Here is a 228,813-nt window from a genome sequence, read left to right as displayed (position 1 = left end):
AACGCGCTGGTCGAGGCCTACCTCCACGGATCCCGAGGCAGGAAGCGCAAACGGTCCGAACCCAGGCCGGTCCCCTCGATCGGGTACCCGGGCTGGCTCCATGTGCATCCGACAACCGGTGACGTCTCCACCAATCCGGAGCCCGTCCCCACTACACCGAGGAAGCCCTTGGACGTCGACCTCGTTCCAGTGGGGCTGGACGGAGGCCGCGCTGATCGCTCAGGTGTGCTGCGGGATCAGCTGACCCCGCTGGTCGAGTCGGGCGGTTGTGCGGCGGTCATCTGCACCACTGTCGCCGAAGCCCAGGTCACGCGGGACCTCCTGGCAGGATGGTTCGCGGAGCTCGACGCCGCCGGTGGCCGACCCCCGGAGCTCCACCTGCTGCACGCCCGGTTTCCGCAGGAACAGCGAACCGCGATCACCGAGGACGTCATCGCGCGCTTTGGCAAGGAGGGCGCTGCGGAGGACAGGCGGCCCGGTTCCGCCGTGATCGTGGCCACCCAGGTTATCGAGCAGTCACTCGACCTCGACCTGGACCTGCTGATCACCGATCTGGCGCCGGTTGGCCTCCTCCTGCAACGCGCGGGCCGGTGCTGGCGCCACGAGCACCTCGGTTCCGTCACCCGACCGACCTGGGCGCCTAGTCCGCGCATGGTGGTCCTGGTCCCGGCCGAGGCGGACAGTTCCGGGCACATCCCTCGTTCTTGGGGGTACGTGTACCCGGTCTCCCTGCTCATGCGCACACACAACCTGCTCCGGCGCCGGTCAGGCGCGCCCGTTCGCGTGCCGGAGGATGTGCAGGGGCTCGTGGACGATCTGCACGACGACGAGTCACTGATCGAGGACGTCGCTGCGGACATCCGCCGACTCGGAGAGGAAATGGCGCTGCGCTCCCACGGTCGCAACGCGGTCATCCCCACGGTGCAGAGTCTGGGAAGCGACCTGTACCGACTCACGGCGGCCGACTTCGACATCGGTGAGCACTTCCTGGCCACGAGGTTCGGCGCCGACTCGGTGCGGGTGTTGTGCTGCTATGAGGACAGCCAGGGGCGACGCTGGCTGGACCCCGAACGCACCCGTCCGCTCCCCGAACCCGGCCCCAACGGAAGGATCGCGCACGATGACGTTCGCACGGTAATCGCCCGCACGATCCCCCTACGCGCGGACCACCACACCCAGCAGCCCCTGGCAGAGGCCAACCGGGTTCCCGGGACCTGGGCGGAGGAGTTCCACCTGCGTGACCTGGTGATGCTCGTGCACGGGGTCGAGGACGACGGAAAGATTACCCCCGCACACCTGGGTGAGCGTTCCCTGTACCTCAGCCCCGTGAACGGCTTGGAGGAATCGAAGCCTTAGCTTTCATCCTTTTCAGCTGTTCGCCATGGTCTGACGCCAGCCTCACTCTTAGCTGTCATCCGGACCATCCCCGCGTGCGCGAGACTTCGCCGAACCTATCAACCATTGACTCGAAACCGCAGGATACCGTGACCACACCCTCCTTCGACCTGACCTCCGAACCCTGGTTGCCCGTCCACCTCCCAGACGGGACCGCCGGTCCACTGATCGGCCTCCGCGAACTCCTGTGCCGAGCACACGAACTCTCTGACGTCGAGCTGCCCCTCCCGCCCGCGTCCGCACAGCTCTGGCGTGTGCTCGCGCTGATCACCGCCCGCATCACCGGGCTGGACACCGCCGAGAGCGCGTCCGAGTGGCAGCGACGACGCCGGGAGATCATCGACGCAGGTCGCCTGACTGTGGCATCCGTTGACGCCTACCTCTCACCACTCGGGGAACGCTTCAATCTCTTCCACCATGACCGCCCCTGGCTCCAGGACCCACGACTGCGGGACCAGTGCGCGAAGTCCTCCGGGGTGAACAAGCTCGCCTGGGGCCGGACCGCCGGTCAGAACCAGGTGTGGTTGGGCGGGCACCACCACGACCTGGCCCCTGTCCCGCTCTCCCCTGAGGAGGGGGCCTGGCACCTCCTTGCCACACTGGGCTACGGGCCGTCGGGGCGCTGCACCTCTCGCACGGTGGACGACCGTACCGAGGCCAACACCACCGCCGGTCCCCTCCGGGGAACGGTGTCCTTCCACCCCCTTGGACGGAACCTGTTCGAGAGCCTCGTCCTCAACATCCCCCTCCCCGAAGAGGAAGAGGATGACGTGGAGGGACCCGAACCAGCGCCGTGGGAACTCGACACACTGCCCGACCCCCTGGGCCCACCCGAGGAGTCCACCGGCCTCGCCGGGCTACTGGTCAACCAGTTCCGGCACGCTGTGCTGCTCACCCCCTCACGGGATGGCTCGCGGGTCGAGGACGCGCACGTCACGTGGTCCCTCCGGGAGCGCCGAGTTCCTCCCACCGACCCCCACCTGATCCACCAGACCAGCAAGGACGGACGTAAGTACGCGCGTCCCGCCGACTTCTCCCGTGCGGTCTGGCGCGACCTGGAGGGGCTCCTTTCCGAGAGCACCCAGGAGCAGTACCGCCCCGAGCTCTTCGACCAGCTCACCAGCAGAACCCATTTGCCTCCGGACCTGCGGGAAGCACTGCGACTGCGTGCGTTCGCCTTCGACCAGGACGGACAGACTCGGGACCGGCAGTGGTTCACTGCACGGACCCCGGCGGTCCTGCGCTGGTTGCAGGAGTCAGCGCAGTCGGATGAGGAGAGCACGCGGGCACTGGTGCGCATCAGGGCGACTCGCGAGGCGGCTGAACGCACCGGGCGCAGACTCCGCGACGCCCTCGTCTCCTCGTGGAAGGAGAGCAACAGCCCTGTGGGCGGAGCCGACGCGTATGGCGGAGACAACCGTACCGAAACCGGGGCGGGCCCCTGGCGGCGCGCCGGAACGGCCCGGTACTGGTCCACTTCCGAGCGCCTGTTCTGGGAGACGGTCATGGACTCGGAGTCCGTCGGGCCGGGCAACGGCTTCATCCGTCTGGCACTGCGAGCCTACGACGAAGTGACCTCCGTCTACTGTGCCCGCCCCCGGGTAGCCAAAGCGGTCGAGCACCATCGGTGGCGTCTCTACGACGGCTGGACCCGTGAGCACAACGACCAGGAGGACACGGCATGATCGCCAACACCAGGCACAACGTACACCAGGAGATTCTCGGTGCGGCCGACCGCATGGCGCGCAACCTCAGCAGGCGGGTCGTCGACGAACCAGCCGTCCGTGCCACGCTTCGCCGGGGAGTGGGGCTGCCAGCGGAACACCCGTCCATGCTCCCGTTGCACGCTTTCGTCACCCCCTACCTCGACGCGCTCCCCGAGCGCTCGCGTGCTGCGTGGACCTCGACCCCGGACGTGGCCGTCGAACGCGCCTTCTACTCGGTCGCGACCCTGATTGCCGCCCAGCCCCGCCAGGTGCGAGATGGGGATGCCGAGGGAGAACCGGGGCCTGTCGACTCTGCGGATTCCGAGGAGCCGGAGGCCCGGAGCGCCGAGGCGGTGGAAACGACGCGGGACGTGCCCTCCGCCGATGACGCTTCACCGGCGGCCGACCCCAACGACCACAAGAGTTCTGGCCAGGGCCGGACACGACAGGGCTTCGGCTCCGTACTGGGATCGGCGGTGGGAAGGGGCGACCTGAACGCCGCCACCACCGAACAACGCCTGCACCTGCTGTGCCGCCAGTCCCTCGACGGCGTCCACGTACAGCTCCCCCGCGTGCTGGCGAACGCCCAGAAGAAGGGCGCGCGGATCGACTGGGGCCAGTTGGTGCTGGACCTGGCCCGCTGGGGCGGAGAACGCGACCACGTGGCCAAGGAGTGGGCTCAGGGCTTCCACCGATCCGTCGAGAGGGCGCGGCGCGAGGGGAAGAGGGCCCCCGAGAAAGCCCCGGACACCACCGAGCCCGACCTGGGCAGCTGAAACCTCCTCCCGAGCACCACGCGACACCCCCCTCTGACACGACCGCCATGAAGAGAGAAGAAGAAGGCACCGCATGAACAAGCCGAAGTTCCTGGACGTCCACGTCCTTCAGACCCTCCCCTTCTCCAACGTCAACCGCGACGATCTCGGCTCCCCCAAGACAGTGGTCTACGGCGGTGCGGAGCGCACGCGGATCTCCAGCCAGAGCTGGAAGCGGGTGGTCCGGCACAGGGTCGAGGAGACCCTGGGTGACCCGGCCGTACGCACCCGACGCATCATTGGGCAGATCGCGGAACGTCTCGTCGCGCGAGGTTGGGAGCCCGAGCTCGCTGAGCAGGGCGGCCGACAGATCATCCAGTCCGCGGCCAAGGGCGGGATCAAGCTGGAGAAGGAGAAGGAGGGCGAGCCCCCGGTGACCTCCGTTCTGTTCTACCTCCCGGTCTCCGCCATCGACGCGCTCGCCGACATCGCCGCCGAACACCGGGACGGGATCGCCAAGGAATCGACGAAGAAGAACCCCAAGGGAGTGCTGCCCTCCGACGCGATCGCGGGTGTGCTCCGCAGCCGCAACGCCACGGTCAACCTCTTCGGGCGCATGCTCGCCGAGCTGCCCAGCACCGAGGTGGACGGCGCCGTGCAGTTCGCGCACGCCTTCACCACGCACGGCACCAGCGTCGAGGTGGACTTCTTCACCGCCGTGGACGATGTGCCCAAGGACAACGACCGGGGCAGCGGTCACATGAACGCGGGCCAGTTCAGCACCGGTACGTTCTACCGCTACGCCAACATCGACCTCGCCGGACTGGCCCACAACCTGGACGGTGACACCGACACCGCCCGCGAACTGGTGACGGAGTTCCTCCGCTCCTTCCTCTCCACGGTCCCCTCGGGCAAGCAGAACGCCACCGCCGCGGCCACCCTTCCCGACCTCGCGTACGTCGCGGTGCGCTCGGACCGGCCGGTGTCGTTCGCCCCCGCCTTCGAGTCGGCTGTACGAAGCCAGGACGGATTCTCAGCGGCTTCGCGTGACCGCCTCGCCGAGTACGCGGGCAAGATCAATGAACTGTGGTGGGAGGACAGCGTCGTCGGCTCCTGCCACGCAGGGGTCGACACCAAGCCCCTGGACCACATCGGAGACCGAAAGGCTGGCTTCCCGGCCCTGGTGGAAGCCGCTGTGACGGCCGCCTACGGTCCGGTCGGCTCGTGAGCGGGCTTGTATTGCGGCTCGCCGGGCCCATGCAGAGCTGGGGTGAGCACAGTGCCTTCGGTGAACGTGACACCCTGTCCCACCCCACCAGGTCGGGGCTGGTGGGGATGTTCGCCGCCGCTCAGGGGGTACGGCGCGATGAGCCTTTGGACCGCTACGCCGACCTGCGACTGGTCATGCGCGTGGACTCTCCGGGCCTGCGGATGAGCGACTTCCAGACAGTCGGTGGGGGCCTGCCCCGTGAGCACACCGTGCCGACCGCCGAGGGTAAGCGCCGCCCGGAGAACGCCACCACCATCGTCACCCGGAAGGCGTTCCTGGCCGACGCGGTGTTCACCGTGGCCGTCACCGGCCCGGGAACCAAGGACATCGGACGGGCTCTGGAGTCGCCGCACTGGCAGACCTACCTGGGCCGACGGTCCTTCGTGCCCGACCCCCTGTTGGTACTGGGCCGCGCCGCCGATCCAGTGGAGGAACTGCGAACCGGGGTACCGCTCCCACAGCGTCATTTCCCGAGCGGAGCCGATTCCGTCTCCGTCGACCTGGTGTCGGAGGGCGCAGGCTCCCCGACGGCCCTCGAACAGTCCCGTTCCACACTTAACGACATTCCGCGCGCCTTCACTTCCCGCCGCCGTCGGTACGCAAGCCGGGAGGTGCGGGTGTACTCCGTTCCGGTACCTGCCTGCCTGGTCGCGCATGGGTGGCGCGACTATCAGAACCGCCTGTTCACGTACGTCAAGGAGCACCGTTGACTTGGCTCTCGAAGATCACCCCCGACCTCCGTTCCCGCTGGGCTAGGACCAGTTTCGGCAGTGCCGGTGACCTCCATCGACTCGTGATCGCCCTGGCCGCGCGCAATCTGGGCGAGGACCGCGTGGAGTCGCCCCGCCAGCGTGCTGGACTCCTCTTCCGGTTGGAGGAGGTGCAAGGGGCGCCTGTTCTCCTCGTCCAGAGTGCTGAGGCCCTCAACGCGGACGCGCTGGGTGCCGGGTTCGGGTCGGTGGTGGAACGTGACCTGGGCCCCTTCCTCAAAGGCCTGGAGAAGGGTAGTGAGGTGCGGTACCGCCTGGCCGCGGCACCCAGCAAGAGGCTTGGGAGGTCGGAGCGGAACGCCGAACGCCTGGGTAACCGGGCCGAACTACTGGGCGAACTGGCCCAGCCTGGCAAGCGCGCCTACACGAGGCCGCTCTTCGGTGCCCAGGCCGAGGAGTGGTGGCGCGAACGCGCGGAGCGACACGGGCTCGATCTGGTCGACGTCACCAGCACGGGCGCCGTCCCGGCCTTGGACCAGGGAAAGAGCGGGAAGCGGGGCGTGCGCATCCATGTGACCAGGTTCGACGGGTACGCGGTGGTCCGCGACCCCGATGCGCTCCGCGAGGCCGTCCGCAACGGGGTCGGCCGGGGCAAGTCCTTCGGCTGCGGGATGCTCAGCCTCGCCCCGGCGGGGTGGTGACCTCCATGAGTGCGGAGATGGCGGCGCGCAAGGCGCTGGCCCGCCCCACCCTGGCGATGTTGCCCCGGGTGTCGGACAACCTGTCATTCCTGTTCGTGGACATCTGCCGGATCGTGCAGACCGACACCGGTGTCTGCGCCGAGGTCGCAGCCGGACCGGGCTCGGTTCGCCGGGTCCCGATCCCGACCGCTTCGCTGGCCTGTGTGTTACTTGGGCCCGGAACGTCGATCACCGCCCCGGCTCTGGCGACCTTCATGCGCCATGGAACGACCGTCGTGACCTCGGGTGCTGGCGGAGTGTTGCACTACGGCAGCCTGGTGCCCCAGTCCCGGACCACCCTGTGGTTGGACCGCCAGGTACGTGCCTACGCCGACGACGACCGCCGGTTGGAGGTCGCGCGGCACATGTACGAGATGCGCTTCGGAGAGGAGGTCGAGGAGGGGACCAGCGTCGAGCGACTTCGCTCACTGTAGGGGCAACGCATGAAGGCGCTGTACCGACAGTTGGCTACCAGGCACCATGTGAAGCCGTTCAAGCGCAACTACGACCCCGAATCCTGGGACGAACAGAATCCGGTGAACAAGGCCCTGTCAGCGGGCAACGCGGCGCTGTACGGGGTGGTGCACTCGGTCATCGCCCATCTGGGGTGCTCACCGGCTCTGGGCTTCGTGCACACAGGGAAGCAGAACTCGTTCGTGTACGACATCGCAGACCTGTACAAGGCGCAGACGACTGTTCCGCTGGCCTTCACGTTGCACGACTCGACGAGCCCGGACAGCACGGCCCGGTTCCGTCTCCGCAGTGAGCTGAAGCTGTTTCGGATGATCCCCAGGATCGTGCAGGACATCCAACAGCTCCTGGATCCCGACCTCGACCCGGACGAGGAGGAAGGCCCCGAGCGCTGGCAGGTGGTGAACCTGTGGGACCCCGATGTCGGGTCCGTGGCCGGCGGTGTGAACTACGCCGGGGACGGCGTCTGATGGGCACGATGGTGGTCATCTCCACCACGGCGGTCCCTGACCGTGTTCGAGGGGCGTTGTCACGTTGGATGGTGGAGCCGAAGGTGGGCCTGTACGTGGGCACGATGAGTGCGCGCGTTCGGGAGAAACTGTGGGAGGCCGTGAGCGAATCCGTGGGCGAGGGCGCGGCTGTGTGCGTGCACACCTCGGACAACGAACAGAAGTTTGTCATCCTGACTGCGGGTGAGAGCCGCCGTAAGGTGATGGACTTCGACGGACTGCAACTGGTCGGGTTCCTCCCCGAACTAGAGGAGGAGGTTGTGGACAGAAAATGGCCAGAACTCCCCGAGGGTTGGTAACGTCAAGATAACGCCACGCGTTCTTGCAGGTCATTAAGTGAAGCACCCACGCACGTGGGGATGGACCGTACAGCCCCGCCGTTCCGGGGCTTGAGTGGTCGGAAGCACCCACGCACGTGGGGATGGACCGCCCGTAGGCACTTGAGCTTTGAGAACCGAATAGAAGCACCCACGCACGTGGGGATGGACTGGGCTTTCAGGTGATGTCTCGTCCCAGCGCCTAGTCCAACGAGTACACGCGGACGTAGTCCACGCGCATCTCCTGGGGGAGCTGGGTCGTTCCGTCCGGGTAGCCGGGCCAGTCACCGCCCACCGCCACGTTGAGGATCATGAAGAACGGCTGGTCGAACACCCACGGGTTTCCCCGGGTGTCCGCGGCCGTGTAGGTCTGGTAGGCGATCCCGTTCACCGACCAGGTGATCGACCCCGGCCGCCAGTCCACGGCGAACGTGTGGAAGGTGTCCGCGAACGACCAGCCCTGCGGGTGCATGTAGGAACCGGTGAGCGGGCTGCCGCCGAAGTAGCCCGGGCCGTGGAGACTGCCGTGCGCCAGGTGGGGTTCGCGGCCGATGTTCTCCATGATGTCGATCTCGCCCGAGTCCGGCCACGGTGTGTTCGGGAAGTTCGAGCCCAGCATCCAGAAGGCGGGCCAGATGCCCTGCCCGCGCGGGATCTGGATGCGGGCCTCCACCCGGCCGTACTGGGGCTGCACCTTGTTCTGGGTGGTCATCCGGGCCGAGGTGTAGCTGCCGTCCGCCTCCTGGCGGGCCGTGATGACGAGGTGGCCGTTACCGTCCAGGGCCGAGTTGGCCCGGCTGGACGTGTAGTTCTGGAGCTCGTTGTTGCCCCAGCCGTGGTCACCGGTCTCGTGGTTCCAGTTCGCGGGGTTGGGGGCGCCTCCGGCGGGTCCGTCGAACTCGTCGGACCACACGAGTGTGGCCCGCATGTCGGACTCGGCGGTGGTGGTGGCGGTGGCGGTGGCGGGGGAGAGCAGGGCCGCGGCGGTGATGACCGCCATGAACAGGGCGCGGTGCATGGGCTACTCCGGGGGGAAACGCCACAGGGTGCACCCAGTGTGGTCGCCCTGTGACCATTGGTGTTGAAAAGTTACTTTACGTTTAGTAACCCGGATGTACAAGCGGGGTTTTCTCGGAAGTTTTCCGAAAGCGCGTCATAGGCGCCGTGGTGGACCGTCTACCCCAGGAAAGAGTTCGACGATCCACCGAGGAATCCACCATGCTGAGCGCCCACGCCGTCCCCGCGCCCCTGTTCGACCCCGCCGACCTGGTGGGTCAGTGGGTCCGGGTGAAGGAGGACGGCACCGTCGGGCTGCTGACGTCCGCCGACCACACCGGTTGGACCCTCCGCACGCCGACCGGGACGGTCTCGGCGCGGGGGCGCCTGGCCGCCGAGCCGGTCACCCGCCGGGCCGAGGCCGGGCCGGTCCGCCGCCGCCTGCGCGCCGTCATGGACGACCCGGCGTTCCCGGGCGCCGACGACCTGGACCTCCTCGACCTCCAGCTGGCCGCCCACCCGTGATCACCGGTGCGTCGTGCGCCTTCGGCCGACCCCGGTCTGACCAGGGCGGACGGCGAGGCCGAGGGCACACCGCCGCGTGAGCCACGACCTAAGGAATGCGTAAACCCCCTGCGTGATCGCGGCGTCTCTCTGAGAGACGGCGCACTCGCCGTCGGACACGCGTGGAACGCACGCGTACACAGCAGGGGGCACCACCATGGGCCGAAACGGCAACCTCATCGAATCCGGAGCGTACTGGCTGCTCTACGTCGTCTCCTTCAGCGGCGCCCTCCTGCACTGGCGTCTGGGCAACGAACTCCTGGCGGCGATCTGCGCCGTGACCGCGGTGTTCAGCGTCCTGCTCATCGGACGGGTCCGGATCTTCGCCGCCCCTCAGGAGCGGTGACTATTCCCGCCGCACCTGGGGGGATCATCACCTTCCACGCCACCCGCTATCTGTGCGTTTGTCGCGTGCACGTGCGGATAGGCTTCCCGGTATGCGTTCATGGTCTGCGCCTGACATCGTCCCCCTGCCGGGTTCCGGCGGCCCTCTCCGTATCCACGACACCGCCACCGGACGGATAAGGACGACCGCGCCGGGATCCACCGCGGGTATGTACGCCTGCGGCATCACCCCCTACGACGCCGCCCATCTGGGGCACGCCTTCACCTACCTGACCTTCGATCTGGTCAACCGGGTGTGGCGGGACGCCGGGCACGACGTCAACTACGTCCAGAACACCACCGACATCGACGACCCCCTCCTGGAGCGGGCCGAGGCCACCGGCGTCGACTGGCGCGACCTCGCCCACCGGGAGATCGACGTCTTCCGTGACGACATGGCCGCCCTGTCGATCATCCCGCCCACGTCGTACGTGGGCGTCGTGGAGTCCGTCGACCTCATCAGCGACCTCGCCGTCCGTATCCGCGAGAGCGGCGCCGCCTACGAGGTGGACGGCGACCTCTACTTCTCGGTCGAGGCCGCGTCGAAGTTCGGTGAGATCAGCAACCTCAGCCGCGAGGAGATGCTCGGCCTCTTCGGCCAGCGGGGCGGCGACCCCGAGCGCGCGGACAAGAAGGACCCCCTCGACTGGCTGCTGTGGCGCGCCGAGCGCCCCGGCGAGCCCGCCTGGGACAGTCCCCTCGGTCGCGGCCGCCCCGGCTGGCACATCGAGTGCAGCGCCATCGCCCTGGACCGGCTCGGCCCCTCGTTCGACATCAACGGCGGCGGCAGCGACCTCATCTTCCCCCACCACGAGATGGGCGCGGCCGAGACCCGCTGTGCCACCGGTCAGCCCAACGCCCACAACCACCTGCACGTGGGCATGGTCGGTCTGAACGGCGAGAAGATGTCCAAGTCGCTGGGCAACCTGGTCTTCGTGTCCAAGCTGCGCGAGGAGGGGGTGGACCCGGCCGTCATCCGGCTGGCCATGCTCTCCCACCACTACCGCGCGCCGTGGGAGTGGACCGACGCCGAGCTGCCCGCCGCCACCGAGCGCGCCGAGCGCTGGCGCGCGGCGGTGGCCCTGGGCGCGGGCCCGGACGCGGCCCCGGTACTGGCCGCCGTGCGCGCCGCGCTCGCCGAGGACCTGGACTCCCCGTCCGCGCTCTCGGCGGTGGACGCCTGGGCGAGCGCCGCGCTGACCGAGGGCGGCCCCGACACCTCGGCCCCCGGCCTGGTGCGCACCACCGTGGACACCCTGCTGGGTGTCCGGCTCTAGGTATCCCCACACCTCCGTGCCCGTTCCCGTCCGGTTCGTCAGGGACGGGCACGGAGCCCGGTCTCAGGCCCTGGGCTGGGGTATCCCCGGCCCGGTGGGGGCGGTGAAGTCGGGGAAGCGGACGGTCTCCGCGTCGGGGAGCAGCCGCACCACGGGGACCCCGTTCACGGGGTCGGCCCCGATCCGCTCGAAGTCGTCGAGTCCGTCGGCCACGTCGTGGCCGAGTCCCCGCATCAGCTCGGTCGCCGCGACCGGGTGCTCCTGCGCGTAGTGGGCGAGCACCTGACCGGACTCCCGTGCGGGGAGCGGTTCGGCCACACCCCGCCGACGCCGGTTGCCGATCTGGAACAGCACGCGGGGTTCCGCGCGGACGTTGCGGAACCACTGGGACCGGTCCCCGTACCCGGACGCCACGAGCACGGCCCCCGTGTCGTCGTTGCGGCCCAGCACCTCCAGCACCGCCTGCCGTGCCTCGCCCGTGGAACGCCCCCGGTGGGTGAGCAGGACGAAGCGCCCGCCCAGGAGCGGTCCCAGGCCCAGCCGGTAGATCCAGATCGGAGCGCGGTACAGTGCGCGCCCGAGCGGGTCGCGCGGGGGTTGGGCGAACGTCATCGAGGCCTCCTGAGCTGGGTTCCAGCGCCCGAGTGTAGTGAGCCGCGCGGGGCGGAGGCCGGGACGCCACGCCAACGGTCGGTGCCCGCTGCCATGATGCGGCCATGGACACCAGAGCTGAGATCCTCCACTCGACCGACTGGTCGAGGACCTTCCACGCCTATGGTCCGGCCACCGACGCACCGGAGTTCCTCGCCGGGCTGCTGTCCGAGAAGGAGGAGGTCCGGGAGCAGGCGCTGGGCTACCTGAACAGTGCCATCCTGCACCAGGGGACCGTCTACCCGGCCACCCCGCCCGCCGCTCTGTTCGTCGCCGGTCTGCTGACGGACCCGGTGTCCGACCTGCCGGTGGGGGACCCGTTCGCCGCGGGCTCCCCCGCCGAACCGCTGCGCCTGCACCTGCTCGGATTCCTGGCCGCCACGGCCCGCGCGGTCGCGGAGCTGTCCGCCGGCCGCTCGCTCTCCGACCTGGACGGGGCGGCCGACCCGGGGGAGCGGCGGGGCGAGCTCGACGCCCTCCTGTCCGGGATGGCCGACGGCGACGCGGAGGGCGACGAGGAGATCTGGGAGGACCCGCTCCTGGACTCGGTGTTCCAGGCGGCCCTGCGTGACCTGCGTCGAGCCGCGCCGGCGCTGCTCGGGGCGGTGCGGCCGCTGCTCACGCACGCGGACGGCCGGGTCCGCCAGCGGGCGGTGACGACCAGCGGCGCCCTGAGCCGACTGGTCGACGCGCCGGTGGACCTTTCGGGCGCCGCGGACCTCGCGGAGAACCGGGACGAGGGGGCGGCGATCGTCCTGGCCCTGGTGGAGGGTGGCCGGGACACTTCCGCCTTCCTCACCCACCCCGACCAGGCGATACGCGTCTGCGCGGCCCTGTCGGAGGGGCTGGCGGGTGACCCCGTGGCACTCGGGGAGCTCCGCGCGGCCCTCGTCGACCCGGCCGCCGCCGACGCCTGGTTCCAGGACCGCCCCGGATACTTCTCCGGTCAGGTCCGGTTCGCGCTGGTCGCCGCCCTGGTGAGCCGTTCCGGGCCCGAGGACGCCGCCGACCTGCTGCCCGTGTTCCGCGCGTTGGCGGCGATGGCCGGTCCGTTCACGTGCGAGGCCGACCTGCGCGGTCTGCTCCGCCTCGCCCTCGGGATCGAGGAGGGGGCGACCGCGTCCGGGGTCGGGAACCCCACCGGGCTCCAGCGCGCCTACCTCGGCGCGGTGGTCGACAACGACCGACTCTGGGGCACGGGTGCCGCGAATCCGGCCCTCGTCCTCCGGAGCCTCGGCCTCCCCACGGACCGCGAGGCCCTGGCGGCCCTGGCCGCCACCCCCTGATGATCGGGGTCCGCATGGGGCGCCGATGGGTGACTTGTTCGCCAGTGTCCGGTTCGGTGGTGACGGTGGTGACCACCTGTGGCCACGACATCGCGGAATCGCCACCAACGCGGAGTGGGGCGTGATGGGATGGCGCCCATGACCACGACCAGTACCCCCACCCGGCCCAGCGCCGCCGCGGAGCTCATCGCTGACTTCGTCTCGACCGGCGGCCGCCTCACCGACCGCGCCGACCTGGCCCGGTTCCTGAGGGAGCACCGACTCGTCACCGAGGGCGCCATCCCCATCACCCTGGCCGACCTCGACGAGGCCATCACGCTGCGCGACGGTATCCGCGCCCTGCTCGACCAGGAGAACGCCCCGGACCCCGAGGCCCTCGGCCGCGCCCAGAAGGTCCTGGACGGGCTGCGCGTCACCGTGCGGCTGGAGCCCGCCGAGCAGGCCGAGTCCCCGCTGGCCCCCGCCGTCGTCGACGAGGTCCGCCGTGGCCTGGCCCGCGTCGCCGGGGCGTGGGCCGCCGTCCTCGCCACGGGCGAGTGGCGCCGCCTGCGCCTGTGAACCCGGCCGCCCCGCCCGCGAGCGGTCGGGGCGGCCCCTCCGGGCTCAGCCGAACAGCGAGGCCAGCGGACCCCTGCGCGGCCGCTCGGCCAGACGCCGCTCCAGGAAGGCCTCCCACTGGGTGGTGACGTCCTCCAGCCCGTAGTCGGCGGCGGAGGCGAGCGCCTCGGCGCCCATGCGGTGGCGCTCCTCCCGGTCCGACACCAGGCGGTTGAGCGCGGCACCCAGGGCCTCGGTGTCCTGCGGCGGCACCAGCAGGCCGTTGCGGCCGTCGTCGATGATCTCCCTGGGACCGTGCGGGCAGTCGAAGCTCACCACGGGCACCCCCACGGAGAAGGCCTCGATGATGGTCATCCCGAACCCCTCCACACGCGAGCTGACCGCCAGCAGTGAGGCCTTGGACAGCTCACCGAGCATGTCGGTGGTCCGGCCCATGAGGCCCACGTTGTCCTCCAGGCCGAGGCGCCGCACCGTCTCGCGCAGTTCCTCGTCCCGGTCCCCGCCGCCGTGGATGTGCAGCCGCCACTCCGGGTGCTCCGCCACCACGTGCGAGAACGCCTCCACCAGCAGCGGGTACTGCTTGACCGGGGAGAACCGCCCGGCGGCCGCGATGATCGGCGCCTCCAGGGTGGACCGGGGCGGTTCACCCGGCTCCAGCGCGTTGGGCAGCGCGGTCAGCCAGGCGTCACTGGAACGGAGCAGCTCCTGGTAGGCGGTCCGGTCGGACTCGGTGAGTACGCTCAGGCCGCCGAGCTGCGGGTACACCTTGCTGATCGCCTTGCGCACCTTGGGGTTGTGCTCGCCCAGGTTGAGGTGTTCCTGACCGATGGTCAGGACGCGCGGCGGCGCCCACTCCGCAAGGAGGAGGTTGATCCCGGGGCGGGTCCCGATCACCACGTCGGCCTTGGTGGTGCGCAGGTAGCGGCGCAGACCGGTGACCGCCTCCGGCGTGAAGTTCTTGTTCCGGCGCCGTTCGGGCTCCGGAATGATCTGTTCGGCCTTCCGATACCAATGATCCAGGACCCGTTGTCGGGGGAGTCTGACCCGCGACTCGTCGGTCTCGTCGCTCAGAGGAACGAGGTCGACGTTCGCGTCGGGTGTGAAGAACGGCTTGCGCCGCTTGCGGACCAGACTGACGATCTCCACCTCATGGCGCGCCGACAGCCCCCGTGCCAGGTTGTGCACGGTCCTGACCGTGCCACCCATGGCGTAGCCGTTGGCGATGACGAATGCGATCCTCACAAGTTGCCCCAGACCCCACCCCGCGCGGTCGGGACGGGCACTTGTCCCAGGCCTCGGAGGACGGCGCCCCGCGCGGTCCCGAGGTGCGCGTACCCCCGTACCGCGCGCTTCGGGAACCTGGCCCAGTTCCCCCGATCCGCGAGCCATTGTCCGCAAGGTATCCATAATGGCCTAAAGATGAGGTAACAGAAAACCGGGACCTCAGTCCCGGTCAGCGGAGGTTCCCGGCCTTCTCAGCCGTCGTCGCGGCGGCGCAGGTAGCGCTCGAACTCCTGGGCGATGGCGTCTCCCGTCGCCTCGGGGAGGTCCACCGTGTCCTTGGCCTCCTCCAGCCCGCGCACGTAGGAGGCGATGTCCTCGTCCTCGGCGGTGAGATCGTTCACCCCGGCCTCCCAGGACACGGACTCCTCGGGCAGGTCGCCCAGGGGGACCTCGGCCTCCACGAAGTCCTGGACCCAGCCCAGGAGCGCCAGGGTCGCCTTCGGGCAGGGCGGCTGCGCCACGTAGTGCGGGATGGCCGCCCACAGCGACACCGTCTCCACGCCCACGGCACTGAACGCCTCGTGCACGGCCCCCACGATCCCGGTCGGACCGGAGTAGGTGGCCGCCTCCAGCCCGAACCTGGCGCCCAGCTCCACCGGGGAGCACATCCCCGTGACCGGGATGGGGCGGGTGTGCGGGGCGTCGGCCAGCAGCGAGCCCAGGACCACGGCGCGCCGGACCCCCAGCTCACGGGCGATGGCCAGCAGGTCCGCCGTGTAGGAGCGCCAGCGCATGTTCGGTTCGGGACCGCTGACCAGGACGACGTCGCGGCGCGCCCCCGGGGGGCGGACCACCCGCACACGGGTGGTGGGCCACTCCATCTCGGTGAGCTTGCCCTCGGTCACCGTCATCCTCGGCCGCGTCACCTGGAAGTCGTAGTAGTCGTCCGGGGCCAGAGCGCACAGCTCGGTGGCGTTCCAGTGCTCGGACAGGTGCGCCACCGCGAGGCTCGCGGCCTCACCGGCGTCGTTCCATCCCTCGAACGCCGCCACCATGACAGGCTCGACGAGCTCGCGGTCGAGCGGGATCATGGGCGGCCCCTTCCTGAAGACGGACCACACCACCCTATGGGGTGCCGAGCCGAGCGAGAAACCGTCGACGGAGACCGTCAACATTGGCCCCGGGCGCAACTTTGGGACGCCTGTCTCACGTGGCGAAACGCCCATGAGGTACCCTCGCGACCAGCGACTGACCGGGACACCGCTGTCCCCGGACGCCGAACCCGCACCGCCCCGCGTCGCGGGTCGACCCGGCACCGCAGGTCCCCGTGCCAAGCATCACCGGGATCGAGCTGGGTCCCCGCGGTGCCCCGAGACTAGAGTTGTTGAACATGAGAGATCGACGGACGTTCCGTGAAGCACTGTCCCAGCGAGTGATCGTGGCGGACGGGGCGATGGGCACCATGTTGCAGGCGCACGATCTCGACCTCGACCAGTTCGAGGGCCACGAGGGCCTCAACGACATCCTCAACCTCACCCGCCCCGACATCGTGCGGGACACCCACGCCGCCTTCTTCGAGGTCGGCTCCGACTGCGTGGAGACCAACACCTTCTCCGCGAACTACGGCGGCCTCTACGAGTACGGCATCGAGGACCGCACCTACGAGATCGCGGAGGCCGGGGCGCGCATCGCCCGCGAGACCGCCGACGCCTACGCCACTCCCGACCAGCCCCGCTACGTCCTGGGCTCGGTGGGACCCGGAACCCGGCTGCCCACCCTGGGCCACGCGCCCTACACGTTCCTGCGCGACTACTACGAGCGGACCGCGCACGGGCTGATCGACGGCGGTTCCGACGCCATCCTCATCGAGACCTGCCAGGACCTGCTCCAGGTCAAGGCCGCCGTGGTCGGCGCCAAGCGCGCCCGCGCGTCCCTGGGCCGGGACGTGCCGATCATCGCCCAGGTCAGCATCGAGACCAACGGCACCATGCTCATGGGCTCGGAGATCGGTGCCGCCCTGACCTCCCTGGCCCCGCTCGACATCGACGTGATCGGCCTCAACTGCTCCACCGGGCCCGCCGAGATGAGCGAGCACCTGCGCTACCTGTCGCACCACTCGCCCATCCCGATCTCCGTCATGCCCAACGCGGGCCTGCCCGAGCTGGGCCCCCACGGCGCGGTCTACAACCTCTCCCCGGGGGAGCTGGCCGACGCCCACGACACCTTCACCTCCGAGTTCGGGCTCAGCCTCGTCGGCGGTTGCTGCGGCACCACCCCCGAGCACCTGCGCCAGGTCGTCGAACGGGTCCAGGGCCGGGGCCTGAAGAACCGCAAACCGCTGGTCGAGGCCGCGGCGTCCTCCCTCTACCAGAGCGTCCCCTTCCGCCAGGACTCCAGCTACCTGGCGGTCGGTGAGCGCACCAACGCCAACGGCTCCAGGAAGTTCCGCGAGGCCATGCTGGCCGAGGACTGGGACGCCTGCGTGGAGATCGCCCGCGACCAGATCCGCGACGGCGCGCACGTGCTCGACCTCAACATCGACTACGTGGGCCGCGACGGCGTGCGCGACATGCGCGAACTCGCCTCGCGCCTGGCGACCGCCTCCACCCTGCCGCTCATGCTCGACTCCACCGAGCCCCCCGTCCTGGAGGCCGGGCTGGAGGCGCTCGGCGGTCGCGCCGTGGTCAACTCGGTCAACTACGAGGACGGCGACGGGCCCGACTCCCGGTTCACCCGCATCATGCGCCTGGTCCAGGAGCACGGCGCTGCCGTGGTCGGCCTGTGCATCGACGAGGAGGGTCAGGCCCGCACCGCCGAGTGGAAGGTCCGGGTGGCCAGCCGCCTGATCGACGAGATCACCGGCGACTGGGGGCTGAGGACCGGCGACATCGTCATCGACTGCCTCACCTTCCCCATCACCACGGGGCAGGAGGAGACCCGCCGCGACGGCATCGAGACCCTGAACGCCATCCGCGAGCTCAAGTCCCGCTACCCGGAGGTGCAGACCACCCTCGGTCTGTCCAACCTGTCCTTCGGCGTCAACCCGGCCGCGCGGATCGTGCTCAACTCCGTGTTCCTGCACGAGGCCGTCCAGGCGGGCCTGGACTCGGCCATCGTGCACGCCTCCAAGATCGTGCCGATCAACCAGATTCCCGAGGACCAGCGCAAGGTGGCGCTCGACCTCGTCTACGACCGGCGCGAGGGCGACTACGACCCCCTGTCGGAGTTCATCGACATGTTCCAGGGGGTCGACGCGAAGGCGATGAAGGCCTCCCGCGCCGAGGAACTGGCCGCCCTCCCGCTGTGGGAGCGCCTGGAGCGCCGGATCATCGACGGAGAGCTCACCGGCATTGAGGCCGACCTCGACGAGGCCCTGACCGAGCGCCCCGCGCTGATCATCGTCAACGACACCCTCCTGGAGGGGATGAAGACGGTCGGTGAGCTGTTCGGCTCCGGCCAGATGCAGCTGCCCTTCGTCCTCAAGTCCGCCGAGGTCATGAAGAAGGCGGTCGCCTACCTCGAACCGCACATGGAGAAGAGCGACGACGACGGCAAGGGCCGCATCGTGCTCGCCACCGTCAAGGGCGACGTCCACGACATCGGCAAGAACCTCGTGGACATCATCCTGTCCAACAACGGCTACGAGGTGGTCAACCTCGGCATCAAGCAGCCGGTGTCGGCGATCCTGGAGGCGGCCGAGGAGCGGCGGGCCGACGTGATCGGCATGTCAGGTCTCCTGGTCAAGTCCACGGTGATCATGAAGGAGAACCTGGAGGAGATGAACTCCCGGGGCCTCTCCGAACGGTTCCCCGTGCTCCTGGGCGGTGCCGCGCTCACCCGCTCCTACGTGGAGCAGGACCTGGCCGAGATGTTCGGCGGCGAGGTGCGCTACGCCAAGGACGCCTTCGAGGGCCTGCGCCTGATGGACACCTTCATGGCCGTCAAGCGCGGCGAGGAGGGAGCCAAGCTCCCCGAACTGCGCCAGCGCCGGGTCAGGCGCGGGGCCACCCTCAAGGTGACCGAGCCCGAGGAGATGCCCGCCCGCAGCGACGTCTCCACCACCAACCGGGTACCCACCCCGCCGTTCTGGGGCGACCGGATCAGCAAGGGCATCCCGCTGGCCGACTACGCCGCCTTCCTCGACGAACGCGCCACGTTCATGGGGCAGTGGGGGCTCAAGGCCTCCCGTGGCGGCAACGGTCCCACCTACGAGGAGCTGGTGGAGACCGAGGGCCGTCCGCGCATGCGGATGTGGCTGGACCGTATCCAGACCGAGGGCCTGCTGGAGGCCGCGGTCGTGCACGGCCACTACCCCTGTTACAGCGAGGGTGACGACCTGGTCGTGCTGGACGACGACGGGGCCACCGAACGCACCCGCTTCACGTTCCCGCGCCAGCGCAGGGACCGGCACCTGTGCCTGTCCGACTTCTTCCGGCCCAAGGAGTCGGGGGAGCTGGACGTGGTCTCCTTCCAGGTGGTGACCGTGGGGGCCGCGATCAGCCGGGCCACCGCCGAGCTGTTCGAGAAGAACGCCTACCGCGACTACCTGGAGCTGCACGGGCTGTCGGTGCAGCTCACCGAAGCCCTGGCCGAGTACTGGCACACCCGGGTCCGCGCCGAGCTGGGCTTCGCGGGGGAGGACCCCGCCGAGCTGGACGCCTTCTTCAAGCTCGGGTACCGGGGCGCCCGCTTCTCGCTGGGGTACGGCGCCTGCCCGGACCTGGAGGACCGCGCCAAGATCGTCCGGCTGCTGGAGCCCGAACGGGTGGGGGTGTCGTTGTCCGAGGAGTTCCAGCTCGTTCCGGAACAGGCCACCGACGCGATCGTCATCCATCACCCGGAGGCGACATACTTCAACGTCTGACCCGCTGAGGTGTGGGCCCCGCCGACGAAGGACCACGGCGGGGCCCTCCCCATGGGTCAGCACCACCGGCCACCCACCACGCCACGAGTCGAGATGAGCGAATTGAGCACAGTGAGTTCCGAAGTGACCGAGACCGCCGCCCCGGTGGAACGCCGTCTCCAGGCCGTCCTGCTGGACATGGACGGCACCCTCATCGAGAGCGAGCACCTGTGGGGTGAGGCCGAGGCCGAGCTGGTCGCCGAACTGGGCGGCGAGTGGACCGAGGTCGACCACGCGGCCAACGTGGGCAACGCCGCCGAGCCGGTGGGCCGTTACATCATCGAGCTGACCGGGGCCGACCACCTCACCCCGCGCCAGGTGGCGGACCTGCTCTACGACCGCTTCCGCGCCAAGCTGGAGGGCGGGGCCGAGCTGCGCCCCGGCGCCAAGGAACTGGTGACCATGCTGGCCGAGGCCGGGGTCCCGGCGGTCCTGGTGACCTCCACCGAACGCACCCTGATCGAGACGGCCATCGGCGGCATCGGCCTGGAGAGCTTCGCGGACTCGGTCGCCGGTGACGAGGTGGACGCGAACAAGCCCCACCCCGACCCGTACCTGAGGGCCGCGCGCCGCCTCGGCGTGGACCCCGCGCGCTGCGTCGCGGTGGAGGACTCGGTGGTGGGGGTGGCCTCCGCCGCCGACGCCGGGTGCGTCACCGTCGCGATCCCCAACCACGTGGAGATCGAGCCCCGTGACGGCGTGGTCTTCCGGGACAGCCTGGTCGGCGTCGACCTGGAGTGGCTGGAGTCGCTGGTCTCCGGCGCCTGAGCGCGGACCGCCGGTCCTCCTCGTTCCCGTTGTCCCACGCGTCATCCGCCCCGCACGCGCCCGGTCCCTTGGTGACCCGCCCGCGGGTGGGTAGCGTGGGGCGGGGGAGCGGGCCGCACGGCCCCCGACCGCCGTCTCCGGCCGGGCGCGCCCGGGGTGTTCGGCGGACACACGCCCTAGGGGATCGGCCGGATGTGCGTTCGGACGCGGGATGGGAGACTGGTCGCATGCCTGAGACTTTGAGTGAGAACGTCGGTATGGGGCTGGGGGCGGCCCTGACGGCGGTCGGTTTCGTCATCTCCTACTTCGTGTGGCGGAGGAAGGGCGCGGCCTACGGCCTGCGCGGCGTCGCCTGGTCGCTGTTGCCCGTGATCGCGGGCCTCCTGCTGCTGATGGACGTGGTGTTGCAGTTCGCCCTCGGCGTGCTGGGCATCCTGCTGACGATGGCCTTCAAACTCCAGTCGTGGGTCGGCCTCGGCCTCGCCGTGCTGATGGTGGTCCTGTACGTGGTATCGGGGTTCATGAAGTCCAGGGGCATCGGGGTCAGGCCCGGTGCGCGTCCCGAGGACAAGGCGCGGGCCAGGACGGAGGACGGGGGAGCCCCCGCGGCCGGGGCCGCGCCGACACCCGCGGGCCAGGTCAACGCCCCGAAGCAGACCAAGGCGCCCGCCGCCGACGACGACTTCGACGACATCGAGGCGCTGCTGCGCAAGCGCGGCATCGAGTAGCCGACACCTTCTCCGACGACGAGGGCGGTCCCGCGAATGCGGGGCCGCCCTCGTCCGTGTTCGGGGTGCGGCACCGGGGGTTGTGGCGCGGAGCGCACCCCTGAGTGGCCTGCTTCACGTTGAGGAATCTAGCGGGTACTCACAGTTTCATAGCACTTGCCATAGAACCTATGGATCGGGATGGTTCGCGCGGTTTTGACCGTATCGTTGGCGGGGGCGCGTTCCGGTCTTGTGCCAGCTCAGCCCTGGTCGTCCGATGAATACGTGCTTTGCGTGGTTTGTGGGCTTTAGTCGTCATGTGGGTTGTTTGTTAGCGTTTGTTACGTTTTGGCTACACAGGCAGACTTTGGACGACATGCACTCAAAGGGCGAGTAAATTGGTCGCTGTGTAACATCCCGGGCGGAAAGGTCCGTGATTGTGCCCAACCTCTCAACGGTCGGGCACGTCGCGTGCCAGTACCGACGAGACGGGCCACCCTCTCGCCCCGTCGGTCCAACGCCCACGCCAGCCAGAGTCGAGAACCGGCAGGCCCCACCGTGAGACCCGGAAGGGTCACCCCCAAGTGGCTCACGCGTGGGATCAGTCCCCTCGGCCAGAAGCGTATGAGTGGAGAGTGGTGGCCTGATGAGCGCGCCCTCGCATGCCCCTGAGTCGGCCGAGCCGGTCGACTCGGAACCCGGCGCGACGGCCTCGGGTCGCAGCGACGCCGACAATCGGTCCCTGAGGCAGATCGCCTGGCAACGACTGCGCCGCGACAAGGTCGCCATGGTCTCCGGCCTGGTCGTGGTCCTGCTCATCCTGGCCGCGATCTTCGCGCCCTTCCTGGTCAAGCTGTTCGGGCACCCGCCCACCCAGTTCCACCAGGACCTGATCGACCCGAGCCGTCGCGTCCCCTACCTCGACCCCGAGAACCCGGACGCGGGCATCGACCGCTGGGGCGGCATCAGCTCCGACCACCTGCTGGGCGTCGAGCCCACGACCGGTCGCGACCTGTTCAGCCGCATCCTCTACGGTGCCCAGATCTCCCTGCTGGTCGCGTTCCTGGCCACGCTGGTCTGTGTCGCCCTGGGCACCCTGCTCGGCATCATCGCCGGCTACATGGGCGGCTGGGTCGACACCCTCATCAGCCGCGCCATGGACATCTTCCTGGCCTTCCCGCTGATGCTGTTCGCGATCGCCCTCGTCGGCGTCATCCCCGACGGCGTCCTCGGCCTGACCGGCAACGGGCTGAGAATCGGCGTCATCGTCTTCATCATCGGGTTCTTCAACTGGCCCTACATCGCCCGCATCGTCCGCGGACAGACACTCGCCCTGCGCGAGCGCGAGTTCGTCGAGGCGGCCAAGAGCCTCGGCGCCAGCAACCGGCACATCCTCCTCAAGGAGATCCTGCCGAACCTGGTCACGCCGATCATCGTCTACTCCACGCTCCTGATCCCCACGAACATCCTGTTCGAGGCGGCCCTGAGCTTCCTTGGCGTCGGCATCAACCCGCCCACGCCGAGCTGGGGCAAGATGCTCTCCGAAGCGGTGCCCTTCTACCAGACGGCGCCCTACTTCATCATCTTCCCCGGTCTGGCCATCTTCATCACCGTCCTGGCGTTCAACCTCTTCGGTGACGGCCTGCGCGACGCCTTCGATCCCCGGACCTCGGACTGACCCGAGCCCGCGCGGGGAGGCCCGTCTCCCGCCCCGCACGGACAGCGGTCAACCCATCGTCCGACCATCCCCACACCAGGTTCAGAGAGGTACTTCCTTGATGAAGCGCACCCTCGGATTCGTCGCGCTCGGCGCGGCGGCGTCCCTCTTCCTGTCCGCCTGCGGCGGCGCCGCCACCGGCGGCGGCTCCGACTCGGCCGGCAGCTTCGACCTCGGCTCCACCGAGGTCGTCAACGCCTCGGACAAGGCCGGAGGCACGCTCAAGTACGCGCTCGCCGCGGACTTCGACTCCACCGACCCGGGCAACACGTACTACGCGTTCAACTGGAACTTCTCCCGTTACTACGCCCGTACGCTCCTCGCCTTCAACCCCGAGCCGGGCGACAAGGCCACGGACCTGATCCCCGACATGGCGGCGGACCTGCCGGAGCCGAACGACGACTTCACCGAGTGGACCGTCAAGATCCAGGAGGGCCTCAAGTACGAGGACGGTACTGAGATCACGGCCCAGGACATCAAGTACGGCATCGCCCGCTCCAACTTCAACGGCGGCGTGTTCACCGAGGGCCCGCAGTACTTCAAGGCCCACCTGGACCAGGACGACCACAACGTCTACGACAACGGTGACGACCCGCTCGCGGGCTTCGACTCCATCGAGACCCCGGACGACCACACCCTGGTCTTCCACCTCAAGGACTCGTTCGCCGAGTTCCCCAACGTGCTGACCCAGCCGCAGACCGCCCCGGTGCCGATCGAGGCCGACCGCGAGGCCCTGTACCAGGAGAAGGTCGTCTCCTCCGGTCCGTACAAGTTCGACGGCCAGTACGAGCCCGGCGTCAAGCTCAACCTGGAGCGCAACGAGCACTGGGACGGCGACACCGACCCCGTCCGTCAGGCCCTGCCCGACCGCATCGAGGTCGAGATCGGCGTCTCCCAGGACGAGATCGACGAGCGCCTGCTCAGCGGTGAGCTCGACGTGGACCTCGCCGGCACCGGCGTGGGCCCGGCGATGAACGCCCGCCTGCTCGACGACGAGGCCGCCCAGGGCAACCTGGACAACCCGTACTCCGGCGCCCTGCGCTACGTGAACATCCACCTCCCGATCATCGAGGACGTGGCCTGCCGCCAGGCGATCATGTACGCCGCCGACCGCGACAGCATGTGGCGCGCCTGGGGCGGCGCGACCGGTGGCGACCGCGCCACCAGCCTGCTCCCCCCGGCCATCCCGGGCTCCGACGTCGAGTCGGACCTGTACCCGTCCGAGGACCACAAGGGTGACCTGGACAAGGCCCAGGAGAAGCTCGACGAGTGCGGCGAGTCGGACGGCTTCAAGACCAACATCGCGGTCCGCACCGAGCGCGAGAAGGACGTCCAGACCGCCGAGGCGCTCCAGCAGTCGCTCTCCCGCGTCGGCATCGACGTCGAGATCAAGTCGTTCCCGTCCGGGGACTTCTTCGGTCAGTACGCCGGTTCGCAGGACTACGTCCGTGAGAACAACATCGGCCTGAGCGTCTCGGGCTGGGGCCCGGACTGGCCGAGCGGCTACGGCTTCGCCTCCAAGATCACGCACGGCGACGCGATCATGGAGACCGGTAACTTCAACACCTCCGAGCTCGACGACCCCGAGATCAACGGTCTCTGGGACGACGCCCTCAAGACCGAGGACCCGGAGGAGCGCGCCGAGCTCTACTCCAAGATCGACACCCTCGTGATGGAGAACGCCGCCATTCTGCCGGTGGTCTTCGACAAGACGCTGATCTACCGCTCCGACGAGCTGACCAACGCCTACTACCACCCCGCGTACATGATGTACGACTTCATGGCGCTGGGCGTCGACCGGGGCTAGGTCCCGAACTACCAGCCTGAACTAGTACGAGAAGGCAGGTGAAAGCGGCGGGGAGCCCGAGGCGATCCCTCGGGTGTCCCCGCCGCCGACCGCGATGCTGAATTATGTTCTCCGCCGCCTTGGTGCGGGTCTCTTGCTTCTCGCCGTCGTCACGGCGGTGACCTTCTGGATCTTCTACGTCCTCCCCAGGTGGGCGGGCGTCACCCCGCACGGCATGGCGGCGATGTACGTGGGCAAGGCGCCCACTCCGGAGGCGCTCGACGCCACCGTGGAGCGCCTTGGCCTCGACCAGCCCGTCGCGGTCCAGTTCATCGACTTCATCCGCACGCTGCTGTTCGGCCAGGAGTTCACCTTCGGCCGTGAGACGGTCGAGTGCGCGGCCCCGTGCCTCGGCTACTCCTTCACCACGAACTCGCCGGTGCTGCCGCAGCTCCTGGACCGGCTCCCCGTCACCCTGTCCCTCGGCCTCGGTGCCGCGGTGATCTGGGTCGTCGGCGGTGTGGCCGTCGGTGTGCTCTCCGCTGTCAAGAAGGGCAGCATCTTCGACCGCCTGGCCATGGGCGTCGCCCTCATCGGCGTCTCCCTGCCCATCTACTTCACCGGTCTGCTCGCCCTCGCCTTCCTGGTGCACGAGTGGGGCCTGTTCCCGGTCTCGCGCTACGTGCCGTTCACCGAGAACCCGGTGGCCTGGTTCCAGGTCATGTTCCTTCCCTGGGTGACGCTGGCGTTCCTGCACGCCGCCCAGTACGCGCGGCAGACGCGCGCGGGCATGCTGGAGACCCTCAACGAGGACTACATCCGCACCGCCCGGGCCAAGGGCCTGAGCGAGCGCAAGGTGATCTTCAAGCACGCCCTGCGTCCCACCCTGACTCCCATCGTCACCATCCTGGGTCTGGACATCGGCATGGTCCTGGGCGGCGCGATCCTCACCGAGACGGTGTTCTCCCTCAACGGTGTGGGTGCCTACGCGATCACCTCGATCGTGGCCAAGGACCTGCCCGTCGTCCTGGGCGTCACGCTCATGGGCGCGGTGTTCATCGTCGTCTGCAACCTGATCGTCGACCTCCTCTACCCGGTCGTCGACCCCCGGGTGCGCATCGCCGGGTAGGGCGCGCCGCACACGCCCCAGCGCGCCGAGCGCTGACTCCAGACCAGCTCTACTGAAGGAAATGTGACATGGCCTCGACCGGACCGGCATCGGCTGCCTCTGACGCAGTCGTGCGCGTGGATGACCTGCGGGTGACCTTCCCGACGATGGACGGCGACGTCCACGCGGTGAAGGGGCTCTCCTTCGAGGTGCCCGCCGGTGGCGCGCTGGGCATCGTGGGTGAGTCGGGTTCCGGCAAGAGCGTGACCTCGCTGGCGCTGATGGGCCTGCACCGGGGCAGCCGCGCCCGGATCACCGGGGCCATCGAGGTGGCCGGGCAGGACGTGGTGACCGCGAGCGACAAGAAGCTGCGCTCCATGCGCGGCAACGACATCGCGATGGTCTTCCAGGACCCGATGCAGTCGCTGCACCCGCAGTACACGATCGGCAACCAGCTGGTCGAGGCCTACCTGGTGCACCACCCCAAGGCGGGCAAGGCGGCCGCGCGGCAGCGCGCGGTGGAGGCGCTGGAGCGGGTCGGTATCCCCGAGCCCGCCAAGCGGATCAACTCCTACCCGCACGAGTTCTCCGGCGGTATGCGCCAGCGCGTGGTCATCGCGATGGGTCTGATGTGCGACCCGAAGGTGCTGCTCGCGGACGAGCCGACCACCGCGTTGGACGTCACCGTGCAGGCGCGCATCCTCGACCTGCTGGACGAGCTGCGCCGCGACCTCAACATGGCGCTGATCCTGGTCTCCCACGACCTCGCCGTCGTCGCCGGTTCCGTGGACGAGGTGGTGGTCATGCGGCACGGCCAGGCCGTGGAGCGCGGTGACGTGCGCCGGGTGCTGTCGGCCCCCGAGCACCCCTACACGCAGGCGCTGCTGGCCGCCGTGCCGCGGGTGGAGATGTCGCGGGCCGAGCGCCGCGCCCAGGACCGCGCCGACCGCGTGGAGCGGGAGAAGCGCGAGGGCACCGTCACCGAACCGGGTGGCTTCGAGGCCTTCGTCCCGGCCTCGACCGAGGGCGAGCCGCTGCTCCGGGTGCAGGACGTGGCCCAGCGCTTCAAGGTGCGCGGTGGCATGTGGGGCAAGGCGACCGACTTCTGGGCGGTCAAGGGCGTCAGTTTCGACCTGTACAAGGGTGAGACCCTCGGCGTGGTGGGGGAGTCCGGGTCGGGTAAGAGCACGCTCTCCAGGATGGTCATGCGGCTGCTGGAGCCCACCGAGGGCACGGTGGAGTTCGAGGGCCGGGACATCACGCACATGTCCGAGCGGGGACTGCGTCCGCTCCGCCGTGACGTGCAGATGGTGTTCCAGAACCCCTACTCCTCGCTGAACCCGCGTCTGACCATCGGTGAGAGCATCGGTACCGCGCTGCGGGTCCAGGGAGAGCGGGACGGCAGGAAGATCCGTTCCCAGGTCCAGGAGCTGCTGGAGCGGGTGGGCCTGGAGCCCAACCACTACAACCGGTTCCCGCACGCGTTCTCCGGCGGCCAGCGCCAGCGCATCGCCATCGCGCGGGCGCTGATCCTCAAGCCCAAGCTCATCATCTGCGACGAGCCGGTCTCGGCGCTGGACGTGTCCACCCAGGACCAGGTGCTGCGCCTGCTCTCGGAACTCCAGGACGACTTCGGCCTCACCTACATCTTCGTCGCCCACGACCTGGCCGTCGTGCGCCAGGTCAGCGACCGCGTCGCGGTCATGCGCAAGGGCGAGATCGTCGAGATGGGTGACAGCGACTCCGTCTACGAGAACCCGCAGAGCGACTACACCAGGCAGCTGCTCACCGCCGCCCCCGTTCTGGACCCCGACGAGGCCCGCGAACTGCGCGCGGAGCGCGTCGCCAGGCGCGCGGCCGACGCCGCGGCCTGACCGCCGCCGCTGTGACGGGGCCCCGGCCGCTGGAGGACAGTGGCCGGGGCCCCGTGTTCTAGGAGGGCTTGCGGAGTTCGGTGACGCAGTCTCGGTACTTGTCGACGGTGTACCGGCCGTCCGGGCCCCACGAGGTGCGCTGTCCGGTGACCTCCAGCCCCGCCTCCCGGGCCCAGCGGGCGAAGGCCTCGGGTGAGACGTCCGAGCGGTTGCCGTCGTCGCGCCACCGGCGCTGGCTCAGCCACCGTTGGGCGATCCTGCCGGGGCGGCCCGCGCGGCGGTTCACCGGGGCCAGCCGCAGAGACCAGTCGGGCTTGCCCGCGTGGTGGATCACCGCGGTCGCCCCCGGTTCCATGACCCGGGCGGCCTCCCCGAGATAGCCGACGATCACGTCCGGCTCCAGGTGGACGAAGACGTCGAAGGACCACACGAACGCCACGGACGCGTCCGGAACCGGCTCCATCGAGTACCCGGGGGTGTGGTGGACGTTCAGGCCGTCGCGGTCGGCGAACCGCTCACGGCAACGGTCCAGACAGCTCTCGTTGACGTCCACGATCCAGACACCGGAGGACCGCTCCAGGAGGTGCTCGGTCCAGCGGCCGTGTCCCGGGCCGACCTCCAGGGCGGTGCCCCGGGACGCCCCCGGGACGAGCAGTTCTTCGACCAGTCCGGCCTTCCACTCCTCGTAGGGCTGGCCGCAGTACGCCGCCATGTGGGCCCATTCGTCTCCGTCCCGCTCCCACGAGTGCGTGCCGCCCCAGGTCCGGCGATTCCAGTCAACGGTGGGCATTTCTCTTTTCCTCCTGGGGGTGGCCTGCGTTCGTGCTGGTGAATCGACTCGAATCCTATCTTCGCGCCAGGTGACCGCCCCTTTGGGAAGGAGAGGTCATTCTTTGTTCGGGTTTATGATGCTTTCCTGGAACCGGTCCGCCGAGGCTTTTCGTGTGCGGGAGAATGCGCTGACCGTGTACCGGGCAGGAAGCCCGGATGGGCGCACTGGTGTTGGTCAGGCACGGACAGACCGAGTGGAGCAGGGTGGGTCGGCACACCGGCCGCACCGACCTGCCACTGACCGAGGAGGGCGAGCGGCAGGCGCGGTCGGTGCGTCCGATGCTGGCGGACCGGCGGTTCGCGCTCGTGCTCACGAGCCCCCTCGGCCGGGCCGTGCGCACCGCCGAACTCGCCGGACTCGGCGGCGCCGAGACCCACTCCGATCTCGTGGAGTGGGACTACGGGGCCTACGAGGGGATCACCACCCGCGAGATCCACCGGGAGCGGCCCGACTGGAACCTGTGGACCGACGGGGTGCCCTCGGGCGCCGTGGGGTTCCCCGGAGAGAACCCGGAACAGGTGGGGGCGCGGGCCGACCGCGTGCTCGACGACCTCTCCGCCGCGTTGGAACGGGGCGACGTGGCCCTGGTGGCCCACAGTCACCTCCTGCGCGTACTCACCGCCAGGAGGTTGGGACTGCCGCCTTCGGGCGGAGCGCTGTTCCGACTCGACACCGGTTCGGTCAGCACACTCGGAACGGAACACGGGCGCCCCGTGCTGACCTCCTGGAACCGTTCCTGGGATCCGTCGGATTGATCACCGGAAAAGGATCGGGCGCGAGGAAAAGGTGATTTCGGGTTTTATGCGCACCGGTGTTCTGGGTACGGTTCCCGTGGATGGACATCGAAGCGCGAACAGGAAACGTACTCCCGATCCCTCGTCCACGCCCCGCTCCCGATGACGGACCCCCGCCCCGCTCGCTCCCGCCCCCCGACCCTCGCCACCCCAACCACCCCGGGCCGTAGGGAGTGTTCGTCGGACACACGCCCCCGCCCGGCCGGTCGCCCGTGTCGGACCCTCTCCCGGCGCGGACGCCCGCCGCCGGGTCCGCGCAGGTCCCGGACAGCCGCCACAATGGAGGGATGTCGAAGCGCGCCCCACGTCACCAGCCGTCCCCGACCGCCGACCGCCCCTGTCCCTGCGGCAGGACGAGGACGTACGGCCAGTGCTGCGGAAGACTGCACGACGGTTCCACCGCGGCGGCCACCGCCGAGGACCTGATGCGCTCGCGGTACAGCGCCTTCGCCGTCGGTGACGAGGCCTACCTGCTCCGATCCTGGCACCCGGACACCCGCCCGGCCGACGTCGGACTGGATCCGGCCACCGAGTGGGTCCGGCTGGAGATCCTCTCCACCGGGGAGGGCACCCCCTTCCACAACGAGGGGACGGTCGAGTTCCGCGCCCACTACCGGGAGGGCGGACAGACCGCGCGGCTGCACGAGCGGAGCCGGTTCCTGCGCCACGGGGGCGCGTGGGTCTACGTCGACGCCCTGTAGGGCCCGTGTTCCGGGCCCGTGACCGGGCGGACACGGGGCGTCGGTGCGAGACGGTAGGAAGGAACCGCGCACACCTCCCGACCGAGCGGAGCCCGACATGTCGTCCCACACCCCCGAAGCCACCGGCGCCCCCGACCCGGAGCGCCAGGCCCGCACACTCGAGTCCGTCGCCCGAAGCCTGGCCGCGATCATGCCGGAGGACTGGCGGACCGCCACGTACGAGTTCTGGCAGGTGGGGGGATACCCCCACGAGGACGTGACCGCGACCTCCGCCGACGGCACGGTCCTGGAACTCCCCGCTCCCACCGAGGCAAGGGAGGGAGCCCTGGCCCTGAAGGACCTCCTCCACCAGGAGGGGAAGGGCACCTGGCTCTCCATGACCGTCTCGCTGGAGGCCCCGGGGAGGTTCCGGGCCGAGTACAACCACGACACCGAACTCGACATCCCCGCCGACGTCGCGCCCGTGGCCTACCTCCAGGAACTGCGCCGCTACCCGCGCGGTGAGGAGACGCTCCCGCGGTGGTGGGCCGCGCAGCTGGAGCGGACCCGACCGGAGGAGCTCGACCGGCTGTACGCGGACTTCGGCACCGACCTCGTCGCCGCCTACGCGGAGGCGGGGCTGACAGGGCGGTACGCGCCGCCCACCAGCACGAGCCTGGACGTGCCCGGGATCGGCCCGCTCCAGGACAGCGACCTGCGCGAGACCTTCGAACGTGCGGCGGTCAGCTCCGCCGAGGCCCGGCCGCGGATCGCCGCCAGGGTCGTGGAGCACCTGGTGGACAGCGCCCGCGATCAGGGCTTCCTGGGTGCTCTGACCGCCGAGGGCGGCGTGGTGGTGGCCGCGCTCCGGGACGCCTTCCGGGAGGTCGGGGCGCAGTCCTCCTTCCAGGGACTGAACACCCTGGTCGTCCAGCTCCCCGACGGGCCGAGCATCAGCACCGACATCGGATCGTTCCGCTCCGGAGTGGAGGGCTCCACCCCCGAGCAGATCGACCAGCACGCCTCCGCGTTCGCCCGCGCCGCTGTCGAACAGTTCGCCCAGGCCGCACGGAACAACGAGGCGGTCAGCTCCCCGTCCTCGGGCCGACTGCGGGTTCGGCTCTACCACGCCACCGCCTTTCCCGAGGGGGTGCTGGAGCAGTTGGTGGCGCGGGAGATCGCGCCGGGTCTGTGGCAGACGGTGGTCATCGACAGTCCGGAGTCACTCCAGCCGCTGTCGCGCGTGACCCACGAGGAGTCCGGGCGCCACGAGGGAGAGGTCTTCACCGAGGCGGTCGCCAGTGCTCTGGAGGAGCCCGTGGAGGTGAGCGAACACGAGCTGAGCGGGGCGCGGATCGTGCACCTCGGCGCCCGGCACCCCTACGTGGCGGCCCAGGCGCACGCGTTGGACCGGTTCGTGGGTGAGGCGCCGCACGGCCTCCTGGTGGCGTTCCCCGTACCCGAGGTGATCCTCGCCCACCCGCTCGGCCAAGGGCACCCGATCGCGGGGATGGACCACCTGGGGCAGCTCGCCCAGCGGTTCGTCGACGACGCGGAGAAGCCGATCAGCCCGCAGCTGTACTGGTGGCACCCGGGGTCACGGGGCCGCGCACAGGGAGATCCGCTCGACCTGCGTCCGGTCGGGATGGACCTCGACCACGAGAGCAGGTCGGTGACCCTGCACACCTCCGACGAGGAGTTCGCGCCGCTCATCGACTCTCTGGTGCGTCAGGGCTGAGGTGGGGCCCGGCGGTCAGCGCTGGTCGCGCAGGCGCCGGGCCAGGTCGCCCGCCCGGGCGGCGGTGTCCGGGTCGGGGTGGTGACGGGCCAGCGCGTCCAGGACGGGGAGGGTGTCCGGGTGGGCCCGCAGCCGGACCGGATCGGGGTCCTCCAGCACGGTCCGCTCCACGTCCGGGGCGCCCCGTGCGGAAAGGAACTCCGGGAGGTCCGCGTTGTCGGGGGTCATCGCCGCCGCGATCACGTCGATCACCACCCACGGCCCGTGCTCACCCAGGAGCCGGTCGATACCGCGCTGGGTGAGCATCCCCGAGGAGAGCAGTACCACCGCCGCCATGCTCGCCACGGCGGGGCGCGGTGAGTACAGCAGGGAACGCAGCTCGGGCTCCAGGTCGGAACTGGTGGTGTTGAGGACCTGGGTGCCCACCCAGCGGCGCAGGGCCACACCGGGGCCGGAGACGACCTCGCTGATCTGCCGCAGCGCCTCGGCGGGGCCGCGCCGGTCCACCCACGGCCCCGCCTCGGCCAGCCGCTCCTCGACCGGCAGCACGGAGAGCGCGTCGAGGAAGCGCGCCGCGCCGGCCTCCGCGAGGGTGTCCACCAGCGGGGCGTGGATGCCCACCTCCAGCAGGAGCCGACGGACCCCGTAACGCCCCAGCGCGGTCAGTTCGACGGTGCAGTGACCGTGGCCGTCCGGCCCCGAGGCGTGGGTGGGGCGGTGGTCCAGGGCGACCGCCCCGGTGTCGGAGAGCTGCCACAGGACGTGCAACAACAGGTCGGTGGCTCTGGACGGGGGCGGCGCCGGGGACAGCAGCGCCTCGCGTGCCAGCGTGTCCAGGTCCGGGCGAGCGCCGTCCGGGGCCTCGTAGAGGTGGCGCAGCACTCCGGGGAGCAGGTCGGGGCCGGTGGTGCCGGGGACGGGCGGGTCCGTGGGCGCGAGGTCGCCCCGGGCGTGCTCGATGGTGTGCTCGAACTCCTGGAACCACCAGCCCAGGACCTGTTCGGGGTCGCGGACCCGGTGTTCGAGCCCCGGGGCGGGGCGGGCCCGCGCGTCGTCGATCTCCACCAGACCGAGGCGCAGGGCGGCGGACCAGGGGACGACGAAGTGGGCGACCTCGGCCACCGAGTGGAGGCCGCCCAGCCAGGTGGCGCGTTCGGTGACGAGGCTGGGGAGGTCGGGCGGCCAGAGCGCGAACCGGGTGATGGCGGTCCGGGCGTCGTCGATGCCGGGCACTCCGTGCCGTGTCACCGGGGTGCCCGGGGCGCTCCACCGGGCCAGGCTGAGGGCGTCGCACAGCAGTGGGGAGTCCAGCGCCAATCGGGCGAGTGCGTCGTAGGGGAGCAGTGACACGGGCCTTGCGGCGAGGGGTGGGTGCTCCGGGTTCGACGGGTCATGAGAGGGCATGTCCGCTCCCGGTTTCTCTTCGGGTGTTCGTCTGCGAACCTTGGTCCGGGGGGAGTGTTCCGCAGGTCTTCGTGAACCCCTCTTGTACCGCCCCGGCGAGGGGCGGCGGGGCGGTTTCGCGCAGATCGGTACGAACCCGGGAGCCGGTCGTCCACAGAACGGCGTTCGGGTCCGGTGTCGAGGACACGGGATGTCTAGGCTGGGGGGATGGACCGTCGCGCGGCGCTGGAGTCGCATGTCCGATCGATGACCGACGAACGGGTCGCGGACCTCCTCGCCACCCTGGCGGAGGGGGTGGTGCGGTACGCCCGGGCCACTCCGCAGACCCTCCTCCACCTGCTACCGATCCTGGCCTACCGCCCGCGGGCCTTCGAGCGGCTGACACTCGCCCACCACCAGGTGCTCTACGCGGCGGTCGGCGCGGTGGAGGACCGCGAACGCCTGGGCGCCTCCCCGGGAGGCGGGGGGTCGGCCCGGGAGAGTGTGCCGGGCCCGGTGGACCACGAGACGCTGCTGGCGAGGGTGGACGCCGACCGCCCCGGCCTGGCACGGGTCCGCGCGGAGGAGACCGTCACCGACCTCGTGGGCCTGGCGCTGCTGTGGCCGGACGGCCGGGGCGGCTACCACCTCCCCGACGACGCCTTCGAGCAGTTCGGCCTGCCGCGTGTGCCGCCCCCGGTCCGGGCCGGACTGGGCGAGCTCGACCTGGCCGGGGTCCGCCGGATCGCCCTGACCCTGGGCCTGGACCCCACCGAGGGCCGGGGCACCCTGACCGGCGGGATCGAGGCGGTCCTGGGCGCACCGGAACGCGTGCTGGAGCTCTGCCGCGCCGCGCGGCACGACGTCGCCCACCTTCTGCTCGGCCACGCCTTCCTCGGGACGGAGGCGCGGGCCTTCCTCACCAGGCCCGGGGGAGAGCCGCTCCACGTCCCGGCGGAGGGGACCGGCGACCCCGACCTGGACTGGATGTTCGAGCACGGTCTGCTGCTGCCCCCGGACCACCCCGGTGACGGGCTCGTGATGCCGAAGGAGGTGGCGGTGGCGGTCCGGGGCGCCCACCCCTGGCCGTTCGAGCCCGCGCCGCAGCCGGTGGTGGGGGTTCCGGTGGACCAGGTGACGCCCGGTGGCGCCACCGACGTGGCCGAGGGCGCACGACGCGCCCTCGCGACCCTGGCGGGCGCGGACGCGCGGCTCCTGGACGCGGTCACCGATCGCCCGCCCAGGCTGCGCGGGGACGGCCTGCTCATGAAGCAGGAGAGACGGCGCCTCACCCGGATCGCCGGAGGCGACGAGGACCTGGCCAGGCTCTGGTTGGAGTCCGGTGCGGTCCTGGGACTCCTCACCGTTCACCTGGGCCGGGTCGTGCCGTCCGATCAGGCGGGGGCCTGGCGGGGCCTCGACACGGAGACCCGACTCGCCGCGCTGGCGGAGGCCTGGGCGGGAACGGAGGACGCCGCGCTGTGGTGGCCGACGCCGGAGGGCGCGGCCCTCTCCCGGGTGCGGTCCGGTCGGGCCCGGACGCGCTGGGCCCTGGCCTGCGCGCTCAACGACCTCCCCTGGGGGACCAGCACCGGGGTGGTGGGCGAGCGGCTGCTGGCCGAACGGGCCGAGGGGCGGGAACCCCGTACGGGGGCGCGGTGGCTGGTCTCGGCGGTCACCTGGCACCAGCCGTCGGTGGAGGCCGTACCCGACACGGCGGGCCGGGTGCTGCGTGCGCTGCGTGAGGCGGAGGTGCTGGGGGCGGTCTTCGGCGGTGCGACCACCGAGGTGGGCCGGGCGCTGTCCCGGCACTGCCGGGGCCGGTGGGAGGCCTGGCCGCACGGGGGTCCGGGGACGGTGGCGGCGGTCCGCCAGGGGCTGGGGGGAGGTCCGTCAGGGTTCGGACCTGCGGATACGGGAGGGTGTGGTCTGGTCGGACCGGAGGAGAGGCGGCACCGGGAGTTGCGCGAGGCGGCCCGGGAGCTCTTCGGGGCGGGGTGGTACGGAAGGGACGCGGGCACGGAGGGAGCATGATCATCCTCACCGAGATCACGGGTGGTGACCGTGTGTGGAGTCCGTGCGCATCGGGTAGGGCGCGGCGGCCCCGGCGTGGGGTGGACGGGAGGTTGACGGTGCGTGAACGGGCCAACCACGGTGTTTTCCGAGTTCCCCCCGTTTCCTGTAGGGAATGGAGCGTTCCAGGTCGAAGATTACTGCCGGGTAACAGTGCTGGTCCAGCTGGTTGAGGGCTGTCTCGGAGCCTTCGTGACCGTGTGTAGGATTCCCTCTGCGTTCGCGTAATTCGGGTCACTTTCGTTCGCGATCCACCACCCAGCCACAGCCCCCGTGCGTCCGTGTGCCCTCTTACGGGTTCCGTGCGCTCTGAGGCACGTCTGTTGTGCCCCCGCACGCCCCACGGGACCGTACTGAGAGGTAGATATGTCCCCTAACACCGTAGGTCTGGCACTGCTCCTTCTGGGGGTGCTGCTTCTGCTCTCCAAGCTCGTCCGCGTCCGGTGGAAGCTGACCCAGAAGCTGTACCTGCCGAGCTCGATCATCGGCGGCGGTATCGCGCTGCTGCTCGGCCCCGACCTCTTCGGCCGGGCCATGGGGCTGCTGGCCGACCAGGGCATCGCCGTCGGGTTCGCGGAGCGCGCGGCCGAGGGCGGTCTCTTCGGCGTCGACATCATGTCCGTGTGGTCCTCGCTGCCGGGTCTGCTCATCTCGGTGGTCTTCGCCAGTCTCTTCCTGGGCAAACGCATGCCGAAGATGCGTGAGGCGATCGACCTGGCCGGACCGAACCTGTCCTTCGGCATCACCGTGGCCAGCGGTCAGTACGTCATCGGTCTGCTGCTCGCCCTGCTGGTCCTGGCTCCGTTCTTCGGCGTCCCGGTGATCTCGGGCGCGCTGATCGAGATCGGCTTCCTCGGCGGGCACGGCACCGCGGCGGGCCTGGGCGACACCTTCCAGCAGGTCGGCTGGGCCGAGGGCCAGGACCTGGCGCTGGGCATGGCCACCGTGGGACTGCTCTCCGGCGTCATCATCGGCATCATCCTGATCAACTGGGGTGCCCGCCGCGGCAAGACCAGCGTGATCAGCTCCGACAGCAAGGGGACCGACCGCGAGCAGGCCGGCCTGGTCGAGCGCGAGAAGCGCACCCCCGGTTCGATGATGACGGTCCACCCCTCGTCCATGGACCCGCTGACCCTGCACTTCGGCCTGGTGGCCCTCGCGGTGATCATCGGCCAGCTCATCCTGTCCGCCCTCCAGTGGGTCGAGCAGGCCGTGTGGGCCGACAGCATCGAGATCATGGCCTACGTGCCGCTGTTCCCGCTGGCGATGATCGGCGGCATCATCGTGCAGCTGTTCATCGACCGGTTCGACCGCAACGACATCGTGGACGAGCAGTCCGTGGAGCGCATCCAGGGCCTGTCGCTGGACGTGCTGGTCATCGCCGCCATGGCCACCCTGTCGCTCCAGGCCATCGCCGACAACATCGCCGCGTTCGCGATCCTGTCCGTCGCGGGTGTCCTCTGGTGCCTGTTCGCCTTCCTGTTCCTCGCGCCGAGGATCATGCCGAACTACTGGTTCGAGCGCGGCATCGGTGAGTTCGGCCAGTCCCTGGGCGTCACCGCCACCGGCATGGTGCTCATGCGCGTGGTCGACCCCGAGGCGAGGACGCCCGCCTACCCGGCGTTCGGTTACAAGCAGCTGGTGTTCGAGCCGTTCTTCGGCGGCGGTCTGGTCACCGCGGCCGCGATCCCGCTGATCGTCAGTCCGCTGGTGGGACCCTGGGGATTCCTGGCCATCATGGCCGCGACGATGGTCGCCTCGCTCTTCTTCGGCCTGGTCGTGCTGCGGCGCAGGCGCCGCAAGGAGGAGCAGCGGGCGGAACAGGGCCAGGAGCGGGTCCCGGTCCCGTAGGACCGGATCAGGGTCCCTCGGTCCGGGGCGGCGCGTGGGCCGAGGCGGCCCGCGCCCTGGCCGCGATCGACGGGTCCGGGTGGTGCTGCCCCAGCAGCCGCAGGACCGAACGCGTGTCCGGGTGCTCGGGCCGCCAGAGCCGGGCGACGTCGTTGAGCAGGAAGCGGTCGATGCCCTCGGCCGCCTCGGAGACCAGGAACGACTTCAGTCCGGTCTCGCCCAGACAGGTGGCCGCCGCGAACATGTCGATGGCGGTCCAGTGGCCGAACTGGGCGGTCAGCCTCGCCCGCTCCGGCTCGGAGAGCATGCGTGAGGCGAGCAGGACCACCGAGGCCAGACCGGCCAGGGTCGGGTCGTCGCTGCGGAGTAGGGCGTACAGCTGGGGCTCCACCCGAGAGCTGATGGTGCCCAGCGCCATGGTGGCGTTCCACCGGCGCAGGGCCAGCCCGGGCCCGGAGGAGACGGCGACGATCTCCCGTAGCGCCTGTTCGGGGGTGCGGGCATCCAGCCACGCGGTGAGGGCGACGAGCTGGCCGTCGGGGGAGAAGTCGGCCAGGGCGTCCAGGAACTCGTCCGCGTCGAGTCGGATGAACTCCTCGGTCAGGGGAGCGGACTGCTCCTCGGCCAGGAGGATCTGTCGGATCCCGAACCGGCCGAGGTCGGTGAGCTGCACCCAGGACGGCGCCGCGCGGGGTGCGTGCGCTCCGGCGCCTTCGGAGCGGGGGACGTGCCATCCCAGGGAGATCGCTCCGGTGTCGCTGAGCCGCCACAGCGCCCGGGTCAGCCGGACCGTGTTCCAGGCGGGGCAGCGGGCCGGAAGGTAGTGGGCCTCACGGGCGGGCAGGAGCTCCTGGGTGACCAGGCGCAGGGGCACGCGCGCGCCGTTGGGGGACTCGTACAGGCGCGCCAGCGTGGTGTGGGGTTCGAGCCCGGCGATGCCGCGCAGGGCCTGTTCGACGCACGAGTGGAAGGCCAGGGTCCACCACCGCAGCACCCTGCCGGGGGAGGCGAGCCAGCGCTCCAGTTCCGGGGTGGGGCGGGCCTGGCCGGTCTCACACTCGATCATGCCCAGGTGCTGGGCGGTGCGCCAGGCCTCCAGGAACTCCTCGGCCTGGGTCGCCGAGGTGATCCCCTCGGCCCAGGCCGCGCGCCGCTCCGGGTCCCGGCCCAGGGCGCGCGGCCACAGCCCGAACCTCTCGACCGCCGCACGCACGTCGTCCGGGTCCGGCATGCCGTCCACGTCCACGGGGGTGACCGGCCCGCACCAGCGGGCGAGGTCGACGGCGGAGCGCAACAGGGGGCTGGACAGGGCTCTGTGGGCGAGCGCCTCGGTGGGGATGAGGGACACCGGACGGGCCGCGAACCGGCGCCGTGACGGCGCCTCCGGATGGTGGGATGACATCTGTGCCCCCGACTTCTCCTTGCTCTGAGTTTCTCTCACTTTTACAGCGGGAGCGGGGGCTGTGGAGTGGTTTCGAGGACATCGTGGGCAGAGCGCAGCCGAAAGGGGTTCCCGGGTGGGGGACAAACCGGGAAGGCTGGCAGAAAAACCCGGTCTCGGGTTCCGTTAACGACCTGTCCGAGATTGCACGCACTGGAATTCCGGAAACCACAGCGTGGATTCGTGGTTCAACGCAGGTGGGAGGCGCCGTTGACGTCCAGGACCGTCCCCGAGGACCAGACCGCCTCGGGTGAGGCCAGGTAGCGCACGGCCGAGGCGATCTCCTCCGGCGCGGCCACCCGGCCGAACGGGCTCTGCGCCCGGACCCCGTCCGTGAGCCGCGAGGAGACCCGTTCGGTCTCCACGAACCCGGGGGCCACCGAGGCCACCGTGATGCCGTGCGGTGCCAGGGCGACCGCGAGCGACTGGCCGAGCGCGTGCAGCGCGGCCTTGCTGGCGCCGTACGCGGGGTGGTCCGGCTCGCCCTTGAAGGCACCGCGTGAACCGACGTTGACGATGTGCCCGCCGTGGCCCCGGTCGATCATGTGCCGCGCGACCAGGAAGGAGAGGTCGGCGGCCCCGAACACGTTGACGTCCACGGTGGTGCGCCAGACCCGCCGCCACTCCTCGAAGGAGGTGTCCGCGACCGGGTGCGGGAGGTTGACGGCGGCGTTGTTGACCAGCACGTCCACACCGCCCAGGAGCTCGACCGCCTCCTCGACCAGTGCCGCCGCGGCCTCGGTGTCGCGCAGGTCGGCCCCGACCAGCACGTGCCCCTCCCCGGGCAGCCCCGCCAGGGTGGCCTCGGCCTCCTCGCGTCGCGACCCGTAGTGCACGGCGACCCTGTCACCGCCCTCAGCGAAGGCGGTCGCCACCGCCCTCCCGATCCCCCTGGCGGCACCGGTGACCAGCACGTTGCGACTCATGAGGTGACCCTTCGACGGCGGTACGGCGTCCCGAGGCTACCGTTCCGGCACCCAGGACCCCCCCACCCGCCCCGCCTCGGGGACCCGTCCCGCAGAACCAGACGCCCACCGACCGCTTCTCAGCGTCGACGGGTGCGGGCGGAGTCCGTACCCGGTGAGGAAGGGTGGCGTACCGAGGTGGAGGAGCGGTGGAACGTGACGACCGGACTGGGTGACGGGGACGCCCCGCGTGTACGGCTCGACGAGGGCCGGGGGAGTGGGGTCCCGTCCGCGGTGACGACCGCGGTGGCACGGGCCCGGCCCGTGGACGGCCGTCCGGACGTGTTCGCCCTGGAGCCCGGACTGCCGGGCACGACGGTGTCCGCGCTGGTCTCGGGCGGGCTGGCCGGGTACGACGAGGGAACCTCGGGATGGTGCCTCACCCTGGCCGGAACGCACCTGCGCTCGGCCCTGGTCCCGGACGTACCCGGGCACCACGTCGACCCCCGGGGTGTCAGTGTCCACCCGGAGCTCAGCCGGGACGATCGCGACCGTCTGGTGGCGGCCCTGGCTCGGGAGAGCGGTGGGGAGGGAGCCGACCACGGCGTCGCGGCACGCGATCCGGATCCGCGCTCCGGCGTCGAGTCCACCGGAGCCCTGGTGATCCTGCTGGTCGCGCTGATGGGCGTACTGTCCCTGACACTGCTCTTCGCCCCGGAGGTGTTCGGCCCCCTGTCGGTGGCCGCCGGTCTCGCGGGGGCGGGCGCCGTCCACGCCCACCTGCGCGGGCGCGCCTCCCGGGCCCGGGAGGAGGCGGAGAGGGCGCCTGACGCGGTCGAGGAGCTCCAGGGGCGCTTCGTCACCGGCGACATGTTGGACGCCCCGGCCCGCTGGATGCTCGGCCGGGCCCAGCGGGCGGTGGACGCCGTCCTCGACTCGGCGCCGCACCAGCGTGGTCTGTTGTTGGACGAGGCGCGCAACCGTGTCGTGCTCACCGACGTGGAGTGGGGCGTCGCCCAGAGCCTGCTCCGGCAGTCCCGCACCCGCCAACGGATCGATACCACGCCCGTGACCGGTCAACGCAGCGGGGAGGCGGCCCGTCGGGCGCGTGCCGCGCTCCAGACGGACGTCACCGACGTGGAACGACGGGTCCGCACCCTGGAGGACTACGCCAGCAGGGTCCACGCCGCCGAACTGGAGGAGCAGGACCGCCGCAGCGCGGCCGAGCTCGACGCGATCGCTGACAGCACCGTCGAGGCCGGGGCGGCCCATCCGCACCAGGAGGAGTCCCTCTCCCATCTGGTCCGAGCCCAGGCCCTGGCCCTGCGCCTGGCCGCCCTCAGCGACGACACCGACCACTCCGCACCTCACCACCCCTGACCTTCGCGCCGGGCGAGTGCCCCGGGGGCCGTCAGCAGGACCAGACGCTCCCCGAACGCTTCGGTCGCTGGTCAGGGGCCCGCTCCGACCGTGCTGAACCGGGCGCGGCGGGCGGCCCTCGCGGCGTCCGGGCCCAGGGCCCCGAGGGCGATGGCGGTCAGCACGCAGTCGGTCGCCGGATGGCCCGAGCGCCACATCAGCCGTGTGACCGTCTCCGGGTCGCGCCAGACCGGGGCGTCGGCGGGCAGCGGCGCGCCCAGCTCCACACGCAGTGCGTAGGTGTCCAGCAGGACCACCACCAGCTGCTCCAACCGCACCCGGCCGGGCTCGTTGCGGGCGTGCGCGACCCACCCTCCCAGCACGGGGTGTTCGCGGTAGCCCTCGAACACCCCGCGCAGTTCCTCCTCCATCCCGTCGAAGAGCCGGAAGACGTCCAGTCGCTGGCGCCAGGAACCGAGCTCGGCGCAGACCTCCAGGAGTGCGCGGGCGCCGCTCCGTGGCCCGCGCTCGGCCAGCCAGGCGCGCCCCAGGACCTCGGCGTCCACCGGTCGGCCCTCCCAGAGCTGGAGCAGCAGCTCCCGGGCGTCCATGGACGTGGTCGGCGGGTAGCCGGGCAGGGTGATCCCCCAGCGGCGCCACCGATGGACCATGGCCTGGTCCCCCAGGGGGCTGATCCGCAGCCCGCCGTCGCCCGGCGCCTCGACCGCGCCGACACGGACCAGGGCGCCCACCGCCGCGGCGACCCTTTCCTCGGGGGTCGGCGGCCGCGCCCCGGACGGTGCCGCGTCCCTCGGCCCCGGGACGGAGTGCCCCGGGGCGGGCCACGGGGCGAGCGCCTCCACCAGGTCGGAGACGGTCCACACCCCTCCGGAGGTGAACAGCTCCCCGAGTGTCCGGGAACCGAGCCCGCCGTGCTCCGCCAGCATCGCGGGCAGGGCCCGGACCCAGGCGAGGACGACCCGGGTGTCGTCGTCCCAGTCCCGCGTGCCCCCGCCGGGGCGGACCTCGGTGTAGGTGGTCCGCAGGAACCCGGCGCGCAGGGCGACCTCGAACAGCCGGGCCACGTCCGACCGGGCCAGCCCCAGGTGCGCCGAGGCCTCGGCCACGGTGTGGTCGGTGAGCGCCTCCTCCTCGGTGGCGGTGCTGAGGGGCAGGCCCTCGTCCGCCCACGCGGCCAGGCGCAGCGCCCGTTCCAGGTCGGGGCAGGCCCGGGCGGCGGGGGCCGAGAGCGCGGCCGGGGCGAGGTGCACCCGGGGGAGGTCCTCGGGCTCCCAGAGACGCCCCCACCACGGTGCGCCGTCCTCGGTCACCGACCAGGGGGCCTGGTCCCGGGGGAGGGGCTGGACGTCCTCGACCGCCGCGCGCAGGGCGCGGGGGCTCTCCTCCGGGCCCAGCAGGTTCCGCTCCACGAGATGGTCACACCAGGTGAGCCAGGTGGCGCGGAAGTCCTCGGGCAGGGCTCCGCCGGCGGACAGGGTGAGCATGACCCGGGTGACGTCGTCGCGGTCCCAGTCCCCCGGGTCGGATCGGACATGGCCGTGGACGGTGAGGAGCCGGGTGAGGAAACACGGGTCGACACGACGGGACCCGCGGGCCCAGTCGAGGCAGGAACGGACGGCGTCGTCGACGGAGGGGAAAACGGTCATGGCGTCCTCGCTTCTCTCCCGGGGGCGGGGTGGCCGCGCCCCCGCACCACCGAAGGTGACGCGGCCACGTGTCCATCATCGGAGAATCCGGGGTTCTTCGCTGAGGGCCTGTGGACAACCGCGGACGAACGTCGGGAAACCCGTGGGAACGGTCTCGTCGTGCTGGTTGAATGCGCGCATGCTGATCCGAACCGCGCTGCCCTCCGAACGGGAGGCCGTCGGCGCCCTCCGTGTCCTGGCCTACGACCACGAGGGCCTCCTGGCCGCGAGTCCCGTGTACGCCCGCACCCTGCGGGACCTGGGATGGGAGGACGGGGACGAGGTCCTGGTGGCCGAGGCGGAGGGCCGCGTGGTGGGCACGGTCGTGTTCGTCCCCTGGGGGCCGCGCTGTGAGATCGCCCGGGGTTCCGACGAGGCCGAGGTCCGCGCCCTCGCGGTGGACCCCTCCGCGCGGCGGATCGGGGTGGGCGCCGCCCTCGTACGCGCGCTCGTGGACCGGGCGCGCGCGGAGGGGGTGTCCCGTCTGGTGCTCTGCACCCGGACGGTGATGACCGGGGCACAGCGCCTGTACGCGTCCCACGGCTTCGTCCGCCTGCCCGAACGCGACTGGACCCCCGTCCCGGGAGTCGACCTCCTCGCCTACGACCTGGTGGTCAAGGACTGACGCCGCTCCCTACCGCGCCAGGGCGGCGGCGTCCCCCAGAGGGCAGGCCCCGAGGTGGGCCAGCACGGTCTCGGCCGAGGGGTCGGCGGACACGGCGAGGACGAAGGACTCGGGGTCGTCGTCGACCGCGGGCAGACCGGCGTCCACCAGGTCACGAGCGGCCTCCTTCGGCGGCCGGTCCGCGAGCCAGCGGTCCAGCAGGACCTCCACGTCCACCGGCCGGACCCCCGCCAACAGCTCCAGGAGCCCCGTCGCGTCCAGTCCGCCCACGGGCGGTACGACCGGCACCCGTACGCCGGACTCCCCCAGGTGCCGGGCCGCGCAGTGGTCGCCCAGCCCGGAGGTCCGGTAGCGCTCCGGACCGACCCTCTCCACGGCGCCGAGGTCGGCCAGGACCCCGAGCGCCCGCCGGACGTACTGTTCGGGCTCCTCAGAGCCGGGCAGGGCACCGGGACCGCAGGAGTCGACCAGCTCGGCGGGGGCGCGCGCCCTCCCGGACAGGAAGAGTTCGGCCAGCAGCAGGAACGGGGCGGGACCGGGGAGCGCGGCCATGGTGGTCAGGGCGTCCGCCCACGCGTCGGCGGCCGCGCCGGGCCGCTCCTCGGCCCAGGCGGTCGCCGCCGGGCCGGGCAGGACGTGCAGGTAGGTCGTGCGCACCAGCGCCGCCGAGCGCGCCACCGAGAACAGGAACCGCACCTCGGCCGGAGTGCTGTCCAGGTCACGGGCGGCCCGGGCGGTCTCCTGCGCGCAGAGGTCGTCGTGGTCCGTGCCGGGGCGCAGCAGTCTCCTCGGCGCCACCCAGGCGGCCAGCAGGGCCGCCCGGTGCAGGGTCGGACAGGCGGAGGCCCGTGCGTCCAGCCCGGCCCGGGACCCCGGCACGTAGGGCAGCAGCGGTGCCGGTTCGGCGCCCTCCACACAACCCAGCCGGGCCAGCAGCGGGGTGGCGGCGTCGTCCACGGGGTCGTGCCCGGAGATCCGGGTGGGGCCCGGGGTCAGCCCGATCCGCTCGATCGCGGCGCGCAGGCGGCGCGGACTCTCCGCCGACGTCAGCCCTCCGGAGGAGACCAGGTGGTCGCACCAGGCCAGCCAGCTGTCCCGGAGGCTGTCCGGCAGGGTGCTCCGGTCGCACAGGAGGGTGGCGACGTCGTGGACGTCGTCGACGGTCCAGTCGCCGGGCTCGTGCGCCCCTGCGTCGCGGTGGACGCTGAGGAGGAGGACCAGGTCCTTCTCCTCCAGCGAGGGCGGGGGATCGGCTGCGCTGGCCCAGTCGAGGCAGGCGGAGACGGCGGTCAGGAGTCTCTCAGTCATGAGGTGGTCACCGAACGTTATGCGGATGGCCGAACTGCATCAGGGTAACCCCCGGCAGGTGCTCCCGCATGGGAAAACGTCGAAAACGAGCCCGTTCGCCGCCGTGTCCGAGTGCCAAATGGAGGCGTTTTTCCCTGGGGTTGCTGGGGGAGTGGTGAAGCGGGGGGAGAAACGGCGGCTAAAAGCGGCGGAATCATAACGGGTGCTCGTATCGGCGGGTTTCACCGTGCTCTCTCCGCTAATGGCCAATCACCGTTTCGATGGCCGGAATCGGTCACTTTCTCAGTGCCTGCGGTGTTTGGGGGCCGTGGGTCGGGAAGAATCGCCGGAGGCGGCGGGAGGGAGTCTGCCCCGGGCGAGCGAGGTCCGGGCCAGGGCGCCCGTACCGCGGGGTGGGGGTGGACTGTCCGCACGCGAGGTTTGTGGATACCCACGGGGAGTACACAGAACGACAAATGCGATAATCCAACTGGGTTACGCACTTTCCGTCATCCCAGGAGGTCGCCCGCGTGGCACGGAGTACCGACCCGGAAAGACGCCCTGAATGGCCCGATGGCATGGATGTCGACGAGCTCCTCGGTCAGGGGTGGCGGCCCACGCCCTTTCGCGAGTTCATCCTCAAGATCCACAGCCGCTGCAATCTGGCCTGCGACTACTGCTACATGTACGAGATGGCCGACCAGAGCTGGCGGTCACAACCCCGCCGCATGGCCCGGCCCACCGTGGACCGGGTCGCCGAACGCATCGCGGAGCACGCCCGCGCCCACGGACGCGAACGGGTGGACGTCGTCCTCCACGGCGGCGAACCGCTCCTGGTCGGCCTCGACCACCTGAGGCACACCGTCCAGTCCCTGCGCAAGGCCTGCGAGCCCGACGTCCACGTGGCGCTGCGCATGCAGACCAACGGCGTGCTGATCGACTCCCACTTCCTCGACCTGTTCGAGGAACTCGGCATCCGGGTGGGGGTGAGCATCGACGGAGCCGAGGCCGACCACGACCGCCACCGCACCCGCGCCAACGGGCGGGGCACCCACGCCGAGGTGCGCGCGGGCATCGAACGGCTCAACGACCGCGACGGCCGCCTGCTGGCGGGGCTGCTCACCACCATCGACCTGGAGTCGGACCCGGTCGCGACCTTCGAGCACCTGCTGGAGTACGACCCGCCGAGCGTCGACTTCCTCCTGCCGCACGGCAACTGGGACGAGCCGCCGCCCGGCTGGTCGCCCACCGAACCGCGCTACGGCGCCTGGCTCGTGTCCGTGTTCGACCGCTGGTACCACTCGTCCGAGCGCGAGACCAACATCCGCATGTTCAACGAGATCATCCGACTCGTCCTGGGCAGCCCCTCGCGCACGGAGAGCGTCGGACTCTCCCCCGCCGCACTCGTGGTGGTGGAGACCGACGGCAGCGTCGAACAGGTCGACAGCCTCAAGTCCGCCTTCGAGGGCGCCGCGAGCACACCCCTGCACACCTTCACCCACAGCTTCGACGACGCCCTCTACCTGCCCGCCGTGGCCGCCCGCCAGATCGGGGCCCGCGCGCTCAGCGCCACGTGCGCCGACTGCCCGCTGTCCCGGGTCTGCGGCGGCGGCCTCTACCCGCACCGCTACCGCGAGGGCAGCGGCTTCCTCAACCCGTCCGTGTACTGCGCGGACCTGTTCCACCTGATCACCCACATCCACCAGACCGTGGCCGCGGACGTGGCCCGCATCAGGAAAGGGCTCTGAATGTCAGATCCGGTTCCGGAACCGGTGTTCGAGGCGCTGGCCCGCGGCGGCGGAGGAGACGGGGCCACGGCCCACCTGCGCGCCGCCCAGTTCGGCAAGCACCTCCTGCTGTTGCGCCGCGTCGTGGACGCGGCGCGGGCGGCGCGGCACCCCGACGCCGACCGCGCCCGGGACGCCTACGACCTGCTGGCGCGCGCCCAGGAGCACGCGCCCGAGCGGGTCGCGACGGTCCTGCGCCACCCCACCGTGGGGGTGTGGGCGCGGCGGACGGTGCTGGCCCTGGCCGGACACCGGCCCGAACGGCCCCGGGTGACCGGACTGGCGTCGGTCGCGGCCGTCGCCGCCCTGCGCGGCCGGATCGACGGCCGCCTGGAGGTGCCCCTGGACGGCCCCACCGCCCCGCTGCCGTCACTGGGCCGGGCCGTCGTCGACACCGGCGGCGGACGGGCCCTGTTCGAGACCACCGGAGGCCGGGCCTCGCTGCGCACCGGACACGGGCCGGAGGTGGTCGTCCCCGAGGACCCCCACGAGGACGCGCCCGGCTGGCACGCCCTGCGCCGACTGTCCGCCGAGCACCGGGGCCGACGCCTCACGCTGCTCCTGGACGACCTGGACCCCGACCGCCTGCCCGGAGCCGACCTCGTCGCCCACCGGATCGGCGCCGCCGAACTCGCCCACTGGCGCCGCACCCTGGAGGGGGCCTGGCGGCTGCTGGTCGACGACCACTGGACGGTGGCCGCCGAGACCGCCGACACCGTGCTCACCCTGACCCCCATCACCTCACCGGGCGGGCGTGCCCACACCAGCGCCACCGCCCGGCACGCCTACGGCAACCTCGGGCTGTCCACCCCGCCCGGACCGACCCTGCTGGCCCTCACCTTCGCCCACGAGGTGCAGCACGCCAAGCTCACCGCCCTGCTCGACCTGGTGGACCTCACCCTGCCCGAGGACGGCAGCCGCTACTACGCGCCCTGGCGTCCCGACCCCCGTCCCGCCTCGGGGCTGTTCCAGGGGGTGTACGCCCACCTGGGAGTGGCCGGGTTCTGGCGCAGGCACCGGCACACCGTCACCGGGCGGGAGGCCGCCCGGGCCCACGCGGACTTCGCGCACTGGCGGCGCTCCACGGCGGACGCCGCCGGCGCCCTGGCCGACTCGGGCAGGCTCACCGCGGAGGGCAAGCGGTTCCTGGCCGCCACCGACCGCACCCTGCGGGCGTGGCTGGCCGAACCGGTCCCCGCCCCGGCGGAGGAGGCCGCCGAGGCCGCCGCCCGCACCCACCGGGAGCGCTGGTACGCACGCCACGGTTGAGCCGGGCGGCGGCCCGGGCACGGACACCGACCCGCCCACGGGGGGTCAGAGCAGCGGGGGGTCGAAGTCCGCGACCAGTCGGCGGCCCTCGCCAGCGGCACCGGTGTAGGAGTGCTCACGGCCGAGGGAGCGCAGGTAACCGGTGAAGGTGTGCTCGGCCAGCTCGTCGGCGTCCTCCGTCTCGTGCTCGGCGCGCAGGTCCAGCACCAGGTTGGAGGCGCAGGCCAGCGTGCTCGGGTGCTCCTCGCCCAGCAGGGCCCGGTAGCGGCGCAGCGTGCCCCGCCCCAGCCGCGTGGCGTTCTTGGCCTCGCCCAGCGCGGCCAGGTCGCTGGCCAGGTTGGTCGCGGCCGCCAGGGTGTAGTGGTGGTTGCGGCCGAGCCTGGCCTCCAGCGCGTTGAGCGCCGACTCGTTCATCGAACGCGAGCGCGCCGGGTCGCCCATCAGCCGGTACAGCAGCGCCACGTTGCTCGTGCAGCCGTGCTTGTACGGGTGGTCGGCCCCGTAGGCCTGGGCGTAGCGCATGTCGGTGTCCTCGGCCAGTTCCAGGGCCCCGGCCAGCTCGCCGGTCATCCGCCACAGGTTGGCCAGGCACATCGCCGCGGCCAGGGTGTCCGGGTGGTTGATCCCGCGCAGGCGCAGATAGCGCGAGTGCGCGTCCTGGCCGAGTTCGAGCGCCTCGTCCAGCTCACCCGAGAGCCGCCGGGCGATCGCCAGGTCCACCTGGGCGCGCAGGGTGCGGGGGTCCTCCACACCCAGCTGCTCCCGGCCGTAGGCGAGCGCGTCCTCACCCAGGTCGCAGGCCTCGGTGTAGTCACCGGACAGCCGCACCACCTGGGCCAGCCCGGACCAGAACGCCAGCAGCGTCGGTGAGCCCCCTGCCGGTCCGCTGCGCTTGAACAGCATGTAGGCGCGCTCGTGCTTGCTCTGCGCACCAGCGAAGTCACTGGTGAGGGCGTGGTCCAGGGCCAGGTTGTACAGGGCGCGCAGAGTGGCGGTGTTGTTGGGGCCGAAGGCCTCCTGGTACTGGCGCAGCACCTCCTCGTCGTGTTCGCGGGCCTGCCAGAAGTCGCCGCGGGCACGGTAGTCCGCGCCCAGGCCGGAGAGCACGGAGAGGGTCTCCGGGTGGGCGTGGCCCAGCGTGCGGCGCATCTTCGGGAGGATCGCCAGGTTGAGGTCGTGCGAGGCGATGTACCTGCCCAGGTCCCGGAGCCGGTTGGCGTACTTGGCCTGGGCCTCCAGGACGAAGGAGTCCTCCTCGCCGGAGTCGGCCGTCCACTTTTCGATGAAGTTCCGGGCGTACCGGCTGGCGGTCTCGTAGTTGCCGGAGACGTAGAGGAAGTTCAGCATGTTCAGCGCGAAGCGCCGCACCTCGGGCCGGTCCGACTCCGCGACCCCGGCCGGGCGCATGTGGGAGAGCAGTTCGAGGTAGCGCGCCTGGGCCGACGCGTCCGTGAAGCTGTTCGGCGCCGCCGCGCTCAGGAGGGACCACACCTCGACCCGGATCGACTCCTGGGTGGCCTCGTCCAGCTCCTCGCGCAGCAGCGCCTGGATCAGCCGGTGCACCTGGATGGTGCGGTTGGCCTGGTCGAGCCGGACCAGGGCGTAGCGGCCCAGCTGTCCGATGGCCTTGCTCAACCGGATCGGGTCGGCCATCAGCTCCGCCATCTCGGGGCGGATCGGGCCCTCGTCCACCGGGAAGAAGAGGTCGCGGGGGATGGGCTCCGGGCCGAAGAAGGCGCAGCAGCGCAGCAGCTCCATCGCCTCAGGCAGGTTCTCCTTGAGCTTCTCCACGGACAGCTGCCACGCGGCGGTCATCGGCTTGGGGTACTCCGGCGGCTTGCCCTCGCGCAGCAGCGGGCCGGTGCGCTCGGACAGCAGGCGCAGGTACTCCTGGGTGGACATGCCGGTCTCGGACTGGAGGGCTCCGGCCTGCTCCAGCGCCAGGGGGAGGTACCCCAGGGCCTCGGACAGCTCGACGGCCTCCTCGGTGGTGATCCCGCGCGGGATGCGCTTCTTGAGGAACTCCACGCTCTCGTGCTCGCTGAACACGTTGACCGGCACCGTCTCCGCGACGCCCTCCCACCGGTGGTTGCGGGTGGTGATCAGGACGTGCCCGGGCCCCTGCGGGATGACCTCGGTGAGCTCCTCCGGCTCGTCGGCGTTGTCGAAGATGAGCAGCCAGCGCGCGTACGGCTCGCCCTTGCGCAGGGCCTCCAGCACCGCGTCGGCGGCGTCCTCGACGCCGGTCACCCCCGGTCCGGGCAGGCCCAGGTGCGGTGCGAGGTGGGCCAGCGCGGAGTCCACAAGACCGGGCTGGTCGGCCATGACCCACCAGACCAGGTCGTACTCGCTCCGGTACCGGTGGGCGTACTCCACGGCCATGAGGGTCTTCCCGACCCCGCCGTACCCCTGGAGCGTGTGGGGGACCACCGGGTCCGAGGGGTGGGGGACCACGGCGGTGACCTGGTTGAGCAGTCCGGCACGGAGCGCGCTGATCTGTTCGTCGCGGCCGGTGAAGTTCTTGTGACGCGGCGGAACGCGCCCCCACACTTCCGGGAATCTGTTTCCGCCGTGCCCTTCCGGGAAACGGTTCTTGTTCTGGCCCTGGGGGGTCCCTTTGGAAGCGGTCACGCGTTGTCCTCCGGTTTCACATAGGCCCCACCAGGAATTCTTTTCCCCATCAACGTGAGAAGCCCCGGTGTTGTGTCGTGTCGGTACTTGTTGCCTGAGGGATTCGTCAACCTCATCAGAGTAGGCGAAGAGGTTAGGGAAGGACAGGTGTGTGGTAGTAACTTCTGGACGGCGAATCGAAAACGCCGGGGCGAATGGGCGGGCCCCACCGACCGTTCGCGGTTGGCCGCGGAACGGCGGCCGCTACGACGCGGAGGCGAACACATGGGAGAACACGGGTTCACCGGCGGAACGGCGCTGGTGGACGTGGGTGAACTGTCGTTGCGCGACCTGGAGGGTATCGGCGGTTCGGCGATAGCCGAGGCGCTGCGTACGGTGCTCGACCCCGGAGAAGCGGGCGCCGAGGTCGTGGCCGGGTTCGTCAACGACCCCGAGTAGGACCGTTCGGTGGCGACACGTCGTCGGTGCGGCGAAAAGGACACAGGAATGTCACCGGGGCTCGAAACCGCGCCCTGACCCGTGACACCATGGACAGCGCTCCTCACACAGGTGCTGTCTCCATTCTCGCTGGCCGGGAGCTGCTTCATGACACGAGCCGCCATCGTCCACGCGCACGGACCGTTCGTCGGGGCGCGGCCCTTCCGTGCCCAGGACCGGCGACACTTTCTCGGCCGCCGTTCCGAGACCGAGGAACTGGTGCGTTCCTGGGGCCGCCACCGGCTCACCGTCCTCCACGGGGACAACGGGGTGGGGAAGACCTCCCTGGTCGGAGCCGGTGCGCTGCCCGCGCTCACCGATCGGGGAAGCACCGTCCTCCCCCTGGGCGAGCTCCGCTTCGACCCGGGCTTCCCCGCCGCGATACTCCCCGGTCAGAACCCCTACAGCCGGGCGCTGCTGGCGTTGTGGAGCCCCTCGGACTTCCCCACGCACGGGCCGGGCACCTCGATCACCGACTACCTGCGCACCCACGAGAGCACCGACCGGCAGGGCCTGCCCCGGCCGGTCTTCGCCGTCCTGGACCAGACCGAACTCCTGCTGCGGCGTTCGGCCGCGCCCGAGCCCGTGCGCAGGGACTTCCTCGACGAACTGTTCACCGCCGTGGAGCACCGCCCCGACCTGCACCTGCTGCTGACCGTGCGCACGCAGCACCTCGACGAACTCCGGCGCCTGGTGGAGAAGCGGGAGGTCGACCACGCCGAGGTGGGGCTGGCGCCGTTCGCCCCGGGCACCGCCGCCGAGGTGGTGACGCGCTCCCTGACCCTGGCCGGTTCGCGTACCGCCGCCCGGGACTCCGGCCGACTCGTCGAGCAGGCCCGCGCCGCGCGCGAGGAGGGGAGCCGCGCCGGTGCCCGCGGCGACACCGTCGAGCCCGCCCTCCTCCAGGTCCTGGGACAGGCGCTCTGGGAGGAGGCCAGCGGGTCCGGAAACGCCCTGGTGCCGGACTCCGACGCCGAGGTCGACCGCGTCCTCACCGCGTACCTGTCGGGGGTTCTGGCCCGGGTGGCACACGAGCACCTGGTGTCCCCGGAGGTCCCGCACGCCTGGCTGCGCGCGGTGGCCGAGGCCGGGCCCCGGGGCGTGGGCCGTCCCGCCTGTGAGGATCCGGACGGCGAGCTCACCCCCGGGGTGGTCCACGCCCTGGAGGACCGCCACCTGGTCACCGCGAACCGGGACGGTTCCGCCTACCTGTTACGCCATCCGAGGCTGGCGCGCCCCCTGGCGGCGCTGTCCCCGTTCCCCCGAACGCCCGACGACCAGGGCGAGCCGAGCCCCCTGGACGCCGCCCGCGTCGCCCACACCCGAGGGGAGACGGCCCTGGCGGCCGAGCAGGCGCGTCGGGGCCTGAGCTCGCGACCGGCGCCGGGACCGAGGGAGCGCGCGCTGCTCACGGCGCTCCTGGGCGACCTCGCTTTCGAGCGCGGCGACCACCGTGCGGCGGCCGGACACTACGCGGACGCCGCACGGCAACGGGAGGCGGTCGGTGACGGGGCGGCGGTCTCGCGCCTGCTGGTGGCCGAGGCGCGCAACCGCCTGATGCTCGGAGAGCGGTCGGCGGGCCTCACGGGCCTGGCGGCGGCCGAGGGGCGCGTGCACGCGGACCCCAGCCTGCGCACCGGGATCGGGCAGGTGCTCTGGCTCGCGGGGCAGGGGAGTTCCGCCCTGGACGTCCTGGAGGGCGCCATGGTGGGCGGCGGCGGGATCACCGAGGCGCGGCGCACGCGCGGTGAGATCCGGGCCGAACAGCGGGGCGTCGCCAAGGGAGGAACGAGTTGAGCCTGTTCGACTCCACCGTGCTGGTCGCCCTGATCACCGGTGTCATCACCGCCGTCAGCACCCTGGGGGCCACGGCCCTGTCGGGGCACCGGGCCGCCCAGGTCGAGCGGTGGCGCGCCGAGCACGCCCTGGAGCGGGAGCGGGAGCTGCGCGACCACGAGAGGGGGCTGGCCCGGGAGCGGGAGGTGCGCACCCGGTTGGAGGAGGTGCGCGGCAGCGTGCTGCGGCTCGACATCGGCATGCGCAGCATCGCGCAGATCCGCCTGCACGGTCCGTCCCGGCAGGGCGGCGACGACCTGTCCGAACTCGTGCGCCAGGCCCGGACGGACATCTTCGAGGCGGTGATCGCGGTGGAGCGCATGCGCGACGTCCTCTCACCGGACGGCCAGGACCGGGTCGACGCCCTCCGCGACGCGGTGGACGAGGCCCTCAACCACGTCCAGGCGCGTACCGACCGGAGCGCTGAGCAGGTGCACCGGGATTTGGCCTCGGGTCTTCGGGCTCTGGCCGAGGCGGTTCCGGCGGAGTGGGTGCTGGAGGCGGTGGCCCCCGTCGTACGGTCCGGGGGCGCGGCCGGTTCCTTCGCGGTGCCGTTCGAGGATGACCCGAGCGCAGAACAAGAGCCAGGGTGAACGCGAGGGTGAGCGTTCCGACGGCGGCGCACACGAGCAGGACGGTGCCGTGCACGCCGAGTGACTCCAGCGCGTAGCCGCCGCACAGCATGCCCACGGGCAGGGCGCCGCCGCTGAGGAAGCGCACGGTGCCGGTGAGGCGCCCCAGGTACTCGGGGGGAACGTGGGTGGTGTGGTACGTGGCCACGGTGACGTTCATGTGCGCGCCGACGAACCCGATGCCGCCCCAGACCACGGGCAGCGCCGCCAGGAGCCAGGTCGGCCCGGCCCGCTCGGCCACGACCAGCAGCAGGGTCAGGGTCAGCCACGCCCACAGGCAGAGCACCACCATCCGGGTGGGGGTGAGCCTGCGGACCAGGACCGGGGCGAGCAGGGCGCCGAGCAGCCCCCCGGCGCCGGTGGCGGCGAGCACCACGCCCAGCAGGAAGGCGGACAGCTCCTCGTCGGTGGCGGTCATCATGATGATCAGCCAGACCGACTGGAACAGCGCGTTGGTGATGGTGCACACGAGCAGCGACCGGAGCAGGAAGCGGTCCGAGCGCAGCAGCAGGAACCCCCCGGCCAGATCCCGGACGACACCGTGCCGGGGGCCGGAGCGCCGCGACGCGGTCCTGGTCCGGGGCAGCAGCCAGGCCGCCCACAGCCCCAGGGCGGAGACGACGGTGTCGAAGAGCGCGGGCAGCCCGTGCGCCACCCCGTACAGGGCGCCGCCGAGGGGGCGGCCGATCATCTGGGTGGCGTCGGTGCGTGCCTCGTTCTTGGCGGCCGCGCCGGCCAGCTCGTCCCGGGGCACGAGCAGGGGCACCGCCGCCGCCCCCGCCGTGGCGTGCAGTGTGCCGCACACGCCGTGCAGGGCCGAGGCGACGGCGAGCAGGACGACGGGCGCGTCGAACACCAGGACCGGGCCGACGAACAGGACGACGCAGGCGACACGGGTGGCCAGGCCGACGACCATGACGGTGCGCGGGTCGTGGCGGTCCACCACGAGGCCGACGGGTATGTGCAGGACGGTGCGGGGCACCATCCCGGCCGCGGCGATCCAACCGGCCAGGACGGGAGACCCGGTGTGGAACAGGGCCAGGAGGGGGACGGCCAGACCGAAGGTCATGGTCCCGAGGCTGGCCAGCGCCACACTGCTCCACAGCAACGCGAAATGGCGTCGCCAACGTCCGGTGTCTCGAGTCGGAAAGGTCTCCCCAACACGGGGTTCCGTTGTTGACATCGTTCTCAATGCAGATGGAAAACGTGGGTGCCGAAAAACCCCGCAAGGTGCACCGGGGTGACAAATCCGAATGCGGCAGGCCCTGTGGTGTAGGGCGTGTGCTGACCCGATCGGCGTGGTCCACGCGGTTCTGAAGGTCCCGGGTCATGCTATCCGGAAAAGCGCGTCCCTTAGGCCTGTTGGTGTTCAACATGAGTGTCTGGGTCGCAAGTGTCAACAGGGGAAAGGGTGATTGGACGTTTTATACCGTTTTCTCCGATTGACCTCAACTCTGGTTGAGGGCGCACACTGCTCGGGAACCCGAGCCGAGGAGTACCGTGCCCCACCCCGAGCCCTTCCTGCCCGCCCCCGCACACCTGCGCCCGCGCCTGGCCGACGACCGCAACGTCTGGCTGTGCACACTGCGCGCCGACGGATCGCCCCACGTGGTCCCGGTGTGGTTCGTCCACCTCCGGGAGCGCTGGTGGATCGGGGTGTCCACCGCCTCCGTCAAGGCCCGCAACGCCCTACGCGACCCGAGGGTGTCCCTCGCCCTGGAGGACGGGGACGCCCCCGTGGTCGTCCAGGGGCGGGCCGTCCTCCATGACCACTTCCCGGAGGACGTGCTGGCGGCCTTCCGCGACCGCTACGACTGGGACCCGCGCACTCCCTACGGCGGGGACCCGCGCCGCTCCCTCCTGGAGGTCGGTGTCACCCGGTGGCTCATGGCCGGAACCGCCCCCGAGACCACCCCGACCCCCGGCTAGCCGGTCTCCAGCCGGGCCACCCGGTGGGCCTCGGTCGGATCGGGGCACTCCCAACGCCGGACCAGCCGTTCCACCGCCGCTGGCGGCACCGGTGCGGACCTGCGGCCCATCCGCTCGCGCAGCACCCGGGGCGGCGCCTCCAGCGCCACGATCTCCACCCGGGCCCGGTAGTCCGCGGCCAGGGACACCGACCTCCCGCGCAGGTCGCGCGAGACGTTGGTGGCGTTCCAGACGAACGACCGGCCGGCGCGCAGGTGCTCGCGGGCGCGCTCGGTGGCGGCCGCGGCCACCGGACGCTGGTCGGCGGTGGGCCGCACGCCCAGTTCCGTGCGGAGCGCGTCCAGGCTCACCACCGGCACGTCCGGGCGGTTCGCCCTGATCCAGTGGTCCTTGCCCGCGCCGGGCAGGCCGGACATCACCGTCACGGTCAGCCGCGTGTCGTCGTGGGCGGCGTAGTCCGGGTCGCGGTCGGGTCTGCGGAAGAACCAGAACCGCGCGTGGTCGGACGGGAAGGCGCGCGGTACGTCCAGGCAGCGCTGCTCGGCGCAGTACTCGGCGTACAGCCCGACGTTCTCCAGGACCTCCGAGGCGTCTCCGCAGCGGCGTCCGAGGATGTCGGCGGTGGCCAACAGCACCAGGTCGTCGTTGCGGGCCAGCAGGCTGGCGCGGAACGCGATCCGGCGCAGGTCCGGGCGTTCCAGGGCCCAGAAGGGCACCTGGTGGTGGCGGACCAGCGCCGCGACGTGCTCACGCCACTCGACCGGTGCCCCGGCCTCCCAGAGGATCCGGCGTGCCAGCAGGTCACCGCCTCGGGAGTGCCCGTGGGCGGTCACCCGGCCGTCCTCGTCGCGCCGGGTGCACAGGGGCTTGGCCACGTCGTGCAGGAGCACCGCCGCGAAGAGCCGGACCCGTTCCCCGACGGGCCGGGCGCGCCACTCGGGCAGATCCGCGAGGGCCTCGCACGCCATGCGGGTGTGCACCTCCACGTCCCCCTCGGCGTGGTGGACCGGGTCCTGCTCGACCCCGGCGAGGTCCCGCACCCACGCGAAGGCCTCGCGTACCCGGCCCCAGTCCAGGTCCCAGTGCGGCGGCGCGGGGCAGAGCTCATCGAACGGCCGCATACAGCACCTCCGGGTCGGCCAGGGAGTTGGCGATCAGCGGCCGGTCCAGCCAGTGCGTGCCCGCGTCCAGGATCGCGGAGGTGAACTCCGACCGCACCCATTTGTACCGGTCGACCGTGTGGTCGCCCTCCTCGACCTTGACGTACAACCCCTCCATGAGGTCGGAGCCGTCCGTCTCCGCCAGGGCCCGTTCCGGGTCGGCGCCACCGGCCCTGGCGGCGTCGGCCAGGGCGCCGCGCCACGCGGGGGTCCGGCACGTGGAGGCCCCCACCAGCGAGGTCAGTTCCCCGAGTGAGGCCAGGGGGCCCTCGTGCAGCACCGGAACCGACACGACGGGCGTACCGGCCAGGAGCGCGCGTCTTCGTGGAGTGGACAGGAACGTCCCGTCGCGGGTGTCCAGCACGTCGAACTCGCAGAAGTAGTGCGGCAGCGCGTCGTAGAAGACGGTGTGCCGCGCGTACACCCACTCGCCGTAGAGCACGTACCGGTCGCCCAACCGGGGCCACAGCACGGGCGCCACCGCCGCCGCCCAGGCCTTGAACGGGGCGAACTGCCGTTCCCGGGGGCCGCCGGTCAGGTAGTGGCCGCGGCTCTGGAGCCGCAGCCGACCGTCAAGCCCGAAGCTGATCCCGGCGTTGGCGCCGTCCAGCTTCTCCTCCACGACCAGGTGCCGTCCGGCCAGGTGCGCGAACGGCTCGGCCGACAGGTCGTGGTCACCGTGTTGGAGCCGCGACCCGCGGATGTGCCGGGTGCGGGGGTACTTGCGAAGCATGTGACGGTTGTACACACCGGACGGACTCCGGGGCCAGCGGTTTTCCCGCCCGAGCGCTCAGGCCAGCCTGGTGCGGCTGCCCAGGGAGGCGGCGTCGGCGGCGGCGCGCCCCTCGTACCAGCCCTCGGCGCTGGAGGGGCCCCGGACCCGGGAGGAGGCCAGCGCGCCGAAGGCCTCGTCCACGGCGGCCTCCACGGCCTTCTCCCGGGCGGCGAACACCGGGACGAGGTCGGTGCCGGTCTCGGCGGTGACGGCCTCCTCGGCGGCGCGCGCCGACTCGGACAGCCGCTCGCCCACCCGCACCGCGAACGCGGACATGAACGACGCCCGGAAGTCCTTGCGCGCCCCGCGCCCGGACCGGTCCCGCCTCGCGCCGCTCACCCGCATCGCGGCCTCGGCCTGGACCAGCAGCGACGTGTACAGCAGGTCCACCGCCTCGACGTCGCCGGGGAACCCCATCACCGTGCTCAGCCCCAGCTCGCGGTGCCAGACGGCGCGGCAGTGGTTGGCCTCCGCGACCTCGTTGAGCAGCACGGCCCGGTGCTCGTCGTAGGGGGAGTCCACCGGGAGCCTGCGGGCCGAGGCGGCCTCGGGCTCCTCGGGGTCCTGCGCCACCAGGGCGAGGTCGATGCTGTGCCGCGCCATCATCTCCTGGGCCCGCGCGGTCAGCGCCTCCGCCTCCTGCGGGAACTCGGTGGACTCGGCCTTGGCCAGCAGCGCGCGCACGCGCTGGAGCCGTCCCCGGTCCACCGGAGCCGAGGTGTTCACGCCCGGCCGGAAGGTTCCCGGCGGCGGGCCCAGCCGACGCATCGGCGGCAGCACGCGCAACACGGCCAGGAGCCGGAGCACCACCTCGACCGCCTCGAACCTCAGCAGGCCGTGCTCGGCGCCCAACCGGGTCAGGTGCTGGTCACCCGATGCCGGGGCGGTCGCACCCAGGGCACGCACCTGCTCGGTCCAGCGGGGGTCCACCGTGGCGGCGGAGTGGCGTTCGAGGTCGGCGGTGACGGCCTCCGCGCACACGGCCGCGGTCAGCGGCCCGGACTCGCGGGACACGTGCCGGACCGTCTCCGTGGGCTGCCAGCCGCGCGCCCAGGCGTCGGCGACCGCGAAGAGGAGGGTGTCGAGGAGCGCACGGCCCGCCGCACCCGCCCACGCCGGGTCCTCGGCGTCGGCCAGCCGGGCCGACGCGAGGTCGACCCCACCGCCCTCCTGCCCGCGCACGAGCGCCTCGACGGCGCCGGTGACCACCTCCACGGGTGTGTCCGTGGGCCCTGGCCCGGCCCACTCGTCCCCGGCCCGCGCGTCGCCGCGTCTGCGGCCCTTCCTGCCCACGGTGGCACTCCCCGTTCGAGAGACTGTCGGGCCCTGCGGCCGTTGCGGCCCCCTTCGGGCCGACTGGCCATCCTACCGGCCTGCGGCTTCGACGGCGGGGTGGGGGATCACACCCCCCGCGCCCTCCGGTTTCCCGCAGGACGTCCGGAGGGGTCGCCCCATGGCTGCGCGGAACCCGGCCGCCTAGCGTCGGTGCCATGCCCATGACAACGACCCTGACCCGCACGGTCGCCTCGACGGCCCTGCTGTTCGCCGTCGCCGTTCCGGCCCCCGTCGGCGCCTCGACCGCGAGCACCGCGGCCGCCACCGCCGAGGCCGTCGACGCGGTCGTGCGCGACCACATGGAGGCCACCGGCGCCCCCGGGGTGGCCGTGGCCGTCACCCACGGCACGGAGACCGTGCGCGCCCGGGGGTACGGCCGTACCGCCACGGGCGACCCGGTGACCGCGCACACCCCCATGGCGATCGCGTCGGCCAGCAAGGCCTTCACCGCGCTGGCGGTCGTGCAGTTGGTCGAGGACGGCGAGATCGGACTCGACGACCCGGTCCGCGCGCACCTTCCCGAGTTCGACCCGGACGACCCCCGCGCGGACGCGGTCACCGTGCGCCAGCTGCTGGACAACACCTCGGGGATGAGCGGCGCGGGGTTCGACGAGTTCGGCCGGGGACGCGTGCCCGACCTGAGGACCGCGGTCGCGGGCATGGACGGGGTGCGGTTCGCGGCGGACCCCGGGACGCGGTACTCGTACCACAACCCGAACTTCCAGGTGGCGGCCCGTCTCGTGGAGGTGGTCAGCGGGCGGTCGTTCGCGGACCGGCTGCACGAGCGGGTCCTGGACCCCCTCGGCATGACCGACAGCACGACCGTCGCCACGGACCTGGACCTGCCCTCCTCCGCGCGCGGCCACCTCATGTTCCTCCGGCGGGGACTCCCGGCCACGGAGGTCCCCTCCTTCGGCGCGGGTTCCGGGGGCGTGCTCAGCACCGCCGACGACATGGCCTCCTGGCTGATCGCCCAGAACAACGGCGGGGCGTCCGCCGACGGCACCCGGATCGCCACTCCGGAGGGCGTCGCCCTCACGCACACGCCCTCACCGGCCACCGGCGGCACCTACGGGCTGGGCTGGTCCGTGGGGACGACACCCTCGGGGGCGCCCCGGATAGAACACGGCGGAGAGCTGTTCACCGCCACCGCCCACCAGGTGCTGCTGCCCGAGTCCGGCCACGGAATCTCCGTCATGGTGAACACCGCCGGGATGGACGCGCACGCCGCCGTGCTCACCGAGGCGCTGGTGGCCCTGATCGAGGAGGGCGGTCCGGAACCGGCGTCGGGTACGCGCGCACCGGTGGTCGACTCGGCCACGCTGGCCCTGGCGGGGGTCGCGGTGTGGCTCGGGGCCCGGGGTGTGCGGCGGTCCGGGACCTGGGCGGCGCGCCGGGCCGGTGCGTCCGGCTGGCGCACCGCGTCGCGCCTGGTCCCGCTGGCCGTGCCCGTGGTGCTCTTCGCGGTGCTGGACCACGCGCTGGGCGTGCTGTACCGGAGCCAGGACCTCACCTGGGGCATCCTCTGGCGCCTGTTCCCCGGCCCCGTCGCCCTGCTCGGCCTCGTGGCCCTGGTGTGCGTCGCGGTCGCGGCGGCACGGCTCGTCCGTCTCCGGCGAGGCCGGTCCGATTCCTCCACCCCTGTCCGGTGAAGGGTGCCGGTGCCCGACGGCGAAAGACGCCCCTTTCCTCCTGGAAGCACCTCGGAAACATCGGCGCCCTAGCGTCGTCCCCACCGCAGCCACCGAGGAGTCTCCATGCGTCAGGGAACCGGGTCCACGGGCGACGACGCGGTCCCGGACGGAGCGGCGGAGGCTCCGCGCTGCCCCCGCACGGGAGAGGCCGCCCCCTCCCTCCACTGGAGCCCGACACCCGGTGCGGAACCTCCCTGGGACCGGCTGCGGTCCCGGCACGGAGGCCTGGTCCCCGTGGAGGTCGCACCCGGCGTCCCCGGCTGGCTCCTGCTCGGCTACAAGGAGAACCTCCGGGTCCTGCGCGACCAGAACCACTTCTCCGCCGACCCCCGCCCCTGGGGAGCCGACGGTGCGCTGCCGATCCGAGGCGCGGCGCTCGCACGCGACGGCGACGAACACCAGCGCCTGCGCCTCCCGATCGTGGACACGCTGGCCTCCGTGGGCACCCAACGGCTGGTCCCGGTGGTGCAGCGCGCCGCCGTGCGGCTGATCGGCCGGGTCGGGGCGAAGGGCGCGGCCGATCTCGTCGGGCAGTACGCCCTACCCCTGCCCGCACTCGTCCTCAACGAACTCCTCGGACTCCCCGACTCCTACGGGCACCTGCTCGCCGACCTCACCGCCCGCCTGCGCGGCGACGACGCGCGGCGGGCGGCGACGGCGGCACCGGCCGTGCGCGCCTACTTCCGGGGGCTGGTCGCCCGCAAGCGCGCCGAACCCGGGAGTGACGTCACCTCCGTGATCCTGGAGCACCCGCACGGACTGACCGACGACGAGGCGGCCGAGGCACTGCGCCTGCTCTGGGCGACGGGGCTCGAACCCACCACCCACCTCATCGGCAACGCGCTCCGCCTGCTGGTCGGGGACCCCGGAGTGTGGACCGCCTACCTCGGCGGGACGCTCACCCCGGAGGACTTCCTCGACTACGTCATGTGGACCGACCCCCCGGTCAGCGTGCTCGCGGGGCGCTACGCCACGACGGACCTCCGGATCTCGGGGGTCCTGGTCCGGCGGGGGCAACCGCTGCTCTTCGGGTTCGGCGCCGCGCACACGGACCCCTCCGTCTCCGGAGGCACCGGTGCCGCAGTGGACCTGCTGGTCGGGAACCGCGCCCATCTGTCCTGGGGCGCCGGAGCCCACCGCTGCCCGGCCGCGTCGCTCACCCAGGAGTTGGTGCGCACCGCCATCGACACGGCGCTGGACCGGATGAGGGGCATGGTCTCGGCGGTCGGACCCGACGGACCGCGACGACGCGCGTCCCCCGGCGGGCCGGAGGAGCTGCCCGTGCGGTTCGTCCCGACCGGGGAGCCCGAGCCGTCCGCGGAGCCCGAACCCGAGGCGAGGCGCGGAGCCCGGCGCCGGAAGCGCCGCCCCGTCGGCCGGGGCGCCCGCTACCAGGCGCCCTTCGCTGAGAAACCGCACGACCCCGACCCCCTCGAACAGCTCCTGGAGCGCTGGAGCCCCCGGAGCTGAACCCCGGGGGCCGGTGCGATCGGGAGCTCAGTCCCCTTCGGGGTCCACCACGACCAGCTCGGGGTGGACGCCCTCCGGGTCGTCCAGGAGGGGCTGGTCACCGCCGCGCAGGTGGTGGTCGAAGTAGGCGCCGGCGTACGTCCGCACGAGGTCCACCCCGTGCGCCACCGGGAGGGCGCCGAACTGCGCACGCCACTGCTCCGGGGTCATCGTGTCCCGCAGCCCGAGCTGTTCCATGAGCACGCCCCGGTCCAGCGCGGTGGAGTGCCCGGAGTCGGTGACCCGGATCCACTGGCGCCAGCCCGTCAGGCCCGCCCAGCGCTCGTCCCAGCCCTCCCAGGCCTGTCCCTGGCCGTTGGCGAGCAGCGCGAGCGGCTTGTCGATCTCCCCTTCCAGCTGCGCGGGGTAGTAGGGACCGTCCAGGTTGAGTCCGGCGTCCACGCGCTCCTCGGTGACCAGCGTCTGGGCGGTGGCCGCCCCGCCCCAGGAGTGGCCCACCATCCCGGTCCGGTCGGTCGCGACCAGCCCGGACCATCGCCAGGCCTCGCCGCCCTCCAACTCGTCCAGGAGGAAGGAGACGTCGTCGGCCCGGTTCACCGCGCCGTCCTCCCACCGTTCGGTCGCGCAGGCGCCGCACCGATCCACGAGTCCGTCGGGGAACTCCACCGGGGCCGCCTCGTGGCGGTGGTCGATCCCGGCCACCGCGAATCCTCGGCTGGCCAGGTCCTCACCGAGCGAGGACATCCAGGTCCGGGACACCCCGGCTCCGGGGGAGAGCACCACGAGGGGCAGGCCCTCGTCGGTACGGACCGGCGGCGCGTCCGCCACGGAGTGGGTGCGCACCCGGGTCAGGGTGTCCGGAGGCAGGTGGTCGAACCCGCTCTGCGCGAGGATCGCCTCGGACTCGGCCCCGGTCAGGTAGGGGGCGGGACGCCCGGCGTCGGTGCGGGCCGGGTACCAGAGCGTCACCATGATCTCCCGGTCACCGCCGAACCACGGGTCCTCGCGGTCGGTGTCCACCAGGTGCAGATCGGTGGTGCCCACGGGGGCGGGGCCGGTGGGTGCGGGCAGGGCGGGGGTGGGCGGGCGGTCCCGTTCGTTCGCGGCGGAGGCCGGACCGGCGGCGAGGGCTCCGCCCACGGCCAGGGCACAGGCCAGGGCCAGGGGCGCGGACCGCCGCCGAGCGGTCCCTGTCGGGGGAGCGGGAACGCGGGTGGAGGAAGTGGAGGGGCGGGGCATCGGGGAACCTTCCCGTCGTGGTCGGTCTGCCATCCCCTGAACACTAGGAAGCGCGGTCCGACGGCACGAGGGTGCACGCCAGCGACTCCGCTGGGGGCGGGCCCGCGGTCCCACGGTGGGGCGGGCACGACCCCGCGCCTCCCCACCGGGGTGGGCCCGCGGCCCCGCCGCCTCAGTCGGCGGGCTCCACCAGCAGCACCTCCAGGGTGCGGGGACCGTGCACGCCCTCCACCCGGTTGAGCTCGATGTCGCTGGTGGCCGAGGGGCCGCTGATCCACGTGAGCGGCCGCGCCGGGTCCAGGAGCCGGACGGCGCCCGGCACCCCGTCCACCACCTGGTCGGCCCGGACCACGCACAGGTGGTAGTCGGGGACCAGGGTGACGGCCCGGCGGCCCTGGTCGGGCCCGCCGTCCAGCACGATGGTGCCGGTCTCCGCGACCGCCACCGCGCACCCGGTCACCACGCCGTCGCAGGCGTCGAGGTCGGCCACGGACAGCGGCTCCCCGGGGGAGTCGGTGAGCCGACGCGCCGTCACGTCCGAGAACCACTCCGGCGGTGCGCCCGAGGGGACCGCCACCCGGGTCGCGCCGCGCCGCTCCAGCGCGGCGGCGATCGCCTCGGGCAGGGCGCCCTCCGGGACCCTCTCCACCAGGGCCCGGTAGTCCAGCAACCGGTCCACCAGCACCTCCAGGGCGTCCCCCTCGAAGTGGTGGTCCGCGTACCCGTCTCCGGGGGGCCGCGCCACCGGTTCCTCGGCGGGTACGTCCGACAGCGCCGCCCGGACCCGGGCCAGGACGCGTTCACGGGAGCCCCGGCCCCCGGCGTCGCCACCGCGCGCGTTCCCGGCGCCGTTCATCGCCGACCCCTCTGCTTCCACCACTGCCGGAAGGACTCCCCGGGCACGTCCGGCACGTCCCGGGTGTCGGTCCACTTCCCCGCCGTGCCGGGCAGGTGCCGGGGCAGGTCCCCGCCCACCAGCCCCGCGGCACGCTGCACCGCGTCCAACGCCCGGGCCGAACCGAACACCGCCTCGGCCCCGGCCATGACGGCCTTCTCACCGAGGTGCCCCGGGCCCTCCGCGACCTGTTCACGCAGGTGCACCAGGACCTCCGGGATGTCGATGGCCACCGGGCAGACGTCGTAGCACGCCCCGCACAGCGACGACGCGTACGGCAGCGCCCGGTCCACCTCCGAGGACATCCCGCGCAGCTGCGGGGTGAGGATCGCGCCGATCGGCCCCGGGTAGACCGATCCGTAGGCGTGACCGCCGGTGCGCTCGTAGACGGGACAGATGTTCAGGCAGGCCGAGCACCGGATGCAGCGCAGCGCCTGCCGCCCCACGGTGTCGGCGAGCACGTCGGTGCGTCCGTTGTCCAGCAGCACCAGGTGGAAGTCCTGCGGCCCGTCGCCCGGGGTCACCCCCGTCCAGGTGGAGGTGTAGGGGTTCATCCGTTCCCCGGTGGAGGACCGGGGCAGCAGCTGCATGAACACCTCGAGGTCGGACCACGTGGGCACGACCTTCTCGATCCCCACCACGGAGATCAGCGTCTCCGGCAGGGTCAGACACATCCGCCCGTTGCCCTCGGACTCCAGCACCACGAGCGTCCCGGAGTCGGCCACGGCGAAGTTGGCCCCCGAGACCGCCACCCTGGCGCGCAGGAACAGCTCCCGCAGGTGCACGCGGGCGGCCTCGGCCAGTGCGCGGGGGTCGTCGGTGAGCCCGGGCGGTGCGGGCACCCCCCACTCCGCCATCCGGTTGAGGAAGATCTCCCGGATCTGGGAGCGGGCCAGGTGGATGGCGGGCACCAGGATGTGCGAGGGGAGGTCCTCACCGAGTTGCACGATCAGCTCGGCCAGGTCGGTCTCGTAGGCCGTGATCCCGGCCGCCTCCAGCGCCCCGTTGAGCTCGATCTCCTGGGTGGCCATGGACTTCACCTTGACCACCTCGGTCTCACCCGTCCGACGCACCAGCCGGGTGACGATCTCGTTGGCCTCGGCCGCGTCGGCGGCCCAGTGAACCGTGCCGCCCGCCCGGTGGACCGCCTCCTCCAGCCGTTCCAGATGGTGGTCCAGGTGGCGCAGGGTGTGGGTCTTGATCCGCTCGCCCTCGGCGCGCAGCCGCCGCCAGTCCTCACCCAGCTCACCGACGACCGCGTCGCGCTTGCCCCGGATGGTGTGGGTGGCCTCGTGCAGGTTGTGCCTGGTACGGGAGTCTCCGACCGCCGAACGGGCGGCCTCGGGAAAGGGCGGAAGGCCCAGGAACGTGGCGCTCATGCGTGCGCGTACTCCTTCTCGGTACTGGCGAGGATCTCCGCGATGTGGGCGATCCGGACACCGGAACGCTGACGGGACAGGGTGCCGCCGATGTGCATCAGGCAGGAGTTGTCGACCGCGCACAGGACCTCGGCGCCGGTCCCGGCCACGTGACGGGCCTTGTCGAACCCCATGGCGGCGGAGACGTCGCCGTTCTTGACCGAGAACGTGCCGCCGAACCCGCAGCACTCGGCGGCGCCGGGCAGTTCGAGCAGTTCCAGGCCGCGCACGGCGCGCAGTAGCCGGTACGGGCGGTCGCCCAGGCCGAGGAAGCGCAGCCCGTGGCAGGTGGGGTGGTAGACCACCCGGTGCGGGAAGTAGGCGCCCACGTCGGTCACCCCGAGCACGTCCACGAGGAACTCGGTGAGGTCGTACACGCGGGGGCCCAGGTCGGCCATCCTGCGGGAGAGTCTGCTGCCCGCCGCGCCGAGGCGGGGGTAGTTGTCGCGGACCATCGCCGCGCACGAGGCCGAGGGGACCACCACGGCGTCGGCGCCGCCGAAGGTCCGGGCGAAGCGCACCGCGAGCCGGGCGGCGGGGCGCCGGTACCCGGTGTTGTAGTGCATCTGACCGCAGCAGGTCTGGTCCTCGGGGAAGACCACCTCGTGGCCCAGCCGCTCCAGGAGTCGCACCACCGCGCGACCGGTGTCGGGGAAGAGCGTGTCGTTGACACAGGTGACGAACAGCGCGACGCGCATGGGCCTCCTTCGCGCCCCGGCCCGGTGGGAGGAGCGTCCGGTCCGACGGACGACAACCGAGGCAAGTGGTCCGACCACTTTTGCACAGCCGTACGAGACGGATCAAGAACCCCTTGACAGTCCGACCCTCGGGGTGTGTCCGTGCCTCGCAGGCTTCCATATCCCGCCATGTGGTCCGACCAATGTGCGAGACCACGCGGCGACGAGCGCGGACTCCGAGTAGAATCTCCGTGTTCGTGACGGAGACGGGGGAGTGGCGTGGTCGAGGACGTACGGACCCCGGTGGCCCAGCGTGCGGTCGAGCGGATCAAGGCGATGATCGCCGACGGCGAGGTGGGCCCGGGGGAGCGGCTGCCCACCGAACGGGAGCTCTCCGCCCGGCTGGGCGTCTCCCGGGGCTCGGTGCGCGAGGCGATCAGCGCCCTCACCACACTGGGCGTGCTGGCGGTCCGCCACGGCGCGGGCGTCTACGTCACCGCGCTGCGCCCCGCCGACCTGCTGGAGGCCTTCTCCGTCCTGGCCGAGGTCTCACGCGACGAGACCCTGCTGGAGGTCCTCCAGGTCCGCCGCATGATCGAACCCGCCGCCACCGCGATCGCCGCCGCCCGGGCCACCCCCGAGGACCTGGCCCGGATCGGTGACCTCCTCGACCGCATGGAGGCCGACGCCGACCGCGCGCCCGCCGACGATCTCGACTTCCACCGGGCCGTCGTGGCCTGCGCGGAGAACGCCACGCTCTCCGCCGTCCACGCCGGGCTGTCCTCGCGCACCTTCAACGAACGGGTCTGGGCCGGGCTCGGTCGTGAAGGGCTCACCGACACCCTCTTCCAGGACCACAGACGCATCCACGAGGCGCTGCACGCCCGCGATCCGGAGGCGGCCCGGGCGGCCGCCGCCGCGCACGTGCTGCGGGTGGAGCGCTGGCTCAGCCTTCGAGCCGACGGTTGACCCGGTCGGCGTACTGCTCGGCCCGGAGCACCCGGGACAGGCTCTCGCGTCCGGGTGCCGGAGGCGGGTCCCCCTCAGGTTCCGACTCCCCGTCCGGAACCTCCCGGCCGACTTCGGCGTCTATACCGAGTGCCTCGTGGTCCTCGATCTCCTCTATGCGGTAGTCCTCGGGGTGGTCCTCCAGGTACTCCGCCACGGCGGAGTCCTGGTCCGGGGCGCCCACGTCCATCTCGGCGTCCACGTCGTCGATGTCCGTGGCGTCCCCGTCGAACTCGGCGGATTCCGTCATCGGCGGCCCCCTCGCCTCGGTTTCCCTGTCTTCGATGATGCCTGGTCGCGGCGGGAGACGCCAGTAGGGGACGTACCGAGAGGGACGAGGACGAAACGGGGCGCCCCCGTCGACGGTAGGCTTTTGCGCCGTCGTCCGAAGACAGAGACGGAGTTTTCCTCCCAGTGACCACGCGTGAACGCGTCCGTGCCCTCGTCGAGGCCCCCTGGTTCCAGGCCAGCGTCATAACCCTCATCCTGATCAACGCCGTGATCCTCGGTTTCGAGACGTCGAAGCGGATGATGGACAACCACGGTGACCTCCTCACGAGCGTCGACCGGGTGATCCTGACCCTGTTCGTCGTCGAGATGGGGCTGCGGATGTTCGCCCATCGCCGGGACTTCTTCCGGGACCCCTGGAGCTGGTTCGACATGGTGATCATCGGGATCGCCCTGCTCCCGGCCTCCGGTCCGTTCGCGGTGCTGAGGGTGCTGAGGGTCCTGCGCGTCCTGCGCCTGCTGTCGGTGATCCCGTCTCTGCGCCACGTGGTGACCGGACTGTTCCGCGCGATGCCCGGCATGGCCTCGATCATGGTCCTGGTGGTCCTGCTGCTGTACGTCTCGGCGGTGATGGCCACCCGCCTCTTCTCCACCGACGCCCCGCAGCACTTCGGGGACCTGGGGACCTCGCTGTTCACCCTCTTCCAGATCTTCACCGCCGACGGCTGGAGCAACATCGCGTCGGAGGTGATGAAGCACCAGCCCTATGCCTGGGTCTTCTTCGTCGTCTTCGTCATGGTGTCCACGCTGATCGCCCTGAACCTGTTCATCGCGGTCGCGGTCGAGGCTCTGGACAAGGCCGGGCACGAGGAGCAGTACGGCAGGCCCGGCCCGGGCGGCGCCCCGGGCTCCAAGGGGAGCGGCGGCCCCGACGAGGACCCCGGAGACTCCCCGGACGGCGGCGCCGACCGTTCGCCGGACGAGGGGCAGCGGCAGATCCTCGACGAGCTGCGGGCGCTGCGCGCCGAGGTGGCCTCGCTGCGCGACGAGCGCGAGCTGCTCCGGAGCGAGCGCGAGCGCATCTAGCCCGACGGTCCCGAGGGGCCCCGGCCCGTCCCCGCTGGTGCGGGGCACGGGCCGGGGCGGGTGTGAACCGTGTTCGCGGGCGCTCTGACGTGCGTGGAAGGGCCCGTGGTTGGCGGCTTTCGTGGGAGGGTAGGGGGACAGCCGCACGCGGTGTCCCGGAAGGCCGCCGCAAGCCGACCATGGACGACGAGGAGCGACCGGATGTCTGCGAGTACACCCCTTCCTCGGACCGAGGACGTCGGGGGCGACGTACCCGTCCCCCTGGACCGTCGGGAGGAGTGGACCGCGCTGGCCGAGCACCGCGAGCGCTTCGGCGACACCCACCTGCGGACCCTCTTCGCGGAGGACTCCGGGCGGGTCGACCGGTTCACGCTCGACGTCGGGAACCTCCACGCGGACCTGTCCAAGAACCTCCTCACGCGGGAGACCCTGGACCTGCTCACGGACCTCGCGAAGGCCACCGGCGTCGCCGCCCTGCGCGACGCCATGTTCCGCGGCGACCACATCAACCTCACCGAGGACCGCGCCGTCCTGCACCCCGCGTTGCGCGCCCCGCGTGACGCGGTGTTCCGGGAGGACGGGCGCGACGTGGTGCCCGAGGTGCACGGGGTCCTGGAGCGCATGGCGGCCTTCGCCGACCGTGTGCGCTCCCGGTCGTGGCTGGGCCACACGGGCAAGGCGGTGACCCGGGTGGTCAACATCGGCATCGGCGGCTCCGACCTGGGTCCGGCCATGGCCTACGAGGCGCTGCGTCCGTACACGGACCGGGGACTGGGGTTCCGCTTCGTCTCCAACGTGGACGGCACGGACCTGCACGAGGCGCTGATCGACGCCGATCCCGAGCGCACCCTGTTCGTGGTCGCCTCGAAGACCTTCACCACCCTGGAGACGGTCACCAACGCCACCGCGGCCCGGGACTGGCTCCTGGCCGGGCTGGGGGCGGACTCCGACGCGATCGCCCGGCACTTCGTGGCGGTCTCGACCAACGCGGAGGAGGTCGCGCGCTTCGGGATCGACACCGCGAACATGTTCGAGTTCTGGGACTGGGTGGGCGGCCGCTACTCCTACGACTCCGCGATCGGCCTCTCCCTCATGGTGGCCCTGGGGCCGGAGCGGTTCCGTGAGATGCTCGCCGGGTTCCACTCGATGGACACGCACTTCCGCCAGGCGCCCCCCGAGCGCAACCTGCCGTTCCTGCTCGGCCTGCTCGGGGTCTGGTACGGCGGGTTCTTCGGCGCCCAGAGCCACGCGGTGCTGCCCTACAGCCACCACATGTCGAAGTTCACCGCCTACCTCCAGCAGTTGGACATGGAGTCCAACGGCAAGTCGGTCCAGCGCGACGGCCGCCCGGTCCGCTGGCAGACCGGTCCGGTGGTGTGGGGGACACCCGGGACCAACGGGCAGCACGCCTACTTCCAGCTGCTGCACCAGGGCACCCGGTTCGTGCCCGCCGACCTGCTCGGCTTCGCGCGTCCCGCCCCGGACCTGCCCGAGGGGCTGGTGCCCCAGCACGACCTGCTGATGGCCAACCTGTTCGCGCAGGGACAGGCGCTGGCGTTCGGGCGCACGTCGGACGAGGTCGCCGAGGAGGGGGTGCCCGCGGACCTCGTCCCGCACCGCACGTTCCCCGGCAACCGGCCGACCACGACGATCCTGGCGGACCGGCTTGACCCGTCGGTGCTGGGCCAGCTGGTCGCCCTCTACGAGCACAAGGTGTTCGTCCAGGGCGCGGTGTGGAACATCAACTCCTTCGACCAGTGGGGCGTGCAGCTGGGCAAGGTCCTGGCGAAGAGGGTGCAGCCCGCCCTGACCGAGGGTGTCGGGGTGCGCGGTCTGGACGCCTCCACCGAGGCACTGGTGCGGCGCTACCGGGGCCTGCGCGGGCGCGACCCCGCGTAGCGGGACGGCCGCTCCCCGGGAACCCGGTGTCCGCCGGAGTCCCGGGGACGGCTACTCCTCGGGGGTCCCGTCCTCGGGGGTCCCGGGGCCGACCGCCAGCAGCGAGGGACCGCGCCCGGCCTCGATGTGCGCGGCCATGGTCAGTCGCGCGAGCCGGGCGTTGCCGGTGCTGACCGCCGCGTAGATCTCGTGGTGCGCCTGGAACTCCAGGTGGGGGTCGCGGAAGGCCGTCAGGGCGAACAGCCAGCGGGAGCGGGAGAGGATCGGTGCCATGAGCTCGGACAGCAGTTCGTGACCGGCGGCCTCCACCACCTGCGCGTGGAAGTCCGCGTTGGCGGTCATGATGTGGTCCAGTGAGCCCGTCTCGGTGGCCTCGGCGGTCGCCTCCATCGCGGCCGCCAGACCGGCGTGCACGTGCCCCTCGGAGTACTGCTGGGCCGCCCGCTCGGCGGCGAAGGGTTCGAGCCTGATCCGCAGGTCGAAGAGCTCGTCCACCCCCGAGGGGGACATGGTCCGCACGGTCGCGCCCTTGTGGGCGCTGGTCATGATGAAGCCGTCGTGCCTGAGGTTGCGCAGCGCCTCGCGCACCGGGAGCCGGGACACGCCCAGCTCCTCCGAGAGCTCGCGTTCGCGCAGCCGTGCCCCCGGTGCGTACCGGCCGGAGATGATCCCCTCACGGATGGCGACCTCGGCCGCCTCTGTCAGAGGGGCCGACCCGCCTGATGTCCGTGTCATGAGACCCGTTCCCGCCGTGTGCGCCTGGTTCACCCCCGGCCGGAAGCGGCGTCCCGGGGCTCGGAACCGCGAACCGGGAACGTCGGGGGGAAGAGGGCCCCGACCGGGCGGTGGAGGCCGTCCCGCTCACTGTAGCCGCGCCGGAGTTCCTCGAACACCTCCTGCGCCTGGTTCCTGAGCTCGTCCAGGTCCACCCCGTCGATCCGCCCGTCCCGCACCACGGGCCGCCCGGCCACGAAGGTGTGGGTGGCGTTGCGGGCGGTGCCGTTGAGTACCAGGGTTCGCAGGGGGTCCTCCACGACGCCGTCGCGGAAGTCGTCCAGGGAGAACGCGGTCATGTCGGCGCTCGCGCCGGCCTCCAGACGCCCGAGGTCGGGGCGCTTGAGCGCGGCGGCGCCGCCCAGGGTCGCCGCCTCCATGTAACCGCTCAGGCTGACGGCGCCGTGGCCGTGGAGCAGGCGCGAGGCATGGAGGCCCACGTCCATGCCGCGCACGAGGTCGGGCGGGAAGGAGTCGGTGCCGAGCGCCATCGTGACCCCGGCGTCCAGGAAGTCGTTGAAGGTCTCCAGCATGTCCCCGTACCGGAAGGTGGTCAGGGGGCAGTGGATCACGCTGACGCCTGCGGTGGCCAGACGGGTGAGGTCGACGCCGTTCGGGCCGGTCAGCTTCGAGTTCCGGTCGGTCCACAGGGCGTGGGGGATGAGCAGCCGGTCGTTGAGGAGGCCGGTCCGCTCGATCAGGTCCAGCGGGGTGAGGCCGTGGCGCTCGATGATCACCTGGCGCTCCCACGGCTGCTGGAGGGAGTGCAGGCGCACGAGGAGGCCGCGCTCGGTGGCCTCCCGCGCCGTGCGCTCCAACAGTTCGGGGGTGAGCGTCTCGATACGGCAGGGGAGGAGGACCGGCCGGACCAGGTCGTCGTCGCGCTCGGAGAGCTCGTCCGCGAAGCGCAGGGCCTCGTCCAGGCCGGACTCGCCGCGTTCGGGGTTCTCGACGAAGGTGCGCTCACCGTCGGCGACGGCGCCCACCGCGGACCGGTACGAGGGGCCCAGGTAGCCGCGCAGGCCCCACGCGCGGGTCAGGTCCGCCAGGTGGCGCAGCTCGTCCGCGGACTCGTTCCACTCCAGGTGGATCTCCGAGGCGATCGGCATGTAGGTGGTGACGCCGTGCAGGGCGAGCTGCGCGAGCCCGAACCGGCGCAGGGTGTCGCGCTGTTCGGGGGTGAGCACGTCGCGGGGGCGGTCGCGCCAGTGCTCGACGGAGCCGACCAGGGAGCGGGCGTGCTCCGGGTCGTGGTGGGCGTCGAGGATGAGGTGGTCGATGTCCACCAGGGCGTCCAGGTCGATCAGACCGGGGGTGAGGATCGTGTCGCCCAGGTCCAGGACGGGCGCGGTCGATTCCGGCGTTCCGGTGCCCACCTCGGTGACGACGCCGTCGGAGTGGGCGACGTAGCCGTCCCTCAGCCAGACGTGGGAACCCTCGGAATGCGCCAGCACGTAACGTGCTCTGATTACCTGATCCATGAAACTTGTATACCACGCACTTTTGGGGGCGGGATCGGCGTGTTCGTAAGGCGTACCGAAATTGGGTCGATAACGCTCTTGACAGCGGTTTTGCCGTAACCATAAGCTCCTCGAAAATTCAGCGGCTCACTGATTGGTATCCCAGATGAGGGCAAGAAGGCAGCAAGCGGAGACGCACGGAGACGTGTCGAACCGCGGTTCGGTCGGTCGCGGTGACTGGGTTACCGCCATCGGTGTGAGCGTGCTGATCAGTGTCGTGGCCGTACTGGTCGGAGAACACAAGTTCCGGGTCGGGCCCGCCGCGATCGTGCTGTTTCCCCTGGTCTGGGTGGTGCTGATGGGCGCCGTCGTCGGCCTCCAGCGGTGGCGGCCGCTGCGCGGCGGCACCCGGTCCGCGGGCGAGGCCCTGATCCCGGTCGGCATGGTCCTCTTCCTCGCGCTGCTCGGCACCGGCATCGGCCCGTCGATCGGCATGGTCGAACAGGTCGGACCGGCTCTGCTCATGCAGGAGGTGGGCCAGCTCTTCGGCACGATCATCCTCGCGCTGCCCATCGCGGTCCTGCTCGGCATGGGACGCGCGGCGATCGGCGCCACCTGGGCGATCGACCGGGAGTCCTACCTCGCCTACGCCATCGACCGGTTCGGGACCTCCTCGCCCGAGTACCGGGGCGTGTTCGGCGTCTGGATCATCGGTTCGATGTTCGGCGCCGTCTTCATCTCCCTGATCACCGGTGTCCTGGGCGGCACCGGCCTGTACAACCCGCTCTCGCTGGCCCTGGCGCTCGGCGTCGGCTCCACGTCGATGATGCTCGGCGGGGTGGGCGCCCTGGCACTGCTCTACCCCGACCAGGCCGCCGAGATCGCCGCCCTGGCCGCCCTGTCCAACCTGGTCACCAACATCGTCGGCTTCTACGCGGGCGTGTTCATCGGCCTGCCCGCCGCGCGCCGTCTCTACGGTTTCTGGTGCCGCGTCTTCCGCCGCCCCGCCCCGGAGATCGAGGAGGCGAAGCTGGTCGCTCGCGGGCAGATCCCCGAGGGCGACGCCTCCGTGCGGTCGAAGGAGGCCGCGGACGGCGAGTCGACCCTGGTCGAGCGTCCGCGCGATCCGGACATCCCCCGGGGCTGGCGTCCGGGCGTCGCGGGCTACGTCTTCGCCGGTGCGGCGGGGCTGCTGCTCAACTGGCTGGGCACCGGCGCGTTCCACCCGCGTGACGTCGCGGGCATCGTGGTGCTGCTGGCGATGACCGGGATCGCCATCCTCCTGTCCCGCAAGGTGAAGGCCATCCCGGCCACGGTGTGGGTCCTGGCGATCGCCACGATCGTGACGACGCCGGTCTCGCCGGTCGCCGGGGTGATCGCGGACCTCGTGCAGAACCTGAACGTGCTGCTGATCGGCCTGCCGCAGCTGGCCCTCGTCGGCATGACGATGGGCCGGGACCGCGAGGCGTTCTCACAGCTGAGCTGGAAGATCGTCGTCGCGGCCGTGCTGACCTTCACCACCACCATCGTCGCCTCCGCCACGCTGGCCGAGCTGTTCATCCACCTCTGATCCCCGAACCGAGCGGACACCGAAGGGAACCCCGCATGCCGCGCGTCACCAACGCCGTCCTGCCCGGCCGGGAAGAGCCGGTCACCATCGTCACCGAGGGCGGACGGATCACCGCGATCGAGGAGTCTCCCGGCGTGGGAGCCCCGGGCGACGACGACATCGACGCGGCGGGCCGGACCGTCCTGCCCGGACTGGTCAACGCCCACGCCCACATCGACAAGACCCTCCACGGCGGCCCGTGGGTCTCCGCCCCGCAGGTGGAGACGGTGGCCGAACGCGTCGCGCACGAGCGGCGCCACCGGGACACCCACGGCCTGCCCGCGCGGGAGTACGTCTCGTCGCTGGTGGAGACGATGGTCGCGGCGGGCACCACGCACCTGCGCACGCACACGGACGTCGACCCCGGTGTCGGCCTCCGGGGGATCACCACCGTCGCGGAGGTCGCCGACCGCTACCAGGGCGTGATCGACATCCAGCAGGTGGCCTTCCCCCAGGGCGGGCTCATCACCAACCCGGGCACGCTCCCCCTCCTGCGCGACGCCGTGGAGGCCGGGGCCTCGGTGATCGGCGGACTCGACCCCGCCGGGTTCGACGACGCCCCCAACGCCCACCTGGAGGCCGTCTTCGACCTCGCCGCCTCCACGGGCACCGGTATCGACATCCACCTGCACGACGGCGGGTCGCTCGGCGCCTGGGAGATGGGCCTGATCGCCCGCATGACCCGGGAGTACGACCTGGGCGGCCGTGTGGCGGTCTCCCACGCCTTCGGGATCGCGCACCCGCCGACCCAGGCGGGCCTGCTCGAACGGTTCGCCGAGGCGGGCGTGGCCCTGGTGAACGCGGCGGTGTACGACGCGCCGGTGCCACCGCTGAGGGCCTGCGCGGAACACGGCGTGCTCCTGGCCGGCGGCACCGACGGCATCAACGATCTGTGGGGGCCCTTCGGGGACGGAGACATGCTGCGCCGGGCCATGCTCATCGCCTACCGCAACTCCAGCCGCTGCGACGACGAGCTGCTGCTCGCACTGGACACCGTGACGACCAACGCCGCCCGCGTGCTCGGGATCGAGGACCACGGTCTGCACGTGGGCGGGCCCGCCGACTTCGTGGTCGTCGACGCCCGGTCGGCGGCCGAGGCGGTCGCCAAGGTGCCGGGGCGGGACCTCGTGATCAGGTCCGGAACCGTCGTCGCCCGTGACGGTGTCCTCGTCGGCGCGGAAGGTGGAAACGCCCCACTCCGCTAGTGCAAACTCTGCGTAGTCAAGTAGCCACACATTGACACCAATGTGTGGCTACACGCAGAGACAGCGGGAGGCAGGGGTAGATGACCGCGCCGATGGACGTGCCTGAGTCGTCCCAGCACGCCGAGCCAGAGGCGGTCGTCGCGGGGGCCAGGAACGCCGCCAGCCGTTCCCTGCGCCAGATCGCCTGGCAGCGCTTCCGCAAGGACAGGGTCGGCATGACCGGCGGGATCGTGGTCGTCCTGCTCATCCTCGTCGCGATCTGCGCGCCCCTGCTCACCGCCTGGTTCGGCCACCCGCCCAACCAGTTCAACCAGGGCCTGGTCGACCCGCTCACCGGCGGGGTCCTGCGCGACCCGGACGACCCCGCCCAGGGCCTCGACCCCTGGGGCGGGATCAGCGCCCAGCACCTCCTGGGCGTGGAACCGGTCAACGGCCGCGACCTGTTCAGCCGCATCGTCTACGGAGCCCGCACCTCACTCCTGGTCGCCACCGTCGCCACCGTGGTGTGCGTGGTCATCGGGACCGTCCTGGGCATCCTCGCCGGGTACTTCGGCGGCTGGGTGGACGTCGTCATCAGCCGCACCATGGACATCTTCCTCGCCTTCCCGCTGCTGCTCTTCGCCATCGCCCTGGTCGGCGTCATCCCCGACGGCGCCTTCGGCCTGTCCGGCAACAACCTGCGCATCGGCGTCCTGGTGTTCATCATCGGCTTCTTCAACTGGCCCTACATCGGCCGGATCGTGCGCGGACAGACCCTCACCCTCAAGGAACGCGAGTTCGTCGAGGCCGCGCGCAGCCTCGGAGCGGGCAGCACCCACATCGTCTTCCGCGAGATCCTGCCCAACCTGGTCACGCCGATCCTCGTCTACTCCACCCTGCTCATCCCCACGAACATCCTCTTCGAGGCGGCCCTGAGCTTCCTGGGCGTGGGCATCAACCCGCCCATGGCCACCTGGGGCGGCATGTTGGAGAACGCCCTGCGCTTCTACACCACCTCGCCGCACTTCGTGATCATCCCGGGTCTGGCCATCTTCGTCACCGTCCTCGCCTTCAACCTCTTCGGGGACGGACTGCGCGACGCCTTCGACCCGCGCTCCTCCGACTGACGTCCACGGGGCCGCCGGCCCCCAGAGTCCAGCCGAGACCCCTCGGCCGGGGCCGTGCGCCGCACGGCCCCACCAGCGAACCGACCAGGAGGCCCAGGTGACCACCCATCACTCCACGCGCCAGCAACCGCCCCGGCGCGGCGCGTTCCGACGAGCCGCCGCACCCGTGGCCGTGGGCACCGCCATGGCGGTGCTCCTGGCCGCCTGCGGGGGAGACGGGGGCGGAGGCGGCGGGCAGTCCGACGCCGAGTTCAACGAGGGCGAGACCACCATCGTCAACCCCTCCGACCAGAGCGGCGGAACCCTGCGCTACGCCATCTCCTCCGACTTCGACTCACCCGACCCGGGCAACACCTACTACGCGTTCAGCTGGAACTTCTCCCGCTACTACGCGCGCACGCTGCTCACCTACACCGAGGCGCCCGGGGAGGAGGGCATCGAACTCCAGCCCGACCTGGCCGAGGCGATGCCCGAGGGCAACGAGGACTCCACCGAGTGGACCGTGCGCATCAAACCGGGCCTGAAGTACGAGGACGGCTCGGAGATCACCGCCGAGGACGTCAAGTACGCCATCGCGCGCAGCAACTTCGGAGACCAGGCGCTGCCCAACGGCCCCAAGTACTTCCAGGGGCTGCTGGCCGACAGCGACGACTACGAGGGCCCCTACGCGGACGAGGGCGACCCGCTGGCCGGGTTCGACGGGATCGAGACCCCGGACGACCACACCCTGGTCTTCCACCTCAAGGAGAGCTTCTCCGAGTTCCCCTACGTGCTCCTCCAGCCGCAGACCGCGCCGGTGCCCGCCGACGCCGACCGGGGCGAGCAGTACCAGAGCCACGTGCTCTCCTCCGGGCCCTACAAGTTCGACGGGGACTACCGGCCGGGCGTCTCCCTGAACCTGGAGCGCAACGACCAGTGGGACGCCTCCACCGACCCCACCCGCAAGGCGCTGCCGGACCGCGTCGAGGTGGAGCTGGGCGTCGACCAGAACGAGATCGACCAGCGGCTGGTCAACGGCGAGCTGGACGTGGACCTCGCCGGGGCCGGTGTCGGCCCGGCGATGAAGGGCACCGTCATCACCGACGAGGGCCAGCGCCACAACGTCGACAACCCGCAGACCAACACCCTGCGCTACGTCAACATCAACACCGTCATGGAACCGCTGGACAACCTGGCCTGCCGCCAGGCGATCATGTACGCGGCCGACCGGGACGCCCTCCAGCGCGCCTGGGGCGGCGACACCGGCGGTGACGTCGCCACCCAGATCATGCCCGGAGCGCTGCCCGGCGCCGACCCGAGCTTCGACCCCTACCCGTCCGAGGGGAACAAGGGCGACCTGGACAAGGCCCGGCAGAAGCTGGAGGAGTGCGGCCAGCCGGACGGCTTCTCCACCGCCATCGGCGCCCGCGCCGACCGGCCCTCGGACGTCAGCACCGCCGAGGCGCTCCAGCAGGCCCTGGCCCGGGTGGGCATCGACACGGAGATCAAGCAGTACCCGTCCGACACCTACACCAACACCCAGGCGGGCTCGCCGTCCTTCGTGGCCGACAACGACCTCGGGCTGACCGTGTACGGCTGGGCGCCGGACTGGGCCAGCGGCTACGGGTTCATGAGCAAGATCCTGGACGGCGACGCCATCCAGCAGGCCGGAAACTCGAACATCGCCGAGATCGACGACCCGCAGATCAACGACTGGTTCGACGAGGTCGTCGCGGTCTCCGACCCGGACGAGCGCGCGGAGATCTACACGAGGATCGACGAGCGGGCGATGGAGCAGGCCCCGATCCTGCCCGCCGTGTTCGAGCGGACGGTGCTCTACCGTCCCTCGAACCTGACCAACGTGTACTACCACGCGGGTTACTCGATGTACGACTACATGTCCCTGGGCACCGGCAACAACTAGCGGGCCCCGGGCACGGCGGCGGTTCCTCCGGGGGAGGGGCCGCCGTCTCCCTGTGCGAAGGACGACCGCGCTAGATCAGCCGACGCCGCGCCGCCCAGACGATGGCCTCGATGGGGGTGTTCACGTCGAGGACCTCACAGACATGGCGGATGCGGCGGCGCAGTGTTCTCGCGTCGGTGTCGAGGTGTCGCGCGGCCACCTCGCTGGTGACACCGGTCGCGATCTCCGCGAGCAGCTCGACGTCCTCGTCCGAGAGACCGGCGTCGTTCGGCGCCGGTTTCCCGTGCCGTTCCCTCTCGACCAGGACGACGGCCTCGATGGGGGTGTTCACGTCGAGCCGACGGAGAATGTCGAAGACCCTCCTGCGGAACGACCTCGGGCTCATGCCGAGATTCCTCGCCGACATCTCGGTGGTGAATCCCTTGGTCAGTTCGTGGAGGACCCGCAGGTCCGTGTCGCTCAGCGCGGCGATCGCCTCGCTGGCCCCTTCCTCGGTTCTTACTGGGAGGGGGTTCCTTCCGAGCGCCTTCCACACCTGGGTGGCGAACGATTCTCTTTCCCTACTGGGCACGGTCGTCCTCCTCTCCGGGCGTGAGATCCCTGAGAGAGTCGTCGTACCTTCGGGCGATCTCCTGAGCGGCGTGGCTCTGCTGTGCCGAGCGCTGGAGCTGCTCGATGATGTAGGGCGCCGCAACACCGATCGCCAGCGCCCCGAAGGGCCCCGAGACCTGCTCCGCCGATCCGGCCGCCACCGCGAGCCCGCCGCCGATGGACAGTCTGATGACGGCCGAGACACACCACGGACCGAAGTCCGCTTCCTTCGAGGACTTCCAGGGCCAGCGTCGGTATTTCCGGATTCCCTGATTCAGTTGTAGTCCTTCCACCGCCGCTGCCCCGAACAGGCCCCACAGCGCGAAGCTCAAGGGAGTCATGTCCGGATTCTGCCAGAAGGGCGCTTCTCAGAGCCGTCCGAGCCTGAGACACGGCCGCTGAGCCCGTCATGGTGGGTCGACGGTCTCTCGTGTGTCAGCCCGTTCGCCGTCGGCGTCCCCGTGTACACGCCGACTTCGTGGCGTGATCGTCTGATTGCCATGGGTTACGGTTTGGCTTCGGGGTGGAATCGCCTCCACCCCGAACCCGGGCCCCTCGGCCCTGTCCCCTGACGAGAGAAGGCACGCGCCTTGCTGACCTACATCCTGCGCCGCCTGGGCGCCGGACTGCTGCTCCTGGCCGTGGTCACCATGGTCACCTTCGCCATCTTCTACGTGGTGCCCAGGTGGGCGGGGCGTACCACCGAGCAGCTGGCCACGATGTACGTCGGCCGGGCCCCCACCCCCGAGGCGATCCAGGCGACCATCGAACGCCTGGGTCTCGACCAGCCGATCGCGGTCCAGTTCTGGGAGTTCGTCCGGGGCATCTTCTTCGGCGCCCAGTACCAGTTCGGCCGGGACACCATCGAGTGCACCGCCCCCTGCTTCGGCTACTCGTTCCAGACCTACCAGGAGGTGTTCCCCGAGATCATCTCCCGCCTCCCGGTGACCGCCTCGCTGGCCCTCGGCGCGGGTGTCATCTGGCTGGTGGGCGGCGTCGCCGTCGGCGTGATCTCGGCGGTGTGGAAGGGCAGCCTCTTCGACCGCCTCGCCATGGGCGTCGCGCTGGCCGGGGTCTCCCTGCCGATCTTCTTCACCGGTCTGCTCGCCCTGGCCTTCCTGGTACACGCCTGGGGCCTGTTCGCCACCCCGCGCTACGTTCCCCTCACCGAGGACCCCTTCGCCTGGGCCCAGGGCATGCTGCTGCCGTGGCTGACCCTGGCGTTCCTGCACGCGGCCATGTACGCGCGGCAGACCCGTGCGGGCATGCTGGAGACCCTCAACGAGGACTACATCCGCACCGCCCGGGCCAAGGGCCTGAGCGAGCGCAAGGTCGTGCTCAAGCACGCGCTGCGGCCGACCCTCACCCCCATCGTCACCATCTTCGGCCTGGACCTGGGGCTGGTCCTGGGCGGCGCCGTCCTGACCGAACAGGTCTTCTCCCTGAACGGGATCGGCCGGTACGCGGTCCAGGCCATCACCCAGAGCGACCTCCCGGTCATCCTCGGCGTGACCCTGTTCGGCGCCTTCTTCATCGTCATCTGCAACCTGTTGGTCGACCTGGTCTACCCGCTCATCGACCCGCGCGTGCGCATCCACAACTGAGAGAGGCCTTCCGATGACCGAAACCCCTTCAGGGTCCCCGGCCGGTTCCTCCGCCGCCCCGGTCGTGCGCGTGGACGACCTGCACGTCACCTTCCCGACCCTGGACGGCGACGTCCACGCGGTGAAGGGTCTCTCCTTCGAGGTGCCCGCCGGTGGCGCGCTCGGGATCGTGGGTGAGTCGGGTTCCGGCAAGAGCGTGACCTCGCTGGCGCTGATGGGCCTGCACCGGGGCAGCAGGGCGCGGATCACCGGCGGGATCGAGGTCGTGGGCACCGACGTGGTCACCGCCACCGACGGGAAACTGCGCTCCATGCGGGGCAACGACATCGCGATGGTCTTCCAGGACCCGATGCAGTCGCTGCACCCGCAGTACACGATCGGCAACCAGCTGGTCGAGGCGCTGCGCGTGCACCGGCCGCAGGTGTCCCGGGCCCAGGCCCGCACCAGGGCGATCGAGTCCCTGGAGAAGGTCGGCATCCCCGAGCCCGCCAAGCGGATCAACTCCTACCCGCACGAGTTCTCCGGCGGCATGCGCCAGCGCGTGCTGATCGCCATGGGACTCATGTGCGACCCGAAGGTGCTGCTCGCGGACGAGCCGACCACCGCCTTGGACGTCACCGTGCAGGCCCAGATCCTCGACCTGCTGGACGAGCTGCGCCGCGAACTCGACATGGCGCTGATCCTGGTCTCGCACGACCTCGCCGTGGTCGCGGGATCCGTGGACGAGGTCGTGGTGATGCGCGAGGGCGGAGCGGTGGAGCGCGGCTCCGTGCGGGGTGTCCTCGCGGAGCCCGAGCACCCCTACACGCAGGCGCTGCTGGCCGCCGTGCCGCGCGTGGAGGTCTCGCGGGCCGAGCGTCGGGCCCGGGACCGCTCCGAACGGGCGGAGCGGTCGCGGCGGGAACAGCGCCGGGCCTCCGGGAGCACCGACACCGAGGCGGCGGAACCGGCTCCCTTCTCCGCCTTCGAGCCCGCCGCGACGGAGGAGCGGGGCGCCCCGCTCCTGCGCGTCCGCGACGTCTCACAGAGTTTCAAGGTACGGGGCGGACTGTGGGGCCGCGCCACGGACTTCTGGGCGGTCAAGGGCGTCAGTTTCGACCTGCACAAGGGCGAGACCCTCGGCGTCGTGGGGGAGTCCGGGTCGGGTAAGAGCACCCTGTCCAGGATGGTCATGCGGCTGCTGGAGCCCACCGAGGGCACGGTGGAGTTCGAGGGCCAGGACATCACCCACCTGCCGGAACGGCGGCTGCGTCCGCTCCGCCGTGACGTGCAGATGGTGTTCCAGAACCCCTACTCCTCGCTGAACCCGCGCCTGACCATCGGTGAGAGCATCGGCACGGCCCTGCGCGTCCAGGGAGAGCGAAACTCCCGGAAGATCCGCTCGCAGGTCCAGGAACTGCTCGAACGGGTCGGTCTCGAACCCGGTCACTACAACCGGTTCCCGCACGCGTTCTCCGGCGGCCAGCGCCAGCGCATCGCCATCGCCCGTGCGCTGATCCTCAAACCGAGGCTGATCGTGTGCGACGAACCCGTGTCCGCGCTGGACGTGTCCACCCAGGACCAGGTGCTGCGCCTGCTCTCGGAACTCCAGGACGACTTCGGCCTCACCTACGTCTTCGTCGCCCACGACCTCGCGGTGGTACGCCAGGTCAGCGACCGCGTCGCGGTCATGCGCAAGGGCGAGATCGTGGAACTGGGCGACAGTGACACCATCTACGAGAGCCCGCAGAGCGACTACACCAGGCAGCTGCTCACCGCCGCCCCCGTTCTGGACCCCGACGAGGCCCGCGAACTGCGCAGCGAACGGGTGCGGCTGAGGGGGAACTGACCGCTCAGCCGGAGAGGCCCGTGAGCAGGGCGCGCAGACCGAACCGGAACCCGGCCAGGGTCTCGGCCGCGTCGGCGGCGTCCTCACGGTCCTCGTGCCGGACCTGGTGGGCGACAGCGCCCAGGCAGTAGGCGTTCAGCGCGTCGCAGGCCCGCGGCACGTCGTCCTCGGAGAGCCCCGCCTCGGTGAGGGCGGTGTGGAGCAGCGCTCGCGTGTCCTCCTCACCCACGGTGTGCGGGGCGCGGTGCATGAGCAGTGACAGCGCCCCGGAGTAGGTGAGCAGCCGTTCCCGGTAGGCCTCGGCCCAGAGGGTGAGGCGCCGGTCCCAGGGGAGGCCGTCCGCCCCGGCGACCTCGACGGGGTTGGTGCCGGTCGCCTCCTCACCCTCCGCGCCGTCGGCGTCCCCGGGCGGTCCCTGGCCCTCCGTCAGCCCGCTGACCACCCGTGCCGTGGTGACGTACGCGGCGATCGCGTTGAAGAGCTGTTCCTTGCCCTTGGGGAAGTGGTGGTAGATCGCCATCGCCTCCACGTCCAGGGCGTCGCCCAGACGGCGCATGGACAGCCCGCCCAGGCCCCGGCCGGCGATGATGTGGAGCGCCTCGACGATGATGCGCTCGCGGCTCAGTCCCGCGTAGTTCCTGCTCACTCTGGTGCCTTTCGGGGGACGTGGGGGTCGACGGAGCCAAGCTGGCAGGTCGGCCACCGCGACGCCACCACCGACGCACGGTCCGGCTCGCCCGATGATCTTCGTCACCCATAGAGTTGCCTCGACACGGCTGACGGTACTCCCCACGGAGAGCGGACATGGGACTTGGCAAGCAGGACAGGACGAAGGCGCGCGAGGACCTCGCCCACGACCAGGAGCGGGCCGAGCGGCTCCCCGAGCTCCTGAGGTCGGTGGCCGAGGCGGAGCGCGCGCTGGACGAGGCGCGTGAGCAGGACGCCCCGGTCGAGGAGGTCCACGACCGCGGCGTGCGGTTCGACACCGCCCTCACCGAGGCCATGCGCGCCGCCTACGCGCAGGAGCGCGTGCTGGTCGGGGTCAGGGGCTACACGGACCGCATCCGGCGCCGCAAGCGCCTGGCCCGGCCCGAGATCAAGCAGGCCACGCAGGTCGCGGAGCATCTGCTCACGGTCCGGGAGGCGCACCGGCTGCACGGTATCCAGCGGGTGCCCCGGCCGGTCGCCTGACCCGGAGTCGGCGCCGGCGGCCCCACGGCTCACCCCCGTGGGGCCGCCTCGTTCGGGCCCCGACCTCCCAGAACCGGGGAGGATCTGACCCAGGGTGACCAGTGGGACGAACTGTGCGCGGAGCGTGACCCAGCGAGGTTGGTGGAGGGTCGCGAGTGGGCATAGGTTGGACGAACGCCCGGTCCGTGCCGGGTGAGTGGTCGGCGATTCACGTGGGGAGCGCATCAGGACATGGCGGATTTCATCCGCATTGATCCAACGTCGAAGGTTCCGCCCTACGAACAGATCAGAGCTCTCGTCGCGATCGCGGCGGCCAACGGTGAACTTCCCGTCGGCTACCGGCTGCCCACCGTCCGTGCGCTGGCCGGTGAGCTCTCCGTCGCGGTGAACACCGTCGCCCGCGCCTACCGGGAACTCGAACAGGCCGGGGTCGTGGAGACCCGGGGCCGCTCGGGGACCTTCGTGGCCGCCGCCGGGGACGACCAGCGCGCCGAGGCCCTGGCCGCCGCAAGGGTCTACGCCGAGGTCATCACCCGGGTCGGGCTGGAGCGCGAGGAGGCCGTCGAGATCCTGCGCGCCGCCCTGGAGGGGGCACCGGGCGTCAGTCACTGACGACGCACGGGGGACCCGTGGGGTTCCCTCCTCCGCGTGTGGTGACCGCAATCGGACTGAACCCCTCCGAAACCCCCTGAACTGGGGCGTTCAGCGATACTGTCGTGGTGCGCCGCCCTCCCCCGGCGGCGGTGAACGACAACCCCCAAGGAGGCGCCCGATGAGCAGGAGATCCGGCGGCGGACGGTCATCATCAGGCGGACGTTCGGGCGGAGGCCGCTCCGGCGGTGGCCGTTCGGGCGGAGGCCGTTCCGGAGGGAGCCGTTCCGGAGGCGGCAGCTCGCGCGGAGGCGCCTCGCGCCGCGGTGGCGGCTTCAACTCGCGCGGCAGCGGTGGAGGGGCCGGCCGCTCCGGTGGCGGCTTCAACTCCGGTGGTGCCGCGCGCCCCGGCGGCGGGTTCCAGTCGCGTTCGGGCTCCCCGCGATCCCGAAGGTCCTCGCGTGCCTCGCGGCCGAGCCGACACACCCACGTCGTGGGCTCCGCGCACAGCGACCGTCCCCGGAACCGCTGGCACTACGGCCGGAACCGCCACTACTACAGCGACGGCCCCGGGTTCGCTCCACGCGGTGGAGGCCTGGGCGCTGTGCTGGGATGCCTGGGAGCCGTCGTCGGCCTCCTGGTCGTCCTCGTGGTGGTCATCGCGCTGCTGATCTGACCCCGCCCCGCGACCACGTGACCCCCGGCAGAACCCCCGAATCCCCCGAGAAGGAAACGAGCAGTACCGTGTCCCACCCCCCGATCCTCACCCGTGCCCTGTCCCTGACCGCAGCCCTGGCCGTTCCCCTGGCGCTGACCGCCTGTTCGGGGAACCGGGCCGAGATCGACGCCGCGTGCGCCGAGATCCAGAGCAACATCTCCGCCGTCGAACTGGCGGCCGAGAGCATCGGGACCGACGTCCTCGTCGACGGGATCCCGTTCCAGGACGAGCACTACGCGGTGCTGGACACCCACGTGCTGGACGTCGAACGCCTGGAGAACGCGGCTCGCGGAGACCTCCGGGAGGACGCCACCGAGCGCGCCGACGCCGTCAACGCCGTCCTGGAGGAACTGGACTTCGGCGACGCCCCGGGCAACGGACTGGCCGACGCCCTGGACTGGACCGCCGAGACGCACGACATGATCCTCGCGGCCTGCGGTTTCTAGGCGCGGCCGCACCACGGAGCCGAGACACGGAGACGGGGGCCGGGACCGGAGCGGTCCGCCCCCGTCCCACGCGCCCGATCGGACGCCCTCGAACGCGTGAGGCGTTCCCAGCCGGGCGGCGTGCTCAGCGACGCAGGCCCAGGACCGCGACCAGGTAGAAGGCGATCAGGCCCGCCCACACCATGAACACGGAGACGGCGCTCCCGACGAGCGCCGCGACGATGCCCGTGACGGGGATGCTGACTCCCAGGCACACCAGCGCCAGGACCATGCGCACCGTGTTGGAGGAGACGCCGACACGGGCGTCGTCGGCTCCGGCCCGGCGCGCCACGTGGTACCTGACGCGCTCCTCGATGGTGTCGTCCACACGCTCGACCAGGGAGGCCGCGACCGCCTCGTCGTACTCGGGGCCCAGCTCACGGCTGGCGCGCAGCGCGGCGGCGATCTCGTCCTGGTGGCGCCGGGGGTTGTCGGTCATCCGCCCATCGTCCCACCGGGCGGGTACGCCGACCGCTCCCGTCCCCGGATACCAGGGGAAGTTCGGGGTTGTCCCTGAGCCCGCACGCCGAAGGGGCCGTTCTCCCGAGGGGGGAACGGCCCCGTGTGTCACCGAGGTGCGGTCAGCTGGCGAAGTCCAGCAGCTGCTGGGCCCGGCTCGGGTGGCGCAGCTTGGACAGCGACTGCTTCTCCAGCTGCCGGATGCGCTCACGCGTGAGCCCCAGGTGCTTGCCGATCTCGTCGAGGGTGCGCGGCCTGCCGTCCATCAGGCCGAAGCGCAGCGACATGATCGTCGCCTCGCGCGGCTCCAGGTCCGACAGGGCGTTGCGCAGCTGGTCGGCCATGAGCTGGCGGTCGACCACCTCGGAGGCCTCCGAGGCGTCCACGTCCTCGATGAGGTCACCGATGCGGGTCTCGCCGTCCTCACCGATGGTGGAGTCGAGGCTGATCGGCTGGCGGGTGACCCGCAGCAGCTCCTCGATCTGGGCCGGGGTCTTGTCCAGCTCCAGGCCCAGCTCCTCGGGGGTGGGCTCGCGGCCCAGCGCCTGGTGCATGTCGCGCTCCAGGCGGCTCACCTTGCTGAGCAGCTCCAGGACGTGCACGGGCAGGCGGATGGTGCGGGCGGAGTCCGCGAACCCGCGCTGGATGGCCTGGCGGATCCACCACATGGCGTAGGTGGAGAACTTGAAGCCCTTGGTGTAGTCGAACTTCTCCACGGCGCGGATGAGGCCGAGGTTGCCCTCCTGCACCACGTCCAGCAGGGACATGCCGCGGTCGCTGTACTTCTTGGCCACGGAGACGACCAGGCGGAGGTTGGCCTCCAGCATGTGGGACTTGGCCTTGCGGCCGTCCTCGGCCACCCACTCCAGCTCGTCGCGCTCGGCGTCGGCCATGGGCACGGACGCGTCGACCTCGCCGTGCAGTCCGAGCCGGTACTCGGCGTAGAGTCCGGCCTCGACCCGCTTGGCCAGGTCCACCTCCTGCTCGGCGGTGAGCAGCTGACGCCGCCCGATCGCCTTGAGGTAGGTGTGGACCGAGTCGCCCATGGCGGGTGACTGGTCGTCGAGGTCGGCCTCGCCGGTCTCCGGGTCGGTGGTGTTCTGGTTGGTCTCGGTCTTCTTGGTGCGCCGCGTGGTGCGGGCCTTCCTCCGGGTGGAGGGGCCCTTGCGCGAGGCGGCCTTGCCGGTCGCGGCCTTGGGTGCCTCGTCGGTGTCGGGTACCGTCGCGATGAGAGTGTTTTCCAGCACGTCGTCCTCGGCGTCAGGGTCGGCCACCATCGCGGAGTCCTCGCCCCCGTTGGCGAGCCGGACCCCGTTCTCGGTGAGTTCACGCAGGATGGAGCGGCCGTCACTGGAGGTGACTCCGGCCGCGGAGAAAGCGGTACGTAGTTCTGAGAGGGACAGGTGTCCCTGGGCGCGCCCCTGGGTGATCAGGTCGGTCAGAGCCTCGTGGGCGGCACGGCCCTCGGTCGGAGCGTTGCCGTCGGGGACTTCGGCCTCGGGGCCCGAAGCGTCTAGGGCAGTGCTCGTCATGTGGGCACCTCCCTCCCTTCCAGGACGTGTGGCACGCGGCGGAGGGTTCCCGCCGACTGGTCGCGCCAATATGTCCAACGTGTCGGCGAGTCAAATGTTCCCTGTCTCGATTGGATATCGAACAGGGTGGTATGGATCACTGTCCCATGAGTGGCGGAGGACCGACCCATGCGGGTAATGGCGCCCGCTCGGTCCGAGTGCGAGAACCGCCGCGCGACAGGCGTTCCGGGCGCGGGGGAGGACGCAGGGGAGCGGACGTTGGGGTCGATGGCTGCCGCCAACCGCGGACCTCCTTGGAAGAGGGGCCGAAGAGACCGGATACTCAGGTAGACGCCAGGGAGCTTTCGGAAGTTCCCCGCCAACCGGACAACGTCTCCCGGGCCAGGGTCCCACGTGTACGGACCACACCGGTAAACGCGCCCTCGGCCCCCGGTGGGGCGGTGTTCCGGCTCCGACCAGCGGGGGCGGGAGGAATCCGCGCACCGGGTGATCCGGGGCGGCGGATCGGGTGGGGGACGGCCCTCGACCGGTCAGGGGGCGGGGCGGCGCAGGGTGACGAGGTCGGGCTTGCCGGAGGCGAGCATCGGCAGCGCGGAGCGCAGGTCCAGCTCCCGGGGGGCGGCGTAGGAGGGCAGCCGCTCCCGGACCCATCCCCGCAGCTGTTCCAGCGTGGGCGGGTCGTCGGGGTCGGCGGGCACCACGACGGCGCTCACCCGCTCGCCCCACTCGGGGTCCGGGCGGCCCACGACCACCGACTCCGCGATCTCGGGGCGGGCGGCCAGGATGGCGTTCACCTGGCCGGGCACCACCTTGTGACCGCCGGTGTTGACCACCTCGTCCATGCGGCCCAACACGTGCAGACGTCCCCCGGCGTCCAGGCGCCCCAGGTCGTTGGTACGCAGCCACGGGGCCCCGGCGTCGTCGCGGGCCATCCCGGCCCCGTCCCCGTCCCGGGCCCACCCCCGCTCCTCCGAACCCGGCGGCATCCGGTACCCGGTGAGCAGGGTCGGCCCGCCCAGCACGATCCGGCCGGGTTCACCGGGCTCGGCGCCGGAGATCCGGACCTCGACCCCGTCCAGCGGCACGCCGTCGTACACGCACCCGCCGCAGGTCTCGCTCATGCCGTAGGTGGTCACCACCCGACCGCCCGCGGCGCGGGCCGCGTCCAGGAGGGAGGGCTCGGCCGCCGCGCCGCCGAGCAGGATCGTGCCGAACGCCGACAGGTCGGCTCCGGCCGCCAGCAGTCGACGCAGCTGGGTGGGGACCAGCGACACGTGCGGACGCAGTTCGCGCGCCAGCTCCGCGACCGCGTCGGTGTCGAACGGGGCGTGCACCACCTCGCCCCCGGTGACCAGGGCGCGGATCATCACCTGGATGCCGGAGATGTGCCCGGCGGGGAGCACGCACAGCCAGCGGTCGCCCGGTGCGGCGCCGATCCGGGCGACGGAGGCGCGGGCCGAGGCGCGCAGGGCGGTCGCGGACAGCTCCACGCCCTTGGGCTCACCCGTCGAACCCGAGGTGGTGACCACCAGCGCCGCGTCCGGGCCCACGGGGGTGCCGTCGGGCAGGTCGGTCACGCCGTCGGGGGTGCGCAGCGACGAGGGCCGCATGGCGGTCAGCAGCGCCTCGGCACGCGGAGCGGGGGTGCCGTCGGGGATGGGCAGCAGCGCGGGTCCGGTCCCGTCCAACGCCCGCGCGAGCAGCTCGTGCATGTGGGCGGGGGTCAGACCGCGTACCGCCTGGAGGACGCGTTCGTCCTCGCGGCCGGGGACCTGGGACCGGGGTTCGCTTGCTTGTGCCACGGTGCTCCAGCGTACGCCCGACCGGGAGAGGGGGCGTCCGGCGGGGCCGGGCGCCGGGTGCGTGCCTGCCCGTCCCGGCTCGCCTGGCACAATGCGTAGGGTTGACGTCTGGGCGCGACGGCCACCCCGGCCGCGCCCACACCGTCCCCATCCCCGTGAGGAGAAGCAGAAGCCGTGAGCAGCGTGATCGACTGGCAGCGGTCGGGCGAGTATTCCGACATCATCTACGAGACCGCGGAGGGCATCGCCAAGATCACGATCAACCGCCCCGAGCGGCACAACGCGTTCCGCCCCCAGACGCTCTTCGAGCTCCAGACGGCGTTCGGCATCGCCCGGGACGACTCCAGCGTCGGCGTGATCATCTTCACCGGCGCCGGTGACCAGGCGTTCTGCTCCGGCGGCGACCAGAAGATCCGTGGCGACGACGGCTACATCGGCGACGACGCCGTGGCCCAGCAGGGCATCGGCCGCCTCAACGTGCTCGACCTCCAGGTGCAGATCCGCCGCCTGCCCAAGCCCGTGATCTGCATGGTCGCCGGGTGGTCCATCGGCGGCGGCAACGTCCTCCAGGTCTGCTGCGACCTCACCATCGCCGCCGACAACGCCAAGTTCGGCCAGACCGGCCCCAAGGTCGGCTCCTTCGACGGCGGCTACGGCGCCTGGCTGCTCGCGGAGACCGTCGGTCTGAAGAAGGCCCGCGAGATCTGGTACCTGTGCCGCCAGTACAGCGCCCAGGAGGCGCTGGACATGGGCATGGTCAACACCGTCGTGCCGCTGGCGGACCTGGAGAAGGAGACCGTCTCCTGGGCCCGCGAGATGCTGGACAAGTCCCCGCTGGCGCTGCGCATGCTCAAGGGCGCCATCAACGCCGTGAGCGACGGCGCCGCCGGGATGCAGCAGTTCGCCGGTGACGCCACGATGCTCTACTACATGAGCGAAGAGGCCCAGGAGGGTCGGGACGCCTTCAAGGAGAAGCGCCGTCCGGAGTTCGACAAGTTCCCGCGTCGCCCGTGACCGGCGCCTCGGAGCCTGCCCCGGCGGTGACCGCCGCCGGGGGGCGGGCCTTCGCCATCGGCCTGCGCAACCGCTTCCGGGGCATCACGGTCCGTGAGGGAATGCTGGTGCGCGGCCCCGCCGGGTGGGGCGAGTTCTCGCCCTTCGCGGAGTACGGGCCGCGCGAGGCCTCCCGCTGGTGGGCCGCCTGCCATGAGGCGGCCCACCGCCGCTGGCCGGAGCCCGTGCGCGACCGGGTCGCCGTCAACGTGACCGTGCCCGCCGTGGACCCCGAACGCGCCGCCGCGATCGTTTCGGCGGGCGGTTGCGCCACGGCCAAGGTCAAGGTCGCGGAGAAGGGCCAGGACTGGCGCGAGGACGTGGCCAGGGTCGAGGCGGTCCGCTCCGCGATCGGCCCCACCGGCCGGGTGCGGGTGGACGCCAACGGTGCCTGGGACGTGGACACCGCCGTGCGGATGACCCGCGAGCTGGACCGGTTCGACCTGGAGTACGTGGAGCAGCCCTCCGCGACCCTGGACGAGCTGGCGGCCGTCCGCCGCCGGGTCGACGTGCCGGTGGCCGCCGACGAGTCCGTCCGCCGTGCGGAGGACCCGATTCGCGTGCGCGCCTCCGAGGCGGCGGACATCGTCGTCCTCAAGGTGCAGCCCCTGGGCGGCGTCCGCGCCGCGCTGAGGGTGGCGGAGGCCTGTGGGCTTCCGGTGGTGGTGTCCAGCGCCGTGGAGACGTCGGTGGGCTTGGCCGCGGGGGTGGCCCTGGCCGCCTGCCTGCCCGAGCTCCCCTACGCCTGCGGGCTGGCGACCATGCAGATGCTGAACGCCGACGTCACCGCCGAGCCGCTGCTGCCCGTGGACGGGTTCCTCCCGGTCCGTCCGGCCGTGGTGGACGAGGCGGCGCTGGCGGCGGTCGAGATCGATCCGGGTGCCTGGCGCGCACGGGCCGAGGCCGCCGAGGCGGCGGGACGGACCCCCTCCGACCCGTCCTGACCACCGACGGGGCGCGGTGACCGGTGTCCCGGGTGACGTGCGTCCGACGCCTGTGGGCAGGAGATCACAGCCGGGATCGCTCGCCCTTCGGAACCGAACGGGGTTCACTGGAAGGTCCGGGCCCGTTCGACCGGGTCGCACCGCACGGGGATACTGGTACATACCTTGACGAACGAAAGACTCTGATGAATCCGTCTACCGCCCTGGCTCGGGTCCTCGTCGACGAACTGGCCCGCTGCGGGATGGTCGAGGCCGTCGTCGCTCCCGGATCGCGCTCGACGCCCTTGGCGCTGGCCCTGGTCGCCCACCCCGGCATCCGGGTCCACGTGCGTGTGGACGAGCGTTCGGCCTCCTTCCTCGCCCTAGGCCTGGCCCGCGCCTCGCGCCGCCCGGTGGCGGTGGTGTGCACCTCCGGCACCGCGGCAGCCAACTTCCACCCGGCGGTGCTGGAGGCGGACGAGAGCGGGGTCCCGCTGCTCGTGCTCACCGCGGACCGGCCCCCGGAGCTGCGCGGCACCGGCGCCAACCAGACGGTGGACCAGATCGGCCTGTACGGCGGTGCCGTGCGCATGTTCGCGGAGGTCGGCACCCCCGACCCGGCCCCGGGCATGGTGGCCTACTGGCGCTCCCTGTCCTGTCGGGCCTGGGCGTCGGCGACCGGAGGCCGCCCCGGCCCCGTCCACCTCAACGTGGCCTTCCGCGACCCGCTCACCCCGGACGAGCCCTCCGCCGCCCCGACCTGGACGGCGCCCCTGGACGGCCGTCCGGACGGCCGCCCGTGGATCTCGCGTCCCGGCCCGTTCACCGAACCCGCGCCGCTGGTCCTGCCGGACGTGGAGCGCGGCGTGATCGTGTGCGGGGACGGCGACTACGACCCCGTTCCCTTCCTGGCCCTGTCCGAGGTGACCGGCTGGCCCCTGCTGGCCGAACCCACCTCCAACGCGCGCCGGGCGGGCGCGGTCTCCACCTACCGGCAGCTGCTGGCCTCGCCGGGGTTCTCCGAGGAGCACACCCCCGAGCTGGTCGTGAGCGTGGGGCGGCCCAACCTGTCCCGCCAGGTCCTGGCGTTCCTGCGCCGCGCCGACCGCCACGTGGTGGTCACGGCCGGATCGCTGGGCGACCCGGCGGCGAGCCTGGCCGACGACTTCTCCGACCCCGCGCGCACCGCCACCGACGTGGTCGCGGCCGTGGCCCCGCCCGCCGGCCTGGACTGGGCGCACCCGCGCCGCACCGACTGGTCGCGCTCGTGGGAGCGCGCCGAGGCGGTCGCCCGCGAGGCCGTCGACGGGGTGCTGGACGCGGAGGAGACCCTGTCCGAGCCGCGCCTGGCCCGCGACCTCGTCTCGCAGCTGTCCGCGGGTTCGCTGCTGTTCGCCGGTGCGAGCATGCCCATCCGGGACCTCGACGCCACCATGGGCGCCCGCTGCGGGGTGCGCCTGGTCGGCAACCGTGGTGTGAGCGGGATCGACGGGACGGTGTCCACGGCGATCGGCGCGGCCCTGGCCCACCAGAAGGAGGGCGAGGGCCAGGCCTACGCCCTGCTGGGCGACCTCGCGATGCTGCACGACCAGAACGGCCTGATCATCGGCCCGGGCGAGCCCCGCCCCGACCTCGTGGTCATCGTCGTCAACAACGACGGCGGCGGCATCTTCTCGGGCCTGGAACAGGCGGGCCACCCCGACTTCGAGCGGGTGTTCGGCACCCCGCACGGCGTCTCCATGGAGCGGGTGGCGGCCGTGGCGGACCTGCCGTACACCCGGGTGGAGTGGGCCACCGACCTGCCCAAGGCCCTCCTCGGAGAGGGTCTGCGGATGGTGGAGGTCCGCACGACCAGAGCGGGCAGCGCGGCCCTGCGGCGCCGTATCCAGGACGCCGTGGACCACGCACTCGGCGCCCTGTCCTAGCGGGAGCGTCACACGAAGGGGGAGGCACGGAGCACCGTGCCTCCCCCTTCGCGCGCCGGGTCAGCGGTCCAGGATGTTCGTCAGGTCGAACTCCAACTTCAGCGGAACGGAGGTCCTGAGGGACTTCCGGTGGATGGTCGGCCTGCCGTAGTCGCCCGACGGGCTGGCGGGGTCCTTCTCGTACTCGTAGACCACCGCGTCGTTCCCGTCCTGCTCGACGCGCCAGTAGAAGCGCACACCGGCCCGCGCGTAGAGCTCGGGCTTGCGTTCACGGTCCCGTACCTCCGACTCCTTGGAGACCACCTCGACCGCCAGCTCCACCGCCTCCGGCGGGAACCAGGTCTGTTCCAGTTTCTGGAACGCGTCCGTACGGACCAGCATCAGGTCCGGCTCCGGCCGCTGCCGTTCGGAGAGTCTGATGGTGAACTCCCTCGCGACCCGCAGCCCGGCGGACACACACCGGTCGAGTTCACGTTCCAACAGTTTGAGTACGAGCATGTGGAACAGCTTCTGGGGGCTCACCAGTACCAGGTTTCCGTCGATGAGTTCGGTGTGCGGCGGAAGATCCGGGATACGGTCGAGGTCGTCAGCGGTGAAGCCGTCCTGCGGCGGCATGGGGAGGACCACGGTGTCCTCGAACTCTGGCGCTTGTTGCTCGGCCACTGTCGGAGCGGACATGTGACTGCCTTCGGTCGTCGGATCGTTCTTGTCGCTCACCGTAGCCATCCCCGCTGTCCCTGGTGTCGCTTTTCGCGATTGTTCCTACCCAGAGCATGCACCAGAACCCGGGGTCGCCGGTCGACCACGGGTCCGAGGACACGCCCGAGTCCCCCCGGGGGGTGGTGTCGAGGTCGGCGCGCGTCGTGACGGGTTCCGCGGGGTTCGACGGTCATACTGTCGGGACCGTCACGAGGGAGGGCGCGATGCGCGACGTGGTCTATTCGATGGGTGTGTCGTTGGACGGCTACATCGTCGGGCCGGACGGCTCCTTCGACTGGTCGGTACCGGACGAGGAGGTCTTCGCCCTCGCCACCGACGAGGTGCGCCGGGTCGGCGTCTACCTGCTGGGACGACGCCTCTACGAGACGATGGCCTACTGGGAGACCGTCGACCAGAACCCGGCACACGACCACTCGACGGTCGAGTTCGCCGAGATCTGGCGGGCGCTCCCGAAGGTGGTGTTCTCCTCCACGCTGTCCGAGGTACGCGGCAACACCCGTCTGGCGTCCGTCGGTCCGGCGGAGGAGATCGCACGGCTGAGGGCCGGTCCGGGGGAGGGCGACATCGCCGTCGGCGGCGCGACCCTGGCAGCCCAGGTGGCCGATCTGGGCCTGATCGACGAGTTCCGGCTCCGGGTGTACCCGGTGCTGGTGGGCGGCGGCATCCCGTTCTTTCCCCGGGGCGAGCGCCGGACGGATCTCCGGCTCGTCGAGTCCCGCACCGTCGGTGGGGGGATCGTCTACCTCCGCTACCGCGTGGCACGCTGACCGCGAGAGCGGAGGGACCGACGCCCCGCCGGAACGGTCCGGCGGGGCGCCCGTACCTAGCCGCGCTCGAAGTGGCGGCGGCGTTCGAGGTCGGTGACGGTGGCGGAGAAGGCCGCGAGTTCGGCGCGGCCCGCCGCCGCCTGGTTGCGCACCACCTCAGGGCCGAAGCAGGACCGGGCGATCTCGCTGTCCTCCCAGGCCAGGACGGCCTCCTCCAGGGAGGCGGGCAGGCGGGCGGCGCCGCTGGCCGAGGCGTCCCCCCGCGTGGGTTCGGGCAGGGGCAGTGCCTGGTCGATCCCGTACAGGCCCGCCGCGACGATGCCCGCCACGGTCAGGTGGGGGTTGGCGTCCCCGCCCGGCACCCGGAACTCGATCCGCGCGGACTCGCCCGATCCGATCACCCGCACCGGGCAGGTGCGGTTGTCCAGACCCCAGGTGACGGTGTTCGGCGCGTAGGCCTGCGGTGACAGGCGCTTGTACGAGTTGACGTTGGGCGCGTACAGCAGGGCGAAGTCGCGGGCGCAGGCCAGCTGCCCGGCCACGAAGTGCTCCATGTGCTTGGACATCCCGTACCGGCCCGCGCCGTCGTCGGCGAAGACCGGGTGACCGGTCCCGTCGCGCAGCGACAGGTGCACGTGGCAGGAGTTGCCCTCGCCGCCGTCGTACTTGGCCATGAAGGTCAGCGCTACCCCGGCCTGCGTTGCCAGCGCCCGGGCCCCCGCCTTGTACACGACGTGGTTGTCGCAGGTGCGCAGGGCGTCGTCGTAGCGGAAGACGATCTCGTACTGGCCGGGGTGGCACTCGCCCCGGGCCGACTCCACGGTCATCCCGGTGCGCTCCATGGCGGTGCGGATGCGCCGCATGAGCGGGTCGATCTCGGTGACCTCGGGCACCGCGTAGTCGGAGTTGAACCGGGTGGCGGTGGTCAGGTTCCGGTAGTCGGCCTCGAAGGCCTCCTGGTAGGAGTCGCGGAACACCAGGAACTCCAGCTCCGTCCCGGCCAGGGCGTGCCAGCCGCGCTCGGAGAGGCGGTCCAGCTGGGTGCGCAGCACCTGCCGGGGCGCCACCGGAACCGGGGTGCCCGCGGCGTCGCGGGCGTCCCCGAGGACCAGGGCCGTGCCCGGGTCCCAGGGCAGGTAGCGCAGGGTGCCGGGGTCGGGCAGCACGGAGAGGTCGCCGAGCCCTCCGTCCCAGGGGTCGACGGCGTAGCCGGGGCGCGCCTCCATCTCGACGTCCGTGGCGAGCAGGTACTGGCAGGCGTCGAAGCCGGTCTCCAGCGTCCGGGAGAGGAAGTCCCGGGGGTTGATCCGGCTGCCCTGCACCCGGCCCTGGAGGTCGGGCAGGGCCACGATCACGTCGGTGATCGCGCCCGACTCCACGTCGGCGCGCAGGCGGTCGAGGGGCACCGGGAAGGGCGGCGGCGGTGGGGCGGGCGGCAGGGTCTCGGTCAGGGGCGGCAGTCCGCCGCCGACGAGCGGGTTCACCGGGCCTCCCCGGCGCTGGTCCCAGGGGCTCGGTACAGCGGGTTGGGGACGGGCGGCGCGTCCAGGTGGAACTCCGCGTCGCGTTCGGCCCGGTCGTGGTAGCCGTCGCCCAGCAGGCGCTCCCGGTTCAGGCACACGCGCTCGTACTCGGGCGCGAGCAGGTCGAACATCGCGAAGCGCGCGGCCAGCTCGGGGAACTCCTCCTGGTAGCGGGTGACCTCCGCGCGCACCAGGTCCCAGAACCGCTCCTCCGGCACGTCCAGGTGCTCCTGGACCAATGGCGCGAGGTAGCGGAAGTGGCCGACGAACAGGGACTTCGCGACCGAGGAGGTGAGCTCCCGGGCGTCGAAGCGCATGAGCACGCCCAGGGTCTCCCCGGGCAGGTCCGCGTACTCGGGCAGGTCGGTGTCCAGGAGCTTCATGTCGTCCACGAAGTCCTTGACCGCGAGCCGGACCGGGCGGTCGTGCCCGTCGTGGACCACGATCGCGTTCTCCCCGTGCGGGTTGAAGGCCAGCCCGTACCGGTAGAGCAGGTGCAGGATCGGCGGCAGGAGGGCCGCGAAGAGCGCGCGCAGCCACTCCTCGGCTCCCAGGCCGGAGCGCTCCACGAGTTCGGTGACGAGGGCCCGCCCCTCGCCGTCCACGTGCAACAGCGCGGCCAGGGTACGGGCGCGCTCACCCGGGTCGAGCCGTTCGGTGACCGGTTCGCGCCACAGGGCGCCCAACAGCTGGCGGTGCCGGTAGGGGGCGTCGGGGATCTCCTCCAGCACGGGGTGGCGCACGGCCACCGCCGCGACCTCGCCGGGCAGCACCACGCGGCAGCGCTCGGAGAGGAAGGGGTCGCGGTCGCGCAGGGCGTGCACCCACCCGGTGCTGGCGGGCGCGGCCCGGCACAGCTCGGTGGGGATGCCCCGGTAGACCATCGTGTTGAGGATGGCCAGCGACAGCTTGACGTTGAGCCGGTCGGGACGGCCCAGGTTGGTGAAGGTGCGGATGGACTGCTGCGGCAGGTAGTCGTCGTCCGCCTCACCCAGCGGCACGACGAGGCGGTGGGCGATCTCGGCGGCGAACAGCGGCACGACCACCTCGTCCCACTGCCAGGGGTGGACCGGAAGCCACACGAACTCCGTCGCGGCGGACCCGGAGCCCCGCAGGGCCCGCTCCAGGCGGTCGGTGAACACGGAGGTCAGCTCGGGCCCCAGCTCACGCGCGCGCAGGGCCTCCTGGTCCAGGCCCGGGACACCGTGGTGCTCGGCCAGGGAGGGGTGCACGGCGATCCAGGGCATCCGCGCGGGCCGCCGGGCCTCGGGAGGGAACAGGGCGCGGTCCCGAGCGGAGAAGCCGACCCGGCCCTTGTTGGCGAAGATCCACGGGTGTCCGGTCTGGTGCCCCTCCAGTTCGGCGTGGGGGAGCTCGGCCAGCGCGGCGCTGGTGGTGCGGGAGGAGGCCAGGCGGGCGTCCCCGCTGAGGGTGGCGGTGAGCTCCCCGACGGTGAACGCCTCCACGGCCGGGTCGACGATCCCGGCCGCGCCGAGGTCGCGCAGGAGGGTGAAGGGCCCTGCGGCGGTCCGTGTGCCGTCGGCGGCCTCGCGCTCGACGGTGCCGGGACGGACCCGCCAGCCGTCCATGGTGGTGCGCCGCCCCTCGAACACGTAGGCGGCGCCGGGGTGCACGCGGGCCCGCCACCGAGCAGGGCCCTCGGGTTCGGGGCGCAGGGCGTACTCGAAGCAGAGTTCCGCGAGCATCTTGGCGGCCAGGCGGTCGCTGGCGCGGTCCCAGTGTTCGGCGGTGAGCTCAGGGGGGACCGGAAGCGGGTCCGGGGAGGCGGCCGGGTCCCGGGGCCGGGCCGGAGCCTGGGCACGGGTCGGGTTCTGGGTGGGCATAGGCGGGTTCTCCGGGCTGGTGGTGGTCACGGCTGGGCGAGGGGGTTGTCGACCAGCCCGTGCATGACGTCGAACTCGGCGTCGCGTTCGGCGCGCTCGTGGAAGCCGCCGCCCATCAGCTGTTCGCGGTTGAGGGCGACCCGGCCGACCCTGGGCGCGAGGAGGTCGAACATCGCGAAGCGGTCGGCCAGTTCGGGGAAGCGCTCCTGGTAGGCGAGGACCTGCTCGCGGGCGAGCCGCCACAGCCGCTCCCCGGGTACGCCCAGCTGGCGTTCGACGATGTCGGCGAGGAACCGCAGGTGGCCGGCGCAGATCGCGGACAGCACCGAATGGGCCAGCTCCTCGGGCTTCCACCGGTGCAGGACCGAGCGCACGTGGTCGGGGATCTCGGCGTACTCGGGCAGGTCGAAGGGGAGGAGTTCGACGTCGGAGCCGAAGTCCTTCAGGGCGACGCGTACGGGGGTCTCGGCGCTGTCGAAGACCAGCACGACGTTCTCGCCGTGGGGGGTGAACGAGGCCCCGTAGCGGTGCAGGTAGTGCAGGACCGGTGGGAACAGCGCTCCCAGGAACCGCTCCAGCCACACCTGCGGCTCCAGCCCCGAGCGCTCGACCAGCTCGGTCACCAGCGCCCGCCCGTCGGAGCCCTCCAGGAGCAGACAGGCCATGGTGCGGGCCCGCTCCCCGGGGGCGAGGTGGCCGTGGATCGGCTCGCGCCAGATCGTGCCCAGGAGTTCGTGGAAGCGGTAGGGGGCCTGCGGCATTCGGTCGAACACGGGGTGGGGGACGGTCGCTGAGGCGCGCTCCGCGAGCATGATCACCCCGGTCTCGGTGAAGTACGGGTCGCGCTCGGCGAGCGAGCGCAACCAGGTGCTGGTGTGCGGGGCGCACCCGGTCTGGGTCCCCGAGAGTCCGCGCCACACCAGGGTGTTGCGGATCATCAGCGGCACCTTGACGTTGAGGCGGTCGGGCCGGTCCAGGTTCATCAGGGTGCGGATGGACTGGAAGGGGCGGTAGCGGTCCCGGCTCAGGCCGAGCCGCACCACCCGGCCGAGGGCGATCTCGGAGGCGAACAGCGGGGCGACCACCTCGTCCCACTGGAAGGGGTGGACCGGCATCCAGAGGAAGGCGTCCGGGTCGCCGCCGCGCGCCCGCACGGCCGCCGCGAACCCGGAGCGCTGGTCCTCGTCGAGTTCGCGTGCGAGCAGGCCGTGCCGTTCGGTGTCGGCCATGGACTGGAAGCCCCCGAGGTCGGGGTGGACCGCGATCCACACGAGGTGGAACGCAGCCCGGGCCTCGGGGGTGTAGCGGGCGGCGTCGGCCGCGGAGAACCCCAGGCGGCCCTTGTTGACGAAGATGCAGGGGTGGCCGGTCTGGTGTCCCTCCAGGTCCTCGTACGGGAGGTCCGCGAGATCGGCGGCGCCGAGGGCGGAGGAGATCAGCCGGGCGTCAGCCGCGTGCGTGGCCAGGAGGTCTCGGACCACCTCGGCCAGGGAGTCGCCGGGCAGGCCCACGGTGGCCTGCGCGTCGGTGACGAACAGGGAGGGGTCCCAGGCGGGCTCCTCACCCTCCCGGGTGCGTCGGACCAGCGAGTCGGGGTCGACGTGCCAGGAACCGAACCCGCCCCGGCGCGCGGTGAAGACGTAGGAGACGCCGCCGTCCACGGCCAGCGTCCAGGCGGGGGAGGATCCGGGGACGGCATCGGACGCGGCCTCGGGAACCACCATCTCCTCGTAGGCCATCTCACCGACCATGTGCGCGAGCAGGCGCCGCCCGGCCCGGCGCCAGGTCTCGGCGTCGGTGGTGGCGGGGTCCGCGGGATCGGTGGTGGCGGGTGCGGTCTGGGTCAAGGGGTTCCCTTCCGTCCGGTGGTCGGTCGGTGTGGTGGACTGGCTGGTCACCGGCGCTCCTCGCCCGGCACGCCGAAGGTCTGGTAGGCGGTGCGCTCGGGGAGCCGGTACACGGTGCGTCCGGTGAGGCTGTTGAGGATGGTGGCGGCCCTCCAGGCACCCAGCCCCAGGTCCGGGGAGCCGACGCCGTGGGTGTGCAGCTCGGCGTTCTGCACGTGAACGGGGGCGGACAGCGCGGGGTCGGTCTCCAGTCGGTGGTCGGGGCCGACCACGTGGCGCCCGCGCGCGTCCGTGCGCAGGAACTTGGCCACGGGCGCGAGGAATGCGGGTGCCCGCTGGACGTACCCCGAGGCGGCCACCACGGCGTCGGTGCGCACGGTGAACGCGCGCCCCTGCTCACGGTGGCGGAAGCGCAGTTCGTAGCCGTCCCCCTCGGCGCGGGCGCCGACGAGCTCGCACTGGGCCGCCAGGGACGCGCCGACCTCGCCGCCGCCGATGCCGCGCTCGTAGAGCACGTCGTGGATCTCCGCGATGGTGTCGGCGCTGACGCCCTTGTAGAGCTGCCACTGCTCGGGCACCAGACGGTCCCGTACCGGCTCCGGCAGGGCGTGGAAGTAGGCCGTGTAGTCGGGGGTGAAGTGCTCCAGGCCGAGCTTGGAGTACTCCATGGGGGCGAAGGCGGGCGAGCGGGTCAGCCAGCGCACCCGGGTGTCGCGGTGGTCGGGGGAGCGCAGCAGGTCGAGGAAGACCTCGGCGCCCGACTGTCCGGAGCCGATCACGGTCACGTCGCCCGCCCCGGCCAGCGCGGCCGTGTGGTCGAGGTAGTCGGCGGCGTGCAGGACGCGTGCGCCCTCCAGCTCGCGCAGGGGTTCGGGCAGCACCGGGGCGGTGCCGATCCCGAGCACCAGGGCGCGTCCGCGCACGGCCTCACGGGAACCGTCGGCCCGGGTGTACTCGACGGTGAACACGTCGTCCTCCGCGCGCACCGAGGTGACCTCGGCGTCGAAACGGCAGGAGTCCAGGCTGCGGGCCACCCACCGGCAGTAGTCGTCGTACTCGCGCCTGGGCACGTGGAAGTGCTCGGCGAAGTAGAAGGGGAACAGGCGGTCGTGTTCGCGCAGGTAGGAAAGGAACGACCACCGGCTGGTCGGGTCCACCATGCTCACCAGGTCCGCGAGGAAGGGCACCTGGAGGCGGGCCCCCTCCAGCAGGAGCCCGGGGTGCCAGGAGAAGTCCGGGCGGGCCTCCAGGAAGCGCGCGGACAGCCCGGGGACCGCGTCGGAGAGGGCGGCCAGGGCGAGGTTGAACGGGCCGAGACCGACCCCCACGAGGTCGTGGACGCGGGGGCCGTCGTGCGGGTGGGTCAACGGGACTCCTCGGGGACGGTCCGCTCGTCGGCGCCCGCCTTGGCCACCTCGTCGAGCAGCGCGGCGGTGTCGTCGGCGGTCGTGTCGGGGTTGAGCAGGGTGAGCTTGAGCCACACCCGTCCGCGCACGGCCGTGCGGCCGACCACGGCGCGGCCCCGTTCGAGCAGGTGGCGGCGCAGGCGCGCGTTGACGGTGTCCGAGTGCTCTCCGGCGCGGTAGCGGAAGACCACCGTGGTGAGGCTGGGCGTGGCCAGGAGTTCGAGCTCCGGACGTGCGGTGACCAGGGCGGCGGTCTCCAGGGCGAGGTCGTGGCAGGCCTCGACGAGTCGGCCGAGCCCGTCGGTGCCCAGGGCGCGCAGGGTGACGGCGATCTTGAGGACGTCCGCCCTGCGGGTGGTGCGCAGCGAGTACCCGAGCAGGCTCGGGTAGCCCGCCTCCTCGTCGTCGGCGGGGTTGAGGTAGTCCACCGAACGTGACAGGGGTGCGAACAGGGCGCGCTCGCGGGTGAGGAGCACTCCGGCGGCCACCGGCTGCCAGCCGAGCTTGTGCAGGTCCAGGCTGACCGAGTCGGCGTTCGCGATCCCGGTGAGCAGGGCGCGCAGACGCGGGGAGAACAGTGCGCCGCCACCGTAGGCGGCGTCCACGTGCAGCCACACGCCGGACTCCCGGCAGACACGGGAGACCGCGTCGAGCGGGTCGACGCCGCCCAGGTCGGTGGTGCCGGCGGTGGCGACCACGGCCACGGCCGTGTCGCCGTCCGCGCGGACGCGTTCGAGGGCGGCGCGCAGTGCCTCGGGCCGCATGCGGTGCCGTTCGTCCACCTCGACGGTGACCACGGAGTCCTCGCCCAGCCCGAGGAGGGCGGCGGAGCGCTGCACGGAGAAGTGCGCCACCTCCCCGCACAGCACACGGGGCCGGGCCGTCCCGGAGGTCCCGGTCAGCCCGTGGCGGCCCGCTCCGGGCAGGGCGTGGTCACGGGCGAGGAGCAGGGCGGTCAGGTTGGACTCGGTGCCGCCGGAGGTGATCACGCCACCGGCGCCGGACCCGTCGTAGCCGACCAGTCCGGCCAGCTCGGCCACCACCTCGGTCTCCAGGGCGGTGGCGGCGGGTGCCTGGTCCCAGGAGTCCATGGACTGGTTGAGGATCGAGGCGACGGTGTCGGCGGCGACCGCGACGGCCAGGGGCGGGCAGTGCAGGTGCGCCGCGCAGTGGGGGTGCGCGGGGTCGGCGGCGCCGAGGGCCAGGGCGTGGGTGAGGCGTTCCAGCACGGCCTCGGCGGAGACGTCGGGTTCGGGGAGGAGGGGGCCCAGCGCCGCGCGGACCCGCTCGGCCACCTCGGCGGGGCCGTGCGCGGGCAGCGGGCCGCCTCGGAGGGAGGCGGCGCTGGCCAGCGACTCGGCGGCCCTGCCCACGAGGGCGGCGACCGTGGCGGGCCCGCCGGGGGCCCCGGCCAGCCGTGAGGCGAGGAGGGGAACGGGCGGGTCGGTCTCGCTGTCACCGGAGGTGCTCATGGTCAGAGTCGAGTCACTCTGTGTGATGGGCATGGGTGTCGGGCTCCTGTGGGTCCGGGTGCGGAACGCGCGGGGCGGGTGGGGGTGCGGCGGCCGTTCCGGGGTGCTGCCGTGCCGGACGGTTCGGAGGAGGAGCCGCGGTGTCGGGCGCGCGCCATCGGTGGACGGTGCGGGCCGGGTCGAGTGGGGTGGGGTCGGAGCGCGTTCCCGGTCAGGGGCGCAGGGGCAGGACCAGACCGTGGTGCCTGCGCCATCCCGGGTGCGGGGCGACATCGCCCACGTGCCGCCAGTCGTTGGCGAGGAAGAGTTCCAGGGCGCGGGTGTTGCCCTCGGCCACCAGTGCGGCGGCCCGCTCCTCCCGGCGGCCTCCCATCAGCAGGGTCAGGGCCCGGCGGGCCACACCTCGGCCGCGGAACCGGTCGTGGACCAGGACCTCGCACAGGGCGAGGGTACGGCCGGGGTGCTCCCGGGCGGTCTCCTCGGCGTCGACGCCGGGCCGGGGCTCGAACCCGTCCCACCAGCCGGTGGTGGCGGGCAGGGTGTACCCGTAGGCGAATCCGGCCAGCTCGCCGTCGACCCGGCAGGCCGTGAGGCGGAAGCCCGGCCGGGAGGCGCTGAACGCGAGGCGTTCCCCGAAGGTGGGGTCCCGGTGGTCGGGCAGGTGCAGTGAGGCGGCGTAGACCGTCTCGTAGGCCTCGACCCAGGGTTGCGGGTCTGCCTGGACGTCGTGGCCCCGGAGGTTCTCCAGGTGCCACTGGACGTCCGGTGCTGGTTCGGCCGTGGGAGCGGGTGTCACGGGCATCGGGGGCGTTCCTTCGTCGGGTCCTCGGGGTGCCGCGGGGGAGTGGGGTGTGTCGCCGGAGCGACTGTGGTGTTGCGGTTACGTGATGTGGCCGGGTTCAATTAGGGCAGGCTAACCTAATCAAGTCAATGCCCGGATGGAGTGCTCAAGTTCACGTTTGCGGGCGGGTCCGGCGGGTGTCGACGGTCCGCCGCGGAGCCCCCGGATGCGCCAGGAACGCGGGCATCGCGAACTCGTGGCCGTAGGCGCCCGCGTTGGGGAAGACCAGCACGTCACCCGCGCGCAGCGCACCCACGCGCACGTCCCTGGCCAGCACGTCCTCCGGCGTGCACAGCTCTCCCGAGACCGTCACCGAGACCCCCTCCACACCGGGGCGCGGCAGGTCCCGGGGCCAGTCCCCGCCCTCCACGACCGCGAAGTTGTGCCTGATCTCCCAGGAGGTGGGCAGCTGGAACTGGTTGATGCCGCCGCGCACCACCGCGAAGTGCTCGCCGTAGGCCGACTTCACGTCGGTCACCCGCGCCGCGTACCAGCCGGTCGGCGCCGCGATCCATCGACCGGGCTCGAACACCACCTCCACACCCGGGTCGGGCAGCGCGGCCAGGGCGGCGCCCAAAGCGGTGAGGTCGAACTCGCCGTCACCCTCCTCGAAGGGAACGCCGAGCCCGCCGCCCACGTCCACCACGCGCAGGTCCACGCCGTGCCGCCTGGCCGTCTCCGCCGCCCACTCCAGGCACCAGAGCACGTAGGCGGCGTGCGCCACGGCGTCGGTGTTGCCGCTCACCGCGTGGACGTGGAACCCCACCAGGTCCAGCTCGGGCAGGGACATCGCGGCCGCCACCGCCTCCGGTACACGGGGCTCCGGCAGCCCGAAGGGGCTCGGCGCCCCGCCCATCACCAGGGACCCGCTCACCGGTACCCGCTCGGGGTTCACGCGCAGGGTGACCGGGAGCACGACGTCCGCCGCCCGGGCAGCGGCGGCGGCCCGGCGCAGCTCCAGTTCACTCTCGACGTTGACCACCACGTCGGCGCCCCGCTCGGCCCGCAGCCGGGCCAGACCCGACAGCATCTCCGGGGTCTTGCCCGGACCGCTCACCGCGATCCGCTCGCCGGGCTCGGCGCCCCCGTCGACTCCTTCGCGCCGGTCACGTTCGCGCAGTGCCGCCAGCGCCGTGCGGGCCTCGCTCAACGACGCCGCCTCGAAGCCGTCCACGGCCTCGGACAGGTGGGAGAGCACCGGGGCGAACCCGTTGGACTTGACCGCGAAGTACACCCGGGCCCACTCCGGCAGGGCCGCGCGCAGGGTCCGCGCCCGGTCGGCGGCCAGAGCGGGGTCGTAGACGTACCCGGAACCGGGGGAGTCGGCCAGTTCCAGGGCGGCCACGCGGACCGCCTCCGGGAGGGCGTCGGGGGACAGGGCGGGGGTGTGCTCGAAGGAGCGGGGCGGTTCCATGGTGGTGGTGCCCTTTCGGCGTGTCAGGGTCCGCGCACGGAGCGTGCGCGGGTCAGGGCAGGGAAAGGGGGCCCGGAGCCCGGGCCCCACGGGGGATGGTCAGTGCTGCGGGTCGACGTCGAAGACCTCGGCCACGTCGTCGAGGACCGCGTGCGCGGAGATCAGGCCCACGCCGGACATCCAGTAGTCGTCGTCCACGTCGGTCTTCTCGCCCTCCAGCTGGTCCCACAGGGGGTTGGTGACGTAGTCGTCCTTGGACTCGTCCACCTCGCCCGCGCCGTCGTCGTAGGTGGCCACCAGGATCCGGTCGGCCTCCAGGTCGAGCAGGCGCTCGGGGCTGTGATAGGTCGCGATCTCCTCGGAGTCGGTCTCGGTGTGCTCGCTGGCGGGCAGACCCAGGTCGTCCAGGATCACCCCGATGTAGGAGTTGCGCGTGTACAGCCGCACGCCCTCGGCGTCCCCGGCGAAGCGGACCACGGACACCGTGGGAGCCCCTCCGTCGTGGGCCTCGGTGATCTCCTCACCGATGGCGGCCGCGCGGTCCTCGAACTCGGTGATCAGGCGCTCGGCCTCCTCGGCCTGGCCCATGGCCTCACCGGTCAGACGCAGGTTGTCCTTCCAGGAGACCCCGGTGTCCTCGGACATGACGGTGGGAGCGACCTCGGTGAGCTGGTCGTAGGCGTCGCCGTGGCGGACCTCGGCGGACAGGATCAGGTCGGGCCGGGTCTGCGCGACCAACTCGGGGCTCATCTCCCAGAGCAGGCCGACCGACTCGGCCCCGTCCGCCCCGCCGGTGTTCCAGTCGCTCTCGACCAGGTACTCGGGCAGCCCGTCCTGGTTCTCCGCGATCTGGGTGTAGCCCACCACGTTCCCGCCCAGGGCGAGGGTGGCGTCCACGTACGTGGAGTCCAGTGGCAGTACCCGCTCCGGGGCGGCGGGGATCTCGGTGGAGCCCAGGGCGTGGTCGACCGTGAGCGGGAATCCCTCGGCGGTCCCGCCGTCACCGGAGCCGTCACCTCCGTCGGCGTCCTCTCCGGGACCGGCCGCGCCGCAGGCGGTGAGCAGTGCCAGTGAGGAGACCGCCGCCAGAGCGGCCATCCCCGAGCGGCGGGGGAGGAGGTGGTGGTTCATGGTGGGGGCTCCCGGAGGGGTGTGGGCGGTCCCGGCGCCGCTCCGTCGAGGTTGCGCGACGAGCTGCCAGAACTTGACGAACGGTCGGACGGGGTGACTCTCTGGTGTGAACCGTGGCAAACTTAGATCATCCAAGTGTGGCTAGGCAAACCTAACTTAGGTCTGCCTGGCCTTTTGTCTGAGGGGAGACCGGGTGAGCCGGAGCACAGGCCCGACCCAGGAAGCGGACGGAGCACCACGCCCCCGGGAGTCGGCGCGCTCCGCCGTCGACGCCCGGAGATCACGCCGCCTGGCCGGTCTGGGACTGCTCACCCTGCTGCTCGCCGCCGCCCTCGCCGCCAGTGTGCTCGTGGGCGCCCGCACCCTCGACCCCGTCACCGTCTGGCAGGCCCTGACCACCGGTGCGGGGCCCGAGGCCGACACGATCGTCAACGAGATCCGCCTGCCCCGCACCGTGCTCGGCCTCCTGGCCGGAATCAGCCTCGGCCTGGGCGGCGCCCTCATGCAGGGCCACACCCGCAACCCCCTGGGCGACCCCAGCATCCTCGGGGTGACCTTCGGCGCCGCCCTCGCCGTCGTGGCGGGCATCCACTTCTTCGGCGTCACCGCCCTGCACACCCAGGCCTGGTTCGCCTTCGCCGGGGCGGGCGCCGCCGTGGTCCTGGTGTACGCGGTGGCCTCGGTCCCCGGGCGCGGGCCCACCCCCGTCACCCTGGCGCTCGCCGGGACCGCCATCAGCTGGATGGCCTACTCGGTCGCCTCCGGGCTGGTCCTGCTCGACCAGTCCACCATGGAGAACTTCCGGTTCTGGCGGGTCGGCTCCCTCTCCGGCCGCGACCCGTCGATCATCCCCCAGATGATCCCCGTCGTCCTTGTCGGCGCCGTGCTCGCCCTGGTCAACGCCCGCGCCCTGAACGCCCTGGCCCTGGGCGAGGACACCGCCCGCGCCCTGGGGTTCCGGGTCGGCCGGGCCCGCCTCGTCGGCCTGGCCGCCATCACCCTCCTGACCGGAATCACCGTCGCGGCCTGCGGGCCCATCGCCTTCGTCGGGCTCATCGTCCCGCACCTGGCGCGGGGGATCGTCGGAGCCGACTACCGGTGGCTGATCCCCTACTCGGCCCTCATGGGCGCGGTCCTCCTGCTCTCCGCCGACATCCTCGGCCGGTTCCTCGCCCCGCCGGGCGAACTCCAGGTCGGGGTGGTCCTCGCCCTGGTCGGCGCCCCCTTCTTCATCCACGTCGTCCGCCGCCGGAGGTTGTTCGCCCTGTGACCGCCACCCTCGACTCCCCGCCCCCGCGCGACCCCCTGGCGCGCCGGGCCCGGGCGATCAGCCTCGGCCCGGTCGCGATCCCGCTCCGCCCGCGCCTGGTCGCCGTCGCGGCGCTCACCACTGTGGTGGCCCTGGCCCTGACCGGGCTCAACCTCTCCGTCGGGGACGTCTTCGTCGCCCCGGGCCAGGTGTGGGCCAACGTCGTCGGCACCAGCTATGACGAGTACTTCACCATCTGGCGCGTGCGGATGCCGCGCGTGGTGGTCGGTCTGCTCGCGGGCGCCGCGCTGGCCGCCGCCGGTGCCATCACCCAGGCGATCATGCGCAACCCGCTGGCCAGCCCCGACCTGCTCGGGGTCACCCACGGTGCCAGCGCGGGCGTGGTCGCGGTGATGGCCTTCGGCGGCAGCTACGGGATCGTCAGCGGCCCGCTCGCCCAGATCGGGGTCCCCGCGCTCGCGCTGATCGGAGGACTGGCAGCCGGAGCTCTCTGCTACGGGTTGGCCTGGCGCGGCGGTATCGACGGCTTCCGCCTCCTCCTGGTGGGCGTGGGCGTGTCCACCGTCCTGATGAACGTCACCCTCTGGATGCTCACCCTCGGAGAGGTCAACGACAGCGGCCGGGCCATGGTCTGGATCGCGGGCAGCCTGTCCATGCGCACCTGGGCCCACGCCCTTCCGGTGGCGGTCGCCCTCGCCGTCCTGCTGCCGCTGGCCCTGGTCGGTGCGCGCACACTCGACGCCCTCTCCTTCGACGACGACGTCACCCGGGGCCTCGGCGTGCGCGTGGAGGCCGCCCGCACCGGCATGCTCGTCCTGGCCGTGCTGCTCGCGGCGTTCGGCACCTCGGCGGCCGGACCCATCCTCTTCGTGTCGCTGGCCGCCCCGCAGATCGCCCTCAGACTGGGCCGCTCGCCACGCCCTCCCGTCCTGCTCTCGGCCCTGGTCGGGGCCGCCCTGGTGGCCGGTGCCGACCTGGTGGCCCGTAACCTCTTCGGCACCGTCCAGCTCCCGGTCGGCATCGTCACCGGCTGCCTGGGCGCCCTCTACCTCGTGTACCTGCTCGTCCGCGGCAACCGAAAGGTCCAGGCGTGACCACCGAACAGACCCACCCGAGCCCGCTCCCGGACACGGCTCCGGCCACGGTCGAGGCGTCCCGGGCCCGGCTGAGCGCCCGCGGCCTCACCCTCGCCTACGACGAACGCACCATCGTCGACGGCCTGGACGCCGACATCGTCGAGGGCACCGTCACCTGCGTCATCGGACCCAACGGGTGCGGGAAGTCCACCATGCTGCGGGCCCTGGGCCGCCTCATGCGCCCGCGCGCCGGTGTGGTGGAGCTCGACGGCCGGGACATCCACCGGGTGCCCACGCGGGAGGTGGCGCGGGTGCTGGGGGTCCTGCCGCAGCAGCCGACCGCCCCCGACGGCCTCACCGTCGCGGACCTGGTCGCGCGCGGCCGCCACCCGTCCCAGACGTGGTACCGGCAGTGGTCGGGCGACGACCACCGGGCGGTGTCCGCCGCCCTGGAGCGGACCGGCCTGCTGGAGCTGGCGGACACCCCGCTCCAGGAGCTGTCCGGCGGCCAGCGCCAGCGGGCGTGGATCTCGATGGTCCTGGCCCAGGGCACGGACCTGCTGCTGTTGGACGAGCCCACCACGTTCCTGGACCTGGTCCACCAGGTGGACGTCCTGGACCTCGTCCGCGACCTGCACCGGCAGGGCGGGAGCACCATCGTGATGGTCCTGCACGACCTCAACCTCGCCGCCCGCTACGCGGACACCATCATCACCATGCGCGACGGCAGGGTGGTGGCCAGCGGTACGCCCGCCGAGGTGCTCACCCCGGAGCTGCTGCGCGAGGCCTTCGACCTGGAGGCCGTCGTCACCGAGGATCCGGTCTCCGGAGGTCCGCTCGTGGTCCCCGTGGGCCGCGCCGGACACTGACTCCGGGGAGACCTCCGTGACACAAGTGGCATGACACATGTGGTCAGACCGGTAGAAGACACCCACGCCCCCGGGCGAGGCATCTGGACGAGATGGAGCGGGTAGGCGAGGATCACCACAAGTGGTCCGACGGTGCGTGTTCGTACGACTTTGCAGGGTGATGCCCCCGGGCGTGCCTGGGGAGTTGTCGACGCGTTCACCCGGGTTTCACCATCGCGTGTGAAAACTCGGCCAAGGTCGTGAGCGACCAGGCAGGACCTCCTGCACGATCGCTGTCGCGCCCCTGAGCGGAGCCCCGCAGCCCGACGGGGCGCGTGAGCGGTCACGATCCCCGAGGAGAACGTGTGACCCCATCCGCGCCCCGCCGCCGACTCCTGCCCCTGCTAGGAGTCGGAGGAGGCCGTTCCCCCAAGACCTGCGAGTACCGGTGCGGGAACGCCTGCTTCCACCCCGCTCCCAACAAGAGCGACAACGCGTACTTCGGTGACATCTTCCAGGGTGTGCTCTCCCGGCGCACCGCGCTCAGGGGGGCGGCGGTCGGCGCCGGAGCCGGCGCCCTCGGCCTGGCCGCCCTGAGCCCGGCCACGGCGGACAGAGGCCCCAACCGCCCGCACCCTTCGCCCCGCCCCACCTTCAAGAGCGTCCAACCGAACAACCTCGACGCGGTCACCGTTCCCGAGGGCTACGACCACCACGTGATCGTGCGCTGGGGCGACCCCGTCCTGCCCGACGCCCCCGAGTTCGACTTCGACGACCAGACCGCCGAGGCCCAGGCGAAGCAGTTCGGCTACAACTGCGACTACGTCGGCTTCCTTCCGCTGGACGACGACAGCGGCCTGCTGTGGGTCAACCACGAGTACACCAACGAGGAACTGATGTTCCGCGGGTACTCCGACGGGGCGGACGCCGACCCCGAGTGGATCCGCGTGGCGATGGCCGCGCACGGCGGTTCCGTGGTGGAACTGGACCGGGTGGACGACACGGGCCAGTGGGTGCTCGCCGACGGTGACCGTCCCTTCAACCGGCGCGTCCACCTCGGCACGGAGTTCCGGCTCACCGGCCCCGCCGCCGGGGACGAACTGCTGCGTACGGAGGCCGACCCCGAGGGCACACGGGTCATGGGCATGCTCAACAACTGCGCGGGCGGTACCACCCCCTGGGGCACCATCCTCAGCGGTGAGGAGAACTACAACCAGTACTTCGTCTCCGCTCCCGACACCGCGCCCTACGCCCGCTACGGGTTCTCCACCAGCCGCGGCGGCCGTCGCTGGGACCGCGTGGACGAGCGCTTCGACCTCTCCAAGCACCCCAACGAGGCGCACCGCTTCGGCTACATCGTGGAGATCGACCCGCACGACCCCGACTCCACCCCGGCCAAGCGCACCATGCTGGGCCGCTTCAAGCACGAGGGCGCCAACGTCAACCTGACCGAGGACGGCCGTGTCGCCGCGTACATGGGTGACGACGAGCGCTTCGACTACATCTACAAGTTCGTCAGCGCCAAGAAGTACGTCGAGGGCTCCCGCAGGCACAACATGACGCTGCTGGACTCCGGCACGCTCTACGTGGCCCGCCTGGAGGGCAACAGCCCCTCCGAGGAGATCGACGGCACCGGCGCGCTGCCCTCCGACGGCGAGTTCGACGGCACCGGCGAGTGGATTCCGCTGTGCACCGACACCGAGAGCTTCGTGGAGGGCTTCTCCGTGGCGGAGGTGCTGATCCACACCCGCCTGGCCGCCGACCGGGTCGGCCCCACCAAGATGGACCGCCCCGAGGACTTCGAGCCCAGCCCGGTGACCGGCAAGGTCTACTGCGCGCTGACCAACAACAGCGCCCGAGAGCCCGGCCAGGCCGACGAGCCCAACCCGCGCGGCCCCAACAAGTTCGGGCACGTCCTGGAGATCATCGAGGACGGTTCGGACTCCGCGGCCACCACGTTCACCTGGATCGTGCCGATCGTCTGCGGTGACCCCGAGGACGAGTCCACCTACTTCGCCGGGTTCGACAAGTCCAAGGTCATGCCGATCTCGGCGCCCGACAACGTGGCCTTCGACAAGCATGGCAACCTGTGGATCTCCACCGACGGCCAGCCGGGGACCCTGGGCATCAACGACGCCCTGCACGTGGTCCCGGTCGAGGGCCGCTTCCGCGGTGAACTGCGGACCTTCGCCACCGTCCCGGTCGAGGCCGAGACCTGCGGCCCGCTGATCACCGAGGACCAGAAGACCGTCTTCCTCGCGCCGCAGCACCCGGGCGAGAACGGCTCGGTCGAGCAGCCGACCAGCGTCTGGCCGGACGGGGACTTCCCCCGCCCGTCCGTGGTGTGCGCCTGGCACAAGGGCGGCCGCGACATCGGCAGCTGATCACCGCACCCAGCGGGTGCGACCGGGCCGCGTCGGCCCGGAGCGGACCACCGGCCCCGGTTCCCTCCGTCGTGGGGGAGGAACCGGGGCCGGTTCCTCGTGACGCTGTCTCAGAGGACCCGTTCGAAGCACAGTGAGCCGGGCGCGTCGGCGTAGGCGCCGAAGGCGGCGATGGGGCCGTAACCCGCCTTCGTGTAGAAGCGCACGGCGTCCGGCTGGCGGTCGCCGGTCTCCAGGCGCAGGGACGTCCATCCCCGCTCACGGGCCCAGTCCTCCAGGGTGCGCAGCAGGGCCCCGGCCACGCCCGAGCCCCGGTTCTCCGGACGCACGAACATGCGCTTGACCTCGCCGAGCCCGTCGCCCAGGTCCCGCAGGCCGCCGCAGCCCACGGCGGTGCCGTCGTCGTCGCGCACCAGCGCGAACACCGCGATGTCGTCGGCGGAGGGCGGGGTGCCCGGTTCGGAGTCCGGGGTGGCGTAGCGGGCGGCGATCTCCCGCCGCTGGCCGAGGCGGAGGGCGACGGCGTCGGGATCGTCCCAGGGGACCAGTGTGACGTTCATACCGCGAGCCTGCCCCGTGCGTGTTTCCGCCGTGTGAAGCGCTGGCCGTGCCCTCTCACCTGGTGGGGGCCGGGTCCTCAGGCCTCGGGGTCGGTCAGGGCCTCGCGCATCACCCGGAACTTCGACTCGGCCTCGGCCACCTCCGAGGCCGGGTCCGAACCGGCCACGATCCCACCGCCCGCGTACAGGCGGGCGTGGGCGCCGTCCACGTGGGCGCAGCGCAGCGCGATGCCCCACTCGGAGTTGCCCGCGCCGTCCAACCAGCCCACCGGCCCGGCGTACCCGCCCCGGTCCATGCCCTCCACCTCCGCGATGAGGCGCATCGCCGTCGCGGTGGGGGTGCCGCCCACGGCCGCCGTGGGGTGCAGGGCCGCCACCGCGTCCAGGGCGGACACCCCGGCGGAGAGGCGGGCGTGGGCGCGGGTGGCCAGGTGCTGCACGTTGGCGAGCTTGAGCAGGTGCGGCCAGGCGGGGACCACCAGCTCCTCGGAGAGCGGTTCCAGGGCGGTGCGCAGGGAGTCCACGGCCAGCCCGTGCTCCTCGACGTCCTTGGCGGAGGTCAGCATCTCCTGGCCCAGGCGGTGGTCGTCCTCGGCGTCCACACCCCGGGGGCGGGTCCCGGCCAGGACCAGGGAGGTGAGCTGGTCGCCCTCACGGCGCAGCAGGAGCTCGGGGGTGGCGCCGACCATGCCGCCGACGGAGAAGGTGAAGCAGGCGGGGAAGCGGACGCGCAGCCTCTCCAACAGCACGCGCACGTCGACGGGGGCGTCGGCGTCGGCGAAGGAGTCCCGGGCCAGCACGGCCTTCTCCAGCTGGCCGGCGCGGATGCGCTCGACCGTTCCGGCCACCGCGTCCATCCACTCCTCGCGGGTCAGCGACCCGGGGCGCCACCGCACGGGGCCCACGGGGCGCGGCACGGAGTTGGGCCTCAGCAGTTCCTCGGGATGGGTGCCGCGCTCGTCGGTGACGGTGGTCAACCAGGTGCGTCCGCCGCGACGGCCCACGACCACGCGCGGCACGATCAGCGTCGAACCGGCCGAGGTGGGCGCGAACGTGAACGTGCCGAAGGTGACCAGTCCCGTGCCGGGCAGGTCCACCTCGTCCTCGACCTCGGCCCGCTCCAGCAGGGCGTCGAACCAGCGTGCCGCCCCGTCGAACCGGGTGGTGTCGGTGGGCGCGGTGCCCTCCGGCAGCGGAGCGCACTCCCACCGGGCGGCCTCGCCCCAGCCCACGATGCCGTCGTCGCCGGTCAGCCAGGCGAGCGGCACTCCGGCGGGAAGACGCCGGACCAGACTGCTGTCGGCGCGGTCACGCAGGGCGACGGTGCGGACGAACAGCTTCCTGGCGTCGGGGTTCGGATGGCTCGGCTTCTGGGGGTGCGGCACGGCGTTCACGGGACTCGATTCTAGGACCTGGCCTGGGACGTTGTGTCCTGGGTCGGCCCCGTCAGGGCGTTTCGTCGCGCGCCCGCACCCTGGAGCGAACCCGGCCGCGGGGGAGAACTTTGCCCGGACGGGGGTGTGGCCAGCCGGGAGGCGCCTCCACGGCGGTGCTTCGTTGACCTGGCAAAAGATTCCCGTTGAGCACCGTGTGCGACGTTATCCACACAATGGCCGAATCGTGTCCGAAAATTGACATCTTGCTCTACTGTGGTTCGCGGCGTGGCGCCGAGCGGACGGCGACACGCGGACCTCCCGAAGGAGATCTGTTGTTGATGCGTTCGAAGGCACGGGACGTGGGTACGCCGCGCGCCGGAGTGCGATGGGCGGCGGCCGCCGCGGCGGCCACGGTGCTGTTGGCGGGGTGCTCCGCGCAGGAGAGCGGCCCCGAGACGGGGGCCGAGGCCGCCGTCCCCGGTGGCGAGGGCATCGCCGCGCCCGCCCAGTGCGGGACCGACGGCGACAAGCGTCAGATGCGCGGCGCCTGGCTCACCACCGTCCGCAACATCGACTGGCCGTCCGAGCCGGGCCTGTCCGCCGACGAGCAGAAGGCGGAACTCGACGAGTGGCTCGACGAGTCCGTCGACATGGGCCTCAACGCCGTGTTCCTGCACGCCCGGCCCACCGCCGACGCCGTGTACGACTCCGAGCTGGAGCCGTGGGCCCGCTACCTCACCGGCGAGCAGGGCGGCGACCCGGGCTACGACCCGCTGGAGTACGCGGTGGAGGAGGCGCACAAGCGCGGCCTGGAGCTGCACGCCTGGTTCAACCCGTACCGGGTCGGACTCCAGGACCCCGACGTCGAGAACCTCACCGAGGACCACCCCGTCAAGCAGAACCCCGACTGGCTGGTGGACTTCGGCAAGGAGGCCTACGTGGACCCGGGCAACCCCGAGGTCCGCGAGTGGGTCACCTCCGTCATCATGGACGTCGTCGAGCGCTACGACGTCGACGGCATGCACTTCGACGACTTCTTCTACCCGTACCCGCAGGAGGGCGCGACCTTCGACGACGACGCCACCTGGGAGGAGTACGGGGGAGACTTCGACGACCGGGGCGACTGGCGGCGCGACAACGTCAACCAGCTCATGCGTGACGTGCACGGTCAGATCCAGGAGACCAAGCCGTGGGTGAGCTTCGGCGTCTCCCCGTTCGGCATCTGGCGCAACGACAGCACCGACCCGTCCGGTTCGCCCAGCTCGGGCCTGCAGTCCTACGACGCGCAGTACGCGGACACCCGCACCTGGATCCAGGAGGGGACCGTGGACTACGTCGCGCCCCAGCTGTACTGGGAGCGGGGCTTCTCCACCGCCGACTACGAGGCCATGACCGACTGGTGGGCCGACGAGGTCGAGGGCACCGACGTGGACCTCTACGTGGGTCAGGGCGCCTACCGGCTGGGGGAGAGCGGCTGGACCGACGACGACGCGCTGAGCACCCAGCTCGACTACTCGGGTGGGCTCGACGGTGTCGCCGGTGACATCTACTTCTCCATCAAGAGCATGCGCGACAACCCGGACGCGGTGGACCACCTGAAGGAGACCCACTACGGCCAGCCCGCGCTGCCCCCGGTGATCGAGTCCCCCGAGGACGACGGCCCCCGGGTCGGTGCTCCCACCGAGGTCTCGGCCGAGGCCGGTGACGGTGAGGTCGAGGTGGAGTGGCAGGCCATCGACGACGCCCGCTTCTACGCGGTCTACCGTCTGCCCGCCGAGGCGGCCCAGGCCCTGGAGTCCGGTGACGACGAGGCCTACTGCGCCGCGCTCGCCCCGGAGAACCTGGTCGGCATGACCGGTGAGCCCGAGCTGACCGACACCGCCCCGCTGGACGACGGCGCGGGGTACGTGGTCACCGCGCTGGACGACTACCGGGCCGAGGGGCCGGTCAGCGAGATCGCCGACGTGCGCGGCTGACGCCCGACCCGGAAGGACCGACGGGCCCGCTCCCCACACGGGGGCGGGCCCGTTCTCGTGTGTCGTGGGTCCACGGCCCGACCCCGCCCGCCTCCCATGGGGCACGTCTGGCACATTCGCCAAATTTCGTACTCCAAAGTTATGATTTGCTAGGTCGAAGTACGTAAACCCCTCGTAAGTGCGAGTAGTAGGTTCTTCCCATGCCGACCTTCCAGATCAGCGAGGCCGCCGACCTGCTCGGCGTCAGCGCCGACACCGTGCGCCGATGGGTGGACTCCGGCCGCCTGGCCGCCACCCGCGACGCCTCCGGCCGACGCCACCTGGACGGCGCCGAACTCGCCGCGTTCATGCGGGCCGGGGCCGAGGAGGACCCGGGCCGCCGTGTCTCCTCCGCGCGCAACCGGTTCCGCGGTCTGGTCACCCACGTGCTCCGTGACCAGGTCATGGCCAGCGTCGAGATCCAGGCCGGACCGCACCGGGTGGTCTCCCTGATGAGCCGCGAGGCCGCCGACGAGCTCGGCCTGGAGGTCGGGAGCGCCGCGACGGCCGTCGTCAAGTCCACCAACGTCATCGTCGAGACCACCGGAGAACAACATGCGTGACAGCTTCCCCCACGGCACCGGACACCGCCCCCGGGTGGCCGGGCTCGCCGCCGTCGCGGCCCTCAGCGTCGGGCTGACCGCCTGTGGCACCGGGGGCACCGCCTCCGGCGACGGAGCCGACACCTCCGGGGACTCCCTCTCCGGGGAGCTCACCGTCTTCGCCGCCGCCTCCCTCACCGACGTCTTCACCGAGATCGCCGACGACTTCCGGGAACAGCATCCCGGCGTCGAGGTCACCTTCAACTTCGCGGGCAGCAGCGAGCTGGCCCAGCAGATCAACTCCGGGGCGCCCGCCGACGTGTTCGCGGCCGCCAACACCGCCACCATGGAACAGGTGGTGGAGGGCGAGGGACTGGACCCCGACTGGGCGGCCGAGCACGGCGAGGACGGACGGGTCTTCGTCACCAACACCCTGCGTATCGCCGTGCCACCGGACAACCCCGCCGGGATCGGGACCCTGGCCGACCTCGCGGACGACGGAGTGCAGGTGGCCTTCTGCGCCGAGGAGGTGCCCTGCGGGGCCGCGACCACGGCCGCACTGGACGCCTCCGGCCTGGACGTCACCCCGGTCACCTACGAGGAGGACGTCCGCGCCGTCCTCACCAAGGTCGAACTGGGTGAGGTGGACGCGGGTCTGGTCTACTCCACGGACGTCATCTCCGCCGGGGACCGGGTCGAGGGGCTGGAGTTCCCCGAGGCCGAGGAGGCCGTGAACGACTACCCGATCGGCGTGCTCTCGAGCTCCGCCGACCCCGCGCTCGCGACCGCGTGGGTCGAGGCGGTCACCTCCGACGAGGGCGCCGCCGTCCTCCGGGACGCGGGGTTCGGCACACCGTGACCGCCGAGACGCCCGGCCGTCCCGGGCCCGCTCCGCGCGGACGGACCCGGCGCCCGAGTTCAGGGCGGACCCCCTGGATCCTGGTCGTCCCGGCCGTCGCGGGCGTGCTCTTCCTCGTCCTGCCCTTCGCCGGGATGCTGGTCCGCGCGCCCTGGCCCACCATGGGCGCCCGCGTCACCGACCCCACCGTCCTCGCGGCCCTGTGGCTGTCGCTGTCCACCGCCACGGTGGCCACCGTCGTCTCCCTCCTGCTCGGCGTCCCCCTGGCGTGGCTGCTGGCCCGCACCGAGTTCCCCGGACGCCGGTTCGTCCGGGCCCTGGTGACCGTGCCCCTGGTGATCCCGCCCGTGGTGGGCGGCGTGGCCCTGCTGCTGGTCCTGGGGCGCAACGGCCTGGTGGGCCGGTACCTGGACGCCTGGTTCGGGCTCACCCTGCCGTTCACGCCCGCCGCCGTCGTCATCGCGCAGGTCTTCGTGGCCATGCCCTTCCTCGTGATCAGCGTGGAGGGGGCGCTGCGCGGCGCTGACCGGCGCTATGAGGAGGCCGCCGCCACGCTGGGCGCCAACCGCGTCACCGTCTTCACCCGTGTCACCCTGCCGATGGTGCTCCCCGGCATCGGTGCGGGGGCCGTGCTCTGCTGGGCGCGCGCCCTCGGTGAGTTCGGCGCGACCATCACCTTCGCCGGGAACTTCCCCGGCACCACCCAGACCATGCCGCTGGCCGTCTACATGGCCATGCAGCGCGACCCCGAGGCCGCCATCGTGCTCAGCCTGGTGCTGCTCCTGGTGTCCCTGGTGGTCCTGGCCACCCTGCGCGAAAGGTGGGTGAACGCCTCGTGAGGCCCACCGCCCCGACCCCCGCCGTCGGACTCGACGCCGAGCTGCGCCTGACGCGCGGCGACTTCACCCTGGACGTGGCCCTGACCGCCCGGCCGGGGGAGATCGTCGCCCTGCTCGGCCCCAACGGGGCGGGCAAGTCGTCCGCCCTGCGCGCCCTGGCCGGGCTGGTCCCGCTCTCCGGGGGGCACGTACGCGTGGACGGCGCCGACGAGACCGCCACCGCCGTCGAGCACCGGCCCATCGGCATGGTCTTCCAGGACTACCTCCTCTTCGAGCACCTGAGCGCGCTGGACAACGTCGCCTTCGGACCGCGCTGCCAGGGGGCGGGCAGGGCCGAGGCGCGGTCCCGCGCCGCCGAACTGCTGGACCACATGGACCTGGCCGACCACGCCCACGCGCGGCCCCGGCAGCTGTCCGGCGGCCAGGCGCAGCGGGTGGCGCTGGCCCGCGCCCTCGCGGTCCGGCCGCGACTGCTCCTGCTGGACGAACCGATGGCGGCCCTGGACGCCAGCACCCGGATCGACGTCCGGGCCAGGCTGCGCCACCTGCTGGAGGACTTCGACGGCGTGACGGTCCTGGTCACCCACGATCCCCTGGACGCCATGGTGCTGGCCGACCGTATCGCCGTGATCGAGTCCGGCCGGGTCGTGCAGAGGGGCGAACCGGCAGAGGTGGCCCGGCGCCCGCGTACCTCCTACGTGGCCCGCCTGGTGGGGCTCAACCTCTTCCGGGGGCGCGGCGAGGGGGAGACCGTGACCCTGGAGACCGCGCCGGGCGAGGACGGCGTCGCCCGGGTGGCGGTGCGCGAACCGCACGAGGGCCCCGCCCTGGTGGCCTTCCCGCCGCGCGCGGTGGCGCTGTACCCGGAACATCCCCACGGCAGCACGCGCAACGTCTGGAGGCTGGCGGTGGAGGGGATCGAACGCTTCGGTGACCAGGTCCGCGTGCACCTGACGGGGCCGCTGTCCCTGGCGGCGGACATCACCCCCGCCGCCCTGGCCGAGCTGGGACTGTCCCGGGGGGACACCGTCTGGGCGGGGGTCAAGGCCACCGAGGTGGAGTGCTATCCGGACTGAGCGGGCCGCCCTGGCACGGAACCCGGTTCTCACATCATGGAACAAACTGCCCCATCTGTCCTCAAGTGTGAAAAAGCGGTACGAAAATACGGTGGACCCTTGGATATCCGGACCCCACCCGGGGGAGACTCAGGGACATCCGGTGACGACAGTCCTTCCCTCAGTGGCCGAGGAGGGTTCCATGTCCCTGCGAGAGCACGAACGACGCATCCTCGCGGAAATAGAGAAACAACTCAGCGAGGAGGCTCCGGCACTGGCCGGACGCCTGGAGGCCTTCGGGAGCGATGATCCCGACGCCCCCATCGACCCCGGTCTGCGAAGTTGGCGGCCCTGGGTCGCCTGCGGACTGATCGCCGCGGTCACCGCCGGGCTGCTGGTCCTGCTGTTCGTGCTCACGCCGAGCGCCCCGCAGCCGGACGTACCACGCCCCGCCGAGACCTCACAGGGCACCGAACCGGCACCGGAGGGCGGCACGGCGGACCGCGTCCCCGCGCCCGCCGACTGACCCACCACGCCACACCACGACGAAGGCCCCGCCCGGAGAAGCTCCGAGCGGGGCCGCACGCGCGCCCGACTACAGCGCGTTGGTGAACTTGGCGGCCAGCGGACCGGCGACCGACCCGCCGCCACCGCCACCCTCGACCACGAGGGCGAAGGCCACGTCGCCCTTGTAACCGACCATCCACGCGTGGGTGGGCAGTTCGTCGTCCTCGTCGGCGTCGTCGGCGGTCCCGAACTCGGCGGAGCCGGTCTTGCCGAACACGTCCCCCTGGAAGCCGGCGTCCTTGGCCGTGCCGTCCGTGATCACCTCGCGCATCATCGGGCGCAGGGCCTCGGCGTTGCCGATGGTCTGCGGCTCGCGCAGGTCGTCCCGAGCGGGCTCGGTGACCAGCACCGGCTGACGCCACGAGCCGTCCGCGATGGCGGCGGGCACCGTCGCCATGTGCAGCGGCGAGGTGAGGATCTGACCCTGGCCGATGCCCTGGGCGCCCATCATGGTGGTGCTGTCCACGGCCGGGAAGCTCGGCTCCTGGGTGCTCACACCGATGTCCAGCGGGGCGTTCATCCCGAACTGCTCGGCACTGGCCTGGAGGGTCTCCGGGCTCAGGATCTGGCCGATCTCGTGCACCAGGGCGGTGTTGCAGGAGGTCGCGAACGCCTCCGACACCGACTGCTGGCCGTACTCGCCACCGCCCGCGTTGCGGAAGGGCCACCCGCCCAGCTCGTACTCCTCCGGGCAGTCCATGGTGGCGTCCACCGACAGACCGTTGTCCAGGAGGGCGCTGTAGGTGACGATCTTGAAGGACGAACCCGGCGGGTACTGGCCCTCGAAGGCGCGGTTGAAACCGCCGGGCACGTTCACCGCGGCCAGGACCTCCCCGGTGGACGGGCGGACCGCCACCAGACCGGCGGGGTCGTCGGCGTCGATGATCGCGTTGGCGGCCGCGTTCTGGACGCCCAGGTCGAAGCTGGTGGTGATGGACTCGCCGTCGGAGCCGTCCAGGGAGGCGACGGTGTTCTCCTCGGTCACCTCCGGAGCCTCGCCGCCCTCGATCTCTGCGGCGTCCACCATCACGATGGTCGTGGCGGCCTCACCGGCCAGCCGCTCCTCGTAGGTGCGCTGGAGCCCGGTCTTGCCCACGGTGTCACCGACGTTGTACGCCGGTCCCAACCGCTCGACGTCCTCCTCGTCGGCCTCACCCAGCTCGCCCACGATCATCTGGATCGAACCGGAGACGTCCGGGGCGTCCAGACGGGTGCCGTCGGCGGCCAGGACCTGTCCGCGCTCGCCCCACACCGCTGTGCGGGTGAGGATCTGGCCCTCACCGAGCCCGGGATAGGCGACCTCGGGGGAGAACTCGACCAGCCACTCGCCGTCCTGCCGGACCAGCGGGAGTTCGCCCTCCCAGCCGAAGTCACTGGCGTTGGTCAGCGACAGCGTGACCTCGTAGGCGGCACTGCCGGTGCCGCCGTCCGTGGTGGGGGCGGCGACCTCGACGTCGACGCCGTTCACACCCAGGCCGGAGTCGATCCCGCCGAGGATCGCCTCGGCGTCGTCGCCGGTGGTGACGGCGGCAAGACGGGCGAAGTCCTGCTCCTCCCAGGCGGCCTCGAACTCGGCCGTGGCCTCCTCGGGCTGCGGCAGCGTGTAGACGTACCAACCGGCTCCCGCGCCGACCAGGGCCAGCACGACCACGGTCGCGACCACGCCGATGACGAGCCCGCGCCGGGACTTCCGGGGCGGCGGACCCGGGTCGTAGTCGTCGTAGTCGTCCTCGGGACCACCGGGTCCCCGTGGGCCCTCGGGGCCGCCGGGTCCGCCCGGCGCACCGGCGCCGCCGTAGAGGTACTCGTAGCCCTCACCGCGACCGTCCCGTTCCTGTGCCCCGGACCCGTCGTGCGGCTCGGGAGCGGACCCCGGGTAGGGGGTGTCGCCCTGGTAGGCGGGCTGACCCGCGTACGGGGTCTCCCAGGGCTCGGGGGAGGCCCCGACGCTCTCGTGGCCCTGGGCCGTCTGGGCCCAGCCGTCCTGGGGCGTGTGCCCGGGGGTGTCCCTGGGCGAGGATCCGACCGGAGTGCCCCACGGTTCGTAGGGCTCCTTCTCGGAAGCGTGCGCGTTCTCACGCGAACCCGGAGGCGGGACCGGCGTGCCCCAGCTGTCCGAGTGCGCCTGCGGCCCGGAGGGGGCGTCCCAGCCGTACTGCGGGGACGGCGGATCCGAGGGCGCGCCCCAGCCGTCCGCCGCAGCCTGCGGTTCGGGGGTGGAGCCCCAGTTCGGCTCGGAGGCGTGCGAGGAGGTGCCCCAGGTGTCGGCCGGTGTCTGTGGGCCGGACGGGGTGTTCCACCCGTCGCGTGGGGTCTGCGGTTCGGGGGTCGCTCCCCAGCCCTCAGTTGAGGAAGGTGTGGAACCCCAGGTGTCGGCCGGTGTCTGTGGGCCGGACGGGGTGTTCCACCCGTCACGAGCGGCCTGCGGATCCGGGGTCGCTCCCCAGCCCTCGGTCGAGGAAGGTGTGGAACCCCAGTCGTCGGTCAAGGGCTGTGAGGTCTGCGGGTCGGGAGTGGATCCCCAGCTGGGCTCGGAAGCCCGCGAGGGAGAGCCCCAGCTGTCCGTCGCGTCCTCGGTCGAGGTTCCTGGTGTGACGGGGGCGCCCCACGGCTCCTGGGACTCGGCCGGACCGGTCCAGCTCCCAGAGGAGGTCTGGGATCCCGTGGTGGCGTCCCAGCCGTCTCGGGAGGAGGACGGGGCGGGCGTGCCCCAACTGTCGGAAGGGGCCTCGGAGGCGGCGGGTGAGTCCCAGTCCTCCGACGGAGCCTGGGGGTCGGGGGTCGAACCCCAGCTTGAGGACGGAGGCGCGACAGGGGTGCCCCACGGCTCGTAGGGCTCTTCGGCGGCGGGCGCCGAGTCCGGCTCGGACGCCTGGTGCGAACCCCGGTACGGGGTGCCCCAGGGCTCGTCCGCCCCGTCGTGACCGTCGGAGGGCGGCGCGGACTCGCCACCGCCGTACTGACCGGCGCCGGTGCCCCAGGGCTCCTCGGACACGCTCGGCTCCGACACCGGCGGGTCCGCCGGGCGCGGGTGCTCGAACCCGAAGTTCCCGGTGTCCGAGGGGCGGGCAGCTGAGGGCCGTTCCGGGATGCGGTAGGGGTTCTCCGGGCGCGACCGACGCGCCTCTGTACCGTCCGAGTCCTCGGGCGGCCCGGAGGAATCCGGCTGCCGGGGGGACCGTTCGTCCACGCCTGACCGTCCTTCGTTACGTTTTCCTGGAGATACCACGATGCCCCGCTCCCACCTCGGTGGGAACGGGGCACGAGGATGAGGTCGGCATGGCGGTCGCCTCTCGGCGCGGGGCACAACGGGGCTCCTGGCCGTCCGATCAGCCCACCCGCGAGGGGCGGGTGCCGGACACGGTATTCCGCGAAGGCAATAGTTGAGGCCCGGGGGACACTTGCTACCACACCGACCAACAGTGACTCTAACCCATAGGTCCGAGGAGTTGTTCCGCGAACCCTGGGAGAGCTCCATGCGCAATCTCACGGTGCCACACGGCGCGGATCGGGTAAAGACGAAGGGCCGGTCCCGCAAAGGGGTACGGGACCGGCCGGGAAGCTCACACGCGGCTACGCCTGGCGTGCGACGCTGGTCTGTTCCTCACGGGTGAGCAGCTTGAGGCGCTTGCGGCCGCGCTCGGCGCCCAGCTCCTCCTCGCGGGCCTCGATGCGCTTCCAGCCCTCCCAGGTGGTGTACTCGACACCGCGCTCGGCGAGCAGGGTCCGGAAGGCCACCGGGTCGGGCTCGGCGGCGGGGGTGAAGGCCTCGCGGTCGGCCACGAGGTTGGTCACGGTCTCCAGGGCGTCGCCCTTGGTGTGGCCGATGAGGCCGACCGGGCCGCGCTTGATCCACCCGGTGGCGTACACGCCGTCCACGTGCTTCTCGTCCAGGTCCAGGACCCGGCCCCCGGAGTTGGGGACGACCCCCCGGTCCTCGTCGAAGGGCAGGTCGGTCAGGGGCGAGCCCAGGTAGCCGATGGCCCGGTAGACGGCCTGGACCTCGGTGTCCACGTACTCGCCGGTGCCCTTGACGCTGCCGTCGCCGGTCAGCTCCATGCGCTCGGTGCGGATACCGCTGACCCGGTCGTCGCCGAGGATCTCCACGGGCGAGTGCAGGAAGTGCAGGTGCAGGCGGCGCTCGGCCCCGCGCTCGTCCCGGATCGCCCAGTTCTGGAGGACCTTCACGTTGGTCTTGACCTGGTTGGACTCCTCGCAGGCCTGGAGGCTGCCCTCGTCCATGTCGAAGTCCTCGGCGTACACCAGGACCTCGACGCCGGGCTGCTTGTCCAGCTCGCGCAGCTCCATCGGGGTGGCCTTGCACTGGGCGATGCCCCGGCGCGCGAACACGTGCACGTCGGTGATCCGCTTGGCGCGCAGACCCTCGTACACGTTGTCGGTGATGTCGGTGGACAGCAGGTCGTCGGCGTCCTTGGCCAGGATGCGCGCGACGTCCACGGCCACGTTGCCCGCGCCGATCACGGCCACGCTGGTGCCGTCGACGTGCCAGGACGGGGCGACGTCCGGGTGGGAGTCGTACCAGAAGACGAAGTCGGCGGCGCCGTGGCTGCCGGGCAGGTCCACGCCGGGGATGTCCAGGGGGCGGTCGCGGTCGCTGCCGGTGGCGAAGACGACCGCGTCGTAGTGGCGGCGCAGGTCCTCCAGCTTGAGGTCCACGCCGTACTCGACGTTGCCGTAGAAGGTGACCTCCGGCTTGTCGAGGATCTTGTGCAGGGCACCCTGGATCTGCTTGATCCGGGGGTGGTCCGGGGCCACGCCGTAGCGGACCAGGCCGTAGGGGGACGGCAGCTTGTCGAGGATGTCGATGCTGACGGACGTGCCGCACGAGGACAGGGTCTCGTCCTTGGTGAGCAGGTCCGCGGCGTAGATTCCCGCGGGGCCCGCACCAACGATTCCCACTCGCAGTGGTCGCGTCATCGCACAGCTCCAAGTCTTCGCGCCAGGGTCGGACGCCATAGGTAAGGCTTGCCTAATCTATCCGATGTCACCACCGGAAAAACCTACTATAGGGGTAGGGAATTCTTCTCTCCCCGCCGGGGAGTGGGAAGGCTCCGGATCGCCGCCCCGTGGCCGCGATCCAGGCGAGAGGCCGTGTGCGACCTCGCTGAAAGGGGCCTTCAGTCTGGGGTCAACGCCTCATCAAGGGGGATTCAGCCCCGTGGGGACTGTGGGGAAAGTCACTGCTGTTCCAGCTCCGCCTTGACTGAGGCAGCGTACCGGGAGATTCGCTCCTGGCCGGACAGCTTGGCGATCGCGCCCATGATCGCGTCGGTCGACTCCCGGCGCGCCTTCGCCCGGTCCGCCTGTCCCTCCCAGGGTGACAGGTCCACCGGCGCCCCGAAACGCACACCGACCCGGTTGAACGACGGAAGCCTGCGGCCGGGGGGAAGGATGCGCTCGGTGCCGGTGAGCGCGACCGGGACCACCGGCGCCCCCGTGCTCAACGCCAGCCATGCCAGGCCGGTCTGCCCCTTGTACAGGCGGCCGTCGGGGGAGCGGGAGCCCTCGGGGAAGATGCCGAACACCTCGCCGCCGTTGATGACCTCCACGCTGTTGTTCATCGCCTCCTGGGAGCTCTGCCCGGGGCGGCGGTCCACCGAGACCGGACCCAGCGCCCTGAGGGCGCGGGAGAACAGTCTCCGGAAGAACGTGCTCTCGTCGAAGAGCTCCTTCTTCGCGATGAACCGCACCTGCCGGGGGCAGGCCAGGCCGAGGAAGAGGGGGTCGATGTTCGACAGGTGGTTCGCGGCCAGGATCACCGGACCGTGTTCCGGGACCAGGTGCGCGCCCTCCACCTCCTGGGGCCACACCACACGGGTGACGGGTGCGACGACGGCCTTGGCCGCTCCGTACGGTGACACAGGTAGCCCCTTCTCGGTGGGTCGCGGAAATCGCGTGGGAGGCGCGGTGTGCGGGGACGAGAGGGGTCGGCCGCCCGCGACCGCGCCACCAGAGCCTATCCGGGTTCGCGACGGGCCGACGGGGCGAGGTCCGCCGAAGTCGGTGCCGCTGACCACTGCCGTGACCTGGGACACGCGCGCTAGGCTGATGGTCTAGACCTCTGATCCAGGTCGGAGGTCCCCTCCGGACGCGAACGAGGAAGACAGCCATGGCGAAACTGGTCGACGTCAGCCACCAGATCACCGACGGGATGAGCACCTGTCCCGGCCTGCCGCAGCCGGCGATCGAGGAGAGCACCACCGTCGCGGGCGCCGTCCCCGGGCACGGTGACAGCAGCGGCCGCGTCAGCATGGTGGGGGCCACCGGCACCCACGTCGAGATCCCCGCCCACCGCTACCGGGACGGGGCCGACCCCGCCGACCTCGACCTGGAACGTGTGGCGGACCTCCCCGGAGTGGTGGTCACCGCCACCGAGGGCCGTCAGATCGGCCCCGAGGCCTTCGCCGGGCTCTATCTGCGCGGGCGGGCCGTCCTGGTCCGCACCGGCTGGGACCGGCACTGGCGCACCGAGGCGTACGGTTCGTTCGACCACCCGCACCTGACCGAGACCGCCGCCAAGTCCCTGGTGGAGTCCGGCGCCACCCTGGTCGGCATCGACTCGGTCAGTGTCGACGACACCGCTCCCTCCACGGAGGGCTCCCGCCCGGTACAGGCCGCGCTGCTGGCGGCGGGCGTTCCGATCGTCACCCACCTGTGCCTCCTCGACCGGCTGCCGGAGGAGGGCTTCCGGTTCCACGCGGTTCCCGCCAAGGTCAGGGGGATGGCCGCGTTCCCGGTGCGGGCCTTCGCGGTGGTTGCCCAGGGCGGCTAGAGGTCGGCGTCGACGTCCTTCTGGGCCCGGCGCCGCTCGCGCTGGGCCCGTCGCTCCGCCTCCTGCTGGGCGGAGCGCTCGTCCTGGGCGACGGCGCTGGTCATGGAGTTGGCCAGCGCCCGCAGCTCCATGTTGATCCTCGGATAGGCGGGCAGGCGCGGCAGGGCCCCCAACCTCGGGGTGCGGCGCTCCTCCATCGCGGAGATGAGCTCGTGGAAGGCCAGGTCCACCCGCTGGAGGGTGATGGTGCCCGCCGTCTCCGGACTGCGGTCCTGCGACAGCGCCGCCAGAGCCAGGTATCCGATCCGCTGGGTGGCCACCACCACCGGCCACAGCGGGCGCGTGGAGGAGGCGCGGGGGACGTCGCCGATCGCGCTGTCGTAGACACCGCGCAGGCTGACCAGGGCGGACCGCATGTCACGGCGCAGACGGTAGCGGCGCTCCTCGGTGATCTCCACGTCCTGGTCCAGCACCGCCATCATGCACTGGCGGGTGCTCGCCAGGACGTTCGCGATCGCCTGGGGCAGGCGGGTCGCGGAGGCCCGCCGCCACAGCAGCAGCGCGCCCGCCATGCCGAAGGCGGACCCGACCAGGGTGTCGATGATCCTGGAGCCCGCGAGCTCGGCCACCGGGTAGGGGTTGGCGGTGTACGACAGCATCAGCGCCATCGGCGTCAGCAGCACCGAGCCGTAGAAGAAGTTGCGGCCCACCACCAGCTGGGTGGCTCCCTGGAGCAGCCCGGCCAGGAGGATCACCGCGACCAGGGGCAGGTCGAGGGTGAGCAGCGCGACGCCGCCGAGCACACCCAGCAGGGTGCCCAGCGAGCGCTGGACCGAGCGGTTCATGGTCAGCACCACGTTGCCGCCCTGGAGGACCGCCGTGGTGGTCAGGGCCACCCAGTAGTAGTGGTCCAGGCCCATCGAGAGCCCGAACGCGCCCGCGATGGTCACCGTCAGCCACATGCGCAGCGCGGTCGGGCGGATCAGGGAGTCGCCGCTGAGGCTGGAGCGCAGCGAGCTCCACAGCGCCGGGTAGCGGTCGTCGTGGAGGTCGGCGGTGCGCCTGTCGTCCTCCTCCTCGTCCGAACCGCGCCGCGCCGACTGGGCCGCGCGCGACAGCAGGTTGTACAGGCGCGCCTCCAGGGAACGGGGGCGCATGCCCCGGCGCAGGTCGTCCAGGGAGTCCGGATCGGGGGCGCTGGCCGGGTCTGCGACGGCCAGGGCCATCTGGTCGGCGAACTCCGCCGCCTGTTCGGGCAGCGGAGCGGGCCGGGCCATGCACACCTGGGTCGCGGCCAGGTGGATGTCGGAGACCCAGCGCAGCAGTGCCCGCAGGCGCGCGGCCTCGGACGTGGTGCGGTAGCCGCGCGTCTGGCCGAGCAGCACGATGCGCCACGCCTCCGCGAGCGCCACGGACGCCGCGTGCTGGGCGTGGTCGAGCTCGGGGGTGCCCACCGCGCGCAGCAGGGTGGCCAGCTCCCGGTAGGCCGCGGCCACCGCCCTGTATTCGGGGTGGCGGGCCCGCAGCGGGGCGCCGGACATCGACACGGTCCACCCGACGGCGGCGCCCAGGGCGGCGACCAACGCGTGCAGGGGAACCTCGGCCAGACCGCCGGGAGCGATCGTGGAGATGGTGGCGACCAGCACGAAGAACATCGTCCCGGGCTTGTCGACCCGCCAGGCGGCGCACACCCAGGTGGCGATCCCGGCGGTCAGCCCGATGGAGGCCACCGCCGCCCACGGGGAGAGTGAGGCGGCCAGGGAGTTGACGGTCACCGCCGCGACGAACCCCAGCCCCACCAGGGCCAGAGCGGCGGCGCGGTAGGCGTAGGGGGTCTTCTTCTCGTACAGGACGGTCATGGAGCCCAGGGCGGCGAGCGTGCCGATCTGGGGTCCGAAGATCAGCGCGGCCAAGGCGAAGGACACGGTCATCGCGACGGCCGCCTGGAGTGCGGTGGTCCAGGCCCAAGGCCCGGCCTCCAGGCCGAAGATCGCCCTGAGGTCGACGCGGGGTCGCGGGCGCTCACCCACCGTGACACGCTCCGGGGCCTTGGCGGACTCGTCCCCGCCGAGGTTCAGCGGGCCGGTCTCGCCAGTGGTTCCCAGATCTCGCACGTGGCCATCCTAAGCCGAAATACCGTGACGAAAGGGCACGTAGGCCGCAGATGTGCCCTATCAGGCACTCTGGGCCGTGGTCTCCCTGACGTCTCTGAGCTCGGTCTCCGCCCGCTCGGCGCGCTCCTGGGCGCGGTCGCGCGCCTCCTCGGCCACGGACAGACGCGCGGCCGCCGCCTCCCTGGCCTCGGTGAGGGTGAGTTCGGCGTTGCGGCGCTGGGTGTCCAGCTCGGTGGTGAGGCGTTCCAACTCCGTGGTGAGGCGGGCACGCTCGGCCCCGGCGGCCGCCCGGTCGGACTCCAGTCTCTGGTGGGCGCGCTCCAGCTCGGTGCCGAACCGGGCGCGCTCGGTCTCCAGGGCCCCCGCGTTCCGCGCGGCCTGTTCCTCGGCGTGCTCGGCCCGGGCCAGCGCCCCGCGCTCGGCCAGCTCGGCCTCGTCCCGGCGGCGGGACTGCTCGGCCAGGTCGGCGCGCAGGCGCTCGGCCTCCACCTGGACCCGTTCCAGGCGCTCGGCTGATGCGGCCCGCTCCCGCAGGAGTTCGGTGCGGGCCCGTTCCGTGGTCTCGGTGATCCGGCGTTCGGCGGCGGCCAGACCGGCGTTGGCCTCGGCCACGGCGGCGTCGCGTTCGGCGGCGGCGGTACGGGCCAGCTCGGCCTGGCGTTCACCTTCGGTCTCGGCGGTGTCCCTGCGGTGCAGGGCCTCCTCGGCCATGCGCTCGGCGTCCTGGGTGGCGGTCACGGCGGCGGCGGTGGTCTCCTCCGCCGAGCGGCGGGCGGCCTCGGCCTCACGGCGGCGGTTCTCCGCCTCCAAACGGGCGGAGTCGGCCTCCGACACCTGGCGGGCGGCGGCCAGTCGGGCCGCCTCCACCTGCGCCTCGGCGGCGGCCGGGTCGGACATCGTCGCGAAGGCCTCGGTCGCGGAGTCGAGGGTGGCGCTGAGCTGTTCGGCCTGGACGGCGAACCGGGTGAGGAGGTCGTCCGCGCGCAGCCGGGCGGCGGTGACGGGCTCCGCGCCCTGGGCGGGCGCCGTGGCGGCCGTCTTCTCGTCCGGTTCGGCGCGGGCCGCCTCCTCGGCGTTCTCGGCCTCCTGAGCCAGCCGCTGCCGTTCCTTCCATGCCCGCCAGCGGGTGTGTTCGGGCAGGTCGCAGTATTGCGGGGGGCGTCCGGGGGAGGAGCCCCGGGGAACCGGGCGGGTACAGCCGGGAAAGATGCAGGTGCTGGAGTCGGAGGAGGCCACGGGCCCGAGCGTAGCGGTTCGCCGCCCGCCCACGCCGGGGTGTGTCGCGGGGTGTCGCCGGACGGGCGCGGACCCGAGCCCGTCCGGGCACGGAGAAGCCCCCGCGCGGGACGTGGGTATGACCGCGCGGGGGCTGGTTCGTGGGGCCGCCGCCGCCCTGTCCGCCGACGGCGGGTGGGGGAGGGGCCGTGTGCCGCTAGTCGTGGGCGCCGAAGCCGTCCACGCGGCAGACCATCGTGGTGACGAAGGGGCGGAACCCCTCCTGCTCCAGGAAGCTGATGTCCTCGGAGGCCGTGGCCAGCGCGGAGAACTCGACGTCACGGATGCCCATGGAGGCGAGCTGGCGGCGGACCTCCTCCAGGAGCTTGGAGCCCACCCCGGTGCCGGTGTAGTCGGGGTCGATGGCGAAGGTCTGCACGACGGCGACGCGCTCGCCCCGGTCCCAGCTGCCCTGCGCGTTCTCGCGGACGGTGACCATCGCGTACCCGGCCAGGTCCCCGTCGTGCTCCGCGAGGATCGCCATGGTGTCCGGGTCACGGAGCCAGGCCACGTACTGGGCGCGGCGGCGGCGCCAGGACTCGTCCAGGCTCACCGAGCTGATGATGTCCTCGAGGTGCGGGGCGGTCATCGTGTGCTGCTGGTGCAGGGCGCCCCACAGGTCCGCGAGCTCCTCCACCTCGTGCGCGCCGAGGTAGCGGAAGCCGAGAACGCCGACGTTCGTCGAACCAGGTTTGGTCATCAGCGAAGTTTGCATGTTCTTCTCACCCGTTCCACCAGCATGGGGTGCGGTTCCCCGGGAGTCGCGCTCTGCGCCTCCTTGGTTGAGCTGTGGGTCTGACTGTACGTGCCGGTATCAACCGGAACAGGTGCGACACGGGAGAAAAGGAAGCATGACGTCTCTGTGGAGAAAAAATAGCGAATCTTTCTTCTGGAGGTCACCATGGCCGGTGAAGGCGACATCGGTGGACGATGTGTAAGGAATCACCATCAAACGCTGATTAATCAGACCGGAACACCATCGAAACCTGTTCGTTCTGTCCTAAATTGGGACGCATGATCGACGTTCGGCGGTTGCAGCTCCTTCAGGCCCTTGACCACCACCGCACGGTGGCCGCCACCGCGGAGGCCCTCAACGTCACGCCGTCGGCGGTCTCCCAGCAGCTCGCCGCACTGGCCAAGGAGGCCGGCGTGCCCCTCGTCGAACGCCAGGGCCGCCGCTTCCTGCTCACCGGCGCAGCCCGGGTCCTGCTCAAGCGCGCGCACGTGATCTTCGCGGAGATGGAGCGTGCCGCCGCCGACCTGGCCGAGTACACCGACGGCGACCGGGGGGTCGTGCGTGTCGGCTCCTTCTCCACCGGCATCAGCGACCTCGTCGCCCCCGCCCTGGCCCGTCTGCGCACCAGCCACCCCGGCTGGACCTTCGAGGTCGTCCAGGCCGAACCGGAGGAGAGCGCCGAGATGGTGCGCTCCGGCCGCCTGGACGTGGCCGTCACCATGTCCACCAGCCATCTGCCCGCTGCCGGAGACCCGGACTTCCGCAGCGACCCGGTCATGGTCGAGCTCTTCGACGCGATCCTGCCCTACCAGCACCCCCTGGCCACCCGGACCAGCCTGCACCTGGCCGAGGACCTGGCCGGTGAGGACTGGATCATGTCCGGGCCGGGCACCGCGTGGAACTCCTGTGTGACCGCTGCCGCCAACCAGGCCGGGTTCCAGCCGCGGGTCGTGCACACGGTCGACGACTTCAGCGCCGTCTTCTCCATGGTCCAGGCGGGTCTCGGCGTCGCCCTCATGCCGAGGCTGGCGTGGACGGGGCTCAACCACCCGCAGATCGTCGTACGCGGGGTACGCGAGACCGCGCGCCGCCACATCGTCGTCCTGTCCCGGGCCGGGTCCACCCCCGAACCTCTGCTCACCGCCGTCCGCGAGGCCGCCAGCAAGGTCCCGGTCCCCTCGGTCGGCCCCTTCGCCATCGCGGGCTGACCCGGGAGGCCGCGCCCCCGTGCCCCGGGCGCTCGGGTCCCGGGCGCTCGGGTCCGGGAGTCGGACCGCCGCCGGAGTTCAGAAGGGGAGCGGCGGGACCTCGTCGAGCACGTCCTCCGCCGCCTGGTGCAGGTAGGAGGCGACCACGCGGATCGGGCGCCAGGCCCAACCCCCGGTGCGCCCGGCCAGGTACACCTGGCGGAAGCCACCCAGTTCCCCGAGGGGGGCGTGCGCGACCCCGCGCCGGGTGGAGGTCGAGAGCCGGGGCACCACGCCCACGCCCGCGCCGGTGGCGACCAGTTCCTCGAACAGCTCCAGGGTGTCCACGCGGTGCCGGATCCTCGGGGTGAACCCGGCGTCGGCGCACATCCGCTGGAGGAGGGCCTCCTCGTCGCCCCGGAAGGGGCTGGCGATCCATGAGGCGTCGGAGAGCTCGCGCAGACGGCGACGGGTCAGCGTTCGGCTGTCCGCCCCCTGGGAGGGCTGGGAGAGCAGGAGCGCCTCCGTTCCCACCGGATACACCGTCAGCGTGCCCGGGAATTCCCGGGGGAGAAGACTGTACTGGTACACCACCCCCAGATCCGCCCCTCCGTCCTGGAGCAGATCCAGGGCCTGGTCCGACTCGTACTCGGTCAGGCGGATGTCGATCCCGGGGTGGTCGCGCCGCAGACGGCGGACGGCCGGGAGCACGATCGGCGCCGCGGACGTGTACATCACCAGGTCGACACGGCCGACGGGGTCGGTGTCGCCGTCGAACTCCGCCTGGGCCGCCTCCACCCGGGCGAGGATGTCCACGGCGTGCTCCGCGAGCCGACGTCCGGCCGGGGTGAGCCGCACCCGCCGTCCGTCGGGGACGAGGAGGGGAACCCCGGCCTCCTTCTCCAGGACGGCGAAGTGTTTCGAGACGGCCGACGTGCTCATGCCTGTGACCTCGGACACAGCCGCCATCGTCCCGAGTCGCTCCAGTTCGACGAGCAGTCGGAGCCGGGTGAAGTCCATCAACCAAAACTACATGGTTCGTCAACCATCAGTCCGTGGACAGAAACGAACGCCATGGGTCCAATGGTCGGGTGATCCGCTCCTTCCTCTCCTCGCCCCGCCGTGCCCGGATTCAGGTCCCGGCGCCGTTCATGCTGCTCGTCGCCATGTTCACGCTGCACACGGGCAGCGCCCTGGCCGTGACCGCCTTCGACCAGGCGAGTCCGGCGACGGTCACCTGGCTCCGGCTGACGTGGGCGGCGCTCCTCCTCCTGATGCTCGGCGGCCCCTCCCTGTGGCGTGCCGTGCGCGCCGCGACCCCGCGTGAGCTGGGCGCGGTGGTGATCCTGGGCACAGCGAGCGCGGGGATGATGCTGTTCTACTCCGAGGCGACGGCGCGGATCGAGCTCGGCACCGCCACCTCCATCGAGTTCCTCGGGACCCTCGTGGTCGCCGTCGCGGCCATGCGCCGCCGCCGGGAGCTCGTGTGGATCGTCGCGGCGGTGGTGGGCGTGGTCTGCCTGACCCGCCCCTGGCAGGGCGATCTCGACCTCGCGGGCATCGGATTCGCGCTGGCCGGGGCGGTCTGCGTGGTCGGCTACATCGTGCTCACCCAGCGGGTCGGGGCCGGGTTCGGCGCCGTTCACGGCCTGGCCCTCGCGATGACCGTGGGCGCGCTGGTGACCGCGCCGCTGGGTGCCCCGGCGGCCCTCGCCGAGCCCGACCTCGAACTCGTGATGTTCACGCTGCTCATCGCGCTGCTCTTCCCGATGGTGCCGTTCCTGCTGGAGATGATCGCCCTCCAGCGGATGAGCCGCACCGCCTACAGCACCTTCTCCAGCCTCGAACCCGCCGTGGCGCTGGTGATGGGCATGGTCATCATCGGTCAGGCGCCGGTGGCCGTGCAGCTGGTCGGGATGGCCCTGGTGGTGGTCGCGGGGGTGGGCGCCGCCCGAGGGGACCGGGGGTCCGGGCCCGCGGTCCCCCGGAGGGAGACCGTGCGGAGGCGTCGTGTCCGCACGGACGCCACCTCCACCGACCCGGAACCCCGGTCGGCCGCGGCCGACGCGCCACACGAGGCCGCAGCGCTTCCGGAGATCGCCGAGGCGGTGCGGGACCTCGCGGTTCCGGCCGACACCTCACGGGATCGCCAGCCCCAACGGGCCGCCTGAGCCCGGTCCTCCGCCGCGTGCCCCCGAGAGGGCGGACGCGGCGCGGCGGGGGACCGCCATCGTGCCGACCCGCCACCACCGGGTGAGCGGGTCGTCGTTTGCGACTTTCGTTCCAGTGGTGACACCATTGGAACGAAAAGAGACCGACACCGAATGAGGACGACGATGGGCACCAACGGGTACCGGGCAGTCCGGAGCCTGGCCACCGCCGCGACGATCGCCGGAGTGGGCGCGGGCCTGGGTGCGGGGGCCGTCTGGCTGTGGCGCAACCAGGCCGAGGTCGCCACCCGGCGTCCGATCAACGAGTGGACGTTCACCCACATGGACGCCCTGATGCCCACCCGGGCCGTGCCCCGGTCCGGGCGTCCGAGGCCGCTCCCGCGCGCCCCGCGACCGCTGCCGGTGGTCTATGAACACCGGGGCCGCCAGCGCACCCTGGGGGAGCTGCACGAGGCCACCCACACGACCGGCTTCGCCGTCGTGCACCGCGGGGTCCTGGTCCACGAGACCTACCCCGGGCGCTTCGCCGCCCCCGACACCCGCTTCCAGCTCTTCTCCCTGACCAAGTCCGTCACCTCCGTTCTGGTCGGCATGGCCCTGGCCAGAGGCGATCTCGGATCCCTGGACGAACGGGTCTCGGACCACCGGCCGGACCTGGCGGGCACCGCCTACGCCGACGCGACCGTCGAGGACCTGCTCCGTATGAGCAGCGGCGCCGGAGACGAACGGCTGGAGGACTACCCCGACCCCTCGGCCACCATCAACGACTTCGAACGGGCCGTCACCGGCGGCGGCTCCCTCCTGGCCGTGCTCAGGGGAGTCCCCGCCACGGTGGCGCCGGGCACCCGCTTCAACTACTCCACCCTGGACACCCAGGTGCTGGGCTGGGTCCTCGAATCCGCCGTGGGCATGCCCCTCGCCGCGTACGCGGCCGAGCTGTGGGAGCGGATCGGCGCACAGGACGACGCCTACTACTTCCTCACCAGGGAGCGCCCGCGCACCGCCCTGGGCGGCGGATCGTTCAACGCCACGGTGCGCGACCTGGCCAAGGTCGGCCTGCTCATGTCCCGGGGCGGTGTGCTGGACGGCGAACGCCTCCTGCCCGAGGGCTGGACCGAGCGGGCGCGCGGGGCGGGGGTGCCCCACCTGGAGGTGGGCGCCCTCGGATCCACCGCGACGCCGCACTACGGCTACTCGGACCTGTGGTGGACCCTCGGAGGCGAGCGGCGGGCCCACACCGGCCTGGGCATCCACGGCCAGTTCCTGTGGGTCGACCCCGAGGCGGACGTGGTCGTGGTCAAGACCAGTGCCTGGCCCACCGCCGACGACACCGACCGGGACGCCGAGACCGTCGCGGCCCTGCGCGCGGTCGTGGCCCACCTGGAGCGGGGATGACGGGCGCCGGGGGCGCACGGCGGGGGCGGCCCCCCTCGACCGGCCTGACCCCGGCCACCATCCTGGACACGGCGCGGGCCGTCGTCGAGGAGGACGGTCCGGACGCCCTGACCCTGCGCAGGCTCGGCCGGGACCTGGGGTCCAACCACACGGCGGTGCTGCGGCACTTCTCCGGCAAGGACGACATCCTCGTCGGCCTGGCCGAGCGCCTGATCGAGGAGGCGATGCGGGACTTCGCCGCCTCCGACAGCTGGCGGGAGACCCTCGCCGACCTCGCCCGACGGATCCGGCGGGCCTGCCTGGCCCACCCGAGGGTGGCGCGGCTGGTGTCCACCCGGGTCACCCGTGGACCGGCCGAGCTGCGCGGAGCCGACGCCGTGGTCGGGGCGCTCCTGCGGGCCGGGTTCACGGACCGGGAGGCCGCCGGCTACTACCGCGCCCTCGTGGACACGGCCTTCGCCATGAGCTCCTACGAGGCCGGGTTCCGGGCGCTGGCCCCGGAGCAGCAGGAGGCGGACCGGTCGGCCTGGCGGCGTTCGTACCTCACGGCGTCCGCGTCGGAGCACCCCCACCTGGCGGCGGTGGCCCCCGTGCTCCCGGAGGTGGACGACCTCGACCAGTTCGAGGTGACGGTGGGGCTCCTCCTGGACGCCCTGGAGCTGCGAGTGGAGCGTGCCCCGGGCGACCGGTGACGGGCCCGGCGCGGTCGGGCCCGGCGCGGTCGGGCCCGGCGCGGTCGGGACCGGGGCGCGAGCCGGAGGAGGGAGCGGTGTCCGCGCGCGGCGGGGGCACGGGCAGACCCGGGGACGGCTCAGCCGTCCTCGGGCAGGCGCAGCTCCACACCGGCGGAGATGTCGCGCAACGCCTGGACGTGCTGGTCGAAGGCCTCTCTCCCCTCGGGGGTGAGGAGGAGGGAGGTCCGTGTCCGGCGTCCGACCCGGAACTTGGTCACCCCGACGTACCCGGCCTGCTCCAGGGTCGCGATCTGCTTGGACAGGACGGAGTCGCTGACCTCCACGGTGTCCCGCAGGACCCGGAACTCGATCTGGCTCGCCGAGGCCAGGGCCGCGACGATCGAGAAGCGGACGGGGGAGTGGATGACCTCGTCCAGTCTGCTGCGGGGGTGGTTCACCGAACTCTCCCGCTGCGGCGCAGGACGATGAGGCCCGTCACGGTCGTGGGGACGGCGCTGAGCACGGCCAGGGGCACCCACCACAGGAGCTCGCCCCGGAAGAGGACCGAACCCGGCACCATGGCGACGACGTAGACCAGGCTCCACCCCGCCATGCCCCAGTTGTGCAGCTTGGTGTGGTCGAGCGGCTTCACGGGCTGGCGGAGGCTGTAGACGATCAGCACCACGAGGGCCACCAGGAAGAAGGCCAGGCCCGCCATGGCCCCGCCCACGGTGCCGGTGATCCCGACGGCCAGCAGCAGGACCGTGCTCGTCAGGCCGAACGCGACGCCGTAGAGCGTGTACCAGCGACCCATCGGGCGGACCTTCGCGTCCAGTAACCGGGCCTGTTCCAGAGCGTCGTAGGCGTCCTCGCGGCGCATGCGCTTCCCTTCGATCGGTGTCATGTTTCGAGCATGGCACTCACTTTCCACAATGGCAAGTGTTTTCCGGTTGGTTCTCCGGGTGCGGGGTGGCGACGGCGGCCACCGTGGGCATGACACGCGCCACCCCGCCGCACCGCGCCTCAGTGCGCGCGGCCGTCTCCCCATGCACTAACTTGGTCCGAATCATGGCGGCCAAATCTGACCTCGAACTCCTGCGCACCCACGAACCAGTGCTCATGTGCACCAAGGGGGAGCTCTTCTTCCCCACCGACGTGGACGCCTACGTACGCAGTTGCAGTCTCTGGATCGAGGAGCCCGGCGGACGTGAGAGCGTCATCGTCCCCGCCGGGGAACTCACCCTCGACCGGCTCTCCCAGGCCGAGGAGGAGTGGCCGGGCCGCCACAAGCACCTCCGCTTCGTCCAGGAGGAGACGCTGCGCGAGGAGGCCCGGCGCTTCAAGGGCATCGCCCGCTCGGTCATCCCCAAGAGCGGCCGCCTGGCCGCCGTGGGCGTGCTCGGCCGCGTCCTCGACATCCTGATGAAGCTCTCCCTGCTCATCCGGGGGGCCGTCCCCGGCGGCGTCACCTTCGCGGCGGTCACCCGCTACCGCGAGCGCGTGGACAACGGCGGCGCCACCTACTACGGCCGCGTCACCCGCGAGGGCGGCTACATCGTCCTCCAGTACTGGTTCTTCTACGCCATGAACGACTGGCGCACCATCTACGGCGGGGTCAACGACCACGAGGCCGACTGGGAGCGCGTCACCGTCTACGTGGTGGAGAACCCCGACGGCACCACCCGGCCCGTGTGGGTCGGCGCCTCCTCGCACGAGTACCACGGCGACGACCTGCGCCGCTCCTGGGCCGACCCCGACCTGCACCGGGACGGAGTCCACCCGGTCATCTACGTCGGCGCGGGCTCGCACTCCCACCAGATGCTCCCCGGCGACTACCTCATCCAGGTGGACCCCGCCTTCCTGCGCGGACTCGTGAGCGGTTGGCGCAGGTTCACCCAGCGGCTGTTCCGCGCCGACGCCGCCATCAACCGGCACGGTATCGGCGTGCCCTTCGTCGACTACGCGCGCGGCGACGGGGAACGGCTCGGCCCCGGCGGCGACCGCGAGTGGAACGCCGTCCTGATCGACGAGGACACCCCCTGGGTGCACGGCTTCCGTGGCCTGTGGGGGCGTGACACCCGTGACTTCTTCGAAGGCGAGCGGGCCCCCAGCGGTCCCCGGTACGAGCGCGACGGCACCATCCGCCGCTCCTGGGCCGACCCGCTGGCGTGGGTCGGGCTCCAGAAGGTCGCGCCCACCGAGAGCGCCGCCCGCTCCGAACTCCGCTCCCACGTGCGCGGCCTGGAAACGCGCCTGCGCGGCCTCGACGGCGACGTCGTCAGCCGACGCGACCGCCTCCGCCAGCTCGACTCGGCCCGCATGGCCCTGGAGCGGGAGGCGGCCTCCCGCCCCCGCGCCCGCGAGTACGCCCAGCGGATCGAGGGTCTGGAGAAGGAGCTCGCGGAGGTCTACGAGAAGCGGGCCCTGCTCGCGGACGAGCGCGACACCCTCCTGCGCTCCCTGGACAGCGACGCCCCGCTGGTGCCGTCACCGACCGGGCACCTCAGGGCGCCCCACATGCCCTACGCCTCCGGCGAGCAGCGCGCCAACCGCTTCCTGCACCTGTGGGTCGCGCTGAGCACACCGCTGCTGCTCATCTCGCTGGCGCTGACGCTGTTCCTGCTCCACGGACAGATGACGCTCTGGGCCATGCTCGGCGTGGTCCTGGCCTTCGCCGCGATCGACTCCGTCGCCCGCCGCAAGTTCGTCCAGTACGTCACGGGGATCGCGATCGCGGCGGTGGTGGTCGGACTGGTCGTCGGGGTGGTGGCCGCCTTCATCGCGGACTGGCGCATCGCCATCACCGTCCCGATCGTCCTCATCGTGGTCGTCCTGCTGGTGGTCAACATCCGCGACCTCATGCGCCGCTGACCCTCCCCGCAGGGTCCCGGGCGGTGCCGACGCCGCCCGGGGCCCGTTCCGGGCGGGCGTCGCGGCGTCCGTGCATGATGGACCCATGGACGATGCGCTGTTCGGACCACCCACCGTTCCCGTCGCACCGGGAGCGGTCCACCTGCCCGGCTGGCTCACCCCGGACGCCCAGGCCGACCTGGTCCGGCGATGCAGGGAGTGGGCCCGGGGACCGGCCGGAACCCGCCGCCACACCATGCCGCGAGGCGGGGTCATGAGCGTGTCCATGACCTCACTCGGCTGGCAGTGGGTTCCGTACTCCTACTCCCGGACCCTGCCCGACGGCACACCCGTCCAGCCCTTCCCCGACCTGCTCGGAGACCTGGCCCGGCGCGGCGTCGAAGCCGCCTACGGAGCCCCGTACGAAGGCGATCCCTACGACGTCGCCCTGGTCAACTTCTACGACGCCGACGCGCGCATGGGCATGCACCAGGACCGCGACGAACGGTCCCCGGCCCCGGTGGTCTCGCTCAGCCTCGGTGACTCCTGTGTCTTCCGGTTCGGCAACACCGAGACCCGCACCCGCCCCTACACCGACGTCGAACTCCGCAGCGGTGACCTGTTCGTCTTCGGCGGGCCCTCCCGGCTGGCCTACCACGGGGTCCCCCGCACCCGTCCGGGCACCGCCGACCCCGCCCTCGGGCTGAACGGCAGGCTCAACATCACCCTCCGCGCCTCCGGCCTGGGCGACTGACTCCGGGACGGATCCCGGCGGGGGCGCCCCGGCGTGTCGGGACGCGCTCCGCCCGCCCGCCGCGTCAGGATCGGGCAGGTCAGGCCAGGCAGGGAAGGGCAGACCATGACCGAATCCGCGCCCGAACGCACCATGGCGCTGGGGCGGAAGGAGGCAGCGCTCCCCGCCGACGCGCCGCCCGGTGAGTGCCGGATCATCCTGTACCGGTCCGGTGAGCGCCAGCACGAGGCGGCCACCCTCGCGGAGGCGCACGCGGCGGTGCGCGCCGACCCCTCGCTGGGGGCCTGGGTCAGCCTGACCGAACCCAACCGGGAACAGCTGCTGGAGGCGGCCCGCGAGTTCGACCTGCCCCGGCTGGCGGTGGAGGACGCCATCGTCGCCCACCAGAGGCCCAAGGCCGAGACCTACGGTGACGTGTTCTTCCTGGTGCTCCGGCCAGCCACGTACGACGAGCGCCTGGAGACGATCAAGGTCGGGGAGGTGCACGTCTTCGGCACCCGCGACGTGGTCATCACCGTCCGCCACGACCCCTCGGTGGACTTCGAGCAGATCCGATCCCGGCTGGAGTCCAACCCCCACATGATGGGCCACGGAGCCCTCGGGGTGATCTACGCCGTCCTGGACCGGGTCGTGGACGACTACGCGCCGGTCGTCGCCGCCCTCCAGGAGGACATCGACGAGGTGGAGAGCGCCGTCTTCGCGGGGGCCAGGGACGCCTCCCAGCGCACCTACCGGCTGGCCCGGCAGATCATCCTGTTGCAACGGGCGGTCGACCCGCTCGGCCAGGTCCTGGCGGAGATCATGGAACCCCTGGACAGCCCCGAGCGGTTCGGCCCCAACATGCCCCGGCCGGGCCAGCACCACAAGGGAGAGCTGCGCGAACACCTCCGCGACGTGGCCGACCACGTGGCGGCCGCCCGTGACCACGTCGAGGGGTTCCGCCAGCTGTTGAGCAACATCATGACCGTGGAGAGCAACCTGGTCGACCGGGCCCAGAACGAGGCGATGAAGAAGGTGTCGTCCTGGGGCGGGATCCTGGTCGTCCCGACGCTCATCGCGTCGGTCTTCGGGATGAACATCGCGCCCCAGCCCGGCTTCCACTGGGTGTTCAACTGGCCGCTCGTCCTGGCGTTCATGTTCCTCTCGTCGCTGCTCCTCTACTTCCTCTTCCGCCGCAACGACTGGCTGTGACGTCGGCTCAGGGGCTGAGCAGGGAGCGGACCGACTCCAGGTCGCGCCGGGCCGTCTCCGCGTGCTCCTCGGCCTCCGCCCGGGTCCGGCGCCACTCGTCGACCGCCGCGTCGACCTGCTGGTCCAGCCTGCGGCTCTGGTGCCGGAACGCGGTCTCGGCGTCGACCTTCTCCCGATGGGACACGAGGAGGGCGTAACCGGCGGCGACGGCGCCGACCAGGGTCAGCGCCCACAGGAAGCCGTTGGACGTGAGCAGGGACAGCAACAGCAGGGCGCCGGTGGTGACCGAGGCGCCCCAGAAGAACCTCCGGTGCCCGCCGTCGGGGGCGGTGCGCCGGCGCAGCCGCTGACGCGCGCCCTCGACCTGCTGGCGGTCGGCCCCGGAGGGCGTGACGCGGACCGGGACCCCGTGCAGTCGCACCTCCGTCGTCTCGGAGAGCTCGTCGCCGGCCCGGTCGGCCAGCTCCTCGGCGGTGTCCAGGACGGCCGAGCGCAGGAGGACCAGCGAGAACGTGCGTCGGTGCGGGGGCGCGTCCTCCCGGGTCAGGTCCCGCTGGAGGAGCGAGCCCACGGTACCGACCTCGTCGCCCCAGGTCGGGAGGGTGCCCTTATGGCCGCTGTTCTCGATCACCGCGCGCAGGCGGCTGGCCTCGGCCAACAGGGGTGCCTCCTCCGGGCTGCCCTCCTCCACGAGCAGTCTCAGGGAGTCCTGGAGGAAGTCGGAACTGGCCTGGTCCGGACTGAGCACGTCGGGGGTGGCGTCCTCACCTCCCGGAGCGGTGATCCGCGCGATCCGCTCGCGCAGGCGGGCCAGTGTCGAGGCGGCCTCGCGCCGTGGCGCGGCGGCCGTGCTCCCGCCTCGGGGATCCCGGGCACCACGGCCCTTGGCGGGAGGGGTGGCTGCGGCCCACTCACCCACCAGCGGGATCCGGACCTCCTCGGCCGACCAGCCGCGCAGCGTGGACAGCAGCAGGTGCTCGCGGGCGTCGTCCCCGAAGGAGCCGTCGGCGGTGAGGATCCACAGCGCGCGCTGGCCCCGGGTCACCTCGGAGCCGGGGTCGGGCAGCAGGGGCAGGAGGTCCGCGGACACGCCCTCGCCGAGGGTGCGGGCGTGCTCGGCGCGGGTGAGCGCACCGGCCAGCGCCGCGAAGGTGCGGGCCCGCTCGGGGTCGACGGCCGCGGCCTCGTCGAAGTGCGGACGGGCACGGGCGAGGTCGTCGCGCAGCAGGGAGTGCAGGCCGCGCGCGGCCGGGACGAGCCAGTACCCGGGGACGTCGTCGAGGTCCAGGCTGGGCAGGGGGGTCCCGTCCAGCATCTGGAGGGTGCGGTGGCGGGCCATGGCGGCGGCGTCGAACATCGCCAGGGTGGCGCGGACGTCGCTGAGCTCGATGAAGGCGTCCAGGGTGGCCGACACCCGGTCCAGCCGCTGTTCCAGAGTGCCCCTGACCCGCCCCAGTTCGGATCGCATGCGGCTGCGCTCGCGGTCCATCCGCGAGTAGGCGATGTTCAGGTCCTCCTTGAGCTCGCGGATCCTCCTGTCCTGGGAGCCGTCCCTGGACAGGAAGATCTGTGAGTAGTCGGTGTGGCTCATGCCGTCCCTTTCCCTGCGCGTCGGCGGTCGCCGGGGCGCACCCTGGATTGTGACGGGTCCGGATCCGTTCTGGTTCGGGGGTTGCCACGGGCCGGTTCACCCGACAGGCTGGGAGCGCTCCCAAAACGAAGGGTCCCCATGCTCGCACCGCGACTCCCCGCCCACCTGCTGTTCGGTACCGCCACCGCCGCCTACCAGGTCGAGGGCGCTGCCACCGAGGACGGGCGCGGACCGTCCATCTGGGACACCTACTGCCGCACACCCGGACGGGTGGCCCGCGGGGAGACCGGCGACGTGGCCTGCGACCACTACCACCGCTACGCCGAGGACGTCGCCCTCATCGCCGGACTCGGCGTCGACCTGTACCGGTTCTCCGTCTCCTGGCCCCGTGTCCAACCCGACGGCCGGGGCGGCCCCAACGCCCGGGGCCTGGCCTTCTACGACCGCCTCGTCGACTCCCTCCTCGACGCGGGAGTGGAACCGGCCCTCACCCTCTACCACTGGGACCTTCCCCAGGCCCTGGAGGACGAGGGCGGGTGGCGGGTCCGCGACACCGCCCACCGCTTCTCCGAGTACGCGAGGATCGTCGCCGACCACCTGGGTGACCGGGTCAACCGCTGGATCACCCTCAACGAACCCTTCTGCAGCGCCTTCGTGGGACACGCGGTCGGCCGCCACGCCCCCGGCACCCGGGAGGGCGTCGGCGCCCTGGCCGCCGCCCACCACCTGCTCCTCGCCCACGGCCTGGCCGTGGGCGAGCTCCGGGCCGCAGGGGCGGGGGAGGTCGGCATCACGCTCAACCCCGACCACCTGGTGCCCGCGACCGGGTCCGAGGAGGATCGGGCCGCCGTCGAACGCGTCCGCACCCTCCACAACCGGACCTGGTTCGACCCGCTCTTCACCGGCGCCTACCCGGACAACGAGCGCGAGGTCTGGGGGCCGCTGGCCGACGCGTCCCACCGGAGGGAGGGCGACCTGGAGACCATCGGCCGACCCCTGGACTTCCTCGGCGTCAACTTCTACCGGCCGCTCATGTTCCGCGACGCCCCGCACACGGAACCGGACCCGGCACTGCGCACCGCGGTGGACGTCCGGGCCGAACAGGTGGAGTTCCCCGGGTCGTGGCGGCGCACCACCATGGGATGGCCCGTGGTGCCGGACAGCTTCGAGGAGCTGCTCGTGGACCTGGACCGCCGCTACCCGGGGCTCCCGCCCCTTCTCATCACGGAGAACGGCGCGGCCGAGCCGGACCGGCCCGACCGCGAGGGCCGGGTCCACGACGCGGACCGCGTCGCCTACCTGCGCGACCACCTGGCCGCCCTGGGGCGCGCGATCGAGGCCGGGGTGGACGTTCGGGGCTACTTCGTGTGGTCGCTGCTGGACAACTTCGAGTGGGCCTACGGGTACGAGCGCAGGTTCGGCCTGGTGCGCGTGGACTACGAGACCCTGGAGCGCCACCCCAAGGACAGCTACCACTGGTACCGGGACCACGTGGCCGCGCACCGGGCCCGCAGGGGATAGGGGGACCGCGACCCACAGGGTTCCCTGGTGGACCAACGGCGTGTTGGCATACGTTCCGATCTGGGGCAAGCTGGAGGGCGTTGGCACACGAGGGCCGTGGGGGCTCATGACGGACGGATCTCACATGACGGCGCCGCAGGACGCGAGTTCGGGGACCAGCGGGAGCCTCCGGGCCGCGCAGCGCATGCTCCAGTTGCAGAACAGCCTGGTGGAGCTGCTGCGGACCAAGCCCTTCAGCCAGATCACCTACAAGGAGATCACCGAGGGCGTCGACATCGACCGGTCCACCGTCTACCGGTACTACAACCACAAGAACCAGGTGCTCCAGGCCGCCGTGGACGTGCGCCTGACGGCCTTCGCCTCCCAGGTGGACCTCACCTTCGGCCGTATGGAGTCCATCGACGGCTACATGGGCCGCCTGGTGGACGCCTGGACGGGGCTGTGGGTGGAGTCGGGCGCCCTGCTCGCCGCCGCCTCGGGCCTGGGCGCGGAGCCGGGGGAGCAGCGCCGGTGGTGGCGCGAGCGGACCGAACCCTGGATCGAGGCGGTCCGCGAGGCGATCGAGGTGGGCCGCTTCGTCGAGGAGCTGCCCAAGGACGGGCGCCCCGCGCTGCCGCTGGCCGAGATGACGGTGGGGCTGTGCCTGTCCACCTTCAACAACGAACTCACGGTGCGGCACACCCCCGAGCACCGGGAGATGGTGCGGGACCTCCTGCTCGACGCGATCCTGCGCACGATGGGCCGCAGGTAGGAGGCGTCAGGCCGGCTGTCGGGCCAGTTTGCCGAAGGAGCCGACGACCGCTCCGAAAGCGAACATGGAGGCCTCGTCCTCGTCCATGTGCACGATCCCCGCGGGGACGCGCACCCGGTAGGGCTTCTCCTCGGCGGGCAGGATCTCCAGCCCGTCGATGATGCCCTGGCCCTCCAGCATCAGGAGGGCCTCCCCGACACGCCCCGTACGGTCTCCCCGCGCCCAAATCGACATGCGTTCACCCTAACTACAGCGCGTGGCCGACAGCGGATCCGATCCGGCTCCAGGACGGTCGCGCCGTGGGATCCCGGGAGGTTCGCGGCAAAGCGAACCCGACCTGGAACACCCGGTTCGCGACCCCCTGGCTACCCGTCCGGATTGGGGGACTCTGTACCCAGTGATATCACCGACGGTGCAGTTGCACGTGCATACGCATGTGAGTGTGGCCGGAAGCGGCCACAGGCCGGGGATGTGACTCATGACCCGTTGTTCGGAGCCCGAATCCGGGTACGAGGCGGCGTTCGGCCTCAGCGTGACAGGACGGTCATCTCCCCGCCGTGCGCGTCGAGGGCGGTCAGTTCGACCTCCGCGCCCGGAGGCTCCTCCGAACGCGGGCCCCTGACCGCCAGCACGCTCTCACCGTCCCCGGCCGCGCCCTCGGCGCCGCCCTCCACCGTGAGGGAGGCGGCCTCGCGGGAGGCGGCGGCGAGGTAGTGCCACCGGCTGTCGTCGTCCCGCCACCACGTGCCCGCGGCCACCTGGCGGTTGAGGTTGCTGCAGTCCCAGCCACCCTCGCGTTCCCCGGCCACCACGGCTCCGGTGCCCTCATCGGTCCGTGTGACCAGTACGGCGCGGGCCAGCCCGCCGCCGTCGTGTCCGCCGAAGCGCACGCAGGTCCAGCGGCCCTCGCCGCCGCCGGGCAGTTCCTGGACCGCGAACTCCCACGCGGTCGCGGTGCGTACCGGCTCCTCCGGAGCCCCACCGGCACAGGCCAGGTCGCCCCACAGGTCGAAGCCGCGCTCCGCGTCCAACACCTCGTGCGGGCCCAGCCGCCTGATCTCCGCGGGCGGGGGCGGCATGTACCCCAGGTGGGCGGTGTCCAGCCCGCCCAGGTCGATGGCCGAGTACGGTTCGCCGTGCGCCACCTCGGGGGCGCGCAGGCGCAGCACCGGGCCGACGCCGCAGTACCCGCCGGTGGGCAGGGCCTCCGTCACCCCGTCCTGGAGACGCACGTCGGACCAGTCGGCGTCGGCGTTCCCGAGCGGGGCGGTGGCGGCCTCCGTCACCCACGGCGGGAGCAGGTAGTGGGTGCCCTCGCCGGTGTCGGCGAGGCGCAGGGCGGGCCAGTTGGCCACTCCGTTCGCGGGTTCCGCGAAGACCTCGACCAGCTCCGTTCCCGCCCCGTCCCGTCGCGTGTAGCGCGCGACCCGCGGGCCGTCGTGCAGAAGGACGACCTCGCGGTCGGCCACCGCGCCCGCGAACAGCACCCGGGGCGCACCGGGCGGCAGTCCCCGTTCGTGGGACTCCTGCTCCGACCAGGCCGTCAGCGCCCGTCGGAGGAGCGCGTCGTCCTCCACGGCAGCGCCCCGGGGGTGCCAGGCGTTCAGGTCCAGCCGGAAGCTCTCCCGCCAGGTGTCCGGTGCGGTGGCGGAGGCGAGGCGGGGCGGGGCGGCCGTGAGGGTGGCGGAGCTCGTCCCACCGCCGGGATCGGCGGTGGTGAGTCCCAGGGCGGCCACCACCAGGACCACGGCGCCCGTACCAGCCACCAGTCCGCGCCGGTGCAGCCACGATCCCCGGCCGCTCACCCGCACCACCGTGGGGTCGGGCAGGAGCGGGGCGGACGGTGCCCGCCGGGCGCGTTCCACGGCGGTGGCCGGGTCCCGGACCCCGACGGACCTGAGGAGGCCGGTGGCGGCCCGCGTGTCCAGGGACTCCAGCCGCATCAGGGTGTAGGCGGCGCGGGCGGGCGCGTCCAGCCCGTCGAGCGCCTCCAGGGAGCGTGCCTCACCGCCGACCCCGTCCACCGGGGAGACCCGTAGCCCCGCCTGGCCGCGGGGGTGCCAGCTCCGGGGGCGGAGCGACCTGCGCAGAACCCGGCGGCGGGTCCTCGCGTACTCGTGGGGGCGCGGATGGCGGCGGCCGCGGGGCAGCGCCCCGGTCACCAGCCGGTGGGCGTCCTCCAGCAGGCCGGGGGAGTCGCCGTGCCCGGAGAGCGTGGCCAGGGCGAGCAGGACCAGGGTCCGGTAGGGGTTGCGCGGGAGAGCGGTCTCCGGTGTCGGGGGCATGACACTCCTAGGCGGAAGGGGAGCTTCCTCAGACAGGGGGTATTTCGGAGCGAGCCTAGGGAAAGCGTCGTGGCGGGTTCACCCGAACGAGAATTCGTGTCCGATAGGCCGGAAATATTCACCGATCAACGACGGGGATTCCGAACTTCAGGTAGACAAGCCGCGCAAACAAGAAATCTACGACATAAAGGTGCGGCTCTCGGGTGTGTGATCCACCCGAGAAACTTGCCGAATTCACGCACGAGGACGGGGGACGAGTCCGTACTCTGGACCCGCGTGACCGCCGGTGCGGAACGCGGTGGACGGGTGATCCGCACCGGCGACCACCAGAGTCGTGCCCGGAAACGGCCCCCCGGCCGCGGATCACACGGGCACGCGCGGTGGTGGAGCGGTCGGCGGGTGGTCGAGCCCCGGGAGCGGCACGGTGTTCGTCACCGCCAGCGGCCCGCACGGCCCGCGCGCAGGTGTGCGGTCGGCCGGGTCCCCGCCGTACTGCGGGGTGGAAGGTCCTCGTGGACGGGAGTCCACACCCTTCGGGCACGTGTCCGCGGCCTTCCGAGCGTGGTCGAAGGAGCCCGGAAAGGGCGGTCGAGCACGCTCGGAAGGCCGTCGTGTCGTGTCCGACGCGGCCTCGACCACGGCGGGGACGACGGTGTCGGTCAGAGGACCGTTCGTGGCCACGGTGTCCTGGCCGTTCGGACCAGGGAGAGGGCCCGCCCGGTCACTGGAACGCGGGGGGAAGGGTCATCAGGTCGATTCCCCACAGCCACGGCAGTACATAGAGGGCGCCCCCGACGATGAGGGCGAGGGCGACCCAGTTCACCCAGAAACCGACCCTGACCATTTCCATGATCGACAGTTTCCCCGTGCCGAACATGATCGCGTTCGGCGGGGTTCCCACCGGGAGCATGAACGCGCAGTTCGCGGCCATCGCGCAGGGGACCATCAACGCGTACGGGTGAATGTTCAGCGAGATCGCGAAGGCGGCCATGACCGGGAGGATCATCGTCGCCGTCGCGGCGTTCGAGGTGATCTCCGTGAGGAACAGCACGAGCGCGGTGGCGATGACGATGATCAGCACCACGCTGATCCCGTCGAGCGTGCGCAGTTGCGTCCCGATCCATGAGGAGAGGCCGGTCTCGACGAACCCGGCCGCGATGGCCAGGCCGCCGCCGAACAGCAGGAGGATGCCCCAGGGGATCCTCTTCGAGTCCTCCCACTGGAGGATCCTCTTGTCCCTGCCGCCGCTGGTCGGCAGCGTGAACAGGGCCACCGTGGCGGCGATCGCGATCACACCGTCGCTGATGCCCGGGAGGAGGTCCTCCCAGAGGAAGGTGCGGGTCACCCACATGAACGCCGCGGCGAGGAAGACGGCGAACACGATCCGCTCCTCGGTGGACGTCCTGCCGAGGGCCCTCCTCTCCCTCCGGATGATCTCCTTTCCGCCGGGAAGGTGTTTGAACCGGACCCTGAACTGGACGCCGGTCAGGTAGAACCAGGTGAAGGCGAGGAGGGCGACGGCGATCGGGACGCCGAACAACATCCATCCGCCGAACGAGACGCTCTGCCCGAAGAGTTCACTGGAGGTCGCCGCGAGGATGGCGAGCGGTGGTGTGCCGATCAGCGTCCCGAGGCCTCCGATGGTGGCCGCGTATCCGATGCCGAAGACCATGGACTTCTCGAACTTCGGCAGGTCGTCGGCGTACTCCCCGCCCCGCAGCGAACGGGCGGCCTGGTAGGCGACCGCCAGCCCGACCGGGATCATCATCATCGTGGCGGCCGTGTTGGAGACCCACATCGACAGGAAGCCCGTCGCGACCATGAAGCCGAGGACGATGCGGCGCGGACTCGTACCGATGGCCGAGACGATCGTGAGGGCGATGCGTTGGTGGAGGTTCCACTTCTCCATGGCGATCGCGATGGAGAACCCGCCTAGGAAGAGGAAGATGATGTCGTTGCCGTAGGCCGAGACCACGGCGTCCCCGTCCAGCGCGCCGGACAGCGGCAGCAGCACGATGGGGAGCAGGGACGTGACCGGGATGGGAATCGCCTCGGTGATCCACCACGTCGCGACCCAGAGAGTCGTGGCGAGGACCGCCCGACCCTCCGGGGAGAGCCCCTCGGGGTGGAAGAACAGCAGCGTCAGCACGAACAGCAGCGGCCCGAGGACCAGGCCGATGACCCGGGCGGGCGTGTACCCGGGATCGGAGCCGTCGGGCCCTTCGGCCGCTTCCGAGGCCTCGGCCCCTCCCTCGGCCTCGGCGGGACCGCTGTCCCCGCCCGCGCCCGCGGTTGACGCCACCAGCTCCGTCCGCCGAGGCGTCCCGCGCCTCGAGAACGTCAGTAGCTCCTTGATCTGCCGGTGTGAATCCCACAGGCTTCCCCACAGGGAATGCGGATGGGAGTGTGCCATTGCTGCACCTTCTCTGGTCTTCGGCTCGGCTCGACCTGCCGCAGGAGGTCGGTTCGGGGGTTCGGACGGTCATCGGTGGTGCGGGGGACCGGGGCCCTGGCACGTCGCCTCGGAGCAGCCGGGCGTGCTGGCGGGAACGGGCGCCCGTGTCCCGTGCGCCATCGGTCGGACGGCTAGTCGTGCAGGCCCCGGAGGACCTCGTGGAACTTCGCCTTGCCCTCCAGCCCGATGCCCGGGAGGTCGCCCGGCGCCACACGGCCGCGGGTGATCACCGCGTCGTCGGTGAAGCCGCCCGTGGGCTGGAACTCCCCGGGGTAGGACTCGTTGCCGCCGAGTTTGAGGGCCGAGGCGATGTGCAGCGAGAACTGGTGCCCGCCGTGCGGGACGCAGCGGCGGGAGGACCAGCCGTGCAGGGAGAGCATGTCCAGGACCCGGCGGTACTCCGTGAGTCCGTAGCTCAGCGCCGGGTCGACCTGGAGGAAGTCGCGGTCCGGGCGCATGCCCCCGTAGCGGATCAGGTTCCGGGCGTCCTGCAACGAGAACAGGTTCTCCCCGGTCGCGATGGGATTGCGGTAGTGCTCCGACAGCGTCGCGTTCAGTCCGTAGTCCAGCGGGTCCCCGACCTCCTCGTACCAGAAGAGGCCGTACGGCTCGATGGCCCGGCCGTAGTCCAGGGCGGTGCGCAGGTCGAACTTCCCGTTGACGTCCACCATCAGGCGGGACCCGTCACCGCCCAGGACGTCGATGACCGCCTCGATGCGCCTGAGGTCCTCGGCCAGGTCGGCGCCGCCGATCTTCATCTTGACGATCTCGTACCCGGCGTCGAGGAAGCCGCGCATCTCGTCCTGCAGGTCCCCCAGGGTCTTGCCGGGAGCGTAGTAGCCACCGGCGGCGTAGACGAAGACGTCCTGGTCCGGGTCGCCGTCACCGTAGTGATCGGAGATCCACCGGTACAGCGGCACCCCCGCGGCCTTGGCGGCGAGGTCGTGCAGCGCCATGTCCACCACGCCGACGGCGACGGAGCGTTCACCGTGTCCACCGGGCTTCTCGTTGCGCATCATGACGTCCCACGCACGGGCGGGTGAGAGTTCACCGTGCTCGTCCAGCAGTTCGTCCGCCGTGGCGTTCCGCAACCGCGGGAGCACACGCTCGTTCAGGATGGCCGTGGCGTTGTAGCGCCCGTTGGAGTTGAAGCCGTAGCCCACCAGGGGCCTGCCGTCGACCACCACGTCACTGACCAGGGCCAGGATCGTGCAGTCCATCTTGCTGAAGTCGATGTACGCGTTGCGCATCGACGAGCTGATGGGGATGGTGCCGACGTGGGCGGAAACGATTCTCATGAACTTCCTTCTGCCGTACAACGACTTATAAGACCCTTATAAGTACGGGGCGGAGTCTAAGCTGCATGAGACGGGGGTCACAAGCCCGTGAGGGAAATTTCTGTGAGAGAGGTCACGATGACCAGCGAGAACGCCTTCTCCAGCAAGGGCGGGCTGGCCTATACCGAACTGCGCCGCCGGATCACCTCCGGCGAGCTCGCCCCGGGGTCGCGCCTGTCGCAGTACGCACTGGCCGAGGAGCTGGGGATGAGCATCACTCCGCTGCGTGAGGCGATCAGACGACTGGTCAGCGAGGAATGGGTCGTGATGGACGCTCACCGTGACGTGCGCGTGGCGCCCATGAGCGCCTCCGAAGCGCGCGAACTGCTGGAGGTCCGCTTCTCACTGGAACCGTCGGCCACGGAGCTCGCCGCTCTCCGCAGGACGGAGAGGGAGATCGCCGCGATGCGGGCGGCCGCCGACGAACTCCTGCCGGTCACCCGCACCTGGGGCGAGGACGCCATCACGGCGCACCGGGCCTTCCACCGGGCGATCTACGCCGCCTCCCACAACAACGTGATGGTCAGACAGCTGGACGACCTGTGGGACAAGGCCGACCGGTACCGGCGGATCGGCCTGGAGCTGCCCGCAGGCGCGGAGCCGCGCACCATCGACCTGAAACAGCACCACAGAATCCTGGAGCTCGTCATCGCCGGCGACGGCGCGGCCGCCGCCGCCCTGGTGCGCTCGCACATCCGCAACAGCCTCGGGGCCGTGGTCACGGACGTCCTCGGGGGACTGGAACGCGCCTACCACCCCATCGCCGCGCGATCGACCTGAGATCCCCCCTTCGGGAAGTCGTTCGCCCGACGGGCCGTCGACGCGGACCGCGCCCGGGTCGCTCGGCACGAACGACCCGGGCACGACCGGGTGGGCACCCACGGGGGGATCCGCATCGGCGGCCCCTCCGCGAACGGCTCAGCCCGGGTTGTGCGCGATGACCAGGTCGGTCAGTTCCTGGCTGGGGAAGTCCATGACCACCACACCCGTGCGGGGAGCCGCCACCGGACGCAGGTGGTCCACCGCGCGGGGGTTCACGCCCCGGATGCCCAACGCGCCCCACGCGACCTCACGCGGGTTGGCCCAGGGGGCGCCGCTGCCGCTGAGGTGGTTGACGAACAGGACGTCGTCGGCGCCCGCGGCGGTCCGCTCGAAGTGGTCGCGGGCCTTCTCCCACTTGGCGGGGACGTCGAAGAGCGTGGGCACCCGGTAGTCGTCCTGGATGTCCAGGGAGGAGCCGTTCCAGTGCACGCCGTAGTCCCGGGACGCGGAGAAGTCCTGCACGATGACGATGCGGCCCCGGACCTCACCGAGGTCGGGGACGCGGTCCGCGCCCTGCTCCGGCACCCACAGGCGTTCGGTCAGGACGTCCCGGGTGTCCGGGTTCTCCTCGATGTAGTGGTTCAGCGTCTCCTCGTAGCTCCGGGTGTTCTCCTCCTCGGTGTGCTCCTTCTTCATCCGCATGAGCACGGTCTCGGAGGGGTTCGCGTCGAGGAAGGCGCCGACGTCGGTGACCACGTCGGTGAAGTTGAGGTTCAGGTACTCGACACCGTGGTGGATGGGGAAGGCGTCCCGGTAGTGGCGGGTGCGCACGTCGAGGAAGCGCACCCCGGAACCGAGCTGCTCGGAGAGGGTCAGGTCCTGCGTGCGCGAGAACACGGAGCCGGTCCAGGCCCCGGTGTCGTGGGTGCCGGGGACGGACAGCGCCGCCAGGTTGGTGCCGTCGGGGATCGGGGCCATCCACGCGGCGCGCGACGCCGACGGGTTCTCCTCGGCGGCGGCAGGGGCGGCGGGCGAGAGCGCGGACAGGAGCGAACCGGTGAGGAGGAGGGCCGCCAGGACCGGCCCGGAACGTCGGGGGAGCGCCACGGCGGCGGTGGGGAGGGTGAGCATGGGGGTCCTTCGTGAGCGGGGGTGCGGCCCCGGGAACGGGCCGCCTTCACCCTGCCACGCGGCGGCTCCGTTGGCATCCCCCCTTCCCCGCGCCGTCGGCGGAGGGCGGGTGACGGGCGCCCGTACGGCGCACCCGTCAACCCGGTGCTGGGACGTCCGGCCCTAGCGCGTCTTCACGAGGGTCGCGATGAGACCGGAGATGATCATCATGGACAGGCTGACGATCATGAGCACGAACGCGATCGTTCCGATCATGGTGTTTCCTTCACTGTGTCGTCCCCCGGGCACCGTGGCCGTTTCCCCGGCGCCCGGCACACCGGGACACCCGGAGTCTCGGGCGCGGCATGTTACCTCTTCGGTGCATCACCCTATCTCTCCGTCGCGGGGACGCCGCGTCGGGTGGCCGCTCTGACCAGCGTGGTTCAGCTCTCGTTCCAGAACCGCTGGTAGGTCCGGACCAGCCAGCGGTCCGCCCAGCCCGTGTCGGGTGCCGCGGGCAGGTGGGAGGCCCGGCACAGGTCCTCCAGGCGGCTCTCCAGCTCCCCGGCCCGTTCCAGGGCCTCGTCACGGGTGTGCTCGCCCCGGCGCAGTCCCAGCAGCCAGCTCCGGTCGGGTTCGGGCATGGGCAGGGTGATGCCGCCGGACTCCATCAGTTCCACGCCCTGGAGGCCCAACCGGACCATGTGGTAGGCGTACTTGGTGTCGAAGCCGTGCCTCTCGACCAGCTCCGGACGGTTGGTGTGCCTGCCGCCCCGGGTGCCCGCCATGCGATCGCGCTGGGCGCGCAGGTAGCCGAGGAAGCGCTCGCCCGCGCGCCGGGACAGGAAGCGGTGGGCGTTGGCGCGCAGGTCACGGCCGACGGGGGTGAGGGTGACGATCTCGTCCTCGGGGACGAAGAGCGGCAGCAGGACGGTGGGGTTGCCCTCCAGTGCCAGGCGGGTCCACTTGCGCAGGGAGTAGACGGTGAGGTCCAGGTCGCCGGGACCGGAGCGGACGTGTTCGCCCTGGTCGCGGAGGATGAACTGCTCGAAGGCGCGCAGACCGATGACGTACTCGGGCGGCTCGACGCAGATGCCCATCTCGTCGCGGTCGTTCTGCCCCTCCAGGTTCAGGCCGTGGACGACGGAGCCGACCTGGCACCGCAGGACGGTGCCCCGTGCGGCGATACGGGCGAACTCCTCGCTGGAGTGCTTCACCTGGGCCTCCCGGTTCGGTGGGTCGTGCTGCGCAACCTATCGGGGCGGCGGAGGGGACCACGAACCGTTTTCGGTGCCTGTCACCCGATGCGAGCCCGCATCAGAGGGCTCATGGGCGTACTGGAGACAACAAAACACCGATTTCCCGCCAAACCAGGGCCCAAGGTTCTTGCCGGGCACGCCCGGCGTCCGTTTAGCTGGTCCCGTACCCCGCCCGGCACCGGCCGGGCCCGGCAGTGGAGAGCAGGACCCGTGCCCCCCGAGAACACCGAAGCCAGGATCGACACCACCGTCCCCCACAACGCCAGGATCTGGAACTACTGGCTCGGCGGCAAGGACAACTACCCCGTCGACCGCGAGATGGGCGAACAGATCCGCTCGTTCTTCCCCGAGATCGTCGACAACGCGATCGCCGACCGCGCCTTCCTCGTCCGCGCCGTCACCCACCTGGCACGCGAGGAGGGGATCCGGCAGTTCCTGGACGTGGGCACGGGTCTGCCCACCCACAACAACACCCACGAGGTGGCGCAGTCGGTGGCGCCCGACTCCCGCGTGGTCTACGTGGACAACGACCCGCTGGTGCTCACCCACGCCCGAGCCCTGCTCACCGGCTCCGACCAGGGCGTGACCGACTACGTCGACGCCGACCTGCGCGACCCGGACTCCATCCTGGCCCCGGCCGCCAAGACCCTGGACCTCGACCAGCCGGTGGCCCTGTTGCTGCTCGGCGTGGTCAACTTCGTGGCCGACGACGCCGAGGTGCGCGCGATCCTGGACCGGCTGCTGGACGCGCTCGCCCCCGGCAGCTACCTGGTGGTCTCGCACCCCACCGACGACATCGACCACGAACGCGCCCACCAGGTGGCCGCCGCGTGGAACGAGAAGGGCACCCCCAAGATCACCATCCGCACGGCGGCGGAGATCGAGGGGCTCTTCGACGGCCTGGAACTGCTGGAGCCGGGCGTGGTGTCCTGCTCGCTGTGGCGGCCGGGACCGACCGAGGTGGGCACGCTCCGCCCGGTCGCCGAGTACGGCGGTGTGGCCCGCAAGGCCTGACCGACCCACCCCACCCCCGGAGGATCCCGTGGCCGACCGACCGCGCACACCGATCGACACCGAGCACTGGCGTGCGCGGCTGGCCGCCCTCTGCGAACGCCACGGGGTCCCCGGGGCCCAGCTCGGCCTCCTGCGGACCGGAGCCGACGCGGCGGACGATGAGGCGGTCGAGGTCGCCCACGGGGTCCTCAACGCCACGACCGGGCACTCCGTGGACACGGGATCGGTCTTCCAGATCGGGTCTGTCACCAAGGTGTTGACCGCCACCGTGGTCATGGGACTCGTGGACGAGGGCCTGCTCACCCCGGACACGCCGGTGACCGATCCGCTGCCCGAACTCCGGCTGCCCGACCCGACCCGGCGGGTGACCGTGCGGCACCTGCTCAACCACACGAGCGGGATCAACGGGGACGTCTTCACCGACACCGGGCGCGGTGACGACGCACTGGAGCGTTACGTCGCCCTGCTGGGAGACACGGAGCTAGTGCACCCCCTGGGCGCCGCCTTCTCCTACTGCAACGCCGGGTACGTGCTGCTGGGCCGGATCGTCGAGAGGCTCACCGGCCTCACCTGGGACCAGGCGGTACGAGCGCGGCTCTTCGCCCCCCTGGGCATGACCCGCGCCTGCACCCTTCCGGAGGAGGCCCTGCTCCACGGGGCGGCCGTCGGGCACGTGGAGGGTCTGTCCGACCCCGAGACGGCCCCGGTGTGGGGCATTCCCAGATCGATGGGACCCGCCGGAACCGTCCTGGCCAACGCCGGGGACGTCCTGCGCTTCGCCGCCGCCCACCTGCGCGGCGGGCTCGGCGCCGAGGGGGACCGGGTGCTCTCCGAGGCCTCGGCCCGAGCGATGGGCGGTCACGAGGTGACCCTGCCCGATCCGCACACCCTGGGGGACTCCTGGGGGCTGGGCTGGATCCGCTTCGGCTGGGACGGGCGGCGGCTGTTGGGCCACGACGGCAACACCGTCGGTCAGTCGGCGTTCCTGCGGCTTCTTCCCGAGGCCGGGTTCGCGGTGGTGCTCCTGACCAACGGCGGCCGGACGCGCGACCTCTACCAGGAGCTGTACGGGGAGGTGTTCCGCGAACTCACGGACGTGCGGGTCCCGCCGCCCCTGGCTCCCGACACCGAACCGGACGCCGCTTCCGGATCCGGGGACGACGGGGCGCCGGTCTCGGCCGCCTACGAGAACGCGGCCCAGCGCCTGGAGATCCTGGGCGAGGGGGAGCGGCGGACCCTGAGGATGATCGACCGGGCTCCGCTGCCCGGAGTCGGTCCCGATCCGGTCGGGGAGTGGCCGCTCCTGCCCGCCGGGGGCACGGAGGGACAGTTCGCGTTCCGCCCCGAGGGTCGGCGCACCTGGGTGCCGGTACGGATTCACACGCTGGAGACGGGGGAGGAGTACCTGTACCTGGGCGGGAGGGCGGTTCCCCGCGTCCCCGTCGGGAGCGGCTGACGTACCCGTACCCGTGCCCGGGGCCACCGGGAGCCCCGACCCTGGCCCGTTCACAGCACCAGGAACACGACCAGTACCACCGCCAGCAGGACCACGTACGACACGGCGTGCGCGCGGTCGGGGATCCTCCCCACGTGGCGGCGGACCACGGCGATGGTGGGCAGGGACCCGGCCAGCAGCAGCGCCCCGGCCACCAGGTCCACCGAACCCACATGCCCCTGGTCGGTTCCCCCGCCGCCGGTTCCCCACAGCGCGTAGACCAGGGTCCCCGCCAGCGCGACCGGCACCGTGAGCGGGTTGGCCATCGCGGTGGCCTCGCCCATGGGCAGCCCGCGTCGGCGCAGCAGGGGCACGGTCATGACGCTGCCGCCCACTCCCAGGAACCCGGTGACGGCGCCGATGCCCAGCCCCACCGCCCGGGTCGGCCCCGGACGCGGGACCCGGGGCGTGGTTCCCGGCGACGGGGTGAGGAAGCCCCGGCGCAGCACACTGTCGACGATGGTCACCGCCAGGTAGACCACGAACAGGGCGTGCTGGACCGCGCCGCCCGCCGCCGTGGCCGCCAACGCCCCCACGGCGGAGCCGAGCCCGATGTAGGCGGCCAGGGGCCACAGGTGCGCGCGGCGCAGGCGTCCGGCACGGTACTGGGCCCAGGTGGCGCCCAGGGAGTTGACCACCATGACGGCGGTGGAGGTGGCCACGGCCACCGCCATGGCGTCCACCCCCGGTTCGGCCCGGGCCAGGGTGACGGCGTACACGACCGGAACGGTCACGAAGCCGCCGCCGAAGCCGAACACGACCGTGGTGACTCCGGTCAGGCAGCCCAGGGCCAGGAAAACGAGGATCGAGGTGAGCACCCGCACCACGGTAGGGAGACGGACCGCTGGCGCGCATTCGATGAAAGGACAGGAACAATCGCGTACCGGACAGGGTAGCGTCGGTGTCCGTGCGCAACGTCCCGGTCTCCGAAGTGGACCACATCGACCGTCCGGTGCTGGCCATCGGCACCGACTACCCGCCCGGGTTCGTCCTGGCCCGGCACCGGCACCGCCGTGCGCAGTTCCTGTACGGCGCCACCGGTGTGATGCGGGTGGTGACCGACGACGGCGCGTGGACCGTGCCGCCGCAGCGGGCGGTGCTCGTGCCCGCCGGAACCGACCACGAGGTGACGATGGAGGGGGTGAGCACCCGCAGCCTGTACGTGGAACCGGCCGCCGTGCCGTGGTTCCCCGCCCGGTGCCAGGTGGTGGAGGTGTCCGCGCTGCTGCGCGAGCTGCTGATGGCGGCGGTGGACGTCGACCCCCGCCACGACCGCCACGGGCGGGACGCCGCCCTGGTCGAACTCCTGCTCCACGAACTCCGGGGGCTGGTGCCGCTGCCGCTGGACCTGCCGCTGCCGCGCCACGAGGGGCTGCGCGTCCTGTGCGAGGAGTTCCTGGAGGCTCCCCGCGTCCACGACCCGCTCGCGCGTTGGGCGGCTCGGCTGCACGTGAGTGAGCGCACGGTCAACCGGCTGTTCCGGGCAGAGACCGGGATGGGCTTCGCCCGGTGGCGGCAGCGGGCGTGCGTTCTGCGGTCCCTGCCCCCGCTGGCCCGGGGTGCGGCGGTCGCGCGGGTCGCCTCGGACCTCGGCTACGACAGCCCGGCGGCGTTCTCCGCGGTCTTCGCGCGCCTGTTGGGGACCAGTCCCCGGGACTACCGCTCCGCCGCCGCCTCGTAGTCGGGCGGCGCGCACCGCGGGAGTCCCCGTGGCTCCGGGCTCCGGGGACTCCGTGCGGCGACCTACTCCTTCGGACGTCGGTCGATGATGCGGCGGAACTTGCCGACCGAACGCTCGATCTGCTCCGGGTCGACCACGTCCACGGTGACGCTGACGCCGACGCGGTCCTTGATCGTCGCGGTGATCTCCCTGCTCAGGACGGTACGCCGGTCGGTGGTGCAGCCCGGGGCGGCCTCCACACGCACGGACATGCGGTCCAGGCGGCCCTCCTTGGTGAGCACCAGCTGGAAGTGCGGGGCGAGCCCGTCCAGGCCCAGCACGATCTCCTCGATCTGGGTCGGGAAGACGTTGACTCCGCGCAGGATGATCATGTCGTCGCTACGGCCGGTGATCTTGTCCATCCGGCGCATCGGACGGGCCGTGCCCGGGCGCAGGGTGGTCAGGTCACGGGTGCGGTAACGGATGATCGGCATGGCCTGCTTGGTCAGCGACGTGAAGACCAGCTCACCGTTCTCGCCGTCCGGCAGCACGTCCTGGGTGACGGGGTCGAGCACCTCGGGGAGGAAGTGGTCCTCCCACACGTGCAGACCGTCCTTGGTCTCCACGCACTCGTTGGCCACACCCGGGCCCATCACCTCGGAGAGGCCGTAGATGTCCACGGCGTTGATGTCGAAGCGCTCCTCGATCTCCAGGCGCATCCGCTCGGTCCACGGTTCGGCGCCGAAGATCCCCACCCTGAGCGAAGTCGTCCGCGGGTCGATGCCCTGGCGCTCGAACTCGTCCAGCAGGGTCAGCATGTAGCTCGGGGTGACCATGATGATCTCGGGCCGGAAGTCCTGGATGAGCTGGACCTGCTTGGCGGTCTGCCCTCCGGAGGCGGGGATGACCGTGCAGCCCAGCTTCTCCGCGCCGTAGTGGGCGCCGAGGCCGCCGGTGAACAGGCCGTAGCCGTAGGAGACGTGCACCTTGTGCCCGGGGCGCCCGCCGGAGGCGCGGATCGAGCGCGCCACCACGGTGGCCCAGGTGTCGATGTCCTCGCGCGTGTAGCCGACCACGGTGGGCTTGCCCGTGGTGCCGCTGGAGGCGTGGATGCGGCTGACCTGTTCCTGGGGCACCGCGAACATCCCGAACGGGTAGTTGTCGCGCAGGTCGGCCTTGGTGGTGTGCGGGAAGAGGGCGATGTCCTCAAGCGATCTGAGGTCCTCGGGGCGTACCCCGGCCTCGTCGAACTTGCGCCGGTACAGGGGCACGTTCGTGTAGGCGTGCTCCAGGGTCCAGCGCAGGCGCTCGAACTGGAGGGAGCGCAGCTCGTCGACACTCATGCGCTCGGCCGCGTCCAGGGAACCGGGCTCCGGGGCCTGCCCCAGGCGCCGCTGGAGGGCAGTACCGGCCGAATGCGTGGTGGTGTCCTGGCTTGCCATGGGCCTCTCCGGGTACTGTGCGCGGGGTTTCCGCCGGGCCGGGTTCGGACGGTTCGTCCCCAGAGGAGGGGCGGGGCCGCCGTACGATGCCGCGGCACGCTTTCCGGCGGTCCAACCGCGCTGAGGTGGGTCTTCGTCGGTCCGCGGAGGGAGCCGACTTGCTTACTGACCGAACGTTCGGTTACTAATGCATTTACTCAGTCTCCGCGTGGCCGTGTCAAGGAGACGTGTTGAAGAGTTCACACAGGACGGTGGCACAGGCCACCGTAGCCAACAAGGGAGGCCGTTCGTGAGCGACGTCTACGTGGTCGACGGGGTCCGCACCCCCCAGGGCCGGTACGGGGGCGTCCTCGCGGCCGTCCGTCCCGACGACCTCGCCGCCCGGGCGGTGGCCGAGGCGGTCCGGCGCGCCGGGGTCCCCGGAGAGGACGTGGACGAGGTCATCCTCGGCGCGGCCAACCAGGCGGGTGAGGACAACCGCAACGTCGCCCGGATGGCGGCCCTGCTGGCCGGGCTGCCCTCCACGGTCCCCGGCTACACGGTCAACCGGCTGTGCGCCAGCGGACTGACCGCCGTCGCCTCCGCCGCGCAGGCGATCCGGGCGGGCGAGGCCGACCTCGTGGTCGCCGGGGGAGTGGAGTCCATGACCCGCGCCCCCTGGGTGATGGCCAAGCCCGGCACCCCCTGGGCGAAGCCGGGCGAGGTCGCCGACACCTCCCTGGGCTGGCGCTTCACCAACCCCCGCTTCGCCGCCGCCGACGCCGAGACGTCCCCGGACGCCACCCCCGACGAACTGCGCTACACGCTGTCGATGGGCGAGACCGCCGAGGAGGTCGCCGCCCTGGAGGGGATCACCCGCGAGGAGAGCGACGCCTTCGCCCTACGCAGCCACCAGCGGGCCGTGGCCGCCGCCGAGGCGGGCCGGTTCCGGAACGAGATCGTCCCCGTCACGGTCCACGGCCGCAAGGGCCAGACCCACGAGGTCACCGAGGACGAGGGGCCGCGCCCCGGCTCCACCATGGAGAGCCTGGCCAAGCTCCGCCCGGTCTTCCGTCAGGGCGGCATCGTCACCGCGGGCAACTCCTCCTCGCTCTCGGACGGAGCCTCCGCACTGGTCCTGGCCAGCGCCGACGCCGTGCGCCGCTACGACCTGACCCCGCGCGCCCGCGTCGTCGCCTCCGCTTCGGCCGGGGTGGACCCGCAGGTCATGGGGCTCGGTCCGGTCCCGGCCACCCGCAAGGTCCTGCACCGGGCCGGATGGGCACTCGACGAGGTGGGCGCGGTCGAACTCAACGAGGCCTTCGCGGCCCAGTCACTCGGCGTGCTGCGCCAGCTCGACCTGGACGAGTCCCGGGTGAACGCCGACGGCGGCGCGATCGCCCTGGGTCACCCGCTGGGCTCCTCCGGCGCCCGCCTGGTGGTCACGCTGATGAACCGCATGGAGCGCGAGGACGCCCCGCGCGGACTGGCCACCCTGTGTGTGGGTGTGGGTCAGGGCACCGCCCTGCTGGTGGAGCGCCCGTGACCCCCGCCCCCGACCCGTCCGCCCCCCACCCGTCAGGCTCCGAACGGACCGGCGGCGCCCCGACCCCGAACGAGGACGGCCCGAGCATGGACTTCGAGACCCTGCGCGTCGACTGGCGCGAGGACCGCGTGGTGGTCGAGCTGCACCGCCCCGAGGCCCGTAACGCCATCAACGGACGGATGATCGCGGAGCTGCACGAGGTGTGCGCCCGGATCGAGGCCGACCCCCGACCCCTGCTCCTGACCGGCCACGGCACCGTGTTCGCGGGCGGGGCCGACATCTCCGAACTGCGCGAACGCGGCCGTGAGGAGGCACTGGCCGGGATCAACAGCCGCCTGTTCGAACGCCTGCACCGGCTCCAAACCCCCACCGTGGCCGCCGTCGACGGGTTCGCCCTGGGCGGCGGCGCCGAACTGTCCTACGCCTGCGACATCCGGATCGCCACCCCCACCGCCGTGTTCGCCCAGCCCGAGCCGGGCCTGGGCATCATCGCGGGGGCGGGGGCCTGCTGGCGGCTCAAGGAGCTCGTGGGCGCCTCGGTGGCCAAGCAGGTGCTGCTGGGCGGGTTCCGCCTGGACGCCGACGCCGCGCTGCGCCACGGCCTGGTGGCCGAGATCGCCCCCTCCGAGGAGCTGCGCGAGCGCGCGCACGCCGTGATCGACCGGATGGCCGCCTCCTCGGCCACGGCGCTGCGGATGACCAAGCTGGTGCTGGACGCCGAGGGCGTGCACCCCCTGGCCGACGACCTCACGCAGGCGGTCCTGTTCGAGAGCGCCGACAAGCACGACCGCATGACCCGTTTCCTGGAGAGGAAGAAGCGTTGAGCGAGATCACCCCGCAGGGCGTCCCCGGCACCGTCGCCGTCATCGGCGGCGGCACCATGGGAGCCGGGATCGTCCAGCAGTTCCTCACGGCCGGGGCGAGCGTGGTGCTGGTCGAGGCCACCGCCGAGGCCGCCGAGGCCGGGCTCGGGCGGGTCGCCGCCGGGCTCGACCGGGCCCGTGACCGCGGTCGGATCGACGCCGAGCCCGCCGCCTACCTGGCCCGCCTGAGCGCCGTCACCGACGCCTCGGACCTCCCGGACGACACCGGGCTGGTCGTCGAGGCCGTCCCGGAGAAGCCCGCGCTGAAGATCGCGGTGCTCACCGCCGCCGAGGCCGCCGTCAGCGAGGACACCGTCCTGGCCTCCAACACCAGCTCGCTGTCGGTCACCGACCTGGCCGCCGCGCTCAGGCGCCCCGGCCGGTTCCTGGGCACGCACTTCTTCAACCCCGTCCCCGCCTCCAAGCTGGTGGAGATCGTGACCGCGCCCGAGACCGACCCCGCCGTCCTGGAGACGGCGCGCGGCTGGGTCGCCGCCCTCGGGAAGACGGAGATCGTGGTCCGGGACTCTCCCGGGTTCGCCACGAGCCGCCTCGGCGTGATGCTGGGCCTGGAGGCCATCCGCATGGTCGAGGAGGGCGTGGCCTCGCCCGCTGACATCGACACCGCGATGGAACTCGGTTACCGCCACCCCATGGGCCCGCTCAGGCTCACCGACCTGGTCGGACTCGACGTGCGCCTGGCCATCGCGGAGCACCTGGCGAGCGAACTGGGGGACCGGTTCTCGCCCCCGGACCTCCTGCGCCGTAAGGTCGCCGAGGGCAGACTCGGCCGCAAGAGCGGCGAGGGATTCCACCTCTGGGACAAGGGAGACAAGGCGTGAGCGAGGACAGGGCCGCGGAGTTCGTCGAGGTCGACGGGGTCGCCACCGTCAGGCTGCACCGTCCGGGGCTGACCCGGCGGGCCAAGGAGGAGCTGCTGGAGGCGGTGACCCGGGCGGCGGAGTCGACCACCGCCCGCGCGGTACTGTTCCTGGGTTCGGACCGGGCGTTCTGCCTGGGCCAGGACCTGGCGGAACACGCGCGGATCCTGGAGGAGACCCCGGGCCAGGCGCTGAGCACGGTGCGCGAGCACTACAACCGGATCGTGCTGGCTCTGGAGAGCATCCAGGTGCCGGTGGTGGTCGGGATCGGTGGCGCCTGCGTGGGCGCCGGCCTGGGGTTCGCCCTCGCCGGTGACGTGCGCGTGGCGGCCGGCAGGGCCAAGTTCGGCACCGCGTTCACCGGGATCGGCCTGGCCTCGGACTCCGGTCTGGCCCACCGGCTGGTGCGCTCGCTGGGACAGGCGCGCGCGATGGAGCTGATGCTCCTGGGTACGGTGTTCGGCGCCGAGCGGGCCCTGGAACTCGGCCTGGTCACCGAGGTCGTGGCCGACGAGGACTGGGAGGCGCGCGCCCGCGAGGTCGCCGTCGGGCTGGCCTCGGGGCCCACCGCGGCGTTCGTGGCGGCCAAGCGCGAGGTGCGCTCGGCGGCTGACGGCCAGAGCGACCTGCCCGAGCTGCTGGAGGAGGAGGCCGACCTCCAGAACCAGCTCGGGGTGACCGCCGACCACGTCGGCGCGGTCTCGTCCTTCCTGAACAAGCAGAAGCCCACCTTCACCGGTCAGTAGCGGGCCCCGCCCAGCTGATCGCGGGGGTCCGGGGACTTGCGCCCGGCCCCCGCGTCCGGGGATACTAATTACTGACCGAACGTTCGGTTATGAATGGGGATGGATCAATGCCGACCACGGCCCAGGAAGCGCCCCCCGGCGCCGACGAGGCGCTCCAGGCGGAGTTCGACGCCCGGATCGCCGCCAACCAGCGCGTCGAGCCGCGCGACTGGATGCCCGACGCCTACCGCAGGACCCTCGTCCGCCAGGTCTCCCAGCACGCGCACTCCGAGATCATCGGCATGCAGCCGGAGGGTGACTGGATCGCCTCCGCGCCCAGCCTGCGCCGCAAGGCCATCCTTCTGGCCAAGGTCCAGGACGAGGCCGGGCACGGCCTCTACCTGTACGCGGCCGCCGAGACCCTCGGCGTGGACCGCAACGACCTCACCGAGCGGCTCATCGAGGGCCGCCAGAAGTACTCCTCGATCTTCAACTACCCCTCGCTGAGCTTCGCCGACGTCGGCGTCATCGGGTGGCTGGTGGACGGCGCCGCCATCTGCAACCAGGTCCCGCTGTGCCGCACCTCCTTCGGTCCCTACGCCCGCGCCATGGTGCGGATCTGCAAGGAGGAGTCCTTCCACCAGCGGCAGGGCTACGAACTCCTCATGCGCATGATGGAGGGCACCGAGGGCCAGCGCCGCATGGTGCAGGACGCCGTCGACCGCTGGTGGTGGCCGTCCCTGATGATGTTCGGCCCGCCCGACGCCGACTCGCCCAACACGCAGCAGTCCATGACCTGGGGCATCAAGATCGACACCAACGACGACCTGCGCCAGAGGTTCGTCGACATGACCGTCCCGCAGGCCGAGAAGCTGGGCGTCACCCTGCCCGACCCCGAACTGGTCTGGAACGCCGAACGCGGTCACCACGACTTCGGCACCCCGGACTGGGACGAGCTCAAGCAGGTCATCAAGGGCGACGGTCCCAAGAACGCCGAACGCGTGTCCCGCAGACGCGCCGCGCACGAGAAGGGCGCGTGGGTCCGCGAGGCCGCCACCGCCTACGCCAGGAAGCAGCAGGAGGCCACGGTATGAGCAGGAACGACGACGCCACCCCGGCCCGCCCCGAGTGGCCCCTCTACGAGGTCTTCGTCCGAGGCAAGCGCGGCCTCAACCACGTGCACGTGGGTTCGCTGCACGCCCCCGACGCGACCATGGCCCTGCACAACGCCCGCAACCTCTACACCCGCCGCAACGAGGGGGTGAGCATCTGGGTGGTGCTCGCGGAGGACGTCACGGCCTCCAGCCCGGACGAGAAGGACCCCTACTTCGAGCCCAGCGGTGACAAGGTCTACCGCCACCCGACCTTCTACCCCATCCCCGAGGACGTCCCGCACATCTAGGGGGGACCACGGTCGGCACGACTCTTCAAGGACAAGCATGAGTGGCGAGAACATTTTCACCGGACTCACCGAGGAGCACGACGGCGACGCCCGCTGGGCCTTCGGCACCGGCTTCACCGAGGCGCTCGCGGGCGTGGACACCACCCTGCCCGCCGGGGTCGACGGCGCGGACCTGGCGGCCTACTGCGAAATGCTCGGCGACGACGCCCTCATCCAGTCGCAGCGCCTCGTCCAGTGGGTGACCGACGCCCCCGAACTGGAGGAGGAGGTCGCGCTGGCCAACATCGCCCTCGACCTGCTCGGCCAGGCGCGCCTCCTGCTGGCCCGCGCCGGACAGGCCGACGGCACCGGCCGCGACGAGGACGCCTTCGCCTACCACCGGGACGCCGCGCGGTTCCGCAACGTGCACCTCACCGAGGCCCCGCGCGGCGACTTCGCCCGCGCCGTCGCCACACTCCTCGTCCTCTCCTCCTGGCGGCTGGCCGTGTTCACCCGGCTCGCTGACAGCGCCGACCCGGTACTGGCCGCCATCGCCGCCAAGGGCGTCAACGAGCTGGCCTACCACCGCGAGTACGCCGTGGCGTGGGCCCTGCGCCTGGGAGATGGCACCCCGTACTCCCACGAACGCCTGCGCACCGCCGTGTCCGACGTGTGGCCGCTCACCGGCGAACTGTTCGCCACCCACCCCCTCGAAGCGGCGTTGACCACCCAGGGCGTGGCCGTGGACCCGGCCGCCGTGCGCGACGAGGTCCACGGGGTCCTCACCCAGGTCCTGACCGCCGCCACCCTGCCCGCCCCCGAACCCTTCCCCCGTCAGGGAGTGGCCGGACGCGACGGCGAGCACACCGAACACCTCGCCCCGCTGCTGGAGGAGCTCCAGCGCGTGGCCCGGGAGCACCCGGAGGCGACATGGTAGGCACCCGACAGCGCCTGTGGGAGGCGGCCGCCTCGGTCACCGACCCCGAACTCCCCATGCTCACCCTCTCTGACCTCGGCATCCTGCGCGAGGTCGCCATCCAGGAGGACGGCACCGCCGCCGTGTGGATCACCCCCACCTACTCGGGGTGCCCCGCTCTGACGGAGATGCGCGTGGACGTGGACCGCGCCGTCCGCGCCGCCGGGTTCGACCAGGTGGAGGTGCGTACCGCGCTCTCCCCGGCCTGGACCACCGACTGGATCACCGACGAGGGCAGGCGCAAACTCACCGAGCACGGCATCTCGCCCCCCGGCGGGGCGCCCAGGCGTCCGGCGGGACCCGTCCCGCTCACCCTGATGTCCACCCGCACCGTCCCGAGCTGCCCGCTGTGCGGTGCGGCCGACACCGAGGAACTGTCCCGGTTCGGCGCGACCTCGTGCAGGTCGTTGCACCGCTGCCGGTCCTGCCTCGAACCGTTCGAGCACGTCAAGGAGATCTGACCGTGTCCACACCCGTCACCGAGACCGCCGGGGTGCCGCTGCGCGGCCGCGCAGCGTTCCACCGGCTGCGCGTGGCCGACGTCGAGCGCCTGTGCGACGACGCCGTCGCGGTCACCTTCGACGTCCCCGACCACCTCGTCGAGGAGTTCGCCTTCGCACCGGGCCAGTCCCTGACCCTGCGCCGCGAGGTCGACGGCGTCGAGGAGAGGCGCAGCTACTCCATCTGCTCCGCCGTGGGGGAGAAGCCCCGCGTGGGTGTGCGCCTGGTCGCCGGGGGGCTCTTCTCCAGCTGGCTGGTCCGCGAGGTCGAGCCGGGCCAGGAGATCGAGGTGGGGGTGCCCACCGGAAGGTTCAGCCCCGACCTCACCCGGGCCGCCCGCCACGTGCTCGTGGCCGCCGGTTCGGGGATCACGCCGGTCCTGTCCATGGCCGCTTCGCTGCTGCGACGGACCGGCTCCCACGTCACCCTCCTCTACGGCAACCGCCGCAGTGACACGGTGATGTTCGCCGACGAGATCGCTGATCTCAAGGACTCCTTCGGGCCCCGCTTCGAGCTGGTGCACGTGCTCTCCCGCGAACCCCGTGAGTCGGAGCTGTTCACCGGCCGTCTCGACGGCGCGAAGCTGGAGGCGCTGCTGTCCACCGTCATCGCGGCCGACGCGGTCGACCACTGGTGGCTGTGCGGCCCCTACGGCATGGTCACCGACGCCCGGGAGGTACTGGCGCGCCACGGGGTCGAGGGCGAGCGCGTGCACCAGGAGCTGTTCTTCGTCGAAGGGGCCGAACCGCCGCCCCAGGCCCGCCACGAGGACCCCGAGGTTGAGGGCCCGGCCAGCGAGGTCACCGTCGTGCTGGACGGGCGCACCACCACGCTGACCCTGCCCCAGGGCGTGCCGGTGCTGGACTCCGCGCAGCGCTACCGTCCTGATCTGCCGTTCGCCTGCAAGGGCGGCGTGTGCGGGACCTGCCGGGTCAAGGTCTGTGACGGTGAGGTGAGGATGCGCCGGAACTACGCGCTCACCCCCGCCGAGGTCGAGGCCGGGTACGCGCTGGCGTGCCAGTCGCTGCCGCAGACCGACACCGTCACCGTGGACTTCGACTCGTGAGCGGTGCCGCGTCCGAGGGGCGCAACGAGACCGCGTGGCGGATGTTCGAAACCGACCGGGCCTCCAAGGGACTGGGGATGCGCCTGGTTGAGGCCCGAGACGGGTACGCGGTGGTGGAGATGGTCGTGGGGCCCCTGATGCTCAACGGCTACGACATCACCCATGGCGGGTTCGTGTTCGCGCTCGCTGACACCGCCTTCGCCTGCGCGTGCAACCTGGACGGCGGCGACGTCACGGTGGCTTCGGGCGCGGACGTGACCTTCGTGGCCCCCACCAAGGAGGGGGATCTGCTGGTGGCGACCGCCGTCGAACGCGTGCGGTTCGGCCGCAGCGGCGTCTACGACGTCACCGTCCGCCGAGGAGATCAGGTGATCGCGGAGTTCCGTGGCCGCAGCCGCAGCCTGCCCCAGAAGAGTTGAAGTTCGGGGAGGATTCAGGAGCCCGGTCTCTGCCATCATGTGACCAGGACGTGCGCCTGCGAAGGTCAAGCGGAGATAACGGCCCGCGTCGTTGCAGGTCGTTAAGTGTGAGCCCCGCGCACGCGGGGATGGACCGGTGTCGCCGCCGGGGCTGCTCCTCCACTTCGGCGTGAGCCCCGCGCACGCGGGGGATGGGCCTTAGGAACAAGGTGAGCCCTGCGGGCGCGGGGGCGCAGACCCCGGTCTGGGGGTCTGCGCCCGAACCGGGCTTCGTGGATGGTCACGACCCCACCGGGGGCGGTGACCGTCACGGTCTCCGGTGCGGGGAGATCAGACGTCCAGGCTACCGACAGCGCGCTCCGCCTCCCGGCGAGCGCAGGCCCGGATCAGTTGTGCGTAGGACTCGCCGGTCATGGACTTGATCGAGGTGACGCCCGAGCCGACGTACTTGCGGGCCTGGAGGAGACCCTCCGAGGTGGCTGGGCCCCACCGGCCGTCGACTCCGTCGGGGTCGAGGGTGGAACCGAACCCGGCGGCCACGATCAGTCGCTGAACAGCCTTCACGCCTTCGACCGGGGCGCCGGGCAGCAGGCCGTCGCCTTCCTTGAGTCCGAGCAACGAACCTTCTCCTCCTGTGATGGGCCCGGGGGCCTGGGTGAACGTGCCGTCGCGCACCATGGAGTACGCCCGGTCACCGGGGCACGAGGTGGCGATGAAGTCGCGGTGCCCGAGCACGGTGCCCGCGTTGGTGTAGTCGTCCACGAGCCACTGGCGCAGCTCACGGACCGCGTTGATCTGGGCGTCCGTGATGGTGTCGGTGGGGCCGGTCGCCAGCGTCACGCTGTAGTGCGTCCGGTTCCCGCCGGGCTGCGCGGCCTGCTCACGCCGGGGGCCGCGCCCGTCGATGACGTAGCCGTGGGCACAGGCCAGCCAGCTGTAGCCGATGTCCACCCAGCCACGGGAGGGGCCGGTGTGGAACGCGCGGGTGTTGCGCCAGTAGGTGAGACAGGCGGAGTGGTCCTTGTCGGCGAGGTTCTGGTTGCTGCTGTCGTAGTGGACGACCAGACCGGACCGGGGATCGGCGGACGCTGCTGGGGACGTCCCCCATCCCAGGTCGGACCGGGATACGTACTTGCTGGGTCGGGCCACGGAGGGCCTCCTCCTGGACATGGCGGATACCGACCGGTCGGCGGTCGGGGCTGTGGCGGCTGCGGGGGCTCGGCTACTCGTGGGGTCCACGGGGCAGGGGCGGGAACCGGTCGTACGCACTCGGTCACCTTGATGGAATGGTGCCCGGCGGGCGTGGTGATGAACCTGTCCCGGTCCTCGCAAAGCACCGCACAATGAGAGTCCGCGCACGCGAGCTCTCGCCTCTGGCGTCTGGGGAAGGCACGTCTGCGGCTGGATGTGACCGCGAGGAGCGCGGCGGGTCCGCTGCCTTCGATGAGGCGCCGACGGCCGCGTCACCGAAGACGGCCAGGTTGAACGCCGTCGCGAGCATGGCGTTCGGGATCTCGACCCGGGTACTCGACGGGGTTCACGCCGACAGCCTCCACGGCGAGTGCCCCAACGCTCGTCGACGGCATGCTCGCCCCCCGACGGTCTGGAGCGTGAGCGCTAACAAGACGGGAGCAGAAGGGTTTCCCACAGTCCCGTGAACATTGAACCTTTGGGGCGAGTGGGATATGTTAACGCCAACTCAGCGCCCGTACATGACCCCGATCAAGCCAACAGCCAAGGAGCCATGGGTGGACCACACCTCCTCATCCACCCGGACCAACCGCGACCCCGCGATGACGGACGTCGCCCGGCTCGCGGGGGTGTCCCACCAGACGGTGTCCCGCGTGCTCAACGGGCACCCCAACGTGCGCGAACAGACCAGGCTGCGGGTGCGCGCCGCCATCGAACAGCTCGGCTACCGCCCCAACCGCGCGGCCCGCACCCTGGCGACCGGCAGGTCACAACTCCTCGGTGTCGTGGCGCAGAACTCCACCCTGTTCGGCCCGTCCTCGTTGTTGGCCGCCTTCGAGCTGGCCGCCGCCGCCCAGGGATTCGTGGTGAGCGTGCGCCGGGTCCGGGTCCTGGACCGGGGGTCGATCGCCGCAGCGGTGGAACACCACCGCGAACAACGGGCCGCGGGGATCGTGGTCATAGCGCCCACCGCCGCCGCGGACGAGGCCCTGACGGAGGTCCCGACCGACGTGCCCCTGGTGACGGTCGACGGCGACCCCGACCGTGCCGGGGCCGCCCTGGTCACCGTCGACCAGGAGGCCGGAGCCCGGCTGGCCACGCGCCACCTGCTGGACGCGGGGCACGAGACGGTCTGGCACGTGTCCGGCCCCGAGGACTGGTTCGACGCCGCCGGACGCCAACGGGGATGGCGACAGGCCCTGGAGGAGGCGGGCGCCGAGGTCCCCCCGGTCAGCCCGGCCGACTGGAGCGCCGCCTCGGGTTACCGCGCGGGGCTGATGCTCGCCCGCATGCCCGAGGTCAGCGCCGTCTTCGCCGCCAACGACCACCTGGCCCTGGGGATCCTGCGCGCCATGTCGGAACGCGGCCGTTCCGTCCCCGGGGACGTCAGCGTGGTGGGGTTCGACGACGTGCCCGAGGCGGGCTACTTCATCCCGCCCCTGACCACCGTGCGCCCCGACTTCGACACCGTGGCCGCCGAAGCACTCAGCCTGCTGCTCTCCGGAATCTCCGGGGAGCGGCAGGCCGAGCGCCGCATCGTCACTCCTACTCTTGTCGAGCGGGAGAGCGCCTAGCCAGCCCCGGCAGGATCGGCGCGGAACCGCCCACACGCTTCTTGTTGTAGATGTCGAAGGCCACCGCCAGCAGCAGGACCAGGCCCTTGATGAACTGCTGCCAGTCCACGCCCAGGCCGATCAGCGACATGCCGTTGTTGAGCACGCCCATGAACAGGGCGCCGATGACCGCGCCGATCACGCTGCCCACACCGCCGGACGCCGAGGCGCCGCCGATGAAGGCGGCCGCGATGGCGTCCAGCTCGAACATGGTCCCGGCGCCCGGGGTGGCCGCGTTCAGTCGGGCGGTGAAGATGAGCCCGGCCAGCGCCGAGAGCACCCCCATGTTCACGAACACCCAGAACGTGACCCGCTTGGTACGGATCCCCGACAGTGCGGCGGCCCGCTCACTGCCTCCCACGGCGTACACGCGCCGTCCCATGGTGGTGGAGCGCATCACGAACGCGTAGCCGCCGATCAGCGCGATCAGCAGCACACCGACGAGGGGCAGGCCGTTGTGCCCGGCCAGCGCGTAGGTGAACGCGACGATGGCCACGGACACCACCACGGAGCTCGCGACGGTCACCGCCACCGGAGGCACCGGCAGGTCGCGCGCTCGGGAGCGGGCCCGCGAACGCCACTGGACCCACACGATGGCCGCCGCTCCGGCCACCCCGAGGGCCAGGGTGGGCAGGTGGAGCCCGTCCGACTGACCGGGCAGGAAACCGCTGGCGATCACCCGCAGCGACTGCGGGAGCGGGGCGATGGACTCCCCGCCCAGGGCCGCCAGGGTGGCGCCTCGGAAGATCAGCATCCCCGCCAGGGTGACGATGAACGCGGGCACCCCCACGTAGGCGACCCAGAAGCCCTGCCAGGCGCCGATGGCCGCGCCCAGGAGCAGCGCGATCGGGACCACGACGGGCGTCGGCAGTCCCCACGAGGTGAGCATGATCGCGGACATCGCCCCGGTGAAGGCCACCACCGACCCCACGGAGAGGTCGATGTGGCCGGTGATGATCACCAGCATCATCCCGATCGCGAGAATCAGGATGTAGGAGTTCTGCATGATCAGGTTGGTGATGTTGAGCGGGGTGAGAAGCAGGCCTCCGGTGAGGACCTGGAAGAGGATGATGACGGCCACCAGGGCGATGGCCATGCCGTACTGGCGGGTGTTGCCCCGCAGCAGGGATCGGGTCGGGTGGTTCACGTCGGGTCCCCGGTTCGGGTCATGAGTCTCATCAGGGTTTCCTGGTCGGCTTCGGCCGCCGGGACCTGGCCGGTGACGCGCCCCTCGCACATGGCGTAGACGCGGTCGCTCATGCCGAGGATCTCCGGCAGCTCGGAGGAGATGAGGAGGACGCAGGCGCCCTCGGCCGCCAGTCGGCGCACGATCAGGTAGATCTCGTACTTCGCCCCCACGTCGATGCCGCGGGTGGGTTCGTCCAGGATCAGCAGTTCGGGCCGGGTGAACATCCACTTGCCCAGCACGACCTTCTGCTGGTTCCCGCCGCTGAGCGTGCGCACGGTCTGGTCGATCCCGTGGCTGCGCACCCGCATGCGTTCGCTCATGCGCCTGGCCTCCACGGTCTCCAGGCCCGGGTCGAGGACGCCGCGGGTGGAGACCCGGTCCAGGGCGGCGAGGGTGGTGTTGTGCCGGATGTCGTCGTCCAGGACCAGCCCCAGCGACTTGCGGTCCTCCGGCACGTAGGCGACCCCCGCCGCGATGGCGCCGGCCACGTCGTCCACACGCAGCTCGGCGCCGTCGCGGAACAGGCCGCCCCGGACGTAGCGGCCGTAGGAGCGCCCGAACAGGCTCATCGCGAACTCGGTGCGCCCGGCTCCCATGAGCCCGGCCAGCCCCACGACCTCGCCGCTCCGGAGGGTCAGGTCCACGCCCTCGACCATGCGCCGACCGGCCTGGGTGGGGTGGTCCACGGTCCAGTCGCGTACCTCGAAGCGGACCGGGCCGATCTCCCCGTCGGGGTCGGGGTAGCGCTGGTCCAGGTCCCGGCCGACCATCCCCCGGATGACGCGGTCCTCGTCGATCGAGGCCCCGCCCCGTTCGTCGCGTTCCACGGTCAGGGTCTCCACCGTGCGGCCGTCGCGCAGGATGGTGACCTCGTCGCTCACCCGCATCACCTCTCCGAGCTTGTGCGAGATCAGGACGCACGCCACCCCCTGCTCACGCAGGTCCAGGAGCAGGTCCAGCAGCCGGTCGCTCTCGGCCTCGTTGAGCGCCGAGGTCGGCTCGTCCAGGATCAGCAGCCGCACCTCCTTGGCCAGCGCCTTGGCGATCTCCACCATCTGCTGGGCGCCGATGCTCAGCGCGGAGACGGGGGTGGCGGGGTTCTCGTCCAGCCCCACCCGCACCAGCAGTTCGCGCGCCCGGGCGTGGGTGGCGCCCCAGTCGATGACGCCGTACCGGGTCTCCTCGTGGCCCAGGAGCACGTTCTCGCTGATGGACAGCTGCGGGACGAGGGCGAGTTCCTGGTGGATGATCGCGATCCCGGCCCGCTCGCTGGCCGCGACGTCGGAGAAGGCGCGGGGCTCACCGTCCACCTCGACCAGCCCGGTGAAGGAACCGGCCGGGTGCACGCCGCTGAGCACCTTCATCAGGGTGGACTTGCCCGCGCCGTTCTCACCCATGAGGGCGTGGACGCTCCCATGGGCCACGTCCAGAGAGACCCCGTCCAGGGCCCGCACCCCGGGGAACTCCTTGCGGATGTCCCGCATGCGCAGCAGCGGGAACGCGGGGTTCGGGGCGCTCATTCGAGGTCGGTCTCCTCGTAGTAGCCGCTCTCGACCAGCACCTCGTGGTAGTTGTCCAGGTCCACGGAGACCGGCTCCAGCAGGAAGGAGGGCACGACCCTGGCGCCGTTGTCGTAGGTGTCGGTGTCGTTGACGGGAACCTCGTCGCCCGCCAGGATCGCCTCGGCCATGTCGACGGTCTGCGTGGCGAGCGCGCGCGTGTCCTTGAAGACGGTCTGGGTCTGCTCCCCGGAGATGATGGACCGCACCGAGGACAGGTCGGCGTCCTGACCGGTGACGATCGGCAGGGGACGGGACCCGGAGCCGTAGCCCACGGCCCGCAGCGACTCGATCACCCCGAGGCTGATGCCGTCGAAGGGGGACAGGACCGCGTCGACCTCCTCCCCGGAGTAGTTGGCGCTGAGCAGGTTGTCCATCCGTGACTGGGCCACGGCGCCGTCCCAGCGCGGCGTGGCGATCTGTTCCATGGAGGTCTGGCCGCTGCGCACCTCGAGGGTGCCGTCGTCGATGTGCGGTTGCAGTACCGACATGGCGCCCTCGTTGAAGAAGTAGGCGTTGTTGTCGTCGGGGGAGCCGCCGAACAGTTCGAGGTTGAACGGTCCGTCCTCGTTCTCCAGGTCCAGCGAGTCGACGATGTACTGCCCCTGGAGCACGCCGACCTCGAAGTTGTCGAAGGTGGCGTAGTAGTCGACGTTCTCGCTGCCCATGATGAGCCGGTCGTAGGCGATCACCGGGATGTCGTTGTCGGCGGCGGTGTCGATCACGTCGCCCAGGGCCTCACCGTCGATGGACGCGATGACCAGGAGGTCCACTCCGCGCGTGATCATGTTCTCGATCTGGGAGATCTGGTCCTGGACGACGTCCTCGGCGTACTGGAGGTCGGTGCCGTAGCCGCGCTCCTCGAACTCGGAGACCATGTTGGCGCCGTCGTTGACCCACCGCTCGGACGACTGGGTGGGCATGGCGATACCGATGACGCCGTTCTCCCCCTGGGGGCGGGCCGCGTCGCCGACCCCGTTGCAGGCGGTCAGGGCGAGTGCCGTGCCGACGAGCGCCGCGGCGAGGGGTGGGAGTGGTGGTCGTGACATGGGTCCTGCTTTCCTGGGGTGTGGTGGTCGGTCGTCTCAGACCTGCACGTACTCGATCCCGGCGAGCTCGCACAGGACCTTCCAGTCCCGGGCGAGCCGACCGGAGTTCATGACCATGTGGTGGGTGCCGCCGGCCCGCAGCCAGGCGTCCATGCATCCCCGGACACCCGAAGTGGGGCGGAACTGCCCGTAGGGCATCTCCAGCGCGGGTAGTTCGGGCGCGTCCAGGACCTCGCCCTCGGCCACCACGAGGCGGAAGCGCTCGCCGCCCAGCGAGACCAGCGAGGCCAGGGTCGCGGGCCCCTGGCGGTACCGGAACAGGATGGTCGGCGGGTCGGCCAGGCCCCCGATGCCCAGCGGGCGCTTGATCATCCGGGTCGGCTCGTCCTCGCGGGCCAGCCGCCAGTTGCCCTCGCCCATGTGGCTCATCAGGATGGAGTCGCTGGGGAAGTCCATCGCGTACATCTCGGTGAAGTGGCCGTCCCCCGCGAGTTGGTGCCCGGCGTAGACGATGGAGGCCGCCAGGACGTCGCCCTCTCCGGCGAACCCGTACCCCTGCGCCATCAGGGTGGAGGCGGCCGCCATGGGGAGGCGGGCGAAGCGGCCGTCCTCACCGATGGCGTCGAAGTGGGTGGAGTAGGCGCCGCAGCCCGACTCCTCCAGCAGGTGTTCGATGCCCAGTTGCATGCGGGCGTGGTCCTCGCGTTCCTCCTTGGACAGGCGGTCGTCGACGTCGAACACCTCGTCCTCCCACGTGAGGAGGTCGCTCACGGAGCGCTCGGGCAGGTCGGCCATGGTGCGGTGCAGGGAGCCGGGGGCGATCACGTGCACCTCGGGGCCGAGCTTGCGCAGCAGGGCGGCCTCGTCCACCCGGGCGTCCCCCATGCCGTTCATCGGGTAGCCGAACACCCCCACGCGCAGCCGCCGCAGAGCGCTGACGGTGTGCGCGGCGCGGGCCCAGCGGTCCACCCGCTCCGCGAAGTCGGGGCTCCGCCAGTCGCCGGTGATGACGTCGAAGTCGACCCCGGCCCGGACCAGCGCGTTGGCGGTGTCCTGGGCTCCGTGGATCCCCTGGTTGTAGGTCATGTCGGCCATGTCCCAGGAGGCGCTGACCGCCGGGTCCGGCTGGGTGTTGGCGAGGGCGACGGGGAGCCGGGTTCCGGTGAGGGCCCGCGTCACGCGGAGGGAGGGGCCGTAGGTGAGCATGACGACGAGGACCCCGTCCAGGTCCTGGCCCTCGAAGCCGCGGATCGCCGCCTCGGCGTCCTCCCGTCCGCGGACGGGAGGGGCGAGGGTCCACTCGGCCACGTCGGAGAGGCCTTCGGTGAGCCGTTGGGCGTAGGCGGCCTGGTGCTCCGTGATGCCGGGGATCATGGCGTCGTAGAGAGGTTGCATGATGCCGAGCAGGCCGATCCTGGGGCGGCGCGTGCGCACCGCCGGGTTACGGCTCGCGGGGGGCGTGGGTGGGGGCACGGCGTTTCCTTACTGTCCGTAGGCGTTCTGGTAGCGGTGGTAGAGGGCGTCGACTGCCTCCTGGGGAAGGCGTTCGACGGGTCCGCCCTGGCGGGCGATGTGGATGGTGCGGGCCACGTCCTCGCACATCACCGCGGCCTTGACCGCCGCCTTGGCGGAGGCCCCGACGGTGAACACGCCGTGGCCGCGCATGAGGACGGCGGGGGAGCGGTGGCCCTCCAGGGTCGCGACGATCCCCCTGCCGATGGAGTCGTCCCCGATGAGCGCGAACGGGCCCACCGGGATGTCGCCGCCGAACTCGTCCGCCATGGCGGTGACCGCGCAGGGGATGGCCTCGCCCCGGGCGGCCCAGGCCGTGGCGTAGGGGCTGTGGGTGTGCACGACCCCGGCGACGTCGGAACGGACCCGGTAGACGTACGCGTGCGCGTCGGTGTCACTGGAGGGGTTGTGGTCACCCTCGACCAGCCGTCCGTGGAGGTCGCACACGACGACGTCACGGGGGCGCAGGTCGTCGTAGGAGACACCGCTGGGCTTGATCACCATCAGGTCCGTGCCGGGGACACGGGCGGAGACGTTGCCGCTGGTCCAGGTGACCAGGTTCCACCGGGGCAGTTCCGCGTGGAGCTCGCAGACCCTCTGGCGCAGGCGATCCACCTCCGTGCGGTGCCGGTCGAGCTGGTGAAGCGGGTCGGGTCGGGGCGGGTCGGTGGCGGTCATCGCTCTCCCTCTGGAGCGGGGGCGGTGGTGGTGTCGCTGGAGGCGGTGGTGGGCGCGCCGGTGGAACCGCCCGAGGCGCCGGTGTCCTTGGGAACGCCGGTGGTGAACGCGGCCCCGCGTAGGGCGCGCAGCCGACGCAGGCTGTCACTGCCGCCCCGGCCGAAGTGGTCGTGGAGCTCGGTGTAGATCGCGAAGAGCGAGTCGTAGGCGGCGGCCCGCGCCGGGTCGGGGTCGATGGTGTCCGCACGGACCCGCCCCATGACCCGGGAGGCCGCGTGGACGTCCGGATGCGCCCCGGCGGCGACCGCCGCGTGGATCGCCGCTCCGACCGCGCAGCTGTGTTCGGTGTCCACCACGTGCAGGGGCCTGTTCAGTACGTCGGCGTAGACCTGGAGGACGAAGGGGTTGCGGACCATCCCGCCGCCGACGGTGAAGTCGTGCACCGGGATCCCCGCGCCGGTGAAGGCCTCGACGATGGTCCGGGTGCCGAAGGCGGTGGCCTCCACCAGGGCCCGGTAGACGTCCTCGGGACGCGTGGCCAGCGTCATGCCCACCAGCACGCCGGACAGGGAGTGGTCGACCAGGACCGAGCGGTTGCCGCTGTGCCAGTCCAGGGCCACCAGGCCGTGTTCGCCCACGGCCGCGCGGGCCGCCCTGTCGGAGAGCAGCTCGTGGACGGACACCCCCTCCGAGGCGGCCTCCTCGTGGTACGCGGGGGGCACGTGGGTGTCGACGAACCAGCCGAAGATGTCGCCCACGCCGCTCTGCCCGGCCTCGTAGCCCCACATGCCCGGGGTGATCCCGCCCAGCGTCATGCCGCACATGCCCGGGACCTCGGCCAGGACCTCGGAGTTCATCACGTGGCAGGTGCTGGTGCCCATGATGGCGAGCATCCGCCCGGGCCCGGTGGTCCGGGCGGTGGCCGCCGTGACGTGCGCGTCGATGTTGCCGACGGCGACGGGGGTGCCCTCCGGCAGCCCCGTCCAGGCGGCGGCGCGCGCGGTGAGCCCGCCCGCGCGCTCGCCCAGCTGGGAAAGCGGGTGGTCGAGCCGGTCGCTGACGAAGTCGGTGAAACGCGGGTCCAGGGCGGCCAGGAAGTCCCGGGAGGGCCACGCGCCGTCCTGGTGGATGCCCTTGTACCCGGCGCTGGACACGTTGCGGGTCTCGCGTCCGCACAGCTCCCAGACGATCCAGTCGGCGCCCTCGATCCAGCGCGCGGTGCGTTCGTACACGCCTGGGTCGTCTCGCAGCACCTGGAGGGCCTTGGCGAACTGCCACTCCGAGGAGATCCTCCCGCCGTACCGGGGCAGCCATGACTCGCCGCGTTCGGCGGCCAGGGCGTTGATCTCGTCGGCCTCGGGCTGGGCGGCGTGATGGCGCCACAGCTTCGGCCAGGCGTGCGGGCGGTCCGCCAGGTCGGCCAGTTCGCACAGCGGGGTGCCGTCGGCGGTCACCGGGAGCACGGTGCAGGAGGTGAAGTCGGTGCCGACGCCGACGACCCGGTCGGGTGTGACCCCCGCGTTCCGCAGGGCGGCGGGGACGGCGCTCCGTAGGACCTCGCGGTAGTCGTCGGGGTCCTGGAGGGCGGTCTCCGGTTCGAGGGGGTCTCCACCGCCGGGGAGGTGGTCGGTGATCACCCCGCGCCGGTAGACGTGCTCGGCCGTGCCCAGTTCGGCCCCGTCGCTGACCCGGACCACGACGGCCCGGCCGGAGAGGGTCCCGAAGTCGATCCCGAGCACCACGGAGTCGGGCGCCGCACGCGGTCCCTCTCCTGACTCAGGATTGTGGGCGTTAACATTCGTGGACAACGGGGGGTCCCTTCACGGATGCGCGTGCTGAATGGTTCTCTCTCGCCTTGGTTTCCCGAGGCTCAAGGGGATCAGTGTGAGCTGGCCAACATTGTTGGCGTTAACAATCCATGAAGTCAACCCCCCGAACGCACTCCGTCGGTGAGCCCACGACAGGGCGCCCGCACCCCAGGGGGTACGGGCGCCCGGTCAGCGTCGGGTCAGCCGTGGGCCACGGGCTCGGAGGCCGAACCGGCCGCCCGGTCCGGGCCCTCCGGGGCGGACGGGGTCCCCGAGCCTTCGGGGTCCACCAGTCCGGCCGTCACGGCGATGCCCAGTCCGACCAGGGCGAGGACCACGCCGATCACGGCCGGGGACACGTAGCCGAGCCCCATGCCGATGCCCAGACCGCCCAGCCAGGCGCCGCCGGCGTTGGCCAGGTTGAACGCCGAGTGGTTGGTGGCGGAGGCGATGGTGGGCGCCGCCTCGGCCTTGCTCATCACCAGGACCTGGAGCGGCGCGGTCACGCCGAAGCCGACGGCGCCCAGCACCACCACGGTGGCGGCGGCGGTCCAAGGATTGTGCACGGTCAGGGTGAACAGCGCCAGGACCCCGGCCAGCGAGGCGAGGGAGACGTAGATGGTCGGACGAAGCCACCGGTCGGCGATCGGTCCCACCACCAGCGAACCCAGTGTCATGCCGACACCGAACAGCGCCAGGACGATCGGGACCCCGGCGCTGGGCATGCCCGCCAGCTCCGTCATCATCGGTGAGATGTAGCTGTAGACGGCGAATACCCCGGCGAAGCCGAAGACCGCCGTGGTCAGCCCGAGGATCACCTGCGGGTGGCGCAGGGCCGAGAGCTCGCCGCGAAGGCCGCCCACACGGGAGGCCGGGGTGTGCGGCACGAAGCGGGCCACCCCGAGGATGGTCAGGGCGGACAGGGCGACCACGACGAGGAACGCCACGCGCCAGCCGAGGAGCTGCCCGAGCAGGGTACCGGCGGGGACCCCGACGATGTTGGCGACGGTCAGACCGAGCATCACCCGTGCCACGGCCGTCGCCCGACGGGTCGGGCCGGCCAGGTGCGCCGCCACCAGCGCGGCCAGTCCCAGGTACGCGCCGTGGGGGAGCCCCGCGAGGACACGGGAGGCGAACACCGCGCCGTAGGAGCTGGTCAGCACGGTGGCCAGGTTGCCGACGAGGAACACACCCATGAACACGAGCAGCATGGTCTTGCGCGGCAGGCGGGTGCCCAGGGCGGTGAGCAAAGGAGCCCCGATCACCACGCCGAGCGCGTACGCGGAGATCAGGTATCCGGCGGTGGAGATGGGCACGTCGAGGTCGGCGGCGACCTCGGGGAGCAGGCCCATGATCACGAACTCGGTGGTGCCGATGGCGAAGGCCCCGAGGGCCAGGGCGAGGATGGCCAGAGGCATGGCGGTGCCCCCTTCCGGAGGGTGGACGGCGTGCGCACGGGCCAGAGCGGACCTCGCGGCGTGGATCGGGTGGGGCGACGTGGAACCGGTCGCTCGGTGGGGATGGGACGTGGTGACTTGGCACGTGCTAAATCAACAATGACACCCGCGCCGGAGAAATTCCAACGGCCCGGTACGTGATCTGCCTCGCGCGGCCGACCCCGTCAGAGGTCCCGGAGACGCGGGGGTTCGCGTGGGACGGGAGGCGTGTGGGAACACGTCACGGACGCGCGTGGAGATCGCAACCACTGAGGTGGAGAACACAGGTCTGACACGGGGGGTGGCAGGCGAAAGCCCGGGGTGCGCGATGAGCGGGTCTCCGGGCTCCGGCGTCGGATGGCGAGAACAGTTCGCGACGCGGAGACGCCTGGCTCTCACCTCCGTGGGGGAGCGGTGCTCTCGCGCACGGTGAGCGTGGTCGGGAGCAGCACGTGCGTGCTCTCCGTACGTCCCTCCTCCAGACGCTCCGCGACCGCCCCGAGGGTCAGTTCGGCGATGCGGGTCACGTCCTGGCGGACCGAGGTCAGGCTCAGGAACGACAGGCGCGCGGCGCGGCTGTCGTCGTACCCCACCACGGACACCTCGCCCGGCACGGAACGGCCCGCGCGGATCAGGGTCTCCATGAGGCCGCGCGCCGACTGGTCGTTGCAGCACACGACGGCCGTGGGCAGTGCGTCCCGCTCCAGGAGCGCGGACGCGGCCTGGGCTCCCGCCTCCTCGGTGTAGGCGCCCGGGACCAGGTCCACGCACGCCTCCAAACCGTGCGCGCGCATCCCCTCCAGGTAGCCGGTCCGGCGCTCCGGCGCGCTGGGCAGGTCTCCGCCGTACACGTGCGCGATCCGTCGGTGCCCCAGTGCGACCAGGTGGTCGACCGCCTGCCGTACCCCGGACACGGCGTCGGTGCGCACGCTGTCGGTCCCGGCCGCGTTGGTACGCTGGCCGATCTCCACCACCGGCACGCGTTCGGCCACCCGGGCCAGGTCCTCCGGCGCCTGCGCGGACATCCCGATCAGGACCAGCGCCTCACAGCGCAGGCCCACGAGCTCGTCGATCGCCTGTCGTTCGGTGCGGTTGGCGAGCATCGCGCTCAGGGCCACGCTGTAGTCGAGCCGGGCCGCCTCCGGGTACAGGGCCTCGACGAGGTCGGCGTCCATCGGGTGCTCCATGGTGAACAGCACCCCCACCTGGCGGCTGCGCGCACGGCGCAGCAGCTGGGCCGCGGTGTCGGCGCGGTATCCCAGCTCCTCGGCGGCGCGCAGCACGCGTTCGCGGGTGGCCGCGCTCGGTCCGGGCCGGTCGCCCAGGACCAGCGAGACCAGTTGCCGGGAGACGCCGAGGTACGCCGCGACGTCCGCCATCGTCGGCCGTCCGCCAGTCGCCATCGTGCCCCCTCCCACGCAGGCGCATCGTACCGTCTGAGGAGCCGTCGACTCGCGAACCGCTCGGGTCACGGACGCATCAGAGTGACCGCACGACGTTCCCCCACCACCGCCTGAAGGGCCCCGATGTCCCCCACCCCTGACACCGTCTCTCCGCCGCACGGACTCTCTCCGCTGGAAGTGGACGACCCGACCACGATCGGCCCGTACCGGGTGGTGGGGAGGATCGGCGCCGGAGGGATGGGCGCGGTCTTCGGAGCCCTGGACGACCAGGGTGTGTGCGTGGCGGTCAAGACCGTCCACGCCGACTTCGCCCGTGAGCCCCGGTTCCGGGAGGCCTTCGCCCGGGAGGTCGAGATGCTGGGCCGCGCGGACGGGATCAGCACGGCCCGCCTGCACGCCGCCGACACCGAGGCGACGGTTCCGTGGTTGGCCTTCGACTACGTCGCCGGGCGGGACCTGCGCCGCCACGTGCGCGCGTTCGGCCCACTGGAGGGCGACATGCTGCGTACCTTCGCGCTGGGTACGGCGGAGGGGTTGGCCGCCCTGCACACGGCGGGGATCGCTCACCGTGACATCAAGCCGGGCAACGTGATCCTGTCGCCGGACGGGCCGAAGATCGTCGACTTCGGGATCGCGGTCGACATCGGCACGGAGAGATCCGTGGACGCCTCCGCCTCCTACGGAACACCGGGGTGGAGTGCGCCGGAACGCTACACCGGGGCGAGCGCGGACGCGGCCGCCGACGTCTTCGCCTGGGGCGGGCTGGTCACACTGGCCGCCACCAGGCGCGCCCCGTTCGGGACCGGCGACGCCGGGGAACTGGCGCGCCGGGTGCGCGAGGGCGAGTACGACGTCACCGGTGTGCCCGAGGACCTGCGGGGCCTGGTCGAGGCCGCGCTGTCGGTGGACCCGGAGCGGAGGCCGACCTCGGCGGAGCTGGTCAGGGCACTGTTGCCCGAGGCCGAGCAGGACGGTCGGACCGGCGGGGCCGCGATCGCTGACGGCCTGCGCCGTATGCTGCGCGACTACTGGCGGGGCGTGGACGACGCCGGACACGACCCCGGCCGCTGGGCGGCGGCGCTGGGCGTCGTCTCCGTGGCCGGTCTGGGCGCGAGCGTCGTGGGATCGGGCGCGCTGGGCACGGGCGGCTCGGCCGGAACCGGCGCTGCGGCGTCGGGTGCGGGAGCAGGGGCGGGAGCCGGCGGTTCCGCCGGTATGGGAACGGCCACGGCCACGGCCTCCGCCTCGGCTGGCAGCGGCACCACCGGCGGGCTGCTGAGCGCGGTCGCCACCTCCAAGGTCGGCCTCGCGGGGGCCGGTGTGCTCGCCGTGGCCGCCGTGGCGGCGGGCGGCTACGTCGTCTACGACCAGGTGGTCGACGGTCCCTCGGAGAGGGTCGCCGCTGCCGCGAGCCTGCTGGAGGAGGGGCCGGGATTCACCGCGCAGGTGACCCGGAGCTACACCCGGGCCTACGCGGAGCAGGTCGCGGAGGAGACGGGACAGCCGGTGGAGACCGTGTTGGAGGAGAGCCGGGCCGAGGAGGAGTACCTGTACTCGGCGGCGGACCAGAGCTTCCTCATCCGGGGTGCGGTGATGGGCCCCGACACGTCCGCGGTCGCCAGCCACCAGGGTGAACTGTACGTGTACGCGCCTCGCGAGGAGGATCTCGGGATGTTTCGGGAATCGCCACCGAGGATCGAGCTCTCCCCTGGAATCGGACCCGACTCCGTCGCCGCCACCCTTGTCACCCAGCCGCTGCGAGCGCTGGCCGAGACTGGCGAGGCGGAGAAGGTGTCGGGGGAGGACCGTGTGTACGAGGGCTCCACTCCGTTCGGGTTCCTGGACGACGGGGCCCTCATCGAGACGCGGGCCACGGCCCGGGTCGAACTCGACGAAGAGGGGGCGCCCTCACGTGTTCGGTACGACGCCGATCGCTGGGAGGTGCTCGTCGACTTCGAGGAGACCAACGCCGAGGTGGCGCTGGAGGACCCGCAGATGACGGTTGTCGAGGGCGGGGGCCACTGGGGCGCGGTGTACGCCCCGCTCTGCGGGACCATCGTGTCCGGTTGGCCCGCTCAGAAGGTGTGGGATGTCCAGGCCAGTGGCTGGGACATCGACTGTGCCTACGCGATGGACGTGGCAGGAGTACTGGAGGATGCGACGGGCCAGGAGGACCGGAGGACCTTCCTCTACGGCCGATTCTCCAGGAGTACCACCAGAGCGATCGACGAGAGGATGGCCTGTGGCGACGGATGGGATATCAGCGCCGGAGAGGCCCCCGATCCCTCTGAGAACGTCATTCCGCTGTATCCGTGCAAACCGATCACGGACTTCACCGAACCCACCGAGGAGGCGCCCGAGTTCTATGACGCCGAGATCGTGCCCATGACCCTGATCGACTTCCACGAACGGGCCTGACCCACTGGCTCGGCACAGAAAAAGGGGGCGCGCCCTGAGGCGCGCCCCCTGAAGCCTGGCCGGGTCCCACGTCCCCCAACGTGGGACCCGACCGCGCGGCCTACGCACTAGGTGCGGTCTGGCCGCTGGGAAGGCGGTTGTAGCGATGGTTTCGTGTCAGAAACCCCCATTGCCGACACGAACGCGTACAACCGCGCATGGTCTTGAGGTGATCTCAGAAGCTTCGCACAGACTCGGTGGGTTTGTTGGGGTCGGGGTCGGTCTGGGGTGCTTCACCTGTGAGAACGCTTCTCTGAGCATAGGTGTTCCCGGCCAGTGGTCCGATTTTCAGTCCGGCCGGTAAAAAGCGGGTGCGGACTCGGGCACGGGCGTCCTAAGCCCCCTCCGATCCAGGCCCGTGAAGGAGGCGGCCGCGCCCGAGAGGACGCCCCCGTGGCGCCCCACCGAGCCCGAGGAACTCGCCCTGGTCAGGGATTCCGGCTGGTGGGAGTGGCCGCCGCCCCTGCCCGCGCCGCCCGTCCTCCATCCCGTCCTGAACGAGGGCCACACGACGAGGATCGCCCCCGAAGTGGAACCCGACACGTGTCGGTGAGAGACACGTCACCCGCGACCGCGTGGAGGTCGCGTTCGCCTCGCGCCACCCGGTCCGGCTGGGCGTGAGGCGAGACGATCCCGGAGCCGTGGGTGTCCGCTAGGGGGCGAGCCCTATGCCCACATCGTCGGCGGGATCGAGTCGGTGCGGCCCCTGCTGGCTGGGGTCGGGGCCGACTGGAGGAGTGGGGTGGCGGGGGCGGTGTCGGTTCCCCTCGGTTCGGTGTACTCCGGGGCATAGTGGCCCTTGATGGGGCGTTCCCGGTGACGCGGGGTGCGGGGCGTCCGCGAACCCCCGCCCGCATGGTGCGCGGGCGGGAATACCTGGCTCCTGGACGGGGTTCCGCATGATAGTTTCATCGAAAGCATTTTCCTAGGAAGCTATTTGGATCGGGGAACGGCCATGCAGTTCGGAATCTTCTCGGTCAGCGACGTGACGACCGACCCCACGACGGGACGTACGCCGACCGAGGGCGAGCGGATCAAGGCGATGGTGCAGATCGCGCTGAAGGCCGAGGAGGTCGGGCTGGACGTCTTCGCCACGGGCGAGCACCACAACCCGCCCTTCGTGGCCTCCTCGCCCACGACCATGCTCGGTTACGTCGCGGCGAAGACCGAGAAGATCATCCTGTCCACCTCCACCACCCTCATCACCACCAACGACCCGGTCAAGATCGCGGAGGACTTCGCGATGCTCCAGCACCTGGCCGAGGGGCGCGTGGACCTGATGATGGGCCGGGGCAACACCGGGCCGGTCTACCCGTGGTTCGGGCAGGACATCCGCCAGGGCATCCCGCTGGCGCTGGAGAACTACAACCTCCTGCACCGGCTCTGGCGCGAGGACGTCGTCAACTGGGAGGGCAAGTTCCGCACCCCGTTGCAGGGCTTCACCTCCACACCGCGCCCGCTGGACGACGTGCCGCCGTTCGTCTGGCACGGCTCCATCCGCAGCCCGGAGATCGCGGAGCAGGCCGCCTTCTACGGCGACGGCTTCTTCCACAACAACATCTTCTGGCCCGCCACCCACACCAAGAAGCTCATCTCCCTGTACCGGCGCCGCTTCGAGCACTACGGCCACGGCAGGGCCGAACAGGCGATCGTCGGGCTCGGCGGCCAGGTGTTCATGCGGAAGAACTCCCAGGACGCGGTCAGGGAGTTCCGGCCCTACTTCGACAACGCGCCGGTCTACGGCGGCGGCCCCTCCCTGGAGGAGTTCACCCGCGAGACCCCGCTCACCGTGGGCAGCCCGCAGGAGGTCATCGACCGTACCCTGGGCTTCAGGGAGTCCTTCGGCGACTACCAGCGCCAGCTCTTCCTGATGGACCACGCGGGTCTGCCGCTCAAGACCGTCCTGGAGCAGCTGGACATCCTCGGTGAGGAGGTCGTCCCGGTGCTGCGCAGGGAGTTCGCCGCGAAGAAGCCCGCCCACGTGCCCGACGCCCCGAACCACGCCTCGCTCCTGGCCGCGAAGGAGCGCGCCACCACGAACACGGAGGTCCAGGAATGACCCGCAAGCTCGTCACCGTCACGGCCGGGCTCAGCAACCCCTCCTCGACCCGTCTGCTCGCCGACCGGCTGACCGCCGCCGCCGAGGAGGCCCTGGCCGACCGCGACGAGAAGGTCGAGGTCCGGGTGGTCGAGCTCCGCGACCTGGCCCACGACATCATGAACGCCATGACCACCCGCGTCCCCACGGGCGACCTGCCCGGGGTCCTGGCGGACGTGGCCGACGCCGACGGGATCATCGCGGTGACCCCGGTCTTCAACGCCTCCTACAGCGGCCTGTTCAAGTCGTTCTTCGACGTCGTCGACACCGAGGCGTTGGACGGCAAACCGGTCGTGGTGGCCGCCACCGGAGGCAGCCCGCGTCACTCCCTGGTGCTGGAGCACGCCCTGCGCCCCATGTTCACCTACACCCGTTCAGTGGTGGTGCCCACGGGCGTCTACGCCGCCTCGGAGGACTGGGGAGCCGGCGAGAGCGGCGGCCGGGAGCTGTCCGAACGCATCGCGCGGGCGGCGCGTCAGCTGGCGCTGCTCGTCACCGACAGCGCGCCCACGTCGGCCGACCCCTACGAGGAGCCCACGCCCTTCGCGGACCTGATGTCCGGCCTGGGGAGGTGAACCCGACCCCCTGAACCGGGGGAGGGGCTCACCCGCTCCGCAGTCACGTGCCCTGCACTGCGCACCCCGCGTTGTGCAGGGCACAACTTTGTCCCCGCTCCCTTCTGCCTGGTCCGAGCGCGTCCCTAGAGTCATCCCACCGATGGGTCGGTTACCGCTTTCCCTACCTCCGACCTGGGGAGTTTCGATGCGACTCACTACCCCCGCGCGCCTGTGCGCGCTCCTCGGACTCGCGGCCCTGACCACCGCCTGCGCGCCCCTACAGACCACCGGGGCCGCCTCCGGTGTGGACGAACCGGACGGCACCCTGCGCGTCTGGCTCTTCTCCGAGGTCGACCAGGCCCCGAAGGAACGGGTCGTCGACGCGGCCGTCGCGGAGTTCGAGGCCGCGCACGACGGGGTCGACGTCCAGGTCCAGTACATCCCCGTGGAGACCCGGGCCGAGCGCTTCCAGGGCGCCTTCCTCGACCCGGGCTCCGCCCCCGACGTGGCCGAGTACGGCAACACCGACCTGGCCGGATACGTCGAGTCGGCGGGGTTCGTGGACCTCACCGAGGACCTCGCCGACTGGGAGCCGCACGAGGACATCGCCGCCGACGTCGCCGCCACCGCGCAGGTGGACGGTGCCTCCTACGGCGTGCCCTGGTTCCTCGGCGCCCGCGCCCTCTTCTACCGCACCGACGTGCTGGAGGAGCTCGACCTGGAGGTCCCGGAGACCCTGGAGGAGGTCGTGGAGACCGGCCGCGCCGTACGGGAGGCCCACCCCGGCATGCTGGGGATCTCCGCGGGCGGCGCCTACACCTACGCCATGATGCCGTTCGTGTGGGCGCACGGCGGCGACATCGCGGAACCGCGCGGCGACACCTACGCCGCCACCATCGACTCCGCCGAGTCCCGCAGGGGCCTGGAGCTGTACGGGCGGATCCTCTCCGACGACGTCTGCCCGCCCCAGACCTGCTCACAGCTGACCGGTGACGCCTCCGTGCAGAACTTCCTCGCCGGGAACGCGGCCATGACCATCGGCGGCAACTTCAACCTCAACGCGCTGCGCGACAGCGACGTGGCCGAGAACGCCGCGGTCGTCCCCCTGCCCGGAACCGAACCCGGCACCGTCGCCCCCGCCTTCGCCGGGGGCAACAACCTCGGCGTCCTGGCCGGGACCGAGCGCCGCACCCTCGCCGTGGAGTTCGTGAAGCTCCTGGCGGGCAAGGAGTACCAGCTGAAGATGTACGAGGCCATGGGCAACCTGCCCGCCTACACCGACGTCCGCGAGGAGCTGGCCGCCTCCGACGAGGAGATCACCCCGTTCGTCGAGACCATCGACGCCGGGACACGGTTCGTTCCCGTCACCGGCGCCTGGGCCACGGTGGACGCCGAGGGGATCCTGCCCAGCATGGTGCAGCGGGTGGCGGCCGGGAACACCACCGTGGACCAGGCCACCGACGACGCCGCGCGCGCCCTCGACGACGCGTTCGGGGGAGAGTGACGCCCGTGGACGCCAGACCCCCCGTCTCCGCCCCCGCCGTACGGCGCCCCACCGGCCGCCCCCCGGGCTCCCGGGGCCGCCGCGTCGAACCCTGGATGTACCTGGTGCCCGCCGCGCTGGTGCTGGGCGTCATGCTCGTCTACCCGCTCTACCAGCTGGTCCTGGTGTCGTTCTTCGACTACCGCCAGCCCCAGGTCACCGGCGCCGAACCCCTGGAGTTCGTCGGCTGGGACAACTACCGCGCACTCCTGGGCGACCCCCAGTTCTGGGAGGTGCTGCTCAACACGGTCGGCTTCGCCGCCGCCTGTGTGCTCGGCACCCTCGCCGTGGGCGGCGCGCTCGCGGTACTGGCCACCCGGCTGACCCCCTGGGTGCGCACGGTGCTCTTCCTGGCGGCCCTGGGCGCGTGGGCCACCCCCGCCGTCACCGGCAGCGCCGTGTGGCTGCACCTGTTCGACCCCACCCTGGGGCCGGTGAACCAGGCCCTGACCTGGCTGGGCCTCGGTGACTTCTCCGGGCACTCGTGGACCTACGACAAGTGGTCCGCGTTCGCCCTGGTCGGCGCCCAGGTGGTGTGGTGCTCGTTCCCGTTCGTCATGGTCACGCTCTACGCGGGGATCCGGGCCATCCCGGAGGAGGTCGTGGAGGCCGCCCGGCTGGACGGAGCCTCCACGTCCCGGATCGCGTGGTCGGTGATGCTGCCGATGCTGCGCCCGGCCGTCACCATCGTCACCATCCAGTCCATCATCTGGGACTTCAAGATCTTCACCCAGATCTACGTCATGACCGGGGGCGGCGGGATCGCCGGACAGAACCTGGTCCTCAACGTGTACGCGTACCAGAAGGCGTTCGCCTCCGGGCAGTACGGCCTGGGATCGGCGATCGGCGTGATCACCACCCTGCTCCTGCTGCTGATCACCCTCGTGTACCTGCGCGCGCTGCGCCGCCAAGGGGAGGTACTGTGACGCTCCGCAGACTCAGGAACGACGTCGCCGGGCTGCTGGTGGCGCTGGTCGTCGCCCTGCCGCTCTACTGGATGCTGCTCTCCGCGCTCAAGCCGAGGGCCGCCCTGGAGGCCGGCGATCCCACCCCCTACACGCTCGAACCGACCCTGGAGTCGTTCCGCAGGGTGCTGTTGATCGACGGTTTCGGGCAGTACCTGCTCAACAGCGTGCTGGTGGCGGTCGTGGTCGTGACCGTGTCCACCCTGTGCGCCTTCCTGGCGGCGGTGGCACTCACCCGATACCGCTTCAGGCTGCGCACGACCCTGCTCGTCATGGTGCTGACGGCGCAGATGGTGCCGGTGGAGGCGCTGACCATCCCGCTGTTCTTCCTGATGCGCACCCTGGGGTACAGCATCCCGGGGATCGGGCTGAACCAGCTGGGTTCGCTCATGCTCGTGCACACCGCGTTCGCGATCCCGCTGGCCGTGTGGATGCTGCGCAGCTTCGTCGCGTCGGTGCCCCGGGAGCTGGAGGAGGCGGCGTGGCTGGACGGCGCGGGCAGCCTCACCTTCGTCACCCGGGTGCTCTTCCCGCTGGTCGCCCCCGGCGTGGTGGCGTGCAGTATCTTCTCGTTCATCATGACGTGGAACGACTTCCTGTTCGCCCGCACCTTCATCATCTCCGCGCAGGAGAACCAGACGCTTCCCATCGCCCTGCTGTCCCTGTTCAAGCCGGACGAGAACGACTGGGGCGGCATTATGGCGGGCTCGGTCCTGATGACCCTGCCCGTCCTGGTGTTCTTCCTGTTCGTGCAGCACCGGCTGGCCAACGGCCTGGGCGGGGCGGTCAAGGGGTGAGCCCCGAGTCCGGCCCCCGGCGCAACTCCTCGGCGTCGCTGCGCCGCGCCCTGGCGGTGGTGGAGCAGGTCCGTTCCACCCCGCCCGAGCGCGGCGGCACCTCCCTGACCGAACTGGCCGAGGGCCTGGGCGTGAACAAGAGCACCGTGCTGCGCCTGTCCGTGCCGCTGGTGGAGTACGGCCTGATCACCCGGGACCGGCGTACCGGGCGGTTCCGTGTGGGCACGGCCGCGCTGCTGCTGTGGCAGTCCTACCTGGACCACATGGACCTGCGCTCGGTCGCCTCTGAGCATCTGCGCGACCTCATGCGCCACACGGGGCACACCTGCCACCTGGTGCTGTTGGACGGTCACGACGTCGTCTACGTCGACAAGGTCGAGAACGCCGCGACCGTGCGGATGGCCTCGCGGATCGGCGCGCGGATGCCCGCCTACCGTACGGCGGTGGGGCGGGCGATCCTCGCGTTCAGCCCGGACGACCTGGTGGCCGACGTGGTGGCGGCGGGGCTGCCCGCCGTCACCACGCGGACGGTGACCGATCCGGAAGTCCTGGCCGAGGAGCTGCGCCGGGTGCGGGAGCGGGGGTACGCGATCGACGACCGTGAGAACGAGCCGGAGGTGCGCTGCGTGGCCGCGCCGGTCTTCGACCACAACCGGGACCCCGTCGCGGCGATCAGTGTGTCCTCGCTGGTCAGTCAGTTGCCCGTGGCGCGGGTGCGCAGGCTGGGGCCGGAGGTCGCCGCCGTGGCCGCGCGGGTGTCGGCGCAGTTGGGCGGCCGGGGTGGGGACGCCGCTGGCGGAGGTCACGGGGCTCCGTAGGCCGACGGCGCGGTGAACATACGCGGCCGAGCGGCGGGACCAGCGCATCCCTGAGGCGGGCGGAAGCTCCGCAGAGTTTTCTGCCCGTCACCCGTTGCAGTGGGTTTTCAATGGTGTTAACTTTCCGGGAAGCGAAGCATGGGAGCGCTCCCGAATGCGGGTGGCGCCCCGGGCTCGCGGTCCGGACCGCACTCCGACCGACAGGTGCACGACGGACCGGCGGGGGTTTCCACCCGGCCGAGTCCGCACACCGCGTCGCGCTGCCGCCCCCTTGGCCCGTGCGACGCCCTTCGCAAGCTCACTCCTTGGCACCCCCCTACGCGAGGAAACGAAGATGAGCAGACCCAACCCGCACCCGACCGTGCCGCGGCGCGCACTCGCCACGGCCTCCGCCCTGCTCCTGGGCGTGACCACCGCACTCACCGCCGCCCCCGCGACCGCCGACGAGGGCTCCGCCTCCATCGCACGGGTGGACAACCCCTACGTGGGGGCCGACGTCTACGTGAACCCGATCTGGTCCGCCAACGCCGCGGCCGAACCCGGTGGTGAGGCCGTCGCGGACGAGCCCACCGGCGTCTGGATGGACCAGATCAGCGCCATCGAGGGCAACGACAGCCCCACCACCGGTGACATGGGCCTGCGTGACCACCTCGACGAGGCCGTCGCACAGGCCGACGGAGCACCGCTGGTGTTCCAGCTGGTCGTCTACAACCTGCCGGGACGCGACTGCGCCGCCCTGGCCTCCAACGGTGAGCTCGGACCCGACGAGATCGACCGCTACCAGTCGGAGTACATCGACCCGATCGCGGACATCCTGCGCGACTACGAGGACACCTCCCTGCGGATCGTCACCACGATCGAGATCGACTCGCTGCCCAATCTGATTACCAATGTCTCCCCGCGGGACACCGCCACCCCCGAGTGCGACGTCATGCTGGCCAACGGCAACTACGTCAACGGCGTCGGCTACGCGCTGGCCCAGCTCGGCGCGATCGACAACGTCTACAACTACGTGGACGCCGGCCACCACGGCTGGATCGGCTGGGAGGACAACTTCGCACCCTCCGCGGCCCTGTTCCACGAGGCCGCCAACGCCAACGGGGCCACCCCCGACGACGTGCACGGCTTCATCGCCAACACCGCCAACTACTCGGCCCTGAAGGAGGAGCACTTCGCGATCGGTGAGACCGTCAACGGCACGCCGGTGCGCCAGTCCACCTGGGTGGACTGGAACAACTACGTCGACGAGCTCTCCTTCGCCCAGGCCCTGCGCGCCGAGCTGGTCTCCCAGGGGTTCGACCCCGGCATCGGGATGCTCATCGACACCTCCCGCAACGGCTGGGGCGGCGCGGACCGGCCCACCAGCGCCGGACCCACCACCGACGTGAACGCCTACGTCGACGGCGGCCGCTTCGACCGCCGCATCCAGTCCGGGAACTGGTGCAACCAGTCCGGTGCCGGGCTCGGCGAGCGGCCCACCACCGCGCCCGAGCCGGGGATCGACGCCTACGTGTGGATGAAGCCCCCGGGTGAGTCGGACGGCTCCAGCACCGAGATCCCCAACGACGAGGGCAAGGGGTTCGACCGGATGTGCGACCCCACCTATGAGGGGAACCCGCGCAACGGCCACAACATGAGCGGCGCTCTGCCCGACGCGCCCGTCTCCGGCCACTGGTTCTCCGCGCAGTTCCAGGAGCTGCTGGCCAACGCGTACCCGCCCGTCCAGTAGGAGGCCCCGGTGACCGGGCGCCCGCCGCGACCCCCCGGCGGCGGGCGCCCGGCAGGGCCACCCCTCCCGAACGGAGCCCTCGTGAAGCAACGCCTGACACTCGCCCTCGCCGCGGTCCTCGCGCTCGCGGCCGCGCTGTTCGTCCACACGATCCCCGCCCACGCCGACACCGGGTTCCGCGTCAGCGACGGACGCCTCGTCGACGCGGCCGGGAACGACTTCGTCATCCGCGGGGTCAGCCACCCGCACGCCTGGTACACCCACCAGACCGGAGCCCTCGCCGACATCGGTTCGCTGGGCGCCAACACCGTCCGCGTGGTCCTCAGCAGCGGCGACCGCTGGCAGGAGAACGACGCCGAGGACGTCGCCGCGATCGTCGACGACTGCAAGGAGAACCGACTCATCTGCATGTTGGAGGTGCACGACACCACCGGCTACGGGGAGGACCCCGAGGCCGCGACACTGGACCAGGCCGTCGACTACTGGCTCCGGATCCAGGACGCGATCGCGGGGGAGGAGGACCACGTCCTGGTCAACATCGCCAACGAACCCTTCGGCAACGACGAGGCGACCAACGCGTCCTGGGCCTCCGCGACCTCGGAGGCGATCCAGCGCCTGCGCGCGGCGGGCCTCGAGCACACGCTGGTCGTCGACGCCCCCAACTGGGGGCAGGACTGGACGCACACCATGCGCGACGGCGCCCAGGGCGTCTTCGACTCCGACCCCCACGCCAACACCGTGTTCTCCATCCACATGTACGGCGTCTACGAACAGGAGTCGGTGATCGTCGACTACCTGGAGTCCTTCACCGACCGCGGTCTGCCCCTCATCGTCGGTGAGTTCGGGTTCGACCACAGTGACGGCGACCCGGACGAGGACGCGATCATGCGCCACACCGAACGCCTCGGCCTCGGATACGTCGGCTGGTCCTGGAGCGGCAACGGCGACGAGGTCGCCTACCTGGACATGGTCGAGGACTTCGACGTCGACTCCCTGACCCCCTGGGGTGACCGGATCTTCCACGGGCCCGACGGCATCGTCGAGACCTCGCTCCGGGCCCCCGTGTACGGCGCGGAACCCGGATCACGCGCACGTACGTAAGAGCCCCGGCCGCGTACCGCGCGCGGTCGGGTTCCCCCCAACACAGGAGGAGAGACCTGTGCGATCACGTCACACCATCACCACCACCCTGGCGCTCGGAGGCCTGGCCGTCGGCTACGCCGTCGTCGCCGCGCCCAGCCCGGCCGAGGCCCACGGTGCCTTCACCTATCCCGCCTCACGGACCTACGCCTGTTTCCAGGACGCCACCGGCGGCAGCTCCGGGGGCGCCCTCCAGCCCGTCAACGCCGCCTGCGCCGACGCCCTCGACGAGGGCGGCGACTACGCCTTCTGGAACTGGTTCGGCAACCTGATCAGCGACTCCGACGGTCAGCACCGGGAGTTCGTGGCCGACGGGGAGCTGTGCGGTCCGACCGAGCAGTTCGCCGCCTTCAACGCGGCCCGTACCGACTGGCCGTCCACCCCGTTGCAGCCGAACACGACGGTGGAGTTCCACCACAACGCGTGGGCTCCCCACCCGGGGACCTTCTTCACCTACGTCACGGTGGACGACTGGGACCCGAACTCCCCGTTGACCTGGGACGACCTTGAGCTGGTCGACGAGGTCGTCGACCCCCCGCTGCGCAGCGGGGGAGAGGCGGGCGCCGAGTACTACTGGGACGTGGACCTCCCCGACCGCGAGGGGCGCCACGTCGTCTACTCGGTCTGGGAACGCTCCGACAGTCCCGAGGCCTTCTACAACTGCTCCGACGTCGTCTTCGGGTGACGACCAGGGGAGGCGGGTCCGGTGCCGGGCCCGCCTCCCCGTTCCTAACGCTGTTAGGTAACCTGGGTCGATGGACTCCGCGCGCATCTACCAGAACTGCCAGGACCGCCTCCTCGACCTGGCCCCCACCCTCGACCGGGAGCAGCTCGCCACCGTCGTGCCCGCCTGCCCGGACTGGACCGTCCAGCAGGTGTACGCCCACGTCACCGGGCTCGGCGCGGACGTGGTGAGCGGTGCCGTCACCCCGCCGGTCGGTGACGAGGTCACGGCGCGCCAGGTCGCGGACCGCGCCCACCTGGACATCGGCGCCATCACCGACCAGTGGCGCGAGGGCGCCCCCGCCCTGTTGGAGCTGCTTCGGACCCAGACGCGCAGGCGCTACGGCCTGCTCGCCCTGGACCTGTGGCACCACGAGAACGACGTGCGGGGAGCCCTGGGGCTGGCCGCCCGGACCGAGGACGCCGACCAGCTCGCGGACTTCCCGCTGGGCGGGCTGGCGAAGGCCTGGTCGGCCGACGGCCCCGGCGTGCTCGTGCTCGCCACCGACACCGGTCAGGAGTGGAGCCTCGGAGCGGACCCGGGTCTCACCCTGCGCGGCACGGCCTACGAGCTGGCCCGGGCGGTCACCGGACGGCGCAGCGTCCGGCAGATCCTGGCCATGGACTGGACCGGCGGCGACCCCGCGCCCGTGGCCCCGTTCCTCCCCACCCTGCCCGCCCCCGAGGCCGACCTCACCGTCTGACCGGCTCCCTGGGCGGGGTGGGTCGTCAGCCCTCGCGGAGGAACCGCTCGGCCTCGCCACGGAGTGGTTCGGGGGCGACCGCCCAGATCGGGAGAGTCATCAGGGCGCGTAGCCTCACCTCCTTGACCTCACGCGGAGCGTCCCGGCCCAGCCCCACGTGGGACCAGAGCTGCTCCAGGCGGTCGTAGGAGAAGTCCCAGGTCACACCCACGCCGTCCTCGGCCAGGGCCACGGGCGGGACCGACATGACGTGGACCTCGTCCGCAGTCGCCGCCGGAGTGATCTCGACCAACTCCAGCCCGAACCACTCCGTCAACCCGCGGAACAGGGCGCGGTGCGCCTCCACAGTGGCGGGTGAGGGCCGCCCGTCGTCGAAGTACAGGGCGAAGATCCACCCGTCGTCATCCAGTCGGCCCAGGTCAAGGACCAGCTGGTTCCCCGTCTCGTCGGTGAACCGGCGGTGGGCGATACTGGCCGCGGCGCCGTGGCCCTCGGTTCGGGCCGTTCCCCGCTGGAGCTGGAGCATGTCGTGCAGTTGGTTCAGCCGTTCGTCCGTCAGTTCCCCGTGGGAGAGAGCCACCAGTGCGGGCAGAAGCATGGGCGTTCCTTCGTCTGTCAGGTATTCGTGAGGTGAGGCCTGAGGGAGAGGTGCGTGTTCGCCCCCGCGGACAACTGCTCGACTTCGCTCCACCGGTTGCTCAGGGCGTGTAGGGGATGCGGTCGACGGCCCGCACCTCGCCCAGGGTGGACCACTCGTTGCGCCCCAGCCGCGCCATCGGACGCAGCAGGGTGACCTCGGGAAGGCCGTCCACCAGGACGGACTCGTCCACGGCCACGTTCTGGACCCGGCCGAACACCACGGTGGAGTCGCCCAGACGCAGCGTGGAGTGCAGGGCGCACTCCAGCGCCACCGGCGACGCCGCCACCCGGGGCGGCCGCACCGTCGTGCTCGCCTCCCGCTCGACGCCCAGCTCGTCGAACTCGCTCAGGTGCGGCGGGTAGTCCGTCGCGGTCGCGTTGACCAGGTCCTGGAGCGGTTCGGTGGCCAGGTTGACCACGAACTCACCGGTGGCCTCGGCGTTGCGCAGGGAGTCCTTGCGCCCCACCGAGGTGAACTGCACGATCGGCGGTTCCGTGCAGGAGATCGTGAAGAAGGAGTGCGGCGCCAGGTTGTCCACGCCGGACTCGGAGGTGGTGGAGACCCACGCGATCGGGCGCGGGAGGACCACCGACGACATCAGCTTGTAGAAGTCCCGGCCGGGCAGGGCGACGGGGGTGTATTCGGTACGCATCACGGCCGATTATCCCGTGTGCCGGTGGTGGGGGCGGGCATACCCTCCGGATGGAACTGGTCACCGCCGACGACGTCCGCGCCGCAGCCACCCGGATCCAGGGCCACGTGGTGCGCACCCCCCTCACCGCGGGCCCCCACGGGACGGACCTCCTTCTCAAACCGGAGAGCCTGCAACCCACCGGCGCCTTCAAACTGCGCGGCGCCACCAATGCCGTCGCCCAGCTCACCCCGGTCCAGCGCGAACGCGGGGTGGTCACGCACTCCTCGGGCAACCACGGCCTCGCGCTGGCCCTCGCGTCCGCCCGCCAGGGGGTGCCCTGCACCGTCGTGGTGCCGGAGGGCGCCCCGGCGGTCAAGGTGGACCGGATCCGCGGCTACGGTGCGCGTGTGGTGACCGTGCCGCCCGCCGAACGCCTGGCGACCGCCACCGAGCTTCGCGACCGCGAGCTCCGCGCGTTGATCCCGCCCTTCGACGACCCCCGGGTGATCGCCGGTCAGGGCACCGTGGGTCTGGAGATCCTGGAACAGTCGCCCGAGGTCACCACCATCGTGGTGCCGGTCGGTGGGGGAGGTCTGGCCTCCGGCGTGGCCACGGTCGCCTCGACGGTGCACCCCCGGGTGCGCGTGGTCGGCGTGGAGCCCGAGCTGGCCGCCGACGCCGCCGAGAGTCTGCGTGAGGGGCGCCTGGTCACCTGGGAACCGGAGCGCACGCACCGGACCATGGCCGACGGGGTGCGCGTCTGCCTGTCCGAACGCACCTTCGCGCACCTGTCGGCCCGGTTGGACGAGATCGTCACGGTCTCCGAGGCGGAGATCGCCCGGGCCGTGTCCGAGCTCGCCCACGGGGCCCGGCTGGTCTCCGAACCCAGCGGGGCGCTGGCCACGGCGGCGGTACTGGCGGGGAAGGTGGAGACGGTGCCGGGGCGACCGGAGGCCACGGTCGCGGTGGTCTCGGGCGGCAACGTCGACCCGGCCCTGTTCACACGGCTGACCTCGGTGGACTGACGGGGCTCAGTCGTCCAGACGCACGGTGACGGTGACCCCGCCCCGCCGGTCAGTGCTGGCCACGGCGTGCCCGGACCGCACCCCGTCGGGCAGCTCCAGGGAGAGGGGGCCGCCCTCGCCGGTGAAGTTGCGCCACCACCGCTTGCGTTCGGGCAGGGCGACGCCGATGGTCACCGTCGAACCGCTGAGCCGGTAGGCGACCGGGGTGGAGAACGCGCGCCCCGACCTCCGGCCGGTGTAGGTGACCACCGTCAGGCGTCGACGCAGCGGCCGACCCCAGCGGGGTGAGGCGCGCAGCGCCATCACACACCGGTTGACGGGCCGGACCACACGCTGCGGGATCGGACCTGAGAAGCGCACGGGGACTCCTGCCGTGGGGATGTTCCATGGGCGGGCGCGTCGGTGAACGGTGGACGCGTGGTCACCCTAGCCGTGCGGAGGCGGGGAGGGGCCGAAGTGAGAGGCCCGCGCCGCAGGGCCTCTCACCTGGCCCTGGCCTCAGGCGGAGCGCCAACGGGTACACACCCTGGATCGGCGCGGGTGTCGGGCTGAAGTCACCGATCTCCCCGGGGGGCAGGTCGGCGGAGACCACGAAGAGCTCGACCTCGAAGGTGTCCGGGAACGGGTCAGCCGTCGGTGGTGCGCCGGTCGGCGGAGGCCGCGCGGTCCTCGCGTCGGCGCATGGCCATGTCGGACAGGACGGCCAGGCCGAAGGCGATCACCATCGCCGCGATGACCGCCAGCGTGGTCAGGGCGGTGCCGAACGAGGTGGGGTCGGTCATGGGGAGCTCCGGGGGTCGAGGGCGCCAACGCTCGTGCGTCCGGCATGTCGCGCATGCCGACGCCCTCAACCGTAATAGGTGTTAACTTTCAGACCCAGTGTAAGCCCGAGTGAACTGCGTCATACCGATGGGCCGGGAAGTCCTCCGGTTGGTGGCTGCCGGTCGGGGGCAGGTTCCTGGCATGTCGGACGCCGAACCCACCCCCGACGGACGCCACGTCGTCGTCAGGGGCCGAAGGTGGCGGGCCAGCGACCCGGAGCTTCCGGAGCCGGTGCGCCAGCGCCTGGTCGACCTCCTCATGGAGGCCCGCCGGGGCGTGGCCGCCGCCCTGCGCACCGGTGACGCCGAGGCCGAGGGGCAGGCCAGGGCGAACGTGCGGCGCGCCAAGGAGGGGCTGGGGGAGAGGGGCACCCCCTGGTGGGAGATGCCCCTCGACGAACGCCGACGCCGCTGGCAACGCGCGCTGCGCGACCTGGGCGCCGACTGACGCCGGACACCGGCCTGCCCTCCCCGAGAAACGGGAGGGCACACCGGCCGTGCCTAGGGGGTGGGCGGAGCGGTGCCCGCGCAGGTGTCGGTGACCGCCTCACGGCTCTCGAAGAACTCCACCGCCGTCTCCGCGCACGGCAGGTCGGACAGTGTGCCGTGGCCGTCGTCCTCCACGCTCAGCACCCGGCCGCCGACGACCTCGCGCATGTCCAGGGCCCAGCGGTGGGGGGTGACCATCTCACGGGTGTGGCCGACCAGCTGGAGCGGGCTCTCCCCCTGGCTCAGCTCCGGCGCCCGGCCCGCCGTGGGCCAGCCCACGCACAGGTGCTCGTAGAAGCCCAGGGTGCCCATGGCGGGCAGCCGCTCGGCCCGTTCGGTCCGGTTCTGCCACACCCGGTCGAAGTCGCGCGGGCTCTCGGAGTCGTTGCACAGCAGCGCCATCTGGGCGAAGAAGGTGCCCCCGTCGGTCTCGGTGTCCCACCCGAACCCCTCGGCGCGGGGCTGCCCCAGTTCGGGGACACCCCCGTCCAGCAGGGACACCAGGGCGGCCGCGTTGTCGGGCCACTCGCGCTCGGGCGTGGGCAGCAGCGCCGTCACGGTGTCGTCGTTCACCACCGTTCCGTCGGGTGCGGTCCGGGGGTCCTCCGCCAGCTCGTCGCGGAGCTCCAGCACCCGTTCCCGCACCGCGCCGCCCTCCGTGCCGAGGCCGTACTCCGCGTCGTGCTCGGCCACCCAGTCGGTGAACCGGTGGAAGACCTCCTCACCCGCCTCCGCCTGGCCCTCCTCCAGCCGGGACACGCTGGTGTCCGGGGACACCACCGAGTCCAGGAGCATGGCCTCCACCCGGTCGTCGAACAGGGATCGGTAGGTCGAGCCCAGCAGGGTGCCCCACGAGACCCCGTAGTAGCCGATGCTCTCCGCGCCCAGCGCCCGCCGGATCAGTTCCATGTCCCGGGCCACGTTCTCCACGGTCAGGGACTCGACCAGTTCCGGGTCGTTGGCGTGGCACTCCGCGTTGATCCGGGCGTGCTCCTCGGCGAGTGCGCGCGCCCGCTCCTCCGCGTCCTGCTCGGGCGAGGGATCGATCGCGGCGTAGTCGTCGTCGCACTCCAGCGCCGCGCTGTGGCCGACGCCGCGCGTGTCGAATCCGATGAGGTCGTGCCTCAGGCCCAGGTCCCCCGCCTCACTGTCGAGGATGCGCCCGGGCATGGTCACACCCTGCTGTCCCGGCCCTCCGGGGTTGAACAGCACCGGATAGGTGTTCTCCCCGGCGGCGGGGATCCGGGTGACAGCGATCTCGATGGTGCGGCCTTCGGGGTCGTCGTGGTCGAGGGGCACGGTCACGGTCCCGCAGAGTGTGCGTTCGTCGTCCTCGTCCCAACCGGCGGCCACCTCCGAACAGAGCCGCCAGTCCGGTTCCGGGGCGGGCACCGCACCGGCCGGGACCGCTCCGGTCGTGAGCAGCAGTCCCGACAGGGCGGTCAGGGTCGTACTTCGTCCAAGGGGCACGGGGGTCTCCGCTCGTGGGGGTGGGTGGTGGGCCTCCGCGAGGGGCGCGGAGGGAGTGCCGCACGCCCCGGTCTCGCGGAGTCGCCGTCATGCTACGGTCGGCCACCGCCTCCGGGCATGAGTCTGGAGGCGGAACCTCGGTGTCTCCGAAGTACCGGGCGGAGACCACCACCGCGTGTCCATGGTCGGTCCCGCCCCCCACTTTCGTGGGGGGCACGCGCCGAGGGGAACCGTCCCACGGTCCGGACACGGGGGCAGGCGTCCTACACTCAGCCCACATGCGCACCCGGATCCCTCACCCCAGCCGCTGCCTCGCCCGATGGCGCGGCCTGGACCCCCTCCGCCGACGCGAGTGGCGCTGGACCGTCGCCGACTGGCTGTACGCGCTGGGGACCGTGCTCCTGACCCTCCAGTTCCAGATCCAGTCCATGGACGGCTGGGGCCTGGCCGGAGCCTGGACGGGGGAGTTCTTCGAGGCCGAATCCGCCCGCTACGGGCCCGAGCTGCCGGGGCTGCTGTACTACGGGCTCCCCGTGCTGGGCGTGACGGCGACCATGCTGGTACGGCGTACCCGGCCCCTGTGGCTGCTGGGGTCGGCGCTCCTGCTGCTCGTGGGGTTCGGCAACGTCATCCCGGTGCTCGTGGCGGTCTACTCCCACGCCGTCCACGCCAGGGGGCCGGTCTCCCCGGTGGCGTGGTCCCTGGCCTACACCGCCGGGATCGTGCTGGCCTTCCGGAACGCCCCCGACATCGTGTTCATGGGCGTGATGGCCGTGCTGCTGCTCCTGGCACTCGGGCTGTACGTGGGCACCCGCCGCGAGCTGGTGGACGGGCTCAGGGAGCGGGCCGCACGGCTCGACCGGGAGCGGCACCTGCTCGCGGAGCGCGCGGTGAGCGCCGAACGCAACCGGATCGCCCGCGAGATGCACGACGTCGTCGCCCACCGGGTCAGCCTCATCGTCCTGCACGCGGGAGGTCTGGAGGTCTCCACCAGCGATCCCCGGGCCCTGGAGACCGCCGGGCTCATCCGGGGGACGGGACGCCAGGCCCTGGGGGAGCTGCGCGACATCCTCGGTGTGCTGCGAGAACAGCCCTCCGGGCCCGCACCCGCGCAGCCGCAGCCCACCCTGGAACGGGTACGGGAACTGCTCGACGAGTGGCGCGAGGCGGGGATGGCCGTCGAACTCCGGGACGGGCTCCCGGGGGTGGACGACCTCCCGCTCGCCGTCCAGCGCGCCGCCTTCCAGGTGGTGAAGGAGGGCGTGACCAACGCCGCCAAGCACGCGCCCGGGGCCGACGTGACCGTCACCCTCCAGCTGGGCGCGGACACCCTGACCGTGGAGGTCACCAACGCGGAACCGCCGAGCGACCTCGTGCCGCCGCCCGCGAGCGGGTACGGGCTGTCCGGGCTACGGGAGCGGGTGGGCGCGCTGGAGGGCCGACTCACCTCCGAGGTGACCACGGACGGCGGGTGGCGACTGAGCGCCGAACTCCCCACGGCGGTGGACGCCGGGCCCGAACCCGCCTGACGCCCGCGACGGCCCTGGAACCACGAAGGGGCCCGGGGGCGCCACGCGCCACCCGAGCCCCGACGGAGTACGGACCTACAGGATCGAACCGGGCGTGTAGGCGGCGGCCTCCGGACGGGCGGAGGTGATCTCCTCGATCCGCGCCACCACGGCGGCCACCTGGTCGGCGGCGGCCCCCGTGAAGGTGATCCGGTCGGCCAGCAGCGCGTCCAGGGCGGCGCGGTCCAGCGGGAAGCGCTCGTCGGCGGCCAGCCGGTCCAGCAGCTGGTTGCCCACGCCCTCCTGCCGCATGGCCAGAGCCGAGCCCACCGCGTGCTCCTTGATGAGCTCGTGCGCGGTCTCGCGGCCCACCCCGGCGCGCACCGCCGCCATCAGCATCTTGGTGGTGGCCAGGAACGGCAGGTAGCGGTCCAGTTCCGCGGAGACCACGGCGGGGAAGGCACCGAACTCGTCCAGCACCGTCAGCATGGTCTCGACCAGCCCGTCGAAGGCGAAGAACGCGTCCGGCAGCGCGACCCGGCGCACCACCGAGCACGACACGTCGCCCTCGTTCCACTGGTCGCCCGCCAGCTCACCGGTCATCGACGCGTACCCGCGCAGGATCACGGTGAGGCCGTTGACCCGCTCGCACGAACGCGTGTTCATCTTGTGCGGCATCGCGGACGAGCCCACCTGGCCCTCGGCGAAGCCCTCGGTGACCAGTTCGTGCCCGGCCATCAGACGGATCGTCCTGGCCAGCGAGGACGGACCGGCGGCCAGCTGCACCAGCGAGGTCAGCACCTCGAAGTCCAGCGAACGCGGGTACACCTGGCCCACACTGGTGAACCGGTGCTCGAAGCCCAGGTGGGAGGCGACCTCGTCCTCCAGCGCGTCCAGCGCCGCACGGTCGCCGCCGAGCAGGTCCAGCATGTCCTGGGCGGTGCCCACCGGGCCCTTGATCCCGCGCAGCGGGTACCGGGCGATCAGTTCGTCCAGGCGCCCGAGGGCCACCAGCACCTCGTCCGCGATCGACGCGAACCGCTTGCCCAGAGTGGTGGCCTGCGCGGCCACGTTGTGGGAACGGCCCGCCATGACCGTCTCGCCGTACTCGGCGGAGAGCCGGCCGAGCCGGGCCAGCAGCGCCACCACGCGGTCGCGCACCAGCAGCAGGCTGTCGCGGACCTGGAGCTGCTCGACGTTCTCGGTGAGGTCGCGCGAGGTCATGCCCTTGTGGACGTGCTCGTGACCGGCGAGGGCGTTGAACTCCTCGATCCGGGCCTTCACGTCGTGCCGGGTGACCCGCTCGCGCGCGGCGATGGAGGCCAGGTCGACCTGTTCGAGGACCTTCTCGTAGTCCTCCACCACTCCGGCCGGGACGTCCACGCCCAGACGCGCCTGGGCACGGAGCACGGCCAGCCACAGCCGCCTCTCGGCGACCACCTTGTACTCAGGGGACCACAGCCGGGTCAGCTCCGCGGACGCGTAGCGGGCGGCCAGGACATCGGGGATCACAGGTTTCGCGCTCACGTCGTCCCACCCTATCGCCCCCGGACGGGCCGGGCGCGCGTCGGTCCAGCCCCAGTTCACCGGTAGTGCCGTCCCTACCCCGAACCGGTGGGCCCGGCGGATGTCCCCGCCCCGCGCCGCGCCCTAGCGTTGGGGGCATGATCTCCCCGAACGTCCGTCGCAGAGGGCCGAGTACGCTGCTCCAGTGGCTCGCCAGCCCCCGGTACCTGCTCTCGGCCTGGCCGTGGCGGTCCCTGGCCTACTCGCTCACCACCCTGGTCGTCGGGGGAACGCTGGTCGTCGCGGCGATGCCCGTGTACGCGCCCTGGGCCGTGTTCGTGGCGCGGCTGGGGAACGGCCACGACGCCGGCGGGCAGGCGTCGTGGTTCCTGTTCGGGCTGCTCACGGTGCTCTGCTTCGCGCCGCTGGTGGCCATCCCCCTGGGGGCCCTGGAGCGTCGGCGCCTGTACCTGGTGATGCCGGAGGAGAACCGCAGCGGGCACCGGCCCCCTCCGGCGGGGTTGTGGGGCTGGGTGCGCACCCGCTACTCCGAGGCCGCCACCTGGCGCGAGGTCGCCTACGCCGCCGTCATGTTCCCGGTCTTCGGCCTGACCCTGCTGGTGACCTTCACGCTGTCGGTGGTCACCGCGGTCCTGGCGGCGGGCCCCGTCCTGCTGCTCGACGAGAACGAGGGCCCCATCGCCCTCGGCTGGACCACCCTCACCACGCCGTCCGAGGCCCTTCCCTACGCCTTCGCCGCCCCGTTCACCGCCGCCCTCCTCCTCTACGCCTGCGGGCTCATGTCCTACGGCCACGGAGTGATCGCCCGGGCCCTGCTGGTCGGACCGCCCAAGGAGGTGCTCCGCGCCGAACTCGACCAGGTCACCGAGTCCCGCGCCCGTCTGGTCAACGCCTTCGAGTACGAGCGCCGCCGGATCGAACGCGACCTGCACGACGGCGCCCAGCAGCGTCTCGTGGCGCTCAGCATGGACCTGGGCATGGCCCGCGTGGACCTGGACGAGGGCTCCCCGGCCGATCTCCGTGTGGCGGCCGCACAGACCAAGGTCGACGACCTCATCACCGAGCTCCGCGAACTGGTGCGCGGCATCCACCCGCGCGTGCTCACCGACCGGGGACTGCGCGACGCCCTCCAGGAACTGGCCGACCACTGCCCGGTCCCCGTCACCGTGGAGACCGCGATCCCGCACCGGTTGCCCCCGCACGTGGAGGGCACCGCCTACTTCGTCGTCGCGGAGGCACTGACCAACGTCTACAAGCACGCCCGGGCCGACGCCGTGACCGTGCGCGCCCACCTGGCACCCGGAGACCCCAGGGCCGCGACGGCCGGAGCCCCCGGCACTGCACGGGGGGACGGAACCGCCGTCCTCACTGTGGAGGTCACCGACGACGGCGTCGGCGGGGCCGACGCCGCCCACGGCAGCGGGCTGACCGGACTCGGTGACCGGGTCGCCGTCATGGGCGGGACAATGGGACTCACGAGCCCCGAAGGCGGGCCGACCCGAATCCGAGTGGAGCTGCCGTGCGGTCCGATCCCCGCGAACCCGACGCCGTGACCCCCGTACCCACCGTGCTCGCGGAGGACGGCGTGCTCCTGCGGGAGGGCCTGGTGGGCGTCCTGGAGCGCTTCGGCTTCCCCGTGGTGGCGGCGGTCGAGGACGGCGACGCCCTGGTCGAGGCGGTCACCGAACACCGGCCCCGACTGGTCGTCACCGACATCCGCATGCCCCCCGACTTCACCGACGAGGGCCTGCGCGCCGCCGTGCGGCTGCGCAAGGTCGACCCGGGGCTGGCGGTGGTGGCACTCAGCCAGTACGTGGAGCTCAGCTACGCCACCGACCTGCTCGACTCCGGCGACGGCAAGGGCGTGGGCTACCTGCTCAAGCAGCGGGTGGGGGACGTCCGCGAGTTCGCCTCGGTCCTGCGCAGGGTCGTGGAGGGCGCCACCTTCGTGGACCCCGAGGTGGTCCGGCAGCTGCTGCGCCGCAGTTCCGACCCGCTGGAACGCCTGACCGCCCGGGAGCGGCAGGTGCTGGAGCTGATGGCCGAGGGGCACTCGAACGGGGCCATCGCCCGCAAGCTCGTCGTGAGCGACGCGGCGGTCGGCAAGCACGTGGGCAACATCCTCGCCAAGCTCGACCTGCCGCCCGACGACGACGTGCACCGCCGGGTCCAGGCGGTCCTGGCCTTCCTTCGCGCGCAGGCCGACTGAACCCGGAGGCGGTCGCTCAACCGTCCATGGACCGGTCCACGACGACCACGGTCTCGTCGCCCACGACCCAGGCGTCGTGACCGGGCGGTACGAACGCCACCTGGCCCGCCCGAAGCTCGCTTTCGGAGCCGTCGGAGGTGCGGAACCGCATGGTTCCGCTCAGCAGGGTGAGCGAGTGGGTGGCCATGCACAGGTCCGTGCCCGCGGCGGGGCCGATGTGCTCGCTCCAGCGCCACCCCGGTTCCAGGGTGAGGCGGTTGAGGCTCTGGCCGCCCAGGTGCACGGACTCGGCGTGCCCGTGGTCGAACTCCATGCGTTCGTCGGAGGCGTCGAAGTCACCGATCCGCACGGCGCCCGGGGACTCCTCGTCCCAGGCCTGCACCATGGACTGGTGGACGATCCGGCCGTCCTCCAGGTCCAGCATGGAGATGCTCCTGACGGCGAGGCCGTCCGGGTAGGTGCACAGTTCCGTGTAGGCGGCGTGGTCGCCGTCCGTCACGCACTCCAGGACCTCGTGGTCCAGGTCCATCGAGTAGACCTGTCGGATCTGCTCCTCGATCGACGCGCGTCCGTGCAGGACGGTGGGTGCGCTGGGCGGGGTGCGGCGGTCGACGGTCTCCATGTCCGCGTCCTCCGCGAACTGGCCTACGAGGGTGTCGGTGTCACCGTCCTCGACGGCGCGCCGGAACACGTCGATGTCGAATTCCGTGCCGCTGGTGTTGACAGACATGGTGCGGGCCCCTTTCCGCTGGGAACTTCAGTAGGCACGTCGGACTCACGGGTGCCTCTCCCTCCACTCTCCTCGCCCCCCAGCTCCCGGTTCGACCAATCCCGGGTCAGGCCTGGGTTTGCCCGGGCCGGGGAGGGGGATCGACCGGTGGCGCGGAGGGGAGCGCACCGTACCCCCCGAAGGAGGCAGGATGAGGCCCACGGTCGCCGCTCCCGAGAGCGTCACCTGGAGGGTGCACCTGGACCGCTCCATGTGGGTGGCGGGCGTGCGCGCGCTCATGCTCCAGGCGCTGCACCCGATCGCCATGCAGGGGGTCTGGCAGCGCTCCGACTTCCGCTCCGACCCCACCGGGCGCCTGATGCGCACCGCGCACTTCGTGGCGGTCACCACCTACGGCAGCCTGGCCGAGGCCGAGGCCCTCGGGCGGCACGTGCGCCGCGTCCACCGCGCGCTGGGCTTCACCGACCCCGTCAGCGGCCGACTCCACCGTGTCGACCAGCACGACCTGCTCGTGTGGGTGCACTGCGCCGAGGTCAGCTCCTACCTGGAGACCTGCCACCGTGCCGGGGTGGAACTGAGCGCCGCCGACCGCGACCGCTACCTCGACGAACAGGCGCACACCGCCACCCTGGTCGGCCTCTCACCCGGAGACGTCCCCCGCGACGTCGCCGCCATGCGCCGCTACCTGGCGGCGGTCCGGCCCAGCCTGCGCGTGACCCCCGAGGCCCGGCGGGCGGTGCGGTTCCTGCTGTGGCCCAGCCTCCCCGAACGGCTCGCCTGGCTCACGCCGCTCAGGCCCCTCTGGTTCCCGGTCGGCGCCCTGTCGTACGCCACCCTGCCCCGGTGGGCGCGCAGGGCCTACGGGACGCTTCCGGAGGTCCCCGGGGCGGACACGGCGGCCACCGTGGGCCTGCGGGCGCTGCGCTCGGGGCTCAACCGGGTGCCCGAGCGCCACTACGACCGGATCTTCGACGAGGCCACCGTGCGCAGCGCGAACGAGGCCAGACGGCGGCTCCTCGCGGCCGGGTACCGGGTGGAGGACGGCCTGCGCGCGGCGCGCCGCACCGCCGACCCCCGGCCGCTCCGGGGCACCGTCCCCGGAACCGGGCCTCGACCCTCCCCGACACCGCGGGCTAACGTGGACTGAGGGGGCGACCTCACCATCGGTCCACCGGAGGTGACATGGTCAAACGCAGGAAGATCCGGTACGCGCTCGTCATGGGGACGTGCCTGGTGCTGTTCGTCGGCGCCACCCCCGTGTACTACGTGTTCGGCACGGGCTGGGCGGTGGCGATGTGCCTGGTCGCCATGGTGCTGCCGCCCGTCGCGGTGACGCTCGGGAGCATCTCCGACCCGGACGACCCGCGCGACCACGACAACAGGTACGGGCCCAACGCCGAGTAGGTCGGACGAACACGCCGACCCCCGCGTCGGGACCCGTACCCGGGGTCAGCGCTCCAGGACGCGCCGCAGGGCGCTCAGGGCCAGCTCGGCGCGGTCCAGACGGGCGTTGTGGCCCATCAGACCGATCCGCCACACCGTCGCCGCGTGGGGGCCCACACCGGCGCCGATCTCCAGGCCGTAGTCGCGCAGCAGCCGCTCACGGACCTTGCCCGAGTCCACCCCGTCGGGAACGCGCACCGAGGTCAGCTGCGACAGCCGGTGGCCCTCGGCGGCGAACAGCTCCAGGCCCATCTCCTGCAGGCCCTCGCGCAGGCGCGCACCAGCCGCCTCGTGGCGGGCGGAGACGGAGTCCACGCCCTCCTCCTCGATCCGCGCGAGCGCGGCGTCCAGGGAGGCGACCATCGCGGTCGGGGCGGTGTGGTGGTAGGCGCGCCCGCCCGGGCCGCCGCGCACGTACGCGCCGAGCAGGCCGAGGTCCACGTACCACACGGGCGGGGCCTGCACCCTGCGCTCCCAGGCCCGCTCGGAGAAGGTGAAGGGCGCCAGCCCCGGAGCCACGCCCAGGCACTTCTGGGTGCCGGAGTAGGCGATGTCCACCCGCCACTCGTCCAGGGACATCGGCATGCCGCCCAGCGAGGTGACGCAGTCCGCCAGCAGCAGGGTGTCGTCGGACCGCTCACGCAGGGCCCGGCCCAGGGCGCCGATGTCGCTGACCACGCCGGTGGAGGTCTCCGCGTGCACGGCCGCCACCAGCTTCGGGGCGGGGTGGGCGTCCAGGACGCGCCGGACGTCCACGGGTCGGCCCCACTCGTGGTCGACCCGGACCACCTCGGCGCCGTAGCGCCCGGCGACCTCGCACATCCGCTCACCGAACAGGCCGTTCACCGCCACGACCACGACGTCACCGGGGTGCACGGTGTTGGCGAAGGCGGTCTCCATCCCGAGGGAGCCGGTGCCGGAGAGCGGGAGTGTGAGCGGGTTCTCGGTGCCCCAGAGGGAACGCAGCCGCTCGCAGGTGCGTTCCAGCAGGGTGATGAACTCGGGGTCCAGGTGCCCGAGGAGCGGGGCCGCCAGGCCCAGAGTCGCCTCCGGGTAGGGGTTGCTCGGACCGGGCCCCAGTAGGGTGCGTTCGCTGACTGACATGGTCGAACACTAGCCGGGAAGGGCCGGTCGGGCCCAAACGGGGTGTTCCGGGGCCGTGCGTGCCCGTCCGCCTCGCAACCGTCCCCCGAGTGGGCCCGAACAAGGAAGGAGGCGGGCGTCTCCCGCCCAGCCGGAGGCTGGTGCCCGCACGCCCGAGCAACCATGACCGAGACCAACACCGAGACGGCCACCGGAGCCGACACCGACGGCGTGCGCATGCTGCGTGTGGCCCACGACGACCCCCGGGTGGAGGGGCTGCTCGCCGGACTCCTGGAGGAGTACACCGAACGCTACGGCGCCGAGGGCGCCGCGACCGAGCTCAGCCGCTACCCGGTCACCGAGTTCGTCGCCCCGCACGGCTGCCTGGTCCTGGCCGAGCTCGACGGGGAGGTCGTGGCCGGGGGAGCCCTGCGCCCGTACCGCCGGGACCGCGCGAGCCAGGCCGACACCGTCGAGTTCAAGCGTGTGTGGACCAGTGCCCGGCACCGGCGGCGCGGTCTGGGCCGACGGATCATGAACGCGCTGGAGGGCGCCGCGCGCGACCTCGGCTACTCCCGGGTCGTCCTGTTCACCGGCCCCTCCCAGCCCGAGGCCGTCGCCCTGTACGAGCGGATCGGCTACCGCTGGGTGGACCCCGCCACCGTGGAGGACCTGCCCTACCCGAAGGCCATCCCCTTCGCCCACGACCTGGCCTGACCCCCGGACGCACGGGCCTGCCGGCGCTGGTCCGGACGTTATGGGGAGCGCTATGTCCGGCGTGCGGACAAGGGTACGAACGCCCCCGTACGATGATGAGGAGGCCGCCACCAGCGGTCCCCGCTCCCCGCACCCTTTCGACGAACACTTGGAGAGTCACAACGTGAGCGAGCAGCAGCGTCCCGAGGCCGAGGTCGACGCCCCCGTGTTCAGGCCGCGCAAGAACGGCCAGGCGCAGTCGGTCTCCGACGAGCTCGCGGCGTGGATGACCACCGGCTGGGCCGACACCGAACTGCGGGACCTCGAACCGGTCGAGCAGGCCGAGCACACGGCCCGCCGCCGGGCCGCGCTCAGTGCCGCCTTCCCCGGCGACCGGCTGGTCATCCCCTCCGGTCAGCTCCTGACCCGCTCCAACGACACCGAGTACCCCTTCCGCGCCGCCACCGACTACGCCTACCTCACCGGTGACACCACCGACGGCAACTGCCTCGTGTTCACCCCGAAGGCCGACGGCGGCCACGACGTGGTCCTCCACCTCAAGCCGCGCTCCAACCGCGACAACGGCGAGTTCTGGCTCGGCGGCTACGGCGAGCTGTGGACCGGCCGCCGCAACAGCCTCGGTGAGGCCGCCGACCTGCTGGGCGTGGCCACCGCCGACGTGCGCCTGCTGCCCGCCGCCCTGCGCGCCGACGCCTCCGTCACCACCCGTGTGGTGCGCGGCCACGACGCCGAGATCGACGCCCTGGTGGACGAGCTGCGCGCCGACGCCGACGACGAGGCCCGCGCCAAGTCCGCGCAGCTGGACGAGGACCTCGGCGTCGCCCTGGCCGACCACCGCCTCGTCAAGGACGAGTGGGAGGTCGCCCAGCTCCAGCTGGCCGTGGACGCCACCGTGCGCGGCTTCGGCGACGTCGCCAAGGCTCTCCCGCAGGCCAGGGACACCTCCGAGCGCTACGTGGAGGGCACCTTCTTCCTGCGCGCCCGCGTGGAGGGCAACGACGTCGGTTACGGCACCATCGCCGCCTCCGGAGCCAACGCCACCACCCTGCACTGGACCCGCAACGACGGCCCGGTCCGCGAGGGCGACCTCCTCCTGCTGGATGCCGGAGTGGAGACCACCACCCTCTACACCGCCGACGTCACCCGCACCATGCCGGTCTCGGGCACCTTCACCGACCTCCAGCGCAAGGTCTACGACCTCGTCTACGAGGCGCAGGAGGCCGGGATCGCGGCCGTGGCCCCGGGTCGGCCCTTCACCGCCTTCCACGAGGCCTCCCAGCGCGCGCTGGCCGAGGGCCTGGTCGAGTGGGGCCTGCTCGAGGGTCCGGTGGACCGCGTCCTGGAGCTGGGCCTCCAGCGCCGGTACACCCTGCACGGCACCGGCCACATGCTCGGCATGGACGTGCACGACTGCGCCGTCTCCCGCCAGGAGAACCACCTCTACGGCGACCTGAAGCCGGGCATGGTCCTCACCGTGGAGCCGGGCCTGTACTTCCAGCCCGACGACCTCACCGTCCCCGAGGAGCTGCGCGGCATCGGCGTGCGCATCGAGGACGACGTCCTGGTGACCGAGGAGGGCCGCACCGTGATGTCGGCCGGGCTCCCGAGGTCCTCCGCCGACGTCGAGGCCTGGCTGGCCGAGCGCCTGCCGCGCTGACCGCGACGCCGCCGAGAGCGCACGGGCCGTCCTCCCTTCGCGGGAGGCGGCCCGTCGCCGTTGGCGCCGTCCTGGGATTCGGTCACCGGCGGGCCGGTCCGCCGGAAGTGGTCGACGGGTTTCGGCTGTCCGTAGCCCGAGCCCGTTCCGGGGTTGGAGTGGGGCATGACCGCCCTGTCCGGATATTCACCGGGGCTGGTGTGGAACCATCAGTGCTGATCCACCTACGGCCTCCCCGATCAGGGGGCGGTCCGATCTGGCACCCGCTACGGTTTTTGTGGCGAGCGGATACGTAAGACAGAACTGGGGGAGGTTCAGGCGTGCGCGCGGAACGGCTGTGGCGCAGGGGGCTGAGGTTTCCCCGCCTGTTCCTGGCGGAGCGGACGGTCCTCGTCCACGGCGACGTCGACCCCAACCCCGACCCCAGGAAGTCGCGGTACGAGGCGCGGGCCTTCGACACCCGCTCACTGCGTCCCCTGGGCACCGCCTTCGAGGCGCAGGGGCCGGTCAACCTGGCGCGGTCACCCGAGGGACAGGAGTGGCCCGGCACGGTCCTGGTGCAGGCCTCCCGGCGTTCGGTGACGGTGCGCGACCCGAGCACCGGCACGTCCCTGCTGGAGACCGACCTCGCGGAGCCCGGAGAGCTGTGGCCCGACGACGTGGCCCTGCGCGTCCTGGACAAGGAGGCGGTGGTCCTCCTCTTCGGTGAGGACGGCGACGGCGGCACCCGCTGGTGGGCGGTGGACCCGTTCACTGGGGCGACCGTCCCCGACCTCACCGACTCCCGGCCCGGCCACGAGGCCCGGGGGGAGCGGATGTCCTTCGCCGGTGACTTCCTGGTCGCACCGGGGCAGGACCCGGGGTTCGACCCGGTCATCCTCGCTGACTACGAACACCCCCGTGAGCGCGTGTACCGGCTGGAGGACGGCGAGTACCTGGGCGAGGTGGAGAGCCACGCCGACTCGGAGACCGTGGCGGCCCGGGTGGGCGGCCGATCCCTGCTGGCGGTCGCGGGCCGCATCCACTCCCTGCCCGACCTGGAACTGGTCGCTGAGCTGGGCGGGCCGCGCACGCTGGTCTCCCTGGCCGAGTGGGAGGGCGAGGCGGTCGCCGTCTACCAGGAGGAGGACGCCCGCCCCGGCGGCCTGGGCTCCTGGTACCTGGACCGGTTGCGCGTCCGGTACCTGGACCGCCCGGGACAGCCGGTCGTGGAGATCCCCGGAACCTGGCCGGGCGAGCTGGAGGACCTGGTCGCCGCCCCGGACCGGGTGGTGGTCCTGGCCACCACCGAGGGCGTCTACGCCCTGCACGTGACGGTCTAGGGAGTGTTTTTTGGATGCTTTCGCGGGTGGCGGCGGAGCCGCCATCGATGCGAGCGGCCTCCAGGCAATCTCTCGCAAGCCGTGGAGCGAGAGGCAGCCCGGGGTTGGCTGTCCGAGCTTCATCGGGGCAGTGAGAGGCAGCCTGGTGGTAACGCGAGGACACAGCGCCGAAGGCGTCCGTTGAGGGTGGTGGCGGGCGACGGGCGGGAGGAATGATCCAAAAAACACGACCTAGCCGAGGCCGGGCGGAACCCGTGGTCTAGCCGGGCAGCAGGGCGCGGGCCTCGGCCACGAAGTCCAACTGCTCCATCCATCCCACGTTGTCCGCGCTCGCGACGACGCGGTCCGCCCCGGCCTCCGCGTACGCCGCGTAGACCTCCGCGAGTTCCTCGGGGGTCCGCGCCGTGATCGGCGCCTGGACGGCCTCCTCCTCGGGGACACCGTGCTCCTCGACGAGTTGCCGGACCAGGGTGTCGTGTGCCTCGCGGGCCGAGGGCCCCTCCCCGAGGATGAGGTGGCCTCCCACGGTCACCGGTGGACGGGGGAGCCCCCGTTCCTCGGCGCGGCCACGCAGGCGTCCCACGGCCGCTTCCAGGACGGCGGGGGAGAGCTGGGAGGGGAACCACCCGGCGCCCAGCCGCAGGATCCGCTCGAAGGCCCGCTCGCCGCCGCCCACGAGGAGCGGCGGCATGGGCGCGGGCGGGGCCAGCCGCAGCGCCGTGTCGGCCGACGCGATACGGACCTCCTCGCCGGTGACCAGTGGCGGCAGGAGGTCGAGCACGGCGTCGGTGGTCCGGCCGCGCCCCGTGGAGGGGACGCCCAGCGCCCGCCACAGGGGTGAGTCGGGGAAGCCGCCGACGCCCACGCCCAGGATGATCCGGTCGGCGGACAGGTGTTGGAGCGTGGCGACCTGCGCGGCCAGCCAGGGGGCGGGTCTGGGCGGTACGGACAGGACCCCGAAGCCCAGCCGGACCCTCCGGGTGACGGAGGCCGCCGCGGCCAGGGCCAGGGTCGGTTCCAGGGCGGGTGTCCCGTCACCCAGGACCAGGTCGGCCACCCACAGTGACTCCAGGTCGCGCTCCTCGACCGCCCTGGCGGCCAGGGCGACTCCCGGGGTCCCGGGATCGGTCAGTTCGTCCATGGCGGTGGGCAGCACCGCGCCGATCTCGATCATGCTCATAGCACCACCCTGAACGCTCAACAATGGTTGAGGTCAAGTCGCCCCGGCCCCGGTGAGGTATCCCCGGGACGCCTCGTACGCACGGTCGATCCGACGCCGTACGGTGTCCAGCCTCCGGAACGCCAGCGGCCTGTCGTCGCCCTCCAAGGAACCCCCGCTGGGCAGCACGTGCAGCCGGACGTCCTCCGGCAGTGTCGCCAGGTCCCGGGCGAAGCGGTGGCGGCGTGCGATCTCGAAGGCCACCCGCGCCGTCTCCACCGGGTTTGCCGGTACCGACAGCGGTTCCTCCACCCGTCCCACCTGCAACACGTACACCGTGCGCGCGCCCGCACGCACGGCGGCCTCGATCGGGATGGAGTTGACGATCCCGCCGTCCATGAAGTGCTCACCGTCGATCCGGGTCGGCGGCAGCAGCCCCGGGACGGCCGAGGAGGCCAGCACGGCCTCGATCAGCGGCCCCTCCGAGAACCAGTGCTCGGCGGCGCGTTCGATGCTGGCCGCCACCACCCGCAGCGGTACCGCCAGGTCCTCGAACACGGGATCCGGGCCCAGCATCTTCACCAGCAGGCGGCGCAGCGGGTCGGGCGAGATCAGGTGGGTGCGGGTCGTCACGATGCGGTGCAGCTGACGGCCCACCGCCTCCCCGAAGACCGTGTTGGCCTCCTCGGAGGTCCAGGTCCGGGTCAGCCGCTCCACCGCCTCCCACGAGGGGTCGGCGGCCAGCACCGCGCCGTTGATCGCGCCGATGGAGGTTCCCACCACGAGGTCCGGGGTGATCCCCTCCTCCAGCAGCGCGCGGATCATGCCCACCTCGACGGCACCGCGCACCCCGCCGCCGCCGAGGACGAAGGCCACCGGGCCGGGGTCGCGTGCTCCGGAGGGGGAGGCCGTGGGATCGCTGGGAACGGGCGTGGTGCCACGGGGGGTCTCGGACGCGTCTGTCACCCGGACAGTCTAGGAAGGGGTCCCGGCCGGGCGGGGGTCGCCTCCCTCAGTCCTCGACCGTGCGCAGGACCTCGAAGTCGATCCCGGCCCGGTGCAGCCGCCGGATGAGCGCCCCGCCCATGGCCACGGCGGTGGTCACCTGGCCGGAGGTCGGCGGCAGGTCGTCCTGCCACAGGCACAGCGCCGACTCCGCGAGCATCCCCGAGGTGGCCCCGTACCCGGGCTCGCCGCCCGACACCAGCGTGTGTACCCGCCGACCACCGCCCGAGCCCGCGAAGTGCACGGTGAACCACCCGTTGGCGAGCTGCTCCTCGGTGGGGCCCGCACCGGGCGGACGGAGCGACTTCAGGCGGTCCCGCAACGGCGACACCTGGGCGGCCGCCATCACCCCGGCCGCCGCGCCGACCGCGCCGACGGCGCTGCCGAACCGCCGGAAGGCCGCGTAGTGGCCGTAGGTGAAGTCCGGTCCGTAGCGTTCGAGGGCCGCCGCCGACCGGACCACCACCTGGGGGTCCAGGGTGGGCAGCGGGACGGTCCACCCCCGGGCCAGCCGGGTGCGCGGACGGCCGCGGCGGTCGATCCGGACCCGACGGTCGTGGGGGGCCTCCTCGACCCGGCGCCGCTCCCGGGCCGCCTCCAGCATGCCCGCCGGGTCCGCGAAGGCGTCCACGGCCGAGTGCAGGGTGCCACCCGAGACGTTCCCCTGAGCCCGGACGAACCCCTCCACGTGCAACGGCACCCCCTCGGGCAGCCGCTCCACGGTGAACAGTACGCCGAGGTCGTGGGGGATGGAGTCGAATCCGCACGCGTGCACGATCCGCGCCCCGGTGCGCACGGCGGTGGCGTGGTGCCGGACGTACACGAGGTCCACGAAGGCGGGCTCGCCGCACAGGTCCACGTAGTCGGTGCCCTCGGCCGCGCAGGCGGCCACCAGGGGTTCGCCGTGCTCGCCGTAGGGTCCCACCGTGGAGATCACCACCCGAGCCGACGCGGCGAGGGCGCGGATCGAGGCGGTGTCGTCGACGTCGGCCAGCAGCAGCTCCGGCAGAGGCCGGTCCGGGTCGATCTCGGCCAGCTCCGCCCGCACCGCCTCCAGGCGGTCCCGGTCCCGGCCCGCGAGCGCCCACCGCAGACCGCGCGGGGCGTTGGTGGCCAGGTACTCGGCGGTCAGCGCCCCGGTGTAGCCGGTCGCGCCGAACAGGACGATGTCATGACCGCGTTCCACGGGGGTCCAACCTCTCAGATCTGCTCCATGCGCCGCCCTCAGTCTCGCACGCCGGGGCGAACCGGTTTGGCGCGCCGGGGGTACCGGGTAGGCAGCCCCGGAACGGAATCCGAACACGGGGAGACACCATGGCCGACCTGGTCGACCTGCACGGCACCGCGATGGCGGAGTTCGACCGCCGCGTGGCGGAGGTGGCCCTGACCGACTGGGCGCGACCCACCCCCTGCACGGAATGGGACGTGCACGACCTGGTCAACCACCTCACCTCCGAACAGATGTGGGTTCCGTCCCTGCTCGACGGGGCGACCATCGAGGAGGTGGGGGACCGCTTCGACGGCGACATGCTCGGTGAGGAACCGGCCACCACGTGGTCCGTGGCCTCCCGTGAGGCCCGCACCGCGTGGCTGGCCCCCTCCGCGCCGGAGCGGACGGTCCACCTGTCCTTCGGTGACGTCCCGGGCCACGTGTACCTGTGGCAGATGACCTTCGACCTCGGGGTCCACGCCTGGGACCTGGCCAGGGCGGTCGGTGCCGACGAACGGCTCGACCCCGGTCTGGTCGCGGAGCTCCTGCCCTGGGCGAGTGAGAACTCCGCGGTCCTGTCCGGGAGCAGCCTGTTCGCGGAGCGGGTGCCCGTCGACGCCGACGCCGACCCCCAGACCCGCCTCCTCGCCCTGACCGGGCGCAGGGCCTAGGCCGGAGTCCCCGGAGCGTCCTCAGCCGTGCGCGAGGGCCCGGCCCAGCACGCGCGCCCCCTCGGGGAAGGCGCCGGGTCGGGGGCCCGCGTAGTTGAGCCGCAGGTGGGGGCCGGTGGGTTCGGCGGGGAACCACTCACCGCCCGGAGCCACGAGGACCCCCGCCTCCTCGCACTCACGGACCACACGGGGCAGGTCGGTGGCGTCCGGCAGGCGCAGCCACAGGTTGAGCCCGCCCCGGGGGACCGCCGCAAGGTAGGCGGTGGGCGCGTGCTCCCGCAGCGCCTCGACCAGCAGGTCGCGGCGGGCGGCCAGCTGCTGGCGCAGCCCCCGCAGGTGGGTGCGCCAGGCGGGCCGGGTCACGACGTCGAGAGCCACCTCCTGCAACACCCCGCTGACATACATGGCCTCGGCCTGCACGTCGGCGAGGATGCGCTCCCTCGCGGGGCCCCGGACGACCATCCCGGCCACGCGCACGGACGGGGACACGCTCTTGGTGAGAGAGCGCAGGTAGACCACGTGCCCGGCGTCGTCCCGCGCCGCCAGAGGGGTCGGCTCCGCGTCGATCCCGAGGTCGTGCGCCCAGTCGTCCTCCACCAGGAACGCGCCGTGGCGGCGCACGGTCTCCAGCACCCGGTCACCGAGGTCGGTGGACCAACGGGCCCCGGTGGGGTTGGCGAAGTTGGGCTGCGCGTACAGCACCCGTGCCCCGGTCCGCTCGAACGCGCGGTCCAGCACGTCCGGGTCGGGGCCGTCGGTCCCGCTGGGGACCGGGACCGTCTCCACGCCCGCCTGCGCGGCCGCGCGCGTGGCGCCCCAGTAGGTGGGCGACTCGATCAGGAGCGGCCGACCGGCGCCGACCAGGGAGCGGAACACCGAGCCCAGCCCGCTCTGGCTTCCGGGGAGGACGAGCACGTCAGCGGAAGCGGGGGGCGTGACCCCCGCGGGGGTGTGGGCGCCGAGGCCGTGGGCGAACCAGGTCTGGAGGTCCGGCAGCCCGGTGGCCGGAGGCCGACTCACGGTGGCCTCGCCCCGGGCGGCGCGCGCGAAGGCCGCGCGCACCAGGCGCTCCGGAAGCAGGTCCCGGTCCGGGTAACCCGAGTGGAGCGCTATCGCGTCGTTGGGCGGGGTGCGCAGCGCCGTGTTCAGTCCGGGGGAGCGGTGCCGTGGAGTGCCGAGCGCGGCCGTCTGCCAGCCGTAGTCGTGGGGCCGGGCGACCCGGACCGCGCGTACGAAGGTGCCCACGCCCGGACGGCTCTCCACGGTCCCCCGGGCGGCCAGTGTCCGCAGCGCCTTCTGCACCGTGACCGGGCTGGCCGCGTACTCGGCCACCAGCGCGCGGGTGGAGGGCAGACGTGCCCCGGGCGGGGCCTGGGCGATCCACGCGCTCAGCCCTTCGATAATGCGCGCACTGCTATCGTTGGACATGAGGATCAATAGTAGCGCTACTCTCCATCAGACCCAAGTGCTATCCACGCGAACCGGGCTCTGGTGGGGGCTGCTCGGGGTCGCGGCCTTCTCCCTGACGGTGCCGCTCACCCGCGTGGCCGTGGCGGGCGGGACCCTGTCGCCCCTGTTCGTCGGATCGGCTCGCGGCGTGGTCGCCGCCCTGTTGGCGGCCGTCGCGCTCACGCTCACCCGGCAGCGCCCGCCCCGGGGCTCCCAGTGGCTCCGCCTCGCCTTCGTCGCCGGTGGCGTGGTGGCCGGGTTCCCGCTCCTCACCTCGTTCGCCCTCACCACCGCCTCGGCCAGCCACGGCGCGGTCGTGATCGCCCTGCTGCCCGCCGCGACCGCCGTGACGGCGGTGCTGCGCGGCCACGAACGGCCCCCGGCGGTGTTCTGGGCCATGGCGGCGGTGGGCGCGGTCGCTGCGGCGGGCTTCGCGGCCGTCCAGGGAGCGGGAGGCGGTCACGGCCTCGTCTGGTCGGACCTGCTGCTACTCGGCGCGGTCGTCGCGGCCGCGATCGGCTACGCGGAGGGCGGTCTCCTCGCTCGGGAACTGGGTGCCTGGCAGACGGTGTCCTGGGCGCTGGTGCTCGCCGCGCCGCTCATGATCGCCCTGTGCGGGGTCGCGGTGGCCCAGCAGCCGCCGAGCGGGACCCCGGCCGAGTGGGCCTCGTTCGCCTACCTGGCGGTGGTCAGTATGTACCTGGGCTTCTTCGCCTGGTACCGGGGTCTGGCGATCGGCCCGATGACCCGGGTCAGCCAGATCCAGCTCACCCAGCCGGTGATGACCCTGGCATGGGCCGCGCTGCTGCTCGGGGAGCGGTTGACCTGGCCCACGGTCCTCGGCGGGGCCGCGGTGGTGCTGTGCGCCACGGTCGCCGTCCGGTCCAGGCTGGGCCGGGCGACGGCGGGGGCGCGCCGGTCCGCGACGCGCGAGGGCCGGGACCCGGACCGTTGAGCGCACGAGGGCGCCGAGCCCGGTCCCACCACCGGTCCTCGACGCCCTTCGTGCACCCCGTCGCCGGGCTGGGCCCGGCCACGACCTAGCCGACGGTCACCCGCTCCGCCTCGGTCTCCCCGGCCTCGGCGGCGGACCCGGACTCCTCGTCCTCGGTCCCGGCGCGGGAGGCGGGGACGGAGACGATCCCCTGCTCCACCGCCATCTCCTTGATCAGGCGCGGCGCGCTCCACAGCGTGGGCAGCAGGATCAGACCCACCGGCACGGCGGTCACCACGATGAACGACTGGAGGGCCTGCACCCCGTTGTCGCCCACGGTCAGCAGCACGATGGCGGCGGCTCCCATCCCCACGCACCAGAAGGCGCGCACCCACGGGAAGGGCTCGCCGGAGTGCATGCTCGCGGAGGAGATCGAGTACGACATCGCGTCGAGCGTGGCCGCGAAGAAGATGAGCGTCACGACCACCATGACCAGCGCCAGCACGGCGCTCAGCGGCAGGGCCTGCACGATCGCCAGTGCCGCGGCGGGCAGGCCGTGCTCCTCGTAGGGGCCGGAGATGGCCCCCGGGTCGCGCTGTTCGAGCCAGAGGCCGCTGCCGCCCAGGGCCGTGAACCACACGGAGGTGACCAGGGCGGGCAGCACGGTGGCGCCCAGGTAGATCTGGCGGACCGTGCGGCCCTTCGAGATGCGCGCGATGAAGATGGCCATGATCGGGCCGTAGCCGATGAACCAGCCGAAGAAGAAGACGGTCCAGTAGCCGAGCCACTCGGTGTCGCCCCGGAACAGCGTCATCGGCACGAACTCACGGACGTGCACGGCGCTGGCCTGGAGGAACAGGTCGACGACGAAGGGCAGGGAGGACAGGCCGACGACGCACACGACCAGGGCCAGCGCGGCCCAGACGTTGATCCGGCTGAGCAGCTGGATGCCCCGGTCGAGACCGCTGAGCACCGAGATGGTCGCCACGACCGTCAGACCGACGATGATCGCGACCTGGGTGCCGAACCCGGAGCCCACGCCGAACATCTCGCCGCCGATGTAGGACATCTGGAGGCCGAGGAAGCCGATCGGGCCGACCGTTCCGGCGACCACCGCGACCACACAGCTGACGTCCGCGACGGTGCCGACCCAGTGCGTGCGGATCCGCTCGCCCATGACCGGCCACAGCAGCGTGCGGGGCCGCAGCGGCAGACCCTTCTCCACGCCGCGCATCATCACCAGCGTGGCCAGCGAACCGCCGATCGCCCACGCCGGGAAGCCCCAGTGGACGAAGGTCTGCGCGAGGGCGACCGAGGCGCCCTCCATTCCGCCGGACATGTCGGCGTACTGCGGCGGCGGGTCCACGTAGTGGGCGAGCGGCTCGGCGGCGGCCCAGAAGACACCGCCGGCGGCGAGCAGGGTGGTCAGGACCATGGCGACCCAACGGAACCAGGTGAACCCGGGGGTGTCGGTCCCGCCCATCCGCACCCGCCCGTAGCGGGAGAAGGCCAGGACCGTGGCGACGCCGACGGTGGCCAGGAGCAGGACCTGCCAGTAGGCGCCGAACCAGCGCGCCGACCACGCGAACGCCGCGTCGACGGCGGCGTTGACCCCTGTGGGGGCTATGAGCGCGGCCAGGACGAACACGATCAGCAGGCCGCCGGAGACTCCGACCACCCAGGGGTCGGGTCGTCGGCCGGTTTCGGGCACGCGTGTGCTCGGGGTGGAAGACATGGAGAAGAGGTTGCCCCTCAATCGGAAGCGCCCACCGGAGGCCCCGGTAGACCGGCCGAGTCTACGTGCGTTTGTCCTGGTTGGGGCTGAGATGTCGGGGTGCGACACGCCACGCTTGTGTGTGGCCGCGAACGCTCTCACCGTGTCCCCACGGCGCGGGGACCCCTGCGCGGTTTCTGTTCGCGGCGCGGTCGCGGCCGGGGGGAGCGGTGGGTCAGCCGTCGAGGAAGGCCACCGAGTCCCGTTCCACCAGGTGCACGGGAAGCCGTACACGGCGGCCCTCGGGGACCTCGGCAGGGGAGATCAGCAGGCGCATGGCGTGGTCGCCCAACAGCTCGCGGTCCAGCCCCACGGTGGTCAGGCCGGGGTCGAGCAGCTCCGAGGTGGCCAGGTCGTCGTGCCCGACCACACTCAGGTCCCGGCCCACCCGGACCCCCAGTGAGCGGGCGGCGGCGTACACGGCCGTGCCCAGGTAGTCGGAGTTGACCACGAACGCCTCGTGTCCGGCCGCCCCGCCACCGGCTCCGGCGCGGACCCGTTCCACGACCATGCGGGCCACACTGTCGTGGTCCAGTGGGCAGCGCACGACGGTCCCCACCAGGCCCCACTCCTCACAGAGGCGGACGAACGCCTCCTCGCGTCCCCAGTCCGCCGCCAACCCCTCGGGCGCCATGACCAGCGTGGCCCTCCGGTGCCCCCGGACGCGCAGGTGCTCCAGCGCCAGGGCGACGGCGGCCGCGTCGTCCGGCCCCACCGTGGACAGTCGGACGCCCTCGGCCGGAGTGGGATCGGGCGTGCGGTTGAAGGCCACCACGGGGACGTCGGGGTGGCGGGCGAGCCAGGCGGCCAGCGGACCGTGGCGGCCGATCGGGCTGATGGCGACACCGCCCACGCCCTCGGCGGCCAGCCTGCGCAGCGCGGCGGCCTCGCGGTCCACGTCGTAGTCGGAACTGAGGATCAGCAGGAAGGCGCCCTCCCGGTGTGCCCGCACCTCCATGCCGCGCAGCACGTCCAGGAAGAACGGGTTGCGCATGTTGCGGATGACCACCCCGTAGGCCGACCTCTGACCGGTGCGCAGCGCCCGCGCCCGGCCGTCCACCTGGTAGTCGAGGTCGGCGGCGGCCCGGCGGACCCGCTCCACGGTCGCGGGGGCCACCCGGCCCTGACCGTTGAGCGCGAAGCTGGCCTGGGCGACCGAGACCCCCGCCCGGGTGGCGACGTCGCGCAGGGTCACGCGTTTGTGAGAGGCGGGCATGGAGGGTCCTTCCGAAGGGGAGGTGTCCGGCCATGATGCCGGGGCGGCGGCGGGTGCGCCACGGGTGCCGTGGGCGCGCCGGGACGGGTGTCCACCGGGCGAACACCGCTCGTACCTGGGCTGACACCGGGTCGTCGGCGGGCGGGCCGCCCGGGTCGGGGTGTCGGGGTTGGCCGAGGGTTCCCGGGCCGTTGGCCCTCCGGACACCGGGCACGCCAGTGCAGGTCACCCCTCTGGTGAATCGTTTCATCACGAAGCGCCCCCCACCACCCTCGGCCCGCCGACCGGGCCGCCCGACCACCCTTCGGAGCCCTCATGTCCCACCGACGCACGGCGCTCACCGGCGCCGCCGTGACCCTCTCCGTGCTGGCCCTGACCTCGTGCGGGAACGTCGACGCCCCACAGGGATCGGCCTCGGGCGACGGCGAGGTCGTCATCACCTACAACTCGCCCTCCGAGTGGGGGAACTACGGCGAGGTGCTGCGCGCCTTCACCGAGGAGACGGGCGTCAGCGCCCCGAACGACCCCAAGAACTCCGGCCAGGCCCTGGCCGCGCTCCAGGCGGAGAAGGGCTCCCCGGTCGCGGACGTCGCCTACACCGGCATCGCCTTCGGTGAACAGCTGGTGGAGTCCGGGGTCCTCCAGGCGTACGTGCCCGAGGGCGCCGACCAGGTCCCCGACGAGCTCCGTGACCCCGACGGCGCCTGGACCAGCGTCCACACCGGCACCATCGCGTTCATCGTCAACGAGGACCACCTCGACGGCGCGCCCGTTCCGCGCGGCTGGGACGACCTGCTCGACCCCGCGTACGAGGGCAAGGTCGGCTACCTCGACCCCACCCAGGCCGCCGTCGGCTACTCCGCCGCCACCGCCGCCAACGTCGCCCTGGGCGGCGACTTCGACGACTGGGGTCCGGGCCTGGACTACCTCAACGGCCTCAAGGACAACGGGGCCTCCACCTCCGCGCAGACCGCCACCGCCAAGGTGGCCCAGGGCGAGATCCCCATCCTCATCGACACCGACTTCAACGGCTACAAACTGCGCGACGAGGGCGCCAACGTCTCCGTCGTCATCCCCGAGGAGGGGTCGCTCCAGATCCCCTACATCGTCGGGCTGGTCGAGGGCGCCCCCAACGCGGACCACGGCCGCGAGCTCCTCGACTTCTACTTCTCCGAGCGGGGCCAGGACCTGTTCGCCGCCGGGTACATGCGCCCGGTCGTCGGAGAGATGCCCGACGAGCTGGCCGACAAGGTGCTGCCGCCCGAGGAGTACGAGCGGGCCACCACCGTCGACTACGTCGAGCAGGGCCAGCGCCAGCAGGAGTTCATCGAGCTCTACCAGAACGAGGTCGGCTTCTAGTGCCCTCCCGTACCGCCGCCGGAGGGCGCGCGGCCCCCGTCACCGGAGGGGGCGCCGCCCCGGCCACCCGCCGGAGCGCGGTGGGGGCACCCGCCTGGCTCGCCGCGCTCCCCGCCCTGGCCGTCATCGGCCTGTTCAGCGCCTACCCCGTCCTGGTCATGGTCGCCAACTCCCTCGGACTGGGCCAGCCCCCGGCCGACGGGGGCCCCACACTGGAGCACTACGCGCGGGCGTTCGGTTCGGCGGCCGTCCGCGACGCGCTCCTGAACTCCCTGTACATCGCCGTGGGCTCGGTCCTGATCACGCTCTGCGTCGCGGTGCCCGTGGTGCTGCGCCAGGCCGACGACGACCGCGCGGGCCGCAGAGGCGGCGCGGCCACCGACGCCCTGCTCACCCTGCCCATCGCGCTGCCCGGCATCATCATCGGGTTCTTCGCGATCGTCCTCACCGGCCGCACCGGGCTGCTGGGCCTGGCGTGGGACGGCTTCTCCGGCCTGGCCTACACCTTCACCGGACTCCTCATCGCCTACCTCTACTTCTCCCTGCCCCGCGTGCTGGGTCCGCTGCGCGGCGCCGCCGCCACCCTGGACCCCTCACTGACCGAGAGCGCCCGGACCCTGGGCGCCTCCCGCCCGCGCGTGTTCCTCACCGTCACCCTGCCCCTGCTGCTGCCCGCCGCCATCGAGACCAGCGGCACCGCGATCGCGGTCGCCCTGGGCGGGTACGGCACGGTCGCCACCCTGTCCGAGGGAGTGCGGCTCCTGCCGCTCAACGTCGCCAACGAACTCACCACGGGATACCGGCTCGCCGCGTCGTCCACCCTCGCGGTGATCCTCGCCGCGACGGCCGTGCTGGCGCTGGTCCTGGGCCGGGTCCTGGCCCGTGCCGTCCGTCGGGCGGTGGCCTCATGACCCGGATCGTCACGCGCCTGACCGGTGCGTTCGTGGTCATCCCGATCCTGGCCACCCTCGTCGCGGCCACCAGCGTCGACTTCTCGCAGGGGCCCTGGGGCGGTGGCCTCACCCTGGACTGGTTCGCCTACGCCTGGCCGCCGCTGGCCCCGGTGATCGGCCGCAGCCTGGCCGTGGCCGCCCTGGTGGTCGTGCTGAACCTGGCCGTCGGCGGTCCGCTGGCCTGGTGGGTGGCCCGCCACCCCTCGGTCCTGACCCGCCTGACCGGCTACCTGGTGAACGTGCCGCTGGCCGTGCCCGGCATCGCGCTGAGCGTCGCGCTGGTGGGCACCTACCCGATGCTGCGCCCCAGCGGTCTGCTGCTGGTCCTGGGCCACCTCGTCTTCACCCTGCCGTTCACCCTGGCGGCCCTGGCACCCGCCCTGGCCGACGACGAGCTGCGCACCAACGAGAGCGTCGCGCGCAGCCTCGGCGCCGGTTCGGTCCGCGTCCTTCGGACCATCACCGTCCCGGCCTGCCTGGTCGCCGTCACCCAGGCCGTGACGATGGTCTTCGCCCTGTCCTTCGGTGAGTTCAACGTCAGCTTCTTCGTCAACCCGCCCGCCACGCCCACCGCGCCCTTCGCCCTGTTCGACTCCTACTCCACCCAGCGCCTCGAACTCGCGTCGGCACAGTCGATGATCTTCATCGCGTTCGTCGCGCCGGTGCTGACCGCCATCGTCCTGGCCCGGCGCCGGGCCCCGAGGAGGACCCCGTGAGCACCCAAGCCGCCGCATCCGCCACCACCGGATCCGCGCCGACCACCGCACGCGCGGCCGGGCTGACCGTGGACGGCCTCACCGTGCGCTACGGCCCCACCACCGCCGTGGAGCGCGTGTCCCTGGACGTGGCCCCCGCCGAGACGGTCGCCGTCATCGGCCCCTCGGGCTGCGGCAAGAGCACGACGCTGCGCGCCGTGGCCGGGCTGGTCCCGGTCTCGGAGGGGTCCGTCGGCCTGGCCGGGCGGGACCTCACCGGCCTCGTCCCGGCCAGGCGCGACATCGGCCTGGTCCCGCAGAACTACGCGGTCTTCCCACACATGAGCGTGGCCGCCAACATCGGCTACGGGTTGCGTGCCCGCGGCACCGCGGCGGCCCGCCGCGAGGAGCGGGTTCGGGAGATGCTGGAACTGACGCACCTCTCCGACCTCGCCGAACGCCGTCCCGACCAGCTCTCCGGAGGACAGCGGCAACGGGTCGCCCTGGCCCGGGCGCTGGCGATCCAGCCCGACGCCCTGCTGCTGGACGAACCGCTGGCCGCACTGGATCCGCAGCTGCGCGGGGGACTGCGCCGGGAACTGGCCGCCATGCTCGCCGCCACCGATTGCGCCACCCTCATCGTCACCCACGACCAGCGCGAGGCCCTGTCCCTGGGGTCGCGGATCGCCCTGCTGCGTGACGGGGGGCTGGTCCAGTTCGACACGCCCCAGCGGCTCTGGGACGACCCGGCGGACGCGTTCGTCGCGGACTTCCTGGCCGGCGCGGTACTGCTGGACGCCGAACTGGACGACGGGCACGCCGTGGCCCTGGGCGGACGCTGGCGGATCCCGGTCGGTGACCTGGCGGTGCGGCCCACCGCGCACGGGGCCGTCCGGCTGCTGCTGCGCCACGACAGCCTCACGGTGACGGACGACGCGGACGAGACGGCGCTGCTCGCGGAGGTGACGCACTCGGAGTTCACCGGCGACGGCGTGCACCTGACCGTCCGGTCTGGGGAGCACCTCCTGGGGGTCCGGGTGCCACCGGACGCCCGGATCGGCCGGTCCGTGTCGTTGGCGGTGGCCCCGGGGCGGGCCACCCTGCTCTCACCCCGGGCCTGACCCGCGCCCGCCCGGCCCTGCACCGACCCGCCCCACTCCACACCTGACGACCACCCGCCACGAGAGGAACACGATGCTGGAACTGGAGATCCTCGGATCGAACGCGACCGCGCCCACCAAGGAGGGGCCCGCCTCCTGCTACCTGCTCCACACGGAGACCGGTCTGGTACTGGTCGACGCCGGGCCCGGGTCGCTGCTCGCCTACTGCTCCCGGTACGGGCTCGACCAGCTCCGGGGGATCGTGGTGACCCACATGCACGCCGACCACAGCCTGGACCTCATGGCCTGGGCCTACCGATGGACCTTCCCGGAGGTGCTGCCCCGCGTCCCGCTGTTCCTCCCGGAGGGCGAGGCCGAGCGTGTGGCCGCCTTCGACGCGGCCTTCGGCATCCCCACCCTGCCGACCATGAACCAGCCCATCACGCAGTCCTTCGAGATCACCGCGATGCCGAGGGACGGCCGGACCGTGCACGAGGTGGACGGGGTGGCGTTCCGGTCGTTCGCGGCACACCACAGCGTGCCCTCGGCGGCGCTGCGCTTCGAGGCGCCGGACGGCCGCACCGTGGCGTTCTCCTCCGACACCGGCCACTGCGCCCCGGTGGCGGAGGCCGCCCGCGACGCCGACCTGTTCGTGTGCGAGGCCACCTACCTGGAGGCGGACGAGCAGGCCCTGCACGGCCACGGGCACCTCACGGCGCGGATGGCGGGGGAGCTGGCCGCCGAGGCCGACGCGCGCCACCTGGTGCTCACCCACTTCGCCAGCCCCGCCGACTGGGACGAGGGCCGCCGACACGCGCGGGAGGCCTTCGGAGGGCAGGTCAGCGTGGCCGTGCCCGGGAGCCGGTTCTGAGCCGACACCGTTCCCGGCACGGGGCGCCGCCACTCCTCCGATCCAGGGGAACCAGCCGCGCCCCGGACCGCACCTGGCCTCCTCACGTCGCCAGCGGTCGCGACCACGCGACCTCGCGGTCCAGCTGTCCGGAGTCCCGGAACAGCCGTACCTGATACGTCTCGTGCAGGACGTTCGCGAGTTCGTCCCGGTCAGCGGGTACGAACCCGAGTTTCCGCCAGAAGGCGCCGGAGCGCCGGCTGAACAACCAGGCCGTCGAGGCGCCCTCCTCCGCGGCACGCTCCAGGGCGAAGCGGGCCAGACCGACGCCCCTGCCCGTCGAACGACGGGTCGGGGCGACGGCCACGCTCCTGATGAGGGCGTGCCCGCGGTCGGCGCTGATCTCGTAGCCCGTGCTCCCGACGATCCCGCCGTCGGCACCGCGCTCGACCCAGAGGCGGACGCACGGCGCGTCGAGACCGCTGAGGGTCAGGTCGACGGTCCGCAGGAAGTCCGTCAACGAGGGAACGTCCCTCACGTCCACCCGGGACAGGCCATCACTCGTACTCATGGGGACGAGGAAACCAGAGGGCGGGATCCGAACTGGGAGGAGGGTCGACCGGAGAGCCCGACGCGACCGCCGTGCCCGACCCCGGACGGCCGTGTGGACTATCCTCGCCTCGGGTGGCGCCCTCTCCGAACGCGGTACCGGCGGCGCGACCCCGCACCAGGATGGGAACCATGACTGAACAGACCTCCGTCGCCCGGGACGAGCTCCGCCGCGTCGACACCCCCACCGGAACCGTCGTCGGCGCGGTCCGGGGAGCGGTGGTCCGCGCGCTCGGCATCCCCTACGCGCGCGCCGAGCGGTTCGCCCCGCCCCGGCCCGCGCCGCCGTTCACCGAACCCTTCCAGGCCACCCGGCCCGGACCCGCATCACCGCAGCTCACCTCCAAGGTGGTGTCGACGGCGGTCGACGGGGTCTCGGTGGGCCGCCACGACGAGGACTGCCAGCGGCTCTCGGTCACCTTCCCCGCCGACCTCACCGAGGACGAGCGCCTTCCCGTCATGGTGTGGATCCACGGTGGTTCGTACGTCACCGGCGCCGGGGACATGGAGATCTTCGACCCCACCCGGCTCGTCACCGAACAGCGCGTCATCGTCGTGGCGGTCACCTACCGGCTCGGGGTGCTCGGCTACCTGCGCATCGGTGACACCGCCCCCGCCAACCTCGGTCTCCTCGACCAGATCCAGGCGCTGCGCTGGGTCCGGGCCAACATCGCGGCCTTCGGCGGCGACTCGGACCTGGTCACCCTCTTCGGCCAGTCGGCCGGTGGCGACGCCGTCGCCCACCTCATGATCAGCCAGGGCGCGGAGGGCCTCTTCCGTCGCGCCGTGGTTCAGAGCGCTCCGCTGGGCATCATCACCGGGCGGTCCCGGATGTCCGAGGCCATGGGGCGGGCCGTGGGCCTACCCGACCCCGAGGCCAGCGCGGCCGAACTGGTCGCCCTCGAAGAGCGCGCGGGCGCCGCCGCCAAGGGGCACGGCCTGGCCAGCGCCATGCCGTTCGGTACCCAGTACGGGCACTCGCCCCTGCCCGCCGAGACCCTGCGGCTCCGCGCCTGGGCCGCGGCCGCCCCCGGGATCGACCTGCTGGTCGGCGCGACCAGCGAGGAGACCGGGCTGTTCGCCGAGTTCCTCCCGCCGATCCAGCGCCTGGCCGCCCTGCCCCTGGTCGGCCCGGTCCTGCGCCGGTTCCTGGTGTGGGCCACCACGTACCGCATCTACACGGGCCCGACCAAGCGCTTCGCCCGCCACCACCGCAGGTCCGGGGGCAGGGCCACCCGCTACACCGTCACCTGGCGGCCGGAGGGCAGCCCCTACGGCGCGGCCCACATCGTGGACCTCCCCCTGCTGCTCGGCAACCGGAAGGCCTGGGAGGACACCAGACTCGTCGGCCGCACCAGCTGGGCGGAGCTCGACCGGCGCGGCCGCGCGGTCCGCCGCCTGTGGGCCGACTTCGCCCGCACGGGCACGGTCTCCGCGAGCAGCGCCGAGGCCGCCTCGGACAGCCTCACCGTGCACCGTTCCTGACCCCCGGCACGGCGACGGGCCCGAGCCGCGGACGGTGGCTCGGGCCCGTGTACGGCCGAGGGTCAGCGGTACCCGTACTGCTGGGCCGGGACCCGGTTCCGTCCGATCAGGAACCACAGGATCGCGCCGATCAGCGGGGCGAGGAAGACCAGGATGATCCAGACGAGCTTCATGGGGACGTCCAGCCGGGAGAACAGGATGCTGAACGCCGCGGCGATGATGAGCACGATCGCCGCCAGGCTCACCAGCAGCGCGCCGATCATGAGGACCAGGGCGATCCCGGTCTCGGGGGTCATCGACTCGAACAGGTTCAGCAGTGTCATCGCGGGACTCCTCAGTCTCTTCCGGGGTCCGGCCGCCCCCGTCGTGGTGCGGAACCGGACCCCCTGGCTACGTACTCCACGCTAGGTTCGCCGCACCCTCCACGGCATCCACCTGAGGGACGCTCCGTCGTGTCGCCTAAGAAGGCGACAGGACGCCCCGGGCGGACCCTTTGGTGGACGGCCCGCACCGACTTTCGTCGGGGGTGCGCGGTCACGGAGCGGGACCAGTCGTCACCGAACGGTGGTCGTCCGTTGGCTGGGGCCTGTGCCCGCGTTCAGCCGTGTCGAGGAAGGTGGCGTTGGTCCGGTCCCCCGACCGGTCAGGCCCCCTCACGTATCGGAGAGCAAACCGCATGCTCACGACACACACCCCCACCGAACGCACCCGCCGCGGCCTCCGCGCCGCGCTGACCGCCTCGGCGGTCCTCGCCCTCACCGCCTCCCTGACCGTCGCGATGGCCCCGGCCGTGGCGGCGCCCTCGAACGACGGGGACGACTCCGTCTACCGAGGTGCGATCGAGATCGTCCGCACCCCCGACGACGCCCCGGACACCCCGCTGCTCAACGGCACGGTGTTCGTCGACACCGACCGCGACGGCACCAGCGAGGGCGAGACCGGCCTCGCCGGGGTCGTGGTCACCAACGGCCGCGACGTGGTCCGTACCGACGACCAGGGCCGGTACCAGCTGCCCGCGTTCGACAACATGA

The 228,813-nt window shown here is 71.9% G+C and carries 197 protein-coding genes and 2 pseudogenes (2 of these 199 cut by a window edge); 117 read left to right on the top strand and 82 right to left on the bottom strand.

Annotated elements, in window-relative coordinates:
* From cas3 to cas2e, 9 genes are all read left to right on the top strand, one after another.
* On the top strand, positions 1–1,356 hold the final stretch of the coding sequence (cas3, locus tag AC0VYL_RS15850) for a CRISPR-associated helicase Cas3' (protein ID WP_475480610.1). The gene continues 1,419 nt to the left of window position 1, outside the view; the window shows 1,356 of its 2,775 coding nt (coding positions 1,420–2,775); the start codon falls outside the window, past its left edge; the stop codon is at positions 1,354–1,356.
* 128 nt (positions 1,357–1,484) lie between these two features.
* Positions 1,485–3,080 carry a type I-E CRISPR-associated protein Cse1/CasA gene (gene casA / locus AC0VYL_RS15845; protein ID WP_475480609.1) on the top strand — a complete coding sequence of 532 codons (1,596 nt, stop codon included), beginning with the start codon at positions 1,485–1,487 and terminating at the stop codon, positions 3,078–3,080.
* The gene (gene casB / locus AC0VYL_RS15840) at positions 3,077–3,877 is read left to right on the top strand and encodes a type I-E CRISPR-associated protein Cse2/CasB (protein ID WP_475480608.1); all 801 of its coding nucleotides are present in this window, start codon (positions 3,077–3,079) and stop codon (positions 3,875–3,877) included. The genes casA and casB overlap by 4 nt, the downstream gene beginning before the upstream one ends.
* Positions 3,878–3,950: 73 nt before the next feature.
* The gene (cas7e, locus tag AC0VYL_RS15835) at positions 3,951–5,084 is read left to right on the top strand and encodes a type I-E CRISPR-associated protein Cas7/Cse4/CasC (protein ID WP_475480607.1); all 1,134 of its coding nucleotides are present in this window, start codon (positions 3,951–3,953) and stop codon (positions 5,082–5,084) included.
* Positions 5,081–5,836 carry a type I-E CRISPR-associated protein Cas5/CasD gene (cas5e, locus tag AC0VYL_RS15830; protein WP_475480606.1) on the top strand — a complete coding sequence of 252 codons (756 nt, stop codon included), beginning with the start codon at positions 5,081–5,083 and terminating at the stop codon, positions 5,834–5,836. Before cas7e ends, cas5e begins: the two co-directional genes overlap by 4 nt.
* Positions 5,833–6,537 carry a type I-E CRISPR-associated protein Cas6/Cse3/CasE gene (cas6e, locus tag AC0VYL_RS15825; protein WP_475480605.1) on the top strand — a complete coding sequence of 235 codons (705 nt, stop codon included), beginning with the start codon at positions 5,833–5,835 and terminating at the stop codon, positions 6,535–6,537. Before cas5e ends, cas6e begins: the two co-directional genes overlap by 4 nt.
* Positions 6,538–6,542: 5 nt before the next feature.
* On the top strand, positions 6,543–7,010 hold the full coding sequence (locus AC0VYL_RS15820) for a CRISPR-associated endonuclease Cas1 (protein ID WP_475480604.1): 468 nt from the start codon (positions 6,543–6,545) through the stop codon (positions 7,008–7,010).
* A 9-nt stretch (positions 7,011–7,019) separates the two neighbouring features.
* Complete coding sequence (locus tag AC0VYL_RS15815) at positions 7,020–7,517, top strand: CRISPR-associated endonuclease Cas1 (RefSeq protein WP_475480603.1); 498 nt, start codon at positions 7,020–7,022, stop codon at positions 7,515–7,517.
* Positions 7,517–7,855, top strand: a complete 339-nt coding sequence (gene cas2e / locus AC0VYL_RS15810; protein ID WP_475480602.1) for a type I-E CRISPR-associated endoribonuclease Cas2e — start codon at positions 7,517–7,519, stop codon at positions 7,853–7,855. Before AC0VYL_RS15815 ends, cas2e begins: the two co-directional genes overlap by 1 nt.
* Before the next feature lie 220 nt (positions 7,856–8,075).
* On the opposite strand, the gene AC0VYL_RS15805 is transcribed toward cas2e, so the two are convergent.
* On the bottom strand, positions 8,076–8,891 hold the full coding sequence (locus AC0VYL_RS15805; RefSeq protein ID WP_475480601.1) for a glycoside hydrolase family 16 protein: 816 nt from the start codon (positions 8,889–8,891) through the stop codon (positions 8,076–8,078).
* A gap of 200 nt (positions 8,892–9,091) precedes the next feature.
* Here AC0VYL_RS15805 and AC0VYL_RS15800 point away from each other — a divergent pair, with 200 nt between their 5' ends.
* From AC0VYL_RS15800 to mshC, 3 genes are all read left to right on the top strand, one after another.
* Positions 9,092–9,394: a hypothetical protein gene (locus tag AC0VYL_RS15800; protein ID WP_475453811.1), complete on the top strand. Its 303-nt coding sequence runs from the start codon at positions 9,092–9,094 to the stop codon at positions 9,392–9,394.
* Positions 9,395–9,590: 196 nt separating this feature from the next.
* Positions 9,591–9,779, top strand: a complete 189-nt coding sequence (locus AC0VYL_RS15795) for a hypothetical protein (RefSeq protein ID WP_475453808.1) — start codon at positions 9,591–9,593, stop codon at positions 9,777–9,779.
* Positions 9,780–9,870: 91 nt separating this feature from the next.
* Positions 9,871–11,094: a cysteine--1-D-myo-inosityl 2-amino-2-deoxy-alpha-D-glucopyranoside ligase gene (gene mshC, locus AC0VYL_RS15790; RefSeq protein ID WP_475453806.1), complete on the top strand. Its 1,224-nt coding sequence runs from the start codon at positions 9,871–9,873 to the stop codon at positions 11,092–11,094.
* A 63-nt stretch (positions 11,095–11,157) separates the two neighbouring features.
* Here mshC and AC0VYL_RS15785 read toward each other — a convergent pair whose 3' ends face one another.
* Positions 11,158–11,706 (bottom strand): nitroreductase family deazaflavin-dependent oxidoreductase, encoded by a 549-nt coding sequence (locus AC0VYL_RS15785; protein ID WP_475453803.1) that lies wholly within the window; start codon positions 11,704–11,706, stop codon positions 11,158–11,160.
* 104 nt (positions 11,707–11,810) lie between these two features.
* On the opposite strand from AC0VYL_RS15785, the gene AC0VYL_RS15780 reads away from it, so the two are divergent.
* Positions 11,811–13,031: a hypothetical protein gene (locus tag AC0VYL_RS15780; protein ID WP_475480600.1), complete on the top strand. Its 1,221-nt coding sequence runs from the start codon at positions 11,811–11,813 to the stop codon at positions 13,029–13,031.
* A gap of 129 nt (positions 13,032–13,160) precedes the next feature.
* Positions 13,161–13,589, top strand: coding sequence for an ABATE domain-containing protein (locus AC0VYL_RS15775; protein WP_475480599.1), 429 nt, complete (start codon positions 13,161–13,163; stop codon positions 13,587–13,589).
* Between the two features lie 45 nt (positions 13,590–13,634).
* On the opposite strand, the gene AC0VYL_RS15770 is transcribed toward AC0VYL_RS15775, so the two are convergent.
* Both AC0VYL_RS15770 and AC0VYL_RS15765 read right to left on the bottom strand, forming a co-directional pair.
* Entirely contained in the window at positions 13,635–14,831 is a 1,197-nt protein-coding gene (locus AC0VYL_RS15770; RefSeq protein WP_475453795.1) for a glycosyltransferase family 4 protein, read from the bottom strand.
* Positions 14,832–15,064: 233 nt separating this feature from the next.
* Positions 15,065–15,904, bottom strand: a complete 840-nt coding sequence (locus tag AC0VYL_RS15765; protein ID WP_475453792.1) for a PAC2 family protein — start codon at positions 15,902–15,904, stop codon at positions 15,065–15,067.
* A gap of 299 nt (positions 15,905–16,203) precedes the next feature.
* Here AC0VYL_RS15765 and metH point away from each other — a divergent pair, with 299 nt between their 5' ends.
* The 7 genes from metH to AC0VYL_RS15730 all read left to right on the top strand — a co-directional run bounded on the left by metH (position 16,204) and on the right by AC0VYL_RS15730 (position 27,676).
* Positions 16,204–19,677, top strand: a complete 3,474-nt coding sequence (metH, locus tag AC0VYL_RS15760; protein ID WP_475480598.1) for a methionine synthase — start codon at positions 16,204–16,206, stop codon at positions 19,675–19,677.
* Positions 19,678–19,770: 93 nt separating this feature from the next.
* Entirely contained in the window at positions 19,771–20,484 is a 714-nt protein-coding gene (locus AC0VYL_RS15755; protein ID WP_475453787.1) for an HAD family hydrolase, read from the top strand.
* A gap of 227 nt (positions 20,485–20,711) precedes the next feature.
* Positions 20,712–21,212: a cellulose synthase gene (locus AC0VYL_RS15750; RefSeq protein WP_475480597.1), complete on the top strand. Its 501-nt coding sequence runs from the start codon at positions 20,712–20,714 to the stop codon at positions 21,210–21,212.
* 625 nt (positions 21,213–21,837) lie between these two features.
* Positions 21,838–22,869 (top strand): ABC transporter permease, encoded by a 1,032-nt coding sequence (locus tag AC0VYL_RS15745; protein WP_475453782.1) that lies wholly within the window; start codon positions 21,838–21,840, stop codon positions 22,867–22,869.
* A 97-nt stretch (positions 22,870–22,966) separates the two neighbouring features.
* Entirely contained in the window at positions 22,967–24,715 is a 1,749-nt protein-coding gene (locus tag AC0VYL_RS15740; RefSeq protein WP_475453780.1) for an ABC transporter substrate-binding protein, read from the top strand.
* Positions 24,716–24,809: 94 nt separating this feature from the next.
* The gene (locus tag AC0VYL_RS15735) at positions 24,810–25,823 is read left to right on the top strand and encodes an ABC transporter permease (protein ID WP_475453777.1); all 1,014 of its coding nucleotides are present in this window, start codon (positions 24,810–24,812) and stop codon (positions 25,821–25,823) included.
* Positions 25,824–25,891: 68 nt separating this feature from the next.
* A complete protein-coding gene (locus AC0VYL_RS15730) occupies positions 25,892–27,676 on the top strand; it encodes an ABC transporter ATP-binding protein (RefSeq protein ID WP_475480596.1) in 1,785 nt (594 codons plus the stop codon).
* 58 nt (positions 27,677–27,734) lie between these two features.
* Here AC0VYL_RS15730 and AC0VYL_RS15725 read toward each other — a convergent pair whose 3' ends face one another.
* Positions 27,735–28,466 (bottom strand): class I SAM-dependent methyltransferase, encoded by a 732-nt coding sequence (locus AC0VYL_RS15725; RefSeq protein ID WP_475453771.1) that lies wholly within the window; start codon positions 28,464–28,466, stop codon positions 27,735–27,737.
* A gap of 197 nt (positions 28,467–28,663) precedes the next feature.
* Here AC0VYL_RS15725 and AC0VYL_RS15720 point away from each other — a divergent pair, with 197 nt between their 5' ends.
* From AC0VYL_RS15720 to AC0VYL_RS15710, 3 genes are all read left to right on the top strand, one after another.
* Positions 28,664–29,263 (top strand): histidine phosphatase family protein, encoded by a 600-nt coding sequence (locus AC0VYL_RS15720; protein ID WP_475480595.1) that lies wholly within the window; start codon positions 28,664–28,666, stop codon positions 29,261–29,263.
* A gap of 326 nt (positions 29,264–29,589) precedes the next feature.
* Entirely contained in the window at positions 29,590–30,003 is a 414-nt protein-coding gene (locus tag AC0VYL_RS15715) for a YchJ family protein (protein ID WP_475453765.1), read from the top strand.
* Positions 30,004–30,100: 97 nt separating this feature from the next.
* Positions 30,101–31,720 (top strand): hypothetical protein, encoded by a 1,620-nt coding sequence (locus AC0VYL_RS15710; RefSeq protein WP_475480594.1) that lies wholly within the window; start codon positions 30,101–30,103, stop codon positions 31,718–31,720.
* Between the two features lie 15 nt (positions 31,721–31,735).
* On the opposite strand, the gene AC0VYL_RS15705 is transcribed toward AC0VYL_RS15710, so the two are convergent.
* Entirely contained in the window at positions 31,736–33,070 is a 1,335-nt protein-coding gene (locus tag AC0VYL_RS15705) for a hypothetical protein (protein ID WP_475453759.1), read from the bottom strand.
* A 261-nt stretch (positions 33,071–33,331) separates the two neighbouring features.
* Here AC0VYL_RS15705 and AC0VYL_RS15700 point away from each other — a divergent pair, with 261 nt between their 5' ends.
* Both AC0VYL_RS15700 and AC0VYL_RS15695 read left to right on the top strand, forming a co-directional pair.
* Positions 33,332–35,137, top strand: coding sequence for a hypothetical protein (locus tag AC0VYL_RS15700; RefSeq protein ID WP_475480593.1), 1,806 nt, complete (start codon positions 33,332–33,334; stop codon positions 35,135–35,137).
* A gap of 405 nt (positions 35,138–35,542) precedes the next feature.
* Positions 35,543–37,027 carry a sodium/glutamate symporter gene (locus AC0VYL_RS15695; protein ID WP_475453754.1) on the top strand — a complete coding sequence of 495 codons (1,485 nt, stop codon included), beginning with the start codon at positions 35,543–35,545 and terminating at the stop codon, positions 37,025–37,027.
* Between the two features lie 7 nt (positions 37,028–37,034).
* Here AC0VYL_RS15695 and AC0VYL_RS15690 read toward each other — a convergent pair whose 3' ends face one another.
* Both AC0VYL_RS15690 and AC0VYL_RS15685 read right to left on the bottom strand, forming a co-directional pair.
* Positions 37,035–38,429 carry a hypothetical protein gene (locus AC0VYL_RS15690; protein WP_475480592.1) on the bottom strand — a complete coding sequence of 465 codons (1,395 nt, stop codon included), beginning with the start codon at positions 38,427–38,429 and terminating at the stop codon, positions 37,035–37,037.
* 227 nt (positions 38,430–38,656) lie between these two features.
* The gene (locus tag AC0VYL_RS15685; protein ID WP_475453748.1) at positions 38,657–39,394 is read right to left on the bottom strand and encodes an SDR family NAD(P)-dependent oxidoreductase; all 738 of its coding nucleotides are present in this window, start codon (positions 39,392–39,394) and stop codon (positions 38,657–38,659) included.
* 195 nt (positions 39,395–39,589) lie between these two features.
* Between AC0VYL_RS15685 and AC0VYL_RS15680 the strand changes: the two genes are divergently transcribed.
* Positions 39,590–40,753 (top strand): hypothetical protein, encoded by a 1,164-nt coding sequence (locus AC0VYL_RS15680; protein ID WP_475480591.1) that lies wholly within the window; start codon positions 39,590–39,592, stop codon positions 40,751–40,753.
* 71 nt (positions 40,754–40,824) lie between these two features.
* On the opposite strand, the gene AC0VYL_RS15675 is transcribed toward AC0VYL_RS15680, so the two are convergent.
* A complete protein-coding gene (locus AC0VYL_RS15675) occupies positions 40,825–42,399 on the bottom strand; it encodes a hypothetical protein (RefSeq protein ID WP_475480590.1) in 1,575 nt (524 codons plus the stop codon).
* A gap of 178 nt (positions 42,400–42,577) precedes the next feature.
* On the opposite strand from AC0VYL_RS15675, the gene AC0VYL_RS15670 reads away from it, so the two are divergent.
* A complete protein-coding gene (locus AC0VYL_RS15670) occupies positions 42,578–43,063 on the top strand; it encodes a GNAT family N-acetyltransferase (RefSeq protein ID WP_475480589.1) in 486 nt (161 codons plus the stop codon).
* 9 nt (positions 43,064–43,072) lie between these two features.
* Here the strand turns inward: AC0VYL_RS15670 and AC0VYL_RS15665 are convergent, their stop codons facing one another.
* Positions 43,073–44,371: a hypothetical protein gene (locus AC0VYL_RS15665; protein WP_475480588.1), complete on the bottom strand. Its 1,299-nt coding sequence runs from the start codon at positions 44,369–44,371 to the stop codon at positions 43,073–43,075.
* 557 nt (positions 44,372–44,928) lie between these two features.
* Between AC0VYL_RS15665 and AC0VYL_RS15660 the strand changes: the two genes are divergently transcribed.
* Together AC0VYL_RS15660 and AC0VYL_RS15655 are read left to right on the top strand one after the other, a co-directional pair.
* Positions 44,929–46,098, top strand: coding sequence for an FxsB family cyclophane-forming radical SAM/SPASM peptide maturase (locus AC0VYL_RS15660; protein ID WP_475453736.1), 1,170 nt, complete (start codon positions 44,929–44,931; stop codon positions 46,096–46,098).
* A complete protein-coding gene (locus AC0VYL_RS15655) occupies positions 46,099–47,406 on the top strand; it encodes an HEXXH motif domain-containing protein (RefSeq protein WP_475480587.1) in 1,308 nt (435 codons plus the stop codon).
* Positions 47,407–47,451: 45 nt separating this feature from the next.
* On the opposite strand, the gene fxsT is transcribed toward AC0VYL_RS15655, so the two are convergent.
* A complete protein-coding gene (fxsT, locus tag AC0VYL_RS15650; RefSeq protein WP_475480586.1) occupies positions 47,452–49,956 on the bottom strand; it encodes an FxSxx-COOH system tetratricopeptide repeat protein in 2,505 nt (834 codons plus the stop codon).
* A gap of 345 nt (positions 49,957–50,301) precedes the next feature.
* Between fxsT and fxsA the strand changes: the two genes are divergently transcribed.
* Positions 50,302–50,475, top strand: coding sequence for an FxSxx-COOH cyclophane-containing RiPP peptide (gene fxsA, locus AC0VYL_RS15645; RefSeq protein WP_378736865.1), 174 nt, complete (start codon positions 50,302–50,304; stop codon positions 50,473–50,475).
* A 147-nt stretch (positions 50,476–50,622) separates the two neighbouring features.
* Positions 50,623–52,311: an nSTAND1 domain-containing NTPase gene (locus AC0VYL_RS15640; RefSeq protein WP_475453729.1), complete on the top strand. Its 1,689-nt coding sequence runs from the start codon at positions 50,623–50,625 to the stop codon at positions 52,309–52,311.
* Positions 52,312–52,740: 429 nt separating this feature from the next.
* Here the strand turns inward: AC0VYL_RS15640 and AC0VYL_RS15635 are convergent, their stop codons facing one another.
* The gene (locus AC0VYL_RS15635; RefSeq protein ID WP_475480585.1) at positions 52,741–54,165 is read right to left on the bottom strand and encodes an MFS transporter; all 1,425 of its coding nucleotides are present in this window, start codon (positions 54,163–54,165) and stop codon (positions 52,741–52,743) included.
* A gap of 317 nt (positions 54,166–54,482) precedes the next feature.
* Here AC0VYL_RS15635 and AC0VYL_RS15630 point away from each other — a divergent pair, with 317 nt between their 5' ends.
* Positions 54,483–54,911 (top strand): pyridoxamine 5'-phosphate oxidase family protein, encoded by a 429-nt coding sequence (locus tag AC0VYL_RS15630; protein WP_475453725.1) that lies wholly within the window; start codon positions 54,483–54,485, stop codon positions 54,909–54,911.
* On the opposite strand, the gene AC0VYL_RS15625 is transcribed toward AC0VYL_RS15630, so the two are convergent.
* Genes AC0VYL_RS15625 through AC0VYL_RS15615 form a run of 3 tightly spaced genes read right to left on the bottom strand, consistent with a single transcriptional unit; the run spans position 54,908 to position 58,139 of the window.
* Positions 54,908–56,032 carry an AAA family ATPase gene (locus AC0VYL_RS15625; protein WP_475480584.1) on the bottom strand — a complete coding sequence of 375 codons (1,125 nt, stop codon included), beginning with the start codon at positions 56,030–56,032 and terminating at the stop codon, positions 54,908–54,910. The two genes, AC0VYL_RS15630 and AC0VYL_RS15625, sit on opposite strands and share 4 nt — an antisense overlap.
* Complete coding sequence (locus AC0VYL_RS15620; protein WP_475480583.1) at positions 56,016–56,804, bottom strand: RNA ligase family protein; 789 nt, start codon at positions 56,802–56,804, stop codon at positions 56,016–56,018. The genes AC0VYL_RS15625 and AC0VYL_RS15620 overlap by 17 nt, the downstream gene beginning before the upstream one ends.
* A 57-nt stretch (positions 56,805–56,861) precedes the next feature.
* Complete coding sequence (locus tag AC0VYL_RS15615) at positions 56,862–58,139, bottom strand: DUF2786 domain-containing protein (RefSeq protein ID WP_475480582.1); 1,278 nt, start codon at positions 58,137–58,139, stop codon at positions 56,862–56,864.
* Between the two features lie 197 nt (positions 58,140–58,336).
* On the opposite strand from AC0VYL_RS15615, the gene AC0VYL_RS15610 reads away from it, so the two are divergent.
* Both AC0VYL_RS15610 and AC0VYL_RS15605 read left to right on the top strand, forming a co-directional pair.
* Entirely contained in the window at positions 58,337–59,833 is a 1,497-nt protein-coding gene (locus AC0VYL_RS15610) for a serine hydrolase domain-containing protein (protein WP_475480581.1), read from the top strand.
* A 105-nt stretch (positions 59,834–59,938) separates the two neighbouring features.
* Entirely contained in the window at positions 59,939–61,345 is a 1,407-nt protein-coding gene (locus tag AC0VYL_RS15605) for a cytochrome P450 family protein (RefSeq protein ID WP_475480580.1), read from the top strand.
* A gap of 27 nt (positions 61,346–61,372) precedes the next feature.
* Here AC0VYL_RS15605 and AC0VYL_RS15600 read toward each other — a convergent pair whose 3' ends face one another.
* From AC0VYL_RS15600 to AC0VYL_RS15585, 4 genes are all read right to left on the bottom strand, one after another.
* Positions 61,373–62,584: an alpha/beta hydrolase family protein gene (locus AC0VYL_RS15600; RefSeq protein ID WP_475480579.1), complete on the bottom strand. Its 1,212-nt coding sequence runs from the start codon at positions 62,582–62,584 to the stop codon at positions 61,373–61,375.
* Positions 62,585–62,756: 172 nt separating this feature from the next.
* Positions 62,757–63,440 (bottom strand): LutC/YkgG family protein, encoded by a 684-nt coding sequence (locus AC0VYL_RS15595; RefSeq protein ID WP_475463100.1) that lies wholly within the window; start codon positions 63,438–63,440, stop codon positions 62,757–62,759.
* On the bottom strand, positions 63,437–64,858 hold the full coding sequence (locus AC0VYL_RS15590; protein WP_475480578.1) for a lactate utilization protein B: 1,422 nt from the start codon (positions 64,856–64,858) through the stop codon (positions 63,437–63,439). Before AC0VYL_RS15590 ends, AC0VYL_RS15595 begins: the two co-directional genes overlap by 4 nt.
* Positions 64,855–65,595, bottom strand: a complete 741-nt coding sequence (locus tag AC0VYL_RS15585) for a (Fe-S)-binding protein (protein ID WP_475480577.1) — start codon at positions 65,593–65,595, stop codon at positions 64,855–64,857. Before AC0VYL_RS15585 ends, AC0VYL_RS15590 begins: the two co-directional genes overlap by 4 nt.
* A 258-nt stretch (positions 65,596–65,853) precedes the next feature.
* Between AC0VYL_RS15585 and AC0VYL_RS15580 the strand changes: the two genes are divergently transcribed.
* Positions 65,854–66,543, top strand: coding sequence for a FadR/GntR family transcriptional regulator (locus AC0VYL_RS15580; protein WP_475480576.1), 690 nt, complete (start codon positions 65,854–65,856; stop codon positions 66,541–66,543).
* Here the strand turns inward: AC0VYL_RS15580 and AC0VYL_RS15575 are convergent.
* Complete coding sequence (locus tag AC0VYL_RS15575; RefSeq protein WP_475480575.1) at positions 66,521–66,832, bottom strand: hypothetical protein; 312 nt, start codon at positions 66,830–66,832, stop codon at positions 66,521–66,523. The genes AC0VYL_RS15580 and AC0VYL_RS15575 overlap by 23 nt on opposite strands.
* Positions 66,833–66,996: 164 nt before the next feature.
* On the opposite strand from AC0VYL_RS15575, the gene AC0VYL_RS15570 reads away from it, so the two are divergent.
* Positions 66,997–67,896, top strand: a complete 900-nt coding sequence (locus tag AC0VYL_RS15570) for an ion transporter (RefSeq protein WP_475453703.1) — start codon at positions 66,997–66,999, stop codon at positions 67,894–67,896.
* Between the two features lie 201 nt (positions 67,897–68,097).
* A complete protein-coding gene (gene pgi, locus AC0VYL_RS15565; protein WP_475480574.1) occupies positions 68,098–69,795 on the top strand; it encodes a glucose-6-phosphate isomerase in 1,698 nt (565 codons plus the stop codon).
* 51 nt (positions 69,796–69,846) lie between these two features.
* Here the strand turns inward: pgi and AC0VYL_RS15560 are convergent, their stop codons facing one another.
* Entirely contained in the window at positions 69,847–70,530 is a 684-nt protein-coding gene (locus AC0VYL_RS15560; RefSeq protein WP_475453699.1) for a GntR family transcriptional regulator, read from the bottom strand.
* 29 nt (positions 70,531–70,559) lie between these two features.
* Positions 70,560–72,050: a chlorohydrolase family protein gene (locus AC0VYL_RS15555; protein WP_475480573.1), complete on the bottom strand. Its 1,491-nt coding sequence runs from the start codon at positions 72,048–72,050 to the stop codon at positions 70,560–70,562.
* 235 nt (positions 72,051–72,285) lie between these two features.
* On the opposite strand from AC0VYL_RS15555, the gene AC0VYL_RS15550 reads away from it, so the two are divergent.
* From AC0VYL_RS15550 to AC0VYL_RS15535, 4 genes are all read left to right on the top strand, one after another.
* Entirely contained in the window at positions 72,286–73,599 is a 1,314-nt protein-coding gene (locus AC0VYL_RS15550; RefSeq protein ID WP_475453695.1) for a DUF3100 domain-containing protein, read from the top strand.
* A gap of 35 nt (positions 73,600–73,634) precedes the next feature.
* Positions 73,635–74,843, top strand: coding sequence for an amidohydrolase (locus AC0VYL_RS15545; RefSeq protein WP_475480572.1), 1,209 nt, complete (start codon positions 73,635–73,637; stop codon positions 74,841–74,843).
* Between the two features lie 80 nt (positions 74,844–74,923).
* Entirely contained in the window at positions 74,924–75,949 is a 1,026-nt protein-coding gene (locus AC0VYL_RS15540) for an ABC transporter permease (protein WP_475480571.1), read from the top strand.
* Between the two features lie 97 nt (positions 75,950–76,046).
* Complete coding sequence (locus AC0VYL_RS15535; protein WP_475480570.1) at positions 76,047–77,852, top strand: ABC transporter substrate-binding protein; 1,806 nt, start codon at positions 76,047–76,049, stop codon at positions 77,850–77,852.
* Positions 77,853–77,922: 70 nt separating this feature from the next.
* Here AC0VYL_RS15535 and AC0VYL_RS15530 read toward each other — a convergent pair whose 3' ends face one another.
* A complete protein-coding gene (locus AC0VYL_RS15530; RefSeq protein ID WP_475483523.1) occupies positions 77,923–78,237 on the bottom strand; it encodes a transcriptional regulator in 315 nt (104 codons plus the stop codon).
* 175 nt (positions 78,238–78,412) lie between these two features.
* Positions 78,413–78,784 carry a hypothetical protein gene (locus tag AC0VYL_RS15525; RefSeq protein ID WP_475480569.1) on the bottom strand — a complete coding sequence of 124 codons (372 nt, stop codon included), beginning with the start codon at positions 78,782–78,784 and terminating at the stop codon, positions 78,413–78,415.
* Between the two features lie 249 nt (positions 78,785–79,033).
* Between AC0VYL_RS15525 and AC0VYL_RS15520 the strand changes: the two genes are divergently transcribed.
* Both AC0VYL_RS15520 and AC0VYL_RS15515 read left to right on the top strand, forming a co-directional pair.
* Complete coding sequence (locus AC0VYL_RS15520) at positions 79,034–80,047, top strand: ABC transporter permease (RefSeq protein WP_475480568.1); 1,014 nt, start codon at positions 79,034–79,036, stop codon at positions 80,045–80,047.
* A gap of 13 nt (positions 80,048–80,060) precedes the next feature.
* Entirely contained in the window at positions 80,061–81,875 is a 1,815-nt protein-coding gene (locus tag AC0VYL_RS15515; RefSeq protein WP_475480567.1) for an ABC transporter ATP-binding protein, read from the top strand.
* A gap of 4 nt (positions 81,876–81,879) precedes the next feature.
* Here the strand turns inward: AC0VYL_RS15515 and AC0VYL_RS15510 are convergent, their stop codons facing one another.
* Positions 81,880–82,521 (bottom strand): TetR/AcrR family transcriptional regulator, encoded by a 642-nt coding sequence (locus AC0VYL_RS15510; protein ID WP_475480566.1) that lies wholly within the window; start codon positions 82,519–82,521, stop codon positions 81,880–81,882.
* A 158-nt stretch (positions 82,522–82,679) separates the two neighbouring features.
* Here AC0VYL_RS15510 and AC0VYL_RS15505 point away from each other — a divergent pair, with 158 nt between their 5' ends.
* From AC0VYL_RS15505 to AC0VYL_RS15490, 4 genes are all read left to right on the top strand, one after another.
* Positions 82,680–83,066, top strand: coding sequence for a hypothetical protein (locus tag AC0VYL_RS15505; RefSeq protein WP_475480565.1), 387 nt, complete (start codon positions 82,680–82,682; stop codon positions 83,064–83,066).
* 231 nt (positions 83,067–83,297) lie between these two features.
* The gene (locus tag AC0VYL_RS15500) at positions 83,298–83,678 is read left to right on the top strand and encodes a GntR family transcriptional regulator (RefSeq protein ID WP_475453665.1); all 381 of its coding nucleotides are present in this window, start codon (positions 83,298–83,300) and stop codon (positions 83,676–83,678) included.
* Between the two features lie 472 nt (positions 83,679–84,150).
* On the top strand, positions 84,151–84,333 hold the full coding sequence (locus AC0VYL_RS15495) for a hypothetical protein (RefSeq protein ID WP_475453663.1): 183 nt from the start codon (positions 84,151–84,153) through the stop codon (positions 84,331–84,333).
* Positions 84,334–84,401: 68 nt separating this feature from the next.
* The gene (locus AC0VYL_RS15490; protein WP_475480564.1) at positions 84,402–84,821 is read left to right on the top strand and encodes a hypothetical protein; all 420 of its coding nucleotides are present in this window, start codon (positions 84,402–84,404) and stop codon (positions 84,819–84,821) included.
* Positions 84,822–84,945: 124 nt separating this feature from the next.
* Here the strand turns inward: AC0VYL_RS15490 and AC0VYL_RS15485 are convergent, their stop codons facing one another.
* From AC0VYL_RS15485 to AC0VYL_RS15475, 3 genes are all read right to left on the bottom strand, one after another.
* Positions 84,946–85,299, bottom strand: a complete 354-nt coding sequence (locus AC0VYL_RS15485) for a hypothetical protein (protein ID WP_475453659.1) — start codon at positions 85,297–85,299, stop codon at positions 84,946–84,948.
* 142 nt (positions 85,300–85,441) lie between these two features.
* Positions 85,442–86,851 carry an RNA polymerase sigma factor gene (locus AC0VYL_RS15480; protein ID WP_475453657.1) on the bottom strand — a complete coding sequence of 470 codons (1,410 nt, stop codon included), beginning with the start codon at positions 86,849–86,851 and terminating at the stop codon, positions 85,442–85,444.
* A 530-nt stretch (positions 86,852–87,381) separates the two neighbouring features.
* Entirely contained in the window at positions 87,382–88,563 is a 1,182-nt protein-coding gene (locus tag AC0VYL_RS15475; RefSeq protein ID WP_475483522.1) for an AMP-binding protein, read from the bottom strand.
* Between the two features lie 264 nt (positions 88,564–88,827).
* On the opposite strand from AC0VYL_RS15475, the gene menB reads away from it, so the two are divergent.
* The 3 genes from menB to menD all read left to right on the top strand — a co-directional run bounded on the left by menB (position 88,828) and on the right by menD (position 92,554).
* Positions 88,828–89,667, top strand: coding sequence for a 1,4-dihydroxy-2-naphthoyl-CoA synthase (menB, locus tag AC0VYL_RS15470; protein ID WP_475453655.1), 840 nt, complete (start codon positions 88,828–88,830; stop codon positions 89,665–89,667).
* On the top strand, positions 89,664–90,650 hold the full coding sequence (locus AC0VYL_RS15465; RefSeq protein ID WP_475480563.1) for an o-succinylbenzoate synthase: 987 nt from the start codon (positions 89,664–89,666) through the stop codon (positions 90,648–90,650). Before menB ends, AC0VYL_RS15465 begins: the two co-directional genes overlap by 4 nt.
* Positions 90,651–90,835: 185 nt before the next feature.
* Positions 90,836–92,554 carry a 2-succinyl-5-enolpyruvyl-6-hydroxy-3-cyclohexene-1-carboxylic-acid synthase gene (gene menD, locus AC0VYL_RS15460; protein ID WP_475480562.1) on the top strand — a complete coding sequence of 573 codons (1,719 nt, stop codon included), beginning with the start codon at positions 90,836–90,838 and terminating at the stop codon, positions 92,552–92,554.
* Between the two features lie 60 nt (positions 92,555–92,614).
* Here menD and AC0VYL_RS15455 read toward each other — a convergent pair whose 3' ends face one another.
* Entirely contained in the window at positions 92,615–93,232 is a 618-nt protein-coding gene (locus AC0VYL_RS15455; RefSeq protein WP_026129323.1) for a Uma2 family endonuclease, read from the bottom strand.
* 245 nt (positions 93,233–93,477) lie between these two features.
* On the opposite strand from AC0VYL_RS15455, the gene AC0VYL_RS15450 reads away from it, so the two are divergent.
* The gene (locus tag AC0VYL_RS15450) at positions 93,478–94,041 is read left to right on the top strand and encodes a dihydrofolate reductase family protein (RefSeq protein ID WP_475480561.1); all 564 of its coding nucleotides are present in this window, start codon (positions 93,478–93,480) and stop codon (positions 94,039–94,041) included.
* A gap of 56 nt (positions 94,042–94,097) precedes the next feature.
* On the opposite strand, the gene AC0VYL_RS15445 is transcribed toward AC0VYL_RS15450, so the two are convergent.
* The 8 genes from AC0VYL_RS15445 to AC0VYL_RS15410 all read right to left on the bottom strand — a co-directional run bounded on the left by AC0VYL_RS15445 (position 94,098) and on the right by AC0VYL_RS15410 (position 105,519).
* On the bottom strand, positions 94,098–95,525 hold the full coding sequence (locus AC0VYL_RS15445; RefSeq protein WP_475480560.1) for a glutamine synthetase family protein: 1,428 nt from the start codon (positions 95,523–95,525) through the stop codon (positions 94,098–94,100).
* On the bottom strand, positions 95,522–97,408 hold the full coding sequence (locus AC0VYL_RS15440; RefSeq protein WP_475480559.1) for an IucA/IucC family protein: 1,887 nt from the start codon (positions 97,406–97,408) through the stop codon (positions 95,522–95,524). The genes AC0VYL_RS15445 and AC0VYL_RS15440 overlap by 4 nt, the downstream gene beginning before the upstream one ends.
* Before the next feature lie 26 nt (positions 97,409–97,434).
* Complete coding sequence (locus AC0VYL_RS15435; RefSeq protein ID WP_475480558.1) at positions 97,435–99,255, bottom strand: IucA/IucC family protein; 1,821 nt, start codon at positions 99,253–99,255, stop codon at positions 97,435–97,437.
* Positions 99,256–99,302: 47 nt separating this feature from the next.
* The gene (locus AC0VYL_RS15430) at positions 99,303–100,622 is read right to left on the bottom strand and encodes a lysine N(6)-hydroxylase/L-ornithine N(5)-oxygenase family protein (RefSeq protein ID WP_475480557.1); all 1,320 of its coding nucleotides are present in this window, start codon (positions 100,620–100,622) and stop codon (positions 99,303–99,305) included.
* Positions 100,619–102,166: a pyridoxal phosphate-dependent decarboxylase family protein gene (locus AC0VYL_RS15425; RefSeq protein ID WP_475480556.1), complete on the bottom strand. Its 1,548-nt coding sequence runs from the start codon at positions 102,164–102,166 to the stop codon at positions 100,619–100,621. The genes AC0VYL_RS15430 and AC0VYL_RS15425 overlap by 4 nt, the downstream gene beginning before the upstream one ends.
* A 178-nt stretch (positions 102,167–102,344) precedes the next feature.
* Positions 102,345–102,935: a GNAT family N-acetyltransferase gene (locus tag AC0VYL_RS15420; protein ID WP_475453639.1), complete on the bottom strand. Its 591-nt coding sequence runs from the start codon at positions 102,933–102,935 to the stop codon at positions 102,345–102,347.
* Between the two features lie 151 nt (positions 102,936–103,086).
* Positions 103,087–104,388, bottom strand: a complete 1,302-nt coding sequence (locus AC0VYL_RS15415; RefSeq protein WP_475480555.1) for an alanine racemase — start codon at positions 104,386–104,388, stop codon at positions 103,087–103,089.
* Between the two features lie 99 nt (positions 104,389–104,487).
* Entirely contained in the window at positions 104,488–105,519 is a 1,032-nt protein-coding gene (locus AC0VYL_RS15410; protein WP_475480554.1) for an ABC transporter substrate-binding protein, read from the bottom strand.
* Positions 105,520–105,712: 193 nt separating this feature from the next.
* Here AC0VYL_RS15410 and AC0VYL_RS15405 point away from each other — a divergent pair, with 193 nt between their 5' ends.
* The 4 genes from AC0VYL_RS15405 to AC0VYL_RS15390 all read left to right on the top strand — a co-directional run bounded on the left by AC0VYL_RS15405 (position 105,713) and on the right by AC0VYL_RS15390 (position 111,097).
* On the top strand, positions 105,713–106,789 hold the full coding sequence (locus tag AC0VYL_RS15405) for a FecCD family ABC transporter permease (protein ID WP_475480553.1): 1,077 nt from the start codon (positions 105,713–105,715) through the stop codon (positions 106,787–106,789).
* Complete coding sequence (locus AC0VYL_RS15400; RefSeq protein ID WP_475480552.1) at positions 106,786–107,883, top strand: FecCD family ABC transporter permease; 1,098 nt, start codon at positions 106,786–106,788, stop codon at positions 107,881–107,883. The genes AC0VYL_RS15405 and AC0VYL_RS15400 overlap by 4 nt, the downstream gene beginning before the upstream one ends.
* Positions 107,880–108,734, top strand: coding sequence for an ABC transporter ATP-binding protein (locus AC0VYL_RS15395; RefSeq protein ID WP_475480551.1), 855 nt, complete (start codon positions 107,880–107,882; stop codon positions 108,732–108,734). Before AC0VYL_RS15400 ends, AC0VYL_RS15395 begins: the two co-directional genes overlap by 4 nt.
* Positions 108,735–109,078: 344 nt before the next feature.
* On the top strand, positions 109,079–111,097 hold the full coding sequence (locus AC0VYL_RS15390) for a PhoX family protein (RefSeq protein WP_475453627.1): 2,019 nt from the start codon (positions 109,079–109,081) through the stop codon (positions 111,095–111,097).
* Between the two features lie 110 nt (positions 111,098–111,207).
* On the opposite strand, the gene AC0VYL_RS15385 is transcribed toward AC0VYL_RS15390, so the two are convergent.
* Both AC0VYL_RS15385 and AC0VYL_RS15380 read right to left on the bottom strand, forming a co-directional pair.
* Positions 111,208–111,657: a GNAT family N-acetyltransferase gene (locus AC0VYL_RS15385; RefSeq protein WP_475453624.1), complete on the bottom strand. Its 450-nt coding sequence runs from the start codon at positions 111,655–111,657 to the stop codon at positions 111,208–111,210.
* 77 nt (positions 111,658–111,734) lie between these two features.
* A complete protein-coding gene (locus tag AC0VYL_RS15380; RefSeq protein WP_475453622.1) occupies positions 111,735–113,051 on the bottom strand; it encodes an isochorismate synthase in 1,317 nt (438 codons plus the stop codon).
* Positions 113,052–113,371: 320 nt separating this feature from the next.
* Between AC0VYL_RS15380 and AC0VYL_RS15375 the strand changes: the two genes are divergently transcribed.
* From AC0VYL_RS15375 to AC0VYL_RS15350, 6 genes are all read left to right on the top strand, one after another.
* Positions 113,372–115,009, top strand: coding sequence for a glycoside hydrolase family 10-like protein (locus tag AC0VYL_RS15375; protein WP_475480550.1), 1,638 nt, complete (start codon positions 113,372–113,374; stop codon positions 115,007–115,009).
* A gap of 200 nt (positions 115,010–115,209) precedes the next feature.
* Positions 115,210–115,611 (top strand): TOBE domain-containing protein, encoded by a 402-nt coding sequence (locus AC0VYL_RS15370; RefSeq protein WP_475453618.1) that lies wholly within the window; start codon positions 115,210–115,212, stop codon positions 115,609–115,611.
* Positions 115,604–116,449, top strand: coding sequence for a molybdate ABC transporter substrate-binding protein (gene modA, locus AC0VYL_RS15365; RefSeq protein ID WP_475480549.1), 846 nt, complete (start codon positions 115,604–115,606; stop codon positions 116,447–116,449). The genes AC0VYL_RS15370 and modA overlap by 8 nt, the downstream gene beginning before the upstream one ends.
* Entirely contained in the window at positions 116,446–117,288 is an 843-nt protein-coding gene (locus AC0VYL_RS15360; protein WP_475480548.1) for an ABC transporter permease, read from the top strand. The genes modA and AC0VYL_RS15360 overlap by 4 nt, the downstream gene beginning before the upstream one ends.
* Entirely contained in the window at positions 117,285–118,364 is a 1,080-nt protein-coding gene (locus AC0VYL_RS15355; protein ID WP_475480547.1) for an ABC transporter ATP-binding protein, read from the top strand. The genes AC0VYL_RS15360 and AC0VYL_RS15355 overlap by 4 nt, the downstream gene beginning before the upstream one ends.
* 181 nt (positions 118,365–118,545) lie before the next feature.
* Positions 118,546–118,869, top strand: a complete 324-nt coding sequence (locus AC0VYL_RS15350; protein WP_475453609.1) for a DUF3040 domain-containing protein — start codon at positions 118,546–118,548, stop codon at positions 118,867–118,869.
* A gap of 69 nt (positions 118,870–118,938) precedes the next feature.
* Here the strand turns inward: AC0VYL_RS15350 and AC0VYL_RS15345 are convergent, their stop codons facing one another.
* From AC0VYL_RS15345 to AC0VYL_RS15335, 3 genes are all read right to left on the bottom strand, one after another.
* Entirely contained in the window at positions 118,939–122,100 is a 3,162-nt protein-coding gene (locus tag AC0VYL_RS15345) for a penicillin-binding transpeptidase domain-containing protein (RefSeq protein ID WP_475480546.1), read from the bottom strand.
* A gap of 383 nt (positions 122,101–122,483) precedes the next feature.
* On the bottom strand, positions 122,484–123,830 hold the full coding sequence (locus tag AC0VYL_RS15340) for an FAD-dependent oxidoreductase (RefSeq protein WP_475463096.1): 1,347 nt from the start codon (positions 123,828–123,830) through the stop codon (positions 122,484–122,486).
* Between the two features lie 278 nt (positions 123,831–124,108).
* Positions 124,109–124,792, bottom strand: a complete 684-nt coding sequence (locus AC0VYL_RS15335; protein WP_475453605.1) for a lysophospholipid acyltransferase family protein — start codon at positions 124,790–124,792, stop codon at positions 124,109–124,111.
* Between the two features lie 248 nt (positions 124,793–125,040).
* Between AC0VYL_RS15335 and AC0VYL_RS15330 the strand changes: the two genes are divergently transcribed.
* Positions 125,041–125,703, top strand: coding sequence for a cyclase family protein (locus AC0VYL_RS15330; RefSeq protein ID WP_475480545.1), 663 nt, complete (start codon positions 125,041–125,043; stop codon positions 125,701–125,703).
* On the opposite strand, the gene AC0VYL_RS15325 is transcribed toward AC0VYL_RS15330, so the two are convergent.
* From AC0VYL_RS15325 to AC0VYL_RS15315, 3 genes are all read right to left on the bottom strand, one after another.
* Positions 125,700–127,781, bottom strand: a complete 2,082-nt coding sequence (locus AC0VYL_RS15325; RefSeq protein ID WP_475463094.1) for an FUSC family protein — start codon at positions 127,779–127,781, stop codon at positions 125,700–125,702. The two genes, AC0VYL_RS15330 and AC0VYL_RS15325, sit on opposite strands and share 4 nt — an antisense overlap.
* A gap of 96 nt (positions 127,782–127,877) precedes the next feature.
* Positions 127,878–129,053: a hypothetical protein gene (locus tag AC0VYL_RS15320; RefSeq protein ID WP_475480544.1), complete on the bottom strand. Its 1,176-nt coding sequence runs from the start codon at positions 129,051–129,053 to the stop codon at positions 127,878–127,880.
* 196 nt (positions 129,054–129,249) lie between these two features.
* Positions 129,250–129,792 (bottom strand): GNAT family N-acetyltransferase, encoded by a 543-nt coding sequence (locus tag AC0VYL_RS15315; RefSeq protein ID WP_475453599.1) that lies wholly within the window; start codon positions 129,790–129,792, stop codon positions 129,250–129,252.
* A gap of 314 nt (positions 129,793–130,106) precedes the next feature.
* Here AC0VYL_RS15315 and AC0VYL_RS15310 point away from each other — a divergent pair, with 314 nt between their 5' ends.
* Entirely contained in the window at positions 130,107–131,036 is a 930-nt protein-coding gene (locus AC0VYL_RS15310) for a LysR family transcriptional regulator (protein ID WP_475453597.1), read from the top strand.
* A 78-nt stretch (positions 131,037–131,114) separates the two neighbouring features.
* Here the strand turns inward: AC0VYL_RS15310 and AC0VYL_RS15305 are convergent, their stop codons facing one another.
* On the bottom strand, positions 131,115–132,035 hold the full coding sequence (locus tag AC0VYL_RS15305; protein WP_475453595.1) for a LysR family transcriptional regulator: 921 nt from the start codon (positions 132,033–132,035) through the stop codon (positions 131,115–131,117).
* 71 nt (positions 132,036–132,106) lie between these two features.
* Between AC0VYL_RS15305 and AC0VYL_RS15300 the strand changes: the two genes are divergently transcribed.
* From AC0VYL_RS15300 to AC0VYL_RS15290, 3 genes are all read left to right on the top strand, one after another.
* Positions 132,107–133,186: an EamA family transporter gene (locus AC0VYL_RS15300; RefSeq protein ID WP_475480543.1), complete on the top strand. Its 1,080-nt coding sequence runs from the start codon at positions 132,107–132,109 to the stop codon at positions 133,184–133,186.
* A 153-nt stretch (positions 133,187–133,339) separates the two neighbouring features.
* On the top strand, positions 133,340–134,581 hold the full coding sequence (locus AC0VYL_RS15295) for a serine hydrolase domain-containing protein (RefSeq protein ID WP_475480542.1): 1,242 nt from the start codon (positions 133,340–133,342) through the stop codon (positions 134,579–134,581).
* A complete protein-coding gene (locus AC0VYL_RS15290; RefSeq protein WP_475480541.1) occupies positions 134,578–135,273 on the top strand; it encodes a TetR/AcrR family transcriptional regulator in 696 nt (231 codons plus the stop codon). The genes AC0VYL_RS15295 and AC0VYL_RS15290 overlap by 4 nt, the downstream gene beginning before the upstream one ends.
* A gap of 119 nt (positions 135,274–135,392) precedes the next feature.
* Here AC0VYL_RS15290 and AC0VYL_RS15285 read toward each other — a convergent pair whose 3' ends face one another.
* Together AC0VYL_RS15285 and AC0VYL_RS15280 are read right to left on the bottom strand one after the other, a co-directional pair.
* Positions 135,393–135,713, bottom strand: a complete 321-nt coding sequence (locus tag AC0VYL_RS15285; protein WP_475480540.1) for a winged helix-turn-helix domain-containing protein — start codon at positions 135,711–135,713, stop codon at positions 135,393–135,395.
* Positions 135,710–136,159: a hypothetical protein gene (locus AC0VYL_RS15280; protein WP_475453585.1), complete on the bottom strand. Its 450-nt coding sequence runs from the start codon at positions 136,157–136,159 to the stop codon at positions 135,710–135,712. The genes AC0VYL_RS15285 and AC0VYL_RS15280 overlap by 4 nt, the downstream gene beginning before the upstream one ends.
* 164 nt (positions 136,160–136,323) lie before the next feature.
* On the opposite strand from AC0VYL_RS15280, the gene AC0VYL_RS15275 reads away from it, so the two are divergent.
* The 3 genes from AC0VYL_RS15275 (at position 136,324) to AC0VYL_RS15265 (ending at position 140,050) form a co-directional block, all read left to right on the top strand.
* The gene (locus AC0VYL_RS15275) at positions 136,324–138,126 is read left to right on the top strand and encodes a hypothetical protein (protein WP_475480539.1); all 1,803 of its coding nucleotides are present in this window, start codon (positions 136,324–136,326) and stop codon (positions 138,124–138,126) included.
* An 85-nt stretch (positions 138,127–138,211) separates the two neighbouring features.
* Positions 138,212–138,859, top strand: coding sequence for an alpha-ketoglutarate-dependent dioxygenase AlkB family protein (locus AC0VYL_RS15270; RefSeq protein WP_475453581.1), 648 nt, complete (start codon positions 138,212–138,214; stop codon positions 138,857–138,859).
* Between the two features lie 105 nt (positions 138,860–138,964).
* Positions 138,965–140,050, top strand: a complete 1,086-nt coding sequence (locus AC0VYL_RS15265; RefSeq protein ID WP_475480538.1) for a magnesium and cobalt transport protein CorA — start codon at positions 138,965–138,967, stop codon at positions 140,048–140,050.
* A 7-nt stretch (positions 140,051–140,057) separates the two neighbouring features.
* On the opposite strand, the gene AC0VYL_RS15260 is transcribed toward AC0VYL_RS15265, so the two are convergent.
* Positions 140,058–141,641, bottom strand: coding sequence for a hypothetical protein (locus tag AC0VYL_RS15260; protein ID WP_475480537.1), 1,584 nt, complete (start codon positions 141,639–141,641; stop codon positions 140,058–140,060).
* A gap of 138 nt (positions 141,642–141,779) precedes the next feature.
* On the opposite strand from AC0VYL_RS15260, the gene AC0VYL_RS15255 reads away from it, so the two are divergent.
* Together AC0VYL_RS15255 and AC0VYL_RS15250 are read left to right on the top strand one after the other, a co-directional pair.
* Complete coding sequence (locus tag AC0VYL_RS15255; RefSeq protein ID WP_475480536.1) at positions 141,780–143,162, top strand: GH1 family beta-glucosidase; 1,383 nt, start codon at positions 141,780–141,782, stop codon at positions 143,160–143,162.
* A 184-nt stretch (positions 143,163–143,346) separates the two neighbouring features.
* The gene (locus tag AC0VYL_RS15250) at positions 143,347–143,913 is read left to right on the top strand and encodes a TetR/AcrR family transcriptional regulator (RefSeq protein WP_475463093.1); all 567 of its coding nucleotides are present in this window, start codon (positions 143,347–143,349) and stop codon (positions 143,911–143,913) included.
* Between the two features lie 6 nt (positions 143,914–143,919).
* On the opposite strand, the gene AC0VYL_RS15245 is transcribed toward AC0VYL_RS15250, so the two are convergent.
* The 4 genes from AC0VYL_RS15245 to AC0VYL_RS15230 form a co-directional block, all read right to left on the bottom strand.
* Positions 143,920–144,147 carry a hypothetical protein gene (locus AC0VYL_RS15245; RefSeq protein ID WP_475453572.1) on the bottom strand — a complete coding sequence of 76 codons (228 nt, stop codon included), beginning with the start codon at positions 144,145–144,147 and terminating at the stop codon, positions 143,920–143,922.
* A 293-nt stretch (positions 144,148–144,440) separates the two neighbouring features.
* Positions 144,441–146,198 (bottom strand): hypothetical protein, encoded by a 1,758-nt coding sequence (locus tag AC0VYL_RS15240; protein ID WP_475480535.1) that lies wholly within the window; start codon positions 146,196–146,198, stop codon positions 144,441–144,443.
* Positions 146,199–146,919: 721 nt separating this feature from the next.
* On the bottom strand, positions 146,920–148,611 hold the full coding sequence (locus AC0VYL_RS15235; RefSeq protein ID WP_475453568.1) for an SLC13 family permease: 1,692 nt from the start codon (positions 148,609–148,611) through the stop codon (positions 146,920–146,922).
* A gap of 173 nt (positions 148,612–148,784) precedes the next feature.
* The gene (locus AC0VYL_RS15230; protein ID WP_475453566.1) at positions 148,785–149,951 is read right to left on the bottom strand and encodes an enolase C-terminal domain-like protein; all 1,167 of its coding nucleotides are present in this window, start codon (positions 149,949–149,951) and stop codon (positions 148,785–148,787) included.
* A 117-nt stretch (positions 149,952–150,068) separates the two neighbouring features.
* Here AC0VYL_RS15230 and AC0VYL_RS15225 point away from each other — a divergent pair, with 117 nt between their 5' ends.
* Positions 150,069–150,770 carry a GntR family transcriptional regulator gene (locus AC0VYL_RS15225; RefSeq protein WP_475453564.1) on the top strand — a complete coding sequence of 234 codons (702 nt, stop codon included), beginning with the start codon at positions 150,069–150,071 and terminating at the stop codon, positions 150,768–150,770.
* Positions 150,771–150,908: 138 nt separating this feature from the next.
* Here AC0VYL_RS15225 and AC0VYL_RS15220 read toward each other — a convergent pair whose 3' ends face one another.
* Together AC0VYL_RS15220 and AC0VYL_RS15215 are read right to left on the bottom strand one after the other, a co-directional pair.
* Complete coding sequence (locus AC0VYL_RS15220) at positions 150,909–151,883, bottom strand: phosphatidylinositol-specific phospholipase C (RefSeq protein ID WP_475453561.1); 975 nt, start codon at positions 151,881–151,883, stop codon at positions 150,909–150,911.
* Positions 151,884–152,305: 422 nt separating this feature from the next.
* Positions 152,306–153,079: a nucleotidyltransferase domain-containing protein gene (locus AC0VYL_RS15215; protein WP_475453559.1), complete on the bottom strand. Its 774-nt coding sequence runs from the start codon at positions 153,077–153,079 to the stop codon at positions 152,306–152,308.
* A 252-nt stretch (positions 153,080–153,331) separates the two neighbouring features.
* On the opposite strand from AC0VYL_RS15215, the gene AC0VYL_RS15210 reads away from it, so the two are divergent.
* On the top strand, positions 153,332–154,135 hold the full coding sequence (locus AC0VYL_RS15210) for an SAM-dependent methyltransferase (RefSeq protein WP_475480534.1): 804 nt from the start codon (positions 153,332–153,334) through the stop codon (positions 154,133–154,135).
* A 28-nt stretch (positions 154,136–154,163) separates the two neighbouring features.
* Positions 154,164–155,591, top strand: coding sequence for a serine hydrolase domain-containing protein (locus AC0VYL_RS15205; RefSeq protein WP_475480533.1), 1,428 nt, complete (start codon positions 154,164–154,166; stop codon positions 155,589–155,591).
* Positions 155,592–155,641: 50 nt separating this feature from the next.
* Here the strand turns inward: AC0VYL_RS15205 and AC0VYL_RS15200 are convergent, their stop codons facing one another.
* Positions 155,642–156,448, bottom strand: coding sequence for a sulfite exporter TauE/SafE family protein (locus tag AC0VYL_RS15200; protein WP_475480532.1), 807 nt, complete (start codon positions 156,446–156,448; stop codon positions 155,642–155,644).
* Between the two features lie 89 nt (positions 156,449–156,537).
* Here AC0VYL_RS15200 and AC0VYL_RS15195 point away from each other — a divergent pair, with 89 nt between their 5' ends.
* A complete protein-coding gene (locus AC0VYL_RS15195; protein WP_475463091.1) occupies positions 156,538–157,311 on the top strand; it encodes an AraC family transcriptional regulator in 774 nt (257 codons plus the stop codon).
* 62 nt (positions 157,312–157,373) lie between these two features.
* Here the strand turns inward: AC0VYL_RS15195 and paaK are convergent, their stop codons facing one another.
* Positions 157,374–158,732, bottom strand: coding sequence for a phenylacetate--CoA ligase PaaK (gene paaK / locus AC0VYL_RS15190; protein WP_475480531.1), 1,359 nt, complete (start codon positions 158,730–158,732; stop codon positions 157,374–157,376).
* Between the two features lie 289 nt (positions 158,733–159,021).
* Here paaK and AC0VYL_RS15185 point away from each other — a divergent pair, with 289 nt between their 5' ends.
* From AC0VYL_RS15185 to paaI, 10 genes are all read left to right on the top strand, one after another.
* Entirely contained in the window at positions 159,022–160,257 is a 1,236-nt protein-coding gene (locus tag AC0VYL_RS15185; protein ID WP_475480530.1) for a thiolase family protein, read from the top strand.
* An 86-nt stretch (positions 160,258–160,343) separates the two neighbouring features.
* Positions 160,344–161,081, top strand: a complete 738-nt coding sequence (locus AC0VYL_RS15180) for an enoyl-CoA hydratase/isomerase family protein (protein WP_475483521.1) — start codon at positions 160,344–160,346, stop codon at positions 161,079–161,081.
* The gene (locus tag AC0VYL_RS15175) at positions 161,078–161,962 is read left to right on the top strand and encodes a 3-hydroxyacyl-CoA dehydrogenase family protein (protein WP_475480529.1); all 885 of its coding nucleotides are present in this window, start codon (positions 161,078–161,080) and stop codon (positions 161,960–161,962) included. The genes AC0VYL_RS15180 and AC0VYL_RS15175 overlap by 4 nt, the downstream gene beginning before the upstream one ends.
* A complete protein-coding gene (locus tag AC0VYL_RS15170; RefSeq protein WP_475480528.1) occupies positions 161,959–162,747 on the top strand; it encodes an enoyl-CoA hydratase/isomerase family protein in 789 nt (262 codons plus the stop codon). Before AC0VYL_RS15175 ends, AC0VYL_RS15170 begins: the two co-directional genes overlap by 4 nt.
* A gap of 107 nt (positions 162,748–162,854) precedes the next feature.
* Positions 162,855–163,820 carry a 1,2-phenylacetyl-CoA epoxidase subunit PaaA gene (paaA, locus tag AC0VYL_RS15165; protein WP_475480527.1) on the top strand — a complete coding sequence of 322 codons (966 nt, stop codon included), beginning with the start codon at positions 162,855–162,857 and terminating at the stop codon, positions 163,818–163,820.
* Entirely contained in the window at positions 163,817–164,128 is a 312-nt protein-coding gene (gene paaB, locus AC0VYL_RS15160; RefSeq protein ID WP_049568999.1) for a 1,2-phenylacetyl-CoA epoxidase subunit PaaB, read from the top strand. The genes paaA and paaB overlap by 4 nt, the downstream gene beginning before the upstream one ends.
* A 37-nt stretch (positions 164,129–164,165) precedes the next feature.
* Positions 164,166–165,044: a 1,2-phenylacetyl-CoA epoxidase subunit PaaC gene (paaC, locus tag AC0VYL_RS15155; RefSeq protein ID WP_475480526.1), complete on the top strand. Its 879-nt coding sequence runs from the start codon at positions 164,166–164,168 to the stop codon at positions 165,042–165,044.
* Positions 165,038–165,544 (top strand): 1,2-phenylacetyl-CoA epoxidase subunit PaaD, encoded by a 507-nt coding sequence (gene paaD, locus AC0VYL_RS15150; RefSeq protein WP_475480525.1) that lies wholly within the window; start codon positions 165,038–165,040, stop codon positions 165,542–165,544. Before paaC ends, paaD begins: the two co-directional genes overlap by 7 nt.
* A 2-nt stretch (positions 165,545–165,546) precedes the next feature.
* Entirely contained in the window at positions 165,547–166,650 is a 1,104-nt protein-coding gene (paaE, locus tag AC0VYL_RS15145) for a 1,2-phenylacetyl-CoA epoxidase subunit PaaE (RefSeq protein WP_475480524.1), read from the top strand.
* 41 nt (positions 166,651–166,691) lie between these two features.
* Positions 166,692–167,069: a hydroxyphenylacetyl-CoA thioesterase PaaI gene (gene paaI / locus AC0VYL_RS15140; protein ID WP_475483520.1), complete on the top strand. Its 378-nt coding sequence runs from the start codon at positions 166,692–166,694 to the stop codon at positions 167,067–167,069.
* A gap of 330 nt (positions 167,070–167,399) precedes the next feature.
* On the opposite strand, the gene AC0VYL_RS15135 is transcribed toward paaI, so the two are convergent.
* Entirely contained in the window at positions 167,400–168,218 is an 819-nt protein-coding gene (locus AC0VYL_RS15135; RefSeq protein WP_475480523.1) for a peptidoglycan recognition protein family protein, read from the bottom strand.
* 599 nt (positions 168,219–168,817) lie between these two features.
* On the opposite strand from AC0VYL_RS15135, the gene AC0VYL_RS15130 reads away from it, so the two are divergent.
* The gene (locus AC0VYL_RS15130; RefSeq protein ID WP_475480522.1) at positions 168,818–169,834 is read left to right on the top strand and encodes a LacI family DNA-binding transcriptional regulator; all 1,017 of its coding nucleotides are present in this window, start codon (positions 168,818–168,820) and stop codon (positions 169,832–169,834) included.
* Here AC0VYL_RS15130 and mmsB read toward each other — a convergent pair.
* From mmsB to AC0VYL_RS15090, 8 genes are all read right to left on the bottom strand, one after another.
* The gene (gene mmsB, locus AC0VYL_RS15125) at positions 169,806–170,969 is read right to left on the bottom strand and encodes a multiple monosaccharide ABC transporter permease (RefSeq protein WP_475483519.1); all 1,164 of its coding nucleotides are present in this window, start codon (positions 170,967–170,969) and stop codon (positions 169,806–169,808) included. The genes AC0VYL_RS15130 and mmsB overlap by 29 nt on opposite strands.
* A gap of 47 nt (positions 170,970–171,016) precedes the next feature.
* Positions 171,017–172,582 (bottom strand): ATP-binding cassette domain-containing protein, encoded by a 1,566-nt coding sequence (locus tag AC0VYL_RS15120; protein WP_475480521.1) that lies wholly within the window; start codon positions 172,580–172,582, stop codon positions 171,017–171,019.
* Positions 172,579–173,670 (bottom strand): multiple monosaccharide ABC transporter substrate-binding protein, encoded by a 1,092-nt coding sequence (gene chvE / locus AC0VYL_RS15115; protein WP_475453528.1) that lies wholly within the window; start codon positions 173,668–173,670, stop codon positions 172,579–172,581. Before chvE ends, AC0VYL_RS15120 begins: the two co-directional genes overlap by 4 nt.
* 36 nt (positions 173,671–173,706) lie before the next feature.
* Positions 173,707–175,143 (bottom strand): L-fucose/L-arabinose isomerase family protein, encoded by a 1,437-nt coding sequence (locus tag AC0VYL_RS15110; RefSeq protein WP_475453526.1) that lies wholly within the window; start codon positions 175,141–175,143, stop codon positions 173,707–173,709.
* Positions 175,144–175,152: 9 nt separating this feature from the next.
* Positions 175,153–175,860, bottom strand: coding sequence for an L-ribulose-5-phosphate 4-epimerase (locus tag AC0VYL_RS15105; protein WP_475453524.1), 708 nt, complete (start codon positions 175,858–175,860; stop codon positions 175,153–175,155).
* Positions 175,857–177,602, bottom strand: a complete 1,746-nt coding sequence (araB, locus tag AC0VYL_RS15100) for a ribulokinase (RefSeq protein WP_475483518.1) — start codon at positions 177,600–177,602, stop codon at positions 175,857–175,859. The genes AC0VYL_RS15105 and araB overlap by 4 nt, the downstream gene beginning before the upstream one ends.
* A gap of 266 nt (positions 177,603–177,868) precedes the next feature.
* Positions 177,869–179,086, bottom strand: a complete 1,218-nt coding sequence (locus tag AC0VYL_RS15095) for an MFS transporter (RefSeq protein ID WP_475480520.1) — start codon at positions 179,084–179,086, stop codon at positions 177,869–177,871.
* A gap of 413 nt (positions 179,087–179,499) precedes the next feature.
* Complete coding sequence (locus AC0VYL_RS15090; protein WP_475463083.1) at positions 179,500–180,483, bottom strand: LacI family DNA-binding transcriptional regulator; 984 nt, start codon at positions 180,481–180,483, stop codon at positions 179,500–179,502.
* Between the two features lie 147 nt (positions 180,484–180,630).
* On the opposite strand from AC0VYL_RS15090, the gene AC0VYL_RS15085 reads away from it, so the two are divergent.
* From AC0VYL_RS15085 to AC0VYL_RS15035, 11 genes and pseudogenes are all read left to right on the top strand, one after another.
* Positions 180,631–182,925, top strand: coding sequence for a serine/threonine protein kinase (locus AC0VYL_RS15085; RefSeq protein WP_475480519.1), 2,295 nt, complete (start codon positions 180,631–180,633; stop codon positions 182,923–182,925).
* Between the two features lie 994 nt (positions 182,926–183,919).
* Positions 183,920–185,023, top strand: a complete 1,104-nt coding sequence (locus AC0VYL_RS15080; RefSeq protein WP_475453514.1) for an LLM class flavin-dependent oxidoreductase — start codon at positions 183,920–183,922, stop codon at positions 185,021–185,023.
* A complete protein-coding gene (locus tag AC0VYL_RS15075; RefSeq protein ID WP_475480518.1) occupies positions 185,020–185,637 on the top strand; it encodes an FMN reductase in 618 nt (205 codons plus the stop codon). Before AC0VYL_RS15080 ends, AC0VYL_RS15075 begins: the two co-directional genes overlap by 4 nt.
* Positions 185,638–185,824: 187 nt before the next feature.
* Entirely contained in the window at positions 185,825–187,123 is a 1,299-nt protein-coding gene (locus AC0VYL_RS15070; protein ID WP_475480517.1) for an extracellular solute-binding protein, read from the top strand.
* Between the two features lie 95 nt (positions 187,124–187,218).
* On the top strand, positions 187,219–188,088 hold the full coding sequence (locus AC0VYL_RS15065; protein WP_475463081.1) for a carbohydrate ABC transporter permease: 870 nt from the start codon (positions 187,219–187,221) through the stop codon (positions 188,086–188,088).
* Entirely contained in the window at positions 188,085–188,924 is an 840-nt protein-coding gene (locus AC0VYL_RS15060) for a carbohydrate ABC transporter permease (protein ID WP_475453507.1), read from the top strand. The genes AC0VYL_RS15065 and AC0VYL_RS15060 overlap by 4 nt, the downstream gene beginning before the upstream one ends.
* Complete coding sequence (locus AC0VYL_RS15055; RefSeq protein ID WP_475480516.1) at positions 188,921–189,742, top strand: IclR family transcriptional regulator; 822 nt, start codon at positions 188,921–188,923, stop codon at positions 189,740–189,742. Before AC0VYL_RS15060 ends, AC0VYL_RS15055 begins: the two co-directional genes overlap by 4 nt.
* Before the next feature lie 458 nt (positions 189,743–190,200).
* Positions 190,201–191,471, top strand: a pseudogene (locus AC0VYL_RS15050) (glycoside hydrolase family 6 protein); the annotation flags it as partial.
* An 81-nt stretch (positions 191,472–191,552) separates the two neighbouring features.
* Positions 191,553–192,572 (top strand): glycoside hydrolase family 5 protein, encoded by a 1,020-nt coding sequence (locus AC0VYL_RS15045; RefSeq protein WP_475480515.1) that lies wholly within the window; start codon positions 191,553–191,555, stop codon positions 192,570–192,572.
* 58 nt (positions 192,573–192,630) lie between these two features.
* Positions 192,631–193,290 (top strand): annotated as a pseudogene (locus tag AC0VYL_RS15040) (lytic polysaccharide monooxygenase auxiliary activity family 9 protein); the annotation flags it as partial.
* Between the two features lie 76 nt (positions 193,291–193,366).
* Entirely contained in the window at positions 193,367–194,038 is a 672-nt protein-coding gene (locus AC0VYL_RS15035) for a maleylpyruvate isomerase family mycothiol-dependent enzyme (protein ID WP_475480514.1), read from the top strand.
* A 25-nt stretch (positions 194,039–194,063) separates the two neighbouring features.
* Here the strand turns inward: AC0VYL_RS15035 and AC0VYL_RS15030 are convergent, their stop codons facing one another.
* Together AC0VYL_RS15030 and AC0VYL_RS15025 are read right to left on the bottom strand one after the other, a co-directional pair.
* Positions 194,064–194,636, bottom strand: coding sequence for a hypothetical protein (locus AC0VYL_RS15030; protein ID WP_475480513.1), 573 nt, complete (start codon positions 194,634–194,636; stop codon positions 194,064–194,066).
* Positions 194,637–194,736: 100 nt separating this feature from the next.
* Positions 194,737–195,330 carry a flavin reductase family protein gene (locus AC0VYL_RS15025; RefSeq protein WP_475453492.1) on the bottom strand — a complete coding sequence of 198 codons (594 nt, stop codon included), beginning with the start codon at positions 195,328–195,330 and terminating at the stop codon, positions 194,737–194,739.
* Positions 195,331–195,380: 50 nt separating this feature from the next.
* Here AC0VYL_RS15025 and AC0VYL_RS15020 point away from each other — a divergent pair, with 50 nt between their 5' ends.
* Positions 195,381–196,337 (top strand): threonine ammonia-lyase, encoded by a 957-nt coding sequence (locus AC0VYL_RS15020; protein WP_475480512.1) that lies wholly within the window; start codon positions 195,381–195,383, stop codon positions 196,335–196,337.
* A 6-nt stretch (positions 196,338–196,343) separates the two neighbouring features.
* Here AC0VYL_RS15020 and AC0VYL_RS15015 read toward each other — a convergent pair whose 3' ends face one another.
* Both AC0VYL_RS15015 and AC0VYL_RS15010 read right to left on the bottom strand, forming a co-directional pair.
* The gene (locus AC0VYL_RS15015) at positions 196,344–196,697 is read right to left on the bottom strand and encodes a hypothetical protein (RefSeq protein ID WP_475480511.1); all 354 of its coding nucleotides are present in this window, start codon (positions 196,695–196,697) and stop codon (positions 196,344–196,346) included.
* A gap of 266 nt (positions 196,698–196,963) precedes the next feature.
* The gene (locus AC0VYL_RS15010; RefSeq protein ID WP_475453485.1) at positions 196,964–197,119 is read right to left on the bottom strand and encodes a hypothetical protein; all 156 of its coding nucleotides are present in this window, start codon (positions 197,117–197,119) and stop codon (positions 196,964–196,966) included.
* Positions 197,120–197,300: 181 nt separating this feature from the next.
* Here AC0VYL_RS15010 and AC0VYL_RS15005 point away from each other — a divergent pair, with 181 nt between their 5' ends.
* Positions 197,301–197,606: a hypothetical protein gene (locus AC0VYL_RS15005; RefSeq protein ID WP_475480510.1), complete on the top strand. Its 306-nt coding sequence runs from the start codon at positions 197,301–197,303 to the stop codon at positions 197,604–197,606.
* Positions 197,607–197,659: 53 nt separating this feature from the next.
* On the opposite strand, the gene AC0VYL_RS15000 is transcribed toward AC0VYL_RS15005, so the two are convergent.
* On the bottom strand, positions 197,660–199,117 hold the full coding sequence (locus AC0VYL_RS15000) for an alpha/beta fold hydrolase (RefSeq protein WP_475480509.1): 1,458 nt from the start codon (positions 199,115–199,117) through the stop codon (positions 197,660–197,662).
* Between the two features lie 278 nt (positions 199,118–199,395).
* Here AC0VYL_RS15000 and AC0VYL_RS14995 point away from each other — a divergent pair, with 278 nt between their 5' ends.
* On the top strand, positions 199,396–200,646 hold the full coding sequence (locus tag AC0VYL_RS14995; protein WP_475480508.1) for a sensor histidine kinase: 1,251 nt from the start codon (positions 199,396–199,398) through the stop codon (positions 200,644–200,646).
* 75 nt (positions 200,647–200,721) lie between these two features.
* On the opposite strand, the gene purB is transcribed toward AC0VYL_RS14995, so the two are convergent.
* A complete protein-coding gene (purB, locus tag AC0VYL_RS14990) occupies positions 200,722–202,152 on the bottom strand; it encodes an adenylosuccinate lyase (protein WP_475480507.1) in 1,431 nt (476 codons plus the stop codon).
* Between the two features lie 137 nt (positions 202,153–202,289).
* Between purB and AC0VYL_RS14985 the strand changes: the two genes are divergently transcribed.
* Positions 202,290–203,705: a sensor histidine kinase gene (locus tag AC0VYL_RS14985; protein ID WP_475480506.1), complete on the top strand. Its 1,416-nt coding sequence runs from the start codon at positions 202,290–202,292 to the stop codon at positions 203,703–203,705.
* Complete coding sequence (locus AC0VYL_RS14980) at positions 203,672–204,361, top strand: response regulator (protein WP_475480505.1); 690 nt, start codon at positions 203,672–203,674, stop codon at positions 204,359–204,361. Before AC0VYL_RS14985 ends, AC0VYL_RS14980 begins: the two co-directional genes overlap by 34 nt.
* A gap of 16 nt (positions 204,362–204,377) precedes the next feature.
* On the opposite strand, the gene AC0VYL_RS14975 is transcribed toward AC0VYL_RS14980, so the two are convergent.
* Positions 204,378–205,091, bottom strand: coding sequence for a nuclear transport factor 2 family protein (locus AC0VYL_RS14975; protein WP_475480504.1), 714 nt, complete (start codon positions 205,089–205,091; stop codon positions 204,378–204,380).
* A gap of 190 nt (positions 205,092–205,281) precedes the next feature.
* On the opposite strand from AC0VYL_RS14975, the gene AC0VYL_RS14970 reads away from it, so the two are divergent.
* Positions 205,282–206,238: an oxygenase MpaB family protein gene (locus AC0VYL_RS14970; RefSeq protein WP_475480503.1), complete on the top strand. Its 957-nt coding sequence runs from the start codon at positions 205,282–205,284 to the stop codon at positions 206,236–206,238.
* 35 nt (positions 206,239–206,273) lie between these two features.
* Positions 206,274–206,495: a DUF3099 domain-containing protein gene (locus AC0VYL_RS14965; RefSeq protein WP_475453459.1), complete on the top strand. Its 222-nt coding sequence runs from the start codon at positions 206,274–206,276 to the stop codon at positions 206,493–206,495.
* Between the two features lie 45 nt (positions 206,496–206,540).
* On the opposite strand, the gene AC0VYL_RS14960 is transcribed toward AC0VYL_RS14965, so the two are convergent.
* A complete protein-coding gene (locus tag AC0VYL_RS14960) occupies positions 206,541–207,638 on the bottom strand; it encodes a pyridoxal-phosphate-dependent aminotransferase family protein (protein WP_475480502.1) in 1,098 nt (365 codons plus the stop codon).
* Positions 207,639–207,800: 162 nt separating this feature from the next.
* On the opposite strand from AC0VYL_RS14960, the gene AC0VYL_RS14955 reads away from it, so the two are divergent.
* From AC0VYL_RS14955 to AC0VYL_RS14945, 3 genes are all read left to right on the top strand, one after another.
* Positions 207,801–208,334, top strand: a complete 534-nt coding sequence (locus AC0VYL_RS14955; protein WP_475480501.1) for a GNAT family N-acetyltransferase — start codon at positions 207,801–207,803, stop codon at positions 208,332–208,334.
* A 163-nt stretch (positions 208,335–208,497) separates the two neighbouring features.
* Complete coding sequence (locus AC0VYL_RS14950) at positions 208,498–209,991, top strand: aminopeptidase P family protein (protein ID WP_475453452.1); 1,494 nt, start codon at positions 208,498–208,500, stop codon at positions 209,989–209,991.
* 320 nt (positions 209,992–210,311) lie between these two features.
* Complete coding sequence (locus AC0VYL_RS14945) at positions 210,312–211,313, top strand: hypothetical protein (protein WP_475453449.1); 1,002 nt, start codon at positions 210,312–210,314, stop codon at positions 211,311–211,313.
* Between the two features lie 259 nt (positions 211,314–211,572).
* Here the strand turns inward: AC0VYL_RS14945 and AC0VYL_RS14940 are convergent, their stop codons facing one another.
* Genes AC0VYL_RS14940 through AC0VYL_RS14930 form a run of 3 tightly spaced genes read right to left on the bottom strand, consistent with a single transcriptional unit; the run spans position 211,573 to position 214,663 of the window.
* Positions 211,573–212,493 (bottom strand): LLM class flavin-dependent oxidoreductase, encoded by a 921-nt coding sequence (locus AC0VYL_RS14940; protein WP_475480500.1) that lies wholly within the window; start codon positions 212,491–212,493, stop codon positions 211,573–211,575.
* 33 nt (positions 212,494–212,526) lie between these two features.
* A complete protein-coding gene (locus tag AC0VYL_RS14935) occupies positions 212,527–213,438 on the bottom strand; it encodes a patatin-like phospholipase family protein (RefSeq protein WP_475480499.1) in 912 nt (303 codons plus the stop codon).
* Positions 213,439–213,484: 46 nt separating this feature from the next.
* The gene (locus AC0VYL_RS14930) at positions 213,485–214,663 is read right to left on the bottom strand and encodes a saccharopine dehydrogenase family protein (RefSeq protein ID WP_475453442.1); all 1,179 of its coding nucleotides are present in this window, start codon (positions 214,661–214,663) and stop codon (positions 213,485–213,487) included.
* Between the two features lie 128 nt (positions 214,664–214,791).
* Here AC0VYL_RS14930 and AC0VYL_RS14925 point away from each other — a divergent pair, with 128 nt between their 5' ends.
* The gene (locus AC0VYL_RS14925) at positions 214,792–215,358 is read left to right on the top strand and encodes a TIGR03086 family metal-binding protein (protein WP_475480498.1); all 567 of its coding nucleotides are present in this window, start codon (positions 214,792–214,794) and stop codon (positions 215,356–215,358) included.
* A gap of 21 nt (positions 215,359–215,379) precedes the next feature.
* Here AC0VYL_RS14925 and AC0VYL_RS14920 read toward each other — a convergent pair whose 3' ends face one another.
* On the bottom strand, positions 215,380–216,786 hold the full coding sequence (locus AC0VYL_RS14920) for an aminotransferase-like domain-containing protein (protein ID WP_475480497.1): 1,407 nt from the start codon (positions 216,784–216,786) through the stop codon (positions 215,380–215,382).
* A gap of 37 nt (positions 216,787–216,823) precedes the next feature.
* Here AC0VYL_RS14920 and AC0VYL_RS14915 point away from each other — a divergent pair, with 37 nt between their 5' ends.
* Positions 216,824–217,762 carry a DMT family transporter gene (locus tag AC0VYL_RS14915; protein WP_475480496.1) on the top strand — a complete coding sequence of 313 codons (939 nt, stop codon included), beginning with the start codon at positions 216,824–216,826 and terminating at the stop codon, positions 217,760–217,762.
* A gap of 85 nt (positions 217,763–217,847) precedes the next feature.
* On the opposite strand, the gene AC0VYL_RS14910 is transcribed toward AC0VYL_RS14915, so the two are convergent.
* On the bottom strand, positions 217,848–219,476 hold the full coding sequence (locus AC0VYL_RS14910) for a BCCT family transporter (RefSeq protein ID WP_475480495.1): 1,629 nt from the start codon (positions 219,474–219,476) through the stop codon (positions 217,848–217,850).
* A gap of 214 nt (positions 219,477–219,690) precedes the next feature.
* A complete protein-coding gene (locus AC0VYL_RS14905) occupies positions 219,691–220,731 on the bottom strand; it encodes a LacI family DNA-binding transcriptional regulator (protein WP_475453429.1) in 1,041 nt (346 codons plus the stop codon).
* Positions 220,732–221,046: 315 nt separating this feature from the next.
* Here AC0VYL_RS14905 and AC0VYL_RS14900 point away from each other — a divergent pair, with 315 nt between their 5' ends.
* The 5 genes from AC0VYL_RS14900 (at position 221,047) to AC0VYL_RS14880 (ending at position 225,709) form a co-directional block, all read left to right on the top strand.
* Positions 221,047–222,090: an extracellular solute-binding protein gene (locus AC0VYL_RS14900; protein WP_475453427.1), complete on the top strand. Its 1,044-nt coding sequence runs from the start codon at positions 221,047–221,049 to the stop codon at positions 222,088–222,090.
* A gap of 80 nt (positions 222,091–222,170) precedes the next feature.
* Entirely contained in the window at positions 222,171–223,001 is an 831-nt protein-coding gene (locus AC0VYL_RS14895; protein WP_475463079.1) for an ABC transporter permease subunit, read from the top strand.
* Positions 222,998–223,759: an ABC transporter permease gene (locus AC0VYL_RS14890; protein WP_475453424.1), complete on the top strand. Its 762-nt coding sequence runs from the start codon at positions 222,998–223,000 to the stop codon at positions 223,757–223,759. The genes AC0VYL_RS14895 and AC0VYL_RS14890 overlap by 4 nt, the downstream gene beginning before the upstream one ends.
* Positions 223,756–224,859 (top strand): ABC transporter ATP-binding protein, encoded by a 1,104-nt coding sequence (locus AC0VYL_RS14885; protein WP_475480494.1) that lies wholly within the window; start codon positions 223,756–223,758, stop codon positions 224,857–224,859. The genes AC0VYL_RS14890 and AC0VYL_RS14885 overlap by 4 nt, the downstream gene beginning before the upstream one ends.
* 73 nt (positions 224,860–224,932) lie before the next feature.
* On the top strand, positions 224,933–225,709 hold the full coding sequence (locus tag AC0VYL_RS14880) for an MBL fold metallo-hydrolase (RefSeq protein WP_475480493.1): 777 nt from the start codon (positions 224,933–224,935) through the stop codon (positions 225,707–225,709).
* Positions 225,710–225,791: 82 nt separating this feature from the next.
* On the opposite strand, the gene AC0VYL_RS14875 is transcribed toward AC0VYL_RS14880, so the two are convergent.
* Positions 225,792–226,259, bottom strand: a complete 468-nt coding sequence (locus AC0VYL_RS14875; RefSeq protein WP_475480492.1) for a GNAT family N-acetyltransferase — start codon at positions 226,257–226,259, stop codon at positions 225,792–225,794.
* Positions 226,260–226,429: 170 nt separating this feature from the next.
* Between AC0VYL_RS14875 and AC0VYL_RS14870 the strand changes: the two genes are divergently transcribed.
* Positions 226,430–227,782 (top strand): carboxylesterase family protein, encoded by a 1,353-nt coding sequence (locus AC0VYL_RS14870; RefSeq protein WP_475480491.1) that lies wholly within the window; start codon positions 226,430–226,432, stop codon positions 227,780–227,782.
* A gap of 62 nt (positions 227,783–227,844) precedes the next feature.
* Here the strand turns inward: AC0VYL_RS14870 and AC0VYL_RS14865 are convergent, their stop codons facing one another.
* Positions 227,845–228,105 (bottom strand): PLD nuclease N-terminal domain-containing protein, encoded by a 261-nt coding sequence (locus tag AC0VYL_RS14865; RefSeq protein ID WP_475480490.1) that lies wholly within the window; start codon positions 228,103–228,105, stop codon positions 227,845–227,847.
* 455 nt (positions 228,106–228,560) lie between these two features.
* Here AC0VYL_RS14865 and AC0VYL_RS14860 point away from each other — a divergent pair, with 455 nt between their 5' ends.
* Positions 228,561–228,813 carry the 5' portion of a calcineurin-like phosphoesterase C-terminal domain-containing protein gene (locus tag AC0VYL_RS14860; protein ID WP_475483517.1) on the top strand. It continues 1,583 nt past the right edge of the window, so the window shows 253 of its 1,836 coding nt (coding positions 1–253); it begins with the start codon at positions 228,561–228,563; the stop codon falls past the right edge of the window.

The organism is Nocardiopsis sp. iso_238 (genome assembly GCF_056173325.1).
The sequence above is the reverse complement of the archived record's forward strand: the minus strand, read 5'-3'. Positions and strand labels throughout refer to the sequence as shown.

What these genes read in the sequence shown, in the direction of transcription:
- AC0VYL_RS15720 (WP_475480595.1), top strand. Translation starts at nt 28,664, where the DNA reads ATGGGCGCACTGGTGTTGGTCAGGCACGGACAGACCGAGTGGAGCAGG.
- paaK (WP_475480531.1), bottom strand. Translation starts at nt 158,732, where the DNA reads ATGGCAAGCCAGGACACCACCACGCATTCGGCCGGTACTGCCCTCCAG.
- AC0VYL_RS15070 (WP_475480517.1), top strand. Translation starts at nt 185,825, where the DNA reads ATGCGACTCACTACCCCCGCGCGCCTGTGCGCGCTCCTCGGACTCGCG.
- metH (WP_475480598.1), top strand. Translation starts at nt 16,204, where the DNA reads ATGAGAGATCGACGGACGTTCCGTGAAGCACTGTCCCAGCGAGTGATC.
- AC0VYL_RS15375 (WP_475480550.1), top strand. Translation starts at nt 113,372, where the DNA reads ATGCGTTCGAAGGCACGGGACGTGGGTACGCCGCGCGCCGGAGTGCGA.
- mmsB (WP_475483519.1), bottom strand. Translation starts at nt 170,969, where the DNA reads ATGGCCATCGCCCTGGTGGCCGTCATCATCCTCTTCCAGGTCCTCACC.
- AC0VYL_RS15515 (WP_475480567.1), top strand. Translation starts at nt 80,061, where the DNA reads ATGACCGAAACCCCTTCAGGGTCCCCGGCCGGTTCCTCCGCCGCCCCG.
- AC0VYL_RS14865 (WP_475480490.1), bottom strand. Translation starts at nt 228,105, where the DNA reads ATGACACTGCTGAACCTGTTCGAGTCGATGACCCCCGAGACCGGGATC.
- AC0VYL_RS15545 (WP_475480572.1), top strand. Translation starts at nt 73,635, where the DNA reads ATGCCGCGCGTCACCAACGCCGTCCTGCCCGGCCGGGAAGAGCCGGTC.
- AC0VYL_RS15590 (WP_475480578.1), bottom strand. Translation starts at nt 64,858, where the DNA reads ATGAGCGCCACGTTCCTGGGCCTTCCGCCCTTTCCCGAGGCCGCCCGT.
- AC0VYL_RS15295 (WP_475480542.1), top strand. Translation starts at nt 133,340, where the DNA reads ATGAGGACGACGATGGGCACCAACGGGTACCGGGCAGTCCGGAGCCTG.
- AC0VYL_RS15765 (WP_475453792.1), bottom strand. Translation starts at nt 15,904, where the DNA reads ATGATCCCGCTCGACCGCGAGCTCGTCGAGCCTGTCATGGTGGCGGCG.
- AC0VYL_RS14920 (WP_475480497.1), bottom strand. Translation starts at nt 216,786, where the DNA reads ATGTCCAACGATAGCAGTGCGCGCATTATCGAAGGGCTGAGCGCGTGG.
- AC0VYL_RS15310 (WP_475453597.1), top strand. Translation starts at nt 130,107, where the DNA reads ATGATCGACGTTCGGCGGTTGCAGCTCCTTCAGGCCCTTGACCACCAC.
- AC0VYL_RS15690 (WP_475480592.1), bottom strand. Translation starts at nt 38,429, where the DNA reads ATGTCATCCCACCATCCGGAGGCGCCGTCACGGCGCCGGTTCGCGGCC.
- AC0VYL_RS15665 (WP_475480588.1), bottom strand. Translation starts at nt 44,371, where the DNA reads ATGACTGAGAGACTCCTGACCGCCGTCTCCGCCTGCCTCGACTGGGCC.
- AC0VYL_RS15730 (WP_475480596.1), top strand. Translation starts at nt 25,892, where the DNA reads ATGGCCTCGACCGGACCGGCATCGGCTGCCTCTGACGCAGTCGTGCGC.
- AC0VYL_RS15700 (WP_475480593.1), top strand. Translation starts at nt 33,332, where the DNA reads ATGGACCGTCGCGCGGCGCTGGAGTCGCATGTCCGATCGATGACCGAC.
- AC0VYL_RS15010 (WP_475453485.1), bottom strand. Translation starts at nt 197,119, where the DNA reads ATGACCGACCCCACCTCGTTCGGCACCGCCCTGACCACGCTGGCGGTC.
- AC0VYL_RS14985 (WP_475480506.1), top strand. Translation starts at nt 202,290, where the DNA reads ATGATCTCCCCGAACGTCCGTCGCAGAGGGCCGAGTACGCTGCTCCAG.
- AC0VYL_RS15715 (WP_475453765.1), top strand. Translation starts at nt 29,590, where the DNA reads ATGTCGAAGCGCGCCCCACGTCACCAGCCGTCCCCGACCGCCGACCGC.
- AC0VYL_RS15025 (WP_475453492.1), bottom strand. Translation starts at nt 195,330, where the DNA reads ATGCGTACCGAATACACCCCCGTCGCCCTGCCCGGCCGGGACTTCTAC.
- AC0VYL_RS15780 (WP_475480600.1), top strand. Translation starts at nt 11,811, where the DNA reads ATGGACACCAGAGCTGAGATCCTCCACTCGACCGACTGGTCGAGGACC.
- AC0VYL_RS15085 (WP_475480519.1), top strand. Translation starts at nt 180,631, where the DNA reads ATGTCCCCCACCCCTGACACCGTCTCTCCGCCGCACGGACTCTCTCCG.
- casB (WP_475480608.1), top strand. Translation starts at nt 3,077, where the DNA reads ATGATCGCCAACACCAGGCACAACGTACACCAGGAGATTCTCGGTGCG.
- AC0VYL_RS15640 (WP_475453729.1), top strand. Translation starts at nt 50,623, where the DNA reads ATGACACGAGCCGCCATCGTCCACGCGCACGGACCGTTCGTCGGGGCG.
- AC0VYL_RS15605 (WP_475480580.1), top strand. Translation starts at nt 59,939, where the DNA reads ATGCGTCAGGGAACCGGGTCCACGGGCGACGACGCGGTCCCGGACGGA.
- AC0VYL_RS15425 (WP_475480556.1), bottom strand. Translation starts at nt 102,166, where the DNA reads ATGCCCATCACACAGAGTGACTCGACTCTGACCATGAGCACCTCCGGT.
- AC0VYL_RS14880 (WP_475480493.1), top strand. Translation starts at nt 224,933, where the DNA reads ATGCTGGAACTGGAGATCCTCGGATCGAACGCGACCGCGCCCACCAAG.
- AC0VYL_RS15005 (WP_475480510.1), top strand. Translation starts at nt 197,301, where the DNA reads ATGTCGGACGCCGAACCCACCCCCGACGGACGCCACGTCGTCGTCAGG.
- AC0VYL_RS15610 (WP_475480581.1), top strand. Translation starts at nt 58,337, where the DNA reads ATGCCCATGACAACGACCCTGACCCGCACGGTCGCCTCGACGGCCCTG.
- AC0VYL_RS15080 (WP_475453514.1), top strand. Translation starts at nt 183,920, where the DNA reads ATGCAGTTCGGAATCTTCTCGGTCAGCGACGTGACGACCGACCCCACG.
- AC0VYL_RS15280 (WP_475453585.1), bottom strand. Translation starts at nt 136,159, where the DNA reads ATGACACCGATCGAAGGGAAGCGCATGCGCCGCGAGGACGCCTACGAC.
- AC0VYL_RS15555 (WP_475480573.1), bottom strand. Translation starts at nt 72,050, where the DNA reads ATGGATCAGGTAATCAGAGCACGTTACGTGCTGGCGCATTCCGAGGGT.
- AC0VYL_RS15330 (WP_475480545.1), top strand. Translation starts at nt 125,041, where the DNA reads ATGGCGAAACTGGTCGACGTCAGCCACCAGATCACCGACGGGATGAGC.
- AC0VYL_RS15800 (WP_475453811.1), top strand. Translation starts at nt 9,092, where the DNA reads ATGCTGAGCGCCCACGCCGTCCCCGCGCCCCTGTTCGACCCCGCCGAC.
- AC0VYL_RS14900 (WP_475453427.1), top strand. Translation starts at nt 221,047, where the DNA reads ATGTCCCACCGACGCACGGCGCTCACCGGCGCCGCCGTGACCCTCTCC.
- AC0VYL_RS15235 (WP_475453568.1), bottom strand. Translation starts at nt 148,611, where the DNA reads ATGGCACACTCCCATCCGCATTCCCTGTGGGGAAGCCTGTGGGATTCA.
- AC0VYL_RS15450 (WP_475480561.1), top strand. Translation starts at nt 93,478, where the DNA reads ATGCGCGACGTGGTCTATTCGATGGGTGTGTCGTTGGACGGCTACATC.
- AC0VYL_RS15245 (WP_475453572.1), bottom strand. Translation starts at nt 144,147, where the DNA reads ATGTCGATTTGGGCGCGGGGAGACCGTACGGGGCGTGTCGGGGAGGCC.
- AC0VYL_RS14975 (WP_475480504.1), bottom strand. Translation starts at nt 205,091, where the DNA reads ATGTCTGTCAACACCAGCGGCACGGAATTCGACATCGACGTGTTCCGG.
- AC0VYL_RS15455 (WP_026129323.1), bottom strand. Translation starts at nt 93,232, where the DNA reads ATGTCCGCTCCGACAGTGGCCGAGCAACAAGCGCCAGAGTTCGAGGAC.
- AC0VYL_RS15585 (WP_475480577.1), bottom strand. Translation starts at nt 65,595, where the DNA reads ATGCGCGTCGCGCTGTTCGTCACCTGTGTCAACGACACGCTCTTCCCC.
- paaD (WP_475480525.1), top strand. Translation starts at nt 165,038, where the DNA reads ATGGTAGGCACCCGACAGCGCCTGTGGGAGGCGGCCGCCTCGGTCACC.
- AC0VYL_RS15180 (WP_475483521.1), top strand. Translation starts at nt 160,344, where the DNA reads ATGGACTTCGAGACCCTGCGCGTCGACTGGCGCGAGGACCGCGTGGTG.
- menD (WP_475480562.1), top strand. Translation starts at nt 90,836, where the DNA reads ATGAATCCGTCTACCGCCCTGGCTCGGGTCCTCGTCGACGAACTGGCC.
- AC0VYL_RS15075 (WP_475480518.1), top strand. Translation starts at nt 185,020, where the DNA reads ATGACCCGCAAGCTCGTCACCGTCACGGCCGGGCTCAGCAACCCCTCC.
- AC0VYL_RS15475 (WP_475483522.1), bottom strand. Translation starts at nt 88,563, where the DNA reads ATGCACGAGCTGCTCGCGCGGGCGTTGGACGGGACCGGACCCGCGCTG.
- AC0VYL_RS15120 (WP_475480521.1), bottom strand. Translation starts at nt 172,582, where the DNA reads ATGAGCGCCCCGAACCCCGCGTTCCCGCTGCTGCGCATGCGGGACATC.
- AC0VYL_RS14875 (WP_475480492.1), bottom strand. Translation starts at nt 226,259, where the DNA reads ATGAGTACGAGTGATGGCCTGTCCCGGGTGGACGTGAGGGACGTTCCC.
- chvE (WP_475453528.1), bottom strand. Translation starts at nt 173,670, where the DNA reads ATGTCACGACCACCACTCCCACCCCTCGCCGCGGCGCTCGTCGGCACG.
- AC0VYL_RS15795 (WP_475453808.1), top strand. Translation starts at nt 9,591, where the DNA reads ATGGGCCGAAACGGCAACCTCATCGAATCCGGAGCGTACTGGCTGCTC.
- AC0VYL_RS15230 (WP_475453566.1), bottom strand. Translation starts at nt 149,951, where the DNA reads ATGAGAATCGTTTCCGCCCACGTCGGCACCATCCCCATCAGCTCGTCG.
- paaC (WP_475480526.1), top strand. Translation starts at nt 164,166, where the DNA reads ATGAGTGGCGAGAACATTTTCACCGGACTCACCGAGGAGCACGACGGC.
- AC0VYL_RS15315 (WP_475453599.1), bottom strand. Translation starts at nt 129,792, where the DNA reads ATGACCAAACCTGGTTCGACGAACGTCGGCGTTCTCGGCTTCCGCTAC.
- AC0VYL_RS15105 (WP_475453524.1), bottom strand. Translation starts at nt 175,860, where the DNA reads ATGACCGCCACCGACCCGCCCCGACCCGACCCGCTTCACCAGCTCGAC.
- AC0VYL_RS15635 (WP_475480585.1), bottom strand. Translation starts at nt 54,165, where the DNA reads ATGTCAACAACGGAACCCCGTGTTGGGGAGACCTTTCCGACTCGAGAC.
- AC0VYL_RS15670 (WP_475480589.1), top strand. Translation starts at nt 42,578, where the DNA reads ATGCTGATCCGAACCGCGCTGCCCTCCGAACGGGAGGCCGTCGGCGCC.
- AC0VYL_RS15710 (WP_475480594.1), top strand. Translation starts at nt 30,101, where the DNA reads ATGTCGTCCCACACCCCCGAAGCCACCGGCGCCCCCGACCCGGAGCGC.
- AC0VYL_RS15090 (WP_475463083.1), bottom strand. Translation starts at nt 180,483, where the DNA reads ATGGCGGACGTCGCGGCGTACCTCGGCGTCTCCCGGCAACTGGTCTCG.
- AC0VYL_RS15095 (WP_475480520.1), bottom strand. Translation starts at nt 179,086, where the DNA reads ATGCCTCTGGCCATCCTCGCCCTGGCCCTCGGGGCCTTCGCCATCGGC.
- AC0VYL_RS14970 (WP_475480503.1), top strand. Translation starts at nt 205,282, where the DNA reads ATGAGGCCCACGGTCGCCGCTCCCGAGAGCGTCACCTGGAGGGTGCAC.
- AC0VYL_RS14960 (WP_475480502.1), bottom strand. Translation starts at nt 207,638, where the DNA reads ATGTCAGTCAGCGAACGCACCCTACTGGGGCCCGGTCCGAGCAACCCC.
- AC0VYL_RS15600 (WP_475480579.1), bottom strand. Translation starts at nt 62,584, where the DNA reads ATGCCCCGCCCCTCCACTTCCTCCACCCGCGTTCCCGCTCCCCCGACA.
- AC0VYL_RS15755 (WP_475453787.1), top strand. Translation starts at nt 19,771, where the DNA reads ATGAGCGAATTGAGCACAGTGAGTTCCGAAGTGACCGAGACCGCCGCC.
- paaA (WP_475480527.1), top strand. Translation starts at nt 162,855, where the DNA reads ATGCCGACCACGGCCCAGGAAGCGCCCCCCGGCGCCGACGAGGCGCTC.
- AC0VYL_RS15480 (WP_475453657.1), bottom strand. Translation starts at nt 86,851, where the DNA reads ATGACGAGCACTGCCCTAGACGCTTCGGGCCCCGAGGCCGAAGTCCCC.
- cas7e (WP_475480607.1), top strand. Translation starts at nt 3,951, where the DNA reads ATGAACAAGCCGAAGTTCCTGGACGTCCACGTCCTTCAGACCCTCCCC.
- AC0VYL_RS15020 (WP_475480512.1), top strand. Translation starts at nt 195,381, where the DNA reads ATGGAACTGGTCACCGCCGACGACGTCCGCGCCGCAGCCACCCGGATC.
- mshC (WP_475453806.1), top strand. Translation starts at nt 9,871, where the DNA reads ATGCGTTCATGGTCTGCGCCTGACATCGTCCCCCTGCCGGGTTCCGGC.
- AC0VYL_RS15745 (WP_475453782.1), top strand. Translation starts at nt 21,838, where the DNA reads ATGAGCGCGCCCTCGCATGCCCCTGAGTCGGCCGAGCCGGTCGACTCG.
- AC0VYL_RS15625 (WP_475480584.1), bottom strand. Translation starts at nt 56,032, where the DNA reads ATGCGGCCGTTCGATGAGCTCTGCCCCGCGCCGCCGCACTGGGACCTG.
- AC0VYL_RS15485 (WP_475453659.1), bottom strand. Translation starts at nt 85,299, where the DNA reads ATGACCGACAACCCCCGGCGCCACCAGGACGAGATCGCCGCCGCGCTG.
- AC0VYL_RS15030 (WP_475480513.1), bottom strand. Translation starts at nt 194,636, where the DNA reads ATGCTTCTGCCCGCACTGGTGGCTCTCTCCCACGGGGAACTGACGGAC.
- AC0VYL_RS15620 (WP_475480583.1), bottom strand. Translation starts at nt 56,804, where the DNA reads ATGCTTCGCAAGTACCCCCGCACCCGGCACATCCGCGGGTCGCGGCTC.
- cas2e (WP_475480602.1), top strand. Translation starts at nt 7,517, where the DNA reads ATGGGCACGATGGTGGTCATCTCCACCACGGCGGTCCCTGACCGTGTT.
- AC0VYL_RS15240 (WP_475480535.1), bottom strand. Translation starts at nt 146,198, where the DNA reads ATGCCCCCGACACCGGAGACCGCTCTCCCGCGCAACCCCTACCGGACC.
- AC0VYL_RS15750 (WP_475480597.1), top strand. Translation starts at nt 20,712, where the DNA reads ATGCCTGAGACTTTGAGTGAGAACGTCGGTATGGGGCTGGGGGCGGCC.
- AC0VYL_RS15250 (WP_475463093.1), top strand. Translation starts at nt 143,347, where the DNA reads ATGCTCCAGTTGCAGAACAGCCTGGTGGAGCTGCTGCGGACCAAGCCC.
- AC0VYL_RS14890 (WP_475453424.1), top strand. Translation starts at nt 222,998, where the DNA reads ATGACCCGGATCGTCACGCGCCTGACCGGTGCGTTCGTGGTCATCCCG.
- AC0VYL_RS15595 (WP_475463100.1), bottom strand. Translation starts at nt 63,440, where the DNA reads ATGAACGGCGCCGGGAACGCGCGCGGTGGCGACGCCGGGGGCCGGGGC.
- AC0VYL_RS15725 (WP_475453771.1), bottom strand. Translation starts at nt 28,466, where the DNA reads ATGCCCACCGTTGACTGGAATCGCCGGACCTGGGGCGGCACGCACTCG.
- AC0VYL_RS15655 (WP_475480587.1), top strand. Translation starts at nt 46,099, where the DNA reads ATGTCAGATCCGGTTCCGGAACCGGTGTTCGAGGCGCTGGCCCGCGGC.
- paaB (WP_049568999.1), top strand. Translation starts at nt 163,817, where the DNA reads ATGAGCAGGAACGACGACGCCACCCCGGCCCGCCCCGAGTGGCCCCTC.
- AC0VYL_RS14905 (WP_475453429.1), bottom strand. Translation starts at nt 220,731, where the DNA reads ATGCCCGCCTCTCACAAACGCGTGACCCTGCGCGACGTCGCCACCCGG.
- AC0VYL_RS15575 (WP_475480575.1), bottom strand. Translation starts at nt 66,832, where the DNA reads ATGACGGAATCCGCCGAGTTCGACGGGGACGCCACGGACATCGACGAC.
- AC0VYL_RS14995 (WP_475480508.1), top strand. Translation starts at nt 199,396, where the DNA reads ATGCGCACCCGGATCCCTCACCCCAGCCGCTGCCTCGCCCGATGGCGC.
- AC0VYL_RS15560 (WP_475453699.1), bottom strand. Translation starts at nt 70,530, where the DNA reads ATGACACGGACATCAGGCGGGTCGGCCCCTCTGACAGAGGCGGCCGAG.
- AC0VYL_RS14940 (WP_475480500.1), bottom strand. Translation starts at nt 212,493, where the DNA reads ATGAGCATGATCGAGATCGGCGCGGTGCTGCCCACCGCCATGGACGAA.
- AC0VYL_RS15415 (WP_475480555.1), bottom strand. Translation starts at nt 104,388, where the DNA reads ATGGAACCGCCCCGCTCCTTCGAGCACACCCCCGCCCTGTCCCCCGAC.
- pgi (WP_475480574.1), top strand. Translation starts at nt 68,098, where the DNA reads ATGTCTGCGAGTACACCCCTTCCTCGGACCGAGGACGTCGGGGGCGAC.
- AC0VYL_RS14965 (WP_475453459.1), top strand. Translation starts at nt 206,274, where the DNA reads ATGGTCAAACGCAGGAAGATCCGGTACGCGCTCGTCATGGGGACGTGC.
- AC0VYL_RS15695 (WP_475453754.1), top strand. Translation starts at nt 35,543, where the DNA reads ATGTCCCCTAACACCGTAGGTCTGGCACTGCTCCTTCTGGGGGTGCTG.
- AC0VYL_RS15775 (WP_475480599.1), top strand. Translation starts at nt 13,161, where the DNA reads ATGGCGCCCATGACCACGACCAGTACCCCCACCCGGCCCAGCGCCGCC.
- AC0VYL_RS15265 (WP_475480538.1), top strand. Translation starts at nt 138,965, where the DNA reads ATGACCGAATCCGCGCCCGAACGCACCATGGCGCTGGGGCGGAAGGAG.
- AC0VYL_RS15440 (WP_475480559.1), bottom strand. Translation starts at nt 97,408, where the DNA reads ATGCCCACCCAGAACCCGACCCGTGCCCAGGCTCCGGCCCGGCCCCGG.
- modA (WP_475480549.1), top strand. Translation starts at nt 115,604, where the DNA reads ATGCGTGACAGCTTCCCCCACGGCACCGGACACCGCCCCCGGGTGGCC.
- AC0VYL_RS15685 (WP_475453748.1), bottom strand. Translation starts at nt 39,394, where the DNA reads ATGAGTCGCAACGTGCTGGTCACCGGTGCCGCCAGGGGGATCGGGAGG.
- AC0VYL_RS15675 (WP_475480590.1), bottom strand. Translation starts at nt 42,399, where the DNA reads ATGACCGTTTTCCCCTCCGTCGACGACGCCGTCCGTTCCTGCCTCGAC.
- AC0VYL_RS15260 (WP_475480537.1), bottom strand. Translation starts at nt 141,641, where the DNA reads ATGAGCCACACCGACTACTCACAGATCTTCCTGTCCAGGGACGGCTCC.
- AC0VYL_RS14910 (WP_475480495.1), bottom strand. Translation starts at nt 219,476, where the DNA reads ATGTCTTCCACCCCGAGCACACGCGTGCCCGAAACCGGCCGACGACCC.
- AC0VYL_RS15540 (WP_475480571.1), top strand. Translation starts at nt 74,924, where the DNA reads ATGACCGCGCCGATGGACGTGCCTGAGTCGTCCCAGCACGCCGAGCCA.
- AC0VYL_RS15420 (WP_475453639.1), bottom strand. Translation starts at nt 102,935, where the DNA reads ATGCCCGTGACACCCGCTCCCACGGCCGAACCAGCACCGGACGTCCAG.
- AC0VYL_RS15735 (WP_475453777.1), top strand. Translation starts at nt 24,810, where the DNA reads ATGCTGAATTATGTTCTCCGCCGCCTTGGTGCGGGTCTCTTGCTTCTC.
- fxsA (WP_378736865.1), top strand. Translation starts at nt 50,302, where the DNA reads ATGGGAGAACACGGGTTCACCGGCGGAACGGCGCTGGTGGACGTGGGT.
- paaI (WP_475483520.1), top strand. Translation starts at nt 166,692, where the DNA reads ATGTTCGAAACCGACCGGGCCTCCAAGGGACTGGGGATGCGCCTGGTT.
- AC0VYL_RS15500 (WP_475453665.1), top strand. Translation starts at nt 83,298, where the DNA reads ATGGCGGATTTCATCCGCATTGATCCAACGTCGAAGGTTCCGCCCTAC.
- AC0VYL_RS15270 (WP_475453581.1), top strand. Translation starts at nt 138,212, where the DNA reads ATGGACGATGCGCTGTTCGGACCACCCACCGTTCCCGTCGCACCGGGA.
- AC0VYL_RS15660 (WP_475453736.1), top strand. Translation starts at nt 44,929, where the DNA reads ATGGATGTCGACGAGCTCCTCGGTCAGGGGTGGCGGCCCACGCCCTTT.
- AC0VYL_RS14955 (WP_475480501.1), top strand. Translation starts at nt 207,801, where the DNA reads ATGACCGAGACCAACACCGAGACGGCCACCGGAGCCGACACCGACGGC.
- AC0VYL_RS15220 (WP_475453561.1), bottom strand. Translation starts at nt 151,883, where the DNA reads ATGCTCACCCTCCCCACCGCCGCCGTGGCGCTCCCCCGACGTTCCGGG.
- AC0VYL_RS14870 (WP_475480491.1), top strand. Translation starts at nt 226,430, where the DNA reads ATGACTGAACAGACCTCCGTCGCCCGGGACGAGCTCCGCCGCGTCGAC.
- AC0VYL_RS15410 (WP_475480554.1), bottom strand. Translation starts at nt 105,519, where the DNA reads ATGAACCACCACCTCCTCCCCCGCCGCTCGGGGATGGCCGCTCTGGCG.
- AC0VYL_RS15530 (WP_475483523.1), bottom strand. Translation starts at nt 78,237, where the DNA reads ATGAGCCCGAGGTCGTTCCGCAGGAGGGTCTTCGACATTCTCCGTCGG.
- AC0VYL_RS14925 (WP_475480498.1), top strand. Translation starts at nt 214,792, where the DNA reads ATGGCCGACCTGGTCGACCTGCACGGCACCGCGATGGCGGAGTTCGAC.
- AC0VYL_RS15290 (WP_475480541.1), top strand. Translation starts at nt 134,578, where the DNA reads ATGACGGGCGCCGGGGGCGCACGGCGGGGGCGGCCCCCCTCGACCGGC.
- AC0VYL_RS15370 (WP_475453618.1), top strand. Translation starts at nt 115,210, where the DNA reads ATGCCGACCTTCCAGATCAGCGAGGCCGCCGACCTGCTCGGCGTCAGC.
- AC0VYL_RS15305 (WP_475453595.1), bottom strand. Translation starts at nt 132,035, where the DNA reads ATGGACTTCACCCGGCTCCGACTGCTCGTCGAACTGGAGCGACTCGGG.
- AC0VYL_RS15525 (WP_475480569.1), bottom strand. Translation starts at nt 78,784, where the DNA reads ATGACTCCCTTGAGCTTCGCGCTGTGGGGCCTGTTCGGGGCAGCGGCG.
- AC0VYL_RS15255 (WP_475480536.1), top strand. Translation starts at nt 141,780, where the DNA reads ATGCTCGCACCGCGACTCCCCGCCCACCTGCTGTTCGGTACCGCCACC.
- AC0VYL_RS15350 (WP_475453609.1), top strand. Translation starts at nt 118,546, where the DNA reads ATGTCCCTGCGAGAGCACGAACGACGCATCCTCGCGGAAATAGAGAAA.
- AC0VYL_RS15065 (WP_475463081.1), top strand. Translation starts at nt 187,219, where the DNA reads ATGTACCTGGTGCCCGCCGCGCTGGTGCTGGGCGTCATGCTCGTCTAC.
- AC0VYL_RS15815 (WP_475480603.1), top strand. Translation starts at nt 7,020, where the DNA reads ATGAAGGCGCTGTACCGACAGTTGGCTACCAGGCACCATGTGAAGCCG.
- AC0VYL_RS15035 (WP_475480514.1), top strand. Translation starts at nt 193,367, where the DNA reads ATGGACTCCGCGCGCATCTACCAGAACTGCCAGGACCGCCTCCTCGAC.
- AC0VYL_RS15225 (WP_475453564.1), top strand. Translation starts at nt 150,069, where the DNA reads ATGACCAGCGAGAACGCCTTCTCCAGCAAGGGCGGGCTGGCCTATACC.
- AC0VYL_RS15820 (WP_475480604.1), top strand. Translation starts at nt 6,543, where the DNA reads ATGAGTGCGGAGATGGCGGCGCGCAAGGCGCTGGCCCGCCCCACCCTG.
- AC0VYL_RS15785 (WP_475453803.1), bottom strand. Translation starts at nt 11,706, where the DNA reads ATGACGTTCGCCCAACCCCCGCGCGACCCGCTCGGGCGCGCACTGTAC.
- AC0VYL_RS15805 (WP_475480601.1), bottom strand. Translation starts at nt 8,891, where the DNA reads ATGCACCGCGCCCTGTTCATGGCGGTCATCACCGCCGCGGCCCTGCTC.
- AC0VYL_RS15275 (WP_475480539.1), top strand. Translation starts at nt 136,324, where the DNA reads ATGGCGGCCAAATCTGACCTCGAACTCCTGCGCACCCACGAACCAGTG.
- AC0VYL_RS15385 (WP_475453624.1), bottom strand. Translation starts at nt 111,657, where the DNA reads ATGAACGTCACACTGGTCCCCTGGGACGATCCCGACGCCGTCGCCCTC.
- AC0VYL_RS15505 (WP_475480565.1), top strand. Translation starts at nt 82,680, where the DNA reads ATGGGACTTGGCAAGCAGGACAGGACGAAGGCGCGCGAGGACCTCGCC.